Raw genomic sequence first — 229713 nt, forward strand, 5'->3', positions numbered from 1 at the left:
TCGAGGGGATCGGCCTGGCCATCGTAATCGCCGTCATCGAATTTCTGTGGGATGGCTGGCGTCCTTACTCTGCCGTCCTGGGACGCGCGGACGGCGTGAAGGGTTATCACGACATCAAGCGCTATCCCGACGCGCGCCTTGTACCCGGCCTGGTCCTGTTTCGCTGGGATGCGCCGTTGTTTTTCGCCAACGCCGAATTGTTCCATGACCGAGTGCTGGACGCCGTGGCCGCATCGCCTACGCCAGTGCGCTGGCTGGTTGTTGCGGCGGAACCCGTCACCAGCGTGGACGTGACCTCCGCCGACATGTTGGCGGAACTGGACGAAACGTTGCACGCGGCGGGTATCAAGTTGTGCGTGGCCGAGATGAAGGACCCGGTCAAGGACAAACTGAAGCGATTCGGGCTTTTTGCGCGGCTTGGCGAAACAGCGTTCTTTCCAACAATAGGCTCTGCAGTCGACAGCTATCTCGCGATACATCCGGTGGATTGGATGGCTCGGGAGGACAAGAGTCGCTGAGCGGCATGTTCACCGGCTCACTTGCGACCGGGGCTGGACTTACCAAATGCAGGCCCTTGCCACTCTCTACAGGAGGTAATCCATGGTTCCCATACCCCTTCTCGAAAAGGTTTTTTCCCGAGACCTGCTCGACGTACTGATTCGTGCCGGAGTGATTGCCGTTCTGGTGATGTTCTGCTTTCAGATATTCAGCCCGTTCCTCGACCTGATGCTATGGTCGGTGATCCTGGCAATCACCCTCTACCCCTTGCAGATCAGATTCAAAGGCAAGCTGGGAAACAAGGACGGGATCACCGCGACGCTGATCGTATTCATCGTCATCAGTATTCTTATGGTGCCTATTTATTTATTGGGAGCCTCGCTTGCGGATTCCGTGGAAAAGGTCATGACCATGGTCAAAACCGACAGTTTCCATATTCCGCCACCGTCCGATACGGTAGCCAGCTGGCCACTCGTGGGAGAACCTCTTTATAACTTGTGGGCGCAAGCCACCACTGACCTGCCCGATCTGGCACACAAGTTCATGCCGCAAATCAAAGGTGTCAGCCTCTCCCTGCTGAGCAAGCTTGCGGGTGTCAGCATGGGGCTCCTTTTATTCATCGTCGCCCTGCTTATTGCCGGTATTTTTTTAGCGTATGGAGAAAGCGGCCACCGTAGCGCGGTACGAATCGTTACGCGCTTCAGCGGTCCAATCAACGGGCCGAAAATCGCCGATCTGTGCACCGCGACCATCCGGGCAGTGGCGTTGGGGGTGGTCGGCATCGCGTTCATCCAGATGCTGTTGGTGGGCATCGGTTTTGTGTTCATGGGCGTCCCCGGCGCCGGCCTTCTCGCCTTGGCGGTGCTACTTCTTGGCATCATGCAATTACCGGCAACCCTGATTACCCTTCCGGTCATCGTCTTTGTTTTCATGAGCGAAGGTGCCAGTACGGCGACCATTGTGTTTGCCATTTATGTCTTCATCGCGGGATTGGTCGATAACGTCCTCAAACCGCTGCTGCTGGGTCGTGGCGTCGATGTACCGATGCCCGTGGTGCTGATCGGCGCCTTGGGCGGCATGGTCACGAGCGGAATCCTCGGCCTGTTTATCGGCCCTGTGATACTCGCGGTCGGCTATCAGCTGTTCTGGGAATGGGTGGATCAAGCGCAAGAACCCGGGCCAGATAATCAAGGACCTGATACGGCGGCAGAAGATATTCGCTGATAAACACCCATAGGCATGCCAGAAAAAACGGCTGAAGAAATCCCGACAGACTTTTTTCTTTTGCGACAGACTTATTATTCAGATCACATTTGAACGCTAAGCTTGGGCCTATGGATGATTCAGATTATTTACGCCTGCTGACCATTGCGGCCGAGCAAGCCAACACGTTCCTCTCCAATGCCCGCAAATGGGAGCGTGAGCGTTGGGTTTGCCAGCGCCTGCTGCAAGGCCTGAACATTCCCTATCGCGCCGACGAGTTTGCCCCCGCCGGGGAGCCACCGGACGTGCTGTTCCGCGACGCGAACTTCGAAGTATTCTTCGTGCTCGACGAGGGTCGGCGCCTCAACGACGAATGGCGCGACGAGCTGCAACGTCGACGCAGCGCGTTTTCCCTGAGCCAGCTAGTGCGCCGCGAGGCCAAGCCCCGGCGCATCCCGGCCAATGAATTTCTGCTGAGACTGGCGCCGACCTTGCGCAAAAAAGCCCACAACTACAAAGAGCGCGGCATGGACCTGGGGGAGCTGGACATCATCGCCTTCGCCAGCCTCAAGCGCGAAGTGCTGGACCTCAACAGCCACTTTCCGCCGCCCACCGAATACCTGCGTCAGGGCTGGCGCTCGTTGTCGCTGGTCGGCCCGACCTTCGCCCGAGTGTTGTTCGCCCACCCGGAAGCCCCGGATTTCCTGCGCAGCAACCTGGGGCGCAGCATCGTTTTCGACGTCGGGATCAGCCTGTGAGTCCGTTGCAGTAGTTGGTCGCCGAGTGTTACAAAGTGGAATCATTCGCCATTCCCGCCAGCAACTATGCTCCGTTCCACACCGGATAGGTCGCAACATCGCTGCGCGCTGTAGCGTCTACACATTCAGCAACGTCTACCTGACGAGGCCTTTATGACCAGCCGCCTGAACCCCGACGACCAGAAACATGTCGAAGAGTACCTGAACCTGTCCCAGCACCAAGTCGAGCGCCGGCCTTTCCGGCCGTGGATGCTCTTGGTGGTGGTGTTGGCAGTGACCATGGGTTTAGGCCTGTTGAGCCGACTTATCAGTTACCTGACGCTATGAGCTGCATCGCGCTCGCTCGGTTGACTGCACCGATTTCTTTTAGCCTTGCGAGATATCCCCATGACTCATCGTATTGTCATCGTTGGCGGCGGCGCCGGCGGTCTGGAGTTGGCTACCCGTCTGGGTAAGATTCTGGGCAAGCGCGGCACGGCCAGTGTGATGCTGGTCGACGCGAACCTGACCCACATCTGGAAACCGTTGTTGCACGAAGTGGCGGCAGGTTCCCTGAACTCTTCCGAAGACGAACTCAACTATGTTGCCCAGGCAAAATGGAACCACTTCGAGTTCCAGCTGGGGCGCATGAGCGGGCTCGACCGCGCACAGAAGAGAATCCAGCTGGCCGCCACCTATGACGAGGCAGGCCTGGAACTGGTGCCGGCGCGCGAAGTGCCTTACGACTCGCTGGTGATTGCCGTCGGCAGCACCACCAACGACTTCGGGACTCAAGGCGCGGCGCAGCACTGTCTGTTCCTTGATACCCGCAAACAGGCCGAGCGCTTCCATCAGCAATTGCTCAATCATTACCTGCGCGCCCACGCCGGGCAGACCGATAAGGTCGAGCAGATTAGCGTAGCGATCGTCGGCGCCGGTGCCACCGGGGTCGAACTGGCAGCGGAACTGCACAACGCCGCCCATGAACTCGCGGCCTACGGCCTGGACCGGATCAAACCGGAAAACATGCACATCACCCTGATCGAAGCCGGGCCACGGGTGTTGCCAGCCCTGCCGGAACGAATCGGCGGGCCGGTGCATAAAACCCTGGAGAAACTCGGGGTCAACGTGATGACCAACGCCGCTGTCAGCGAAGTGACGGCAGACAGCCTGATTACCGCCGATGGCCAAGTGATCAACGCCAGCCTCAAAGTCTGGGCCGCCGGGATTCGTGCACCGGGCTTCCTCAAGGACATCGATGGCCTGGAAACCAACCGCATCAATCAGCTGCAAGTATTGCCGACCCTGCAAACCACTCGTGACGAGAACATCTTCGCCTTCGGTGACTGCGCGGCCTGCCCACAACCAGGCACCGACCGCAATGTGCCGCCGCGCGCCCAGGCTGCGCACCAGCAAGCTTCATTGCTGGCCAAATCGCTGAAACTGCGGATCGAAGGCAAAGCCCTGCCGGAGTACAAGTACACCGACTATGGTTCGCTGATTTCGCTGTCGCGTTTTTCGGCTGTGGGTAACTTGATGGGCAACCTGACCGGCAGCGTCATGCTCGAGGGCTGGCTGGCGCGGATGTTTTACGTGTCGCTGTATCGCATGCACCAGATGGCGCTATATGGCGCGTTCCGCACGGCGATGTTGATGCTCGGTAGCAAGATTGGGCGCGGGACTGAGCCTCGTCTGAAGCTGCATTAAGATTTTCGGCGTTACTTAGGGCCTCTTCGCGGGCAAGCCTCGCTCCTACAGTGGATCTGTGTCGTACACAAAATGTGCAACCAATAACGATCTTGCAGGAGCGAGGCTTGCCCGCGAAGCAGGCGCCTCGGTCCAACTTCCAGGCACTTGTGTTTCTCACTGTATCTCCCCCACTAATTCCATCCCTTCGCTTACAAAGCCCCCCTCGCGCGACACAGTAGCGATACACCACGCCCGCTAAATGGCCACACCCGAGCAAGGCACTGCCTGCTTCGGTCATCGCCGCACTCACGTGGCGTCCTTTATCGAGCGGTTGTGTTGTGCAACCCAGGAGATTTGTAATGTCCCGTACCACTACTCTCAGCAAAAACACCGTTGGCCTGCTCGGCGCTGTCCTGGCCGGAGGCATGATGTTGTCCGGCTCCGTATTCGCTTCGCAGCCGCTGACTCAGGGCTACCTGCTGGCCTCGGCGGAACAGGTCGTGAAGACGCCGGAAGGTAAATGTGGCGAAGGCAAGTGCGGCGATGCTTCAATGGCCCGGACCGATACCGATGATGATGGCCAGGTATCCCGCGCGGAATTTTTGAAAGTGGCGCCCAAGGCCGATTTCGACAAGATCGACACCAACCATGATGGTCAAATCTCGGAACAAGAGGCTTTTGATAACGTGAAAGCCAACTACGAAGCCAATGGTAAAAAGATGCCAAAGGGCTTGTTCGAGCACCTGAAAGACAATAGTTAAGCCTCTGAAGGCCCAAGCCCTGCCTCTGCGTCGAGAAGCAGGGCTTTTTTGCATTTACAGCAGGCAAAAAAAATCCCCGTATCTTTCGATACGAGGATTTTTAATATGGTCGGGGTAAGGGGATTCGAACTCCTGACATCCTGCTCCCAAAGCAGGCGCGCTACCGGACTGCGCTATACCCCGGTAAAAAAAGGCACCTTTGAAAGGCGCCTTCTGCGAACAGAGCTTTTGGCGTCTGATCTTAAGATTCGATTCCAGCGTTAACTGGTTTCAAAAATGGTGGGTCGTGTGGGATTCGAACCTACGACCAATTGGTTAAAAGCCAACTGCTCTACCAACTGAGCTAACGACCCAAAAATGGTCGGGGTAAGGGGATTCGAACTCCTGACATCCTGCTCCCAAAGCAGGCGCGCTACCGGACTGCGCTATACCCCGGTTTGAAATTGGCTCCGTGACCAGGACTCGAACCTGGGACCCAATGATTAACAGTCATTTGCTCTACCGACTGAGCTATCACGGAACTACATATTTCAATTACAACTGGTATTTCAATTTACAACTGTGAAGCTTGCTTCACCTCTTCGACCCGTTCGCATCGCTGCGTTCGTGTGTCTGAGGCGCGCTATTCTACAATCTTAAGCACCTCTGTCAACCCCCTAAATTGCTTTCAAGTTAATGATTTGCAACTTATTTCAGATTCCTGCTTGGGGAGCAGAAACCCTTCAGGGCGACTTACTGCGGGGCGCACTTTACAAGCCTTTTCCTTTGAGTTCAACAGCCTGGCGAAAAAAAGGCCTCGCGATGCGAGGCCTCTTTCAATTTGCTGCCGGCGGGAATCAGACGAAAACGATTTCGTCGTTTTCCACGGTGCCCTTGGCCGTCTCGCCTGGCATGTATCGACCCGACAGAATCAGCTGTGCCAACGGGTTCTCGATCCAGCGCTGGATCGCCCGTTTGAGCGGCCGTGCGCCATAGACCGGGTCGTAACCGACGGCAATCAGCTTATCCATCGCTTCCGGGCTCAGCTCAAGCTTCAGCTCGCGCTCGGTCAGGCGGCTACGCAGGCGACCCAACTGGATCTCGGTAATGCCGGCGATCTGATCCCGAGCCAGCGGCTCGAAAATCACCACTTCGTCGACCCGGTTGATGAACTCCGGCCGGAAGTGCGTGGAAATCGCATCCATCACCGCCGCGCGCTGCGCTTCGCGATCCCCCACCAGCTCCTGGATCTGCACCGAGCCGAGGTTGGAGGTCATGACGATCACGGTGTTTTTGAAATCCACCGTGCGGCCATGGCTGTCGGTCAAACGGCCATCTTCGAGCACTTGCAGCAAAATGTTGAACACGTCCGGGTGGGCCTTCTCGACCTCGTCCAGGAGGATCACCGAATAAGGCTTGCGACGCACTGCCTCGGTCAGGTAACCGCCCTCCTCATAGCCCACGTAGCCCGGTGGCGCACCGATCAGTCGAGCCACGGAATGTTTCTCCATGAACTCGGACATATCGATCCGCACCATTGCCTCTTCGGTATCGAACAGGAACTCGGCCAGCGCCTTGCACAGCTCGGTTTTGCCGACTCCGGTCGGACCGAGGAACATGAACGAACCGCTCGGGCGATTCGGGTCGGACAACCCGGCGCGGGAACGCCGCACCGCGTTGGAGACAGCGATCACCGCTTCGTCCTGACCGATCACACGCTGGTGCAACAGGCTTTCCATCTTCATCAGTTTTTCGCGCTCGCCCTCGAGCATTTTCGCCACGGGGATGCCGGTCCACTTCGACACGACTTCAGCGATCTCTTCTTCAGTCACCTTGCTGCGCAGCAACTGGTTTTCACTTTTGCCGTGCTGGTCGACCATTTGCAGGCTGCGCTCCAGGTCCGGGATCACCCCGTATTGCAGCTCGGCCATGCGGTTCAAGTCGCCCTTACGGCGCGCAGCCTCCAGTTCCTGACGAGACTGTTCGATTTTCTGCTGGATCTGCGCCGAACCTTGCACCTCGGCTTTTTCCGAGTTCCAGATTTCTTCGAGGTCCGAGTATTCGCGCTCGTGACGGGCGATTTCTTCCTGCAGTTTTTCCAGACGTTTCTTCGCCGCGTCGTCGCTTTCTTTCTTCAGCGCCTGGGATTCCACCTTCAGCTGAATCAGGCGACGCTCCAGGCGGTCCAGCACTTCCGGCTTGGAGTCGATCTCCATACGGATGCGGCTGGCGGCTTCGTCGATCAGATCGATGGCTTTGTCCGGCAGCTGGCGGTCGGTGATGTAGCGATGACTGAGCTTGGCCGCGGCGATGATCGCACCATCGGTGATCGCCACCTTGTGGTGAACCTCGTAACGCTCTTTCAGGCCGCGCAGGATGGCGATGGTGTCTTCTTCGCTCGGCTCATCCACCAGGACTTTCTGGAAGCGTCGCTCGAGAGCCGCGTCCTTTTCTATATATTGGCGGTATTCGTTGAGCGTGGTCGCACCGACGCAGTGCAGCTCACCACGAGCCAGTGCCGGCTTGAGCATGTTGCCGGCGTCCATCGAGCCTTCGCCCTTGCCGGCGCCGACCATGGTGTGCAGTTCGTCGATGAACAGAATGATCTGCCCTTCCTGCTTCGACAGTTCATTGAGCAGGGATTTGAGGCGTTCTTCGAACTCGCCGCGGTATTTGGCACCGGCAATCAGAGCCCCCATGTCCAGAGACAACAGACGCTTGCCTCTCAGGCCATCCGGCACTTCGCCATTGATGATGCGCTGGGCCAGGCCTTCGGCGATGGCGGTTTTACCCACGCCAGGCTCACCGATCAGCACCGGGTTGTTCTTGGTGCGGCGTTGCAGGACCTGAATGGTGCGGCGAATTTCGTCGTCACGGCCGATCACTGGATCGAGCTTGCCTTCTTCGGCGCGCTTGGTCAGGTCGATGGTGTATTTGTCGAGCGCCTGGCGTGACTCTTCGTGATTGGCGTCATTGACTGCCTCACCGCCGCGCAGGTTATTGATCGCATTTTCCAGGGCTTTTTTGCTCACGCCTTGGCCCAGCAACAATTTGCCGAGTTTGCTGTTCTCGTCCATGGCGGCGAGCAGCACCAGTTCACTGGAGATGAACTGATCACCCTTCTGCTGGGCCAGGCGATCAGCCTGGTTGAGCAGGCGCGCCAGATCCTGCGACATGTTCACGTCGCCGGTCGGATTCTGGATTTTTGGCAGCTGATCGAGAGCTTTGGTCAGCTCCTTACGCAAGCTGTTGACGTCGAACCCCACCTGCATCAGCAGGGGTTTGATCGAACCACCCTGCTGTTCAAGCATGGCCTGCATCAAGTGCGCCGGCTCAATGGCGGGATGATCGAGGCCGACGGCCAGGGATTGGGCGTCGGACAAGGCTAACTGCAACTTGCTGGTTAAACGGTCTATACGCATGGGTCACCTTCCTTTTGAGCAGGCCGGACCTATAAACATCCTGAATGAAGAAACCTGCCAGATACCGCTATAGATGCGGTCGATTCTGGGAGATTCAAGCGTCGTGATGTTGATGTAGATCAGAGAAGTCTAGCGTTCAAGCCAGACCAAGGAGGCAAACCGGCCGGTGCGTGGACTACGGCGGTAAGAAAAGAAACGAGGATCGGTCACGGTGCAAAAACCACCACCATAAACAGCGGTAACGCCGCGAGCGGCCAGGCGCAAACGCGCCAGCTCATAGATGTCGGCCATGAACTTGCCGGCGTTCTGGCTCGGTACAAAGGCTTTGGCGGCTTCAGGCAATTGCTCGACGAAGGTTTCGCGCACTTCCGGGCCGACTTCAAAGGCTTGTGGGCCAATGGCCGGGCCAAGCCAGACCAGCACGTCTTCAGGCGGTACGGCCAGACTGTCGAGGGTCGCCTCCAGCACACCCGCCGCCAACCCGCGCCAACCGGCATGGGCGGCAGCGACGCGGGTGCCGGCGCGGTCGCAGAACAGCGCTGGCAGGCAATCAGCGGTCATCGCCGCGCAGGCGATACCGGGTGTTGCCGTCCAGCTGGCGTCAGCTGTGGCTACCAGGCTTGGATCCGCTTGAGCCACGACAATGCCGTGAACCTGCTTTAACCAGGCCGGTTGAATAGAGAAATGATCGGTGAGGCGACGGCGATTCTCGGCAACAGCTTCGGGGCTGTCGTCGACGTGATCGCCGAGGTTGAGGCTGTCGAACGGCGCCAGACTGACGCCGCCCGCACGGGTGGTAACGCAGGCTTTCACCCCGGCAGGCGCAGGCCAGTCGGGAATCAGCCAGTCATTCATCCGATGAACGCCTCACGGTCTTGCTTGAGCAGCGACAGCAACCAGACGAAATCGTCCGGCAGCGGCGATTCCCAGCTCATGCGTTTACCGGTGGTCGGATGATCCAGCTCCAGGAATCGGGCATGCAGCGCCTGACGCGGGAAATTTTTCAGGGATTCGACCATGGTCACACTAGCGGCCGGCGGAATTCGGAAACGACCGCCATAGGCAGGATCTCCGACCAACGGGTAGTTGATGTGCGCCATGTGTACGCGAATCTGGTGCGTACGACCGGTTTCCAGCTTCACCCGCACGTGCGTGTGGGAGCGGAAACGCTCGAGCACGCGGTAATGGCTGACGGCTTGCTTGCCACCTTCCATCACGGCCATGCGCTGGCGTTGCTGGCCATGACGACCGATCGGCGCGTTGATCTTGCCGCCGGCTGTCACCACACCGATCACGATGCACTCATAGATCCGGCTTACGCTGCGGCTCTGCAATTGCGTGACCAGCTGTGTCTGCGCCTGAATGGTCTTGGCCACCACCATCAGACCGGTGGTGTCCTTGTCCAGGCGATGCACGATACCGGCGCGGGGCACATTGATAATGTCCGGCACGTGGTGCAGCAAGGCGTTGAGCAAGGTGCCGTCGGCGTGGCCGGCAGCCGGATGCACCACCAGGCCCGCTGGTTTGTTGATCACCAGGATGTCGTCGTCTTCATAGACGATGTCCAGCTCGATGTCTTGAGCGATCCATTCGCCCTGAGCTTCCTGCTCGGCAGTCAGTTCAAGAATGGCGCCACCGTGAACGATGTCTCGCGGGCGGATAACCGCCCCATCCACAGTCAGGCGGCCGTCTTTGATCCAGGCGGAAAGGCGCGAGCGCGAGTGCTCAGCGAATAATTGTGCGGCGACTTGATCGAGGCGTTGGCCGCCCAATTCGGACGGCACCTCTGCGCGAAGTTCAATTTTATCGGACATGCTCAGACTAGGCGTCGGCACAGCCTTTGGTTTCGGCTGCGCGCTTGTGGTTAAATACGGCGTCTTTTGCCCCGAGGCTTTTCAACGGGGCGCTCATCATAACAGGACGGCCCCGCCCAAGACAGCGGCCGTCATAGGGACGCAAGCCGCCATGCAAGTGAAACACCTGCTGCTGATCGCCATCCTCGCATTGACCGCTGCTTGCTCATCGAAGGAAGTCGTAGACGAAAACCTGAGCGAAGTCGAGCTGTACCAGCAGGCTCAGCACGATCTGGACAACAATAGCTACACCGCCGCCACAGCCAAGCTGAAGGCGCTGGAGTCGCGTTATCCGTTCGGTCGCTACGCCGATCAGGCTCAACTCGAGCTCATCTACGCCAACTACAAGAACACCGAGCCCGAGGCTGCGAAATCCGCCGCCGAGCGTTTCATTCGCCTGCACCCGCAGCACCCGAATGTCGATTACGCCTACTACCTCAAGGGTTTGACTTCTTTCGACCAGGACGTCGGCCTGCTGGCGCGCTTCCTGCCGCTGGACATGACCAAGCGTGACCCGGGCGCCGCTCGCGACTCCTACAACGAGTTCGCCCAGCTGACCAGCCGCTTCCCGAACAGCCGCTACTCGCCGGACGCCAAGCAGCGCATGATCTACCTGCGCAACCTGCTGGCTTCCTACGAGATTCACGTGGCCGACTATTACCTGACCCGTCAGGCCTATGTCGCCGCCGCGAACCGTGGTCGTTACGTGGTGGAAAACTTCCAGGAAACCCCTTCGGTCGGTGACGGCCTGGCAGTGATGACTGAAGCCTACCAGCGTCTGCACCTGGACGAACTGGCCGCGACCACGCTCGAAACCCTGAAGCTCAACTACCCGAACCACCCAAGCCTGGTGGACGGTCAGTTCGTGCCATCGAAAGACGAAGCCGACAACCGTTCATGGCTGAGCAAGGCCACTCTGGGCCTGATCGAATCCCGTCCGCCGCTGCCGCCAGGTGAAACCCGCGCCAACCAGGACGTGCAGAGACAGTTCCAGGACGCCAAGGACTCGATTCCGAACGAGCTCAAGCCTAAAGATGAGAACGGCGATGTGATCGAAGAAGAGCAGCACGAGTCTGAAGCCAACAACGCCGACCGCTCGTGGTTCAGCTACATGACCTTCGGCGTGTTCGACTGACGCTGAGTGTTGTGCCGAGAAGGCGCCTTTCGAGGCGCCTTTTTTATTACCGGATTTCTGGGGTGAGCGTATTGCGCTGTGCGACCGACCCGTCCTTGGCTAAACTGCCAATTCATTACTCAAAAAGCAGCTCACCATGCTTCGTTTATTATTCTGGATCGCACTGATTGCCGCTGCGGTATGGCTCTGGCGCAAGTTCAAGGCCCCGGTTTCGGGCGCCAACACGCCGCGAGAGCAAGATGCTCCACCCATGGTGCGTTGCGCTCATTGCGGCGTACATCTGCCCCGCGACCGCGCGCTGAGCCTTCAACAACAGTGGTATTGCAGCCAGGCTCACCTTGAGCAAGGCCCGGGTTCCAGTGATCGCTGAGACGTCCAGTCCCGGCAACAAACAGGCCCAGCGACTGCTGCGCCTCTATCACCTCTACCGTTTAAGCATCGGCATCACCTTGGTGCTGTTGATTTCCAGCAACATGGACAGCCAGTTGCTGACGTTTGCCAATGACGACCTGCTGCGCAACGGCAGCTGGTTGTACCTGGTGCTGAATATCCTGCTGGTGGTCTTTCTGGAGAACACCCGTCGCCCGGCGCAGTTGTTCGGCCTGGCGCTGGTCGATGTCCTGCTGCTATGCGGCCTGTTCTATGCCGCTGGCGGCATGCCCAGCGCCATCGGCAACCTGTTGATCGTGTCGGTGGTCATCAGCAATACCCTGCTGCGCGGGCGCATCGGTCTGCTGATTGCGGCTGTTGGCGCCCTCGGCATCGTGGGTTTGAGCTTTCTTCTGAGCTTCAGCCACCCCACCAGTCCCAATGATTACCTGCAAATCGGCACGCTCGGTGCTTTGTGCTTTGTCGCGGCATTGCTGGTGCAAGGCTTGATCCGAAGAGTTGAAGTCAGCGAAACCCTGGCCGAGCAGCGGGCCAGTGAAGTGCTCGGCCTCGAAGCCCTCAACGCACTGATCCTGCAACGTATGCGCACGGGCATTCTGGTGCTCGACGACCAACGGCGTGTGCAACTGGCCAATCACAGCGCCTTGACCTTGCTGGGGCAGGAAAAACTCGATGGCCAACTGATCGACGACCATTCGACGCCGTTGGTCGAGCGACTCCAACTGTGGTTCAACAATCCGACTTTGCGCCCGCAAAGCCTGAAAATCGCCAGCAATGGCCTGGAGCTGCAACCGAGCTTCATTGCCCTGGACCAAAGCCCGCACCACCAGACGCTGGTTTTTCTCGAAGACCTGGCCCAAATCGCCCAGCAGGCCCAGCAACTTAAACTCGCCGCCCTCGGCCGCCTGACTGCCGGTATTGCCCATGAAATCCGCAATCCACTAGGCGCCATTAGTCATGCCGCGCAGTTACTGCAGGAATCCGAGGAACTGAACGGCGCGGATCGGCGTCTGACGCAGATTATTCAAGACCACTCTCAGCGAATGAATCGGGTAATCGAAAACGTCCTGCAACTGTCCCGTCGCCAGCAAACCGTGCCGCAACGGCTGGATTTGCGGCTATGGCTGGAGCACTTCGTGGCCGAAACCCGCGAGGGTGCGACCGAGCGTCAGCTAGTTCACCTGCGAATCGATTCGGGGGACTTCACAACCCTGATGGATCCGAATCAGCTGACCCAGATTCTCGACAATCTGTTGCGCAACGCCTGGCGCCATAGTGCCCTGAACCATGATCAGGCGCAGGTCTGGCTCAAGTTGTTTATTGACCCGGACAGCCAGTTGCCGATCCTTGAAGTCCTGGACAATGGCCCCGGCGTGGCGCCGGACCAGCGCTCGCATTTGTTCGAACCGTTCTTCACCACCAGCAGCCAGGGCACTGGCCTGGGGCTTTATCTGTCCCGTGAGCTGTGCGAAAGCAATCAAGCCCGCCTAGACTTCAAACCACGCCAAGGCGGCGGCTGCTTTCGCATCACCTTTGCTCACGGACGGAAACAAAGTTGAACATGAGCCCACGGCAAAAAATCCTGATCGTCGACGATGAGCCGGATATCCGCGAACTCCTGGAAATAACCCTGGGACGGATGAAACTCGACACCTTTAGTGCCCGCAACCTCGCAGAAGCGCAAGCACTGCTGGCACGGGAGACATTCGACCTGTGCCTGACCGACATGCGCCTGCCCGACGGCACCGGTCTGGCACTGGTGCAGCACATCCAGCAGCGCTATGCGCAAGTGCCAGTGGCGATGATTACCGCCTACGGCAGCCTGGAAACGGCAATCAACGCCCTCAAGGCTGGCGCGTTCGACTTTCTGACCAAACCGGTCGACCTCACCCGCCTGCGCGAACTGGTCACCAGCGCCTTGAGTCTGCCGGCACCAGGCGGTGCCAGCAGCGTCATCGACCGTCGCCTACTGGGCGACTCCCTGCCAATGCGCAGTCTGCGCAAACAAATCGACAAACTGGCCCGCAGCCAGGCCCCGGTGTACATCAGCGGCGAGTCCGGAAGCGGCAAGGAGCTGGTCGCCCGACTGATCCACGACCAAGGCCCACGCGCCACCCGACCATTCGTGCCGGTGAACTGCGGGGCGATCCCATCGGAATTGATGGAAAGCGAATTTTTCGGCCATCGCAAAGGCAGTTTCAGTGGTGCCATTGAAGACAAACCCGGGCTATTCCAGGCCGCCCATGGCGGCACTTTGTTCCTCGATGAAGTGGCAGACCTGCCGCTGGCGATGCAGGTCAAACTTTTGCGGGCCATTCAAGAGAAAGCCGTGCGTAGCATCGGTGGGCAGCAGGAAACCGTGGTGGATGTGCGCATTCTCTGCGCCACCCACAAAGACCTCGATACCGAAGTCGCCGCCGAACGCTTTCGCCAGGACTTGTACTACCGCCTTAATGTGATCGAATTGCGAGTGCCGCCTTTGCGCGAACGTCGCGACGACATTGAGCTTCTGGCCAACAATATGCTCAAGCGACTGGCAACTGGCACTGGCCAACCCGCGGCAAAACTCCACCCGCAAGCCCTCGACGCACTGAAAAGCTATCGTTTTCCAGGAAACGTGCGGGAGTTGGAGAACATGCTTGAGCGGGCCCACACCTTGTGCGAGAACAAACAGATCGAAGCCAGCGACCTGCGGCTGGCCGAAGGCAACTGCAACCCGGACGGCGACGTGCCGGACCTGACGCAGATCGACAATCTGGAAGCCTATCTGGAAAACGTCGAACGCAAACTCATCCTCCAGGCTCTGGAAGAAACCCGCTGGAACCGCACGGCAGCGGCTCAGCGGTTGAATCTGTCGTTTCGCTCGATGCGTTACAGGCTCAAGAAATTGGGGCTGGATTGAGGGCCTCTTCGCGGGCAAGCCTCGCTCCTACAGATTGATGTCGTTCACAAACTTATTGATCGACTCAAACCTGTAGGAGCGAGGCTTGCCCGCGAAGGCGATCTGACCGACAACAAAAATCATGCGGTCAAATACGCCCGGCCGGTGCATACGGCGCAGGATCGATAATCGGTGCCCGACCCAGCATCACATCCGCAAACAACTGACACGACGCTGGCGCCAGCACCAACCCGTTTCGGTAGTGCCCGCAGTTGAGCCAGAGCCCGTCAAACCCCGGCACCCGGCCAATATAGGGAATCCCTTCTGGCGACCCCGGCCGCAACCCAGCCCAATGCCCCACCACCTCGGCATCCGCCAGCGCCGGAATCAACTCCACCGCCGAAGCCTTCAGGCTTTCCAGCGCGGTATCGGTCGGCGTTTTATCGAAGCCTTCATGCTCCAGCGTACTGCCGATCAGAATGTGCCCGTCGCGCCGAGGAATGGCATAACGACCCTTGGCCAGAACCATGCCTGGAAGGAAGTCCGCCGCGCACTTGTAGAGAATCATCTGGCCTTTGACCGGCTCGACCGGCAGTTCCAGGCCCAGGCTTTTCAGCAAGTCACCGCTCCAGGCCCCTGCGGTCAAAACCACCTGATCACCCGCAATGGCCCCCATCGAGGTCTGTACCCCGACCACCGCAGCACCTTCACGGATAAACCCGCTGACCTCGCACTGCTCATGAATCGTCACGTTCGGCAGCGCCAGCAAGGCGGCCTTGAGGGATTTCACCAGCCGTGGATTACGCACATTGGCCACATCGGCCATGTAGATCGCCCGCGAAAAACCGGCGCCCAATACCGGCACCGCATCGTGTGCCGCAGAGATATCCACAGCCCGCAGCGGGCGGTTTTCCCGTTTGGCCCAGGCGAGCGCTTCGGCTTCGTCATCCAGGTCCAGCCAGTACAACCCGGTGACGTGCACTTCAGGATCGACACCCGTGGCGGCGAACAGACGTTTCGCCAGTTGTGGATAAAAATCCTGGGACCAATGAGCCAGCGCAGTGACCGCCGGGCTGTAGCGCCACGGATAGAGTGGCGAAACGATCCCGCCACCGGCCCAGGACGACTCCTGACCGACATTCGAGCGGTCCAGCAGCACGACGCTCTGTACTTCGGACGCGAGATTGAACGCCGTCAGCAGGCCAATCACGCCGCCGCCGACAATCACCACTTGCTGTTGCCTGCTCATGTTCTGATCCAACCGTTCAATAGACAGAAGGCGCAAAGGGCGCCTGAAAAGTAAACTCAGCGACCCCAGCAATCCTTGGTAGTCAGGCCGGACGTTGCATTGACCATGCCCCGAACGCCAGTATTGGTCAGCGTGAAATTACCGCACTTGTCGCTCGCCATGCTCGAACCGGCCTTGCGTGTTGCCGTCAGCAGGAAGGTTTGATCGGTCAGGGTCGGGGTGATGGTATAGAAATCATTGCCCGCGCTCAGACCGGTGGCATTGGTATAGACATTATTCTTCGAATAGAAGCGTTCCAGTATCTGTGCCTGCTCGGAAAGCAGACCTGCCACTTCAGTACGACGGCCCTTTTTTACATACTCGGTGAGGCTCGGATAGCCAATGGTGATGACGATCCCGATGATCGCAATCACGATCATGATTTCGATCAGGGTAAAACCTCGATTGGATCTGCGCATGCCTCAACTCTCACTTACTGTATTTGTCGCCACATGATGCGACGGCCGCTGCCGCCACCGGATTTTTCCACCAGAGTGGTCACGCCACCGCCGGAGTCGTTCACAATCTTGCGGGATGCGTCATTGACGACCGCATTCAGGGTCGGGATCCCACCGGTGAAGATCACCCCGCTGGAAATCGTGTCAGTGCTGTCGACCACCCCGTCAGCATTGGTGTCGAGCACCGCATAGTTGAGCATCTTACCGCTGAACGCATCGAGTTCGACCAGTTTGCCGGAGCCGAAGCCGGCACAGGGGTCAACGGTATCCATACTGGCCGTGGTAAAAACGATTCGCCCTGCCACGAGACTGGCCTGATTGATCACCCGCTCCCCGGTCAGTACGTTGTTGTAGACCAGCGGCAAGTACCAGCCTTTCTTTGCCGGGTAGGTCACCTCATTCTGGCTGGTGGTGATGAATTGCCCGCTGCTGCCAGAGAACACGCCGGTCACCGCCTGCGCCTGCAAGCTGGAAGTGGTGATTTGCCCCGCGCCACCCTCCGCATCCCATACCGCGTAGAACGCCTGTAAATCCTTGTTGGTCTTGTCGGCGCTCTCATTGAGTTTGCCGGTGCCGAAAAACACTTGCTTGCCGCCCGATGCATGATCGGCGAGCAGCGGTTGTACCGTGATCGGCTGAGTCGCGCCGCCCGCCGTGGTGAACAACGGCTTGCCGGAAAACGCCACACCCCAGGTGTCGGTGGTGGCGCCACTCAAATCGAACTTCCACAACCGCCCTTTCAGGTCACCACCATAGGCAGCCTGCACCACATTCTGCGAGTTGACCCTGAGCTTCACCGACGACAGACCGTTAGTGGTTTCTGTGCTGTCGACCACGATTTTCTTGATCAGCGAGCCGTTGCGGATATCCACCACATAAAGTGCTGCCACCCCGGAGTTGCTGCCATAACCGTTGGAGATAAACGCGGCCCAGCGACCATCGGCCAAGCGTGCCACTTCGGGGCGCGCATAGGCATAACCCAGATCATTGAAAACGTTCGCCGTACTGGCCGTGGTCGGCGCACTGATTTCCCACAACGCGTTAGTCACATTACCGGCCGAGGCGTCGAACAGCTGCAGCGCATAGAAGGTTTTGCCGCCCGCCCCTGTTCCACCAATCGCCAGGGTTTTCCAGGCGCTGTCGAGTTGGGCATCGAACACGCCGACCTGACCGTCGACCAGATATTTGTGGCTCACACCATTGATGTAAGTGGGGTCAGAGATATAGCGCAATGATGGCAGCACACTGGAGGGCATATAGCCGTAGCGTCTGACACCATTGGTCGAGTTGATGACGTTTACAAAACCGTCGTTGACGTTCACCACCAGGTTGTCATTCATGTTGGCGGCTTTAGTGGCGAGGTAGGTGCTGTAGGTAGTATCCCCTACCAGATCGGACGCGGTTTTGTCCGTGGGCGCGGCCAACACGAGAGGCGAATTGATGATATCGCCGAGCAATACACTGCGCGCTCTCAACCCGGTTTTGTTGGTGCCCTTGCTCCACTCCACCAAATCGCTGCCTGTAATACCGACGGGCAGGCTCTGGTTGAGGGAAGTCTGTTGGACCGTAGAGAAATTGTTATAGGCCAGGGTAACGACGGCGTTGGTCAGGGTATTCCAGGACTGGTAGGTCGGCGCGGTCGCGCCGGGCACGATGGTGGTGTCGGTCGTCCACAGCACCGCGGCCGTGTTCACCGCGCCCGCCGAGGTGAAGCCAAAAGACTTGATGGTGCCGCGCCAGTCCTTGGGGTCGTAGGTGGTCTGGTAGTAGGCTGAGTTGCTGGTCAGGGTCGTGCCGCTGGTCACGCCGCTACCACCCGAGCCGGCCTTGGCGGTGATGTCGCTCAAGGCTGAAGACAATGCGCTGTTGAGCCCCGCACCGTCGGTCGCCTGGTAGTACTTACCCTGTCCATAGCTGGCGGCATCCGACAACATCTGGTTTGCCGTGGTGAAACCCACGGTATAGGTGTTGAGGTTCTGCTTGGGAAAATCCAGGGCGTTCCAGCCTTTTCCTGTGATGTCGGTACCCGTGGACTGCATGTCAATATCGAAGGCGAACTTGGCGATGTCATCCAGATAAAAGGTGTCACCCTCTTTGTCGCCGACGGGGTTGGCGCCATCGTTACTGCTGATACCGTCCCAGTTCGGTAACTTGCTGGTACCCAGCGGATCGTCAGTCGGAAAGGTATGGTCGAAGGTCGGCAAACCACTAGTGATTACCACGCCGTAATTTCTCTGGCAGCGATACTGAATCGGACTGGTGTAGGTGGTAGGCGTCGAGTTGTTGTATGGCGCCATGCCACGGAAATAGCGGGTGATCTCGTAATAGGCTTCAGCCAGCGGCGTATCCGCCTGTGCGCTCAACTCGTCGATTCCGGCGATCAGATCGTTGTAGTTGGCATCGGCCTGAGCCTGGGTCACGGTGCCGCTGACAGCCGACAAATCACTGACCGAACGAACGATATAACCGCCGTCATTCTTATGGTTGCCGACCGCCAGGTTGAACGTCGACAGACCGATGCGCAGCGAGCGGTTGCTGGTCACTAACGTCTTGGAGACGTTGCGCGCTACATTCATCCGGTAGTCATTGGGAATCGAGCCATCGGTAAAATCCCGGTCGGAGTTGTTGGCAAGGCTAATCAGATACGACAAGTATTTCGCCGAATATAGAGTGTTTTCGCTCCCCACCGGATCGGGAAGCTTGAGGCAAAGCGAATCCAGACCGAGAAGGCTGTTTTTATAAAAGCCGTACCATCCCTCCTTCAAACATGTTCCATGATTCAAACTCGACAGGGCAATATTGTTATCGGTCATGTCAAGCTCGCGGCCTTTCAAGCATGAACCATTCGAAAGGCAAATAGCCACTGGGGTGCGTGCGATTGTCGGGTCGAAACCTGGCGCCCAGATAATGCTGTTCATGCTTCTCGAATCATCAAGTAACAGCATCACATTGGGCGCCACGGCAGCGGCGTTCAGGAGCGGCGAATCCGAGGGCGTGAAGGCGTAAGTCGGCGCTGCCAGATAAAGGCTCGACGCCGCGCCGCAGAGCAACTGCAACAACCAGCGGCACCAGCCTGTGCGGGTCTCAGTACTTCGCATAGATACTCTCCACCACACTGCGCGAATTGCCCGCGATGCCCACGGCGGTCACCCGGTACAGCGTTGCCGACGTGTTGCTCGGTACGTTCACGGCCGTCAGAGTGGTGCCGATGTTCTGCACCCCGTAAAAGCCGCTGCCAGAGGCGATCCAGGTCACCCCCGAGGTGGAGTTGAACCCGGCGGCGGTAATGACCGATGCTTCGGCCGGTGGCGCGCATTGGCTGGTACCGCTGCAAACCGGCAATGAATAGGTGTTGAGTTGCACCGCGCTTTCGCCGACGCGCAATGCCGCTTCTGCGCCCTGGAACGACTGGTTGCGCAGGATCACGCTGCTGGCCATTTTTTCCTGCAACGTGGCGCTCTGCATTGATGAAAGCCCGATCAACGTCAGCACCAGGAGAAACACCAGGCTGACCAGCAGCGCCATGCCGCGCTGGGCGTGAGGGGTCATGGGAGCAATACTCATCGGCTCTCCCCTCATGGCAACCGGTTGCGCAAGGCGGCAACCACGTTGAAGGTTTGATCGCGTACCCGACTGTTCGGGTCGGTCAGCGTCAGCGTCAGTCGCACACTGCGGATTCGTGCCGGATCGGATGGGTTGCTGCTGTAGCTGGAGGCGGCCGTATCCGTGGCGGAGCTCGCGAGGCCGAAGCTCACCTTGAAGGCACTGACATTGTTCACCAGCACCTGCTGGGTCGGCGTGTCGACACCAGAGCCCATCAGCAATTGGTTATTGCTGAAGCTGTAAATCAACCGCCGGATCGGAAACGCCAATTGCCCGGATGTGGTCGTTCGTAGGCCGGAGTAGGCCGTTGCAGTGTTACGACAGTCCGAAACCACCGTCCAGGTCGGCGTCCCGCCACTGCCGCCGACATCGGCAGTGACAAGCGTTAATTTGAGGTTGGCATTGTCCCAACTGATCGGCGTGATCTGACTGGCATTGAAACTCACTGCCGAACTGGCATCGATAATCGTCCCCAGGCAACCGAACATGCCGACCATGCGGATTTCCTGAATCATCTTGCTCAGGACAAACCGTGCATCTTCCTGCATGCCGGCGGCAGTGTTCTGGCTGACATAGGTATTTTTAGCGGCGATGAAGATCTGCGCCACGCCAAGAACCACGACCAGACTCAACGCCAGGGCGATCAGTAACTCGATCAGGCCGAAACCTTTGCTGGCTCTAATCATGGTGTCGTCGCCGGATCAACGGTGGCGCGACTGGTGAGGACGAAACTGCGGCGCGAGTCGGCGGTATTGGCGGCCCGTGAGTCATCCCAGGTAATGGTGATGGTGTATACCCGTTGGTTTCGGGTAATGCTGCCGGTCGCCGTGGCGCCGCCGAAATTGACGATGTTGCTGGTGAAATCGTAAAGGTCCTGATCCCGGGCCACGCTCAAATTGCCGGAGGTCGGTGGCGTGACGGTGTAATCAGCGCCGGAGTTGGCGCGAATGCGGTCCATCATGTCGTAGGCGATAAAACTCGCCTGGCTGGTCATCCGCGAGCTGTCGGTGTACTTCAGCGCATTGAGCTGAATCGCCGCCGCGCCCAATAACCCTACGGCCAGAACCAACAACGCGACCAGTACCTCAATCAGCGTCATGCCCTCCTGTGCGCGCTTGCTCCAACCCCTCATCCGCAACTTCCACCCAATAGAATTCGTCCGTTCAAACACACATTCAGCGTCCTGCTCTGTGTCCCCAGTACATAACTGATCACGACGGCCGTGGACGGCGCCGACAAACCACCCAGATTGTTGAAATCAATAGCGGTCACTCCTGAGGTTAGCGTCAGAGTGGCGCCACTGCTCATCGCTGGAACAACCCGCAATACATTGGCCGGATTACCGGTACCGTCATAAACGGTCAGCTCGCCGGTCCAGACACTGCCGCCGGCTGTCGGGCGAACCCGGGTGGTAATGCCCCGGTCGATCGCCTCAAGCCGGGCGAAATTAAGCGCGCGTTGCAGATCGCCGATCTCGGTGTCGGCCTTGGTGCTTTGCACCGAGCGGGTAAACGCCGGAACAGCCAGGCTGATCAGGATCAGAAACACGGCGAGCGTGATCAGCAGCTCGATCAGCGTGAAACCTTTTGTACGATGATCCATCGGTGCCCTCCGTTGCCGTCGGCTATACCTGCTTCTACACGCTAGAACATTCGACCGGCAGATGTACGGTTGTTTTGCCATTACTCGCGCAGGGATCGCGCGGGCCGCAGCACTCCAGGGAGGGAGATAACATGCATCAGCAAGGTTTCAGCCTGATCGAACTGCTCATGGGACTGACAATTGTCGGGATTGTTCTGCAACTGGTCAGCCCGGCGTTTGCCGCACTGACAGAATCGAACCATCGAGAGCAGGCGGCGCAGTCGATTGTCACTGGTATACGCAATGCCAGAACCGCGGCTATCACCCGCAATCAGAGTGTGGTGATACACGGCATCAATGGCGACTGGGGCCAGGGTTGGCGGATCATTCTGGATGTCAGCGGTAAGGGCCCGGAGGACAGCAGCAATCCGCTGCTGGTCGAGCAACGGAGCGACGCTCGAGTGCCCATTGTCGGTAATCGGCCGGTCAAGAAATTCATACAGTTCAGCAGCCTGGGCGAACCACAGTTGCCCAGCGGTGCCTTTCGAGCGGGGACGATACATATTTGCGCCAGCCGCAAACCGGTCAGCCTGCACCAGGTGGTGCTGGCCCCGACCGGACGCGTCAGCCTGCGCAGCAATAAGACTGAACAGGCGCTGTGCGCGGGAGGAGAAGATTCAGAGCAGGGAGCGCACGCGTAGCTCTTTAGGCATCGAGAACGTGATGTTCTCCTCGCGCCCGGCCAACTCATCGGCCCCGGTCGCACCCCAAGCCTGCAACTGCTGGATCACGCCACGCACCAATACTTCCGGAGCGGAGGCACCAGCGGTGATGCCAATACGCTCGACACCGTCGAACCAGCTCTTTTGCAGGTCTTCGGCGCCGTCGATCAGATAGGCCGGGGTGGCCATGCGTTCAGCCAGTTCACGCAGGCGATTGGAGTTGGAGCTGTTCGGGCTGCCGACCACCAGCACCACGTCGCACTCGTCCGCCAGTTGCTTGACGGCGTCCTGACGGTTTTGCGTGGCGTAGCAGATATCGTCCTTGCGCGGACCGCCGATCGCCGGGAACCGAGTACGCAGGGCGTCGATCACGCGACTGGTATCGTCCATGGACAGGGTGGTCTGGGTGACGAAGGCCAGTTTTTCAGGGTTGTTTACTTGCAACGCGGCGACGTCTTTCTCGTCCTCGACCAGATAGATCGCGCCGCCATTGCTGCCATCGTACTGACCCATGGTGCCTTCGACTTCCGGGTGACCGGCGTGGCCGATGAGGATGCATTCACGGCCGTCGCGGCTGTAACGCGCGACTTCGATGTGTACCTTGGTCACCAGCGGGCAGGTAGCGTCGAACACTTTCAGGCCACGGCCTGCGGCTTCGGTACGCACGGCCTGGGAAACGCCATGGGCGCTGAAGATCACGATCACGTCATCCGGTACCTGATCCAGCTCTTCAACGAAGATCGCCCCACGGGCGCGCAGGTCTTCGACGACGAATTTGTTGTGGACCACTTCGTGGCGCACGTAGATCGGCGGCCCGAAGACTTCCAGGGCGCGGTTGACGATTTCGATCGCCCGGTCCACACCGGCGCAGAAGCCACGGGGGTTGGCGAGTTTGATTTGCATGCTGTGCCTCGTGTCTTGCGCGCAAGAAATAGTAATGCCACCTGTCATTCGAACACCGGGCTCGAAAACAGTGAAAATCTTAATGTGGGAGCGGGCTTGCTCGCGAAAGCGGTGTGTCAGTCGACATTGATGTTACATGTGATGACGCTTTCGCGAGCGAGCCCGCTCCCACATTGGACCGAGTTCAGTCAGTTACAGCGCTTTGACGTTGATGATCTCGACGTCAAAGGTCAAGGTTTTACCGGCCAGCGGGTGGTTGAAGTCGATGGTCACCTGGGCGTCATCGAACTCTTTCACCACGCCCGGCAATTCAGTATTGGCCGCATCGTTGAAGATCACCAGCAAGCCAGGCGACAGCTCCATATCCTTGAACTGCGAGCGCGGGATGATCTGTACGTTTTGCGGGTTCGGCTGACCAAAGGCGTTTTCCGGCTCAATGGTCAGGGTGCGTTTGTCGCCGGCCTTGAAGCCGAACAGCGCGGCTTCGAAACCTGGCAACAGGCTGCCGTCGCCAACCTTGAAGGTCGCCGGGGCTTTGTCGAAGGTACTGTCGACGGTGTCGCCGTTCTCCAGACGCAATGCAAAGTGCAAGGTGACTTCCGTGTTCTGGCCAATGCGTTGCTCAGCCAATACCTGTTCAGTCATGAACGGTTTCTCCGGTCTTTTTACTTTTGAACATATCCAGTGCAAGCATCACGGCACCAACAGAAATTGCGCTGTCAGCAAAGTTGAACGCCGGGAAATACCAGCGGTTCTGCCAATGCACCAGAATGAAATCGATCACATGGCCCAAGGCAATGCGGTCATACAAATTGCCCAGCGCGCCACCCAGAACCAGCGCCAGCGCAACCGCCAGCCAGGTTTCGTTGCGCCCCAGGCGCTTGAGCCAGACCACCAGCACCGCACTGACCACCACCGCGATCAGGGCGAACAGCCAGCGCTGCCAACCCGAGCTGTCAGCCAGGAAACTGAACGCCGCGCCAGTGTTGTAGGCCAGGGTCCAGCTGAAGTAATCGGGGATCACCACGATTTGCTGGTACATGCTCAGCGAGCCTTCGAAGTAGAACTTGCTGGCCTGGTCGATGACCAGGACCAGCAAACTCAACCAGAGCCAGCTCAGCCGTCCGAAACGGCCAACGGCATTAGGCATAGTGACGAACCTCGCCCGCGCCGCTGATGTTGTCGACACAACGACCGCAGATTTCCGGATGCTCCGGGTTCACGCCGACGTCTTCACGGCAGTGCCAGCAACGGGCGCACTTGGCATGGCTCGATTTGACCACTTTGAGCTTCAGGCCGCCGACTTCGGTGACCACCGCGTCTGCCGGAGCCTGCACGAACGGTGCAACGGTGGCGGTCGAGGTGATCAGTACGAAGCGCAGTTCGTTGCTCAGCTTGGCCAGATCGGCGCTCAGCGCGTCTTCGGCGAACAGCGTCACTTCGGCTTGCAGGTTGCCACCGACGGCCTTCGCCGCGCGCTGGATCTCCATTTCCTTGTTGACCGCCACCTTCACCGCCATGATCCGCTCCCAGTAGGCGCGGTCCAGCTCGAAACCTTCCGGCAATTCGGTCAGGCCTTCGTACCAGGTGTTGAGCATCACAGACTCGTTACGCTCGCCCGGCAGGTACTGCCACAGCTCGTCAGCGGTGAACGCCAGGATCGGCGCGATCCAGCGCACCAGCGCTTCGCTGATGTGGTACAGCGCGGTTTGCGCCGAACGACGGGCCTTGCTGTTGGCGCCAGTGGTGTACTGACGGTCCTTGATGATGTCGAGGTAGAAACCGCCCAGCTCCTGCACGCAGAAGTTGTGGATCTTGGAGTAGACGTTCCAGAAGCGGTATTCGCCGTAATGCTCTTGCAGCTCGCGTTGCAGCAGCAGGGTGCGATCCACGGCCCAACGGTCCAGCGCCAGCATTTCTTCGGCCGGCAGGATGTCGGTGGCCGGGTTGAAACCGGTCAGGTTGGAAAGCAGGAAGCGCGCGGTGTTACGGATGCGCCGATAGGCGTCCGCACTGCGTTGCAGGATCTGCTCGGAAACCGCCATTTCACCCGAATAGTCGGTAGAAGCGACCCACAGACGCATGATGTCGGCGCCCAAGGTGTCGTTGACCTTCTGCGGCGCGATCACGTTGCCCAAAGACTTGGACATTTTGCGGCCGGACTCGTCGACGGTGAAACCGTGGGTCAGCAACTCGCGGTACGGCGCGTGGTCATCGATGGCGCAACCGGTCAGCAACGACGAGTGGAACCAGCCGCGGTGTTGGTCCGAACCTTCCAGGTACAGGTCGGCACGTGGACCGCCCTCGTGGCCCATCGAATGCGAGCCGCGCAGGACGTGCCAGTGCGTGGTGCCCGAGTCGAACCAGACGTCCAGGGTGTCGCTGATCTTGTCGTACAGCGGAGCTTCTTCACCGAGCAACTCGGCGGCGTCCATCTTGAACCAGGCTTCGATGCCTTCGACTTCGACGCGCTGGGCGACAATTTCCATCAGTTCGACAGTGCGTGGGTGCAGCTCGCCGCTTTCCTTGTTCAGGAAGAACGGGATCGGCACGCCCCAGTTGCGCTGACGGGAAATGCACCAGTCCGGACGGTTGGCGATCATCGAGTGCAGACGCGCCTGGCCCCAGGCCGGAACGAACTTGGTCTCTTCGATGGCTTTGATTGCCCGCTTGCGCAGGGTTTCGCCGGTTGCAGGCTCTTTGTCCATGCCGATGAACCACTGCGCGGTGGCGCGGTAGATCAACGGGGTCTTGTGACGCCAGCAGTGCATGTAGCTGTGTTCGATGGTGGTGGTATGCAGCAACGCGCCGACTTCGGTCAGTTTGTCGACGATGGCCGGGTTGGCCTTCCAGATGAACTGGCCGCCGAAGAACTCCAGCGATGTCGCGTACACGCCGTTGCTTTGCACCGGATTGAGGATGTCGTCGTTGACCATGCCATAGGCTTTGCAGGTCACGAAGTCGTCTACGCCATAGGCTGGCGCGGAGTGAACCACACCGGTGCCCGCGCCCAGTTCGACGTAGTCGGCCAGGTAAACCGGCGACAGACGATCGTAGAACGGGTGACGGAAGTTGATCAGTTCCAGTGCTTTACCGGTGGTGGTCGCAATGACCGGACCTTCCAGGCTGTAGCGGGCCAGGCACGACTCGACCAGCTCTTCAGCCAGCACCAGCAGTTTGTCGCCGACGTCGACCAGTGCGTAGTTGAATTCCGGGTGAACGTTCAACGCCTGGTTAGCCGGGATGGTCCACGGGGTGGTGGTCCAGATCACGATCGAGGCGGGTTTGCCCAACGACGGCAGACCGAACGCGGCAGCCAGTTTGGCTTCGTCGGCGATCGGGAAGGCCACGTCGATGGTTGCGGATTTTTTGTTCTCGTACTCGACTTCCGCTTCAGCCAGGGCCGAACCGCAGTCAAAGCACCAGTTCACAGGCTTCAGGCCCTTGAACACGAAGCCACCCTTGACGATTTCCGCCAGGGCGCGGATTTCACCGGCCTCGTTTTTGAAGTCCATGGTCTTGTACGGGTTGGCGAAGTCGCCCAACACGCCCAGACGGATGAATTCGGACTTCTGGCCTTCGATCTGCTCGGTGGCGTAGGCACGGCACAGTTCGCGAGTCTTGTCCGCGCCCAGGTTCTTGCCGTGGGTCACTTCGACTTTGTGTTCGATCGGCAGACCGTGGCAGTCCCAGCCCGGCACATAAGGCGCGTCGAAACCCGACAGGGTTTTCGAGCGGATGATCATGTCCTTGAGAATCTTGTTCAGCGCATGACCGATATGAATCGTGCCGTTGGCGTACGGAGGACCGTCGTGAAGTACGAACTTCGGACGATCCTTGCCAATCTCGCGCAACTTACCGTACAGGCCAATGCTGTCCCAGCGCTGCAGAATCTGCGGTTCGCGCTGAGGCAGGCCGGCCTTCATTGGGAAGGCGGTGTCCGGAAGGTTTAGCGTGGCTTTATAGTCGGTCATTTAAGGCTCTTCATTAGCGATTGGCGCTAGGTGCGACAGGGCACGGGCGGCGGCGACATCCGCATTGATCGCCGTCTTAAGCGCCTCCAGAGAGGCGAAACGCTGCTCTTCACGCAGCTTGTGGTGGAAAACCACCGTCAAACGCCGGTCATACAGATCGCCGGCAAAATCTAAAAGGTGTACTTCGAGGTGGGCTTTGCCATCCCCTTCGACCGTTGGCCGCACGCCGATGTTGGCGACGCCCGGCCAGGTCTTGCCGTCGATGTCGACGCTGACCAGGTAAACCCCGCTCAACGGCACACGACGACGCTTGAGCTGCACGTTGGCCGTGGGCGTACCCAATTGGCGCGCCAGCTTCTGGCCATGCAGGACCCGCCCGGCAATCCGGTACGGACGACCGAGCAGCCGCTCGGCCAAGGCAAAATCGGCAGCGGCCAGGGCGTTACGCACCTGAGTGCTGCTGACACGAATGCCGTCCAGCACAACGGTCTGCGCCGCTTCGACGGTAAACCCCTGAAGGACGCCAGCCTGTTGCAGGAAATCGAAATCCCCTAGCCGGTCGCAGCCGAAACGGAAATCGTCGCCGACTTCCAGATGCTGCACGCCGAGGCCGTCCACCAGAATAGTATCGACGAATTCGCTGGCGCTGAGTTTGCTCAGGCGCTGATTGAACGCCAGGCACAGCACCCGGTCGACGCCCTCTTCGGCCAGCAGTTGCAGTTTGTCCCGCAAGCGGGCCAGACGCGCCGGGGCGGTGTCCGGGGCGAAGAATTCTCGCGGCTGCGGCTCAAAAATCACCACGCAGCTGGGCACGCCCAACTCGAGCGCACGCTCACGCAGCCGGGCCAGGATAGCCTGGTGACCACGGTGAACACCGTCAAAGTTGCCAATAGTGGCGACACAGCCCCGATGCTGGGGGCGCAGGTTGTGGAGGCCTCGAACCAGCTGCATAACGCGCTTCTTGCTCATAAAGTGGTCGATTATAACCACACCCGGCGGCCGACGACAGGCAACACCGTAACCCAAAGTGATCGAGCCGACAAAACCGTCGGCCCGCCCGTGTTTATCGAGACAAAAGCCTCAGCTCAGCGCTTTGCGATTGAAGTCGCGCAAACGGAAGCCCATCAACAGCAACATGCCGAAATAGACCACCACGCCGGCGATCACCAATGCGCCCAGTCGCAGCAAACGCTCCAGCATATGCCCTTCCGCCCAAGCCGGCATGAAGTGCATTGCGCCCAGCAATACCGCGGACATCACCGCCACCGCCACCAGCAGTTTGAGACCGAACTTCGCCCAGCCCGGTTGCGGCTGATACATCTGCTGCTTGCGCAGCTGATAGAACAACAGCCCGGCATTGATGCAGGCGCCCGCGCTGATGGCCAGGGCCAGACCGGCATGAGCCAGCGGACCGATCAGCACCAGGTTGAACAGCTGAGTGACGACCAGGGTGAAAATCGCGATTTTTACCGGAGTGCGGATGTTTTGTTGCGCATAAAAGCCTGGCGCCAGCACTTTGATCACGATAATCCCCAGCAAGCCGACGGAATAGGCAATCAACGCGCGCTGGGTCATGACCGCATCGAATGCGCTGAATTGGCCGTACTGGAACAACGAAACCGTAAGCGGCTCAGCCAGAATCCCCAGCGCCAGGGCGCACGGCAATACCAGCATGAAGCACAGGCGCAGCCCCCAATCGAGGATCCGCGAGTATTCGTGGCGATCCTGGCTGGCATAGGTCCTGGCCAGCGTTGGCAGCAGAATCGTGCCCAGTGCCACACCCAGCACACCGGATGGCAATTCCATCAGGCGATCGGCGTAATACATCCAGGAAACGGAACCGGCCACCAGAAACGAAGCAAATATGGTGTTGATGATCAGCGAAATCTGGCTCACCGAAACGCCGATGATCGCTGGCAGCATCTGCTTCATGACCCGCCAGACACCGCTATCGCGCAGACTCAGGCGCGGCAGCACCAACATGCCGATCTTCTTCAAGTGCGGCAGTTGAAACAGCAACTGAGCCAGACCACCTACCAGAACGGCCCAGCCCAGTGCCATGACTGGCGGATCGAAATACGGCGTCAGGAACACCGCAAAGATGATCATGCTGACATTGAGCAGGGTCGGCACGAAGGCTGGCACCGAGAAGCGGTTCCAGGTATTGAGGATCGCGCCGGCCAATGAAGACAGGGAGATCAGTAATATATAAGGAAAAGTGACCCGCAGCAGATCGGTGGTCAGGTCGAATTTTTCCGGGGTCGTGACGAAACCCGGTGCCGTGGCCCAGATGACCCAGGGCGCAGCGAGCATGCCCAGCGCGGTGACCAGCGCCAGCACCAGCGTCAGCAGGCCCGAGACGTAGGCAATGAAGGTTCGCGTCGCCTCCTCGCCCTTCTGGCTTTTATATTCGGCGAGAATCGGCACGAACGCCTGGGAAAATGCTCCCTCGGCGAAGATCCGCCGCAGCAGATTGGGCAGTTTGAAGGCGATAAAGAAGGCGTCGGTCGCCATTCCCGCACCAAATGCGCGAGCGATGAGGGTGTCGCGAACGAACCCCAACACCCGGGAAACCATCGTGATAGAGCTGACAGCGGCCAACGATTTGAGCAGATTCATTGAAAGAGTTTATGCCTGTCGATAAACAGCAGGCGAACAACGCGCCCACTTATGCGATACTCCGCGCCGCAACAGCACAGAGCCAAAGCTCGCGAGTTTACAGGTCGCACGCCGGAAAGAAATATCCCGGCGCTCTATACCTGCCACTTAGCGGATCGTCTCAACCGCCCTTGACAAGACATCAACTCATCGGCATGATTCGCGGCCTATTTTGTTTGCTATTTCCTAAAAAGTCTTTCGAGGAGCTCGACGGTGGCCAACACACCTTCCGCCAAAAAACGTGCAAAACAGGCTGAGAAGCGTCGCAGCCACAACGCCAGCCTGCGTTCCATGGTTCGTACCTACATCAAGAATGTAGTTAAGGCCATCGACGCAAAAGACGCTGCCAAAGCTCAAGCTGCTTACGTTCTGGCTGTGCCAGTTATCGACCGTATGGCCGATAAAGGCATCATCCACAAGAACAAAGCTGCTCGTCATAAGAGCCGCCTGAATGGCCACGTAAAGGCCCTGAACGTTGCCGCTGCTGCCTAAGCGACACGCTCATTAAAAAACCGACCTCAGGGTCGGTTTTTTATTGCCTGCGATTTGGCAAATACCACGCAAAAAAAAAAATGTGGGAGCGGGCTTGCTCGCGAATGCGGCGTGACAGTCAACATAGATGCTGAATGTCAGCCAGTCTTCGCGAGCAAGCCCGCCCCCCCCCACATTTTGATCTTTGCTAGCTTATTGAGCGTGTGCCCACGGCAAAATCGGAATCGCCGTCACCGCATTCTGCGGGCTGCCCTCGATCAAACGATCGCTATAAACCAGATACACCAGCGTATTGCGCTTCTTGTCGAGGAATCGCACCACTTGCATGGTCTTGAACACCAAGGACGTGCGCTCCTTGAACACCTCCTCGCCATCCTTGAGCTCACCCTTGAAGTTGATCGGCCCGACCTGACGGCACGCAATAGACGCTTCAGCGCGATCTTCAGCCAGACCCAACCCACCCTTTACCCCGCCAGTCTTGGCGCGCGACAGGTAGCAAGTCACGCCCTCCACTTTCGGGTCATCAAACGCCTCGACAACGATACGGTCGTTCGGGCCGACGAACTTGAACACCGTCGACACCTGGCCAATTTCATCGGCCGAGGCCAACAGCGGCATCGCCAACAACAAGCCCAATAATCCTTTTGCCATACGCATTCAGGTATTCCTTCAGACCAGAATCAGGTTATCGCGGTGAACCAGTTCCGGCTCCGCCATGTAACCCAGCAGACCGACAATCGCCTCAGACGACTGACCGATGATTTTTTGTGCTTCCAGAGCACTGTAGTTAGCCAGGCCACGGGCGATTTCACGACCGTCCGGCGCCACACAGACCACCATTTCGCCGCGACGGAAACTGCCCTGGACCAGTTTGACACCCACCGGCAGCAAACTTTTGTTGCCCAGGGACAACGCCGTCACCGCCCCCGCATCCAGCACCAGCGTGCCGCGGGTTTGCAGGTGCCCGGCCAGCCACTGCTTGCGCGCCGCCAGCATGCCACGCTCAGGTGACAACAAGGTGCCGATGCGCTCGCCAGCCTTGAGACGATCCAGCACGCGATCAATGCGCCCACCGACGATGATGGTGTGCGCACCGGAACGCGCTGCCAGACGCGCAGCGCGCAACTTGGTCTGCATACCGCCACGACCCAGCGCACCGCCCGTGCTGCCAGCCACCGCATCCAGCGCCGGATCATCGGCACGCGCCTCGTAAATCAGCTTGGCATCGGGATTGTTGCGCGGATCGGCGTCGAACATGCCGTCGCGATCGGTGAGGATCACCAGCAAATCGGCTTCGACCAGGTTCGCCACCAACGCTGCCAACGTGTCGTTGTCGCCGAAACGGATTTCGTCAGTGACCACGGTATCGTTCTCGTTGATCACCGGGATCACCTTGAGCTCAACCAGCGCGCGCAAGGTACTGCGAGCGTTCAGGTAGCGCTTGCGGTCGGACAAATCGTCGTGAGTCAGGAGAATCTGCGCGGTATGCCGGCCATGCTCGGCGAAGCTCGACTCCCAGGCCTGCACCAACCCCATCTGACCGATGGCGGCAGCGGCCTGCAACTCGTGCATTGCACTGGGTCGTACAGTCCAGCCCAAACGGCTCATGCCCGCCGCCACTGCCCCAGAGGACACCAGCACCAGCTCAACACCCGCCTCGTGCAGGGCAACCATCTGTTCGACCCAGACACCCATTGCCGCGCGATCCAGGCCTTTGCCGTCCGCCGTCAGCAAAGCGCTGCCGATCTTCACGACCCAACGCTGCGCACCTGTCACCTTGCTCCGCATCATCTTCAACCTTAGCTTGAGGACAGCACGACCCAGCGCTGCCCGTAACGTTATTCGTGACTACCGATTTCCAGATACTAAAACGCCGCTCTAATGAGCGGCGCTTAAGTTTATCGCAACGAATCAGTCACGCACGTAAATGATTTCCGGACCGTCTTCGTCATCCACATCCTCTTCGTCCCAATCGTCGTCACCGATGTCATGGACCGACTTCACGCCACTGCGACGCAGGGCACGCTGATCGTCCAGCGCCTGCAACTGCGCGCGCGCTTCGTCTTCGATACGCTGATCGAGCTCGGCCAGCTCTTCCTTGTAGGCCGGGTCGTTACCCAGACGATCGGCACGATCTTCCAGGTAACGCATGATGTCATGACAAAGACGCTCGGTGCCTTGCTTGGCGATCGCGGAGATCACGTAGACCGGACCGGTCCACTCCAGACGATCAACGATTTCCTTGACGCGAGCGTCGTGCTCTTCCTCAAGGATCTGGTCGCACTTGTTCAGCACCAGCCAGCGATCACGCTCAGCCAGGGACGGGCTGAACTTGGTCAGCTCGCTGACGATTACTTCAGCGGCATCCGGAGCACTGGTGTCATCCAGCGGCGCCATGTCGACGAGGTGCAGCAGCAGACGGGTACGCGACAAGTGCTTGAGGAAACGAATCCCCAGGCCTGCGCCGTCAGAAGCACCTTCGATCAGACCAGGAATGTCCGCCACCACGAAGCTTTTCCAGCGATCGACGCTGACCACACCCAGGTTTGGCACCAGAGTGGTGAACGGGTAGTCGGCGACTTTCGGCTTGGCGGCCGATACCGAGCGAATAAAGGTACTTTTGCCAGCGTTCGGCAAACCGAGCAGACCGACGTCCGCCAACACCTTCATTTCCAGTTTCAGGTCGCGCTGCTCACCCGGTTTGCCCGGCGTGGTCTGGCGCGGCGCCCGGTTGGTGCTGGATTTGAAACGAGTGTTACCCAGACCGTGCCAGCCACCATGAGCCACCAGCAGGCGCTGGCCGGCCTTGGTCAAGTCGCCGATCACTTCCTGAGTCGCGGAATCGATAACGGTAGTGCCAACTGGAACGCGCAGCACCAGCTCCTCACCTTTCTTGCCGGTGCAGTCAGTGCTGCCGCCGTTGGAACCACGCTCGGCATCGAAGTGCCGGGTGTAACGGTAGTCCACCAGGGTGTTGAGGTTTTCGTCGGCGACCATGTAGACCGAACCGCCATCACCGCCATCACCACCGTTCGGGCCGCCGTTTTCAATGAATTTTTCGCGACGGAAGCTCATGCAACCGTTGCCGCCGTCCCCGGCCTTTACTCGAATCGATACTTCATCAACAAACTTCATAACAAAACGCCTCTCGCCATACGGACGAGCCGAAAAAACCTAGACATAAGACTCTTGCAAAAATGAGCGCAGCGACCTCAATCAACGACCGCCAATACAGCGCTGGAGCCCATCACAAACAGCTTTGCAAGAGACTCACCCCACAAACGAAAAAGCCCCGTCGCAAGACAGGGCTTTTCCAGCAACTACGTAATTATGCCGCGACGACGTCAGTCTTCGGGACAATGCTTACGTAACGACGACCGAAGGCGCCTTTTACTTCGAACTTGATCACGCCGTCGATTTTAGCGAACAGAGTGTGATCTTTGCCCATGCCAACGCCGTAGCCAGCGTGGAATTGGGTGCCGCGCTGACGCACGATGATGTTGCCCGGAATGATAACCTGGCCGCCATACATCTTCACGCCAAGGCGTTTGGCTTCTGAGTCGCGACCGTTACGGGTACTACCACCAGCTTTTTTGTGTGCCATGAGTTCAATTCTCCTAGTGAGGAATTAGGCTGAAATTAAGCCTGAATACCGGTGATTTTGATCTCGGTGTACCACTGGCGGTGGCCCATACGCTTCATGTGGTGCTTACGGCGACGGAACTTGATGATGCGGACTTTATCGTGACGACCTTGGGAGATCACTTCAGCCACAACGGTAGCGCCAGGAACAACTGGAGCGCCGATATTCACGTCGTCGCCATTGGCAACCAACAGAACGCGATCAAAAGTAACGGATTCGCCGGTAGCGATTTCCAGTTTTTCGATCTTCAGGTATTCACCTGGAGCAACTTTGTACTGCTTGCCACCAGTAACGATTACTGCATAAGACATGGTATTTCTCCGATAATCCTGCTCACCCAGCTCTTTATAAGAAGAGGTATTGGCTGGCATGGCTGCATAAGGCTGGAAGGCCTGTTTGCAATTGCGTAAGGCAGGTGCTGCCCAGGAAGTTCAGGGTGCGCGATTGTACGCAAGCTTCCGGGGCGATGCAAGAGGCTGTCCATCGCGCCTTGACAGGCCCGGACGTGGGTCCTAGCATGCCGCGCAACCCTTCTGGAGCAACTGTCGCTGATGCAACCCCAAGCTTTCTACCGCGCGGTGGCGGACGATTTTAGCGCCGTCGACGGCATCATCAAGAAACAGCTGACTTCCCGAGTGCCGCTGGTATCGAAAATCGGCGACTACATTACCTCGGCTGGCGGTAAACGCCTGCGCCCGTTGCTCGTGCTGCTGTGCGGCAAGGCACTCGGCCGTGAAGGCGATGACCTGCGCCTGTTGGCCGCGACCATCGAGTTCCTGCACACCGCCACCCTGCTGCACGACGACGTCGTCGACATGTCCGGCATGCGCCGTGGCCGCTCGACCGCCAACGCCATGTGGGGCAATGCGCCGAGCGTGCTGGTGGGCGACTTCCTGTATTCGCGCTCCTTCGAAATGATGGTCGAACTGGGCTCCATGCCGGTGATGAAGATCCTTTCGCAAGCCACGCGCATCATCGCTGAAGGCGAAGTGTTGCAACTGTCAAAGGTCCGCGACGCCAGCACCACCGAAGAAACCTACATGGAAGTCATCCGCGGCAAAACCGCGATGCTCTTCGAAGCCTCGACCCACAGTGCCGCGGCCCTGGCCGGCGCCTCGCCGGAACAGAGCGAAGCACTGCGCACCTTCGGCGATCACCTGGGGGTGGCCTTCCAATTGGTCGACGACCTGCTGGATTACCGCGGCGATGCCGAAACCCTGGGCAAGAACGTCGGTGACGATCTGGCCGAAGGCAAACCGACGCTGCCGCTGATCTACACCATGCGCGAAGGCACTCCTGAGCAGGCCGCACTGGTTCGTCAGGCGATCCAGAAAGGTGGCATCGAAGATCTGGAAAGCATTCGCGAAGCTGTTGAAGCTTCTGGCTCGCTGGATTACACCGCGCAACTGGCCCGCGATTATGTGGCCCGTGCGATCAAGTGCCTCGACGCCCTGCCCGCTAGCGAATACCGCGATGCGTTGGTTGAGTTGAGTGAGTTCGCGGTCGCCCGCACGCACTAACTAACGCGCGCCCTGTAGGAGCGAGGCTTGCCCGCGAATGCGGTGTGTCAGTCACATTGGTGTCGACTGGTAGATCGCATTCGCGGGCAAGCCTCGCTCCTACAAAATCATGTGTCGCCCCCTCCCCTGTATAAACCCTATATAATGTGCGCTTTTTAGCCATCCTGAATCCAAGGAGCTTTAGTGAGCACGCTGCCACCCTGCCCAAAATGCAATTCCGAATACACCTACGAAGACGGCACCCAGCTGATCTGCCCAGAGTGCGCCCACGAGTGGTCCGCCGGTGGCGAAGCCGAAGTGGCTTCCGATGACACCGTGAAAAAGGACTCGGTCGGCAATGTCCTGCAGGACGGCGATACCATCACCGTGATCAAGGACCTCAAGGTCAAAGGCACGTCGCTGGTGGTCAAGGTCGGCACCAAGGTCAAGAACATCCGCCTGTGCGATGGCGACCACGACATCGACTGCAAGATCGATGGCATCGGCCCGATGAAACTCAAATCCGAGTTCGTCAGAAAAGTCTGAATCTGCTGCATTCCATCCCGCGCCCGGCGTGGGATGGTGCTTCGCCCTTCCCCGAATCACCCAGCATTCCCGCGCAATAGCCAAACGCCAGTCGTTTTGACACTCAGCAATTTCCCCACAGAAAAAAACACAAACCGCCAATAGGCCCTTGCTATTTGATGAATAAGAATTATTCTCATTGAAACCCGTCAATGGAGATGAGACTCATGACTTATTTGATCGATGCCTGGCTGGACCGCCCACACCCCTACCTCAGAATCCTGCATCGGGAAACCGGGGAAGTCTGTGCGGTGCTTGAAGAAGAAGCCTTGAACGAGCTACAGGATCAGGGTGATCTGGACGTCAACGGTTTAAGTTCCAGCGAGCCGGTGGTGCTCAAGGAACTGGTGCGCAATCTGTTTCTGTTCTGCTATGCCCGGGCGTTGCGCCCGACGAGTGAGCTGCACAACAAGATCGAACTATGAAAATGCAACATGTCGGAGCGAGCCCTGTGGGAGCGGGCTTGCTCGCGAAGAGGTCATGACATTCAACATCATCGCTGAATGACACACCGCCTTCGCGAGCAAGCCCGCTCCCACATGACCGAGCCCGTTCCGACACCCAGGTCTTACAGAACGTCGAGCAGTTCGACGTCGAATACCAGTACGCTGTGCGGCGGAATGCTGCCAACGCCTTGAGCGCCGTAAGCCAGTTCGCTCGGCACGTACAGACGCCATTTGCTGCCGGCGTTCATCAGTTGCAGGGCTTCGGTCCAGCCAGCGATAACGCCGCCTACCGGGAATTCTGCAGGCTGACCACGATCGTAGGAGCTGTCGAACACAGTGCCGTCGATCAGAGTGCCGTGGTAGTGGGTGCGCACTTGATCTTCACGGGTTGGCTTGGCGCCTTCACCTTGAGTCAGCACTTCGAATTGCAGGCCGGAAGCCAGCGTGGTGATACCTTCGCGCTTGGCGTTTTCAGCCAGGAAAGCCAGGCCTTCGCCAGCAGCGGCTTCAGCCTTGGCTGCTGCTTCGGCTTGCATGATTTCGCGGATCACCTTGAAGCTGGCGGACATTTCTTCCTGACCCACACGGCTTGGCTTGCCGGCGAACGCGTCGGTCAGGCCAGCCAGGATTGCGTCCAGGCTAACGCCCGGAGGCGGGTTGTCACGCAGCTGGTCGCCCAACTGACGGCCAATGCCGTAGCTGACGCGGGTTTCGTCGGTAGACAGATTTACTTCGGACATGACACTGCTCCGTTGTGCGGACGGCCCTGGAACTTGCCGTGCATGCACAGCGCATCCCGGAGCGCCCGGAATCAAAAGGGCGAGCAGACTAGCACAGATGCCGTCACGTTGATGAGCCGTGTCGGCCCTGTCACGCGGAACGGAAAGTGATCGGTACCTTCAGGCTTTCCTCGGTGCTGGCACCACACATTTCATCCTGAACCGAGGTATGCACGACGTTGAACGACAACTTGGGAAAGGCATGAAGCACTTCACGCGCATGCTCGACCGAGCGCAGATGCAATATCTCGCCGTGCGCATCGCGCAATGGATGCCCCGCGCCATGCATCCGTGCCTCCAGCACGTAAAACACGCCTTCCATCGAGATCAGGTTCAGCTCATCGACCTTTCCGGCGACGGCATACGCATTCAGCTCTTGCAGGTTCATGAGCGCACCTCAGGTATTGGCGAGCCAGGACCTCTACATGGATATGCCTCGGCGGGCCAAAGTACAAGCTACAGACGGCACCACCCGTCTGTTTCACACCGTTTCTTGTAGGAGCGAGGCTTGCCCGCGAAGGCGGCGTAACAGGCAACACCTATGTCGACTGACACGGCCTCTTCGCGGGCAAGCCTCGCTCCTACAAAGAATTGTGCAGATCAGTGCTTGGTCAGCTTGTCCAGATAGCCCATGGCAAACGCCGACACCACGAAGGTCATGTGAATGACCACGTACCACTTCAAATGCTCGGGATCGACGTTCTTGGCGTCCATGAAGATCCGTAGCAGGTGGATCGACGAAATCGCCACGATGGAAGCTGCGACCTTCATCTTCAACGAAGACGAATCCATGGTGCCCAGCCAGTTGAGCTTTTCCTTGCTGTCGTCGATATCCAGCTGAGAAACGAAGTTTTCGTAGCCAGAGATCATCACCATCACCAGCAAGCCGCCCACCAGCGCCATGTCGATCAACGACAGCAGTACCAGAATCAGGTCCGACTCGGCCATCGAGAACACGTTAGGAATGACGTGGAAGACTTCCTGGAAGAATTTCAGTGCCAACGCCAGCAAGCCCAGGGACAAACCGAAATAGATCGGCGCCAGTAACCAGCGGGAGGCGTACATTGCATTTTCGATAAAGCGTTCCATTGAATCTCACACAAGGGGCTGGAAATGGCGGCGAGTATAACAGCCACCTGTTACACCCAGAAACCGCCGGAAAATCCGTAACCTGCGTGTGTGTGACAAAGTTTTTCTGCTAGTGTCCAGATGATTGACAGGTCAGCGACGTCGGACAGGAAAACTGGAAATGGATGTGCGATTGCCGTTAACGAGTGCCGGGCTTTGCTTCGCATTGTTGCTCGGTGGCTGCTCACCCAGCGATGAGAAACGCCAGGTCAGCCTCGAAGAAAAGATCGCACAGTTCGAACAATCCCTGGAGACGATCGAGGACCCCAAACTCAAGGATGCCGTAGCCGAGCTAGGCGGTTCCCTATTGTTACTCGAGCGTGCACAACTCAAACTCGACACCAAACCAGTGGTCACCGAATACGGCGAAGACGCCCTCGCCGTGCTCAAGCACTACCCCACACCCCAGGCCCTGGTCGACACCTACATTAACGGTCTGTTCGTGCTGCACAAGGAGTCCAGCTCGGATTATCTGACCGATCTGCAACCGGTATTCCCCTTCAACTTCAACATTCCGGGCGCGTTCCTTTTTCCTCATGGACTGGAATGGCAATCGGTGACCCTGAGCAACAAGCGCGTCATCGCGTTCCAGCCGGAATGGTCGGAAACCGATCCCGGCATTCAGCTGAGCCCGTCGAGCTCCAACCTGACCAACCCCGATGATTTGACGGTGACCTACCCCTTCATCGAAGGCCTGGAGGTGGACAAGAAGAACCAACCACAACCGGTGAGCCTGCAAAGCAAGGTGGAAGTCATCGCCCCACGCCGACTCTACAGTTTCGACCTGACGAAAAAGGACGTCGGCCAGACTCGCACCAACGACAATCTCAGTGTCACCTTATTGAAACTGGGCAATAACTACGCCGAAATCGAATTCAGTAACAGCGCGCCGCTGGCCCCCGAGATACGTGACATATCACTCACCCCATTGATCGTTCAGGCCAGGGACGCCACCGGGCAATTCCTCTCTCGTTCAGGTGCGATCAACGAAACCGCCGCGCAAATTGCGTTTTATCAAAAACAGCTGGCGCAGATGCAACAGCAGAAGGCCTGGAGCGAAGCGTTCGAAAAACAGCTCGATGACGAGCAGCGCGCGTTTGAACAACAACAAACCCGGCATTACACCAAGGTCTACTTCAACGGCCCGATCGACACCATCGAAGCGAGCCTGCTGGACTTCTCGGCGGTCACGGTGACCCACAAGGACCTGAACCTGCCGATACGCCGCTTCGACCCGCACACCACGGAAAAAACCATCCAGCCGCTGACTTTGCCGGTTGTGGTGTATGACGACCAGGCTGCGACTTGGCTCAAGGGCGCAACGTTGAGCGAGGAGCAACTGAAAAAAAGCATCAGCATCAGTCAGTCGGTCGATGAACCAAGTGCCGCCCGCATCGAATTCAATCACCCCAGAAGCTTCAATGACGAACTGCTCGGCACCTCTTTCAATCCCGGCGAAAGCCCGGTGACGTTCTTTACCCAAGACCGCAATGGCCAGCGCGATGGGCCGATAGAGCTGCCGCCGGAGGCGTATGAGGTCGATCCGATCCGCGGCGCCATCACCTATGATCTGAACCTGTTTCCGGAAACACCGGCCTACGCCGTGGGCTCCATGCCGCACTTTCTGGCGACTATCGACCAGCAAACATACGACGCCCGCCAGTTGCCAAAAGGCCTGGAGTTCAAAGGGAATGCATTGGTGGTGGATTTGAAACTGTTTCCCGCCCAGGACTGGCGTTTTTTCGCCAAGGACGACAGCGGCAATTATTTGAAAGAGATTCTGTCGGTCAGTCACGACGCGAGCGCGCAAGGCCCGGCGTTATTTGCAGTGCATTACTTCTATGGCCAGCCCACACGTCTGGAAACTTATCAGCGAACCAACCTCACCACCGTGCAATATGGGTTTGAGGTCAAACTCGACAAGGCTGAGCCAGGCAGCCTTGATCAATAGCCTGTTCAGTGCTCGGGCCGAAACTCGGGTCCGCTAAGGTTGCGGTAACGACCACCATTGATCTCTCGCAACTGGGCTTGCAGATGCAGGCACCAGATTTGCGGGTCGTCGGCCAGTTCGTAACCATGCAAGGTCAGACTTTCAACGATGGTGTCGAGGATCGATTCCGCCACGACCGGCCCACGGAACGGGCCTTGGGCCTTGATGGCAGAAGGCTGCTCGCCGGCCATTCCGGCGGCGAAGAGCAAGGTCCACATGCCCGTATCTCCCGCCAGCGGGCGGATAGCACATTCGATACGGGTCACAAGGCCCAGGCATTGACGGGTGAGACAGAGGTTGCGCGACATGGCGGCGACCCTCGGTAGATCCGGTATTCAGCCTCCACGGGAAGGCTGTCTCGATCCAGTGATTACTGTCGATATCCTTGAGCAGATAATAGAAGAAAAGTCTGGCTCGCACGCGAACCAGAATCAGAAGGTGCCGAGTGGTCACTGCGTGAATTCTTGACGCCATTTTGATGGCGCTCTTTTGCATTGAATACAGTCTGCAAAACACTACAGAACCTGTGGGAGCGGGCTTGCTCGCGAAGGCGGCATAACAGTCGACATTGATGTTGAATGTTAGTCAGTCTTCGCGAGCAAGCCCGCTCCCACATGGGGGTTGTGTCAGGCCGGTTTGATTTCCAGCATCGCTTCCTGTGCCAACTCCTTTTCGGCTTCCTTGAGGTCTTCCTCGCTGATCATTTCCGCAATCACCCGCAAGCGTTCCACTACCCGCGCGTTGATGCTGCCTTCAGGGAATGCGCCATTCTCATCCGGCGCGCCGGCAGGCTCGCCGACCAACAGGCTCAGAGCCTCGTCGGCCTGGCGCACCGCGTAGACATGGAACTGCCCCGCGCGCACCGCCGCCAGCACCTTTTCGTCGAGCATCAGCGTGGCAACGTTGGCCTGAGGAATGATCGCCCCTTGCTCCCCCGTCAAACCACGGGCTTCGCAGAGCCGGAAGAAACCTTCGATCTTCTCGTTGACCCCACCCACCGCCTGCACTTCACCGAACTGATTGATCGAACCGGTAATCGCGAAACACTGCTTGAGCGGGGTTTTCGACAAGGCCGAGATCAGCGTGCACGCCTCCCCCAGAGACGCGCTGTCACCGTCGACATAACCGTAGGACTGCTCCAGGGCGATACTCGCGGAAATCGCCAGCGGAAATTCCTGGGCATAACGGCTGCCCAGATACCCGGTAAGGATCATCACGCCTTTGGAGTGGATCGGCTGACCGAGGTTGACCTCGCGCTCGATGTCGACGATGCCGCTGCCGCCTGGATAAACCGTGGCGGAAATCCGCGCCGGAATCCCGAAGGCCGAATCGCCGACTTCCAGTACCGTCAGCCCGTTGCACTTGCCAACAGCCGCGCCATCGGTGTCGATCAGAATGATCCCGGCCAGCATGTCATCGAGAATCCGCGCCGAAACACGCCCGGTACGGGTGGCCTTGGCCTTGAGCGCACGCTCGATGTGCCCGGCGTCGGTCATGTCGTCACCCGCCAGGTCACGAATGAAATCCGCCTCGCTGACCAGTTGGAACAGATCGCCGATCCGCGCCGACAAACGTCCCTGATGTTCTGCCAGACGCGCGCTGTAAGTCGCCAGACGCGCCACCGCATCGGCGGTCAGCGGCGCCATGCCTTCCTCGGACGTACGGGTTTTGAGCAACTGGGCGAACTGCTCCAGGCTCTCGTCGACCATCGGGATGTCTTCGTCGAAATCCACCAGGACGCGGAACATCTCCTGGAAGTCCGGATCGAGGTCTTGCAACGTGTAGTAGAGCTGTCGGGCGCCGATGATGACGACTTTCACCTGCAACGGAATGTGTTGCGGTGTCAGCGTCACGGTGGCCAGCCGGCCCAACTCACCCAGAGGCGATTCCATTTTCAGCTTGCGCGATTGCAGGGCGCGTTTGAGCGCATCCCAGACAAAAGGCTCACTGAGCATTTTTTCCGCTTCGAGAATCAGGAAACCGCCGTTGGCCCGGTGCAGCGCACCCGGTCGCAGCTGCCGATAGGTGGTGTAGAGCGCGCCCTGATCGGTGCTGTATTCGATGCGTCCAAACAGGTTGTCGTAGGTCGGATGCGGCTCGAACACCACGGGCGCGCCGCCACTGAACGGATGACCGACCACCAGGCTGGGGGCGTATTGCTCTTCCAGTAGCTTGCGGGCGATGGCGTCGGTCTTGCTGTCGTCCACCAGTTGCTCGACCACCGTCTTGAGCAGGTACACCTGCATCGCTTGCAGGTAACCGCAAACGCCGGCGTTTTCCGCGTACTTTTCCGACAGCGGAGCGAGCAATGGCTGCAAGGCCAGGGTGATGGTTTCTTCGTTGAGCTGACGCAGTTGATTGCTCGACTCGCGCTTCCATTGCGGCAGGCTGGCGAGTTCTTCGTTCAACCGCTCTTCCAGCCCGGCAATGTCGTCATGAAAACGTTCGCGCTCGGCTTCCGGCAACTGGGCGAACTCAGCCTCATCCAGTGCCTTGCCTTCGCTCATCGGGGTGAAGGCGATGTTGCTGCTGTCGCGGTAGAGCGCGACCTCTTTCTCCAGCGCCAGACGCTCGATCACATCCAGTGCACGGTCATAACGCTGGTTGAAAGCGCGGTCGATGGCGCTTTTCTTCTGCTGATAGGACGGGTGCTCGAACACGGCCGGAAAGGTCGCCAGCAGGTTGTCGATCAAACCGTTGATGTCACCGATGAAAGCACCGGCGGTGCCCGACGGCAATTCCAACGCACGAGGCTCGCGCGGCTCATCGAAATTATTGACGTAGACCCAGTCAGCCGGGGTCTGCAGGCGCTTGCCTTCGGCCTTGAGGTAGCGTTTGACGAACGAAAACCGGCCGGTGCCGGGCTCGCCCATGACGAATACGTTGTAACCGGGGCGTGGCATGGCCACACCGAACTGCAAGGCTTCGACCGCGCGTTCCTGGCCAAGCACACCGCGGAAGGGCTCCAGATCATTGGTGGTAGAGAAGCTGAACTGTTCAGCGGAAAACGGACGGGTCAGCGCTTCAGGCGCTAGACGCAAGCTGGCAGCAACAGGATCAGGCATCGGGCTTCCTTACATCAGGCGGGGCAGATAGCGGCATTCTGGCGCTGCCCGTACCTCACTGGCAAGGCGCGCGCTTAGACAAAGCGCCAACCCCGGGCCGAGCAGCTCAAAATCAATGTTTTCAACGAATGTTTCGCAAAAAGTAACGGAACCCCCGGAACGTGCCTAAACTCCAAACTGCGCGGCTGGAACGAATAACCGGCCCACTGGCACCATTAGGGGCCAGCACCCTGTCCATTGGTATGCACACAAAGAGAACATAGCTATGAAACGGATTCTTCTCGGTACTCTCTTCACCGCTGTATCCATCAACGCCATGGCTCAGGCGCCAGGCGGTCCGGACTGCGGTTGGGGCAACATGCTGTTCGAAGGTCAGCGTGGCACCCCGGCACACTTCCTGGCATCCACCACCAACGGCACTTCCGGTAACGCAACGTTCGGTATGACCTCCGGTACCAACGGTTGCTCGACCAATGCGTCGCTGACCTATGGCGGCAAATCCTGGATCGCCATGAATGGCATGATGAACGAGCTGTCCGAAGACATGGCTAAAGGTCAGGGCGAAGCGCTGACCACTTACGCCGTGGTACTGGGCGTGGCGCCGGAAGACCGTGCGCACTTCGCCGCTGTGACTCATCAGCACTTCCAGCAGATCTTCAGCAAAGCTGACGTGACCGCTGATGACGTGCATACCAACACCCTGGCCGTGCTGAAAAGCGACCCTCGTCTGGCCAAGTACGCTACTCAAGCTTAAGCTCGATACACCCCGCTCCTTTTGGGGAGCGGGTTTTATTTTTTGACCTGTCGTGCTTTGGGTCTTTCCTCCGATCTCTTTTTTTTCGAAAAGCTAAGTTGCTCACTATGCTCAAACGCCTTGCCTGGCTGGCGCTCTGTGTCTGCGCCCCGCTGTCCGCCGCGCCACATATCGACAATCAACGTTTGCAGCAACTGGCCAACGACCCCTTCTGGATTTCCCTGGGGCATTACGAAACCGCCAAGCTCGGTGGCTGGCGCAGCTATGTCAGCGACAAGAAATTCTTTCTCGCCCCCGATGGCAACGAACACCCCGACCGTGAACTGGCGGCGACCGTGCAGGCACTGTATGCCCCGGCCAGTGCTGGTGAGCAGCATGCCCAATGCGTCTATCCGGCCCGCACCCGCTGGCTCAAGGCGCAACTGGCGCTCAGCGATCTGCCGACACCGGACTGTGCTGAGTTCAAGCAATGGTTCAAGGATGTTGCGCCCCACAGCGCGGTGATGATTTTCCCGGCGGCCTACCTGAACAGTCCATCGTCGATGTTTGGTCACACCTTGCTGCGCATCGATCAGGCCAATGTGCAGAGTGACAAGACATCGCTGCTCAGTTACGCGATCAACTTCGGCGCCTACATCGAAGGTTCGGACAACAGCATTCTGTATGCCTGGAAAGGTCTGATGGGTGGCTATCCCGGGCTGTTCGCGTTGGTGCCGTATCAGGAAAAGCTCTCGGAATACCGTAGCCTCGAGAACCGCGATCTGTGGGAATACCGCCTGAACCTGACGCAGCAGGAAACCGAGCGCATGGTCGAGCACGTCTGGGAACTCAAGCAGATCCAGTTCGACTACTTCTTCTTCGACGAAAACTGTTCCTACCGCCTGCTTGAACTGCTGCAAGTGGCGCGACCGAGCCTGCAGTTGACCGAGCAATTCCCGTTGACCGCTATCCCTACTGACACGGTCAAAGCGGTGAAAGAAGCCGGGCTGGTGGAGTCGATCGAGTATCGCCCGTCCCGTGAGCGTGAACTGCTAAGCCGCGCCGAGCCATTAACCGTTGAAGAGCAGGCGTGGGTGCTGAACGTCAGCGCCGATCAGACGCAATTGCAGACTCCGGCGTTCAAGACCCTACCTCGCGACCGCCAGGCGTTGATCATCGATGGGGCTTATCGTCTGGAGCGTTATCGCGCCAACGGTCAGGAGCGTGACCCGCAACGGGCTCAACGCAGTTTCGAATTGCTGCGCGCAATCAATCAAAACCCGCCCCCGGAGCTGGAAATTCCGCAACCCGGCTTGCCCGAGGACGGTCACGAATCCCGCACCTGGCAGGCCGGCATCGGCACTCGAGGCGACAAGGCCTTCGGCGAATATGGCCTGCGCATGGCCTATCACGACCTCAATGACAACATGGAAAGCTTCCCCCTCGGCGCGCAGATCGAAATTCTGCAGATGAAGCTGCGCCAATACGAAGGCAATGACTGGCAGTTGCAGCAACTGGACCTGGCGACCATCCGCTCGCTGACGCCTCGCAATGAATTGTTGCAGCCGCTGTCATGGCAAGTCACCGGCGGCCTGGAGCGCGTACCGGGCAAGCATGATGACGAAACCCTGGTCAGCCATGTCAATGGCGGTGGCGGCGGGACCTGGCAGCTGGGTGACGACATGCTCGGTTTCGCCTTGGGCACCGTGCGTGTTGAGCATAACAACGACTTCGCGGGTTTCATCGCCCCGGCGGCGGGATTCAACAGCGGCCTGCTATGGAAAAACCCGCTGGGCAATTTCAGCCTGGAAGCCAAGGGTGATTACTTCACCAATGGCGAAGTGCGCCGCAGCATGAGCCTGAATCAGCAGTGGGAACTGTCGCGCAATCTGGGCGTGCGCCTGAGCGCCCAGCGCGAATTCAGCCACCTGGCTTCGCCCGAAAACGAAGTGATGCTGGAGGTGAAGTGGTATCACTACTGACGCAAATCCCTGTGGGAGCGGCGGTGCGGCGATCCGACTTGCTCGCGAAGGCGGAGTGTCAGTCAACATCGATGCCAACTGATACACCGCCTTCGCGAGCAAGCCCGCTCCCACAATTGAGTCCTTGTAAGCCCACAGATTAATCACAAGCCTTTCACATACACCCGACAAATCCGCTTCTAGACTTCCCTTATAGGCCGTTGAACGGCCCAGGAGTCCGGGATGTGGCGTTGCGTGGCTGTATTGGGGTTGTTGGTAGTGATCACGGGGTGCGAGTCGACCCACGGGGATCTGATCGCCAAGGGTTATCCGCCGGCATTCGCCGATGGCTTCGATGACGGTTGCAGCAGTGGCCGGCAAGCCGCTGGGGCGATCACCGGTGAGTTTCGCAAAAATGTCCCGCGTTACCTCAAGGACAAGCAATACGCCGAAGGCTGGACCGATGGCTTCCGTCAGTGCCAGGCCATGCGTGAAAACGAGGATCGCAACGAGTACAAGGACCGCCATTGGGACGAGCGCGAACGGGCCTGGCAACAAGAGAAAGACAGGGACGCCGCGCGAGCCTATCGCTCGCAATAAGTCGTTTACAGACATTCGTCGAAACTTAATGCCTGCGACCATGGCCCAAACCCTATAACGGGAGAACAGCATGAGTCGCGCCTTCGTCAATGAAGATAACGCCGCCGCGCAAGCCGATCAGCCAGTCGAACGGCAGGTCAGCGCGCAGCCCAATTACGTCACGCCAGCGGGCCTGGCGCAGCTTCAGGCAAAAGTTGCCGAGCTGCAAAGCCTGCTTGATCAGGAAAGCGCCAAAGGCGAACTGGCCGATAAGCAGCGCCAGGCCGACCTCGATCGCGACTGGCGCTATTTCAAGCAGCGCCTGCAAAGCGCCCAGGTGGTCGCACAAGCCTCCTCGACCGACAAAGTGCAGATCGGCAACTGGGTGACCTTTGCCGACGAACACGATCATGAGCAGCGCGTGCAATTGGTCGGAGAAGACCAGGCGGATGCCACCCATGGCTTGATCAATTGGAGCTCGCCGCTGGGTCGGGCGTTGCTCGGGGCGCAGGTGGGTGATGAAGTGCTGTGGAAGCGACCGGCGGGGGATTTGGTGATTGAGGTGTTGGCCATAGAGGCCGGGTGACCTTCAGACCGTCTTCGCGGGCAAGCCTCGCTCCTACAGGGTTGTGGTTATTATCAAAAATCTTCACAACCTGTAGGAGCGAGGCTTGCCCGCGAAGGCCTCGACTCGGTCTTACTGAAGACCCATAAAAAAACGGAGCCCCGAAGGCTCCGTTTTTTCTATGCGACCAACCTGAAATCAGGCCAGTTTCTTGTGCCGTACACGGTGCGGCTGGGAAGCCGCTTCGCCGAGGCGTTTCTTGCGATCGGCTTCGTACTCGGTGTAGTTGCCTTCGAAGAACACCGCTTGCGAGTCGTCTTCGTACGCCAGGATGTGAGTCGCGACTCGGTCAAGGAACCACCGATCGTGAGAGATCACAATGGCGGCGCCCGGGAAGTCCAGCAAGGCCTCTTCCAGGGAACGCAGGGTTTCAACGTCGAGGTCGTTGGACGGTTCGTCGAGCAGCAGGACGTTGCCGCCCTCTTTCAGGGTCAGGGCCAGGTGCAAGCGACCACGCTCACCACCGGACAGGTCCTTGACGAACTTCTGCTGATCGCCGCCCTTGAAGTTGAAGCGACCAACGTAGGTGCGCGACGGGATCTCGTAGTTGCCGATGCGAATCTGGTCGGAACCGTCGGAGATCTGCTGGAACACAGTCTTGCTGCCATCCAGGTCTTCACGGCTCTGGTCGACGCACGCCAGTTGTACGGTTTCGCCGACTTCGATGGAGCCCGAATCCGGTGTTTCCTTGCCCATCAGCATACGGAACAGGGTCGATTTACCGGCACCGTTACCGCCGATCACGCCAACGATGGCGCCTTTAGGCATGGAGAACGACAGGTTGTCGATCAACACGCGATCGCCGTAGCCCTTGCTGACGTTCTTGAACTCGATAACCTTGTCGCCCAGACGCGGACCGGCCGGGATGTAGATCTCGTTGGTTTCGCTGCGCTTCTGGAATTCCTGCGATTGCATTTCTTCGAAGCGTTGCAGACGAGCCTTGGATTTGGACTGGCGGGCCTTGGCGCCTTTGCGCACCCACTCCAGTTCTTCCTTCATGGCCTTTTCGTGAGCCGATTGCTGCTTGGATTCGGCCGCCAGACGATCGGACTTGGCTTCGAGCCAACCCGAATAGTTGCCCTCGTACGGGATACCGGCGCCGCGGTCGAGCTCGAGGATCCAGCCGGCGACGTTGTCCAGGAAGTAACGGTCGTGCGTGATCGCAACCACGGTGCCCGGGAAATCGTGCAGGAAGTGCTCCAGCCAGGCGACGGAATCGGCGTCCAGGTGGTTGGTCGGTTCGTCGAGCAGCAGCATGTCCGGTGCGGACAGCAGCAGGCGGCACAGGGCCACACGACGTTTTTCACCACCGGACAGGACTTCGACCTTGGCATCCCACGCTGGCAGACGCAGCGCATCGGCGGCGACTTCCAGTTGGCGATCCAGGTTGTGACCGTCGCTGGCTTGCAGGATGGCTTCAAGCTTGGCCTGTTCTGCCGCCAGTTTGTCGAAGTCGGCATCCGGTTCAGCGTAGGCCGCGTAAACCTCGTCCAGTCGCGCCTGAGCGTCCTTGATCACGCTGACCGCTTCCTCGACCACTTCACGCACGGTTTTGGTCGGGTCCAGAATCGGTTCTTGCGGCAGGTAGCCAATATTCAGGTCCGGCATCGGACGGGCTTCACCGTCGAACTCTTTATCGACGCCCGCCATGATTTTCAGCAGCGTGGACTTACCCGAACCGTTGAGACCGAGTACGCCGATCTTGGCGCCAGGGAAGAACGACAGCGAAATGTTTTTCAGGATTTCCCGCTTCGGCGGAACAACTTTGCCCAGCCGATGCATGGTGAAGACGTATTGAGCCATGGAGAACCTTGGGTCAGTGACTGATGAATGATTGGAGCGCAGGCAATGCCCGGCCAGGCCATGCGCGTCGTTCGTCTGATGGGTATCAAGGCGTGCGCGCTGAAAAAACCTCTAGGAGCTGGAACGCTCCCGCGTAACCGGCAAAGCTACCTTATTGATAGAAAGCAGTCCAGCCGAGCGGGACTGGCACTTCGCCACAACTCAAGGCATGCTAGCCGCCCTTCGGGCGTCCGGCTTATAGTGCACGTCGCGCCAGTCCAGCCAAACCGCAGGATTACAGTTTGTCTAATGTCTCTCCGCCATCGTCCGTGAGCGCACTCAATCCTGCGACCGGCTCGCCCCTGCGCGGAACCTTGAAGGGCGCGCTGGCAACCCTCGTGCTGTTGCTGCTCGCACTGCTGTTCTGGCAGCTGCTGGATCAGCTTCGCGAATCCCAGAAAAACCAGCGCCAGTACACCATCGACTATTCCGCCGATCTGGCTGCGCAAGTCAGCCTCAACATGGCGCTCAATGCCCAGATCGCCCTTAACCTGCTACCGATCATCGAACAACCGCAAAGTCCCGACGAACAGCAGGCGTTGCTGCGTAAACTGCAACAATCGCTGCCCGATTTGCGCAGCCTGGCGTTGCTCAGTCCCTCCGGAAAAATCCTCAGCGACAGCGCCGCCGACAGCCAGGATGCCAGTTACCTCGGCGAACTGGTTCAGCGTAGCCGCGCCCAGGCCCACTATTTCAGCAATGCCGACGACGGCTCAGTGGTGCATCTGCTCCTGCATCAAGCCAGCGGCAGCAGCCGCGGTTATTGGGCCCTGCGTCTGACACCGACGTTTTTCTCCTCATTGACCAAGCAGGGCGACGCCGGCATCCGCCCCCTGTGGCTGGTGGAAAACCGCATCAATCATCAGATCATCAGCCGCGATGACACCCAGCCCTCGGCCAAGCCGGCCGTGCTGACAGCCGACGAACTGGCCAACAGTGTGCTGACAGTCCCTCTGAGCAGCAGCGACTGGCAATTGCGCGGGTTGTTCGACCGCCAACGGGTGCTCGAACAACTGCTGCCGGCGTTCATCGGCAAATGCCTGCTGGGCCTGGCCTTTTCGCTGTTACCGTTCATCGCTCTGCTGAGCATTCGTCGCCGTCAACGCCTGTTGCATGAAGGCCGCCGACGCTATCAGGACATTTTCGAAGGTACCGGCGTTGCGCTGTGCGTGCTCGACCTGTCCGGACTCAAAAGTTTTTTCGACAAGGCTCAACTCAACAGCAGCGAGCAGTTGAAGGCCTGGCTCCAGACACCGGAGCAACGCCAGCAACTGCTGCAGGAACTGCGCATCACCGAGGTCAACCAGGTCGCCCTGCAATTGCTCAACGTCAATTCCTGCGATCAAGCCTGGAAACTGCTGATCGACGGCTGCCCATTGGACTGCACGGCCATCGGCAATCAAGTGCTCGAATCGGTGCTGCACCAGCAAAAACAGCTTGAGCTGGAAATCAAGCTCCAGGATGCCAATGGCCGTGACCAGCATTTGTGGCTGGTGCTGCGTCTGCCGGAAGATCAGGCCGACTACAAAGCGGTGATCCTGAGCATCAGCGACATCACCAGTCGCAAGCTCATCGAATTGTCGCTGCTGGAGCGTGAAGGGTTCTGGTCCGACGTGGTGCGCACCGTGCCGGATCATCTGTATGTGCAGGATGTGGTCAGCCAGCGGATGATCTTCAGCAACCATCACCTGGGGCAAACGCTGGGTTACAACCGCACCGAACTGCACCAGATGGGCGAGTACTTCTGGGAAATCCTGTTGCACCCCGAGGATGCCGACTACTACCACCGATCACGCCAGTCCCAACGTCACGCGGGTTACACCCAACTGATGCAATGCCAGCTGCGCTTCCGTCATCGCGATGGCAAATGGCGGCGTTTCGACATTCGCGAACAGGCCCTGGCGCGGGACAAACACGATCAGGTCACGCGCATCATTGGCGTGGCCAAGGACATCACCGAGCAGATCGAAGCCAGTGAGTCCCTGCGCGACAGCGAACAACGCTACCGGATGCTCGCCGAAAGCATCAGCGACGTGATTTTCTCCACCGACAGCAAGATGTCGCTCAATTACGTCAGCCCCTCGGTGCAAGCCGTGCTGGGTTTCGACGCCGACTGGATATTCCAGAACGGTTGGCAATCGACCATTGCCAACCCGCAACAACTGACCGGCATCTACAGTCTCATGGACCGGGTCAGCAAAGCGCTGGATAAGCCCGAGCAACTGGCGTTGCTGCGCAGTCAGGTGCAGACCCAGCTGTTTCTGTTCGACTGCCTGCGGGCCGACGGACGCAAGATTCCCATCGAGCTGCGTCTGGTGCTGGTCTGGGACGAACACGGAGCCTTCGAAGGTGTGCTCGGGGTCGGCCGCGACATCAGCCAGCAACGTCGGGCCGAAAAAGACCTGCGCATGGCTGCCACGGTATTCGAGCACTCGACCTCGGCGATTTTGATCACCGACCCGGCCGGCTATATCGTCCAGGCCAACGAAGCGTTCAGTCGCGTCAGCGGCTATGCGGTGGCCCAGGTCCTCGACCAGTTGCCGAATATGCTCACCGTCGATGAGCAGCAGGAAGCCCATCTGCGCTATGTGCTCAAGCAATTGCATCAGCACAGCACCTGGGAAGGCGAAGTCTGGCTCAAACGACGCAATGGCGAGCACTACCCGGCCTGGGTCGGAATTACCGCGGTGCTCGACGATGAAGGCGACCTGGCCAGCTACGTGTGTTTCTTCAGCGACATCAGCGAGCGCAAAGCCAGCGAGCAACGGATTCACCGGCTCGCCTATTACGACGCCTTGACCCACCTGCCCAACCGCACGCTGTTCCAGGATCGCCTGCACACCGCGCTGCAATCGGCTGAACGGCAGAAGTCCTGGGTGGTGCTGATGTTCCTCGACCTCGACCGTTTCAAGCCGATCAACGACTCCCTGGGCCATGCCGCCGGCGACCGCATGCTCAAGGAAATGGCCACGCGCCTGCTCGGTTGCGTCGATGATGACGACACCGTGGCACGCATGGGTGGTGATGAGTTCACTTTGCTGCTGCAACCGCGGGTCAACCGGGAGATCGCGTTGAACCGGGCGATTCACGTGGCCGAACAGATCCTCGCCAGCCTGGTGAAACCGTTCGTGCTCGAAGGCCGCGAGTTCTTTGTCACCGCCAGTATCGGCATCGCCCTGAGCCCTCAGGACGGCAGCGAACTCAGTCAGTTGATGAAGAACGCCGACACCGCGATGTACCACGCCAAGGAGCGTGGCAAGAACAACTTCCAGTTCTATCAGGCCGACATGAACGCCAGCGCCCTGGAGCGTCTGGAGCTGGAAAGCGACTTGCGCCATGCCCTGGAGCAAAATGAATTCGTGCTGTACTACCAGCCGCAATTCAGCGGCGATGGCAAACGCCTGACCGGTGCCGAAGCCCTGCTGCGCTGGCGTCACCCACGACGTGGCCTGGTACCGCCGGGGGATTTCATTCCCGTGCTCGAAGAGCTCGGGCTGGTGGTGGACGTCGGCGACTGGGTGATCAGCGAAGCCTGCCGTCAGCTCAAGACCTGGCATCAAACCAAAGTCCGGGTGCCGAAGGTTTCGGTGAACATTTCGGCCCGGCAGTTCTCCGACGGTCAGCTCGGCACGCGGATCGCCACCATCCTCAAGGAAACCGGCCTGCCGCCGGCGTGCCTGGAGCTGGAGTTGACTGAAAGTATTCTGATGCGCGAAGTCAGCGAAGCGATGCACATCCTCGCCGGGTTGAAAAACCTTGGCCTGAGCATTGCAGTCGACGACTTCGGCACCGGTTATTCATCGCTCAACTACCTCAAGCAATTCCCGATCGACGTGCTGAAAATCGACCGCACCTTCGTCGATGGCCTGCCCTCGGGTGAACAGGACGCGCAAATTGCCCGGGCGATCATCGCCATGGCCCATAGCCTCAACCTGGCAGTGATCGCCGAAGGCGTGGAAACCCACGAGCAGCTCGACTTCCTGCGTGAGCATGGTTGCGATGAGGTTCAGGGGTATCTGTTTGGCCGGCCGATGCCGGCGAGCCGGTTTGAGGCGCAGTTCAGCAATGATGCGTTGTTCATGTTTGATTGAGATTCAGCAGCGCCTGTCGTGACGCCTTCGCGGGCAAGCCTCGCTCCTACAGACGGTGCTATCCGTAGGAGCGAGGCTTGCCCGCGAAGAGGCCCGCACAAACACCGCAAATCCTGCGCATGAACACCACTTGTCTGCGACATGATGTCCTTTCATATGCCATCTAAAACCCATTGAGTTAGAATGCCCCCCTTTTCTGCCCCGATCCTTGAGGACCGCCATGTTCAGCCGTGATTTGACTATTGCCAAGTACGACGCCGACCTTTTTGCCGCCATGGAGCAAGAAGCTCAGCGCCAGGAAGAACACATCGAGCTGATCGCTTCGGAAAACTACACCAGCCCTGCGGTGATGGAAGCTCAAGGCTCCGTACTGACCAACAAATATGCCGAAGGTTATCCGGGCAAGCGCTACTATGGTGGTTGCGAGTTCGTCGACGTGGTTGAGCAACTGGCCATCGACCGCGCCAAAGAACTGTTCGGCGCCGATTACGCCAACGTTCAGCCACACGCCGGCTCCCAAGCCAACAGCGCCGTTTACCTGGCCCTGCTGCAAGCGGGCGACACCATCCTGGGCATGAGCCTGGCCCACGGCGGTCACCTGACCCACGGTGCCAGCGTTTCGTCCTCCGGCAAGCTGTACAACGCTGTTCAGTACGGTATCGATGCCAACGGCCTGATCGACTACGACGAAGTCGAGCGTCTGGCGGTCGAGCACAAGCCAAAAATGATCGTGGCCGGTTTCTCTGCCTACTCGCAGATCCTCGACTTCCCGCGTTTCCGCGAAATCGCTGACAAAGTCGGTGCCTACCTGTTCGTCGACATGGCTCACGTGGCCGGTCTGGTCGCCGCTGGCGTCTACCCGAACCCGGTTCCATTCGCTGACGTCGTGACCACCACCACCCACAAGACCCTGCGCGGTCCACGTGGCGGCCTGATCCTGGCTCGCGCCAACGCCGACATCGAGAAGAAGCTGAACTCCGCGGTATTCCCGGGCGCCCAGGGTGGCCCGCTGGAGCACGTGATCGCCGCCAAGGCGATCTGCTTCAAGGAAGCGCTGCAGCCTGAGTTCAAGGCCTACCAGCAACAAGTGGTGAAAAACGCCCAGGCCATGGCCGGCGTGTTCATCGAGCGCGGTTTCGACGTGGTGTCGGGCGGTACTCAGAACCACCTGTTCCTGCTGTCGCTGATCAAGCAGGAAATCTCCGGTAAAGACGCCGACGCCGCTCTGGGCAAAGCGTTCATCACCGTGAACAAGAACTCGGTACCGAACGATCCACGCTCCCCGTTCGTCACCTCCGGTCTGCGTTTCGGTACACCGGCAGTGACCACTCGCGGCTTCAAGGAAGCAGAGTGCAAAGAGCTGGCCGGCTGGATCTGCGACATCCTGGCAGATCTTTCCAACGAAGCGGTGATCGACGCCGTTCGTGAGAAAGTCAAAGCCATCTGCAAGAAGCTGCCGGTGTACGGCGCTTAATTGCCCCGCTAAACCGCAGCAATGAAAAAACCGGTCAGTGATGGCCGGTTTTTTTTCGTCCGCCATAAAGATCAAAAGATCGCAGCCTTCGGCAGCTCCTACAGAGGTTGTGTACATTCGTGAAATCATGGGTGTACGCGGGTTTTTGTAGGAGCTGCCGAAGGCTGCGATCTTTTGATCTTGATCGGCATCTCCTACGCGGCTTTAGCCACTGGTCAGACCGGTCATGCCAATTTTTCGACTTCCACTTGTAATCCTGAAAAAATCCAGCGTAGACTGCGCCTGCACTGGACATACCGGTAAGACCACAATAATTAAGTCCTGAATCTGATGCGCATCGCGCACGGCAGCCAGGACACCGACCAGGATTCCTCCCATGCTCAGATGGTGCTCGCGTTCAATCTTCCTTCAAGTGGTTCTCGGACTGGTGCTCGGCATCGTCTGCGGGCTGACCCTTCCCGAATATTCCGCCCAACTCAAACCTCTCGGCGACGGTTTCATCAAACTGATCAAGATGCTTATTGGTCTGATCGTGTTCTGCGTGGTGGTCAGCGGCATCAGCGGTGCCGGCGACTTGAAGAAGGTCGGACGCATCGGCCTGAAATCGGTGATCTACTTCGAAATACTGACCACCATCGCCTTGGTGATCGGCCTGGTATTCGCCTTCACGACCGGCATCGGCAGCGGCGCGAACATTCATCTGGAGCAACTCTCCGCCGCCGACATGGGCGACATCGCCCAGCGCGGTCAGCACATGCAAACCACCTCCCAGTTCCTGATGAACCTGATCCCGACCTCGGTAATCGGCGCCTTCGCGGAAAACAACATTCTGCAAGTCCTGCTGTTTTCGGTGCTGTTCGGCAGCGCGCTGAACCTGGTGGGCGAAGCAGCGTCGGGTATTTCCCGGCTGATTAATGAGCTGAGCCACGTGATCTTCCGCATCATGGGCATGATCGTGCGTCTGGCACCGATCGGCGTGTTCGGCGCCATCGCTTTCACCACCAGCAAATATGGCCTGGATTCGCTGCAGCACCTGGGCAGCCTGGTCGGTCTTTTCTACATGACCTGTGTAGCGTTCGTGGCATTGATTCTCGGCCTGGTGATGCGCCTCTCGGGCCTGAAGATGTGGCCGCTGCTCAAGTACCTGCGTGAAGAACTGATGATCGTCATGGGCACCGCTTCTTCCGACGCCGTGCTGCCACAAATCATGCGCAAGCTTGAGCATCTGGGCATCGGCAGCTCCACGGTCGGGCTGGTGATTCCGACCGGGTACTCGTTCAACCTGGATGGTTTTTCGATCTACCTGACCCTGGCCATTGTGTTCATCGCCAATGCCACCGGCACGCCGCTGGCCATGACTGACCTGCTGACGATTCTGCTGGTGTCGCTGATCACCTCCAAAGGTGCCCACGGGATTCCCGGTTCGGCGTTGGTGATTCTTGCGGCAACACTGACGGCAATCCCGGCGATTCCGGTGGTCGGGCTGGTGCTGGTATTAGCGGTGGACTGGTTCATGGGCATCGGCCGGGCACTGACCAACCTGATCGGCAATTGCGTCGCCACCGTGGCCATCGCCCGCTGGGAAAAGGACATCGATATCCAGCGAGCGAACAAAGTGCTTTCCGGTCAGGTGGGTTATACCTTCCAGCCTAGGAAACCGGTGGTCCCGGCGCATCAGCAGGAATTTTAAACTAGGTGTGCCTGCCCAAGGTCAGGCACATTTATCACGACTTGGAGCGAACAGTGATTACCTCGTCAACCGTTGTAAATTCGGTGGTAGAAAAACTTCGGGCCGCCCTGGCCCGCGGTCAGTGGCGCTCCGGCGAGATGCTGCCGGGCCAGCGTGAACTGGCCGAGCAACTGGGCATTAGCCGCCCGAGCCTGCGCGAAGCGGTCATCGTGCTGGAAACCCTCGGGCTGGTGCGCTCCATGCCGGGCAAAGGCGTGGTGGTGCTGGAAGCCAATCTCAGCGACAGCCAAAGCCACGACAGCGCGGTGGCCGGGGCCAGCCTGGAAGATGTGCTGCAACTGCGCTACACCCTCGAACCCTTCATCGTCGGCCTGGTTGCACAATCCATCAGCAGCAAGGAAGTCGGGCAACTGCGCCTGACCCTGATGGACATGCGCGAAGCCCTGGAGGCCAACGACAGCGAAGCCGGGGTCAGCGCCTACATCGCGTTCCACGAAGAACTGTTCACCCTGACCTCGAACCCGATCTTCCAGAGCGTTGTGCAGCAGACCAGCAACGCCCTCAAACAAAGCGCCGAGGTGCTACGCAACTCGCCAGAGCATCTGGCTGAACGCCTTGAAGAAAACGAAGCCGTGGTGCGGGCCATTCGCAGCAAAAACAGCGCCCAGGCCAGCGCCGAGATGCGTCGGCACATCCTGCGCGAAGGCCAGCGGATGGGCATCGAATTGAACATTCCGGATGACCACCTCGGCAGTTGACCCCCTCTTCGAACTGGAGACAGGCCATGAACAGCTTCGCCTCACCACAGATATTCACTGCCCTGCCCTTCTCCCGAACCGACACAGGGAAACTGCCGGCGGATGATCTCTATTCACGGATCTTCGACGCCATTCTCGAACAGCGCATCCATGCAGCCAGTCGTTTTACCGAAGACAGCCTGGCGCAGATGTTCAGCGCTCGACGCAGTGACATTCGTGGCGTGCTGACGCAGTTGTCCCATCAGCAGATCATTATCCTTCGCACCAACCATCGCCCCCGAGTCGCCGCGCCCGATGCCGAACAGATTCGCCAGACGCTGCATGCCCGACGACTGACCGAGATCACGCTGATTCGACTGGCCTGCCAGCAACCTCACCCGCAAGACTTGAAACGCCTGCGCGCCCTGATCGACAGCGAACGCCAATGCACGGCGCGTGGTCCGGCCATTCGATTGTCAGGGGAATTTCATCTGCAACTGGCCGAAATGGCGGGGAACGCACCGTTGGCGTATTTTCTTGGCACTCTGGTGCCGCTGACTTCGCTGGCGATTGCGCGGTATGACGCGCTGGCAGGTGATTATTGCGGATGGCGGGAGCACGCGGAGATTGTCGATGCAGTGGAGCGTGAGGATGTAGCGATGGCCGAAAATTTGATGACCCGGCATCTGCATTATATTGAACAAAGATTACTGAACTCTGGATCATCGACCATTCGAAACTGTGCTGCCGGGTAGATCGCTTTCGCGAGCAAGCCCGCTCCCACATTGACTTTGTGTCGTCCCGGACAGAGTGGGCAACACGGATCAAATGTGGGAGCGGGCTTGCTCGCGAAGGCGGCCTCAAACACGCTGAAGATATCCGACTTTACTCGGCTGCGACTCGGGCAAACCCCTCACGAATCTTCTCTTCCGGCAAATCATCGGCAATGAACACGATCACGCTTTCACGTATTTCATCGTCGGCCCATTCCGTATCCCAGTCGAATCCGTACAGCTTCAAGACCCCCTGAAACACCATGCGCCGTGGTTCGCCAAGGATGTTCAAAACACCTTTGTAGCGCAGCAATTGCTTGCCGTGGTCTTCCAGCAGTTCGTTCATGAACTCACTGAGTTTGTCGATATCCAGCGGCTTGTCAGTGCGCAACACCAGGCTGGAAATACGGTCGATGGACGGCACCTTGCTCACCGGGCGCAAACTCACGCCACCGCCGAGATCGGCATTGAGGTTGAAGCCGCGCACGTCGAGCAGTTCGGCCAGATCAATCTTGCCGTGGTCGACCACGCGGATTGGCGCACGACGGTTGATGCGGGTCAGACGCTCGCTGAGGGCGGTGAAGGTCGGTTCGTCCACCAGATCCCGTTTGCTCACCAGCAAACGGTCGGCAAAGCCGATCTGTGCCTGGGCGATGGTCTGGGTCAGGTGCAGGTCGGCGTGGGCCGCGTCCACCAGGGTGATGATGCCGTCGAGGATGTAGCGCTCACGCAGTTCTTCGTCGATGAAAAAGGTTTGCGCCACCGGGGCAGGGTCGGCCAGGCCAGTGCATTCGATCACCAAGCGGTCGAAGGCGATTTCGCCGCTGTCCAGGCGTTCGAGCAGCAGGTACAGCGCTTTGGTCAAATCGGTGTGGATGGTGCAGCAGACGCAGCCGTTGGACAGCGTCATCACTTGCACCGGCTCGTCGCCCAACAGTTGGGTGTCGATACCGGCGTCACTGAATTCGTTTTCGATCACGGCGATTTTCAGGCCGTGCTCGGCTTTGAGCAGGTGGCGCAAGAGCGTGGTTTTTCCCGCGCCGAGAAAGCCACTGAGGATTGTTACTGGAATGGGAGAGGACAAACGGGTTCTCCTGTTTCACAAAGTTAAGAAACAACACAAAACAAATGTGGGAGCGGGCTTGCTCGCGAAGAGGTCGTGTCAGTCGACATTAATGTTGAATGACACACCGCTTTCGCGAGCAAGCCCGCTCCCACAGGGATTGCATCAGCCAGGCTGTTGCATCAACAGCACTTCGGCCCACCCTTGCCACCGTAACGGGCCTCCTGACGTTCGCGAAAGAACATCTCGTAGCTCATCACCGGTTTGTCCGGGTGTTTGGTTTGCATATGCTCGACGTAGTTGTCGTAGTCGGGCATGCCGACCATCAGGCGCGCAGCCTGACCGAGGTATTTACCGAGGCGACTCAGGTCATTGAACATGGTGCAATCCTCAATTACGCGTCCGGCTGAGCCTGGAACGGCGACTCTTTATCCGTACGTTCTTTGGTGCCCCAGGCAGCAATGCCGACCTTGAGCGCATAGAACAGGATGCTGAACACCACGAACAGGAACAGCGCGGTCAGCGTTGCGTTGGTGTAAGCGTTATAGATGACATGCTGCATCTGCTCGATGCTCTTGGCCGGGGCCAGAATCTGCCCGTTGGCCAACGCATCGCTGTATTTCTTCGCCAACGACAGGAAGCCGATTGCCGGGTTGGCGTCGAACAGCTTGATGAAGCCTGCGGTGGTGGTGCAAATCAGCAACCATACGGCGGGCAACATGGTGACCCAGACGTAGCGTTGGCGCTTCATTTTGATCAGCACCACGGTTGCCAGCATCAGTGCGATACCCGCCAGCATCTGGTTGGAGATGCCGAACAGTGGCCACAAGGTGTTGATCCCGCCCAACGGGTCGATCACGCCTTGATACAGCAGGTAACCCCACATCGCCACGCAACCGGCGGTTGCGATCAGGTTGGCGGTCCAGGACTCGGTGCGTTTCAACGCTGGCACGAAGGAGCCGAGCAAATCCTGCAGCATGAAACGCCCGGCACGGGTACCGGCGTCCACCGCCGTCAGGATGAACAGCGCTTCGAACAGGATCGCGAAGTGGTACCAGAACGCCATGGTGTTTTCACCCGGCAGCACACTGTGCAGGATCTGTGCGATACCGACCGCCAGGGTCGGCGCGCCGCCGGCACGGGCCAGGATGGTGGTTTCACCGATGTCCTTGGCCACTGCTTGCAGCGCTTCCGGGGTAATTGCAAAACCCCAGCCGCTGACGACTTGTGCGACAGCCACTACGTCACCACCGACGACCGCCGCCGGGCTGTTCATGGCGAAGTACACGCCCGGCTCGATCACCGAAGCGGCCACCATCGCCATGATCGCCACGAAGGACTCCATCAGCATGCCGCCGTAACCGATGTAACGAGCGTTAACCTCGTTATCCAGCAACTTCGGCGTGGTGCCGGAGGAGATCAACGCGTGGAAACCGGACACCGCGCCACAGGCAATGGTGATGAACAGGAACGGGAACAGACCGCCCTTCCACACCGGCCCGGTGCCGTCGATGAACTGAGTCAATGCCGGCATTTTCAGCTCGGGCATGGTGATCAGAATGCCGATTGCCAGCGCAACGATGGTGCCGATCTTGAGGAAGGTCGACAGGTAATCACGCGGTGCCAGAATCAGCCACACCGGCAATACCGCAGCGACAAAACCGTAGCCAATCAGCATCCAGGTGATCTGGATTCCAGTGAAGCTGAACGCCTTGGCCCACACCGGGTCAGCGGCAATCTGCCCGCCCAGCCAGATCGAACCCAGCAGCAACGCCACGCCGATCACCGAGATTTCACCGATGCGGCCCGGGCGGATGTAGCGCATGTAGATGCCCATGAACATCGCGATCGGGATGGTCGCCATCACCGTGAAAATGCCCCACGGGCTTTCGGCCAGGGCCTTGACCACGATCAGCGCCAGCACCGCGAGGATGATGATCATGATCAGGAAGCAGCCAAACAGCGCGATGGTCCCGGGGATGCGGCCCATTTCTTCACGGACCATGTCGCCCAGGGAGCGACCGTTGCGGCGGGTGGACATGAACAGGACCATGAAGTCCTGAACCGCACCGGCCAGCACCACCCCGGCAATCAGCCACAGCGTACCGGGCAGGTAGCCCATCTGCGCCGCCAATACCGGACCGACCAGAGGCCCTGCGCCAGCAATGGCTGCGAAGTGGTGACCGAAAAGAATGTGCTTGTTAGTCGGTACGTAGTCCAGACCGTCATTGTTGAGCACGGCGGGTGTCGCCCGACGCGGATCGAGTTGCATCACATTGTTAGCGATGAACAGGCTGTAGTAGCGGTACGCGACCAGATAAATGGCCACCGCGGCGACCACAATCCACAAGGCGTTGATCGCCTCGCCTCGGCGCAATGCCACTACGCCCAGGGCGCACGCTCCCAGGATTGCCAGCAGCAGCCAAGGTAAGTGGCGTAGCAGGCTATTATTATTTTTCATTTTATGATTCCAGCCAGAGTGGACAAGAAAGACAGCCATCCGGAGTTTAGCGCTACTGACGGCAAAGGCCATACCCCGACATTGATCCAGAGCCGGTCTTGGCTGGCAGGCTTTAACCATGCGGGTCTATAGTCAGCGGACATTCAGAGGATTGCGCCATGAGTGACCACCCTGCTGATCGCCGCCGCTTCAAACGTTTTGCGTTCGATGCCCGAACCGAGCTGAGCCAAGGGGAATTCATCTGGCCGGTGAAGTTGATCGACCTGTCGCTCAAAGGGTTATTGATCGAACGGCCCGAGCCTTGGCTGGGGAATCGGGACTGGCATTTCCTGGTCGATATTCATCTCAACGAAGATGTCGCCATCAAGATGGATGTGCTGCTGACCCACGATGACCATGGTCAGCTCGGCTTCGTCTGCAAACACATCAGCCTGGAATCGATTGAGCGACTGCGGCGGTTGATTGAGTTCAACCTGGGCGATCCCGAGGAACTGGAGCGCGAATTGGGCGCCCTGATCGAAATATAACGGCCCGACGCTCCCACAGGGATTGTGTTCGACTCGGCAGCTATTCGAACAACGCGTCCAATGCCTGCTCCAGGCGCGTCACGGCAATAATCTGCAACCCCGGCGGCGCCTCTTTCGGCGCGTTGCCCTTGGGCACAATGGCGCGCTTGAAGCCGTGCTTGGCCGCCTCCTTCAAGCGTTCCTGGCCGCTCGGCACCGGGCGCACTTCACCCGACAAGCCGACTTCGCCGAACACCAGCAGATCATGGGGCAGCGGCCGGTTGCGCAAACTGGACATGACCGCCGCCATCAAGGCCAGGTCGGAAGCGGTTTCCAGCACCTTCACCCCGCCGACCACGTTGAGGAATACGTCCTGATCGTGAGTCGGAATGCCGCCATGTCGATGCAAAACCGCCAACAACATGGCCAAGCGATTCTGGTCCAGACCGAGTGTCACCCGGCGGGGGTTGGCCAGATGGCTGTCGTCCACCAACGCCTGGACTTCCACCAGCATCGGCCGGGTGCCTTCCCACGTTGCCATGACCACGCTACCCGGGACTTCTTCCTGGGCCCGGGTCAGAAAAATCGCCGAGGGGTTGGAGACTTCCTTCAGGCCTTTGTCGGTCATGCCAAACACGCCCAATTCGTTGACCGCGCCGAAACGGTTTTTCACTGCCCGCAAAAGACGCAGGCGCCCGTCGGATTCGCCTTCGAAATACAGAACGGTGTCGACCATGTGCTCCAGCACTCGGGGACCGGCCAGCGCGCCTTCTTTGGTGACATGACCTACGAGGAAAATCGCCGTACCGCTTTGTTTGGCGTAACGCACCAGCAATGCTGCACTTTCGCGTACCTGGGAAACGCCCCCCGGCGCCGATTGCAGTTGCTCGGTGAAAATCGTCTGGATCGAGTCGATCACCATCACCTTGGGCTTTTCCTGCCGGGCCGTGGCGATGATGGTTTCGATGCAGGTTTCGGTCATCACCCGCAGCTGATCCTGAGGCAAGCCCAAGCGCCGGGCGCGCATGGCCACTTGTTGCTGGGACTCTTCGCCGGTGACATACAGTGCCGGCATGCTCTTGGCGAGGTTGCACAAGGTTTGCAACAAAATGGTCGACTTGCCGATACCCGGATCACCACCGATCAACACCACCGAGCCATCCACCAGGCCGCCGCCCAGAACGCGATCCAGCTCGCTGGACGCCGTGGAGAAACGCGGAATCTCTTCGACGCTGACTTCGGCCAGGGTTTTGATCTGCGCCTGCTGGCCGGTCCAACCGGTGCGCCCGCTGGGGGCTGCGGCGCCGCCACTCTCGACCATGGTTTCGGTCAGCGTGTTCCAGGCCCCACATTCGCCGCACTGGCCGGCCCACTTGGGGAAGGTTGAGCCACACTCGGTGCAGCCGTACATGCGCTTGGCCTTGGCCATCTGAACTCCCGGCAAAAACCGCGATGATAGCTCAGCTCGCGCGGATCAGCGCGGCGGCGCCGTACGGATTTCACCGCTGGCCAGACGCGCGGCACTATTGCCCAACGGATCTTCGGCGTTCATGTCCGCCCCTTTGGCCTTGAGTGCGTCCAGCAACTCAACGCGCTTGAACAAGCCGGCGTACATCGCGGCAGTCTGCCCTGCGCCATTGCGTTGGTCGGGACTGCAATGGGCGGCCAGCAAGGTCCTGGCAATCTGCACTTCGCCTTTGAAAATCGCGCCCATCAACGCCGTGTTACCGCGTTGATCCTGAGCGCAGGCGTCCGCCCCGGCAGCGAGCAAACGCTCCACTGCAGCGCTCTGGCCATGATAGGCGGCCAGAATCAGTGCGGTGTAACCCTTGCTGTCGCGGGTATCGAGGGAATAGCCGGCCTCGATGAAGGTATCGAGCATCGGCACATCACCGCGTCGAGCGGCATCAAAGTAGTAATCCTGTAATTGGGCTTTCAGCGCCTGAGGGCTCTTCGAGGCTTGCACGTCAGGCCCGGCGAACACACTGAGCGACCAGCACGCCAGAAACACAGACAGATAAAAACGCATGGCGCAGCTCCTTGATCAGACGGGACCTCGCATGAGGCCCCGCTTCAGGCAGATGGATCAGTCGACCAGTTTGGCCGCCAGCGTCTTGACCCGAGCCAGATCACCCTTGGCTACTTTGGCCACGCCGGTCCCGTATTCCGGGTCGGCCTTGTACAGGAAGGACAGGATGATGTGCTTGCTCTCCTCATCGGTGGTGGCCAGTGAGCCACCGAAGCTGTCGATCAGGTCCTGACGTTCCTTCTGGTTGAACGAGCGGTACAGATCGCCGGCCTGCTTGAAGTTCTGCTCGCGCTGAATCTTCGCCTGCTGCGTGCTGCCCGACAGGGTCGACTGGCTGTAACGCGCGGTTGGCGGCTCTTCACGAGACAGCAGGCGACTTGGCTGGTAATTTACGCCGGTGCTGCTGGCGCCGATGTTCATTGCGCCATCCTGATTACCGTTGTTCACGGCGACTTTGGGTGCGTTGATCGGCAACTGCAGAGCGTTGGCCCCCAGACGATACAGTTGAGTATCGGCATACGAGAACACTCGCCCTTGCAATAAGCGATCTTCCGAAGGTTCGATACCCGGAACTAAATTGGCCGGGGCCATGGCCACTTGTTCGGTTTCCTGGAAAACATTCGCCGGATTACGGTTCAACACCATTTGTCCAACTTTTCGTTCAGGAACACCGGGCCAGATCTTGGTCGCATCCAATGGATCGAAATCAAACTTGGACAAGTCTTGTGGATTTAGAACCTGGATGTACAAGTCCCATTTAGGAAAGTTGCCCTTGTTAATATTGGCGACCAAGTCGTTAGTCATATGACTGTAGTCTTGACCTTGAACACCCGTCACTTCTTTAGGGTCGAGGTTCTTTAACCCCTGCAAACTTTTCCAGTGGAATTTTACATAGTGCACATCGCCTTTGGCGTTCACTAACTTATAGGCATGTACACCGTTACCGTCCATCTCCCGATAACTGGCCGGCGTACCGGAGTTGGAATACAACTCGGTCAGGGTACGAGTGGCTTCTGGAACATGGGAGAAAAAGTCGAAACGACGGGAATCGTCGTCAAGGTTGGTGCGCGGGTCTGGCTTGAAGGCGTGAACCATGTCTGGAAACTTGATCGCGTCACGGATGAAGAAGGTCGGAAAATTGTTGCCGACCAGGTCCCAGTTGCCGTCTGCGGTGTAGAACTTGGTGGCGAACCCCCGCGGATCACGCAAGGTTTCCGGCGAATGGTTGCCATGGACCACAGCGGAGAAACGCACAAATACCGGCGTGCTCTGGCCGCCGGCGAACACCTTGGCCTTGGTCAGGTCACTGAGGTCGTCGGTTACGGTGAACGTGCCATGGGCGCCAGTGCCACGGGCATGCACCACGCGTTCGGGAATGCGTTCACGGTCAAAACGCTGGAGTTTCTGGATCAGTTGCACGTCTTGCAGCAGTACCGGCCCGGTCGCGCCGGCGGTTTGTGAGTTCTGGTTGTCGCCGACGGCGGCACCGTTATCGCGGGTCAAGGTCGCAGCATTGACGGAGAAGGACAGCAGGCTGGCGGTCAGAACGCCAAGGGTACGAGGGAAGGGAAAAGCCCCGAGGCCAAGGGGAGTTGTCATGGAAGTTTCCTCTGGTTTTATAAGGCGCATCCAGGTGCGCCCCACAGAGGCTAGTGACCCAAAGGCCAAAACATAAATAGAAATCCCGCACCGAGCCGATAGCGAAAAGGTTCTGGAATACCCGGTCTAGAGCGGTTAGTCGCGCGCGAATGGTGGCACTTTGTAAACTAATTGCCGGAAGATGTGTCGATAAGAGCGAGCATTGTAAGGCGGTGTTTCGAGCGCCAGCCGTTTTGCTGATTTACACTGCGTTCACCAACCTCATCTGTAACAAGGAAATAACCTATGGGCGTGATAAGTGAGTTCAAGGCCTTCGCGGTCAAAGGTAATGTGGTCGACATGGCCGTGGGTATCATCATCGGCGCCGCCTTCGGCAAAATCGTTTCGTCATTTGTCGGCGACGTGGTGATGCCGCCAATCGGCTTGCTGATCGGTGGGGTGGACTTCAGTGACCTGGCCATTACGCTCAAGGCTGCCAACGGTGATGTCCCGGCGGTGATGCTGGCCTACGGTAAGTTCATCCAGAGCCTGATCGACTTCATCATCGTCGCCTTCGCGATCTTCATGGGCGTCAAGGCCATCAACCGCCTGAAACGTGAAGAGGCCGTTGCGCCCACCCTGCCGCCGGTTCCGACCAAGGAAGAAGAGCTGCTGGAAGAGATTCGCGATCTGCTCAAGGCTCAGAACAATCAGCCCTGATGACTGATTGCCCAAGAAACGGCGCCTTTTGGGCGCCGTTTGTTTACCAGTAGTTTTCCACTGCCACCTGGCCGGGTCGTCGACTGAGGCTCAAGCGCATGTCCCGTTGTTTGAGCAACTTGCGCGTGTCATCGATCATCTGTGGATTACCGCAGAGCATCACCCGCGAATGCTCGGCTGTCAGCGCTACACCGGCCGTGCGCTCTAGCTCGCCACTTTCCATGAGTGTCGTGATCCGCCCATTCAGGGCCCCCGGATGCTGCTCGCGGGTGACGGTGGCGATGAACTGCAGCTTGTGCGCGTATTCGGCCAGATAATCGCGCTGTGCCAGCCCTGCAATCAGCTCCTGATACGCCAGCTCCCGCGCTTCGCGCACGCTGTAGACCAGGATGATTCGTTCGAATTTCTCCCACACCTCGAAGTCCTGCAGGATCGACAGAAACGGCGCCAGCCCCGTGCCTGTGGATAACAACCAGAGGTCACGGCCATCGACGAAGCGATCCAGCGTCAGATAACCAAAGGCCTGCCGATCGACGAGCAGCATATCGCCGACTTCCAGCCGGCTCAGTTCACTGGTGAACTCCCCTCCCGGCACGACAATGGAGAAGAACTCCAGGAACTCGTCATAGGGGGACGAGACCATGGAATAAGCTCGCCACACCGTACTGCCGTCGGCCTTGGTCACGCCCAGCCGGGCGAATTGCCCTGCGCGAAAACGAAAGCCAGAATCCCGGGTGGTTCGCAGGGTAAACAGGTTTGGAGTCAACGGCTGGACGTCGAGCAGTGTCTGGCGTGTGAATTTCTCTGCACTGGCAGTCATTGGGTCGCTCCATTCAACAGATAACGCCAGTGTCCCGCAAAGTAGAAGGTATAAACACCGGTGATTTGTAATGGCTTTTCCCTCACCTCACCAAACAGTAGAAATACAAATATGATATGTAGTTGATTCCTGTTGATCCGTTAGTAAGCTAAGAACTGGTTTATGCAGTTGCATATTTTTTTTAAGAGCAAAAAAATCCACCACGCATGTAAGAATTCTCCTACAATCGTGGCGTGCCGGATATCGGATCCAATCAGCACCAACGACAGTAAGGCCGCCATGGAGCTACCCAATGAAAGTGTGGAAGGAGTCACAGTTAACGCAGCTTTCTTACGCTCAGAAAATAGAGACCGCGTACGAGATTTCTCTCAATCTTGTTAAAAATCTTGGCTTTAATTTCTGTGCATTTTCAATAACATCCCAAGTAAGGGGGATACGCCGCCATACGATCAATCTGAATAATTATCCCACCGAATGGAACACGAAATATGAACAGGAGCACTTCAGTGAAGTCGATCCGATACTAGCCCATTGCAATCAATCTGAATTACCGATTCTTTGGCAGAAAGAAATTTTCTGCAAGACACCCACACTGTGGCAAGCACAACAACAGCAAGGCTTGCGCTATGGCTGGTCCCAATCCGTTCATGATGAGAACGGGCTTTGCAGCATGCTGAGCCTGGCCAGAAGCCACTGTCCGATTACGACGCATGATCTGTATAAGAATCTGGGCTATGCGTTGTTCATTAGCCGTCACTTGCATGGGCTTGTGGCGAAAGAACTGCCTGCGCCCTCAAAACCAGGCACAGTGCATTTATCATCCCGGGAAATCGAGGTGCTGAAATACTCAGCCGATGGCAAGACGGCAGACGAGGTCGCGATCATCCTCAACCTCAGTCCAAGCACGGTACAGTTCCATATACGCGGCGCCATCCGAAAATTCGGCGTAAACAACAAAATTGCGGCAGTGATCAGAGCCGCGAAAGTGGGCGTCATCTGAATCTGTTTGAATCCGGTAATCCCCGCGAGTAATCCAAGCGAAAAAACCGTACCATCTGCGATCCAGTCCTGAGTGATGCCGTGTGAAATTCCACGACGTAGTCCACTCGGAATGGCTCGCCCGTTATAAGCCTCTGCGCGGCGGGCCACTCGTTGATTATCCTCCGTTGATTACCCAGAGCCCCCCGTCTCATGCCTCTGCTCGAAACCCCCTTCGCTCAACTCGATCTGATCCGCCAGCCAGAACAGCCGAACGAACCGTTGCAAGCCTTTGATGCCGCAGACGAATACCTGCTCACTCATCTGGCCGGGCAACAACCGGCAGCCGATACCCGCGTGCTGGTGCTCAACGACAGCTTCGGCGCTTTGGCCGCCAGCCTGGCGGGCAAGGTTCGGGTGACCAGCAGCGGCGATTCGTTTCTGGCGTTTCAGGGGCTGGAAAAAAACCTGATACGCAATGGCCAGACGTTTGATGCAGTGCCGAAAGTGCCTGCCAGCGAAATGTTCGTCGGGCCGTTTGACCGGGTACTGATCCGGGTACCGAAAACCCTGGCCCTGCTGGAAGAGCAACTGATCCGGCTACAAGGGCAACTGGCTCCTGGCGCTCAAGTGATTGCAGCCGCGATGGTGAAGCATTTGCCACGCGCTGCGGGCGATCTGCTGGAGCGTTACATCGGCCCGGTGCAAGCCTCGCTGGCCGTCAAGAAGGCTCGGCTGCTGATCGCCACGCCCCAAGACAAAGCGCCGGCGACCTCCCCCTACCCGACCCGCTATCGACTCGACGACCCTGCGATCGAACTGCTCAATCATGCCAATGTGTTCTGCCGCGAAGGGCTGGATATCGGCACGCGGGCCTTTTTGCCGCACTTGCCGAAGAACCTCGGCGCAGCACGGGTTGCCGATCTGGGGTGTGGCAACGGCGTGCTGGCGATTACCAGTGCCCTGCAAAACCCTGAGGCGCACTACACGCTGGTGGACGAATCGTTCATGGCCGTGCAATCGGCCACTGAAAACTGGCGCGCGGCGCTGGGTAATCGCGACGTGATCGTGCGGGCCGGCGATGGGTTGGCTGAGCAGGAACCTCAATCCCTGGACGTGGTGCTGTGCAATCCGCCGTTTCACCAACAGCAAGTGGTCGGCGATTTCCTGGCTTGGAGGATGTTCCAGCAGGCGCGTGAATCGTTGGTGGTGGGCGGCGCGCTGTACATCGTCGGCAATCGTCACCTGGGTTATCACAGCAAGCTGGCGCGGTTGTTCCGCGGCGTCGAGCAAGTCGCGGCCACACCCAAGTTCGTGATTCTCAAAGCACGCAAATAATCACGGACAAAAAAAACCCTCCATCGCAGGAGGGTTATAAATCCGTGCCGCAAGGCAACGGGATGGGAATCTCAGTGGGTACTCAGGCCCGCGGCATTCATGAACATGCGCATTAGCGTGGCCACGATGAACAGAGCCACGACGCTGCCGGCCCAGATCATCGCCAGCCAGCCGAGCCGCTGCCAGAGCGGCTTTTTCTCGGCGGCTTCGATTTCCTGCAAATCAGGTTTGCCAGCCATCATCGTTTTCTCCTCTGCAACGGCGCAGGATTCAATTCTGCGCCGTAGTCACTAGTGGTAACCATCTTCGTGGGTGACCTTGCCGCGGAACACGTAGTAGCTCCAGAAGGTGTAGCCCAGGATGAACGGGATGATGAACAGCGTGCCCACCAGCATGAAGCCCTGGCTTTGCGGCGGTGCGGCGGCGTCCCAGATCGAGATCGACGGCGGCACGATGTTCGGCCACAGGCTGATACCCAGACCGCTGTAGCCGAGGAAGATCAGCACCAGGGTCAACAGGAATGGCGTGTAATGCGCATTGCGGGCCACCGCGCGAATCAGACCGTACATGGTCACCAGCACCAGAATCGGCACCGGCAGGAACCAGAACAGGTTCGGCAGGGTAAACCAGCGTGCGGCAATCTCGGCGTGGGCCAAGGGTGTCCAGATGCTGACGATGCCAATCACCGCCAGCACCACGAAGGCCAATGGCCGCGCCAGATCATGCATCTGCTCCTGCAGCTTGCCTTCGGTCTTCATGATCAGCCACGTGCAACCGAGCAGCGCATAAGCCACCACCAGCGCCGCACCGCAGAACATCGTGAACGGTGTCAGCCAGTCGAGTGAGCCTCCGGCAAACTGACGATTGACTACCGGTAGCCCATCGATGAACGCACCCAATGCCACGCCCTGGAAAAAGGTTGCGGCGATCGAGCCACCGATGAATGCCTTGTCCCAGAGGTGGCGCTTGTCGTCCTTGGCCTTGAAGCGAAACTCGAAGGCCACACCGCGAAAAATCAGCCCGATCAGCATGAAAATCAGCGGCAGGTACAACGCCGAGAGCACCACTGAATAAGCCAGCGGGAAGGCGCCGAACAATGCCGCACCGCCCAATACCAGCCAGGTTTCGTTGCCGTCCCAGACCGGGGCGACGGTGTTCATCATGACGTCCCGATCGCTCTTGCCCTTGATGAACGGGAAGAGAATTCCGATCCCAAGATCAAAGCCGTCCATGACCACGTACATCATGATGCCGAAGATGATGATCACGGCCCAGATCAGCGGAAGATCAATACCCATGATTCAAATCTCCTTGTTCAGGCTGTGGTTGTGATCAGCGTCACCATTGTCATCGGCTGCAGACAGCGGACGGGCTGGTGTGCGTTTCTGGCCAGGACCGCCTTCGTTGGTTTCCTTGCCTTCGTCGATCTTCGGCCCTTTGCGCACCAGGCGCATCATGTAGCCAAGACCGGCACCGAACAGTGCGAAATACACCACAACGAACATGATCAAGGTGATGCTCATCTGCACGAAGCTGTGCCCGGAGGACGCATCCGCCGTGCGCATCAACCCATAAACCACCCACGGCTGACGGCCGATTTCAGTGGTGAACCAGCCGGCGAGGATCGCGATCAGGCCTGACGGCCCCATCCACAGCGCCAGGTACAAGAACGGCCGCGAGGTATACAGCTTGTCGCGTTTGCGCAGCCACAGGCTCCACAAACCAGTGAAGATCATCAGCATGCCCAGACCGACCATGATCCGGAACGACCAGAACACGATGGTCGAATTCGGCCGGTCTTCAGGCGGGAATTCCTTGAGCGCAGGGACCTGTTTGTCCAGGGTGTGGGTCAGGATCAGGCTGCCGAGGTACGGAATTTCTACCGCGAACTTGGTCTTCTCAGCTTTCATGTCCGGCCAGCCGAACAGAATCAGCGGCGTCGGTTCGTCGCCGTGGTTTTCCCAGTGGCCTTCGATCGCAGCGATTTTCACCGGCTGATGCTTGAGGGTATTGAGGCCGTGGAAGTCACCGATAACCGCCTGAATCGGGGCAACGATCAGCGCCATCCACATCGCCATCGAGAGCATGGTGCGGATCGCAGGGTTGTCCTTGCCGCGCAGCAAGTGCCAGGCCGCCGACGAGCCTACGAAGAACGCGGTCGCAACGAACGCCGCCGTGGCCATGTGCATCAGGCGGTAGGGGAACGACGGGTTGAAGATAATCGCCAGCCAGTCCACCGGAATAACCTGACCGTTGACGATCTCGTAGCCTTGAGGGGTCTGCATCCAGCTGTTGGAGGCCAGAATCCAGAAGGTGGAAATAAGGGTGCCTATGGCCACCATGACGGTAGCGAAGAAGTGCAGCTTGCGCCCGACCTTGTTCCAGCCGAACAGCATGACGCCGAGGAAACCGGCTTCGAGGAAGAAGGCGGTGAGCACTTCATAGGTCAGCAACGGCCCGGTCACCGAACCGGCGAAGTCCGAGAAACGGCTCCAGTTGGTGCCGAACTGATAGGCCATGACCAAACCGGAAACTACGCCCATACCGAAGTTGACGGCAAAGATCTTCGACCAGAAATGGTACAGATCGCGGTAAGTGTCGTTGTGCGTCTTCAGCCACAGGCCTTCGAGCACCGCCAGGTAACTCGCCAGGCCAATGGTGATGGCCGGGAACAGGATGTGAAACGAAATGGTGAATGCGAACTGAATCCGGGCGAGATCAAGTGCCTCCAAACCGAACATACGTCTTCCTCTGTCAGGTAATACCGGCTGAAGGCTTGCGGCCTACACCCACTGCCCCCACGGATATGGAGTGTGGCGAATTCGAATTCGTTCTTTTTGGACCATCATCACAAACGTAGGGAGTCTGGCCATCTGGCCGCCAGATCAATTCCACGAAGGGTCTTGATCTGGATCAAGCAACGTTGAAAGAGTAGTCGCATTTTTGCCGATGGACGGTGTGGTCTTTTGCCGCGTGACAGGTTGCCTCATGGGTTTTGGCATGAGCTGCAATACATTTTTGGATGGGTGGACTAACTGTGGCGAGGGGGCTTGCCCCCGTTCGGCTGCGCAGCAGTCGTAAATCCGGTTACTGCGGTGTACTTGGCAGAAATGAGTTGCCTGGGTCTGGGGCCGCTTCGCAGCCCAACGGGGGCAAGCCCCCTCACCACAGGGATTTCGTATGCTCCATAGATCGGTGTCTAGCTAACTAAATTTTTCAGCCCTGCAACTTCTGGTTACAGCTTGGTGATAATCTCGCCCCTTCCCTCTCCCAGACCTGCCTTCAGATGCCCAGCCAAGCGCCCCTGCTGTTACGTCATCACCGCCCGTTTATCGCGTTCTGGCTGGCTCGGGTGTTCACCGCCAGCGGTTTTCAGATGTTGACCGTGGCCATTGGCTGGAATCTGTATCAACTGACGGGCAATGTGCTCGATCTGGGCCTGGTAGGGCTGGTGGAATTTGCCCCTCGCGTGTTGTTCATGCTGCACACCGGGCATGTCGCGGACCGCTATGACCGGCGCAAGGTCGCGGCGATCTGTCAGTCACTGCAAGCGCTGATCGCCCTGTCACTGGCCATCGGCAGCGCGACCGACCAGGTCACCCGGGAGATGATCTTCATCCTCGCGTTCCTGCTCGGCGCCGCCCGCTCCTTCGAAATGCCGACGACTCAGGCCTTGCTGCCGAGCATCGTGCCCAGCGCGTTATTCCCCCGCGCCGTTGCCGCCGCGCAATCTGCCCAACAATCAGCGACCATCGTCGCCCCGGCGCTGGGCGGTTTGCTCTATGCCTTCGGCAGCGTCTGGGTGTATGGCCCGACGGTGATTCTTTACCTCATCGCTTGTGCGCTGATGCTCAACCTTCCGGCCCGGCAAAAACCGCTGAACAAGGGCAAGGCCACCCTGGACTCGCTGCTGGCGGGCATCCGTTTCATTCGCAGTCGCCCGGACATTCTCGGGGCGATTTCCCTGGATCTGTTTGCCGTTCTGCTGGGTGGCGCAACCGCGTTGCTGCCGGTGTTCGCCAAAGACATTTTGCTGACTGGCCCGTGGGGGCTGGGCCTGCTGCGTTCGGCCCCTGCAGTCGGGGCGCTGTTGATGTCGCTGTTTCTGGCGCGATTTGCCGTGGAGCGAAACGTCGGGCGGGTGATGTTCACGGCCGTGGGTGTATTCGGCGTGGCGACCATCGCTTTCGGCCTGTCGACTTCGTTCTGGTTCTCTCTCGCCGTGCTGGTGGTATTGGGCGCAGCGGACATGATCAGCATGGTGATCCGCGCCTCATTCGTGCAACTGGAAACCCCGGACGAAATGCGCGGCCGGGTCAGCGCGGTGAATGGCTTGTTCATCGGCGCTTCGAATCAGCTCGGCGAGTTCGAATCCGGCTTGACGGCCCACTGGTTCGGCACGGTGCCGGCAGTGGTCATGGGCGGTATCGGCACGCTGATGGTGACCGGGGCCTGGATCAAACTGTTCCCGACCCTGGCCAACCGCGACCGAATGCATGTGCCGGTGGAAGAAGTCAGGGCCTGATGTAGCTCAGGATACGGAAGTCCCCTACCTGCTTCCAAAAGACTGGAAATCAGCACAAAGCATAAATTCTCCGACCAAGTGCAATACATAGATAGTGCATCAAGTGTAATGTATCGCCTTACACTTCGAGCATGATCAAATCCTTTCAGCACAAAGGCCTTCGTGGCTTCTACGAAACCGGTTCGACTCGTGGGATTCGAGCAGATCATGCGAAACGTCTGGCTCGCATGCTGCAGTTCATGGATCGCGCAGTGGCCCCCGACGACCTCGACCTTCCGGGATGGCGATTACATCCGCTCAAGGGCGATCTGATCGAATATTGGTCACTCAGCATTTCGGGGAACTGGCGGGTTATTTTTCGTTTTATTGGTTCGGATATCGAACTGGTCGACTATCTGGATTACCACTGACAGGAGGCAGGACCATGCCCATGCACAACCCGCCACACCCTGGCGAAACACTCTTGATGGATGTATTGCCCGAGCTTGGTGTCAGCGTCACCGAACTGGCCAGGCACCTTGGATTCGCCCGCCCGCATCTTTCGCGAGTGCTGCACGGCCATGCGCCCATCAGTCCGGACCTGGCGGTACGTCTGGAGCGGGCTGGAATCGGTAAGGCCCGGATGTGGTTAGGGGTTCAGATCGACTACGATCTCTGGCAAGCGGAGCAGCGTGAGCAACCCTTCATCGAACCGATTGCTATCCACGCCTGACATTCACTAGACCACCAACTCCCCCGCCACCGTCGCCCGCGTGGCTTTGCCGCAGAGTTGCTCCACCAGCGTCAGCGCAAACTCCAACGCGGCGCCCGAACCCTGAGCGGTGATGCAATTGCCATCGACCACCACCGGTTGATCGATGAAGTTACAACCCGACAGCTGATTGCTGACCGTGGGCAGGCAAGTCATGCGTCGCTGGCGCAAAACGCCAAAGGTTTGCAGCGCCAGCGCCGGAGATTCGGCAATACCGGCGAACAGGCGCCCGGCGGCGGCCTGGTCCTTGATCAATTGTTGCAAGGGTTGGTGGGCCGCCAAATGCTGCGCCCCTACGGCACCGCCAGGCAGCACGATCAAGTCAAAGGGTTGGGCGAGCAAATCCACCAACATCGCATCGGCGGTCAAGCGGGTGCCGCGAGCGCAGGTGAGCATGCGCCGTGCCTCGATGCTGGCCACCACCACTTCAACCTTGGCGCGGCGCAGCACATCGATCAAGGTCACGGTTTGCAGATCGTCGATGCCCTCGGCGAGGGTAATCAGGGCTCTAAAGGTCATGGGCGCGGTCCACAGGATAATCTTTAAAGCGTAGTCAGCTTTCCTGACCCTTGTTCGAGGCCAGCCGTTACTTGATGTAAAGCTGCGTCGACATCGTGTTGCCGGGGGCGTTGATCGAGGTATTGCTGAACGTGAAGGTGCCGTCCTGCTTGCCCGCCAGGTTGAAGATGTACAGATAGCCGACGGTTTTTTTCCCGGCGGAGCACTCGGTCAGGTTGCCGGTATCAAAGGCACAGACAGGGGTTCGGGTGCCGTTCACTTCGAAACCGTCCAGTGCGACATGGGCTGCACGGCCGTAGCCGACCTCCAGCACATACACCTTGATGTTTGGCCCTTTGTGGTCGCAACGGGTTTGCGCCTGGCCGTCCGCAATACTTTCAAATCCACAGGATGGCGATTCGACCTTGAGCACCTTCACCTGGCTCAACGGTTGGGCCATGGCCGCGGAGGCTGTTTGCGCTCCGATGAAACAGCTGAGCAGCAATCCAAATGCCGCAATCACACGCTTATTAATGCAATACATATCTACCCCCTCCCTCCCCCAAAAAAACAGCGCGCAGTATGGCGCAGTTCCCTTTTGTGCAAAACATCGACGACGATCGCAGCCATAAGCAGCCATAGCCCCACGCTGCTGGTATGATGCGCGGCTTTTTCCGACCCACAGAAAATACCCAGGCGCCTGCTGCGGCCTGTGCTTTGCTGTTGAGGTCGATACATTCACCGGCGCCGGGCGCGCCACGGGGAGCAGACATGCTGGAAAGGCTGTTTCAACTCAAGGCACACAACACCAACGTGCGGACCGAGATTCTGGCGGGCGTCACGACCTTTTTGGCCATGGCCTACATTCTGTTCGTCAACCCGAGCATCCTCGGCGAGACCGGCATGGACAAAGGTGCGGTGTTTGTCGCCACCTGTCTGGCTGCGGCCATCGGCTCGGCAACCATGGGCCTGATCGCCAACTACCCGATCGCCCTCGCGCCGGGCATGGGCCTGAATGCCTTCTTCACCTACACCGTGGTCCTGCACATGGGCCACACCTGGCAAGTGGCGTTGGGCGCGGTGTTCATCTCGGCGGTGATGTTTTTCCTGCTGTCGATCTTCCGCATCCGCGAATGGATCATCAACAGCATTCCGCTGGCGCTACGCTCGGCGATTGCCGCCGGTATCGGCTTGTTCCTGGCCCTGATCGCCCTGCACAACGCCGGCATCGTGGTCAGCAACCCGGCGACCATGGTCGGTCTCGGCGACTTGAAGCAACCGGCACCGATTCTCGCAACCCTTGGTTTTGCCCTGATCGTTGCCCTCGAAGCCCTGAAAGTACGCGGTGCGGTGCTGATCGGTATTCTGGCGGTAACCATCGTTTCGATCCTGTTGGGCTTCACCCCGTTCGGCGGCGTGATGTCGATGCCGCCGTCGCTGGCGCCGACTTTCCTGCAACTGGACATCAAAGGTGCACTGGACATCGGTCTGGTCAGCGTGATCTTCGCCTTCCTGTTCGTCGACCTGTTCGACAACTCCGGCACCCTGATCGGTGTGGCCAAGCGCGCCGGCCTGATGGGCAAGGACGGCCACATGCCGAAAATGGGCCGCGCCCTGATCGCCGACAGCACCGCGGCCATGGCCGGTTCCTTGCTGGGCACCTCGACCACCACCAGCTACATCGAATCCGCAGCCGGCGTGAGTGCCGGTGGCCGTACCGGCCTGACCGCCATCGTGGTCGCGATCCTGTTCCTGCTGGCGCTGTTCTTCTCGCCATTGGCGGCCAGCGTTCCAGCCTTCGCCACCGCGCCTGCCTTACTGTTCGTCGCCGTACTGATGACATCCGGCCTGGCGGAAATAGACTGGGACGACATCACCGTCGCCGCACCGGTCGTGGTCACCGCCCTGGCCATGCCATTCACATATTCCATCGCCAACGGCATCGCCTTCGGTTTCATCTCCTGGACGGCCATCAAGTTGTTGTCCGGTCGCGGCCGTGAGTTGAATTCGGCGCTGGTGATTCTGTCGATTCTGTTCGTGATCAAGTTGGGTTGGTTCAACGCATGACTTTTGATTCCCAGGCTTACGCCGCTCAGCTCGAAGAAAAGGTCACGCGCCTGCGTGATCTGCTGACCCCGTTCGGTGCTCCCGAACCCGCAGTGTTCGATTCGCCGCTGAAAAACTTCCGCCTGCGTGCCGAGTTCCGCCTGTGGCGCGAAGCCGGCGAGCGCCATTACGCGATGTTTTCCCAGGAAGACAAACGCACGCCGATCCTGATCGAAGAGTTCCCGATCGCAAGCCTGCGCATCAACCAGTTGATGCCGCAGCTCAAGGCGGCGTGGCAAGCGAGTGCGGCCCTGAGCCACAAGCTGTTTCAGGTGGAGTTCCTCACCACCCTGGCCGGCGATGCGATGATCACCCTGTGCTATCACCGCCCGCTGGATGAGCACTGGCACGCAGCGGCGTCGAAACTGGCCGCCGAGCTGAATGTCAGCATCATCGGTCGCTCGAAGGGCAAACGCGAAGTGATCGGTCACGATTACGTGGTCGAAAAACTCGAAGTTGGCGGCCGTACCTTCAGCTATCGCCAGCCGGAAGGCGCGTTCACCCAACCGAATGGCACGGTAAACCAGAAGATGCTCAACTGGGCGTATGACGCCCTCGGTGATCGCTCCGACGATTTGCTGGAGCTGTATTGCGGCAACGGCAACTTCACCCTGCCGCTTGCGACCCGTGTGCGTAAAGTGCTGGCCACCGAGATCAGCAAGACCTCGGTCAATGCAGCGCTCAGCAACCTGAGCGAAAACGCAGTGGATAACGTCACGCTGGTGCGTTTGTCTGCCGAAGAACTGACCGAAGCACTGAACGAAGTTCGTCCGTTCCGCCGCCTGCACGGCATCGACCTCAAGAGCTACGAGTTCGGTAGCGTGTTCGTCGACCCGCCCCGCGCCGGCATGGACCCGGACACTTGCGAACTGACCCGGCGCTTCGACAACATCCTCTACATTTCCTGCAACCCGGAAACCCTGGCGGCCAACATCGCCCAGCTGCACGACACTCACTGCATTACTCAATGCGCGATGTTCGACCAGTTTCCGTGGACCCATCACATGGAATCCGGGGTGTTGTTGACCCGTCGTTGATCGCAGCCTTCACATCCAAATCAGCCGTCCACAGGACGGCTTTTTTGTCGGCGATCAGAGAGCCGCATCGACCTTGCGCGGGCGACCGCCCTTCTTGCCGTTTGCCCGTGCAGCCTCGGCCTTCGCAGCGCTGCTCTGACGACCATTACGCGATGCGATTACCGAGGCGGCCATATCCATCAGCGGTTTGCTCGCCGAGATCAAGCCGGCGATGGACACCTGCAGGTCCTTGTCTTCATGAAAAAGTGCGGCTCCGGCGAAACCGACTTTCAGCCCGGCGAAATCCTCGGTCTCAAAACCATCGAACTCCGGATAGTTTTTTACTGGCAACAACACACCGCTGCCATCCTCAAAGCCGACGGCGAGACATGGATCAAGAAAGATCACCGTGGTCGCATTCAATCCAGCGCGACGGCGTGCCCCACCACGCTCGATCGCTTCGTCCAGAGCGCCTTCGGTCACGGGGTGATCGACCTGCATTTTTGCGCTTATCGTTTTCATAATTCGATCTCCACGCCTTCTGGTGCTCCCATCAGGCTCAGCAGGGTCTTGTTGCTCTCCGGCTCATAGCGAGCCGAACCAATCATGTAAGTCGTGCTGCCAATCCACTTCATCACGACCACTTCATTGCCCTGCCAATCCCATAACTGATTGTCGAGGCAGGCCGTCTGCAATTTGTTCCACCAGATGCCACGAGCTCGCCGTAAATGGGCAGGTTGCCTGAGCGCCTGACGCAATCCCTCCAGCACAGCCAGAGGAGGTCGATGCGAATGAGGGACGACATCCCAGAGCTCGACGCCGTTGTGCCAGAAACAGAACCTGAAGCCCGCGCTCCATGCGCCTGCGTCGACGTGAACGTGTCGCGGGCAATGCTCATCACGCAACATGACCACCAGTGAAAACCCTTTGTAGCGGCATACATTCATGCTAACCCATCCGTTAGGTTATAGAGTTCGAAGATTCGCCATTCCTTGAAGAATCCGATAAGTGGCGCTGATCGCTTGGATCAACTGGCCACGTTTGAGCCTAGCGTTCCAGGTCGACCGGGCTCCGCCAATCAAGGCAAAAAAGAGTAAGCAATCCTTTCATCGCCAATACCTGGCCGGTAACCCGGCCCTGTATTTGTGCGCTCTTATTTGATAGATACAGACTCAGGCACTTCATTTGATTCCCGGTGTAATCAATCATGCAGCGACATTTCGACGATCTTCAGCTTGGCAGCATCGAACTGTTTTGCCTGGCCGCCGAAGCTGGCAGCTTTACTGCCGCGGCTCTGGTGGCAGGTGTGACCCCGGCCGCCGTCAGTCGCTCGGTGTCGCGCATGGAAGAACGCTTGGGCGTGCGGCTGTTTGCGCGTACCACCCGCAGCGTCAAGCTGACCGACAGTGGCCGGCGTTATTTCGAGGAGTGTCGTGAGGCTCTCGCACAACTGGTCGAGGCCCAGCGCGAGGTGATGGGGCAGCAGCAAGAACCTTCTGGCACATTGCGCATCAGCATTCCCACGACCTATGCCCATCATCGAATCCTGCCGTTGCTGCCTGCGTTTCGGGCGCGCTTTCCCGCCGTGAAAGTCGAGGCACACATCAGCAATCGCAACATCGATTTCGTCGGCGAAGGCTATGACATGGCAATCCGTGTGCGGGCCATTCCCGATTCCGGGCTGATTGCACGACCGTTGGAGGACGCCGCGCTGGTGATGATTGCCAGCCCTGATTACCTGAAGCGCGCCGGCACCCCGCAGACCCTGGATGACTTGGCTCAGCACGAATGCATCCAGTACGAACTGCCCAGCAGTGGGCGGCGGATTGCCTGGCTGTTCAACGACAACGGTGTGCCGCGGGAGATTTTGGTCGAGGGCAACTACTGCTGTTCCGATGACGTATTGGGCGGCGTGACGCTGGCAAAAAGCGGCGCGGGGATTTTTCAAACCTATCGCTTCATCGTCGAAAAGGAACTGGCGGACGGTTCGCTGGTGGAAGTGCTCGAGCCCTACGGCGGACGTTCCCGCCCCTTCACTCTGCTGTATCCGCAAAGCCGCCATGTGCCGTTGCGGCTCAGGGCGTTTATCGATTTTCTGGTTGAGCATCTGCCGCGCTGAAAAGATCGCACCTGTTGGAGCTGCCGCAGGCTGCGATCTTTTTGCGCATGTTCGATCACCGCACAAATAATCCAGGCCTGAAGCCCTCTTCAATTGACCTTATTAACCGGTTAGTACAATTTCTCTCCACAAGCTGAAACCCTCGGCCAATGCCAAAAATAATATGTGGAGAGACCCGATGTCCCCTATCGTTCTGGTGCTCAACGGCCCGAACCTGAACCTGCTGGGCACCCGTGAACCGGCGACTTATGGCCACGAAACCCTGGCGGACATTTCAGCGCTGTGCGGTCGTGCTGCCGAAGAGTTCGGCCTGACAGTGGAGTTTCGCCAGACCAACCATGAAGGCGAATTGCTCGACTGGATTCACACCGCCCGTGGCCGCTGCGCCGGGATCGTCATCAACCCGGCCGCCTGGACTCACACCTCGGTCGCCATTCGCGATGCCTTGGTTGCCAGCGAATTGCCGGTGATCGAAGTGCATCTGTCCAACGTCCATGCCCGTGAACCCTTCCGGCATCACTCCTTTGTTTCGTCCATCGCCACTGCGGTCATGTGCGGTTTCGGCAGCCACGGCTATCGTTTGGCGCTGGAGCATTTCAGCCATCATTTGGAAGGTTAAGCGTCATGACACAGAACACCGTGGTATTGGCCGGGCTGATCGGTGCCGGCATTCAAGCTTCCCGCACTCCCGCGCTGCACGAGCATGAAGGTGACGCTCAGGGTTTGCGTTACCTGTATCGGTTGATCGATCTGGATCAATTGAAGCTCGACAGCAGCGCCCTGCCCGACCTGCTGATGGCCGCCGAACGGATGAATTTCACCGGGCTGAACATCACCTTCCCGTGCAAGCAGACGATCATCCCGTTGCTGGACGAATTGTCGCCGGAAGCCCGCGGTATTGGCGCGGTGAACACGGTGGTGCTCAAGGACGGTAAACGCATCGGCCACAACACCGATTGTCTGGGTTTTGCCGAAGGCTTTCGCCGTGGCTTGCAGGGCGTTGCTCTTGAGCGCGTGGTGCAAATGGGCGCCGGTGGCGCAGGCGCGGCAGTGGCCCACGCGCTATTGAGCGAAGGCGTACAGCTGCTGAGCATTTTCGATGTGGATCAAAGTCGCGCTCAGTCGTTGGCGAACAACCTCAATCAGCATTTCGGTTTCGGTCGCGCCGTGGCTGGTCATGACTTGCCAGGCTCGTTGGGTCAGGCTGACGGCTTGGTGAATACCACGCCGATGGGCATGAAAAAACTGCCGGGCATGCCCGTGCCGGTAGAGTTGCTTCGGGCGCAGTTGTGGGTCGCGGAGATCGTTTACTTCCCACTGGAAACCGAACTGCTGCGCAACGCTCGCGCGCTGGGTTGCCGCACCCTGGATGGCGGCACCATGGCGGTGTTTCAGGCAGTGAAGGCGTTTGAACTGTTCAGCGGGGTGGTGCCGGATGCTCAGCGGATGATGGCGCATTTTCAGAGCATGAATGGTTGAAAAGCTTCGCGGGCAAGCCTCGCTCCTACGGGATCACCGCTAGCCCTGTAGGAGCGAGGCTTGCCCGCGAAGACGTCAGGCCTGCAAATATCGCAAAACCGACTCGCAAATCATCACCCGATGGCGCTGCTTGATGCTTTCGTCCGGCAAATCGATCTGAAAGATCTCACCAAAGGTATGGCGGTTCGACACCCGATAGAAGCAAAACGAGCTGATCAGCAGATGCACATCCAATGGATCGAGGTCGGTGCGGAATACACCTTCTTCGCAGCCGCGACGCAAAATCTCGCCCAGTGAATCGAGGATGGTGTTGTTCATCGCCTTGATCGCATCGGAGCGCTTCACATACTCGGCGTTGTGAATGTTCTCGATGCTGACGATACGCACGAAATCGACATTGCGATCATGGTGATCGAAGGTGAACTCCACCAACCGCCGAATCGCCTCCACCGGCGCCAGCTCGGCCAGGTGCAAACGGTTTTCGGTGCTGCGAATATCCCCGTAGAGTTTCTCCAGCACCTCGACATAGAGCTGTTCCTTACTGCCGAAGTAGTAATAGATCATGCGTTTTGAGGTGTGGATGCGTTCGGCAATTGCATCGACGCGCGCACCGGAAAGGCCCTGCTGAACGAACTCGACAATGGCCTCTTGAAGAATGTTCTCGCGGGTCTTTTCCGGGTTGTTCTTGCGACTCTTGCGAGGCTCGGCAATTGGCTTTTCGGGCGCTGCGGAGAGTTCTGTAATTATTGTCATTGCGGGCTCACGGCCATCACTGCACAAGCTGGCGATTATGGGCTTCCGCGCACAGTGAAGGAAGTCGCGAGGCAGCAGTTATGTACCCGTGTTTACGATTTTCCTACAACTTTGCCTGACGTACGCCACCACTTCGCGATTTAGCCATGGCCGCCAGTCGCACCGCCACGTTGGCTGCGCCGTAACCCGCGTAGCCATTTTTGCGCTGGATGATTTCAAAGAAGAACCGCCCTTCGAACGGCTCGGTGTACACGTGAAACAGCTCGCCACCCTGGGCGTCGCGGTCGTAGAGCACGTTGAAATAGGCCAGCTCGCTGAGGAATTCATCGTCGAAATCGAAGCGTGCGGCGAGGTCATCGTAGTAGTTGAGCGGGATATCCAGCAGCGGCACGCCCGCCTCCTTGGCGCGGCTGACTTCGGCAAAGATGTCGTCGCAATCGAAAGCGATGTGATGCACGCCGGAACCGCGATAACTCGACAGCGCGTGTGAGATGGCGGTGTTGCGGTTCTCGGAAATGTTCAGCGGCAGGCGGATCGAACTGCAACGGCTGCGCAATGCGCGGCTCTTCACCAAACCATACGGATCAGGCAGCACCACTTCATCGTCGGCTTCGAAATCCAGCAGGCTTTTATAGAACAGCACCCAACTGTCGAGGCTGTCGGCCGGCAGCGCCATCGCCATGTGATCGATACGCTTGAGGCCACCGCTGGCCACGGCCGTCGGTTGCAGATTGAAGTCGGTGCCGTAGACGTCGGCATTCTGGTCCACCAGGTAAATCAGGCTGCCGTCCGGCGCTCGCACCGCTGCCAGTTCCAGCTCATTGGGGCCAACGAGGCCGCGATAGGGCTGGCCTTTGTAAGCCACGGCACGGGCCAGCGCACTGGCGCTGTCCTGGACCCGCACGGCGGTGGCGCACAGTGATGGGCCGTGGGCCTCGAAAAAACTGTGGGCGAAGGAATAAGGCTCGCAATTGAGGATCAGGTTGATATCGCCCTGACGCAACAGGCTGACACTTTTGGAACGGTGCTGCCCGGCCTTGACGAAACCCAGCCGCTCCAGCCAATGGGACAGCTTGGCACCGAGGCTTTCATCCACTGCGAATTCAAGAAACTCGATGCCGTTGTATTCGCTGGCGCTTGGGGTCTGGAACAGAGTGTCGCGATTGGCCGGGGGTGTGGCTTCCTGTTCCAGACGTTGGCGGGTTTTCTCTTCCAGGTACAGCAACGAACGCAAACCGTCGGCGGCGTTGGCCCGTGGCGGTGCGGCGCGAAAGCCGTCGTTGAAGATCTCCAGCGACAGCGGCCCGGTGTAGCCACTCTTGATGATGGGCGCAAGGAAGCCCGGCAGATCGAATTCGCCCTGACCCGGGAAACAGCGGAAGTGTCGGCTCCACTCCAGCACATCCATGGCCAAAATCGGCGCGTCGGCCATTTGTACGAAGAAAATCTTGTCGCCGGGAATCTCGGCGATGGCGCTCGGGTCGCCCTTGAGCGACAGCGTATGAAAACTGTCCAGCAATACGCCGAGGCTTGGATGATCGGCCTGTCGAACGATGTTCCACACCTGCTGATACGTGTTGACGTGTCGCCCCCACGCCAGCGCTTCGTAGCCGATCCGCAAACCACGAGCGCCGGCCCGTTCGGCGAGCAGGCGCAAGTCATCGACCAGGATCTGCTCATCACCGATGGAGTCGGCCGAGGCGTTGCTGCACACCAGCACCAGGTCGGTGCCCAGTTCCTGCATCAAATCGAACTTGCGCTCGGCCCGCTCCAGATTGCGTGGCAGGCGATCGCGGCGGCAACCTTCGAAATCCCGAAAGGGTTGAAACAGCGTGATGGCGATCCCGAGATCGGCGCACATCTGTCTGATTTCCCGCGGACTGCCGTCGTAGTAGAGAAGGTCATTCTCGAAAATCTCCACGCCGTCAAAACCGGCGGCGGCGATGGCTTCGAGTTTTTCCGGCAAGGTGCCGCTCAAGGAAACGGTGGCAATGGAACGCTGCATGTGTCGACTCCCGGTGGTGGGGACATTCTTGTTGGGCAAATTATTGGCTTGACGAATCCACACAGCAATTCAAAGTGTACTACCCGGTTAGTTTTGCGGGCGATTATCGAACACAATGGCGGTTGGCGAATTGACGATTTTTCGTCCACTGCGCAACATCGACACCACATTGAGTCCGGCCACGACCCCATGGACTCGGTTACCAAAGACCCTGAACACCACATAAAAATTTCAAAAAACGGGTACACGCTCATGCGCTTATTCAACGCCTTGTTTGCTTGCTCCACCCTCACGCTGTATCTGGCATCCATCCGAACCTTGCGCCCTCTCGGCCGAACCGTGCCGCTGGCTGAATAACGCGTTGTCGTCAGTCCGACGAAAACACCTCAGCCGATCAATCACACCCGCGCCTGGCGCCGTCGATTGATCACGCGCCCTTGAAGTCCCGACAAGCCTCGCTTGTCAGTCATTGAACGGATGGCACATACACATGATTCCTTCTCAAAGCTCTCGCGTGGCTCCGGCCATGGGCGTCGCCACTGGCGGCATCGGCGACAAAATCCGCGGCGCCATGGCGGTCGGCAAAACCCGTTGGGGGATGCTGGCGCTGGTGTTTTTTGCCACCACTCTGAACTACATCGACCGCGCCGCCCTGGGCGTGATGCAGCCGATCCTGGCCAAGGAAATGAGCTGGACGGCGATGGACTACGCCAACATCAACTTCTGGTTTCAGGTCGGCTACGCCATCGGCTTTGTGCTGCAGGGCCGGTTGATCGACCGGGTCGGCGTCAAACGCGTGTTCTTCTGCGCGGTGCTGCTCTGGAGCCTGGCTACCGGTGCTCATGGCCTGGCCACTTCGGCGGTGGGCTTTATGGTCTGCCGGTTCATTCTCGGTTTGACTGAAGCGGCGAATTACCCGGCCTGCGTGAAAACCACCCGGTTGTGGTTCCCCGCCGGCGAGCGCGCCGTGGCCACCGGCATCTTCAACGCCGGGACCAACGTCGGCGCGATGTTCACGCCCATGCTGCTGCCGCTGATCCTCCACGCCTGGGGCTGGCAAGCCGCGTTCCTGTGCATGGCGGCGCTGGGCGGCATCTGGTTGCTGTTCTGGGGCCTGAAGTACTTCAACCCGGAAGATCACCCGAGCGTCAAGCAATCGGAACTGGACTACATCCAGAAGGAAGTCGAGCCGGAACAATCCCGCGTACCGTTCTCGAAAATCCTGCGCATGCGTGGCACCTGGGCCTTCGCCCTCGCCTACTCGATTACCGCGCCGGTGTTCTGGTTCTACCTGTACTGGCTGCCGCCGTTCCTCAATCAGCAATACAACCTGGGGATCAACGTGACCCAGATGGGTATCCCGCTGATCATCATCTATCTCACGGCTGACTTCGGCAGTGTCGGCGGCGGCATCCTGTCCTCGTTCCTGATCGGTCGCGGGATCAACCCGATCAAGGCGCGATTGATGTCCATGTTCCTGTTCGCCTGCTGCATCATCGGCGTGGTCATGGCCGCCGGCTCAAGCAACCTGTGGCTCGCGGTGTTCGCCATCTCCCTGGCCATCGGTGCGCACCAGGCCTGGACCGCGAACATCTGGAGCCTGGTGATGGACTACACGCCCAAGCACATGATGAGTACGGTGTTCGGCTTCGGCGGGATGTGCGCGGCAATCGGCGGGATGTTCATGACCCAGTTGGTCGGCCACATCCTGACGGTCACCCACAACAACTACACCGTGCTGTTCACCATGATTCCGGCGATGTACTTCATCGCACTGATCTGGATGTACTTCATGGCACCGCGCAAGATTCCTACCGTCACCGCGTAAACTCCCTTCCCCCGGCAGGCCTGATTCCAGGCCTGCCGCCCTCCTCTTGTCGACGCCGTTGTTGCCACGCCGCTGCCAACCCGCTGCAGCAAATCACCACAATCCCGATCACCGTAGTCAGGGTCGGCGTGTGGGAAAACAGCCACCAGCCCAGCAAACCTGCAAAGACAATCTGGCAATAGCCGAACGGCGCCAGCAACGCGGGCGCGGCGTGACGGAAGGCCTGGGTCAACAACAGATGCGCCGTCATTCCGCACGCCCCCAGCGCCACCATCAAAAACCCATGCCCCACGCTTGGGACTTGCCAGAAGAACGGCACCAGCGCACTCATCACCAACGTATTGCAGAGCCCAGCGAAAAAATTGCTGGTGGTCGGGCTATCGATTTCGCTGAGCTTGCGGGTGAGCAATTGATAGAAGCAGAAAAACAGCGCTGAGCAGAACGGCAGCAACACCGCAGGCGTGAACAGTTCGCCGCCGGGATGGACGATGATCAACACTCCGATGAACCCGCAAATCACCGCCAGCCATTGCCCGCGCGTCACCTGTTCACCGAGCAGTGGCACCGACAACGCCGTGACCAATACCGGTGCAAGAAAATTCACAGCCGTGGCTTCGGCCAACGGGATGAACAGCAAACCAGTCGTGAACAGCAAACTGGTCCCCAACAGGCACAACGCCCGCAACAGCTGCAGCAATGGCCGTTTGGTGCGTAGGACACGCAGCCCGGACTGCGGCAGAAAAATCCCCGCCATCAGCAAGGTGTGAACCACATAGCGGGCCCAGACCACCATGATGACGGGATAGAACCCCGAGAGATATTTCGACAGAGCGTCATGGCTGGAAAACAGGAAGGTGGCAACGACGATCAGCAGAATCCCTTTGAAGGGCTGATTGACACCGGAAAGCGGGGTGCTGACGGTCATGGGTTATCCCTGGGTCTTGAGATCAAAAGCTTCGCGGGCAAGCCTCGCGCCTACGGAGTCTCTGTTGTCCTTGTGGGAGATGAATTCCAATAATTTAGAACATGGTTCCAGATTCTTACATGAGAAAAAGCAAATAGTGTTCGAACAGCGCACAACTTTGTATGGGCGAAGGAAAATCCATGTAGGAGCGAGGCTTGCCCGCGAAGACGGTGTGTCATGCAACATTGATGTCGACAGACACACCGTCTTCGCGGGCAAGCCTCGCTCCTACAACAACTCTGAAGCCAGGCTCGCCGCCGACAACTCCTCGGCAAACTTCAGTAATAGCGGCGCCAGTTCATGCAAACGCGCCCCCGGCATCCGCGCACTTGGCCCGGCGATGCTGAGTACCCCGATCACCCGACCATCACCCGGATGCCGCACCACCGCTGCAATTGCCGACGTGCCGACCGCCGAACTCTCCTCGACCCAGGCATAGCCCTGCTCTCTGGCCAGACGCAGGCGTTCAAGCAATTCGATGTTGGAGCGCGGTGCATTTGGCCCGAGGTCCTTAGGCCGGTCACTGCCCTGGCGTTCCACCAGCGACAACGCCTCGGCATCGCTCATGCTCGCCAGCCACGCATGCCCCGACGCGGTGTAAAACAACGGTGCATCGCGGCCCATGTCCGGGTCGTAGCGCAAGCCGGATCGGGCGCCCTGGGACTTGGCTATCCAGACCTGCCGCTCCCCTTCGATTACTCCAAGGCGCACCAGCTCACCGGTTTCCTGAGCCAGTCGATCAAGCACCGATTGAACGATATCCGCGCCGCTACTCGACAGGTAGCGAAAACCCAGGGCTACCAACTTGGTCGACAGGTGATAGCGCAGGTTCTCCGGATTCTGCCGCACATAGCCCAGTCGAATCAGCTCGGCGAGCAAACGATGGGTCGCGCTTTTGGGGATATCCAGTTGCTCTGCCAGCGTCTGCATCGGCAGGCCACGAGGGTCACTGGTAAGGCTTTCCAGCACGCTGAAAACACGTTCGATCTGACTGCCTGCCATGGGAGATTCCAAAATGAAATTTGACTGATTCTAAAAGACAACTCGAAGGAAGCAAAATCTGGAACCTGTCCGGCAGCAGTCTTGACCGAACCTGCAGTCCCCGTCCGTCCATGAAACCGCTAATGTCGCCACTTAGGAGAACCCCAGTCGCCAAGGGCTGTCAGACGACCGGACTGGCGCCATACCTACTCACCGGCAACACTCATCACCATGCGCCTTCATCAGGTAAAAAAGAGGATCCCCCATGCTTTGGAAAAAAGGCCGACGCAGCGACAACGTGGTCGATGCCCGTGGCGATGACGTCGGTGGTGGGGGCGGTGGAATGCGCTTCGGTGGAGGCAAGGGCCTGAGCCTGACGGCAATCCTGTTGATCGTCGGGATCGGCTGGATCACCGGCCAGGACCCGCTGCAGATCCTCGGCCAACTGACCGGGCAAATGAGTGAACAGTCAGCCCCGGCCCCCACCCAAACCCGCAAGGCGCCACCGGCCAATGATGAAGGGGCCGAATTCGTGCGCTCGATCCTCGGCGATACCGAAGACACCTGGCGCCAGATTTTCCAGCAGGCCGATCGACAATATAAAGACCCGACCCTGGTGCTGTTCAGCAACCGCGTCAACTCGGCCTGCGGCCTGGCAACTTCGGCGACCGGTCCCTTTTATTGCCCGGCTGACCAGAAGGTCTATCTCGATATGAGTTTCTTTCAAGAGATGTCCCAACGCTTTTCCGCCGCCGGCGACTTCGCCCAGGCCTACGTGATCGCTCACGAAGTCGGGCACCACGTGCAGACCCTGCTCGGCGTTTCAGCGAAAATTCAGACCGCTCGCCAACAGGGCCGGCAGATGGAAGGCGACAATGGTTTGCTGGTGCGTCAGGAATTGCAGGCCGATTGCCTGGCCGGCGTCTGGGCCCACAATGCGCAAAAACGTCTGAACTGGCTGGAACCCGGTGACATCGAAGAAGCCTTGAACGCCGCCAACGCCATCGGCGACGACCGCTTGCAACAGCAAGGTCAGGGCCGGGTGGTGCCGGACTCCTTCACCCACGGCACTTCGGCCCAGCGAGTGCGCTGGTTCAAGGCCGGGTTCGCACAGGGCCAGGTCGGCCAGTGCGACACCTTCGCGGCGAAGAGTCTGTGATGCGCAAGTGGCTGCTGGCTCTGCTAATCACCTGCGCAAGCACCCAGGCTGCCGAGCAAGGGGTCAAGGCGATCAGTTCCGGGCGCCTGCTGTTGAGCGCCGGGGAAATCGCGGTGAGCATGGGCCCGACACCGGAAAAAATAGAACGCGTAGTGATCATCGTCCATGGTCGATTACGCGATGCTGAAACCTATCGCCAAAGCGCCGAACGCGCTGCCGAGCAAGCCGGGCAAAGCGCGAACACCCTGGTGCTCGCCCCGCAGTTTCTCAACGAAACCGACGTCGCGAGCCAACCGGTGCCTGACAGTGTTTTACGCTGGCAAGGCAACGACTGGATGGCCGGCGGTTTATCCACCGCGCCGTTTACGCTGAGTTCCTATGCGGCGCTCGACGAAATCATCGCTCGACTGGGTGATCGGCGACAGTTTCCGGACGTGAAGCAAATCGTCATCGCCGGTCACTCCGGCGGCGCTCAGGTGGTTCAACGTTATGCCTTGCTGAGCCACCCTCAGCCAGCCCTCGAGGCGGAGGGCGTGAAGGTGCGCTATGTGATCGCCAATGCTTCGTCGTACGCTTACTTCAATGAGCAACGGCCGGTGGCGTTCAGTCACGCGAAATGTCCGAATTTCAATCGCTGGAAATACGGGCTGGCGAATCTGCCCGCCTATGCCGATGGACAAACACCTGCGCAACTCGAAGACAACTACGTCAAACGTGACATCGTTTATTTACTCGGGCAGCAGGACATCGACCCGAATCATCCGGCGCTGGATAAAAGTTGCGAGGCCAAAGCCCAGGGTGCTTCTCGATTGATTCGTGGGCGCCATTATTTCAATTATCTGAAACGGCGCCATCCGCAAGGGTTGAGTCAGCAGCTCATTGAAGTGCCTGGGGTCGGGCACAATGGGGATGGGATGTTTACCTCGCCTGAGGGGCAGAAGGTGTTGTTCGGGCAGTGAGGGTTGCGGGGCCGGGCAGTGCCCCTTCGCGAGCAAGCCCGCTCCCACAGTAGATTTTGGTGTACACAAAATCTGTGTTCACACCGATCAAATGTGGGAGCGGGCTTGCTCGCGAAAGCGGTTAACCCGACAACATATCCCTCAAGCCGAAAGCATCTGCCGCAACACCACGCAATCGGCTGCATGCCAATCCGCCAATTCCGGCCAAGGATTATCCGGCAGATTCACCAGCACCGTCCGCGTCCCCGCCGCCCGGCCGCAATCCAGATCAAAGCGGTAATCACCGACCATCACCATTTCGCTCGCCGGCACTTTCCAGGCTTCGGCCAGTTTCAGCAATCCACCAGGATGCGGCTTGGGCGGTGCTTCATCGCGGCCCAGGACATCCTCTTCCGCAAAGCAGTCGGCCAGGCCGATAGCCTTTAGCGTGACATGGGCCAGCTCGCGAGCATTGCGCGTGAGAATGCCCAGACGATACCCGCGCCCGGCCAACTCACGCACCAGTTCCACCGCGCCCGGCGCCGGCTTCGAACCCAGCGCCAGATCCCGCTCGTGCTCCAGCAGCCACGCGTGTTTGGCCGCGGCTTCATCGGCCGGCAGCGCAGCGAGGTGGGTCAGGATGTCGTGTTCGGCGGGAATCGCCAACGCCACGCGAATCGCCGCGAAGTCATGCACCGCCACCGTCAGGGTGCCGTCCATGTCGAACACCCAGTGCCGCACCTCAGCCAGGCTCATGCCCAATCCTTGCGATGGCGGATCAGGCCTTCCTGAGTGACCGAAGCCACCAGTTGCCCGGCACGGTTGAACACGCTGCCGCGGGAGAATCCGCGCGAGTTGCCGGCCCATGGACTGTCCATGGCGTACAGCAACCAGTCATCGGCGCGCAGGTCGGCATGGAACCACAAGGCGTGATCAAGGCTGGCGACCTGCATGTCTTTCTGCCAGACCGATTTGCCGTGGGGCAACATCGAGGTAGTCAGCAGACCGAAGTCCGACGCGTAGGCCAGCAGGTATTTGTGCAGCGCCGGGGTGTCAGCCAAGGCACCGTCGGCACGGAACCAGACGTATTTGACTGGGTCGGCGGGCTGCGGATTGTAAGGGTCTTTTTCGGTCACCGGCCGGACTTCGATCGGTTTCGGGCACAGCAGTTTTTCGCGCATGTGCTCAGGAATCAGGTGCGCGCGCTGCTGGGTGAGCTCCAGCTCCGACGGCAAGTTTTCCGGGCCGACTACTTGCGGCATCTCAGTCTGGTGCTGGAAGCCTTCTTCGTCGTACTGGAACGAGGCGCTGCAAGTGAAAATCGGATGGCCCTTCTGGATCGCCGTCACCCGGCGCGTGCTGAAACTGCCGCCATCGCGCACCCGATCGACCTGATACACCACCGGCAATTTGGCATCGCCCGGGCGCAGGAAATAACCGTGCATCGAATGCACATGGCGCGCTGCCTCGACGGTCTGACTGGCCGCCGACAGGGACTGGCCGAGTACCTGGCCGCCGAACAACTGACGAAAACCCAGGTCTTGGCTGCGACCACGGAACAGGTTTTCTTCAATCGGTTCCAGGGTCAGCAGGTCTACCAGATCTTCCAACACTTGGCTCATTCAGACTCTCCTCACACAACGCAATGCCGCGCAGTCTTGGCTGCGGCGGTCGATTCAGTTTATGGCCCGGTTCAACATGAGGGCCATTGTAAACGTCCGCGCCTGCTTATCCATGCAAGGTTTGCAGCCATTGCTCACGGGTGATGCGGTACAGCACGTGCGGACGCAGCGGATGATCGGCTGCAAGCCGCGGGTGCTCGAAGTCATCGACGGGGGCATGGTGCATGCCGATCGCTTGCATGACTTTCTCGGATGGCAGATTGGTCTTGGTGGTGAATGCCACGACCTCTTGTAGCGCCAACCGATCAAACCCGCAGCGCAGAGCGGTCCACGCCGCTTCACCGGCATAGCCCAGGCCCCAATGCTCGCGCGCCAGGCGCCAGCCGATTTCAGTGGCCGGCGTAAATGGCGCATCGAAGCCGACCACACCCAGCCCGGTAAACCCGATGAACGCCCCGGTGTCCTTGCGCTCCAGTGCCCAGAGACCGAAACCATGCTCGGCAAAATGCCCGCGAATCCGCCCGATCAACGAGGCACTTTCCAGTCGACTCAAGGGTGCCGGAAAATAACGCATCACTTGTGGATCGGCGCACATCGCCGCAAACGCCGGCAAATCCTCATCACGCCACTGCCGTAACAACAGTCGTGCGCTTTCGAGTTCCAGTATCGGCTCCATCGTGCCTCCTCCCCCGTTTCCATGCCGCAAGTCTACATCGCTGGTAGGATCGTTCACTCATTCCTACATGCCTTCCTGTATAAATCTGCCATGCCCCTGCCACTGATCTACCACGAAGACTACAGTCCCGAGTTCCCGGCGGATCACCGCTTCCCCATGGACAAGTTTCGCCTGCTGCGCGATCACCTGGTGGACAGTGGGCTGACCCGCGACACCGATTTGCTGCGCCCGGACCTCTGCCCGCCAGAGATTCTCGCCCTCGCCCATGACCCTGCATATATCGAACGCTACATGGGCGGCGAATTGTCCCGCGAAGATCAACGACGCCTCGGCTTGCCCTGGAGCGAAGCGCTGGCCCGGCGCACGGTGCGAGCGGTCGGCGGTTCGCTGCTGGCGGCCGAACAGGCACTGGAGCATGGTTTGGCCTGCCACCTGGCTGGCGGCACTCACCACGCGCATTACGATCATCCCGCCGGGTTCTGCATCTTCAATGACCTGGCGGTGATCAGCCATTACCTGCTGGAAAGTGGCCGAGTGAACCGGGTGCTGATCTTCGACTGCGATGTGCATCAGGGCGACGGGACTGCACGAATCCTGCACAACACCCCTGAGGCGATAACCGTTTCCCTGCACTGCGAAAAGAATTTTCCTGCACGCAAAGCCGAAAGTGATTGGGATATTCCGTTGCCGATGGGCATGGGCGATGCCGATTACCTGAAAGTGGTGGACGACGCACTCAACTATTTGCTGCCGCTCTACCAACCGGACCTGGTGCTGTACGACGCCGGTGTCGATGTGCATAAGGATGACGCACTGGGTTATCTGAAGCTGACAGACGAAGGCGTCGCCGCTCGCGATGAAAGCGTGATGCGCCATTGCCTGGGCCGGGATATTCCGGTGGTCGGCGTGATCGGCGGCGGCTACAGCAAAGACCGCAAAGCCCTGGCACGCCGTCATGGCATCCTCCATCACAGCGCCCAACGGGTGTGGCAGTCATCAGGTTGTCATTGATGTGTGAGTCTTTACCCACAATGCCTGTGGAACCGCCTGTGGATAACCTGAGTGAAAGGGTCTGCAGGCCATGCGGGGTGTAGGCTACAGAGCGGTGGTTGTTTTTTAACCACCTTTGAAAACACCGACGATCAAATGTGGGAGCGGGCTTGCTCGCGAAGGCGATTTAACAATCAACATTGATATCGACTGACCCACCGCTTTCGCGAGCAAGCCCGCTCCCACATTGATCGGGGCTGATAGAATGCCCGGCTTCATTCCGCCAGACCGCAGCGCACTCCATGACCCAGCCCTCCACTTCCCTCCCCCCTCACGTCGCCATCATCGGCGGCGGCCCCGCCGGTTTGATGGCGGCTGAAGTGCTGAGCCAGGCCGGGATCAAGGTCGATCTGTACGACGGCATGCCTTCAGTGGGGCGAAAATTCCTCCTCGCCGGGGTCGGCGGCATGAACATCACCCATTCCGAGGCCTACCCGGCGTTTCTCTCACGCTATGCCGAACGGGCACCGCAGATTGCGCCGCTGTTACGGTCCTTCGGCGCCGACGCGTTGTGCCAATGGATTCATGACCTCGGTATCGAAACCTTTGTCGGCAGCTCCGGCCGGGTGTTTCCTACCGACATGAAAGCCGCGCCCCTGTTGCGGGCCTGGCTCAAGCGCCTGCGCGATGCCGGCGTCGTTATCCACACCCGCCATCGCTGGCTCGGTTGGGATGACAACAATGACTTGCGCATCGACAGCCCCGAAGGTGAAAAAACCATTCAAGCCGACGCGACCCTGCTGGCCCTGGGCGGCGGCAGTTGGTCGCGCCTCGGTTCGGACGGTGCCTGGATGTTGCCGCTGGAACAGCGCGGTGTAGGACTGGCGCCGTTGCAACCGAGCAATTGCGGCTTCGAGGTGCAGGCCTGGAGCGAATTGATGGTCAGCAAATTCGCAGGCAGCCCGCTGAAAAACATCGCCATTGGCCTCAATGACGACGTACCGCGACTCGGGGAATGTGTGATCACTGCCACAGGAATTGAAGGCAGTTTGATCTACGCCCTGTCGGCACCGATCCGCGAAGCGATCAATCAACACCGCTCGGCAACCATTCACCTCGACCTGTTGCCGGGCAAGCCTGTGGATAGAATCCAGGCGGCGCTAAGCAAACCTCGCGGCTCCCGTTCCATGGCCAAACACCTGCACAGTCAGCTTGGGCTTGATGGGGTGAAAGCGGCGCTGTTGCGAGAGCTGACACCGGCCGACTGTTTTACCGATCCGGCATTGCTGGCCAAAGCGATCAAGGCATTGCCGCTGACATTGGTGAAAACCCGGCCATTGGACGAGGCCATCAGCAGCGCGGGGGGCGTGATGTTCGAGTCGATGGATGAACGTTTGATGCTCAAGCAACTGCCCGGCGTGTTCTGCGCGGGGGAAATGCTCGATTGGGAAGCGCCGACCGGCGGCTATCTGCTGACCGCGTGTTTCGCCAGTGGGCGAGCGGCGGGGTTGGGGATGGTGGAGTGGTTGAAACTCAAGGATTGAGACCGAGGTGCGCCCTTCGCGAGCAAGCCCGCTCCCACATTCATTCGAGTTCTTTCAGTAAGAATGCGATTGAATGTGGGAGCGGGCTTGCTCGCGAAAGCGGTCTAACCGGCGCAGCGTTTAATCAAGGCTTACGCTTACGCGGCCCGGTATTAAACACCGGCACTTTACGCACAGGCTTGATCGAAGGCTCCGGCGCCGAGGCATCACCGCTCTCGACCCACCTACCCAGGTTGCGCTTGCCGCCACTGGAGGTTTTTGGCTTCTTCGGTTTTTTCGGCTTCTTGACCACCTGACCGCTGGCATCGGTATCCGGCACGCGGTGCTCAGGCTCGAAATCCTGCTCCATCTGACGAGTCAACGTCTGACGGGTCAACGTCTCGATGGCCGACAGCAAATTCACCTCATCGGCACACACCAGCGAAATAGCCTGCCCGGTTGCGCCCGCACGGCCGGTGCGACCAATGCGGTGGATGTAGTCCTCGGCCACGATCGGCAGGTCGAAATTGACCACCAATGGCAAATCTTCGATATCCAGGCCACGGGCGGCAACATCGGTGGCTACAAGGATCTGCACTTCACTGGCCTTGAAACGATCCAGTGCCCGCTGACGGGTCGCCTGAGGTTTGTCGCCGTGGATGCCGTCGGCATTGATGCCCAGGCCCTGGAGCTTTTCCACCAACGCGTCTACGCCGTTACGGGTCTTGGCGAACACCAGCACCTGCTTCCACTTACCCTTGCGCATCAAGTGAACGAACAGCTCCGGCTTACGCTTCTTGTCCACCGTCACCACCCATTGCTTGACGGTGTTGGCGGCGACGTTGCGCGGGCTGACTTCGATGCTCAGCGGGTCGTTGAGCATTTGCCCGGCCAGCAGGCGGATCGCATCGGAGAACGTGGCAGAGAACAGCAACGTCTGACGTTTCTTCGGCAATACGCGGTAAATGTTCCCAAGCTCCTCGGAAAAGCCCAGATCGAGCATGCGATCGGCTTCGTCCAGCACCAGGGTTTGCAACTGGTTGAACTTGAGCGCGTTCTGGCGGAACAGGTCGAGCAAGCGGCCCGGAGTCGCCACCAACAGGTCGACACCCTTGCGCAGCTTCATCATTTGCGGGTTGATGCTGACGCCGCCGTACACCGCGTACGTGCTCAACGGCAGGTTCTCGGCGTACTGGCGCACGGCTTCGTGAACCTGTTCGGCCAGCTCGCGGGTTGGCACCAGGATCAATGCGCGCACGGAGTTGGCGCTGACTTTCGGCCCTTCCATGGCCAGCAATTGCAGCAGCGGCAGGGCGAAACCGGCGGTTTTGCCGGTGCCGGTCTGGGCGGCGGCCATCAGGTCGCGACCGGCCAGCACCGCCGGAATCGCTTGTGTCTGCACCGGCGTAGGAGTCTGGTAGCCGAGCGTCTCGAGAGCGCGCAGCAAAGGTTCGATCAGGCCAAGGGTGGCGAAAGTCATGGGAGTACCGTAGGAAAATTCAGCGCGGGTTTTTCAAAACAAGTGTGCAAAACAAGATGCAATGGCGCGCAGTTTACCCTAATTCGCGCGGGATTCTGTCGGCACCACTACGGCAGGCCGATCTGCACCTCGGCGCCACTGCGGCAACCCGATCAGCACCACGGCACTGATGATCACTGTCATGGCCAGCGCTTCTTCAATACCAATGGTCTCGCCAACAAATACGATACCCAGCAACACCGCCACCGCCGGGTTAACGTAGGCATAACTGGTGGCCGCTGCCGGACGCACGTGTTTCAGCAGGTACATGTAGGCGTTGAAGGCGATGATTGAACCGAAGAACGTCAGATAGGCCAATGCGGCCCAACCTTCGATCGGCGGCATAGCCTCCAGATGCTCACCGCTCACCGCGCTGCCGATCAACAACACCACGCCGCCCACCAGCATTTCAACGGCACTGGCCATCGCGCCTTGTGGCAACGGCAAGTGTTTGCTCCACACCGAACCGAACGCCCAGGACGCTGCCGCGAACACCAGCAATGCCGCGCCCAACGGGCTCGATTGCAGATTGGAACCGAGGTTGAGCATGGCGATACCGATCAGCCCGAGCACAATCCCGGCCCATTCGAGACGGGTATTACGCGCGCCCCAGAAATATCCACACAACAAAGTGAACAGTGGCACCGTCGCCACCGCCAACGCGGCAACGCCGGAGGCCACGCCTGTATGCTCGGCGACGCTCACCGCACCGTTACCGCACGTGAGCAGCAAAATCCCGATGATCCCCGCCGCTTTCCACTGCGCCCACGTCGGTGCAGGTGCCCCGCGCCAGCGCAGGAACGCGTACATCAACGCACCCGCGATCACGAAGCGGATACCGGCGAGCAACAACGGTGGCCAGTACTGCACGCCGATACGAATCACCAGGTAGGTCGATCCCCAAATCACGTACAGCGCGAAAAAAGCAGCGATCAGCGGTAAGGAAAAACGGCGTATGCCAGGCATGGGCAGCTCGAGAACAAGACAAAGAGAGCAGCTATTCTAGAAAGGCCAGCGCCGGAAAATAAGTTACAAAACCTGTTTATAGCGCCAGTACACTTTTCAAAACACGGAGTTCAGCGCTATAAACCGTGCTTTCGAAAGTCAGTCTTTTTTCAGGAATACCACGATGGACAAATACGACCGCATGCTCCTCAGCGCCCTGTTGGAAAACGGTCGTGCGTCCTACGCCGAACTGGCGCGCAAGGTGAACCTGTCCGCTCCGGCGGTGGCCGAGCGCGTGGCCAAACTTGAGGCCTGCGGGGTGATCACCGGCTACCAGGCGAAAGTCGACATGGCCAAACTCGGCCTGCCGATCCAGTGCGTCATTGAACTGCGCCTGAACCAGCACGGCAACCAGAAAACCTACGACGAACTGATCAAAATCCCACAACTCACCGAATGCCACCGCGTCACCGGCGACCCGTGCGTGATCATGCAAGCGGCGGTGGGCTCGATGCCGGAGCTGGAAGAGTTGATCAACCGGATCGCCACGTTCGGGTTCAGCAAGACCTCGATCGTGCTGTCCAGCGCCATTGAGAAGCGCGTGCCGTTGGGGCAGTTGGAGGGGAATGGTAAATCGTGATGCGGTGTCTGCTCTGACGCCTTCGCGGGCAAGCCTCGCTCCTACAGAACTGCACCGAACTTGTAGGAGCGAGGCTTGCCCGCGAAGAGGCCAGTAGAAACACTACAAAACCTTAAAACCCGCGATACCGCTTGAGATGCTCATTGATCTTCGCCGCCGGCACTTTCTGCAAACTGACGAGCAGATCATGGGACAACTCCCGCAACCCATGCTTGCGCCGCAACTCTTCAGCCAAGTGCGCCGTCAGGTTGGCCGCCATTTCGGCATCGGCCATGGCCCGGTGAGCCTTTCCGGTATTGGGCAGGCTGGCGAAAGTGGTGAGGGTGCCGAGTTTGTGGTCCGGCGCGGCGGGCATCAGGCGGCGGGCGAGTAACAGCGAGCAGGCAAAGTTCTGCAAGCGTGTGCGTTTGATTCGCCCGAGTTCGTAGTCCCAGAACTTCTGGTCGAATGCAGCGTTGTGCGCCAGCAGCGGTGTGATGCCAACGAATTCGTTGACCTCGTTCATCACCTGCTCGGCCGAGGGCGCGGTGCGCAGCATGGCGTTGCTGATGCCGGTGAGTTGCTCAATAAAAGCCGGCACCCGCACGCCAGCGTTCATCAGGCTTTGGTAACGCTCGACAATGCGCCCCTGTTCAAGAATCACCACGGCAATTTCCGTGGCCCGGCAGCTGCTGCTCGGGGAGAGTCCGGTGGTTTCAAAGTCGATGACTGCTATGCGTTCCAAACCTGATTCAACTCCGTAAAAATCAATTCTTGAGCAGCAACGCGCCTTCGATCGGCACATAACGGCTGGCAGCGCGGATCAGCGAGTTGGCGGTGAGACCGGGCACGCCATAGGCCACCGCTTGCACGCCGTGCTTGCTGATAATGCGCTCGAGCAACATATCGAAATCGCCGTCACCGGAGGCCAGCACGATTTCGTCGACATGGTCGGCGGCGTCCATGATGTCGAGGGTGATGCCCACGTCCCAGTCGCCTTTGGCCGAACCGTCGCTGCGCTGGATGTAGGGCTTGAGCTTCACAATGAAGCCGAGATTGCGCAGGATCTGCTGAAATTGCTGCTGCTTGCTGTCGCCACGATCGATCGCATAGGCATAGGCCTCGACGATTTGCCCTTCTTTACTGACGTCAGCCCATAGCGCGGCGTAGTTGAAGTGGCAACCATAGGCCTGACGCACGGTGTAATAGAGGTTCTGGACATCGGCGAACACTGCGATTTTTTTCACCGTACATCCTCTTTGGCGTGCCGAAGCGCGGGCAGGATCAGGCACCAGGCCCGAAAAGTTGCCCAGTATGCCAGCCCGAAGGATTGTTCCGCGAATAATCGGCCATGTGGTGAGGGAGCAAGCTCCCTCGCCACAGATGTGTCAGACGAAGGAATCGTCGTCGCCACCGAAGAACGATGAGCTGTCATCGCTATAGTCGGCGTCAGCGTATCCGCCTTGATCGCTGGAATTGTCAGCCACGCGCTGATCGTCGCCCCAGCCATTGCCGCTGTCGCTCTGATCGTTGACCTGAGCCGGCTCTTCCTTGATGACTTCAACCACTTCCGGCTGCTGATGATGCTGAAACAGACTGCTGATGCCCTGCGCCAACATCACACCACCGGCCACGCCCGCTGCGGTTTTTAATGCCCCGCCGAGGAAACTGCTGCCGGCGGCCTGTTGTGGTGCGTAGTTTTGCTGGGGCGGCGCTCCGAAGTTCTGCTGAGTAGCCGGCGCACTGAAGTTTTGCTGTGGCGGCTGCGAGTTGAACGACGGCCGCCCCGGTTCACGCCAGCCGCCATTCGACGGGGCTGCGCTTTGAGTCGGAGCAGGCTGTGGATCACGGGAAGCGCCACCGAAGATGCTCGACAAAAAGCCACCGCTGCTCGGTGCCGGAGCCTGAGCCTTGGCCGATTGCAGTTCAGCCTGCAATTGCTGGATTTGTTGAGTGAGTTGCTTGTTCTGTTCGTCAAGGCTCTTGATCGCAGCCTCTTGCACCAGAATCGCCTGGGTCATGAAATAGCCCGCCGCTGGCTGGCGAGTCTGGTGTTCCTTGATCCGTGCTTCGGCTTGGGCGTCGCGCGGGGCTGAATCCGTTTCGGCCTGTTGCAGCCGGGAAAACAGTCCATCGATCAGGGTTTGTTCTTCGCTGTTCATGGCGACCTCATAGATTGCCGGGAATATCGTCGCCCTCATCCACGGTGGACAAGGTGCTCACCAGTAATGGGGCTGATACAGGATGTTTCAATGACCTTTACCGAACGTTTACGTTTGCGCCCCAAAGGGGTTCATCGGTTAAAGTGACGCACCTGCTTTCGACCTGCGATACCGACTGATGAATCCGTTCGATGTACTGCGTGACTCTCTGTATTTCTTCAAGCGCAATCTGCGCCAGATCGTGCAGCTGTGCCTGCCGCTGGTGATTGTCGAGGCGCTGCTGCAACAAGTGGTCGACCACTCCACGGAGCCGGACAGTTTCCCCGGCATCAGTGTGATTGTCGGCCTACTGGTGTATCCGCTGTACACCGCCGCGCTGATCCTGTTTCTCGATGCCCGCAGCCGTGGCGAAACGCCGCGCACCCGCGACTTGCTGGCGACCTCTGCAACCCTGTGGCCACGCTTCGCCGTGCTGACCGCCCTCAACACACTGCTGATCCTGATTGGCCTGTCGCTGTATTTCCTGCCGGGGATCTGGCTGATGGTGACGCTGGCGTTCGGCGAGTACCTGCTGGTGCTGCGCGGCCTGGCACCGCTGGCGGCGATGAAGGAAAGCCTGCGCCTGACCCGCGGAAACTTCCTGCGCATTCTGGTGTGCATTCTGTGCGTGATGGGCCCGCTGTGGGTGCTCAAGGGGGCGACGTTGGCGGTTTACCCTGATCCACAGAACCCGGTGATCTCGCTGCTGATCGACAGCGCCCACAGCTTCCTGCAACTGTTCACCAGCGTGGTGGTGTTCCGTTTGTTCATGCTGATTAGCGATGCACCGGAGAAAGCTGACGGAGCGCTCTGAGCGCTCTACCCTTGGGCTTGGGCGCTGCTCTCGGTTATGCTCGAGGTCAATTTTGTAACGCTATAAGCCGAGCCATGACCCGTCTACTGCGCTACACCCTGCTGGGCCTGCTGATTGCCATTGGCCTGATTGCTTTGCTGATCTGCAGCCTGACCTGGCGCCCCCAGGCCAAGGAAGCGCTGCCGGTCAGTTGCAACACCCAGGCGCCGACGCTGGTGCCCGGCCAGGCGCTAACGGTGATGACCTGGAACGTCCAGTACCTGGCAGGCAAGCGCTACGTGTTCTGGAACGATCTGGCTGCAGGAAAAGACGAGCGCCCTACGCCTGAAGACATGGCCTTCAGCCTCGACGAAGTGGCGCGGGTGATTCGCGACGAGCAACCGGACATCGTGCTGTTGCAGGAACTCGATGACGGCGCCAAGGCCAGTGACTACCAGAACCAGTTCAAATTGCTTCAGGATCGAGTCACTGACCTGTATCCCTGCAGCGCGCAAGCCTTCGACTGGAAAGCCGACTTCGTGCCTGAATCGCCCATCTACGGCAGCGTTGGCCGGCAATTGGCAACCCTGAGCCGCTACCAGATCGAACACGCCGAACGCCTGCAATTACCGGTCGCACCGGCCAATTTCATCAGCCGTCAGTTCAAGCCGAAAAACGCCTTGCTGGTCACTCACCTGCCATTGAGCAATGGCGGCCAAATGGCCGTGTTCAATACCCATCTGGAACGTGCCACGCCCCCGCTCGACGAAACCTTGCAACGCCAGGTGACAGCCGTGGCCAAGGTCCTCGACAAGTACGAAAGCCGCGGCACGCCGTGGTTGATCGGTGGCGACTTCAACCTGTTGCCGTTGGGCCAGTATCGACGCCTGCCCGCCGAGCAACGCACGCCCTACTCCGCCGACAGCGCGCTGCATGTGCTGTGGGACAAATACCCGATGATCCCCACCAACAACGAAGCCAGCGGTATCGACCGGGCACAATGGCTGACCCACTACCCGAATGACCCGGGCTTGAACGGCCCGGACCGGACCGTCGACTACCTGTTTTACAGCCCGCACATCAAACGAGTCGAGGCAAGGGTGAGGCAGGACGATACGTTGCGCATTTCCGATCACTTGCCGGTGATTGCGCGGTTTCTGTTGCCGGCAGCGCCTTAGGTCAAAAGCTTCGCGAGCAAGCCCGCTCCCACACTGGATCTCGGTGGTACACAAATGCTGTATTCACTGAAGATCTAATGTGGGAGCGGGCTTGCTCGCGAATGCCGCACCATTGATGCCACTGACTACTTACGCGGTTTGATCCGCGCCGTCGCCTCGGCCACCAGCGGATCATCCGGCCAGTAGTGCTTCGGATACCGCCCCTTCAAATCCTTCTTCACCTCGGCATACGTACTGCGCCAGAAGTTCGCCAGGTCCTGCGTCACCTGCACCGGTCGCCGCGCCGGGGACAGCAGATGAAGCTTGACCACTTGCCGGCCACCGGCAATGCGCGGGGTCTCGGCCAAGCCGAACAACTCCTGCAAACGCACCGCCAGAATCGGCGGCTGTTCGCTGTAATCCAGACGAATCGATGAACCCGACGGCACGCTCAAATGATGCGGTGCAAGTTCTTCGAGCCGTTGCGGCAGCGGCCACGGCAACAAGTTATGAACGATGTTCGACAGGTCCAGATTGGCGAAGTGACTAAGTCGCGAGACTTTGCCCAGATACGGCATCAGCCAATGCTCGAGGCTTTTGAGCAATGCAGCATCGCTGACATCCGGCCATTCACTCTGCTCCTTACTGCCGAGATCCAACTGACGCAACAACGCAACCCGCGCCTGCCACTGACGCAGCTCTGGCGTCCAGGGCAACAGCTCCAGGCCTTTACGCCGCACCAGATTCACCAACGCCTGACTGCGAGCGCTTTCATCGAGCCCGGTCAGCGGTTCGCGGCTGAGGATCAATTCGCCGACCTTGCGCTGACGCTCGGCCCGCAGCACGCCTTCGCGCTCATCCCAATCCAGTTGATCGACGCAACGCACCTGCTCGGCCAACACCGAATCGAACAACGCCGGATCGAAATCCGTCGCCAGATAAATCCGTTCTTCACGCTGGCCCTGGCGACTGCCCAGATCAGCGATCACCAGCCACGGTTGCTTCATCAGGCTGTCTGCCTCGGCGAACAACGCTGCGCGACCGTTGGCCAGACGATACTCCGCGCCACCGGCACGACGCTGTTGCGCAACCCGGTCGGGATAAGCCAACGCCAGCAACGCGCCGAGCCAGCGCGGATGTTCAGGATCGCTGACCGGCTCCGACGCTTTGCCCCGCAGGTAACCGCGATACTGCCGCGCCAGTTGCCGAGCCCGTTGAACACCGCCCTGGGCACCACGAGCAGCCCGCTCTTCGCCGGACAGCAGCACCAGTCGACTGTGCAGATCCGCGCCGGCACCACGCAAGATATCCCGTTCACCGAGCAGTGCCGCGACATTGCAGGCCATGTCGGCGAGACCGAGCGCCTGGCCACGTAACAGCAAATGAGCGATCCGTGGATGGGCCGGCAGTTCAGCCATGGCCTGACCGTGACGGGTCAGCGCCTCGCCCTCCAGCGCTCCCAAACGTTCAAGCAGATCCTGAGCCTGTGCATAAGCCGCTGCGGGCGGGACATCGAGCCAAACCAACTGACCCGGCGTCACGCCCCAACGCCCCAGTTGCAAGGCCAGTCCGGCGAGGTCCGCCGAGAGAATTTCCGCACTGGCGTAAGCCGCCAGTTGCTCATGCTGATCCTGCGACCACAGGCGATAACACACGCCGGGCTCCAAACGCCCTGCCCGACCTGCGCGCTGCGTGGCGCTGGCTTTGGAAATCCGCTGAGTATCCAGGCGAGTCATGCCGCTGCCGGGGTCGAAACGCGGCACTCGCGCCAGCCCGGCATCGATCACCACGCGCACACCGTTGATAGTCAGGCTGGTCTCGGCGATGTTGGTCGCCAGCACCACTTTGCGTTTGCCGGCGGGCGCCGGATCGATCGCGGCGCGTTGGGCGGCGAGGTCCAATTCACCGTGCAACGGGCAGAGCAGAACCTGTGTGCTATCGTCCAGCGCATCGGCGAGTTGTTGATGCACCCGACGAATTTCCGCCTGCCCCGGCAGGAACACCAGCAGGCTGCCGGTCTCATCGTTCAGCGCGTCGAGAATGGTCTGCACCACCCTTGGCTCGATAAATTCACCGGGCTGAAACGGTCGCCCCCAACGCATCGCCACCGGGTACATGCGACCTTCGCTGCGCAGGATTGGCGCATCATCGAGCAACCCGGCCAGGCGTTCACCTTCCAGGGTTGCCGACATCAACAGAATTTTCAGCGGTTGGTCGTCGCGAAACAACTCGCGGCCATTGAGGCTCAGGGCCAACGCCAGATCGGCGTCGAGACTGCGTTCGTGGAATTCGTCAAAGATCAGCAGGCCCACGCCTTCGAGCGCCGGGTCGTCTTGCAAGCGCCGGGTGAGGATACCTTCAGTGACCACTTCGATGCGGGTGTCGGGGCCGACTTTGCTGTCGAGACGAATGCGGTAGCCAACGGTTTCGCCAACCTTCTCACCCAGCTCACTGGCCAACCGCTCCGCCGCCGCCCGTGCGGCCAAGCGGCGCGGTTCGAGCATCAGAATGGTCTGCCCGGCCAGCCATGGCTCGTTGAGCAAGGCCAAGGGCACGCGGGTGGTTTTACCGGCGCCGGGCGGTGCTTCGAGCACGGCTTCGTGGCGTGTAGCGAGGGCTTCACGCAGGGCGGGTAAAACTTCATCAATCGGCAAAGAAATCATGCTGGCTCCCAAACAGAGGGCCGAGTATAACGGCGTTCGGCGCGGTCCTAATTCATATAGACGTCCCTTCGTTTCCAGATAACCCAGGAGATTTCACATGCGTGCTCCCTTTCGCTTGATCGGCGGTGTATTGGTCGCGACTTTGCTGACCCAAATGACCGCCTGCGGCACGATTTTCTACCCCGATCGTCGCGGGCAGATCGATGGCAAGATCGACCCGGTCATCGTCGCGCTGGATGCCGTGGGCCTGCTGTTTTACATCATCCCAGGCCTGATCGCCTTTGCGGTGGACTTCGCCACGGGCGCCATTTACTTCGAACCGGGCCGCACTGCTCAGGTGGCCCCGGAAAAACTCAAGGAAGCCATCGGCGCCGACGGCAAGGTCGATAACCACAAGTTGCAGACTATTCTGGAAAGTGAACTGGGCCGCAGCTTCCCACTGGACGATCCACGTCTGATCCAGCACAAGGGCAGCACCCAGCAACTGGCCATGTTTGGCCTGCAACCGGCCGCGTAATCGGTGCACCAAAAAGGAAAAGCCGCACTTATGACCAGCAGTACCGAACACGCCCGCCTGCTACGGCTGGCGACGCGCGCCTCGGTGGCGGTGGCGTGCATCTTGATCGTCGCCAAAGCCATCGCCTGGTGGTTGAGCGGTTCGGTGAGCATGCTCGCCGGGCTGACCGATTCTGCACTCGATGGCGTCAGCTCGCTGCTCAATCTGCTGGCCGTGCATTACGCCTTGCGCCCGGCCGACGACGATCATCGGTACGGGCATGGCAAGGCCGAATCATTGGCGGGCATGGCTCAGGCGCTGTTCATTGGCGGCAGTGCCGTGCTGATTGCCTTGCAGGCGATCGAACGGTTGAAACATCCGGAGCCGATAGGTGCTGCGTGGCTCAGCATCGGGGTGATTGTGTTCTCCCTCGCCCTGACCGTGGCCCTGCTGATGTTGCAACATCGGGTGATCAAGGCAACCGGTTCTAACGTCGTGAGTGCCGACTCCTTGCATTACCGCTCAGACTTGCTGCTCAACGGCAGCATTCTGGTGGCGCTGGTGTTGGCCGGGTTTGGCTGGCATCAAGTCGACCCCTGGTTCGGATTGGGGATCGCCGCCTACATCCTCTGGAGCGCCATTCATATCGCCCGAGAGAGTTTTGCCGTGCTGATGGATGAAGAGCTGCCGCCGGGTGTCAGCCAGCACATGCTTGAACTGGCCTGCAGCGTGCCGGGGGTTTTGGGCGCCCACGATCTGCGCACACGAATCTCCGGCAACCAGTGGTTTGTGCAATTGCATCTGGAGTTGCCGGGAGAGCTGACGCTGTCAGTCGCCCACGGCATCAGCGATCAAGCCGCCGATGCAATTCACGCTGCTTACCCGCGAGCCGAAGTGCTGGTGCACGCCGACCCGCAGGAAGTGGTGAACGCCGCCGGGGCTCAGTAGCTCACCTGATAACCGCGACTGCTCAGGCAGTTGCCCTGGGCCTGTCGGTAGACTTGCACCACCGACGGGGCCGGTTGATAGGTGACGGCACGCGGATCGAAACCGCTCTGCTCCACGGCCCAGCGATAACACTCGTAACCGTCCCGACTGACCTCCTCCGGCGACTGGCCGTTGGCCGGATACGCCACCACGTCATAACCACTGCTCACCGGTTGCGGCTGCACCGGTGGTTCGACCACGACGTAATCCCGAGTGCTCTCCTGATAGGCGTAATACGCGCCGGCCGCCAGGAACAACAGCGCACCGCCGATCCACACTTCACGCGCGTAATCGGGCAAATAGCTGACCCGAATCCCGCGAGGTGGCTGAACCACCACGTAACGCGGGCCTTGCGGGCGATACCAATAACCACCGGAATAGAAATAATCCTGGCCACGATACGGCACGCGGTAGTTGCGCTCCGGGAAGCGGTCGATCACGTACCCCGGGCGATACTGTGGGCCGGGGCCCCAGCCATTGCCGCGCCCATCCGGGCGACCGGGCCAGCGACGATCATCATGACGTGAGCCCTGCCCGCCACTCTGCCAGTGCTGGTTGTCATAGTTGCGCGGCTGCTCGTCCTGATAGTAGCCACGCCGGGGTTCCTGGGTCTGGCGCACGGTGTCGGGCCGGCCCTGAATTGGCAGATTGTTACTGGGTTGTTGCGGCGGTCGGCCCTGAACATTGGGATCGTGCGACGGACGGTTCTGACGCTCGCCGCCCTGATTCTGGTCGTGGAGCTCGAACTGGCGGCTGTTGTCACCACGAATGATTTCGTTGTTCTGCCGGTGTGGCTGATTGTTACTGTCATGCCCCTGACCTTTGCCCTGATGATCCGGCCCGCGTTGGCCGCCATCAGGCCCACGGATTTGCGGCTCATCGGCCAGCGATTGCGCAGTGACACTCACACATAGCAAACCAACACCGGCCAAACGCCAGATGCGCGACTTCATGCTTTTCCTCACTGCGGGTTAGGGCCTGTACGTAAGACTGGGAAAGCACAGGCCGGTTCTGCAACAGGTTATCAGTCACGCAACTTATTTATTGAGGGTCGCCCATAAATTCCGGGCAAGAAAAAAGGGAGACCCGTCGGCCTCCCTTTGAGAACTTCGTCCGTGCTCGACGCTTATGACGTCGGCTCACCTCACGCCGTCTTCTGGACAGTGTGTAGCTCGGGGGTCGACACATCCCCGGTGGGGGTGGCGACCGCAGCTGGCCTGATTGGGCGAGCCGCACTGGACTGTTTGTCCGAGCAGTGATTCTGGTGATAAGAATAGGCCCGGAGCACCGGCAGAGGATTGCGAAGATTGCTCAAATAAACATCACTTGCGCAATTTTTAACTCAGGATAGATAATCCGCCGCAATAGTTATGACAAAGGCCTGATTGATGAGCAAACTCGACCGATACGACCTGAGCATTTTGGCTGAATTACAGCGCGACGCGCGCATCTCCAATCAGGAGCTGGCCGAACGCATCGGCCTGTCGCCTTCGCCTTGCTCGCGGCGGGTCAAGCAGCTGGAAGACGACGGTTACATCACCCGCCAGGTCGCCCTGCTGGACCGCAAGATGCTCGGCCTGAGCCTGACCGCCTACGTGCTGATCGGCATGGACCGCCATACTCCCGAGCGGTTCGAGAACTTCGAAGCCGCCATTCGCACCTTGCCGCAGGTGCTGGAATGCAGCCTGGTGACGGGGATGGATGCCGATTATCAGCTCAAGGTGGTGGTGCCGGACATGGACCACTATCAGAAACTGCTGCTGGGGCATCTCACCCGGATTGAAGGGGTGACCAGTGTGCGGTCGAGTTTTGTGCTTAATCAGGTGCTCAACAGTACCGAGTTGCCGCTGACTCATCTGCGCAGCTGAGGACGCCTTCGCGAGCAAGCCCGCTCCCACAGGGGAATGCATTCCAAATGTGGGAGCGGGCTTGCTCGCGAAGGCGCCGGAACAGGCGACGAATGACTGCGACACACCGACGCAGGTCAATACTCCGCCAATTCGTCGTGGCGTATACTCCAGCGCCTTTTAGCCCCGCCCACGCTGGAGATGTTCAATGGATCCTGCAGTACTCGAAGAGTGGATGATGACTGGACTGGTCAGCATCCTGATCATTTTCATGGGTTTCATCGTCTGGGATCTGGCGAAAAAATCCAAGGCCGGGCGCTTCGGCTCGTTCATTCTGTTCTTCGTACTAGGGCTGGGCGTGGCCGCGTTCGTGATCAAAAGCGTGGTCATCGGCCTGATCGAATCCGGCACTCTATAAGCGCGCCGGCACTTCCTTCCACTGGCCCTGATCGAGCCCTTCGATCGACCAGTCACCGATTCTGACCCGCACCAGACGCAACGTCGGCAAGCCGACCGCCGCAGTCATGCGTCGTACCTGACGGTTGCGGCCTTCGCGAATCACCAGTTCCAGCCAACTGGTCGGCACGCTTTTACGAAAGCGCACTGGCGGGTTGCGCGGCCACAGTTCAGGCTCATCCAATTGCCGCGCTTCAGCCGGCAACGTCATGCCGTCGTTCAGCTCGACGCCATCGCGCAATCGCTGCAACTGCTCGGCGGTTGGCTCACCTTCCACTTGCACCCAGTAAGTCTTGGCCAGTTTGTGTTTCGGGTCGGCAATTCGCGCCTGAAGCTGGCCGTCGTTGGTCAGCAACAGCAAGCCTTCGCTGTCGCGGTCCAGCCGCCCTGCCGGGTAGATTCCCGGAATCTCGATGAAATCCTTGAGCGTCGCCCGCCCTTCGCCGTCGCTGAATTGCGTCAGCACATCAAAAGGTTTGTTGAACAGAATCAGCTTCGGCTCGGCCGGCGGCGCTTTGGCGACACGGCGCGGGGCTGATTGCGGGTTGTTCGCGCCAGGGCGGCGAGAGACGGGACGTTGTGGACGAGACATGAGGAAAGGAACATCTAACGGTCAGGGCTGCTAATGCTAGTGCCCTGACCGCCAAATGACCATGACAACTCTCGATCAGCGGAACGGCGGCTCGTCGAAGCTGCGCAGTTTGCGCGAGTGCAGCGAGTTGAGCTCGGTGCGCAACAGATCCACCGCTTCGATGCCGATCTTCAAGTGCTGGCTGACCGCGCGTTCATAGAAAGCGTTGGCCGAACCCGGCAGTTTGATTTCGCTGTGCAACGGTTTATCCGATACGCAGAGCAACGTGCCGTACGGCACCCGCAAGCGATAACCCTGGGCGGCGATGGTGCCACTTTCCATGTCCACCGCCACAGCGCGGGACAGGTTGATCAGCGGACGTTCCTGCGCCCAGCGCAGCTCCCAGTTACGGTCGTCGTAGGTCAACACGGTGCCGGTACGCAGACGCTTCTTCAGCTCGTCGCCCTTCTCACCGGTGATGTTGGCCGCCGCTTGCTGCAACGCCATCTGCACTTCAGCCAGGGCCGGAATCGGAATGTTCGGCGGCACGACGCGATCGAGAATCCCGTCGCGGCGCATGTAAGCGTGGGCCAGCACGTAGTCGCCAATGGTCTGCGACTGACGCAAGCCGCCACAGTGACCAATCATCAGCCAGCAATGCGGACGCAGCACCGCCAGGTGGTCGGTGATGTTCTTGGCGTTGGACGGGCCGACGCCAATGTTCACCAGGGTCACGCCATGGCCGTCGCTGGCGATCAGGTGATAGGCCGGCATCTGGTAACGGTGCCAGACCACGCCCGCGGCAATCGCCGACGCTTCGCCATGGTCCATGCTCTTTTCGATGATCACGTTGCCGGGCAACACCATGCGCACAAAACGCGGGTCGTTGCGCAGTTGCTCCAGGCCATGAACGATGAACTGGTCGACGTAGCGGTGGTAGTTGGTCAGCAGAATCCACGGCTGCACATGGCGCCAGTCGCTGCCGGTGTAATGCACCAGTCGGCGCAGGGAGAAGTCCACCCGCGCGGCGTCGAACAGGGCCAGTGGCAACGGGTCGGTGTTTTCCCAGTCGTACAAGCCATCGGCGATGCCATCGGTGGCGGCCGACAAATCCGTACTCGGGAACACTCGCGCCAGCACTGCCGCCGTAACGCCGGAACCGGCCAGCTCATCGCCCTGCTCGACCACGTACGGATAAGGAATGTTCTGCTGGCTGACGCCGACTTCCACGGTCACGGTGAAGTCGTGCATCAACGGGACGAGTTGTTCCAGCAGGTATTTGCGGAAAGCCCGGGGATGGGTGACGGTGACGCTGTAGGTTCCCGGCAGTTGAACCTTGGCATAGGCGCGAGTGGTCTGTGGGACTTCGCCCTGGCAAAGGTAGGTCAGACGCAACTCGGGATAACGAAACAGAGCCCGCTGTTCAGCGTCCGGTTCGACGCGATCCTTGAGATAACGCTTGAGCGCCTGATTCAGCGCGGTGGTTGCACGCTCGTGCAAGGCAGCAAGCCGATCCACGGCTTGCTCGGCGGTTTGAACGACAATAAACGCTTCGGTCACGATCAGCTTCCTGTGTTCTGACTTGCAGACCTTCATCTTGCCTGCATCATCGCTTCACGGGAACCCTGTGGGAGCGGGCTTGCTCGCGAATGCGGTTTACCATTCAACAATGATGTTGACTGACAGGCCGCATTCGCGAGCAAGCCCGCTCCCACATTTATTTGCGTCGATCACAAAGGAGTGGTCAGAATCCTTGCGGCGTCGACCGGGCAACAATCGCTTCCACATCCAGCCCGCGCGGCAATGTTCCATACACCCGACCGGCCGAACCCAGACGGCTGGCGATAAAAGCATCACTGACCGCCGCATTCCCCGCCTCCAGCAACAACTTGGCCTGAAGCCCCAAGGCAATGTCTTCGGTGAGCTGGCGGGCGCGGTATTGAATGTCGTCGGTGTCCTTGAACGCCGCCTGCAATTGGCTGATGTGTGCGGCCAGGCGTTTGTCGCCATGACCGTCGCCCAACTCGCTGAACAGCACATCAAGCACACCCTGCTCTTTCGACAATGCGCGTAATACGTCGAGGCATTGCACGTTGCCGGAACCTTCCCACGTCGAGTTGACCGGGGCCTCACGGTACAGACGCGGCAGGATGCTTTCTTCGACATAACCGGCGCCGCCCATGCATTCGGCAGCCTCATTGATCATCGCGGGCGCGCGTTTGCAGATCCAGTACTTGCCCACCGCCGTCACCAGTCGGGCGAATTTCGCTTCGTGATTGTCATCCAGATGATCCAGCGCCCGGCCCATGCGAAAACTCAAAGCCAACGCCGCTTCGCTTTCCAGGGCCAGGTCGGCCAGCACGTTTTGCATCAAGGGTTGCTCGCTGAGCAATTTGCCTGCGACCTTGCGGTGGGCGCAGTGATGGCTGGCCTGGGTCAGGGCCTGGCGCATCAGCGCACTGGAGCCGACCATGCAATCGAAGCGGGTCATGGCGACCATTTCGATGATGGTTGGAACACCCCGGCCCTCTTCGCCGACCATCCAGGCCAGGGCGCCACGGAACTCCACCTCGCTGGAGGCATTGGACCAGTTGCCGAGTTTGTTTTTCAGCCGCTGTATGTAGAACTGATTGCGTGTGTCGTCCGGGCGATGACGCGGCAGCAGGAAACAGGTCAAGCCTTTGTCGGTCTGGGCCAAGGTCAGGAAGGCGTCGCACATCGGCGCCGAGCAAAACCACTTATGGCCCACCAGTTCATACGCCTGACCGGGACCGCTGGCGCCGACCGGATACGCCTTGGTGGTGTTGGCCCGCACGTCGGTGCCGCCCTGTTTCTCGGTCATGGCCATGCCGATAGTGACCCCGGCCTTGTGGGCCATGCCGACGTTGCGCGGGTCGTATTCGGTGGCGAGGATTTTCGGCAGCCATTGTTCGGCCAGATCCGGTTGCAGGCGCATCGCCGGGACGCTGGCGAAGGTCATGGTCAGCGGGCAACCACTGCCGGCTTCAGCCTGACTGTGTAAATAGGTCATGGATGCACGGGCAACGTGGGCGCCCGATTGCGGGTCGGTCCAGGGCAAGCTTGTCAGGCCATGCTCCACCGCCGTGCGCATCAATTCGTGGTAGGCGGGATGAAACTCCACCAGATCGATGCGATGACCGTAGCGGTCATGACTGACGAACACCGGTTTGTTCTGATTGGCCGCAAACCCCGCCTCCATCAGCGGCCCGCCGGCCAATGCGCCATAAGCGTCAATTCGCGACTCGGCCCAACCGGCATCGAAACGCCGCGACCACTCCTGCAAAGGCAGGTCGATGCGATAGAGGTTGGCGCCGTCCAGCGACGGCGGCTGATTGGTGACTTCGTGGGTTTCGGCGAACTGATGCAGGTTCATGACGGGGCTCCTTTGGTCAGCCAAGGGACTTTCAGTTAAGCACCGCCCCGAGGTTGAACAAAGTGGCATATCTGCCTAACTGTCGGCGCTTTCGCCTTGCCCTGGACAGAGCACCCGCCGATAGAGCGCCGCCTGTAAATCTTCGAATTTCACCGGTTTGCTCAGGTAGTCGAGCAAGGTGTCGCTTGGGCAGTAGGCTCGATCCGCACTCTGGGCGATCATGAACACGGGTAACTCGGCACAACCCGGCAAGGCGCGGATCCGACCGCAGATCGAGACGCCATCCAGTGGCGGCAGCTGACAGTCGAGCAGCGCCGCATCAACGGTTTCACGCTGCAAGAGATCGAGCGCCGCGACGCCGCTGTCAGCGGTGCGCACGCGGAACCCAAGCTTGAGCAACATGCCACGCATCACCAATTGATTGATGCTGTTGTCATCGACCAGCAACACCGTGCAGTCCTGAGGCAAACGCAGGCCGGTGGTTTGCCGGGTGATTGCGGGTGCAGATTCCACCACCGGCAACGGCAGCTCGAACTCGACGTCCAGTTGAAAGCGACTGCCGCGACCCGGTTCCGAGCGATGGCTCAGGCGCCCGCCGAGCAATTCGACCAGTTGCCGACAAATGGCCAGGCCAACACCCAAACCACCGTATTCACGGGTCATCGAGCCGTCGACCTGAAAAAAGCGTTGATACAGCGTTGCCTCGTCCAAATCGGTGAAGCCAATGCCGGTATCGATCACCGCAAAGGACAGCGCCAGCCGATCGGGCGCTACCGGTTTACCCGTCACCCGCAGCGCCAATCCGCCGACCCGGGTGAATTTGATCGCGTTATCCAGCAGGCATTCCAGGCATTGCGTCAGCTTGCCGCTGTCGCCGTGCAAACGATCCGGCAGCCCGGATGTCACCTCGACCTTGAAGTCCAGCGACTTGCTCGCCGCATTGCCATCGAACTGCAGACGCAAGGCCTCGACCACACCGCGCAAACTGAAGGTGTCCGGATAGACCTTGAGTTTGCCGGCCTGCAATTCGGTCAGGGTGAGGATGCCGTTGACCATGCGCATCATGTCCCGCGCCGAACCTGCAGCCGTTTGCTGATATTGCTCCATCTCAGGGTTCATCTCGACGGTTTGCATCAACTCCAGCGAACCGATTACACCATTCATGGGCGTGCGCAGTTCGTGGGTCAGGGTGGCGAGGAATTCGTCCTTGAGCTTGTTGCTGTGAGCCAGTTGCTGGTTCAACACTTCGAGCTTCTGACCGGCATCAAACAGCGTTTGCGCCTGTTGCTCGCGCATGGCGTTGATGCGATCGGCCAGGGCCAGGGACAGCAGCGCCACTTCGATCGCCGAGCCGATCTGGCTGGCGTACATGGTCAGGAATACGTTGGGCAAATAACCCAGCACCATCAGGGTGTTGACCACACCACCGAGCAGGAACGCCGACCAGGCAATGATGAAATACCGCGCGACCCGCAGGCCACGCCACCAGGCGAAAATCCCGGCGGCGAAAATCACCACGGTGAAAACCAACGCCAGCAACGTCGCCAGACGCAGGGCCAGGGCGTAATTGGTCATTAATGACAACCCGACCACCAGCGCACTGAACGCAATCAACGCCAGCAGCAAACGGTCGAGCCAGCGACTGTGGGTGGCCGTCTGCAAGAAGCTGCGGGCGAACTGGCTGCCGAACAATCCCGAACAGCCGATGAAGAACGGCGTCGCGGCGTTGGCCCACCAAGGGTTGTTCGGCCAGAAATACTCCACGGCCGCGCCATTCACTGACAGCTGATACAAGCCGAACGAGGCGATATAGACGATGTAATAGAAGTAGCTGGTGTCGCGCACGCTGAGAAAGATGAACAGGTTGTAGACCAGCATCCCCAGCAACACACCATAAATCAGCCCCAGCACATAAAGCCGCACCGGCTGCTCTTCGAGGTAAGCGGTGCTTGACCACAAGGTGACGGGCGCCTGAATCGAGCCTTGGCTTTGCAGGCGCAAATACACGGTTTGCGCCTGCTCGGGCGCAAAGTTCAGACCAAACAGATAGTTGTTCTGGCGGATCTCGCGAGTGGCGAACGGAAACGCATCGCCGGTCTGTCGGACCAATTGATAGTCACCGCCAGCATCGGCCAAGTACAGATCAAGGTGATCGAGAGGCGGATAAGCCAGTTCCAGCAACCAGGTCCGTTGCGCCGACGGGTTGGTCGGGCGGTACTGCAAATCGATTTTCAGCCAGAACGCCGAACGCGAATAACCGGCGTTCAGGGTGGCTTTATCATGAGGCTTGAACTGCCCGGCCGCCGCTTGCGCACGGACATCGGCGATGGTCGCCTGACCGCCCGCGTCTTCATAAACCTGCATCGTTCGGCCCAGGGGAAGGCTCTGGGTGAACTCGTCGAATTCGACGGCGCTCGCCAGGAGGGGCAAGCACAACAGCAACATCAGCAAATAGCGCATTTAAGCCCCAGCGTGGCCTGTCCGGTTCTGTCAGGAAGCCCCCCATTCCTTTTGAGTAGACGTAAAACCGGTATTACCTGTTATTGGTTTGGATCCACTCTAGCATAGCCGTTGATGGCCATTGAACACCATTGAAATTTTTCCTGAAAAGGCTCTAGAACAAGCGTTCCAGCTCTATACATTGAGTTAGAGCTGTTGGCTTGGTCAGGTTGTGACAAGGGTACCCGGCACACATCCCTCTGTAGCAGCTGCCGAAGGCTGCGTTCAACGGCGAAGCCGTTGCAAAATCAATCACCGCAGTGCATCAGGCTAACCGTGAACACAGGCTTGACGACCGCTACGCGGCCGAACGCAGCCTTCGGCAGCTGCTACAGGGACCGCGTCACGGTTCACGGGCCGACACCCGAAAAAACATGTTTGGTGGTAAGCTCGCGCACCATGAATATCTACAGCTCTCGCCCCGTTGTCCTCTGTCTCTCCGGCCACGACCCTAGTGGTGGCGCCGGCTTGCAGGCAGATATCGAAGCCCTGCTCGCTCAGGGTTGTCATGCGGCTCCGGCCGTCACCGCCCTGACGGTGCAAGACACCGTCAACGTCACTGACTTCCGCGTTCTCGATCGCGAGTGGGTGTTGGCCCAGGCCAACGCCGTGCTCAATGACTCCGAAGTCGCCGCCGTCAAACTGGGCATGCTCGGTTCCCTGGAAATGGTCGACACCGTGGTCGAACTGCTTTCAGCACACCCGCATTTGCCGGTGGTCTGCGACCCGGTGCTGCGCGCCGGCGGCGGTGGACGACTGGGCAAAGACGAAGTCGGCTACGCCATGCGCGAACGCCTGTTGCCGCTGTCGATCATTGCCACCCCCAACCTTCCCGAAGCTCGCATTCTCGCCGAACTGCCCGAAGGCACCGCGGACGAGTGCGCTGAAAAACTTCTGCCATTCGTCAAACACCTGCTGATCACCGGCGGTCATGGCGACGAACACGAAATACACAATCGCCTGTACAGCCGCGACGGTCGCCGCGAAACCTTTACCTGCCAGCGCCTGCCCGGCAGTTATCACGGTTCCGGTTGCACGCTGGCCAGCGCCCTCGCCGGTCGTCTGGCCCAGGGCGAACACCTCGCCAGTGCCGTAAAGAGCGCGCTTGACTACACTTGGCGCACCTTGCGTGATGCGGAGCAGCTGGGCAAAGGCCAGTTCGTGCCGCGCCGCTTGCCACTGGACTTCTGTTCGTAACGCCATGAGGCTTGTCCGATGAAACTACGTGGCCTGTACGCCATTACCGACAGCCAGTTACTGGCCGGGAAATTTCTTTCGTACGTGGAGGCGGCGCTCGAAGGCGGCGTCACCCTGCTGCAATACCGTGACAAGAGCAGCGACGAGGCCCGCCGCCTGCGCGAAGCCGAAGCCCTGCGCGATCTGTGCGAACGCTACAAGACTCATCTGATCATCAACGATGACGCCGAACTGGCCGCACGCCTGAACGTCGGCGTGCACCTGGGCCAGACCGATGGCCCGCTGATGCCGGTTCGGGCACTGCTCGGTCGTCAGGCCATCATCGGTTCGACCTGCCACGCGCAACTCGAACTCGCCGAACAAGCCGCCAAAGAAGGCGCCAGTTACGTCGCCTTCGGTCGCTTCTTCAATTCCAATACCAAACCCGGCGCACCGGCCTGCGGCCTCGAACTGCTTGATCAGGCCCGCAGCAAATTGCATCTGCCGATCTGCGCGATCGGCGGCATCACGCTGGACAACGCTGCGCCACTGGTGGCCCACGGGGTCGACTTGCTGGCGGTGGTGCATGGCCTGTTTGGCGCCGACAGCCCGGCTGAAGTGACACGCCGCGCCCGCGCCTTTAACGAATTGTTCAAATCCTGATTTTTGAGAGCCCGATCATGTCTCGTTCCGAAACCCTGTTTGCCAATGCCCAAAAACACATTCCCGGAGGCGTGAACTCGCCTGTTCGTGCGTTCAAGAGTGTTGGCGGCACGCCGCTGTTCTTCAAACACGCCGAAGGCGCCTACGTCACCGACGAAGATGACAAGCGCTATGTGGATTACGTCGGTTCCTGGGGGCCGATGATTCTCGGCCACAGCCATCCGGACGTGCTGGACGCGGTGCGCAAACAGCTGGAACACGGCCTGTCCTACGGCGCCCCGACCGCGATGGAAACCGAAATGGCCGATCTGGTCTGCTCGATCGTGCCGTCGATGGAAATGGTGCGCATGGTCAGCTCCGGCACCGAAGCGACCATGAGCGCCATCCGTCTGGCCCGTGGCTTTACCGGCCGTGACAGCATCATCAAGTTCGAAGGCTGCTACCACGGCCACTCCGACAGCCTGCTGGTCAAGGCCGGTTCCGGCGCCCTGACCCAAGGCGTACCAAGTTCGGCCGGTGTACCGGCGGCGTTCGCCAAACACACCCTGACCCTGCCGTTCAACGACATCGACGCGGTAGCAACCATGCTCGCCGAAGTCGGCCAGGACGTGGCCTGCATCATCGTCGAGCCCGTGGCCGGCAACATGAACTGCGTACCGCCGGCACCGGGCTTCCTTGAAGGCCTGCGGACCCTGTGCGACAAGCACGGCGTGGTGCTGATTTTCGACGAAGTGATGACCGGTTTCCGTGTCGCCCTCGGTGGTGCCCAAGCCCACTACGGCGTCACGCCGGACCTGAGCACCTTCGGCAAGATCATCGGTGGCGGCATGCCGGTTGGCTGCTTCGGCGGCAAACGCAAGATCATGGAGCAAATCGCGCCACTGGGGCCGGTCTACCAGGCCGGCACGTTGTCGGGTAACCCGCTGGCGATGGCGGCGGGCCTGACCACGCTGCGCCTGATCAGTCGTCCTGGTTTCCACGCCGAGCTGAGCGACTACACCAGCCGTCTGCTTGATGGTCTGCAACAGCGCGCCGACGCCGCCGGCATTCCGTTCGTGACCACTCAGGCCGGCGGCATGTTCGGTCTGTACTTCAGCGGCGCCGACGACATCGTGACCTTCGAGGATGTGATGGCCAGCGATGCCGGCCTGTTCGGGCGTTTCTTCCACCTGATGCTCGAAGGCGGCGTGTACCTGGCGCCAAGCGCCTTCGAAGCCGGTTTCACCTCGATCGCCCACGGTGAGACCGAGTTGAAACTGACACTGGACGCCGCCGAGCGTGCATTCGCCGCATTGAAATAAAGCTGCAACGCTGACGTTGGCCATTGCCAATGTCAGCTTTCACCTACATTCGCGCCCTTTTTCCTACTCATCTGCCAATAATCCCCCGCAAAGTGGGCGATATATTTCCCGTGCAGCAGAAAAACGAGTAAAGACTTTGTAAGGTTGGCCCTGCTTATTTCATAATGCGCGCTTATTGGATCCCCTCGATGGGTCCACGCGCCCCTCAGAGGTAAGTCGATTCCCATGAACCGCACCGGCCGCACCCTTGCATTGGGCTGCCTGTTGCTCCTTCAGCCCCTGCTCGCGCTCGCACAAGCAGGCGGCAACTCGTTGTTGATCCCGGCGATGGGTCGCTGCACCCTCAATACTCAGCCGCAAGACCTGACGCAAGCGCTCGCCGCCTGTCAGAAAGCGTCGGATGAAGGGGATGCGCAAGCGCAATACGAGTTGGGTGAGTTCTACTACGACGGCAAAAACGCGCCGCGCGACCTCAATCAAGCCCTGAGCTACTTCGAAAAGGCCTCGCTGCAAGGCCACGCCCAGGCGCAATTCAAACTTGGCACCATGTTCTTCCATGGCGAAGGCGTACCGGCCAATAACGTTCAGGCGTATATCGTGCTGAAAATGGCCGCGGTCAACGGCGCCGAAGAGGCGCTGGACACCGCCGACGAAGTCGCCGAAAAAATGCCCCGCGAAGATCTGGAAGTCGCTACCCAGGTACTGGGGCAAATTTTCCGTAAATACCTGATGGAATTGCAGAGCGCCGATGGGCGTACGCCGTTTTCGCCACTGCCCTGAATTCTGTGTTGGTCTTTCTGGCCTCTTCGCGGGCAAGCCTCGCTCCTACAAGGGCAGCGCGGGCCTGTAGGAGCGAGGCTTGCTCGCGAAGGGGGCGGCTCGGTCTTGAAGACTACTTCTCAGGCATCGGCATCGGAAACGGCATGACATTGCCGACCGCGCCACGGGCTTCGCTGATTTTCGGTGTGCCCAAGCGCTCGACCTCGTCGATGCGCACGATCGAATGCATCGGTACAAAACTGCGTACAACGCCTTCGAACTGAGCCTTGAGCTTCTCTTCGCTCGGATCGACGACCACTTGCGTGCGCTCGCCAAAGACGAACTCTTCCACTTCCAGGAAGCCCCACAGATCACTTTGATAGATCTGCTTGGCGTACATTTCGTACACCTGGCCCTGATTGAGGAAAATCACCTTGTAGATTGGAGCTTCACGTTTGGTCATGGTGGGCGGGTAACACATCGGGGATAAAAATGAGGGCGCGAACTATAGCATAGCCACCGGACGCGCAACGGTAGGAACCTTGGTGCATGTTCCCTATAATGCGCGGTTCTTTGAATCACGTGATGACTCTATCCATGGCCAAGAAGCTTTACATCGAAACCCACGGTTGCCAGATGAACGAGTACGACAGCTCGCGCATGGTCGATCTGCTGGGTGAACACCAGGCCCTGGAAGTCACCGCTCGCGCTGAAGACGCCGACGTGATCCTGCTCAACACCTGCTCGATCCGCGAACGCGCCCAGGACCGGGTGTATTCCCAGCTGGGTCGCTGGCGCGAATTGAAACTGGCTAACCCGGAAATGGTCATCGCCGTCGGCGGCTGCGTAGCCAGCCAGGAAGGCGCGGCCATTCGTGACCGCGCTCCGTACGTGGACGTGGTATTCGGCCCGCAGACCCTGCACCGCCTGCCGGAAATGATCGACGCCGCGCGCCTGACCAAACTGCCGCAAGTCGACGTCTCGTTCCCGGAAATCGAAAAATTCGACCACTTGCCCGAGCCGCGCATCGACGGGCCGAGCGCTTACGTGTCGGTCATGGAAGGCTGCAGCAAGTACTGCACGTTCTGCGTGGTGCCTTATACGCGCGGTGAAGAAGTCAGCCGACCGTTCGACGACGTGATTGCCGAGATCATTCACCTGGCCGAAAACGGCGTGCGCGAAGTGACCTTGCTGGGGCAGAACGTCAACGGTTATCGCGGCACCACTCATGATGGGCGCCTGGCTGATCTGGCGGAATTGATCCGGGTAGTAGCCGCTGTCGATGGCATCGACCGGATTCGCTACACTACCTCGCACCCGCTGGAATTCTCCGACAGCCTGATCCAGGCCCACGCCGACGTGCCGGAGCTGGTGAAACACCTGCATTTGCCGGTGCAATCGGGTTCCGACCGGATCCTCGCGGCGATGAAGCGCAACCACACCGCACTGGAGTACAAATCCAAACTGCGCAAGTTGCGGGCCGCCGTGCCGGGGATCTGCATCAGTTCTGACTTCATCGTCGGTTTCCCGGGCGAGACCGAAAAAGACTTCGAACAGACCATGAAGCTGATCGAAGACGTCGGTTTCGACTTTTCCTACTCGTTCGTCTATAGCCAGCGTCCGGGCACGCCGGCCGCCGATCTGGCCGACGAAACGCCGGAAGAACTGAAAAAAGAACGCTTGAACGCCCTGCAACATCGCCTCAACCAGCAAGGTTTCGAGATCAGCCGACAAATGGTGGGCTCCATTCAGCGGATTCTGGTCACCGATTATTCGAAAAAAGACCCCGGTGAACTGCAAGGCCGGACCGAGAATAATCGTATCGTCAACTTCCGCTGCGACAATCCGACCCTGATCGGCCAGTTCGCCGATGTGCGCATCGATGCCGCGCAACCGCACTCGCTGCGGGGCTCGCTGTTGTAGGAGCGAGGCTTGCCCGCGAAGGCCGCACCGCAGTCTGTCTGACGGACCGCGTTATCGTTCTTCGCGGGCAAGCCTCGCTCCTACAAGGACGGTGTTCAACATTGGTCGGTTTAAGAGCTTTCGTACCCAGGCGACTGGCGCTATCCTTGATTCATCATAATTGCCCCAGGGCGGCTAAATACGACCTTGAACGCACCCATAGAACCACATCGTTTCATCCTCGAGCCTTTTGAAGCTCGCCGCTTCGCCAATCTGTGCGGGCAATTCGACGAGCATCTGCGCTTGATCGAACAGCGCCTCGCGATCGAGATCCGCAACCGCGGAAATCAGTTCGAACTGATCGGCGAGCCCAAGCACACCACCTCCGCGGAAAACCTTCTGCGCCGCTTGTACCGGGAAACCAAAGGTACCGAGCTGTCGCCAGACATGGTTCACCTGTTCCTGCAGGAATCGGCCGTCGAGGAACTGGACAACCATTCCCCCGCCGAACCGTCCGTCGCCTTGCGCACCAAGAAAGGCATGATTCGCCCTCGCGGCTTGAATCAGGTGCGCTATGTGAAGGAAATCCTCGGTAACGACATCAACTTCGGCATCGGCCCGGCCGGTACCGGCAAGACCTATCTGGCCGTTGCCTGCGCGGTAGATGCGCTGGAACGCGAGCAGATTCGCCGTATTCTGCTGGTTCGTCCGGCGGTTGAAGCGGGCGAAAAGCTCGGCTTCCTGCCGGGTGACCTGTCGCAAAAGATCGATCCGTACCTGCGCCCGCTCTACGACGCGCTCTACGAAATGCTCGGCTTCGAATACGTGGCCAAGCTGATCGAGCGTCAAGTGATCGAAGTCGCGCCGCTGGCCTACATGCGCGGTCGTACGCTGAACAACAGTTTCATCATCCTCGACGAAAGCCAGAACACCACCGTCGAACAGATGAAGATGTTCCTGACCCGCATCGGCTTCGGCTCCACTGCGGTCATCACCGGTGACATCACCCAGGTCGACCTGCCGAAAGGCACCAAATCCGGGCTGCATCATGTGATCGAGGTGCTCAAAGACGTTCCGGGGATCAGCTTCACCCACTTCATGCCCAAGGACGTGGTGCGCCATCCGTTGGTGCAACGCATTGTCGAGGCCTATGAGCGCTTCGAAAATCGTACAGCCGACGAAACGGCGAAGCCCTCTCCCAAGGACACTCGCCCCGATGCTTGAGCTTGACCTGCAACTGGCTACCGAAGCGTCTGCCCCAAGCGAAGCCGAATTCCGCCAATGGTGCGAACTGGCCCTGCGCCAGCGTACTGCCGACTCCGAAATGACCATCCGCTTGGTCGATGAAGAGGAAGCCCGCGAACTGAACTTCACCTGGCGGCAGAAAGACTACGCCACCAACGTTTTGTCGTTTCCGGCCGATGTCCCCGATGAGTTTCTCGATATTCCCCTGCTCGGCGATCTGGTGATCTGCGTAGCGGTGGTCGAGCGCGAAGCGGCGGAACAAGGCAAGGAAATAAAGGCTCACTGGGCGCACCTGGTCATTCACGGCTGCTTGCATCTGCTTGGTTACGACCATATAGATGACGATGAAGCCGAAGAGATGGAAGCACTGGAACGAACGTTGCTTGCAGAGTTGGGTCATCCAGACCCTTATGCGGACGACGAAACAGACACATCCCCAATCGTAACAACAAAGGATTCAGAGTAATCGCTATGAGCGAAGATCGATCGAGCAACGGGCAGAAGTCATGGCTGGGTAAGCTCACCCAGGCTTTTGCCCACGAGCCGAAAAACCGCCAGGAGCTGCTGGAGCTGCTGCGCGATGCCCATCAAAACAAGTTGCTGGACAGCGAAGCGCTGGCCATCGTCGAAGGCGCCATCCAGGTTGCAGACCTGCAAGTACGGGACATCATGGTCCCGCGCTCGCAGATGATCAGCATCAAGGCGACCCAGACACCTCGCGAGTTCCTGCCGGCCGTGGTCGACTCGGCCCACTCCCGCTACCCGGTGATCGGCGAAAGCCATGATGACGTGATGGGCGTGTTGCTGGCCAAGGACTTGCTGCCGTTGATCCTCAAGGAGAACGGCGACAGCTTCAACATCAAGGACCTGCTGCGCCCGGCGACCTTCGTGCCCGAGTCCAAGCGCCTGAATGTGCTGCTGCGTGAGTTTCGCGCCAACCATAACCACATGGCCATCGTCATTGACGAATACGGCGGCGTGGCCGGTCTGGTGACCATCGAAGACGTGCTGGAACAGATCGTCGGCGACATCGAAGACGAGCACGACGTCGAAGAAGACAGCTACATCAAGCCGCTGCCCAGCGGTGACTTCCTGATCAAGGCCCTGACGCCGATCGATAACTTCAACGAGTTCTTCGACAGCGAATTCTCCGACGATGAATTCGACACCGTCGGTGGCTTGGTGATGAGCGCGTTCGGGCACTTGCCAAAACGCAACGAAATCACTGAAATCGGCGCCTATCGCTTCCGCATCCTGAACGCCGACAGCCGTCGGATTCACTTGCTGCGTCTGACACCTATTGCCCGGTAAAAATTAAGGAAAGAAATGCACTGGATGACCCGCCCCGGCTGGCCCGGTAACCTGCTGGCCGTGGCGGCCGGTGCACTCACCACTCTGGCCCTGGCGCCGTTCGATATCTGGCCGCTGGCATTGCTGGCGGTCGGTTTCTTTTATGCCGGTTTGCGCGAACTGACCCCCCGTCAGGCCTTGGGCCGTGGCTGGTGTTTCGGTTTCGGCCTGTTTGCCGCGGGCACTAGCTGGATCTACTACAGCATCCACAACTTTGGTGGCGCCTCGGTGCTGCTGGCCGGATTCTTGATGCTGCTGTTCACCGCGGCGATTGCCTGGTTCTTCGCCCTGCCCGCCTGGATTTGGGCGCGTTGGCTGCGCCGTAACGAAGCGCCTCTGGCCGATGCCTTGGCATTTGCGGCGTTGTGGGTGGGTCAGGAAGCCTTTCGCGGCTGGTTCCTTACCGGTTTCCCATGGCTCTATTCCGGCTACAGCCAGCTCGATGGCCCACTGGCCGGGCTCGCGCCGGTCGGCGGAATGTGGCTGATTTCCTTCACCCTGGCCCTGACGGCTGCGCTGATCTACAACGCTGCGCGCCTGGTACGCACTGGCCGTAAAGGCTTCATCGCTGTCGGCGTGTTACTGCTGGCAGGCCCATGGGTGGCCGGCATGGCGCTCAAGGAACATGCCTGGACCAGCCCGGCAGGCGCACCACTGAGCGTCGCGGCGATTCAGGGCAACATCGAACAAAGCATGAAGTGGGACCCCTCGCAGCTCAATGCGCAGCTGGCGCTGTACCGCGACATGAGTTTCAGTTCCAAACGCGTCGACCTGCTGATCTGGCCGGAAACGGCGGTCCCGGTGCTCAAGGAGTCCGCCGAGGGCTATCTGAACATGATGGGAAGCTTCGCCGCCGAGCGTAAATCCGCGTTGATCACCGGCGTGCCGATTCGCCAGGAACTCCATCACGAGAAGCGCTATTTCAACGGCATTACCGTCGTCGGTGAAGGCGATGGCACTTACCTGAAGCAGAAACTGGTGCCGTTCGGCGAATACGTGCCACTGCAAGAAGTCTTGCGCGGCCTGATCGCTTTCTTCGACCTGCCGATGTCCGACTTCGCCCGAGGGCCGGCCGATCAAGCGCTGCTGCAAGCCAAGGGTTATCAGATTGCGCCGTTCATCTGCTACGAAGTGGTCTACCCGGAATTCGCCGCCGGCCTCGCTGCCCGTAGCGATTTGCTGCTGACCATCAGCAACGACACCTGGTTCGGCACCTCGATCGGCCCGCTGCAACACTTGCAGATGGCGCAGATGCGCGCACTTGAAGCCGGCCGCTGGATGATCCGCGCCACCAACAACGGCGTGACCGGCCTGATCAACCCGTTTGGCCAGATCACTGTGCAGATCCCGCAGTTCGAACAAGGCATTCTGTATGGCGAAGTGGTGCCGATGCACAACCTGACGCCCTACCTGCAATGGCGTTCGTGGCCGTTGATCATCAGTTGCGTGTTGTTGTTTGGTTGGGCATTGGTGGCCAACCGGATGGCGAAAACCGTTTAAAGCTTCGCGAGCAAGCCCGCTCCCACAGTAGATCTACGGTGAACACAGTATGTATGAACACTCGAGATCCAATGTGGGAGCGGGCTTGCTCGCGAAGACGGCATCACAGGCACAACATCAATCAGCGTCAACACCGCCTCGATAAAACAACGAATACCCGATCTGCCCCACCGCCTCATTCATCAACTGCCCGCTCTGCCAGATCGATTTGAACTCCGGCATCCAGCCACCCAGCGGCCGGGCATTGTCCACGCCTAAAAACCCCACTGGCGCGGGCACTACCTCAAATCCGGCCTGCTGGAAACTCCAGACCGCTCGCGGCATGTGCCAGGCCTGAGTCACGACCACCACCCGCTTGATCCCCTCCGGCAACAACACCTGAGCGCTGAATTGCGCGTTTTCCCAGGTCGTACGGCTGCGCCCTTCCTGCCAGCGTACCGTCACGCCAAAATCATCGAGCAATGAGTCCGCCATCAGCTTCGCTTCGGTCGGTGGAGTGCCGTAATGCAGGCCGCCGCTGGTCAGAATCGGCAAGCCGGACGCCTTGGCCAGGCGCGCGGCATAGCGCTCACGTCCCAGGCCTACTCCGGTCGGCTGGTCAACGCCCCAAGCCGGATCGCCCCGCTCACGCCCTGAACCCAGCACCACGATCGCGTCCGCCCGTCGGCCCAAGGTTGCCCATTCCTCGCGCGCCAGCGGCGACTCGCGCTCCAGCGCCTTGGCACTCCACTCCACCACGACCGGCAGGCTCATCAACCAGAAGCCGCCCACGCCCAAGATGAAACACACCCCCGCCAGTCTCGGCCTTGAGCGGCGCCACCACCAGGCAAGTACCAGCAGCAGCAATAAAATGCCGGGCGGCAGAAGAAGTTGTTTAATGAAATAACGAAAAGGCATCGGGCATCTCCATAGATGCCCGAAGCCTAGGTGGGTTGACGCAACGCGACAACAAATGTGGAAGGACTTTGTTTCAAAAAACCATTTTCCATGGCTTCAAGTGCCCTTACTTGAATTGCAAAGACCGGACCTTTCCCGCGCCTTTGCCGGGTGCCTTATCCTTGAGCCAGATGATCTTGGCCGAACGCGGTGCCTCGAGTTGCTTCACTGCTGCTGACAAGCATCCCTGCGTTTCACGTTCACTACGATCCAGATAGGCCTTGACCAGTTCAAACTCTGCGGGGCTCAAACCACGCAGCTCCAGCTCCAGGGGACGCTCATCACGCAGCCGTCCGGCAGTTTTGGCCGAATCCAGCGCCATTGCGAGACGGTCTATCAGTTTTTCGTACAGCTCCGGTTTTGTAGCTTTTTGCTGTGACTCAACCATCCATCACCTCATTGAAGATAAGACTCACTCCCCTTTTAGAGCTTAGCCTCGCTGAAAAAACCGGCTGAGTGCCGCGACCAACGGCCCTCGGAGCGGGTATTGGCCACGTCCTTGCGTGTAATCAGGGTTTCCCTCGGTAGAGTGCGGTCATGTATGCTACGGCGCTTCCTGTAACTCCACTTCCAGCTCGCCTGGGCACCGAAACGCCGATTTGGCGTTATCACCGTCCAGCGTTGCATTGAAGAGGATTAGGCCACCCCTATTCAGTTCAAAAGTAGCCATGCACGAACAATATCAGCCCCGTGAAATCGAAGCCGCCGCCCAGTCATTCTGGGACGAGCAAAAGTCCTTTGAAGTCAGTGAACAGCCAGGCAAGGAGACGTTCTACTGCCTGTCGATGTTCCCTTACCCCAGCGGCAAGCTACACATGGGGCACGTGCGCAACTACACCATCGGCGACGTGATCTCCCGCTACCAGCGCATGCAAGGCAAGAACGTCCTGCAACCCATGGGTTGGGACGCCTTCGGCATGCCGGCGGAAAACGCCGCGATGAAGAACAACGTAGCGCCCGCCAAGTGGACCTACGAAAACATCGCCTACATGAAAAGCCAGCTGCGCAGCCTGGGCCTGGCGGTGGACTGGTCGCGCGAAGTGACCACCTGCAAGCCTGATTACTACCGCTGGGAACAATGGCTGTTCACTCGCCTGTTCGAAAAAGGCGTGATTTACAAAAAAAGCGGCACTGTGAACTGGGACCCGGTCGACCAGACCGTTCTGGCCAACGAGCAAGTGATCGACGGTCGCGGCTGGCGTTCCGGCGCGCTGATCGAAAAGCGCGAAATCCCGATGTACTACTTCAAGATCACCGCCTACGCGGATGAGCTGCTGGAAAGCCTCGACGAACTGACGGGCTGGCCTGAACAGGTCAAGACCATGCAGCGCAACTGGATCGGCAAATCCCGCGGCATGGAAGTGCAGTTCCCGTACAACGTCGACTCCATCGGCGAAGCCGGCGCACTGAAAGTTTTCACTACCCGTCCGGACACCCTGATGGGCGCAACCTACGTTGCGGTGGCCGCCGAACACCATCTGGCGACCCTGGCCGCGCAGAACAACCCTGAGCTGCAAGCGTTCATCGCTGAATGCAAGGGCGGCAGCGTTGCCGAAGCCGACGTCGCCACTCAAGAGAAAAAAGGCCTGCCGACCTCGCTGTTCGTCGAACACCCGCTGACCGGGGAGAAACTCCCGGTGTGGGTCGCCAACTACGTGCTGATGCATTACGGCGATGGCGCGGTCATGGCTGTTCCGGCTCACGACGAACGTGATTTCGAGTTCGCCACCAAGTACAACCTGCCGATCAAATCCGTGGTGCGCACAAGTTCCGGCGACACCAACCCGGCTCCTTGGCAGGATGCGTACGGCGAGCACGGCACGCTGATCAACTCCGGCGAATTCGACGGCCTCGACTTCGCAGGTGCGTTCGACGCCATTGAAGTGGCGCTGATCAAGAAAAACCTCGGTGCCTCGCGCACCCAGTTCCGCCTGCGTGACTGGGGCATCAGCCGTCAGCGCTACTGGGGCTGCCCGATCCCGATCATCCACTGCGACACCTGCGGTGATGTGCCGGTCCCGGAAGATCAACTGCCCGTGGTGCTGCCGGAAGACGTCGTACCGGACGGCGCCGGTTCGCCACTGGCGCGCATGCCCGAGTTCTACGAGTGCACCTGCCCGAAATGCGGCGCTGCAGCCAAGCGTGAAACCGACACCATGGACACCTTTGTCGAGTCCTCGTGGTACTACGCCCGCTACGCCTCGCCACACTATGAAGGTGGTCTGGTGGAAAAATCGGCGGCCGACCATTGGTTGCCGGTGGATCAGTACATCGGTGGCATCGAACACGCCATTCTTCACCTGCTTTATGCGCGCTTCTTCCACAAGCTGATGCGTGATGAAGGCCTGGTGAGCTCCAACGAGCCATTCAAGAACCTGCTGACCCAGGGCATGGTGATCGCCGAGACTTACTACCGTCGCGAAGCCAACGGTGCCTACACGTGGTTCAACCCGGCGGATGTCGAACTTGAACGCGACAGCAAGGCCAAGGTCATTAGCGCCAAGCTGATCGCAGACGGCCTGCCGGTGGAAATCGGTGGCACCGAGAAGATGGCCAAGTCAAAGAACAACGGCGTCGACCCACAATCGATGATTGACCAGTTCGGCGCAGACACCTGCCGCCTGTTCATGATGTTCGCCTCGCCACCCGACATGAGCGCGGAATGGTCCGACTCCGGCGTAGAGGGTTCGCACCGCTTCCTCAAGCGCGTCTGGCGCCTGGCTCAAGCGCACGTCACTCAGGGCCTGCCGGGCAAACTGGACGTCGCCAGCCTGAACGACGAGCAAAAAGCCATTCGCCGTTCGATCCACCAGGCCATCAAGCAGGCCAGCCACGACGTCGGCCAGAACCACAAATTCAACACCGCCATCGCCCAAGTGATGACGCTGATGAACGTGCTGGAAAAAGCCGCGCAAAGCACCGAACAGGATCGCGCACTGATTCACGAGGGTCTGGAAACCGTAGTCCTGCTGCTGGCTCCGATCACCCCGCACATCAGCCACGAACTGTGGCATCGCCTGGGTCACGCCGATCCGGTCATCGATGCCGGTTGGCCGGTGCTGGATGAAAGCGCCCTGGTACAGGACAGCCTGCAGCTTGTCATTCAAGTCAACGGCAAGCTGCGCGGCCACCTCGAAATGCCGGCCAGCGCCAGCCGCGAAGAAGTCGAAGCGGCCGCACGGGCCAACGAAAACGTCCTGCGCTTCGTCGATGGCCTGACTATTCGAAAAGTGATCGTAGTGCCCGGGAAACTGGTCAATATCGTCGCCAGCTAAATTGGATCGGGCGCCAGGTGATGCCTGGCGCCGAGTAAAACCTTTCGGGCCGCTTGACCGGCCCACATGGTTTCAAGGGGAGCAACAAGATGATCAAACGCAATTTGCTGGTGATGGGCCTTGCAGTCCTGCTGAGCGCCTGCGGTTTCCAGCTGCGCGGCACCGGCACCACTGAACTGGCGATCAAGGAACTCGATCTGAGCGCCCGCAATGCCTACGGCGAAACCGTAACGCAATTGCGTCAGGTGCTGGAAAGCAGTGGCGTCAAGGTCTACAGCGGCGCACCTCACAAACTGGTGCTGACCGATGAGCAGGAAAGCCAGCGCATCCTCAGTTACGCAGGCGCCGGTCGTACTGGCGAGTACCAGATGACCATGGTGCTGAACTACGACATCCGGGGTCAGAGCAACCTGCCACTGCTGAGCGACAAGCTCGAAGTGCAGAAAGTCTTCATCCATGACGGCAACAACCTGGTGGGTTCCGACCAGGAAGCCAACGATGCCCGCAAGGAAATGCGTCGTGAACTGGTTCAACGCATGATGCTGCGCCTGCAACAGCTCTCCCCAACTCAGCTGGAACAGCTGCAGCAGACCGCTGACGCCAGGGCCAAGGCTGAAACCGACGCGCTGGAAGCGGCACAGAAAGCTGAAGCGCAGACGCCGCGTCAGTCGCCTATCGAACTGCCGCAGCAATAAGCCTTACGGGGCGCTCAGGCGCCCCGTTTGCCTCTTCTTATGAAACTCGCCCCCGCCCAACTCGCTAAACACCTGCAAGGTGCCCTCGCGCCGGTCTACGTCATCAGTGGCGATGACCCACTGCTGTGTCAGGAAGCCGCCGACGCCATTCGCGCGGCTGCCCGCCAGCAAGGTTTCGATGAACGCCAGGTCTTTGCCGCCGACGCCAGTTTCGACTGGGGTACGCTGCTGCAGGCCGGCGCCAGCATGTCGCTGTTCGCCGAAAAACGTCTTCTGGAACTGCGTCTGCCCTCCGGCAAACCCGGAGACAAAGGCGCCGCGGCACTTATCGAATACTGTTCGCGCCCCGCCGAAGACACGGTGTTGCTGATCAGTCTGCCCAAGCTTGACGGCAGTGCGCAGAAGACCAAGTGGGGCAAGGCGCTGGTCGAAGGCCCGCAGACCCAGTTCGTGCAGATCTGGCCCGTGGACACCAATCAGTTGCCGAGCTGGATCCGTCAACGCCTGTCCCAGGCCGGGCTTTCCGCCAGCCAGGACGCCGTCGAACTGATTGCCGCCAGGGTCGAGGGCAACCTGCTGGCTGCCGCCCAGGAAATCGAAAAGCTCAAGCTGATGGCCGAAGGTGGCCAGATCACCGTCGAAACCGTGCAAGCAGCGGTAGCCGACAGTGCGCGTTTTGATGTCTTCGGCTTGACCGATGCGATTCTCAATGGCGAGGCCGCTCACGCCCTGCGCATGCTCGAAGGGTTGCGCGGCGAAGGCGTCGAACCGCCGGTGATTCTCTGGGCGCTGGCCCGGGAACTGCGTCTGCTGGCCAACCTGTCGCTGCAATACAGCCAAGGCGTGCCGCTCGACAAAGCCTTCAGCCAGGCCCGACCGCCAATCTGGGACAAACGCAAACCGTTGATGAGCAAAGCGCTGCAACGCTATTCGGCACAACGCTGGGCGCAGTTGCTGTTGGAAGCCCAGCGCATCGACGCGCAGATCAAAGGCCAGGCGGCGGGTTCGCCGTGGATGAGTCTGAGTCGGTTGACGCTGTTGATGGCTGGCCAGAGATTATCGCTGCCTGCCGAGTAATGTTTTTGACCCATAACGGCCATTCGCGGGCAAGCCTCGCTCCTACAGAGATCGTGTGTGATTCCTGTAGGAGCGAGGCTTGCCCGCGAAGGCGTCCGAAAGGTCCTACACAATGTAGGGACTAGACAGAATCCCTACTTCGGCAGATCATTTCCCCCCGCAAAACCCACTCACTTGCGAGAGATCATCATGAGCAAAAAGCCATCTAAACATGGCCCCAACAAGGCCAAATCCATCGTCGCCCAGCCACTGTTCCGCAGCCGTCAGGAACGAGCCGGCAAGGGCAAAGGCAGCTACCGCCGCGAAGCCTTCCAGTCTAACAGCTGGGAGGCTTCTTACTTTCTGGCCGCTTGAATCAGCAATCAATTCACTGCCTGATCTTGCGCCTGAAAAGCGAAGGTCACTTTTTCGTCCAGCGTTGCGGGCATTGTCACTTTGATAATGGGTATGCTTTCTCCAGTGACCTCCTTGAATCGAAGTTGATCCTTTTGCACTTCCGTCAATCCTGAAGAACTTCCGACAATGACATAAAAGAAGGCCTCAATTGGCAGAACCGCGGCCGCCCCCTTTTCCCAAGTTTCCATCTTCACATCATTGGGTATATCAAAAGCTCTAGGCGTCACCAAGCGACCTGCCTGCATGCCTTTGACAAAGTTGGGGCCGGCAAGCGCATCAATCGAATCTCGGACATCAAAACTGCACACCCCCCTCCTGTTATGACTTTCAGAAGCATATTGTTGGTAATTCCCTGCCCATTTTTCAGGGGTGTCGATACCCTGAGAAGCGCAGGCAACGGTTGAGGCGTACCCGGAAATACCGCCGCAACCCTTGTCGCTACGATGATCGGAATCCCCGTCCACGGGAAAGAAACACAAAACGGGGATCTTGAGTTTACTTGGAGGAGTTTTCAAAACAGGGTAAAAAATCAGACCCTTCTTATAGCCCATGGCAAGTCTTTTCATCTTGTAGTCCGAACGGACAAATGAAAATGAAGTGCCTCCCACCCTTACTGCCGTAGGGCTCGGATCCCAGACATCGAATCCGTCTGCAGTGGCCGTTCCACGTAGCAAAATTCCACTGCACAAGAATGCTGGCCTTCTATCCAGTCCATCGCATCGAGTGGTGGCAGTATCTCTGTAACGCGCAGCCAACTCGGCTGCCACTAACGGACCGCGAGTTGCCAACGGCGGTTCCGTCGTCGCCGAGGTAGTCATATTGTTGTAAATTGAATCGTTGCTCACATCGTGTGATGTCGAACAGCCCAAAATCAGGAAAAACAACAACGAAAGCACTATCCTTTTCATGTAAAAAGTCCCCATCGATGAACGATAAAGTTGCCTGTATCGATCATTTAACAGTTTGAAAAGAGCCCCGAATAGCTGCCAGATCTGACAGTTGGAGAGCGCATGAAATGGGACTAGGCTAGCCAGTTGGCTAGCAAGCTTTCAGTCCAAATGTTTGCCAAGCGACCGATTCTCTCAGCAGGCATGTTAAGGTCTGCACCTGATTCGTATCCTCTGGACCTGTGCATGCCCCTTTGTATTTCCCGTCGTTGGCCTCTTCGCCAACTGATAGCTGCCTCCAGCCTCGTTCTGCTTGTCGCCTGCGCGGAAAAACCCACCGCTGCCGACGCCCAACCGCTTCAGACCCCCACCGTTGCGACGGCCCCTGCGGTTATTCCGCCGGTGGTTCCAACCGGTGAAAATCTCGACATCCAGCCTACCCAGACCTTTGCCGAATGGCAGGCGGGTTTCCGTAAGGACGCCCTCGCCGCCGGCATTCGCGCCGACCTGTTCGATCGTGCTTTTGCCAATGTCAGCGTGGACGACAGCGTGATCCGTGCCGATCGCAGCCAACCGGAATTTACTCGCCCGGTGTGGGAGTACCTCGATGGCGCGCTGTCGCCACTACGGGTGCGCAAAGGTCAGGCGCTTGTCGGCGAGCACGCCGACATCCTGCAAAGCATCGAACAGCGCTACGGCGTCGACCGTCAGGCTCTGGTCGCGGTGTGGGGCATGGAAAGTAACTTTGGTCAGTTCCAGGGCAGCAAGTCGGTGATCAACTCCCTGGCGACCCTGGCTTATGAAGGGCGACGCCCCGGGTTTGCCCACGCGCAACTGATCGCGGCCTTGCAAATCCTGCAACAAGGCGATATCGCCCCCGAGAAAATGCTCGGCTCCTGGGCAGGCGCCATGGGCCAGACCCAGTTCATTCCGACCACCTACAACACCCACGCCGTAGACTTCGACGGTGATGGCCGCCGCGACATCTGGAACAGCTCTGCTGATGCATTGGCCTCGACCGCGCACTACCTGCAAAGCTCCGGCTGGCAGAAAGGTCAGCCGTGGGGCTTCGAAGTACAACTGGCGAGCGGCTTCAATTACGTCCTGGCCGATGGCGCGATTCGCAAGAGTGTGGCCGAGTGGCGACAACTGGGGGTAACCCTGCCCAATGGCGGCCAGGTTCCGGCAGGCTCCGAACACCTGTCGGCCGCCCTGTTGTTGCCGGCAGGCTATCGCGGCCCGGCGTTCCTGGTCCTCGATAACTTCCGCGCGATTCTCAAGTACAACAACTCTTCGTCCTACGCCTTGGCCGTGAGTCTGCTGTCCGAGCGCTTCAATGGCGGCGGTTTGATCAGCGGTCTATGGCCAAAAGATGACTTGCCGCTGAGCCGTACCGAGCGAATCGAGCTGCAAAACCTGCTGAGCGCCCAGAACTACGACGCAGGGACCGCCGACGGGATTATCGGCGCCAATACCCGCAAAGCGATCCGCAGCGCGCAGCAGTCGTTTGGCTGGCCGGCGGATGGTTATCCGACGCACAAGTTGCTGGAAGGGTTGCGTAGCCGCTAAAAGCTTCGCGGGCAAGCCTCGCTCCTACAGGGTTTATGACGACCCAACAATTCCGTAGGAGCGAGGCTTGCCCGCGAAGACTGACTATCAGGCGCTAACGAACTACTGCCTGATCACCACATCCTGCTCCAACACCAACGCCTTGTCCCCCGCATCCAGCCTGACCAGCGCGCCCATCGGCAGCGTCAGATTCGGATCACAATGCCCGCTACGCCATCCGGCCAGCACGGGGATGCGCAACGGCGCAAAGGTCTGCTTGAGCAACTTCTTCAGCGCGATCGCATCAACCCCTGCCACATCCCCCACCAGAACCCCGCGCAGCTTGTGCAACGTGCCGGCCAGACGCAAATGAGTCAGCAGCCGGTCGATGCGATACAGCGGCTCGTTGATGTCTTCGATGAACAGGATGACGCCCTCGGCATCGATCTCGTAAGGCGTGCCCATGGTCGCGGCGATCATCGACAGATTGCCCCCCAGCAAACGCCCGTGAGCGATACCGGGCTCGATGATGGTCAACGGCCAGGCCACCGGGTGAGAAAGCACACTGCCCGCCTTCACCTGCCCGCGCAGCATGTTGAAAAACGAGAACTCGGTGGGTTGCTGCTTGTCACCCAGCAGGTCCGCGTTGAGCATCGGGCCGTGAAACGTCACGAAGCCTGCATAACGACTGATGGCCAAGTGCAGCGCAGTGACGTCGCTGTAACCGATAAACGGCTTGGCGTTGTTGCGCAGTAATTCGAAATCGATGCGATCAAGCAAACGCGGCGTACCGTAACCGCCACGCAGACAGAGGATGGCATCGACCTCGCTGTCGGCGAATGCGCCATGCAAGTCATTGAGCCGCACATCATCACTGCCAGCCAGATAACCGTCTTGCTCATAAACGCCGGGAAACACGCGCAGCGAATAGCCGCGAGCGCGCATCCAGCCGATGGCTTTATCGGTGTCCAGCGCTGCGGGGCCGGCGGGCGCGATCACGCCAATCAGCCCTGTAGGTGGCAAGGCCGGAACGGGGGTGTGAGGACAAAGGGTGTGGGTCGGTCGAGCAGTCATCCATGATTCTCCCTGTGAACGCTTCAGCACACAGTAGTCAGGAACGGGAATAAACAGAAGAGGGTCAATCGCACCACGGTTTGCAGGAAAAGACTGTAATCGCCGTGAGCACTGCTAAAAAAAGGCCCGCAAGGCCTGGAAGCCTTGCGGGCCTTTTTTGCTCTCATAACGGGATCAGGACGACATCAGCTCGGCCTTGACCAGTTTCGCCTGCTCGTCAGCGTGGTACGAGGAGCGTACCAGCGGCCCGGAAGCAACGTTCTTGAAGCCCATCTTGTAACCTTCCTCGGCGAACCAGGCGAAGGTGTCCGGGTGTACGAAGCGCTGGACCGGCAAGTGGCTGCGGGACGGTTGCAGGTACTGGCCCAGGGTCAGCATGTCGATGTCGTGTTCGCGCATGCGCTTCATGACTTCGATGACTTCTTCGTCGGTTTCGCCCAGGCCCAGCATCAAACCGGACTTGGTCGGAATGTGCGGCATCATCTGCTTGAAGCGTTGCAGCAGGGTCAGCGACCACTGGTAATCCGAACCCGGACGCGCAGCCTTGTACAGGCGCGGCACGGTTTCCAGGTTGTGGTTGAACACATCCGGCGGCTCGGCGGCGGTGATTTCCAGCGCAACGTCCATGCGGCCACGGTAGTCCGGGACCAGGGTCTCGAGCTGCACGTTCGGCGACAGTTTGCGGATTTCGCGGATGCAATCGGCAAAATGCTGGGCACCGCCGTCACGCAGGTCGTCGCGGTCTACCGAGGTGATTACGACGTACTTGAGTTTCAGGTCGGCGATGGCAATGGCCAGGCTTTCCGGCTCGTTGACGTCCAGTGGCTTCGGACGACCATGACCAACGTCGCAGAACGGGCAGCGACGGGTGCAGATGTCACCCATGATCATGAAGGTCGCGGTGCCGCCGGAGAAGCACTCGCCCAGGTTCGGGCAGGACGCCTCTTCGCACACGCTGTGCAGCTTGTGTTTACGCAGCAGGGCCTTGATGCGGTCGACCTCCGGGGAAACCGGGATGCGCACGCGAATCCAGTCGGGTTTCTTCGGCAGTTCAGTGGTCGGGATGATCTTCACCGGGATGCGTGCAACCTTCTCGGCGCCGCGCAGCTTGACGCCGGCTTCAACCTTGGCACGCGGGGCCGGACGCTCGGTGACATCGAGCGTCGGGATCATGGTTTGCACTGCATCAGTAGTCATATCAGTCGATTCCGCCCGTTAGGGTCGTCTGCTCAGCATAGTCGAGGTGTTTGACGAGCTGCGCGCGCAGCCGGGCACTTACCTCGGCAAATTCAATCGATCCTGCGTGATCGCGCAGCTGGGTCATTGCCAGCCCGGCGTAGCCGCAGGGATTAATCCGTCGAAACGGTTCCAGGTTCATATCCACGTTCAAGGCCAGGCCATGAAAGGAGCAACCGTGGCGGATCCGCAGACCCAGCGAAGCGATTTTCGCGCCATTGACATAGACACCCGGCGCATCCGGCTTGGCCACCGCGGTCACGCCGTAGCTGGCCAGCAGCTCGATCAGGCATTGCTCCATGCGGCTGACCAGATCACGCACACCGAACCCCAGCTTGCGGACATCCAGTAACAGGTAGGCCACCAGTTGGCCGGGACCGTGATAAGTCACCTGACCACCGCGGTCGACCTTCACCACCGGAATATCCCCCGGCAGCAGCAGATGCTCGGCCTTGCCAGCCTGGCCCTGAGTGAACACCGGCGGGTGCTCGACCAGCCAGATTTCGTCGGCGGCATCGCTGCCGCGTTCGTTGGTGAAGCGCTGCATGGCATGCCAGACCGGCTCGTAAGCCATCTGACCGAGCTCGCGAAAGCCCAGCGTGCCAGACATCACAGCACCATGTGCACGAAACCGGTAGCCCGCAACTCGCTGTTGATGTCGTACAGCTGTTCCTGGCCGGTGGCGATGATGTGCAACTGGATGGTCGTGTACTTGCCGTTGGTACTCTGCCGTTCGGCAAAGGTGTTGTGGTCAACGGTCGCGTGTTTCTCAAGGATCGCGATGATCCTGTCCCTGAAACCCACGCCGGTGTCGCCGATTACCTTGATCGGGTAATCCGCGCAGGGGAATTCGATTTTTGGCGCCTTTACTTCAGTGTCTGTCATGGCGTAACGGCCTCGTAAGCCGTGGCAACGGACATGGCCCCGCTCCGGATTGGAACGGGGCCATGCAGGTCCACACTAATTCAGTTGAACAAGCCGTAGAAGAATAGACGGATGCTATCCCACATGCGGCGGAAGATACCACCCTCGTCGACCGCGTCCAGAGCGATCAGGTCGGCGCTGTGCACCACTTTGTCGTCCAGTTTCACTTCGACTTTACCGATCACATCGCCCTTGGCGATTGGCGCGACCAGTTGCGGGGTCATGGTCATGCTGGCGGCGAGCTTTTTCAGCTGGCCTTTTGGCAGGGTCATGGTCAGGTCTTGAGCCAGGCCGGCCTTGACTTGATTGGTGGTGCCTTTCCAGACAGGTGCCTGAGCCAGCTCGGCGCCTTTCTGATAGAAGGTCTGGGTTTCGAAGAAGCGGAAACCGTAAGTCAGCAGCTTCTGGGTTTCAGCAGCACGGGCCACTTCGCTGTTGGTGCCGAACACCACGGCGATCAGGCGCATGCCATCACGTACGGCCGAAGACACCATGCAGTAACCGGCTTCGTCGGTGTGACCGGTTTTCAGACCGTCGACGGTCTTGTCACGCCACAGCAGCAGGTTGCGGTTAGGCTGCTTGATGCCGTTCCAGAAGAACTCTTTCTGCGAGTAGATCGCGTAGTGAGCCGGGTCTTCGTGAATGATCGCGCGGGCCAGCACAGCCATGTCGTGAGCCGACGAGTAGTGCTCCGGGTTTGGCAGACCGGTCGGGTTCATGAAGTGGCTGTTGGTCATGCCCAGGTCGGCCACGGTTTTGTTCATCATGTCGGCGAACGCGTCTTCGCTGCCGGCGATGTGCTCAGCGAGCGCAACACTGGCGTCGTTACCCGATTGAATGATGATGCCGTGCAGCAGATCACTGACGGTGACTTGCGAACCCACCTTGATGAACATCCGCGAACCGCCGGTACGCCAGGCGTTCTCGCTGACGGTCACCGGATCGTTTTCTCCGATCTGGCCACGACGGATTTCCAGGGTCGCGATGTAAGCGGTCATCAGCTTGGTCAGGCTGGCCGGTGGCAGACGCTGGTCACCATTGTTCTCTACCAGCACGTTGCCGCTGCTGGCGTCCATGAGTACATAGGCTTTGGCGGCCAGTTGCGGTGGCGACGGCATTATCTCGGCCGCGAAAGCCGCGGGCGAGAGAAGCAGCGGGACTAGCAGGCACAGGCGTTTGGCAAAGGTGGTGATGTTCATCCGTCTCTCGAAATCGCTAATGGAAACTGCCCTAGGGCAAAACTAATCAGACAACTCTCGAAAAAGTTGTCGCGTGTTCAGTTGCTCACTCTGCAACCCTTGCCGGGCTTTTGTTCTTCAACGAGCCAACAACCCGGTTCGCCCCCCAAACCGCAAGCGAACCGTCAATCAAGTACTACGTGTTACTCGGCGCTGACCAGGCTCGGCGAACCGAGATTGGCCAGCCGCACGCTGTTTTGCACTTGCTGGATTTCACCCGGCGAGCCGATCGGCCCCAGGCGCACCCGATGCAGTGTCTGTTGGTTACGCACGATCGAGCTGATGAACACCGGAGCGCTCACCATCCCGCTGAGCTTCGATCTCAGGAGCTCTGCAGCGTCCGGGTTGGCGAACGCGCCCACCTGCAGATACCGGCCAGATGCTGGTACAGAAGCGTTTTTTTTTGCATCGATCTGCACGGGCACTACGGCCGCGGCGTGTTGCTGCGGCGGTGGGGTCCATTGCTCGACGGTGCCGGCCGATGCCGTCATCACCGGCGCGCTATTTTGTGCGACTTTCGGCTCGTTAAGCATTAAAGGCGCCGGGCGACCTTTGGCTGCCCACCATTGCTGCGGGTCGATGCCTTCGACCTTGACCCGCGCCGTACCGGTTTCGGCATAGCCGAGTTTCTTGGCGGCCGCGTAGGACAAGTCGATGATCCGGTCCGAATAGAACGGCCCGCGGTCGTTGACCCGCAGGATGACCGTCTTGTTGTTGTCCAGGTTAGTCACCCGAACGTAACTTGGCAGTGGCAGGGTCTTGTGCGCTGCGCTCATGCCGTACAGGTCATACACTTCGCCGTTGGCGGTGTTCTGGCCATGGAATTTGGTGCCGTACCAGGACGCAGTGCCCGACGCCACGTAGGTCCTGGATTCTTGCATCGGGAAATAAGTCTTGCCCAGCACCGTGTACGGGTTGGCTTTATAAGGACCGCTGTGCAGGGTCGGCGTGGCATCTGGAATGCGCGTTACGTCGACGTCCCACCAGGGTGCGCCATCCTTGTGAGCCCGGTTGATATCCAGGCCAGGTGCCGAACGAACGGCGGTCGGGGACTTCTGAGCCGGCGCGCGACTGGTCGAACAACTGGCGACCAGAACCGTCAACGCGGCGAATGCCATGAGCTTCAGGGGTTTATTCATAGGCAATGCCCGCATTACTTGACGCCCCGTGCTTGGACCAGCTGTTCAGACAGTTGATGTACGGCCATGGCGTACATCACGCTGCGGTTATAACGCGTGATTGCGTAAAAATTCGTCAGACCCATCCAGTATTCAGGGCCATTGTCACCTTCCAGGCGGAAAGCCGTGACCGGCATATCATCACGCAGCGCATCATGACTCGACCAGCCCAGCGCCCGCAACTCCCCGACAGTTTTCGTCGGCTCGATACCTGCGGTCAAACCTTCATCTACCTGATCGCCGCGCACATCGGCGCGGCTGACCACAGGTTCGCCGGCGACCCAGCCGTGACGCTTGAAATAACTGGCGACGCTGCCGATGGCATCATCCGGGTTAGTCCAGATATTAATGTGGCCGTCGCCGTCGAAATCCACCGCATAGGCGCGAAAACTGCTTGGCATGAATTGCGGCAAACCCATGGCCCCGGCGTAGGAGCCTTTGAGGGTCAACGGATCGACCTGCTCTTCACGGGCCAGTAGCAGGAATTCACGCAACTCCTTGCGGAAGAATTCGGCACGGGGAGGATAGTCGAAACCCAAGGTGGACAAGGCATCGATCACCCGGAAATTGCCGGTATTTCGACCAAAGAAGGTCTCCACGCCGATGATCGAGACGATGACCTGCGCCGGCACACCGTATTCCTGCTCGGCACGAGCCAGGATCGCTTCGTGCTGACGCCAGAAGTCCACGCCACGGGCGATGCGCGCATCGGTGATGAACATCGGGCGATATTCTTTCCACTGTTTAACCCGTTCGGCGGGCTTGGAGATCGCGTCCAGAATCGACTGTTTGCGCTCGGCTTCGCGGAACACGCCCATCAGCTGTTCACCGGCAAAGCCATAGTCGCGGGTCATTTCACCGACGAACTCGGCCACCTGCGGTGAGCCTTCGTAATCGCCGGCCCACGCTTGCTGCGCGGTACCAAGGATGCTTACCAGGCCGACCCACGGTGCGTATCGAGTCGCCCAGCCACGCATTACTTGCATTGAAATCTTCACCTTATTCAAACCTGTGCGATCCACTTGCGATGGGTATGGATCGACATCAAAACCCCAAACGCTGACAGTAGCGTCACCAGCGAAGTTCCTCCGTAGCTAATGAACGGCAACGGTACCCCCACAACCGGCAACAGGCCACTGACCATACCGATGTTGACGAAAACGTAAACAAAAAACGTCATGGTCAGGCTGCCCGCGAGCAATTTGCCGAACAATGTCTGCGCCTGGGCGGTAATCACCAGCCCGCGACCGATCAACAACAGGTAAATCAGCAACAATGCGCAGATGCCCACCAGGCCGAACTCTTCGCCCATCACCGCAATAATGAAGTCGGTGTGGCTTTCCGGCAGGAAGTCCAGGTGCGACTGGGTGCCAAGCAACCAGCCTTTGCCGAACACGCCACCGGAACCGATGGCTGCTTTCGACTGAATGATGTTCCAGCCCGTGCCCAACGGATCGCTCTCTGGGTCGAGGAAGGTCAGGATTCGCTGCTTCTGGTAGTCGTGCATGATGAAGTACCACATGCCGATCGCCACCGGCACAGCCGCGGCAATCACGCTGAGAATCCAGCGCCAGCGCAGGCCACCCATGAACAGCACGAACGCGCCACCGGCGAGAATCAACAGCGAAGTGCCGAGGTCGGGTTGACGCACGATCAGAATGAACGGCAACCCGATCAGAAACAGACTGACGCCCACATGCTTGAGTTGCGGCGGCAAGGTGCGCTTGGACAGGTACCAGGCGATGGTTGCCGGCATCAGGATCTTCATGAATTCCGAGGGCTGGAAGCGGATCACCCCGGGAATGTTGATCCAGCGCGTGGCACCCATGGCGTTGTGGCCCATGACATCCACCACCACCAGCAACAGCACGCCGATCACATAACCGACCGGCACCCAACGGGCCATGAAGCGCGGCTCGAACTGGGCGATGACGATCATCGACACCAGGCCGATGCCGAAGGAGGTGGCTTGCTTGGCCAGCAGATCCCAGCTTTTGCCGCTGGCCGAATACAGCACGAACAGGCTGCCGGCCGCCAGGGTCAACAGCAGGATCAGCAACGGGCCGTCGATGTGCATGCGTTGCAACAGCGTCGCACGGCGACGCATCACATCCTCGCTGGAGAGGATGCGATCGAAATTACTCTTCACGGGCCGTAGCCTCCGCACTGATAGGGCTGGCGTATTCGGCTTTCAGTCGGCCGTCCTGGTCCAGGAGCCAGGCGTCCATGACTTGACGCACCACAGGCGCGGCGACGCCGGAGCCGGACTCGCCGTTCTCGACCATCACCGACACCACGATTTGCGGGTTGTCGGCCGGCGCGAAGCCGACAAACAAGGCGTGGTCGCGGTGACGCTCCTGAACCTTGGAGCGGTCGTACTTTTCGCCCTGCTTGATCGCGACCACCTGGGCCGTACCACTTTTGCCGGCAATCCGGTATTGAGCACCGATGGATGCCTTGCGCGCCGTACCGCGGGCACCGTGCATCACCTGCTGCATGCCGTGGTTGACCTTGGTCCAGTCCGACGGGTCGCGCAGAATGATGTCCGGCATCGGATTTTCGTCCACCGGCTTCGCACCTTCGAGGGTCTTGGCCAAATGCGGACGATTCCACACACCCTTGTTGGCCACCAGCGCCGTGGCCTGCGCCAACTGCAACGGAGTGGACTGCATGTAGCCCTGACCGATCCCGAGAATCAGCGTTTCGCCCGGGTACCAGGCCTGACGACGGGTCGCACGCTTCCATTCCCGGGTCGGCATCAACCCCGGCGACTCTTCGAACATGTCGAGGGAGACCTTCTGGCCAATACCGAATTTGCTCATGTAAGCCGACAACCGATCAATCCCCAGCTTGTGCGCCAGGTCATAGAAGTAGGTGTCGTTGGAGCGCATGATCGCCGTGTCCAGATCCACGTAACCGTCGCCGGTACGGTTCCAGTTACGGTATTTGTGATCGTAATTGGGCAGTTGGTAGTAACCGGGGTCGTAGACCCGGGTCGATGCCGTGACCACGCCCGCATCCAGGCCGGCAATCGCCACCGCCGGTTTAATCGTCGAGCCCGGCGGGTACAGACCGCGCAACACGCGGTTGAACAATGGCCGGTCGATGGAATCGCGCAACTCGGAATAGGCTTTGAAACTGATGCCGGTGACGAACAGGTTCGGGTCAAAACTCGGCTGACTGACCATCGCCAGGACTTCGCCGGTTTTCGGGTCCAGCGCCACTACCGCGCCACGACGACCGCCGAGCGCGGCTTCGGCGGCTTCCTGCAATTTGATGTCCAGGCTCAGGACGATGTCCTTGCCGGAAATCGGCTCGGTACGTTTGAGCACCCGCAACACGCGGCCACGGGCGTTGGTCTCGACTTCTTCGTAACCGACCTGACCGTGCAGCTCGGGCTCGTAAAACCGCTCGATGCCGGTTTTACCAATTTGATGGGTGCCGCTGTAACTCACCGGATCGAGCGTCTTGAGCTCTTTCTCGTTGATCCGCCCCATGTAACCCACTGAGTGCGCAAAGTGCGCGCCCTGCGGGTAATGACGCACCAGTTGCGCGACCACTTCCACACCGGGCAGACGGAACTGGTTCACCGCGATGCGGGCGATCTGCTCTTCGGTCAGCTCGAACAGGATGGGCACCGGCTCAAACGGTCGGCGCCCCTGACGCATGCGCTTCTCGAAAATCACCCGGTCCTCGGGCGTCAGCTCCAGCACTTCAACGATCACGTCGAGCACTTGCTGCCAGTCACCGGAGCGTTCGCGGGTCATGCTCAGGCTGAAGCTGGGCCGGTTATCGGCCACCACCACGCCATTGCGGTCGAAGATCAACCCGCGAGTCGGCGGAATCGGCTGCACATGGACGCGGTTGTTTTCCGACAGTGTCGAGTGGTACTCGTACTGGATCACCTGAAGGAAATACAGCCGCGCGATCAGCACGCCAATCAGCGCCACCACTGCAATGGCCCCGAACACGACGCGGCCACGCACCAGACGGGCGTCTTTTTCGTGGTCCTTGATGCGGATCGGCTGGGGCATGAGGGCAGAACTACTTGTGGTAAGGGTGGCCGGACAGGACTGTCCAGGCACGATACAGCTGTTCGCCGATCAGAATCCGCACCAATGGGTGCGGCAGCGTCAACGGCGACAACGACCAGCGTTGATCCGCCCGGGCACAGACTTCCGGCGCCAGCCCTTCGGGGCCGCCGACCATGAAATTCACCGTGCGCGAGTCCAGCCGCCAGCGATCGAGTTCGACCGCCAGTTGCTCGGTGCTCCAGGGCTTGCCGTGGACTTCGAGGGTGACAATGCGCTCGTTCGGCCCGACCTTGGCCAGCATGGCCTCGCCTTCCTGACGGATAAAGCGCGCCACGTCGGCGTTCTTGCCGCGGGTGTTGAGCGGAATTTCCACCAGTTCCAGCGCCAGCTCGGACGGAAGACGCTTGGCATATTCATGCCAGCCTTCTTCCACCCATTGGGGCATGCGTGAACCGACGGCGATCAGTCGCAGTCGCACAGCGGTCCCTTATTGCTGGTCTTTGTTGAGCTTGATGAAATGCTCATGGGTGTTTTCCGGGCTGTGGTGCGCGGCGCTGCCGGCACGGCTCTGCTCGGCACCCTGCCACAAACGCTCCAGGTCATAGAACTGGCGCGCACTGGCAGTCATCATGTGCACGATGACGTCGTCCATATCCAGCAGCACCCAGTCGCTGTCGCCCTTGCCTTCTTCACCCAACGGCTTGACGCCTTGGGCCTTGACCGCCTCGCGGACCTTATCCAGCATCGCGCCGATCTGGCGGTTGGAAGTACCGGTAGCGATGATCATGAAATCAGTGATGCTCTGCTTTTCACGAACGTCGATCACCAGAACATCCTGGGCCTTGACGTCTTCCAGGGCCGCTACGGCCACCTTGACCAGCTCTTCGCCGCGCAGTTCCGGGCCGGTATTGGCCACTACTGGCAGCGGAGCGCTCTTGAACGTGCCCTTGCGCTTTACTTTGTTTACGTCTTTGTCAGTCATATAAAACTCGTTTTGCTCGTGTGTTCGGGCGCTTCGATACACGCATTCACGTGCCTTGAAGCGCGCCCTTTTTCAGTTCGACGCACGGTAAAGCCCGTGCGCATCGATGTAGGCCAGGACCGCGTCGGGCACCAGGAAACGTACCGACTTACCGCTGGCCAGCAGTTGACGGATCTGGGTGGCGGATACCGCGAGCGGCGTCTGCCAGACGAATGCAATCTGTCCGCTCGGCCCTTTGAGGGCCAGCGGGTCGCTCACCGAGCGCGCTGCCAGCAGGTTGCGCAAGGCATCCGGCGGTTCGCTGTCGGCATCCGGGCGTTGCAGCACCAGGATGTGGCAATGCTGGAGCAACTCTTCCCAGCGGTGCCAAGTGGGCAGGCCGCAAAATGCGTCCCAGCCCAAAAGTAGAAAAACCTGGTCCGGGGCGGCCAGTTCGGCGCGCATCAGTTCCAAGGTGTCGATGGTGTAGGACGGTTTGTCCCGCTGCAATTCGCGGGCGTCCACTACCAACGGTGGCACACCGGCCACCGCGCACTTGACCATCGCCAGACGGTCCTTCGCCGACACCTGCGGCGTACCGCGATGAGGTGGCCTGGCACTGGGTGTCAGACGCAACTCATCGAGCGCCAGCGATTCGGCGACTTCCAGCGCACCGCGCAAATGGCCGATGTGCACCGGGTCGAAGGTCCCGCCCAGTACGCCAATGCGTCGAGGCTGGGGCTCGCTGGCGATCACCAGGGCTGACGGGTCGAGGTCGCCCAAGTCAGAGCGACTCCTGGCCGCGCAACTGACCGTCACCGACCACGATGTACTTCTCGCAGGTCAGCCCTTCGAGGCCCACCGGGCCGCGGGCGTGCAGCTTATCAGTAGAAATGCCAATCTCGGCACCCAATCCGTATTCGAAGCCATCGGCAAAGCACGTCGGCGTATTGATCATCACCGAAGACGAATCGACTTCAGCCACGAAACGCCGGGTATCGGCCAGGTTTTCGCTGACGATCGAATCGGTGTGATGGGAGCCGTACTTATTAATATGCTCAATGGCCTGATCCAGACCGTCGACCACACGGATCGAGAGGATCGGCGCCAGGTATTCGGTGTGCCAGTCTTCTTCAGTGGCCGCAACGGCCTCGATGATCGCCCGGGTGCGCTCGCAACCGCGCAGCTCGACGCCTTTTTCGCGGAACTGGGCAGCCATCGATGGCAGGAACTCATTGGCGACTGCCTGATCCACCAGCAGGGTTTCCATGGCGCCACAGATGCCGTAACGGTAAGTCTTGGCATTGAACGCAATGCGCTGGGCTTTCGGCAGATCGGCGTGGGCACTGACGTAGACGTGACAGATGCCGTCCAGGTGCTTGATGACGGGCACGCGGGCATCGCGACTGACCCGTTCGATCAGGCCACGGCCACCACGGGGCACGATGACGTCGACGTATTCGGGCATGGTGATCAGCGCGCCAACGGCGGCACGGTCGGTGGTTTCGACCACTTGCACCACGGCGGCCGGCAGATCGGCCTCGGCCAGGCCGCGCTGGATGCAGGCGGCAATGGCACGGTTGGAATGAATCGCCTCGGAGCCGCCACGCAGGATGGTCGCATTGCCGGACTTCAGGCACAGGCTGGCGGCATCGATGGTCACGTTCGGCCGTGATTCGTAGATGATCCCGATCACGCCCAATGGCACGCGCATCTTGCCGACCTGGATGCCAGACGGGCGATAACTCATGTCGCGGATCGCACCCACCGGGTCGGGCAGTGCCGCGACCTGACGCAAACCGACGATCATGCCGTCGATGCGCTCCGGGGTCAGTGCCAGACGTTCCAGCAAAGCAGGTTCCAGACCATTGGCGCGGCCGGCCGCCAGATCCAGTTCATTGGCTGCGGTCAGCTCGGCGCGTGCAGCGTCCAGCGCATTGGCAGCTGCCTGCAAGGCGCGGTTTTTCTGCGCGGTGCTGGCACGGCCGATCACGCGGGAAGCTTCGCGGGCGGCGCGACCCAAACGGGTCATGTAGTCAAGAACGGACTCAGTCATGGTCTGCAATGGTCTTTGCTAAGGTCTTGGTAAAGAGTAAAGCGGCAGATTATAGCTGTCGCGTCCCGGGACTAACAGCGGTGACGGGCGGATGGTCGAAATGGAGCGCAATTTGCCGACGTTCAGCCGTGATTAAGCCGCATATTGTTATCATCACGACTCCATCAGCCCTGATAAACGCTGTTCATCATGACTAACCTGCCTGTTTCTGCATCCACTACGCGCCAGCCCACGGGGTTGCCGGATGCATTTTTCGACCGCGATGCCCAAACGCTGGCCCGGGATTTACTGGGCAAGATCATCCGCCATAAGGTCGGCGACCTGTGGCTCAGTGCCCGGATCATCGAGACCGAAGCCTATTACTGCGAAGAAAAAGGCAGCCACGCCTCCCTTGGCTACACAGAAAAGCGTAAGGCTTTGTTTCTGGATGGCGGCCACATCTATATGTATTACGCCCGCGGCGGCGATTCGTTGAATTTCAGCGCTCAGGGTCCGGGTAATGCGGTATTGATCAAATCCGCCTATCCGTGGGTCGATGAACTGAGCGGGCCAGCGAGTCTGGCGCAGATGCTATTGAACAATCCCGATGCTCAGGGCCGCCCTCGCCCCTCACAAAAGCTGTGTGCCGGGCAGACGCTGCTTTGCAAGGCGCTAGGGCTGAAGGTGCCGGTCTGGGACGCCAAGCGCTTCGACCATGAAGTACTGCTGGTGGAAGATGTCGGGCCGGCGCCCGGCCACATTATCCAGACCACACGCCTGGGCATTCCCCACGGGCGCGACGAACACTTGATGTACCGTTTTGTTGATGCGGCTTACGCACTTTATTGCACACGCAACCCGCTGCGCCGGGGGCAGGTCGAAGGGCGCGATTATTTTTTGCTGACGTGAACGATGAAAATCCAGTGTGGGAGCGGGCTTGCTCGCGAAGGGGCCCTTTCAGTCGATATTAGTGCCGCCTGACACTCCGCCTTCGCGAGCAAGCCCGCTCCCACATGAAATCTGTGGTGTTGTGAAGATTGCGTTTGTCCCTTGAGGCCAATTGATTATTCAATGGAGTTGTTTTTATGGGCCCATGGCTCGATAGCGTGACCGGTTGGTTGACGGTCAATCCGCAGTGGTTGGCCGCGGCAGTGTTCATCGTGGCTTGCGTTGAATGCCTGGCGATTGCCGGGCTGATCGTGCCCGGCACAGTATTGCTGTTTGCCGTGGCGGTGCTGGCCGGCAGTGGCGCGTTGTCATTGGGTGAAACGCTGCTGCTGGGTTTGCTCGGTGGTGTGTTGGGTGACATTGTTTCGTACTTTTTGGGGCGCCATTTCCACCAGAACATCCGGCGTCTGCCGGGGTTGCGCCATCATCCGGAATGGATGGCCGGGGCCGAGGCGTATTTCCAGCGTTATGGCATTGCCAGTCTGTTGGTTGGACGTTTTATCGGCCCGCTACGACCGATGCTGCCGATGGTCGCCGGGATGTTCGACATGCCATTCCCGCGCTTCGCCGTCGTCAGCTTGCTGGCCGCCGCAGGCTGGAGCGTTGCGTATCTGCTGCCCGGCTGGGCCACGGGAGCGGCGATTCGATTGCCGTTGCCGGAAGGTTTCTGGCCCGAGGCCGGAATTGTCGCGGGCAGCATTGCACTGATGGTGGGGCTGAGTGCCACCAGCAGCCTGCGCCGGCATCGCAAAGCCACGATGTTCATCACCGGCATGAGCCTGCTGATTCTGGCGGGGCTGTTTATTGGCTATCCGCACCTGAGCGCTCTTGATCAAGGCGTGATGACGCTGGTGCAGGAACACCGCAGCCCGATGCTCGATGAAGTGGCCGTGGTGTTCACGCTGATCGGTGAATTGCGCAACATGTTTATGCTCAGCGCGCTGCTGACCGTCTTGCTGTTGCTGACACGACAATGGCGACACGCGCTCTTCGCCGGCGGCACTCTGCTGTTCACCGCGCTGGGCAACACCGCGACCAAGCACTTTTTCGCCCGCGTGCGCCCGGAAGTGCTGAGCGACCCACTGACCAGCTACAGCATGCCCAGCGGCCATGCCTCGGGCTCTTTCGCACTGTTCTTGACGCTCGCAGTGCTGGCCGGTCGCGGACAACCGCCGCGCATGCGCCTGACCTGGTTATTGGTGGGCTGCTTGCCGGCGCTGATGATTGCCTTGTCACGGGTGTACCTGGGCGCGCACTGGCCGACCGATGTGCTGGCCGGGGCGATGCTGGCGGCATGCGTGTGCGCGGCCAGCCTTTGGCTGACTCAACGCCAGACTTCGCTCACCGCCATGCCGCCGAAAATCTGGTGGCTGGTGTTGCCTTCATTGGTGGCGTTGTTCGGTTTCTTTGTGTTGAGGCACATGCCGCATGCGATGTTGCGGTATGCGTATTGATGCCGTAACCCTGTAGCAGCTGCCGAGCCTGCGAGGCTGCGTTCGAGGACGAAGTCCTCGCAAATCCTGCTTATGCGGTTTGCCTGAAAGACCGCGTTGTCTGGTTTTACGACGGCTTCGCCGCCGAACGCAGCCTCGCAGGCTCGGCAGCTGCTACAGGTGCGATCTTTTAGCGGACGTCAGGCAAACAAGTCACCCTGCAACTTATCCAGCAACGCCTGAATCGCATCCAGACGTTGCTGCGGATCATCGAGTTGCAGCAGGTCAATCTTGTCCGTTTCGGCAAACGGCAACAGGTACGCCAACTGATTGGCCAGCGACTGCTGCCCCGTCGCTTCGGTGCCCATGTTCAGCGCTTCGACCATCGGATGTTCCGCCAAGGCCTTGAGCAGCGCGACCAGGTCGGCGTCTTCATCCTGTAGCGGTTGTTCGGGCTCGTCTTCCAGCCATTCGACTTCGGCGACGATCAACTGGTCGCGCTGCACCTCGGTGCGCACAACGTGGAAACGCCGCCCGCCTTTCACCCGAATGCCCAGCAGGCCATTGTCTTGCTGATGGAAATCGGTGATCAGCGCCTCGCACCCCACCCGTGCGTAGCCTTCGGGGGCGATGCCGACTTCTTCGCCGTCGAGGATGCACACCACGCCGAAGCCGCCACCCTGTTTCATGCAGCGACCGATCATGTCCAGGTAGCGCGCCTCGAAGATCTGCAAGTCGAGGATGCAGTCCGGAAACAGCACCGTGTTCAGCGGAAAAAGCGGCAGACTCATAGACATTTCCTTACACCACCATCGACACCGCCAACGGCAGGAACACCGCCGTGGCTACGCCCATCAGACTCATCGCCAGCGCCGCAAAGGCACCGCATTCTTCACTCTCCTGCAAGGCCACCGAGGTACCGACCGCATGAGCGGTCATGCCCAGGGCCATGCCTCGAGCCTCTGGGCTGTGGACACCGAGACGGGTCAAAAGACTCGGCCCGAAGATCGCCCCGATTACCCCGGTAATCAACACGAACACCGCCGCCAGTGCCGCGACGCCACCAATCTGCTCTGCCACCAGCATGGCAATCGGCGAGGTGACCGATTTGGGTGCCATGGTCATCAGGATCATGTGTTCGGCGCCGAAGCCCCAGCCCAGCAACACACCCATGCCCGTGGCGACCACGCCGCCTATCACCAGCGTAGTAAATATCGGCCAGAACAACTGCCGGATCCGCCGCAGATTGAGGTACAGCGGTACCGCCAGCGCAACAGTGGCCGGCCCGAGCAAGATACTGAGGATCTCGGTGCTCTTGCGGTATTCGGCGTAGCTCAGGCCGCAACCCACCAGGACAACGATGACCAGCAACATGGAGACCAGTACCGGTTGCAGAAAAATCCAGCGGGTTTTCTCGTAGGCCGCCAGCACCAATTGATACGCGCCCAATGTAATGCCGATACCGAACAATGGATGATGAATCACCGCCGCCCAGGCGCCCTGCCAATCGAAAATCATTGGTCGTCCTCGCGATGAGCGTGACGCTTGACCAGGCGCTGCATCAATACACCAGCGAAGGCCATCGATAGCAGCAGCGACAACACCAGCGCACCGGTGATCGCCCAGAAATCCGCGGCGATATCGGCGGCGTAAACCATCACGCCCACCGCTGGTGGCACCAGCAGCAACGGCAGATAACGCAGCAGGCTGCTGGCCGCGAGGTTCAGCGGCTCGCCGACTTGACCGCGAATAATCAGATACCCCAGCAGCAACAGCAGGCCAATGATCGGCCCCGGTAGTACCGACAAAAACAAATGGTTGAGGGCGGTGCCGAGCAATTGAAAAAGCACCAGCCAGGTCAGGCCACGTAACAACATCCATTCTCTCCCACGCGTGCTCCCCACAAAGAAGGGGCCCGGCATTATAAGCACGCCAACGCTATGAATCGGCATTCGCCAAAAGCATGGATAGTTGACCGGAGCAATTTGCCATGTTGATCTAAAGTGGTTCGCAGGGAGGTCAAATCCCCCCACTCGAAAACTATAAAACCGATGACCCAAGGAGAGTCTCAATGCCCTATGTTCCAGTTGCAGAGCTCAAAGATTATGTCGGCAAGGAACTCGGACGTTCCGAATGGCTCACCATCGACCAGGAACGCATCAACCTGTTCGCAGAAGCCACAGGTGATTATCAGTTCATCCATGTCGACCCGGTCAAAGCCGCGCAAACACCTTTTGGCAGCACCATCGCCCATGGTTTCCTGTCGTTGTCGCTGATCCCCAAACTGATGGAAGACATCCTCATCCTGCCCGAGGGCGCAAAGATGGTAGTCAACTATGGTCTGGACAGCGTGCGTTTCATCCAGCCTGTGAAGGTCAATTCCAGGGTTCGACTCAAGGTTGACATGAACGACGTCATCGAGAAGAAACCCGGCCAATGGTTGCTCAAGGCAACCGCCACGCTTGAAATTGAAGGGTCGGACAAACCGGCATATATCGCCGAGCCACTGTCCCTCTGCTTCGTGTAAAGCATCCCGGATGCGAAGCAGCTCACGCTGTTTCGCGCCGTGTCTGTGCCGTGTCTCTATAAATGCGACACATAGCTGCGGCATACTCGGTCGCCTAATTGCCCGGATCCCGCTATGCGCTCACTTGCACTCCTTGCTTTGACCCTGTTGCTCACCGCTTGCGGCGATGGCGAATCGCTGTTGCCCCCTGATGCCCGCCTGCCGGACGGCGGACGCTATCGCGGTGATCTGGTCAATGGTTTGCTGCAAGGTGAAGGCCGCATCGATTACCCGAACGGCAGCTGGTACGCCGGCCAGTTCGACAAAGGCCAATGGCATGGCCAGGGCGAATGGCATGGCAGCAACGGCGAGGTCTATCGCGGGCAATTCCAGCAAGGGCTATTCGACGGCCAAGGCACGCTGACCACCACTGGCAGCAGCTACACCGGCGGTTTCAAGGCGGGTCGACGCGACGGTGAAGGCACCCTCAAAGAAAACGCCATGACCTACCGCGGCGAATTCAAGGCCGATCAATATTCAGGGCTCGGTCGTCTGGAACTCGCAGACGGCAGCCAGTACCAGGGTCAATTCGCCCACGGTAAACCCAACGGCGAAGGCCAGCGCAGCGATGCCAGCGGCAATCAGTTCACCGGGCATTTCGCCGACGGTCAGCTGGAAGGCAATGGCACCTTCAACAGCGCCGATGGCGATATCTATGTCGGCGGTTTCAAGAACAATCAACTGCACGGCAAGGGGCGCTACGAGAACGCCGATGGCGATGTCTGGCTCGGTCAGTTCAAGGAAGGCGTGCTCAGCGGCAAGGGCGAGTTGATCGGCGCCGATGGCAGTCACTACATCGGTCACTTCAGCGACTGGCGTTTCACCGGTCAGGGTCGCTTGAACCTGGCCGATGGCAGTTTCTATATCGGCCAGTTCGACGGCGACAACTATCAGGGCCGAGGTACTTTGGTGCTGACCGATGGCACGGTGCAGAGCGGCACCTGGGTCAACAGTCAGCGCGTGCGCGACGCCGACGGCAAGCTGCTGCCCGACCCTCTCGAACTCGGCTTGTTGGCCCAGGGGCGCTTGCTCGACGATTCGCTGGCCAACGTCCCGGCCTCGACCCCGGCGGTCGAACTGTACACCTTGACCCTCGGCGGCGATGGCAAGCAGAGCGTGTTCCTGCGCGAGTCAGACTACGTCGCCAACATGCTCGCCAGCCGTTTCGGCGCCTTCGGCCAGATCCGCCTGGTCAACCATCGCGATCACCTCGGCGATCGGCCGATGGCCACCCGGGAAAACCTGCGCCGCGCCGCCCAGACCCTGGCCGAACGCAGCGGCCCGGAAGACCTGCTGTTCATTTACCTGACCAGCCACGGCAACAGCGAACACGAACTGGTGCTCGACCAGCCACGCATGGAACTGGCCGACCTGCCCGCCGACGAACTCGCCGCCGTCCTCGCGCCCCTGAAAAAGCGCGACAAAATTATCGTGATTTCATCGTGCTATTCCGGTGGCTTCATTCCCGCCCTCAAGGACGAACGCACCCTGATCATGACCGCCTCGCGCGCCGATCGAGTGTCCTTTGGGTGTTCGGAAGAAGCCAACTTCACGTACTTCGGCGACGCGCTGTTCGCCCAGGCGCTGAACCAGACCGACGACTTGGAGCAAGCCTTCAAACTGGCCAGTGCCACCGTGGCCGAGCGTGAACTGGCCGACAGCTTCGAAGCTTCCGAGCCACAGATCTGGGCGCCGAAAACCGTTCTCAGCCACTGGCAGCTGTTGCGCAAACAACAGGCACGAAAGGCACTGCAAAGTGTCTCTATCAGCAAGGATGAAAAGAGCAACTAAGCTGAATAGTATCAAGGGGGAATGACTATGTACTTGACGCCTCAGCATGTATTGCTTGCCGGAGCTACCGGGTTAACCGGTGAACATTTGCTTGACCGTCTACTCAACGAGCCAACGATTACACGGGTATTAGCCCCCTCACGCCGGCCACTGGCCGAGCATCCTCACCTGGAAAACCCGGTCGGCGACCCGACGGTGTTTTTGCCGCAATTGAACGGTCGCGTCGACATTGCCTACTGCTGCCTCGGCACCACGATCAAGCAGGCCGGCTCCGAGGAAGCGTTTCGCGCGGTGGACCTGGACATGGTCGTGGCTTTCGCCAAACGTGCGCGAGAAATGGGCGCACGGCACTTGATCGTGATCAGCGCCTTGGGTGCCGATCGCAGATCCTCGATTTTCTACAACCGGGTCAAAGGCGAGATGGAACACGCATTGCGCGCGCAGAATTGGCCGCAGCTGACCATTTGCCGGCCTTCGCTGTTGTTGGGCGATCGCGTCGAGCCGCGACTGGCCGAGCGGGTTGCCGGCCCATTGTCGAAATTGATTCCGGGCAAATACCACGGCATCGAAGCCTGCCAACTGGCCCGCGCCATGTGGCGCCTGGCGCTGGAAGAGCAGGATGGCGTGCGGATTGTCGAGTCGGATGAGTTGCGCAAGTTGGGAAAATAATTCAGCGGCGCCCAAACGGACGCCTTCGCGAGCAAGCCCGCTCCCACATTGGATTTGTGAATGACACAGATCAAATGTGGGAGCGGGCTTGCTCGCGAAGGGCGCAACATCGATTCAACGCCGAGCGCTACAAACCACCGGTCGCTTGAAAACTCACGCCAATCACCGTCAACAACGACAGCGGCAACAGCAGTGTGTCGAGCAACGCACTGGCCGGCAGGTCAACAGCCGGATAACTCGGCGCTTCGGCGCCAAATCGGTCCATGGCGCAGCACCCGCCGTTCATCGCATACAAATCCAGACGCGTCCCCGAATACACCACCGGCGCTCCAGGCTTGGCGGCATCGAGGGTGCGCGCGGTGGCGCAGCCCGCCAATTGCAAAGCCAACAGGATGATCAGCAGCTTATTCATCGCTGCTCAAATGGTGTTCGCCCCAACGCGGCAGCATGTCTTGCGGGATATTCAAACAGTTGAGAATTCGCGCCACAACGAAGTCGATCAAGTCATCGATGGTCTGCGGCTGGTGATAGAAGCCCGGCGACGCCGGCAAAATCGTCACGCCCATGTTCGACAGTTTGAGCATGTTCTCCAGATGAATGCTCGAATACGGCGCCTCGCGCGGTACCAGAATCAGCTGGCGGCGCTCCTTTAAGGTCACGTCGGCAGCCCGCTCGATCAAGTTGTTGCAGGCCCCGGTCGCTATAGCCGACAAGGTCCCGGTGGAACACGGCACCACCACCATCGCCGCTGGCGAGCCAGAGCCCGACGCCACTGGCGACATCCAGTCTTCCTTGCCGTACACCCGAATCTGCCCGGCGGCGGCGCCGGTATATTCCGTGAGGAAGGCTTGCATCATCTGTGGTTTGGACGGCAGCGAGACATCGGTCTCGGTGGCCATCACCAGTTGCGCAGCCTTGGAAATCAGGAAGTGTACCTCGCGGTCTTCACGCACCAGGCAGTCGAGCAGGCGCAAGCCGTACTGGGCGCCCGAAGCGCCGGTCATCGCCAGCGTGATGCGTTCCGGACCGTTGTTCATTGCAGCGCCTCGGCCAGTTTGCCGTGCAGGCCGCCGAAGCCGCCGTTGCTCATGATCACCACATGAGTGCCGGGCTGAGCCTGGCTCTTCACGCGCTCGATGATGCCTTCCAGCGAATCGCTGACGATCGACGGCACAGTGCACAACGCCGCAGTGGCGCCCAGATCCCAACCGAGGTTGGCCGGGGAATACCAGATCACCTGATCGGCATCGACCACACTTTCCGGCAAGCCATCACGGTGCGCGCCAAGCTTCATGGAGTTGGAGCGCGGCTCGATGATCGCGATCAGCGGCGCATCGCCAATGCGTTTGCGCAGACCGTCGAGGGTGGTGGCGATGGCGGTCGGGTGGTGAGCAAAGTCGTCGTAAATGGTGATGCCACGGACTTCCGCGACCTTTTCCATCCGCCGCTTCACGCTTTTGAACGCGCTCAGTGCAGCGATACCCATCGACGGCACGACGCCGACATGACGTGCGGCGGCCAAGGTGGCCAAGGCGTTGGCGACGTTGTGCTGACCGGTCATGTCCCACTCGACCACGCCTTGAACGGCGCCTTCGAACATCACTTCGAATTTCGAGCCGTCTTCACTGAGCAGTTTGACTTGCCACTGACCGCCGGCACCGGTGGTTTGCACCGGGGTCCAGCAGCCCATTTCGATAACCCGCAGCAATGCCGGTTCGGTGGTCGGATGGATCACCAGGCCTTCGCTTGGAATGGTCCGCACCAAATGGTGGAACTGCCGCTCGATGGCCGGCAGATCGGGGAAGATGTCAGCGTGATCAAACTCAAGATTGTTCAAGATCGCCGTGCGCGGACGGTAGTGAACGAATTTCGAACGCTTGTCGAAGAATGCACTGTCGTATTCGTCGGCTTCGATCACGAAGAACGGCGTATCACCCAGACGCGCCGACACCGAGAAATTCTGCGGCACGCCGCCGATCAGGAAACCCGGGCTCATGCCGGCGTGCTCCAGGACCCAGGCAAGCATGCTGCTGGTGGTGGTTTTGCCGTGAGTGCCGGCAACCGCCAGCACCCAGCGGCCTTGCAACACGTGATCGGCCAGCCATTGCGGGCCGGAGACGTACGGCAGGCCTTTGTTCAGCACGTATTCGACGGCCGGGTTGCCGCGGGACATGGCATTGCCGATCACCACCAGGTCCGGGGCCGGATCGAGCTGCGCCGGGTCGTAACCTTGGGTCAACTCAATGCCCTGGGCTTGCAGCTGAGTGCTCATCGGTGGATAGACGTTGGCATCGGAGCCGGTCACGTGATGGCCCAGCTCTTTGGCCAGAACCGCCATCGAACCCATGAAAGTGCCACAAATACCAAGAATATGAATGTGCATAGTCGACCTCGTAAAACATGGCCGCAGGTTAGCGTAGGGTGGGAAAATTCGCACTCAGAGTTTGAAATCACCGCAGAACCTGTAGGAGCGAGGCTTGCCCGCGAAGGCGCCCTCTAGTACGCCAAAAGCTTCGCGGGCAAGCCTCGCTCCTACAAAGTCAGGATCCGGTGTATCTAGCGGGCGATACCGTGTTTGCGCAGCTTTCTGTAGAGGGTATTGCGGCTCACGCCCAGCTGTTCGGCGGTGTGCGTCATATGCCAGCGCTGCTGTTCCAGCACCGTCAGCAATGCCAACCGCTCGGCATCGTCCAGCGGATACTCGGAAGGTTCTTCAACCGCCGACGCCGTCACCGGTCGGGCCTGGCGAATCGTCGCCGGCAAATCCTCCAGCCCGATCCGCCCGCCGTCACACAGCGCCGCCAGGGTCCGCAGCACATTGCGCAGCTGCCGCACATTGCCCGGCCAGGCAAAATCCAGCAAGGCCTGCCGCGCCGGAGCATCAATCAGCACCGTCTCTCCGCCCGCCTCTTCGGCCAGCAAAAAGTCGAGCAACTGCGATTTGTCAGCGCGCTCCCGCAGCGCCGGCAACGCAACCTCCAGCCCATTGAGCCGGTAATACAAATCCTCGCGGAAACTGCCGTCCTGCACCCGTTCAAGCAGATTGCGGTGGGTGGCGCTGATGATCCGCACATTGACCGATTCCGGCTCACCGCCAATCGGCACCACCTGACGGTCTTCCAGCACCCTTAATAGACGGGTCTGCATGCTCAGCGGCATGTCACCGATTTCATCGAGGAACAACGTCCCGCCATCGGCCTGCTGCAGCTTGCCGCGCATGCCTTCCTTGCGAGCGCCGGTGAAACTGCCGCCGCGATAGCCGAACAGTTCGCTCTCGATCAGGCTTTCGGGAATCGCCGCGCAATTGAGGGCAACGAACGATTTTGCTGCCCGTTGACTGGCCTGATGCACGGCTTTGGCGAAGGCCTCCTTGCCTGAGCCGGTTTCGCCATTGATCAGCAACGGCACGTCCCGTTCAAACACGCGCAAGGCCTTGCGGAAATCCTCCTGCAGCGCGGCATCGCCCAGGCAAATGCCTGACAAGCGCGGACGCTCGGCAACCATCGGGCTTTGCACCACCGGCACCGGAATACTGCGCGGCTGCCCGCGCAATACGGCAAACAACCGCCGCCCGTCACGGGTGCGCAATGGCCAACTGGCGCTGGCATTGGCGCTCGCGCGGCCGAGCAATTCATCCAGCGAGCAGTCGAAAAACGCCTCCACCGGTTTGCCCAACAGCCCGCCACGAATATGCCCCAGCAAATTCAGCGCACTCTGGTTGACCGCACTGATCCGCCCTTCCCCATCGAACGCCAGCAACCCTTCGCTGAACAGCCCGACAGATTCGGCCTGCAGGTGAAAACGCAGCAACCATTGATTGTCGAAGTAACGCAGGAAATAGCAGCTCTCGATCATCTTCGCCGACAGATTGACCAAGGCCATGGTGTGGAATTGGCTCTGCCGCGAAACCTCGTGACGCGCCGAAGACACGTCGAGTACCGCCAGCAGCTCGCCGTGAGGATCAAACACCGGGCTCGCCGAGCAAGTCAGGCCGGTATGTCGGCCACGAAAATGTTCGTCTTGATGGATGGTCAGGGACTGACGCTCCACCAGGCAGGTGCCGATGCCGTTGGTGCCTTCGCAGGCTTCGCTCCAGTCAGCGCCGAGCCAAAGGCCGGCGCGCTCGAAAATCTTCCGTTCGGTAGGCGCAGTGACACAGTTGAGGATCACCCCGCGGGCGTCGGTCAGCAGCACCGCGTGGCCGGCACCGGAAAGTTGCTGGTGGAGGCTGGTCATTTCGGTGCCGGCGATCTGCAGCACTTGCTGCAAACGTTCGCGGCTTTCCAGCACACGACCATGCTCCAGCACCGTCGGCGCCATGGTCAGGGCCGGGTCGAGGTGATAATCCTCAAGACAACGCAGCCAGGAACGGGCAATGGACGGATCGCTGCCGGGACCGTGCAGGTGGGATTTGCCTTGGGTCACGGTCAGCACTTGCTGGGCATGGCGACTCAAATGGTTATCGTGCATTTCTTATTATTCTCCCCGAGCGGTTTGCATCCCCGTGTAGGAGCGAGGCTTGCCCGCGAAGAACGATAACGCGGCGCATCAGGCAAACCGAATCATGGCCTTCGCGGGCAAGCCTCGCTCCTACAAGGAGGGAGGTTCGAGCATCCTCCAGCCTGGCCAGCATTGCAATGCTGGCAAGACCCGCCAGTCACAGCCTGCGCCACAAACGGTACAAAGTGTCACAGGGGCTGTACCGCAAGCGTCACAAACGCTGCCCATTCGTCCGACAAAAAACACGCAAGGCCTTGATTTACCTGACCTGCAAGGCGCTGGCCCGACCTTTGCTCTACGCTTAATGCAGCGCTTTAGCGCGTCCTCCCTTATAAGCACAAAAGCCAAGGAGAAATCACCATGCGTTACGCTCACCCCGGTACTGAAGGCGCTATCGTTTCGTTCAAAAGCAAATACGGTAACTACATCGGCGGCGAGTTCGTCGCGCCTGTCAAAGGTCAGTACTTCACCAATACATCGCCGGTCAACGGCCAACCTATTGCCGAATTCCCGCGTTCCACAGCCGAAGACATCGAAAAGGCCCTGGACGCTGCCCATGCAGCCGCCGATGCCTGGGGCGCCACGTCCGCCCAGGCACGCTCGCTGGTCCTGCTGAAAATCGCCGATCGCATCGAACAGAACCTGGAAGTGCTGGCGATCACCGAATCCTGGGACAACGGCAAGGCCGTTCGCGAAACCCTCAACGCCGACATCCCGCTGGCCGCCGACCATTTCCGCTACTTCGCCGGTTGCATCCGCGCCCAGGAAGGCAGCGCCGCCGAGATCGACGGCAACACCGTGGCCTATCACATCCATGAACCTCTGGGCGTGGTCGGGCAGATCATTCCGTGGAACTTCCCGATCCTGATGGCCGCCTGGAAACTTGCCCCGGCCCTCGCCGCCGGTAACTGCGTGGTCCTTAAACCGGCTGAGCAAACCCCGCTGGGCATCACCGTGCTGATGGAACTGATCGGCGACCTGCTGCCACCCGGCGTGCTCAACGTGGTGCAAGGCTTCGGCAAAGAAGCCGGGGAAGCCCTGGCCACCAGCAAGCGCATCGCCAAGATCGCTTTCACCGGTTCGACCCCGGTCGGCTCGCACATCATGAAATGCGCCGCCGAAAACATCATTCCGTCCACCGTGGAGCTGGGTGGCAAGTCGCCGAACATCTTCTTCGAAGACATCATGAGAGCTGAGCCAAGCTTCATCGAAAAAGCTGCCGAAGGCCTGGTGCTGGCATTCTTCAACCAAGGCGAAGTCTGCACCTGCCCGTCCCGCGCCTTGGTGCAAGAGTCGATCTACGACGAGTTCATGAAAGTGGTCATGAACAAAGTCCTGCAAATCAAACGTGGCGACCCGCTGGACACCGACACCATGGTCGGCGCCCAGGCATCCGAGCAGCAATTCGACAAAATCCTTTCGTACCTGGAAATCGCCAAGGGCGAAGGCGCCGAGTTGTTGACCGGCGGCAAAGTGGAAAAACTCGAGGGCAGCCTGGCGACCGGGTATTACATCCAGCCGACCCTGCTCAAGGGCACCAACAAAATGCGCGTGTTCCAGGAAGAAATCTTTGGCCCGGTGGTGAGCATCACCACCTTCAAGGACGAAGCCGAAGCCCTGGCCATCGCCAACGACACCGAGTTCGGCCTGGGCGCCGGCCTCTGGACCCGCGACATCAACCGCGCCTACCGCATGGGCCGTGCCATCAAGGCCGGTCGCGTATGGACCAACTGCTACCACCTGTACCCGGCTCACGCCGCGTTCGGTGGTTACAAAAAGTCCGGCGTTGGCCGTGAAACCCACAAGATGATGCTCGACCACTATCAGCAGACCAAAAACCTGCTGGTGAGCTACGACATCAATCCGTTGGGCTTCTTCTAAAAACCGGAGGCGATACAGGTAGTTCTGTATCGCCCTTCGAACCGCCTTCGCGAGCAAGCCCGCTCCCACATAGGATTTCCGGCGTGCCCACTATCAGGCACACCACCCCCCCAATGTGGGAGCGGGCTTGCTCGCGAAGGCGCCCTCAATGACACACCAATTATCGCCCTGATGCTCTGGCACGGGCTTTGCGTGCCCGAATTACACGAAAACGCCATACCCGAAAGTCCAACAGATCAAACAATAAAAAAGACAGAGAGGACTTATGACTTCTACTACACAGCTCAAACCCACACTCGGCACCCTGCACCTATGGGGCATTGCCGTCGGCCTGGTGATTTCCGGCGAGTACTTCGGCTGGAGTTACGGCTGGGGCACCGCAGGGACCCTGGGTTTTCTCGTCACCGCCCTGATGGTGGCGACGATGTACACCTGCTTTATCTTCAGTTTCACCGAATTGACCACCGCCATTCCCCACGCTGGCGGGCCGTTTGCCTATAGCCGCCGGGCCTTCGGCGAAAAAGGCGGACTGATCGCCGGCATTGCGACCCTGATCGAATTCGTCTTTGCGCCACCGGCAATTGCCATGGCTATCGGCGCCTACCTCAACGTGCAATACCCGGAACTGGACCCGAAGATCGCCGCTGTTGGTGCCTATTTCGTGTTCATGGGCTTGAATATCCTCGGTGTGAGCATCGCTGCCACGTTCGAATTGGTGGTCACCGTGCTGGCGGTCGCCGAGTTGCTGGTGTTCATGGGCGTGGTCGCACCGGGCTTCAGCTTCAGCAATTTCGTGCTCAATGGTTGGTCGGGTTCCAACGAATTCACCATGGCCTCGATTCCCGGCATCTTTGCGGCAATTCCTTTCGCGATCTGGTTCTTTCTCGCCATCGAAGGCGCCGCCATGGCCGCCGAGGAAGCCAAGGACCCGAAACGCACGATTCCCAGGGCTTACGTCAGTGGCATTCTGACCCTGGTGTTCCTGGCCATCGGCGTCATGGTGATGGCTGGCGGCGTCGGCGACTGGCGCCAACTGTCGAACATCAACGATCCGCTGCCTCAGGCGATGAAAGCCGTGGTCGGCAACAATTCGACCTGGATGCACATGCTGGTCTGGATCGGCCTGTTCGGCCTGGTGGCGAGTTTCCACGGGATCATTCTTGGCTACTCGCGACAGTTCTTCGCCCTGGCTCGCGCCGGTTACCTGCCCAAAGGGCTGGCCAAACTCTCGCGCTTCCAGACGCCGCACAGGGCGATTCTGGCGGGCGGCGTGATCGGTATCGCGGCAATCTACAGCGACGGCCTGGTCAACCTGCAGGGCATGACGCTGACGGCGGCAATGATCACCATGTCGGTATTCGGCGCCATCGTGATGTACATCATCAGTATGCTGAGCCTGTTCAAATTGCGTAAAACCGAGCCGAACCTGGAACGCACCTTCCGCGCACCGGGCTACCCGATCGTACCGGGCATCGCGCTGTTTCTGGCCGTGGTGTGCCTGGTTGCGATGGCGTGGTTCAACACCTTGATCGGGTGTGTGTTCCTCGGGTTCATGGCGGCCGGCTACCTGTATTTCCAACTGACGGCCAAGCAGCGTTCCGATGCGCCGGCGGATGCAATGCTCGAAGGCGTCTGAGTTGCACCGGCGCCGGGCTGATTCCCGGCGCCTGCCATATTGAAGTGCACAGAGATCCAATGTGGGAGCGGGCTTGCTCGCGAAGGCGGAGTGTCATTCACCACCCATGTTGAATGTCAGACCGCATTCGCGAGCAAGCCCGCTCCCACAGGGGTTCGGCGGTGCATTTGAGTTATTTATTGAATCAGGAGGACACCGCCCCATGGCCGTATTTGCCCATACCGTCGGCGCCCAGACCTACCGCTTCGACAGTCTCAAAGACGTCATGGCCAAGGCCAGCCCCGCGCGCTCGGGGGACTTTCTGGCCGGCGTTGCCGCCCTCAACGATGGTGAGCGAGTGGCCGCGCAGATGGCCCTGGCTGACATCCCGCTGACTCACTTCCTGCAGGAAGTACTGATTCCTTACGAGGCCGATGAAGTCACCCGGCTGATCATCGACACTCACGATAAACAGGCTTTTAAAGCGGTCAGCCACCTCACTGTCGGTGGCTTTCGCGATTGGCTGCTCAGCGACGCCGCCGACGAACAGAGCTTGCGTGCCCTCGCCCCGGGCCTGACCCCGGAAATGGCCGCCGCCGTGTCGAAGATCATGCGCGTGCAAGACCTGGTGCTGGTGGCGCAGAAAATCCGCGTGGTCACGAAATTCCGCGGCACTCTGGGCTTGCGCGGCCGGCTCTCGACACGCCTGCAACCCAATCACCCCACCGACGAACCGGCCGGCATCGCCGCGAGCATTCTCGACGGACTGCTGTACGGCAACGGTGACGCGATGATCGGCATCAACCCGGCCACTGACAGCATCGCTTCGATCTGCGCCATGCTGGAAATGCTCGATGCGATCATCCAGCGCTACGAAATTCCTACACAGGCCTGCGTGCTGACCCACGTCACCACCTCCATCGAGGCGGTGAATCGCGGCATTCCGCTAGACCTGGTGTTCCAGTCGATCGCCGGCACTGAAGCGGCCAACGCCAGTTTCGGTATCAACCTAAACGTCTTGCAGGAAGGCTATGACGCGGGCTTGAGCCTGAATCGCGGCACGCTGGGCCAAAATCTGATGTATTTCGAGACCGGCCAGGGCAGCGCCTTGTCAGCCAACGCTCACCACGGCATCGATCAACAGACCTGCGAAACCCGCGCCTACGCCGTGGCACGCCATTTCAAACCGTTTCTGGTGAACACCGTCGTAGGCTTCATCGGCCCCGAATACCTCTACAACGGCAAACAGATCATCCGCGCCGGTCTCGAAGACCACTTCTGCGGCAAGCTGCTGGGCGTGCCCATGGGTTGCGACATCTGTTACACCAATCACGCCGAAGCCGATCAGGACGACATGGACACCCTGCTGACCCTGCTGGGCGTGGCTGGGATCAACTTCATCATGGGCATCCCCGGCTCTGACGACATCATGCTCAATTACCAGACCACGTCGTTCCACGACGCCCTCTACGCCCGCAAAACCCTGGGCCTGAAACCGGCGCCGGAGTTTGAACAGTGGCTGGCGAACATGGGCATCTTTACCCAGGCAGACGGCCAAATTCACTTCGGCGACAACCTGCCGCCGGCCTTCCGCCAAGCCATGGCGCAACTGGGATGAGTATTGAGATGGATAAACCACCTGTCGATCCGCAAAACCCATTGCTGGAACTGCGTCGCCTGACCCCGGCACGTATTGCCCTCGGTCGTACAGGCACCAGTATGCCGACCAGCGCGCAGCTGGATTTTCAGTACGCCCATGCACAGGCCCGGGATGCGGTGCACCTGCCGTTCGACCACAGGGGGCTGAATTCGCAACTGGCCGAGCGTGGGCGTGAGAGTTTGCTGTTGCACAGCGCCGCCACGGACCGGAACAGCTATCTGCAGCGCCCCGATTTGGGGCGCAAGTTGAGTGATGAGTCGGCGCAGACCCTGCGCGACTATGCTCGGAATCATCCTGGCGGGGTGGACTTGGCGGTCGTGGTGGCCGATGGCCTCTCGGCATTGGCCGTTCATCGCCACACCTTACCGTTTCTGGCGCGCATGGAAGAACAGACAGCCGCTGAGGGTTGGTCCCTGTCGCCGGTGATTCTGGTGGAACAGGGCCGAGTTGCAGTGGCCGACGAGATTGGCGAGCTATTAGGCGCGAAAATGGTGGTCATTTTGATCGGCGAACGCCCCGGCTTGAGCTCGCCAGACAGCCTGGGGTTGTATTTCACCTATAATCCCAAAGTCGGACTGACAGACGCCTATCGCAACTGCATCTCGAATGTCCGGCTCGAAGGCTTGAGTTACGGCATGGCGGCACACCGCTTGCTGTATTTAATGCGCGAAGCCTGTCGGCGGCAGTTATCGGGGGTCAGTCTGAAGGACGAAGCCCAGGTTCAGACGCTGGAGTCGGACATTGGTGCGGATATGAAAGGTAATTTCCTACTGAGCCCGTCGGATACCTGAACCGTTTCCGCATTGCGTTTCTATTCAGGTTTCAGGCAGGATCGATGCACGGCCGCCAGGGTTTCCCGTCGCCGTCACCACGTAAGACAGCCACTTGAAGACGAGACCTACCATGCGGATTATTCAAGCGACCCTCGAACACCTCGACCTGCTGACCCCGTTGTTCGTCAAATATCGTGAGTTTTACGGTTCCCTGCCGTATCCGGACTCGTCCCGGGCGTTCCTCGAGAAACGCTTGCGCCGCAAGGAGTCGGTGATCTACCTGGCCCTGGCCGATGACGACAACAACAAACTGATGGGTTTTTGTCAGTTGTACCCCAGCTTTTCGTCTCTTTCGCTTAAACGCGTGTGGATCCTCAACGACATCTACGTCGCCGAAGACGCCCGCCGCCAGTTGGTGGCCGACAACCTGATCCGTACCGCGAAAAAAATGGCCAAGGAAACCAATGCCGTGCGCATGCGCGTTTCCACCAGCAGCAACAACGAAGTCGCGCAGAAAACCTACGAATCCATCGGGTTCAGGGAAGACACCGAGTTCAAGAACTACGTGTTGCCGATCAGTGAGGAGCTGTAAGCACTGGGGCCTTTGTGGCGAGGGGGCTTGCTGTGGCGAGGGGGCTTGCCCCCGTTCGGCGGCGCAGCCGTCGTAAAACCTGAGCATGCGGTGTATCTGAAAAACCGTGACTACCTGGTTTAGGGGTCGCTTCGCAACCCAACGGGGGCAAGCCCCCTCGCCACAAAGATTGTGCAATGCCAACAGACCTATGATCGTTCCATCGACATCCCCCGCTACAAACTCGAGGCGTTTTTCACTTCTCTCCCCGTATAATGCCCATTCTTCCGGCTCGTAAGAAAAATCACACTTAGCTGTAGTCTTACGCGAAGCCATCCGCACAGGCCTGCAGAGTCGGGCCATCACCACAGGTGCTTTCCATGGATTTCAACCCGATCGACCTTATCCTGCATCTCGATGTTTACCTCGACCTGCTGGTAACTAACTACGGGGCATGGATTTACGCCATTCTGTTTCTGGTGATCTTCTGCGAAACCGGTCTGGTGGTGATGCCATTCCTGCCGGGCGATTCCCTGTTGTTCATCGCCGGCGCCGTGGCGGCCGGTGGCGGCATGGACCCGGTGCTGCTGGGCGGCCTGCTGATGCTGGCGGCGATTCTCGGCGACAGCACCAACTACATAATCGGTCGCACCGCCGGCGAAAAGCTGTTCAGCAACCCGAACTCGAAAATATTCCGCCGCGACTATCTGCAACAAACCCACGACTTCTACGACAAGCACGGCGGCAAAACCGTGACCCTGGCGCGTTTCATGCCAATCATCCGCACCTTTGCCCCGTTCGTCGCCGGTGTCGGCAAAATGCCTTACCCGCGTTTCCTTGCCTTCAGTGTTCTCGGAACCATTCTCTGGGTGGGCGGCCTGGTCACCCTCGGTTACTTCTTCGGCAACGTACCGTTCATCAAGAAAAACCTGTCGCTGCTGGTAGTGGGCATCATCCTGCTGTCGCTGCTGCCGATGATCATCAGCGTGATCCGCAGCCGCCTCGGGAATGCCGCGTCCAAAGCCGAACCCCGCTGACTCACGATGTGGTCCCTTAGCGCCTGGCGACGCCGGCGCACCCTGGCCAGGCATCCGATTGCCGACGACATGTGGCAACGGGTGCGCCATCACTTGAGGTTTCTCGATGGCCTCAGCGCAGCCGAAGGCCAGTGGCTGCGGGAAGCCTGCGTGCTGTTCCTGCAAGACAAACACCTGACCGCCCTGCCCGGCGTCGAGCTTCACCAGGAGCAACGCCTGCTGCTCGCCGCCCAGGCCCAATTGCCGCTGCTGCATCTGGGCGATCTGAACTGGTATCAGGGCTTTCACGAAATCATCCTCTACCCCGACGATTTCCTCAGCCCCCAGCGCCATCGCGATGCCAGCGGCGTCGAACACGAATGGGACGGCGAACACAGCGGTGAAGCCTGGCAGCAAGGCCCGATCATCCTCGCCTGGCCCGGCGTAATGGCCAGCGGTGGCTGGGAAGGCTACAACCTGGTGATCCACGAACTCGCGCACAAACTCGACATGCTCAACGGCGACGCCAATGGCCTGCCCCCGCTGCATACCGATATGCGCGTCAGCGACTGGGCCAGAATCATGCAAGAAGCCTATGACGACCTCGACCGGCAACTGGACCGCAACCCGGACGCCGAAACCGCCATCGACCCCTACGCAGCGGAAAACCCCGCCGAGTTCTTCGCCGTCACCAGCGAATACTTCTTCAGCGCACCGGACTTGCTGCATGAAGCATATCCACAGGTTTATGAGCAGCTGAAGTTGTTTTATCGGCAGGATCCGCTGGCCCGTCTACGGCAACTTCTGGCTGAAAACCCGGTCTATCAGGCACACGACTAAGGTCTACACGACCTCTGGCGCATGGCAACGGTGGCAGAATATGCCTATAATCGCCGCCACTTTTTGGTCAATCCGGCCAAGTTTTTTTGGTCAACTAACGGGGGCACCGCCCAATGAGCTACAGCAAGATTCCGGCTGGCAAAGACCTGCCGAACGACATCTACGTCGCGATCGAGATCCCGGCCAACCACGCGCCGATCAAATACGAAATCGACAAAGACAGCGATTGCCTGTTCGTTGACCGTTTCATGGCCACCCCGATGTTCTACCCGGCCAACTACGGTTACATCCCGAACACCCTGGCTGACGACGGTGACCCCCTCGACGTGCTGGTCGTGACTCCTTACCCGGTTGCCCCAGGCTCGGTGATCCGCGCGCGTCCAGTCGGCATCCTGAACATGACCGACGACGGCGGCGGCGATGCCAAAGTGATCGCGGTTCCACACGACAAGCTGTCCCAGCTGTACGTCGACGTGAAGGAATACACCGATCTGCCTCCGCTGCTGATTCAGCAGATCGAGCACTTCTTCGCGAACTACAAAGATCTCGAAAAAGGCAAATGGGTCAAGATCGAAGGCTGGGCCGGCGCAGATGCCGCCCGCGACGCGATCACCAAGTCGGTTGCTGCCTATAAAGGCTGAGAAGCCGCGGTAAGCTTCTAGCTGCGACGTTTGAAGAAGAACCCCGGTTGAACCGGGGTTTTTTGTGCGCGCTTGCAAAGCCTCTTTTAAACCGGTCGCTTAACGCTTGGGTGCATTGGTTTTTTCTCGTTTAATTTCCACTAAAAGCGCCTTACATCCAGTCTTAAATTTCCCTCGAAATTTGAACGGATCGTTTATTCAAACCCCCGTCCTGCGCCAGTAGACTCGTGTTTATGAAAAAGAACACTAGCGGCCCACGGTTTAAAGCACTCCTTGAAGCAGCGAAAATCACAACCACTGGATTTGCCGCTTTCTTCGACACGGAAGCGCAAAATATCCACAACTGGTACACCCGAGGTGTGCCCGCCTACCGCATGGAAGAGGTCGCCAGACTACTGTCTGTAAACAGCGACTGGCTGAAAACCGGCGAAGGCCCGAAAGAGTCCTCACGCCTGCGCGTACTCGACGAGTCCGGCAACACCTTCGATGCCCAGGCCATCCGCGGCATCTACACGGTGATCGAGCCCATCGACGTCGAATTGCCCTTCTATATAGAAACAGCCACCGCCCCGGGCTCCAACAAAACCCACGTCGTCAAAGACCCCAGCCAATCCATCCGCCTGCCTCGCAGCCACCTCGACTCTCTGGAAATCAAGCACGCTGACGCTATCTGTACCCACATGATCGGCAACAGCATGGGCGAAAAGATTGAAGATGGCTCGACGCTTGCGATCGACCGTGGGCTGACGCAGGTTATTGATGGGGAAATTTATGCGATCGAGCATGACGGGATGCTGCGGATCAAATACCTGCACCGGATGCCGGGGAATGCGTTGCGATTGCGCAGCTATAACAAAGCCGAGTATCCAGACGAGATCTTCAGTGCCGAGCAGATCGATAAGCAAAACATCAGGGTATTGGGGTGGGTATTCTGGTGGTCGACGCTCAACAAACGCCGGCCGTCGGTGCCCTTTCTGTAAAGACGCAACCCTGTAGCAGCTGGCGAAGCCTGCGTCCGGCTGCGCAGCGGCCGTATAACTCTTCACCGCGGTGTTTCAGCCATACCGTGAATAATGGATTTACGACTGCTTCGCAGCCGAACGCAGCCTTCGGCAGCTGCTGCACCTCTCCGCAATCGCCCTACCCCACACGCCAAGCTGGGAATTCCTCAAAAAAATCAGTATGCTGCGCCCCACATTTGCGCATCGACCCTTCTTCAGGCTCAGATCGCACCGACAAGGCAGATCACTTTCTCGCCAAGTCCCACAGCCGGACGCAAGATCCGGGTGTACGTTTTGAAGGCTGGCGCGGTTTACCAAAAATAAACCAAGCCAGTCCCCGAGAAGCCGGCCACAAGCCGGCTTTTTAATGTCTGAAAATTAATCCCGAATTCACTATGACCGCATTGAACTGCGGCCAACCCACATGTTGCACGATTCAGTCGCAGCCGCACGTGAGGCGACAAGCTGTCCGACAACTGGACGGTGAGCCGAATAGGCGTCATATTCGGCTCACTATATGAGCCGAATAGCATTTTTAATCGGCTCACTCATTCCAAGAGCACCGATTCCATGGCACCTCACTGGATCTGGCAGCAGCCTGATTGGCCTAACTTTCAATGGCAAGCCGAGCGTTTGGCGCCACTGTTGCGCGACTGCGTTCAGGCGCAGGGTCGGTTGATGGGGATGGCCAGTTCGGTAGGCAGTTCGTTGAGCGCGCAAAACGAACTGGATGCGTTGTTGCAGAACATCGTGACCTCGTCCGCTATCGAGGGTGAACAGCTTAATGTTGGCTCCGTACGCTCCTCTCTGGCGCGACGGTTGGGGTTGGACCTGGTCAATGGCGATAAGGTGAGCCAGCGCAGTGAGGGCCTTGCGCAATTGATGCTCGATGCCACCCGGCATTTCGCTGAACCACTGACATTGGTTCGATTGCTGGATTGGCATAAATGGCTGTTTCCTGAGCAAGACACTGATCTTGCGGCCCGATCGATCCGTGTCGGAGCCTTGCGCGGCGACGAGCCGATGCAAGTGGTGTCCGGGCGCCTCGACAGGCCGACCGTTCACTTCGAAGCGCCGCCTCGCCTTGGTCTTGAACGACAACTCGAAACCTTCCTGACCTGGTTTGAAGCCAGCCGAAATCAAGTCGGACTCGACCCTTTGCTGAGGGCCGGCGTCGCACATTTCTGGTTTGTGACGTTGCATCCTTTCGACGATGGCAACGGTCGCCTGACGCGAACGATCACTGATCTGGCCCTGGCTCAGGGTGAGGCTCAGGCCATCCGTTTCTACGCCATGTCGGCGAGCATTCTGGATGATCGTTCTGGCTATTACCGAGTGCTGGAAACCAGTCAGAAAGCCACGATGGATATCACCGAATGGCTGGAGTGGTTTCTTCAGACTTTGCTGCGTAGCTTGCAGCAGGCCATGACGCGGATTGAGTCGGTACTGGGCAAGGTGCGTTTCTGGCAGGCACATCGGGAATCCGGACTGTCGACCGAGCAGACCAAAGTACTGAATCGCTTGCTCGATGGTGGGGAACGAGGTTTCGATAACGGCATCAGCGCCGCTCAATATCAGGCAGTGGCAAAGGTTTCCAAAGCCACCGCAACCCGTCATCTGGCCGAACTGCTGGAGAAGGGCTGCCTGAAACGCCTGCCCGGCGGCGGGCGCAGTACTCGATATCAAATCAGCTATCCCGATGACTCAACAGATTAATCATGATCGACATTGCACTCGATGAGTTAAGCCGTAATGCGATCTGTAGCAGCTGGCGAAGCCTGCGTTCGGCTGCGCAGCAGTCGTGAACCCGGCTAATGCAGTCTGTCTGGCGTACCGCAATCTCTGACTTTACGACTGCAGCGCAGCCGAACGTAGGCTTCGCCAGCTGCTACAAAGAGTGCGTCGCTGCTGAAATGGTTTAACTTACCGGCTTTAGGGCAAGCCCCCTCACCACAGCGGCCGTATTGACGCCCAAAAACCATTGTCCGAAACGCCCCGCTCATTTGCCCATAACCCCTATGTCTGCTAGTGTCGCGCCGGTTTAACGTCAACCGGAAATAGCCGCCATGGCCCGCAAAAAAGCTGCACTGGATTTCGAACAATCTCTCGCCGACCTGCAAACGCTGGTGGAGCGTCTGGAGAACGGCGAATTGTCGCTGGAAGACTCGCTGACCGCTTTCGAGCAGGGCATCGGGCTGACCCGCGATTGCCAGGCGGCGCTGGCGCAGGCCGAGCTGAAGGTTCAAGTGCTGCTCGAGCGTGATGGTGAGCTGGCCGAGGAACCCTTCGACGCGGATCAGCCAGAATGATTGCGGCGTATTCGGCGACCAGCCAGGCTCGCGTCAATTCTGCACTGGAAACCCTGTTCAACGCGCCGAGCCCCGAGCTCGCACGCCTTTACGAAGCCATGCGCTACAGCGTGATGAACGGCGGCAAGCGCGTGCGTCCGTTGCTGGCTTATGCCGCGTGTGAGGCGTTGGGCGGCAAGGCCGGGCAAGCCAACGGCGCAGCCTGTGCAGTTGAACTTATCCACGCCTATTCGCTGGTGCACGATGATTTGCCAGCCATGGACGACGACGATCTGCGTCGCGGCCAGCCGACTACGCATAAAAAATTCGATGAAGCCTGCGCAATCCTCGCCGGTGACGGTTTGCAGAGCCTGGCCTTCAGCGCTTTGCTCGACCCACGCCTTAGCAGTTGCGACGCCGAAACCCGTCTGCAGATGGTCAGCGCCCTGGCGTTGGCAGCCGGTCCGGCGGGCATGGTCGGAGGGCAAGCTATCGATCTCGGTTCGGTGGGCCTGAAGCTCGATCAAAAAGCCCTTGAATACATGCACCGGCACAAGACCGGCGCGTTGATCGAAGTCAGCGTCAAGCTTGGTGCCCTGGCCAGCGGTCACGCCGCCAAGGACGAACTGAAGTCCCTGCAGAGTTATGCACAGGCCATCGGTCTGGCATTTCAGGTCCAGGACGACATTCTCGACGTTGAAAGTGACACCGAAACCCTCGGCAAGCGCCAGGGCGCCGATATCGCTCGGGACAAGCCGACCTACCCGGCACTGCTCGGTCTCGATGCGGCCAAGGCCTATGCCCTGGAACTGCGCGATCAGGCCCTGCACGCGCTGCGACCGTTTGACGCGGCGGCCGAGCCATTGCGCGATCTGGCCCGGTACATCGTCGATCGCCGCAGCTGACGGCGTATCCGCCAAAAAAAACCAACGCGTGGGCAGGGGGCGATGCATCAGGTAAACTGCCGCATCTTTTATACCTATAACGATTCGCCTGATGCCCACGACGTTTCATGAGATTCCCCGCAAGCGCCCGACCACGCCCCTGCTCGACCGTGCCAACACGCCGGACGGCCTGCGCCGGTTAGGCGAAGCCGAGCTGGAAACCCTGGCTGATGAGTTGCGCCTGGAATTGCTCTACACGGTCGGTCAGACCGGTGGGCATTTCGGTGCCGGCCTGGGCGTCATCGAGCTGACCATCGCGTTGCATTACGTCTTCGACACCCCGGATGACCGGTTGGTGTGGGACGTGGGTCATCAGGCCTATCCGCACAAAATCCTCACCGGCCGTCGCGAGCGCATGAGCACCCTGCGCCAGAAGGACGGCGTTGCCGCCTTCCCGCGGCGTTCCGAGAGCGAGTACGACACCTTTGGCGTCGGCCACTCCAGCACCTCGATCAGCGCAGCGCTGGGCATGGCGATTGCCGCCCGCCTGCAACACAGTGATCGCAAGGCGATCGCGGTGATCGGCGACGGCGCACTGACCGCCGGCATGGCCTTCGAGGCGCTGAACCACGCGCCGGAAGTGGACGCCAACATGCTGGTAATCCTCAACGACAACGACATGTCGATTTCGCGCAACGTCGGCGGGCTGTCGAACTATCTGGCGAAAATCCTTTCCAGCCGCACCTACGCGAGCATGCGCGAAGGCAGCAAAAAGGTCCTGTCGCGCCTGCCCGGCGCCTGGGAAATCGCCCGTCGTACCGAAGAATACGCCAAAGGCATGCTGGTCCCGGGCACGCTGTTCGAAGAGCTGGGCTGGAATTACATCGGCCCGATCGATGGCCACGACCTGCCGACCCTGATCGCCACCCTGCGCAACATGCGCGATCTGAAAGGCCCGCAATTCCTGCACGTGGTCACCAAAAAAGGCAAAGGCTTCGCTCCGGCGGAAGTCGACCCGATCGGTTACCACGCCATCACCAAACTCGAACCCCTGGACGCCCCGGCCAACCCGCCGAAGAAAGCCGGCGGGCCGAAGTATTCCGGTGTGTTCGGTGAATGGCTGTGCGACATGGCCGCGGTCGATCCGCGTCTGGTCGGGATTACCCCGGCGATGAAGGAAGGCTCCGACCTGGTGGCCTTCAGCGAGCGCTTCCCGGAGCGCTATTTCGACGTGGCGATTGCCGAGCAACACGCCGTGACCCTCGCCGCCGGCATGGCCTGCGAAGGCGCAAAACCGGTGGTGGCGATCTATTCGACCTTCCTGCAACGCGCATACGACCAGCTTGTGCATGATGTGGCGGTGCAAAACCTTGACGTGCTGTTCGCCATCGACCGTGCAGGCCTGGTGGGCGAAGACGGCCCGACGCACGCGGGTAGCTTCGACCTGTCGTTCCTGCGTTGCATCCCCGGCATGCTGGTGATGACCCCGAGCGACGAAAACGAATTGCGTAAAATGCTCAGCACCGGCCACCTGTACGACGGCCCGGCGGCAGTGCGTTATCCACGCGGCACCGGCCCGAATGCGCCGATCGCGAAAGACCTCGAACCGATTGAAATCGGCAAGGGTGTCGTCCGCCGTCAGGGCAACAAAGTCGCCCTGCTGGTATTCGGCGTGCAACTGGCCGAGGCACTGAAAGTCGCCGAGAAGCTGGATGCGACCGTGGTCGACATGCGTTTCGTCAAACCGCTCGACGAAGCACTGGTTCGCGAAATCGCTGGCAGTCACGAACTGCTGGTGACCGTCGAAGAGAACGCCATCATGGGCGGTGCCGGTGGCGCGGTCAGCGAGTTTCTCGCCCGCGAAAACATCCTCAAGTCGGTGCTGCACCTGGGCTTGCCGGACATCTACGTCGAGCACGCCAAGCCTGCGCAAATGCTGGCGGAGTGTGGGCTGGATGAGGCGGGGATCGAAGAAGCGGTGCGTCAGCGCCTGCAGCTGCTGAATATCTAATCCTCTGGCTACATGCAAAACCCTGTGGGAGCGGGCTTGCTCGCGAATGCGGTGCGTCAGTCGGCATCAATGTTGACTGACACAGCGCATTCGCGAGCAAGCCCGCTCCCACATTGGTTTTGTGCAACCTCATAAAAATGTATTCGCTTTAGAGCGTCAACGGACTACCCATGAAACTCCCCCGCCTCGCCCTGGCGCTGACCCTCCTGCCGGCCGGCCAACTCTTGGCCGACACCTTCGAACGCGACCAGGCCCTGAAACTGCCGGACGTGCTGATCAGCGCCAACCGTCAGGTCGAAGCGCGCAACGACAGCAGCGCCGCCAACACCGTGTTCACCCGCGACGACATCGACCGTCTGCAGCCGAGCAGTGTCACTGACCTGCTGCGCCGGGTACCGGGCGTACAGGTCGGGCAAACTGGCGGGCGCGGCAGTCTGCCGGGGGTTTACATTCGTGGTACCAAGTCGGCGCAAAGTCTGGCGCTGGTCGACGGCCAGCGCATCGGCAACTCGACCTCCGGCGACAGCAACCTGCAACACATCAACATCGAACAGGTCGAGCGCGTGGAAGTGCTGCGTGGTTCGCGTTCAGTGATTTACGGCAGCGATGCGATTGGCGGGGTGATCCAGATCTTCACCCGCCGTGGTGGCGAACAGGGCTTGCAACCCCGCATGCACGTGGGGGTTGGCAGCAATCAGACCTGGGAACGCAGCCTTGGATTGTCTGGCGGCGACGCGCAGACCCGCTTCAATCTCGGTGCCAGCCTCGATGAAACGGCAGGCATCAATCGCACTCACCAGTCTTGGCCCAGTGATGGCGATCACGATGAATACCGCAATAAGTCGGTCAGCTTTAGCCTGAGTCACGCCCTCACCGATGACATCGAAGTCGGCGCCAATCTGCTGGATAACCAGGGCAAAAGTGCCTTCGATAATCCGTTCGGCCGCTTCGACATGAACACCTTCAAATCGGTCCAGCAGCAACCCTACAGCAAGTTCTCTGTGAGCAGCGTCAGCAGTTACGTCGATGCGCGCATCAACGACGCCTGGAAAACCCGCGTCGAGTTCGGCCATAGCGAAAACCGTGAGAAGACGCTCGACAAGCTCAGCGATGAGCGCAGCGTGTTCAACACCTACCGCGATTCGGTGAATTGGCAAAACGACCTGACCCTGAATGAACGCAACAGCCTGATCCTCGGCGGCGACTGGTACGAAGACCGAATCAACAGCAGCACTGCGTTCGACGAAGACAGCCGCTGGAACCGTGCAGCGTTTATCCAGCATCGCTATCAAGCCGACAGCTTTTCTACCGAACTGGGCCTGCGTCGCGACCAGAATCAGCAGTTCGGCAGCCAGAACAGCTGGAGCGGCACGTTCACACTGCCGCTGAACCCGGACAACGATGTGCTGTTGACCTACAGCGAAGGCTTCCGCGCGCCGACCTTCAACGACCTGTACTACCCGGATTTCAGCAATCCGGATTTGAAACCCGAAACCTCGAAAAGTTATGAGTTGCAATGGCGCAGTCAGCTGACGCAGAGCAGTCGTCTGGAAGCTTCGCTGTATCGCACCGATCTGCAAGACGCAATTATTTTCGGCAGCAACAACCGCCCGGCAAACGTCGCTTCGGCGCGGATCAACGGTTTCGAAGCGGCCTTGAAACAAGAGCTGTTCGGCTGGCAGAGCAACCTTGGCCTGGCAATCATCGACCCGCGGGATCGCGACAGCGGCCACACCCTCGCCCGTCGTGCACGGCGGACGTTGAGCCTGGACCTGGATCGGCAGTTCGACCGGCTCGGCCTCGGTGCCAGTTGGCAAGCGGTGAGCAGTAGTTATGACGACGAGAACAATCAGCAGCCGTTAGGCGGGTATGCGTTGTTGGGGTTGCGCAGCAGTTGGGCGCTGAATCGCGAGATCAAGCTGGAATTGAAGGTCGATAACCTGCTGGACAAGGGCTACAGCCGGGCGTTGTACAGCCATGATGGCAGTCAGTATGGGTATCGTGAGGAAGGCCGGGCGTGGATGTTCGGGGTGACCTGGACGCCAGGGTTTTGACCAGAGATCAGCGGTGTTCAGGCGGGCCTCTTCGCGGGCAAGCCTCGCTCCTACGGGTTTGAGTCGATCAAAAAAATTGAATAACTCCAATCCTGTAGGAGCGAGGCTTGCCCGCGAAGGCCGCGCCTCGGTCTCAACGGTCCGGCGCGATCACTTGGCACAACTTGGCAGTCGCTTCGATCATCTGCCCACTCGGCCGCTCCAGGCCTTTGTCCGTCACCAGCAGCAATTGCCCCTGCGCCACCGCCGTTACCTGAGGCCAGCTCTTCCACGCATCGAGCTGCGCCTGATCACTGGCCAGAATCACCTCGGGATTGCGCTGCAACACCGCCTCCACACTGATCTGCGGAGCAGGCTGTGTCAGATCGGCAAACACATTGCGCGCCCCGCACACCGCTAGAGCATCGCTGATGATCTGCCCACCGCCCACGGTGTACAGCGGGCGATCCCAGACTTGATAAAACACCCGTAACGGTTCATCCCTTCGATAACGCTGGCGCAGGGAGTCGAGTCGTTGACGCAGATTTTCGGCCAATGAAACGCCACGCTCCGGTCTTCCGAGCTGCGTAGCGATCACTTCAATCTGGGAGGCAAGTTGTTCGAGGTTGTGGGGTTCGGCGACATAGGTGGGAATGTTCAGCCGTTTGAGCTGCTCACGCTGGACCGGCCCCACACTGCCCGGCCACAACAGCAATAGATCGGGTTTGAGGCTGAGCAATCGCTCCATGTCCAACTGGCCGTAGTTGCCAACAGAAGGAATGTCTTTGAGTTCAGCGGGACGTTCGCCAGCATCCAGCACACCGACCAGAAGGTCAGCCGAGTTCAGCTCAACGACAATCTCAGAAAGCGACGGCGCCAGACTGACGACCCGTTCAACCGCAGCCGCCGAACCGCTGACAGCCAGCAGCGACACTGCCAGCCAGATGCTGCGCATCAGCCGAGTTGACGCGGGATACGGTAGAGGTAGAACAGCACCGTGGTCGACAGCGCCAGCAGCACCAATGGAACGGCTTCAAGACCTACGAATACCGCCAGCGCACCAATCCAGGCGGGCAGGCCGGCGACCAGAAACGCAGCACGGCGTTTCGCGGCCAGGGCAATCCAGGCGCTGGGTTCTTCAGGAGTGTCGAGGGCTTTCTGGGTAGCGATCAGTGCGTGCTTGTAACCGCCAAAGAACTTCAGGCTGACAAACATCGACGCCACACCGGCGATGAACAATGGCATCGCCAGTACCGGCAAAATCGCCTCGCTCTGGCCGAATACACCATTGACCACGAACAGCGGCACCAAAGCCAGCGCCAGGTATTGCCACCAATTGACGGACAGTCGCCGCCGTACCTGACCGCGGGTCACGCCCGGTCAACCTCGCCCTGATGCTCGTTGCCCATCATATGGTCGAGCTTGCTGGCCTTGGTGGCCAGATAGAGTTTGTTGTGTGGGTTGTGCCCGGTGTGCAACGGCACGCGCTCGGCAACCACGATGCCCATGTCGGTCAAGGCTTTGACCTTGCGTGGGTTGTTGGTCATCAGACGCAGGGACTTCACGCCCAGGTGCTCCAGCATCGGCAGGCACATGGCGTAGTCGCGCTGGTCGGCGGCAAAACCCAGACGCTCGTTGGCTTCAACGGTGTCTGCACCGCCATCCTGCAATTCATAGGCGCGGATCTTGTTCAGCAGGCCAATGCCGCGACCTTCCTGACGCAAGTAGAGCAACACGCCACGGCCTTCACGGGCGATCGCCTGCAGGGCTGCCTCGAGTTGCGAACCGCAGTCGCAGCGCTGGCTGAACAAGGCATCGCCGGTCAGGCATTCGGAGTGCAACCGGCCGAGTACCGGAGCACCGTCGGCAAACTCACCCAGGCTCAGTACGACGTGCTCGCGCCCGTTCTCTTCGTCGAGAAAGCCATGCATGGTGAATTGCGCAAAAGGCGTTGGCAGCTTGGAAGCGGCGACAAAAACGACAGGCACCGGTGTGCTCCTGATCTATAAGTACTGAAGATTCGCAGAGGCGGCATTGTAACAGCACGTTCCTACAGACGCTTAGGCTGAATTATGGGGCATAACGATCAAAAAGTTTGATCAAGAGGCCAAGCCAACAACCCTGTGGGAGCGGGCTTGCTCGCGAAGACGGTTCCACATTCAAAATCATTGTGACTGTCACACCGCTTTCGCGAGCAAGCCCGCTCCCACATTCACCGTACTTATTCTGTGTCAAACGGGTACGGCTGTTTCCACTTTGCGAAAATCGGTTTCAACTGGCCGTTTTTTACCAGCACTTCCATGCGCTGATCGAACAGCGCCATCAACGTGCGAGCCCGAGGTGTATCGGCGAAGCACAGGTAAAGCGGTAATTCCGCGATATGCGTGCGGCGAAACTGCGACGTGTCCGTGACTCGGCTAAGGACGTAATCGACTTCAGTCAGTGCATCGATGTAATAGTCGGCGCGATTGTGGGTCAGCATGGACGCAATTCCCGTCCGCCGCACGACTTCGTTATAGCGCTGCACATTGGGTAGATAAGCCTGATATTTGTAGCCGCGTACCCAGGCCAATCGGTAGCGGCCCAAGGTATCCAGGGTCGGCGCCGGATTGCTGGCCAAGCCCAAGGCGTAGATGTGGTCGGTATCGAAATTCCATCGTGGATAAAGCAGGTCGCTCGCCTCCTCCCGATAAGAACCGACACAAGCGTCCACTTCCCCACGCTGGGCCAAGCCCATGGCGCGCGTATAAGGTTCGGTTCGAATATCCAGTTTTACGCCCGCCGGCTCGAAGACTTTGCGTAACACCTCCCAGCCCAAACCCTGACCATCGGCGGCGGTAAAGTCTTCCCAGGCTTCGCTGGCGAGGTGAATCACGGAGGGCGTCGTCGGTGCATCCTCCGCCCGGGCGAGCGAGCAAAACACCGCGAAAACCATCAGCAGCAACCCGCGTCGCGCTATCCCCGGTTCTCTCACTTGGCGCCTCAGACGAGAAACCACACCAGCCCTTGCATCGCCAACCACGCAAATACGCCTGCCAGCACGTCGTCGAGCATGATCCCGACCCCACCGTGCACATGCCGGTCGATCCAGTGAATCGGCCAGGGCTTGAGGATGTCGAAGAAGCGGAACATCAGGAACCCCGCCAGCAACCAATACCAGCCTTCCGGTACCAGCCACAGGGTGATCCACATCCCGACCATTTCGTCCCAGACGATGCCTTCATGGTCGTGCACGCGCAAATCATCGGCGACCTTGCCGCACAGCCAGAAGCCGAACAGCATGGTGATGCCGAGCATCAGCCAATAGCCCCAATCGGGCAGCATCTGCCACAACGGAATGAAGGGTAACGCCACTAACGAACCCCAGGTGCCCGGCGCTTTTGGCAGGGTGCCCGAGCCGAAGCCGAACGCCAGGAAATGCCAAGGGTTGCGCCAGACCGACGGCGGTACGAACTCCGCCGGGACCTGTTTGGGATGATCTGTCACGGTGTCTCCCGAAAATGTTGATAGCCCCGGATTGACGGGGTGATGTCGTGTCCGTCGGCGTCCAGCAGTGTCACGCCCTGCCCCGCTACGACCCGCCCAAGCACATGGATCGACCAGCCGTCCGCCAGCAACGATGGCAACTCGGCGGGCGGCAAGGTGAAGGCCAGCACGTAATCGTCACCGCCACTGAGGGCGGCTTGCTCAGCGTCGGACTGACCGAGGAAGGCCAGCAGCGCCTTCGACAACGGCAGCTTACTGCGCTCCACCTGAACCCCGACTTTCGACGCCAGGGCAATATGCCCACAGTCGGCGAGCAGCCCGTCGGAGATATCCAGCGCCGCCGTGGCTCTGCCGCGCAACGCCATGCCCAGACCCAGCTGCGGTTGCGGCGACCAGTAATGGGCGCGCAACGGATCAGCAATGGCCGCGTCAGCCATTCGCTGACCGAGTACCAACGGCAATGCACCCGCGCCGTTCCCCAACTCACCGCCCACGCAGAACAAATCGCCCGGCTGTGCGCCGCTGCGGGTCAACGCCAGGCCGACCGGCACCCGACCGAACACAGTCATGGTCAGGCTCAACGGCCCGCGGGTGGTATCGCCACCCACCAGCGCCACGCCGCAATTTTGCGCCATGAGGTTCAAACCACGGGCGAAGGCTTCCAGCCAATCGGTGGTCACCGTCGGCAAGGTCAGGGCAAGGGTAAAGGCAATGGGAGCGGCGCCCATGGCGGCCAGGTCACTGACCGCCACAGCCAGCGAGCGCTGACCGAGCAGAAACGGGTCACAGGGGTCTGCGAAATGCACACCGGCCACGAGCGTGTCGGTGGAAATTGCCAACTGCTCCCCGGGGGGAACAGCCAGCAAGGCGCAGTCGTCGCCGATCCCCAGAGCAACGCCTTCGCCGCCCTGCGCACAAGGTGCGGCGGCGAAGAAATTGCGGATCAGCTCAAACTCGCCCATTGGGTGTCCTGTCTCACCAATACTGTTCATTTTTTTACGGCGTCTGGTGTCGCCATACTGCGTTGCCGCTCCTCGCCATAGCCAGCTATGACTCGTCGCGGCGCCTTGTCTGGCAACACCAGCCACTCGCCAAAAAACGAACGTATCGGCGAGACAGGACACTGCAAGCGCCGATCAGCGCTTGAACGCCTTCACTTCAGCTTCACGCAGACGCGGGGCCAGCTTGTCGAGCACGCCGTTGACGAACTTGTGGCCGTCGGTGGAACCGAAGACCTTGGCCAGTTCGATACCTTCGTTGATCACAACGCGGTACGGCACATCAACGCGCTCGAGCAGCTCCCAGGTGGACAGGCGCAGAACCGCCAGTTCAACCGGGTCCAGCTCTTCGATGGTGATGTCCAGGCATGGCGCCAGTGCGGCATCGATCCGGTCCTTCTGAGCCGGAACCCCATGCAGGATTTCACGGAAGTAGGCGCCGTCGACATCGCTGAAATCGTTATCGACCCGAAACTGCGCTTCGATCTCGTTCAGCGACTGCTTGGCCATGTGCCATTGGTACAGCGCCTGAGTCGCGAGCTGACGGGCTTCGCGACGCTTGACGCTTTTCGATGGCTTGCCGGCATCCGCAGGCTTTGGATCGCGCGGGTTGAAACGATCGCTTTCGTCGCTAATCACTTGGCCTCCAACTGCGCCAGCAGGCTGACCATTTCCAGAGCGGACAGGGCAGCTTCAGCACCTTTGTTACCGGCCTTGGTGCCGGAACGTTCGATGGCTTGTTCGATGGAATCAACGGTCAGTACGCCGAAAGCGACCGGTACGCCGAACTCCATGGACACCTGGGCCAGGCCCTTGGTGCATTCGCCCGCCACGTATTCGAAGTGCGGAGTACCGCCACGAATGACTGCGCCCAGGGCGATGATTGCCGCGAACTCGCCCTTCTGAGCGACTTTCTGCGCAACCAGCGGGATTTCGAAGGCGCCAGGCGCACGGATGATGGTGATGTCGCTTTCGCTCACGCCATGGCGAACCAGGGCATCAACTGCACCGCTGACCAGGCTTTCAACGACGAAGCTGTTGAAACGGCCCACTACCAAAGCGTAGCGGCCTTTAGGGGCGATGAAGGTACCTTCGATGGTCTTCAGGGTCATTCGTTAGATCTCTTAAAGAGCCGGGACGCGTTTTCTACGCGTCCCTCAGTGATGTGTTAACCGCGAATACAGGCCCGCAAATTGCCGGTCATTATTCGGAGGGCACGTATTCTACAACTTCCAGATCGAAACCGGATATCGCATTAAATTTCATCGGCGCACTCATCAGGCGCATTTTGCGCACGCCCAGGTCGCGAAGGATCTGTGAACCGGCACCGACGATGCTGTAAGTGGTCGGTTTTTTCACTGCGCTGTGATCCGCGGTTTCGCGAATGTGCGCCAGCAATACGTCGCCATCGAGCGGGTGACCGAGCAACAGCACCACGCCACTGCCAGCCTCGGCAACCGCAGCCATGGCGGCGCGCAGGCTCCAGCGGCCTGGTTGCTTGACCATCAACAGGTCTCGCAGCGGGTCCATGTTGTGTACCCGGACCAGCGTCGGCTCTTCGGCGCACACGGTGCCCAGGGTCAGGGCCATGTGCACATCGCCTTCCACCGAATCACGATAGGTCACCAGGTTGAACTGGCCCAATTCGCTGTCCAGCGGCTGCTCGGCAATCCGCTGAACGGTACGTTCGTGGATCATCCGGTAGTGAATCAGGTCGGCGATGGTGCCGATCTTGATGTTGTGTTCGGCGGCAAAGGCTTCGAGTTCGGCACGACGGGACATGGTGCCGTCGTCGTTCATCACTTCGCAGATCACACCGCTCGGCTCGAAACCGGCCATGCGCGCCAGGTCGCAGGCAGCTTCAGTGTGACCGGCGCGGGCCAGCGTACCGCCGGCCTGGGCCATCAGCGGGAAGATGTGGCCGGGGCTGACAATGTCTTCAGCCTTGGCGTCTTTGGCGGCAGCGGCTTGCACGGTACGCGCACGGTCGGCCGCGGAGATACCGGTGGTCACGCCTTCGGCGGCTTCGATGGACACGGTGAACTTGGTGCCGAAACCGGAACCGTTGCGTGGCGCCATCAACGGCAGCTTGAGCAGTTCGCAGCGTTCGCGGCTCATCGGCATGCAGATCAGGCCACGAGCGTGCTTGGCCATGAAGTTGATGTGTTCAGGCTGGCAGCACTCGGCGGCCATGATCAGGTCGCCTTCGTTCTCGCGGTCTTCGTCATCCATGAGGATGACCATCTTGCCTTGGCGGATGTCTTCAACCAGTTCTTCGATGCTATTGAGCGCCACAAGGCACCCCCCTTCTTTCGAAATTTGAGCTTCAGGATTTGAGGTAGCCGTTTTGGGCCAGAAAGCTTTCGGTGATGTTACTGGACGGCCTTTGCGAAGAGTCAGACTCTGCGGCTTTATCGCCTAAAAGCAGGCGTTCCAGATAACGTGCCAGCAAGTCGACTTCAAGATTCACCCGGCGACCTGGCTGGTACGACGCCATGATGGTTTCGCTCAGGGTGTGCGGAATGATGGTCAGCAAGAACTCGGCGCCATCGACTGCGTTCACGGTCAGGCTGGTGCCGTCGACGGTGATCGAGCCTTTATGGGCGATGTACTTGGCCAGGTCTTTCGGGGCACGGATGCGGAATTCCACAGCGCGGGCATTCTCGGTACGGGCAACCACTTCGCCCACGCCATCGACGTGACCACTGACCAGATGCCCGCCGAGACGGGTGGTCGGGGTCAGGGCTTTTTCCAGGTTGACCGGGCTGCCGCTTTTCAAGTCATTCATGGCGGTGCAATCGAGGGTTTCGCGACTGACGTCTGCCGCAAAGCCATTGCCCGGCAATTCAACCGCGGTCAGGCACACGCCATTGACGGCAATGCTGTCGCCCAGCTTTACGTCGCTCAGGTCGAGCTTGCCGGTTTCTACGTAAACCCGCACATCTCCGCCTTTTGGGGTCAATGCGCGAATACTGCCGATGGATTCGATGATGCCGGTAAACATGGAGTCCTCCTCGAGAACAGAGCCAGCGCTAGAGCAATGGCCAGGAATTATACGCTCGCCGATGGCACAGGGATGGCAGTGACTCGCCAGTCATCGCCAACCGCGCGGATTTCGGTGATTTTGAGCTCGGGCGCGTCTTTCATCTGCGCCAGTGGCCAGTCCAGCAAGGGTCGGGCCGAGGAGCCGAGAAACTTGCCGGCAATGAATATCTGAAACTCATCCACCAGCCCGAGCTGGGCAAACGCGCCAGCCAGTCGTGGGCCGGCCTCGACCAGCACGTCATTGACGCCACGGTTGGCGAGTTCGACCAGTAACTGATGCAGATCGACCTGGCCATCGTCGCCCGGCACGATCAGGCATTCCGGGCCGTTGGCGTACTGTTCTTCCACCGCGACACACGTGGCGACCAGCGCCGGACCGGCCTTGAAGAACGGTGCATTCAGAGGCACCCGCAGGCGACCGTCGATCAGCACACGAAGCGGCGGACGGCTCATGGCCAAGGCCGTTTGTTCAGCGTCCAGACCCAACTCGTCGGCACGTACGGTCAAGCGCGCATTGTCCGCCAGTACCGTGTCGGCGCCGGTCAGCACCACGCTGGCCTGGGCGCGCAAACGCTGTACCGCCGAACGCGCCGCCGGCCCGGTGATCCACTGGCTCTCGCCGCTTTCCATCGCCGTGCGACCGTCGAGGCTCATCGCCAACTTGACCCGCACGAACGGCAAGCCATGTTCCATACGTTTGAGGAAGCCTTGATTGAGCTTGCGCGCCTCGCCTTCCAGCACGCCGCTTTCAGTGGCGATACCGGCCTGGGCCAGACGCTGCAGACCGCGACCGGCGACTTCCGGGTTCGGGTCCTGCATCGCCGCAACGACGCGCGCCACACCGGCATTCACCAGCGCATCGGCGCAGGGCGGCGTACGGCCGTGGTGGCTGCAAGGTTCGAGGGTCACGTAAGCCGTGGCGCCCCGCGCCTTGTCGCCAGCGACGCGCAGGGCGTGGACTTCGGCGTGCGGTTCGCCGGTGCGCACATGCCAACCTTCGCCGACAATCTGCCCGTCACGCACCACCACGCAGCCAACCCGGGGGTTGGGATGCGTCGTGTAATGACCTTTGCGCGCCAGTTCCAGGGCCCGGGCCATGTAATGCGCATCGAGGATGGCTTGTTCGGGAGGTGTGGTCATTCTTTCACCGGCTCACGGGCGAGGCGATCGATCTCTTCGCGGAACTCGTTGAGGTCCTGGAAGCGTCGGTACACCGAAGCGAAGCGGATATAGGCGACTTCATCAAGCTTCTTCAGCTCGGCCATCACCAGTTCGCCGACCACGAGGGATTTGACCTCGCGTTCGCCGGTGGCGCGCAGCTTGTGTTTGATGTGCACCAGCGACGATTCGAGGCGCTCGACACTCACCGGGCGCTTCTCCAGCGCCCGCTGCATACCGGCACGGAGTTTTTCTTCGTCGAACGGCTGGCGACTGCCGTCGGTTTTGATCAGGCGCGGCAACACCAGTTCAGCGGTTTCGAACGTCGTGAAACGTTCGCCGCAGGCCAGGCATTCACGCCGGCGGCGCACCTGTTCGCCCTCGGCGACCAGACGCGAGTCGATGACCTTGGTGTCGTTGGCACCGCAGAAGGGACAGTGCATGGTGGCAGGCAACAAAAAATGGGAGGGCCATGGTAGCGCATCCCCGTGGCAAGACAAGCCATAGGGTTTGCGGTATACAGACTGGCTGTCTATGGATTTCGCTTGCTGGAGCCGCCAATGTCTTTACGACCACTCATTTTGCTCAGTCTTTTCAGCCTGTTGGTGGCCTGTGGCAGCGATGCGCCCAAGCCCCAGCCGCCAACGCCCGGCCCTGCACCGCAACAGGCGCAGAAGAAAGCCAAGGCCTCGACCGAACTCGGCCCCCTGCCGGCTTATCAACGTGAATTGAGCGGCACTCTGCAGGGCGTGCCGGCCGGTGCCGAAGTCGAACTGGCGTTGCTGGTGATCGACGAAAAGGATCGTCCGCAACTATTGCTCGCCAGTTCCAGCCTGATCGGCACCAATCAGGTGTTGCCGTTTCGCCTGCGTTTCAACCCCGAGTCCTTTCCGGCCGGTGCCCGCGTCGAGCTTCGTGGTCGCGCCAGCCAGTCCGGGCAGTTGATTCTGCATCTGCCGGCGCAAATGATCACACAGCCAACCACCCAGGCATTGGGTCAGCTGCAATTCGTCAAAGCGCCATGATTGCACCGCTCGACCTGCAACAGGCGTTGGGTGAACTGCTTGGCGATGCACAGCTTGTAGCCTGTGAGTTACCCGGCACCGAGCTGAAACTCTGGCTGATCGACGGCGACAACATGGATCGCGCCTTCAGCCCGGAAGAAACCCGGCGGATTCTTCACGAGCCGCCATATTGGAGTTTCTGCTGGGCCAGCGGGCTGGCCGTGGCTCGCTATCTCGCCGAGCACCCGCAATGGGTCGAAGGCAAACGGGTGCTGGATTTCGGCGCCGGCTCAGGGGTCGCCGGGATTGCGGCGGTGAAAGCCGGGGCACTGGAAGTGGTGGCCTGTGACCTGGACCCGTTGGCGATTGCCGCGTGTCGGGCGAATGCCGAACTCAATGGCGTGCAGCTCAGCTACTCGACGGACTTTTTCACCGAGGCCGATCGGTTTGATCTGATTCTGGTGGCCGACGTGTTGTACGACCGGGCAAACCTGCCGTTGCTCGACGAGTTTCTCAGCCGTGGCCGGGAAGCGTTGGTGGCGGATTCGCGCGTGAGGGATTTTCGCCATCCGTTGTATCAGCGCATCGAAATGCTGGAGGCAATGACCTTGCCGGATCTGGCCGAACCCGAAGAGTTTCGGTATGTGAGCCTCTATCACGCGCGGCGTGGCTAGCTAAAAGCTTCGCGGGCAAGCCTCGCTCCTACAGGTCCGCGCTGATTTCAAGATCGACACCAACCCTGTAGGAGCGAGGCTTGCCCGCGAAGGCGTCCCGTCGGGCAGCGCACCTCTCAATGGCACACCGCTTCCGGCCACCCCCCACCAAGCCTTATAGTTGACCCATCCACGCTTTTACGAGATAGCCCATGAGTCAGGAAACGCCGTACATTTTCGACGCCACGACTGCCGATTTCGACCAGTCGGTGATCGAGAACTCTTTTCACAAACCGGTGCTGGTGGATTTCTGGGCCGAATGGTGTGCGCCGTGCAAGGCCTTGATGCCGATGTTGCAAACCATCGCCGAGAGCTATCAGGGCGAGTTGCTGCTGGCCAAGGTCAATTGCGACATCGAGCAGGACATTGTTGCGCGCTTCGGCATTCGCAGTCTGCCGACTGTGGTGCTGTTCAAGGACGGTCAGCCGGTGGACGGTTTTGCCGGTGCACAACCGGAATCGGCTGTGCGCACGATGCTCGAACCCCACGTGCAAATGCCGCCGCCCGCTGCAGCCGACCCGTTCGAACAGGCTCAGGCGCTGTTCGATGATGGCCGCTACGCCGACGCCGAAGCGACGCTCAAAGTACTGCTGGCTGAAGACAACACCAACGCCAAGGCGCTGATCCTCTACGCCCGCTGCCTGACTGAGCGCGGCGAACTGGGTGAAGCGCAAATCGTGCTCGACGCGGTCAAGACCGATGAGCACAAGGCTGCCCTGGCCGGCGCCAAGGCGCAGATCCAGTTCCTCGGTCAGGCCAGGGATTTGCCGGATGCGGCAGACCTGAAAGCGCGTCTGGCGAAAAATCCGCAGGACGATGAGGCCGTCTATCAACTGGCGATCCAGCAACTGGCCCGTCAGCAATACGACGCGGCGCTGGATGCCCTGCTAAAACTGTTCATCCGCAATCGCAGCTACAGCGAAGGCTTGCCGCACAAGACCTTGCTGCAAGTGTTCGAACTGCTGGGCAACGATCACCCGCTGGTGACCACGTACCGTCGCAAGTTGTTCGCTGCTCTCTATTAACGTCAAAAGATCGCAGCCTTCGGCAGCTCCTACAGGGGAATACAGATCCCGCGTAGGAGCTGCCGAAGGCTGCGATCTTTTTTGCGGCTTACTCGATCCGTCCGTGTGAACCCGATTACTACGCGGGCTCGATCCAGTGGTACAGCGGCGTATCCCCGCCGCTCACCACTTTGACGCCTGCACAGTGGCGCAAGCGCACCAACAAGCGCTTGCCCGCCGCTGCGCTGCCCGTCAATCCTTCCAGCTGCTCCAGCAAATCCGGCCCGCTCAATTGTCCGGCCTTGCGTAGTAACTCTTGGGCGATCTGCCACAGCGCATCGTCCTGATTCACCGGTTTGGCGGGCGCAACACTCGCCTCGGGTTTTGCTGCCTGCAACTGCGCACCGAGTTGCGCCCAGTCGCCTTCATCGAGCTCCAGTGTCAAATCCACCGGCCAGTCGCCGATGCTTCCGCGTATTCGCAACATAAGTCTGCTCCTGCCCATACCTGACTCCCATGCTCCCATGGGTCTTGCGCAACGCCAAGCAGACGGTCAAACTCTCCGCACTTTCGTTATAAGATTACATAACAAACTTTTCATTTTACTTTCCGGAGATCCGTCATGCGCCGTCTGCTGCTCGCTTTGCCGTTTGCCTTGTTGCCGCTGGCTGTCGCCCATGCGGCGGTCGAGCATGATCACGATCATGATGAACATGGCAGCCTCAGCGCCCACGAACATGGCGTCGGTCGCCTGAATGCCGCGCTGGATGGCCAGACTCTGGAGCTGGAGCTGGAAAGCCCGGCGATGAACCTGGTGGGTTTCGAACACGCCGCTACCACCGACGCCGACAAGGCCAAAGTCGCCGCCGTCCGCGCGCAGCTGGAAAAACCGCTGGTGCTGTTCAATCTGCCAAAAGCCGCCGGTTGCGTGGTCGCGACTCAGGAACTGGAAAGCCCGCTGTTCGGTGACAAGCCGGATGCCGATGACCATGATGAAGAAGAGGCCAAGGATGGTCATGAGCATCACCATGACCACAGCGAAATCCATGCCCATTACCAATTCAGCTGCTCGGCTCCGGGCGCACTGAAGACCCTGGACCTGGCGAATATCTTCAACACATTCCCGGCCACCCAGAAGATTCAGGTACAACTGATCAGCCCGAGCGGGCAGCAAGGGGTTGAAGTGACGGCCAAGGCGGCCGCCCTGAAATTCTGATCCGACACCATCCCCTGTAGGAGCGAGGCTTGCCCGCGAAAACGATCTGACAGTCGACATCATTGTTGAATGTAAAGGCCTCTTCGCGGGCAAGCCTCGCTCCTACGGAGATCGGTGTTGAATGTGAAATTGAGACAAACCCATGAAATCGGCGCCATGACCCAAGCACTCATCGAACTGTCCGACCTGGGCTTCAGTTGGCCCGGGCATCCGCCGTTGCTGGACATCCCGGCGTTCCGCCTGGAACCCGGTGAAACCCTGTTCCTCAAAGGCCCCAGCGGCAGCGGCAAGACCACTCTGCTGGGCCTGCTCGGCGGCGTGCAAAAGCCTGATCGCGGCAGTATTCGCCTGCTTGGCCAGGAGTTGACCGAACTCTCTGCCGGTGCCCGCGACCACTTCCGCGTCGATCACACCGGCTACATCTTCCAGCAGTTCAACTTGCTGCCGTTTCTCTCGGTACGCGAGAACGTCGAGCTGCCCTGCCACTTCTCCAAGCTGCGTGCCGAACGGGCGAAACAGCGACACGGCAGCGTCGATCAAGCCGCGGCCACCCTGCTCGCCCACTTGGGCCTGAAGGATGAAAACATCCTCAGCCGCCGCGCCGATTCGCTGTCCATCGGCCAGCAGCAACGGGTCGCCGCAGCGCGCGCGTTGATCGGTCAGCCGGAACTGGTGATCGCCGACGAACCGACCTCGGCGCTGGACTACGACGCCCGCGAGAACTTCATTCGCCTGTTGTTCGCCGAATGCCGAGAAGCCGGGTCGAGCCTGTTGTTTGTCAGCCATGACCAGAGCCTCGCGCCGCTGTTCGATCGCCACCTGTCGCTGGCCGATCTCAATCGCGCCGCCACCCCGTCCGAGGTTTGAGATGTATTTGTTTCGTCTAGCCATGGCCAGCCTGGCTAACCGTCGCTTCACCGCGATCCTTACCGCGTTCGCCATCGCCCTGTCGGTCTGCCTGTTGCTGGCCGTGGAGCGGGTGCGCACCGAGGCCAAGGCCAGTTTCGCCAGCACCATCAGCGGCACCGACCTGATCGTCGGCGCGCGTTCCGGCTCGGTGAACCTGCTGCTTTATTCGGTGTTCCGCATCGGCAACGCCACCAACAACATCCGCTGGGACAGCTTTGAACATTTCGCCAACAACCCGAAAGTGAAGTGGGCGATCCCGATGTCCCTCGGCGATTCCCATCGCGGATATCGGGTGATGGGCACCACCGGGGCGTACTTCGAGCATTACCAGTACGGCCATCGACAGCACCTCGAACTGGCCGACGGCCGCGCCTTCGCCAGCGATCCATTCGAAGTGGTGCTCGGCGCCGAAGTGGCCGATGCACTGCATTACAAGCTCGGCGACAAACTGGTGTTAGCCCATGGCGTAGCGGTGATCAGCCTGGTCAAACACGACGACAAACCATTCACCGTGGTCGGCATTCTCAAACGCACCGGCACCCCGGTGGACCGCACGCTGCATATCAGCCTCGGCGGGATGGAAGCGATTCACGTCGACTGGCACAACGGCGTTCCGGCGCGCGGTAATGGCCGGATCAGTGCCGACCAGGCGCGCAACATGGACCTGACACCACAAGCGATCACTGCGTTCATGCTCGGCCTCAACAGCAAGATTTCGACGTTTGCGCTGCAACGGGAGATCAACGAATTCCGTGGCGAACCGATGCTGGCGATCCTGCCGGGTGTGGCATTGCAAGAGCTGTGGAGTTTGATGAGCACGGCGGAAAAAGCCTTGTTCGTCGTCTCGCTGTTCGTCGTGCTCACCGGGTTGATCGGCATGCTCACGGCGATTCTCACCAGCCTCAACGAGCGGCGCCGCGAGATGGCGATTCTGCGCTCGGTCGGCGCTCGGCCGTGGCACATCGCGACCTTGCTGGTGCTGGAAGCCTTTGCCCTGGCGTTGTCCGGAGTAATTGCCGGTGTGGCGCTGCTGTATGTGTGCATCGCTGTGGCGCAGGGTTACGTGCAGGCGAATTACGGCTTGTACTTGCCGCTGGCCTGGCCGAGTGAATATGAATGGACGCTGCTCGGTGGCATCCTGATCGCCGCGCTGCTGATGGGCAGCGTGCCGGCCTGGCGTGCTTATCGCCAATCCTTGGCCGATGGCCTGTCGATCCGACTATGAGGACGTTAATGATGCCCCGCGCTGTGCTTGCGCTATTGATGCTGGTTGCCCTTCCGCTGTGGGCGGCCGAGCCGAAGGACCTGACCTGGTCGGAAATGATCCCGCCGGATGCGGCGCCAGAAGTGCCGAACATGACGCCGCTGCATGACCTGTCGAAGATGAGCGATGCGTTGTCCGCAGAATCGGCCCCGGCCGCCAAGCAGGACATGCCGAATGCGCCGGTGGTGAAGAGCCTCGACGGCAAGAACATTCGTTTACCGGGGTACATCGTGCCGCTGGAAGTCAGCGAAGAAGGCCGCACCACGGAGTTTCTGCTGGTGCCATATTTCGGCGCCTGCATCCATGTGCCGCCGCCACCGTCGAACCAGATCGTGCATGTCAAAAGCGAAGTCGGCGTGAAGCTTGATGAGCTGTATCAGCCGTACTGGATCGAAGGGGCGTTGCAGGTGAAAGCATCCACCAGCGAGTTGGCGGATGCCGGGTATCAGATGGAGGCGGACAAGATTTATGTGTATGAGCTGCCGGAGTGACCGGTAGTTTTGTTTTGATAGTGAGGACGCCTTCGCGGGCAAGCCTCGCTCCTACAGAGGCCACGCAAGCCCCGTAGGAGCGAGGCTTGCCCGCGAAGAGGCCATCAAGGTTGCGCAAAAATCAAGGCCATCACTGTTTCATTGAGCTGAATCAAAAGACCGTATCAGTTGGATCCCTACCATTGGACATCGAACATTTTTAACGTCCTTTGGAGCCCCCATGCACAAGTCCAAGCTCTGCGCTTCGCTGTTCGCCCTCGCGCTCGCAGCCCCGCTCGCCCATGCCCACACCGCCGGTGACATCATCGTTCGGGCCGGTGCGATCACCGTCAACCCGGAAGCCGACAGCTCCAGCGTCAAGGTCGATCAAGGCCCGCTGAAGGGCGCCGATCTGGGTGGCAAGGCCACCATGAGCAGCGACACCCAACTGGGCTTGAACTTCGCCTACATGATCACCAACAACCTGGGGATCGAACTGCTCGCGGCCTCGCCGTTCGAGCATGACGTGAAGCTCAAAGGCACCGCCCTCGGCGCCGCCAACGGCAAACTCGGCACCCTCAAACACCTGCCGCCGACCCTGAGCCTGGTCTACTACCCACTGGATTCCAAGTCCGCGTTCCAGCCGTACATCGGCGGCGGTATCAACTACACCTGGATCTACGACGAGCACGTCGGCAGCGAAGCCGCCGCCAACGGCTTCAGCAACTTCAAGGCGGAAAACTCCTGGGGGCTGGCCTGGCAGGTCGGTGCCGATTACATGCTGACCGAAAACGTAATGATCAACGCCCAGGTGCGCTACATCGACATCGACACCACCGCGACCGTGGAAAACAACGCCGTCGCACCGGGTACCCGGGCCAAGGTCGACGTCGATGTGGACCCGTTCATTTACATGGTTGGTTTGGGTTACAAATTTTAATCAACACTTGTCCGGCCTTTGTGGCGAGGGAGCTTGCTCCCGCTGGGCTGCGAAGCGGCCCCAAAAAACTGCGAGCGCTGCGCACTCGAACGGGAGCAAGCTCCCTCGCCACAAGGAACTGCATCGGCCACAAAAAAGGCGCCTTCAACGGCGCCTTTTTCATGGCTGTGTAAAACCTCAGTGCCCCAGCAACCGCGCCAGGCCGACACTCATCGGCGTCTGCTGCGGGTAGGTAAAGCGCTCCAGCAAACGTCGGTTGTTCGCGCGTGAATGGCGGATGTCACCGGAACGCGCCGGGCCGTAGCTCACGGGTGGCAGCTTGCCGACCACCGCTTCAAGGGCTTCAAGCATTTGCTTGAGGGTCGTCGCCTGATTCCAGCCGACATTCACCGCGCCGACTTCGACCTGCGGTTTCTCGATGGCTTGCACCAACACGTCCACCAGGTCCTCGACATAGACAAAATCCCGAGTCTGCTCGCCATCGCCAAACACGGTGATCGGCAAGCCTTTCTGCGCGCGCTCGCTGAATATGCTGATCACCCCGGAATACGGCGAGGACGGATCCTGGCGCGGGCCGAAGATGTTGAAGAAGCGGAAAATCACCGGTTCCAGACTGTGCTGGCGACGATAGAAATCGAAGTAATGCTCGCTCGCCAATTTGTCCGCCGCGTACGGCGTCAACGGCGCCTTGGGCGTGTCTTCGTCGATCGACTCGCCTTCGCCATTATTGCCGTAGACCGCCGCGCTGGATGCGAACAGCACCCGTTTGACGCCGGTCTGACGCATGGCTTCGCAGATATTCAGCGAACCGATGAAATTGCTCTGGTGAGTCTTCACCGGATCATCCACCGAAGCCTGCACCGAGGCTACCGCGGCCAGGTGCGCAACAGCGCTGCAACCGACCATCGCCTGCGCCACCAATGCGGCATCGGCGACATCGCCCACGATCAGTTCGACGAGGGGATTGTCCAGCGGCAGGTTGCTGCGTTTGCCGGTAGAGAGGTCATCGAGAATGCGCACCGAATGCCCTTTGGCAAGCAAGGCGTCGGTCAGGTGCGAACCGATGAAACCGGCGCCGCCGGTGATTAAAACAGGGCTGTCAGCCATGGCGATAAAACCTATCCAGTAAGCCCGGGAGTGCCGCGCGCCAGGCGCGGGGCTTGATCCCGAAAGTGTGCAGAATTTTCTTGCAGGCCAGCACCGCGTGTTGCGGTTCTTCGGCGGCGTCGGGCCGCGCGGCGTGAGCCTGGGCGGTCGGTGCTTCGATGGCCAACGGGTGCAGGGCGCGTGCTTCGGTAAGAATCGCCTGCCCCAGTGCCAACGGTGTGGTCGCCTCATGCCCGGCGTAGTGGTAAGTACCCCACAGCGGCGCGGAGCAATCGAGTTGCTTGAGCACTGAAATGATCACCCGGGCGGCATCGTCCACTGGCGTCGGATTACCGCGACGGTCATCGGCCATCAGCAGTTCTTCAGCTTTCTCGGCCCGGGCCAGGAACCGCCCGAGGGTGCCGTCGGGGCTGTCATCGAGCAGCCAGCCGAAACGCAGCAGCACGTGCTGCGGACAGGTGGCGCGCACGCTTTGCTCGATTCGCCACAAGGCCTGACCGCGCAGGCCCAGCGGTACCGGTTCGTCTTTTTCGCTGTAGGCGGTCGCCCGGGAGCCATCGAATACGCGATAACTCGACGGTTGCAGCAGCACGATGTTGTGATGCTGGCACAGCTCGGCCAGCCGTTCGATGGCTCGCTCCTGCCCGGCCAGACGCTGCTCACTGACGGTCTCCGCCTGGAACCAGTCAAAATAGTAGGCGAGATTGATCAACGCATCCGGACGGGTATCGTCGAGCAGTTGCGTCAGGCTCGCGGCGTCCCAGCCGTCTTGTGGTGGGCGGGGGGCGAGGAAACCGATGTCTTCCTCCGCACCGAGGCGAATCAGCGCCTGCCCAAGGGCATTTCCGCCGCCCAGTAACATAAGGCGCATTCGCATAGAGTCAGCAGGCCCAGTCTGATTGGAACGATGGCTTTATCGACAGCGCCCGCAGGCGATGTCCTCAATAATTGCCGGAATCGTTGCATTTTGCGGGTTTAGTGCGCAACCGTCATCCGTAAAGTGTAGTTCTCGGGGATTTGTGGCGCTTGTGAGGGCCTCTTCGCGGGCAAGCCTCGCTCCTACACAGATTGTGCTGAGCGCGAAAAAACTGTAGGAGCGAGGCTTGCCCGCGAAGGGGCCCTCAGCACCGACACAGATCCTGAGCGGTACTTGCAACTTCCCGCCCCCACCCGCATAAATTACTCCATGAATCTGCCCATCCCCACGGACGCTGCTCTGGCAGGCTTTCACCCCGCCGTCAGCGCCTGGTTCAGCAACACCTTCGCAACGGCCACCGCTGCCCAGGCCCGGGCGTGGCCGTTGATCCGCCAGCGCCGCTCGACCCTGATTGCCGCGCCCACCGGTTCCGGCAAGACCCTCACTGCATTCCTCGCCGTGCTCGACGATCTGGTCCATCGTGGCCTGGAGAGCCCGGACGGCCTGCCGGACGAAACCCTGGTGGTCTACGTTTCACCGCTCAAGGCCCTGTCCAACGACATCCGGATCAACCTGCAAAACCCGCTGGCCGGCATCACCGAACAGTTGCGGGTGATGGGCCTGCCCGACGTGCCGATCAGCACCGCCGTGCGCACCGGCGATACGCCGCAAAAAGAGCGTTCGGCCATGCGCAAAACCGCGCCACACATTCTGGTGACCACCCCGGAATCCCTTTATGTGCTGCTCGGCTCCGACTCCGGCCGGCAAATGCTCGGCACCACCCACACGGTGATCGTCGACGAAATCCACGCCATTGCCGCCAGCAAGCGTGGCAGTCACCTGGCCCTGAGCCTGGAGCGTTTGCAAGCGCTCTGCTCGCAACCGCTGGTGCGTATCGGCTTGTCCGCCACGCAAAAACCCATCGAAGCGGTCTCGCGCTTTTTGGTTGGCCGTGATCGCGACTGCGAAATCATCGACATCGGCCACGCCCGTCCACGAGATCTCGATATAGAGGTGCCGCCCGTGCCGTTGTCGGCGGTAATGGCCAACGACATCTGGGAACTGGTCTATGACCGACTCGCCGCCCTCGCCCGTGAACACCGGACCACGCTGATTTTCGTCAACACCCGACGCCTGGCCGAACGTCTGAGTCGGCACTTGAGCGAACGCCTCGGTAAAGACGCGGTAGCGGCCCACCATGGCAGCCTGGCCAAAGAGTTTCGCCTGGACGCCGAGCAACGGCTCAAGCGCGGCGAGCTGCAAGTGCTGATTGCTACCGCGTCGCTGGAATTGGGGATCGATATCGGCGACGTCGACCTGGTGTGCCAGATCGCTTCACCGCGCTCGATTGCCGGTTTTCTGCAACGGGTCGGCCGCTCAGGGCACCAGGTCGGCGGCACGCCCAAGGGCCGATTGTTTGCCACCACCCGCGACGACCTGATCGAATGCGCCGCACTGCTCGATTGCGTGCGCCGTGGCGAACTCGACACGTTGCTGATCCCAGAAGCACCGCTGGACGTGCTGGCCCAGCAGATCATCGCCGAGGTCAGCTGCCAGGAATGGCAGGAACAAGCGTTGCTGGAAATGCTGCGAAAAGCCTCGCCTTACGCCACCCTCGACGAAAAGCACTATCAGGCACTGCTGCAAATGCTCGCCGAGGGCTACAACGGGCGTCTGGGTATTCGCAGCGCTTACCTGCACCGGGACGCCGTAAGCCGCACCCTGCGCGGCCGTCGAGGCGCCAAGCTGACTGCCGTGACCAGCGGCGGGACGATCCCGGACAACGCCGACTACAGCGTTTTGCTGGAACCGCAGGGGCTGAACATTGGCAGCGTCAACGAAGACTTCGCGGTGGAAAGTATCGCCGGGGATATCTTTCAGCTGGGCAATACGTCGTATCGAATCCTGCGGGTCGAAACCGGCAAGGTCCGGGTCGAAGACGCCCAGGGTCAGCCGCCAACCATTCCGTTCTGGCTCGGTGAAGCACCGGGGCGCAGTGATGAACTGTCGTTCGCCGTGGCCCGCCTGCAAGCGCAACTCGATGAGCGACTCGGCGCCACGCCCGGCAACCTTCAGCCAGCCGTCGACTGGCTGACCGACGTACTCGGTTTGAACCTCCCCAGCGCCGAACAACTGGTGGATTACCTGGCCCGGGCACGCCAGACCCTCGGCGCCTTGCCGTCGCAAGACACGCTGCTGATGGAGCGGTTTTTCGATGAGTCAGGCGGTACGCAGCTGATCATCCACTCGCCGTTCGGCAGCCGCATCAACCGCGCCTGGGGCCTGGCCCTGCGCAAGCGTTTCTGCCGCACGTTCAACTTCGAATTGCAGGCTGCCGCCAGCGAGGACGCCATCGTGTTGTCGATGTCCACCGGTCACAGCTTCGAGCTGGAAGATGTCTGGCGTTACCTGCACAGCAACAGTGCCGAGCACATCCTGATTCAGGCGGTACTCGAGGCCCCATTGTTCGGCGTGCGCTGGCGCTGGAACGCTGGCGTCGCCCTGGCGCTGCCGCGCTACAGCGGCGGACGCAAAGTAGCGCCGCAAATCCAGCGAATGAAAAGCGAAGACCTGATCGCCAGCGTGTTTCCCGATCAGATCGCCTGCGTGGAAAACCTCGCCGGCGAGCGCGAGATTCCCGACCATCCGCTGGTGGAACAAACCCTCGACGATTGCCTGCACGAAGCCATGGACAGCGAAGGCTGGCTGACATTGTTGCGGCGCATGGAACAGGGCGACATCCGCCTGATCAGCCGTGATCTGCCAGCGCCCTCGCCACTGGCGGCGGAGATTCTCAGCGCCCGCCCCTACACCTTTCTCGACGATGCGCCGCTGGAAGAGCGCCGCACTCAGGCAGTGCTCAACCGCCGCTGGAGTGATCCGCAGTCCACCGATGATCTCGGTGCGCTGGACGCAGAGGCGATTACTGCGGTGCGTGATGAAGCCTGGCCTACGCCCACCGGCATCGATGAAATGCATGAAGCGCTGATGAGCCTGGCGTGCATCGCCGATAACGAGGCTCAAGCCAACCCGAATTGGCTCGATTGGCTGAACACCCTGGCCGACAGTGGCCGCGCCAGCCGTTTGCAGATCAACGCTGAGCAATCGCTGTGGTTGCCGCTGGAACGACTGACCTGCCTGAGGGCGATTTATCCACAAGCCACATTGGCTCCACCGCTGGAGGCCTTGTCCGGTTTCGATGAAACCTGGGAGCCGGACGAAGCGGTGCTGGAAGTGATCCGCGCGCGGCTCAGTGCGTTTGGTCCGTTGCCGCTGAAAGCAATTGCCGAACCGCTTGGATTACCGGCGATTCAAGTCACTCAGGCCCTGGCGCAACTGGAGCGCGAAGGCTATGTACTGCGCGGGCAATTCACCCCAGGCGCCCCTGATGAAGAATGGTGCGAACGGCATCTGCTGGCGCGGATTCATCGCTACACGGTCAAACGGCTGCGACGGGAAATCGAGCCGGTGGCGTTGCAGGATTTCATGCGTTTTTTGTTCGACTGGCAGCATCTTTCCGCCGCGAGCCAAGGCCAGGGTCGCGCGGTGTTGCCGGCGATTATCAGCCAGTTCGAAGGCTACCCCGCCGCCGCTTCGGCGTGGGACAGCGACATTCTGCCGGCGCGGCTCAAAGACTATTCGGCGAGCTGGCTGGATGAGTTATGCCGCAGCGGAAAACTGGTGTGGACCCGCCTGACCGCGCGCAACAAGAGCACCAGCACGGCTTTGCGCAGCACGCCGATTCTATTGCTGCCGCGCAGTCAGGTCGGATTGTGGAGCAGCTTGACCGAACAGACGCCGGTCAGCGAACTATCGCCCAAAACACAAAAAGTCCATGAAGCGCTCAGCCAGCACGGCGCACTGTTTTTCGATGAGCTGATTCATGAAGCCCATCTGCTGCGCTCGGAACTGGAAATCGCCTTGCAGGAACTGGTCGGTGCCGGGCTGGTAAACGCCGACAGCTTCGCCGGCCTGCGGGCGCTGATTACCCCGGCCAGCAAACGCCAGAATCGCAGCAGCCGACGCGGACGCGGAGCGTTTGTCGGCGGCATGGACGATGCCGGGCGTTGGGCGTTACTGCGACGCGGAGCTGCCGCACCGGCTGTGGATAAGCAACGACCCGCGCCCACACCCAGCGAAACCCTGGAACACATCGCCATGACCTTGCTGCGCCGTTACGGCGTGGTGTTCTGGCGCTTGCTGGAGCGCGAGGCGGACTGGTTGCCAAGTTGGCGGGAATTGCTGCGCACGTTCCATCGGCTCGAGGCCCGGGGCGAGATTCGTGGCGGGCGGTTTGTCAGTGGCCTGGCGGGGGAACAATTTGCGCTGCCCGAGGCGATTCCATTGCTGCGCGAAGTCAGGCGGCGACCGCATGATGGAAGTCTGATCGCGGTGTGTGGGGTGGATCCGCTGAACCTCGCCGGCACCCTGTTGCCAGGCGCGAAAGTGCCGGCGCTGGCGAGCAATCGACTGGTGTATCGCGACGGCTTGCCAGCCGCCGCCGAGATTGCTGGCAAGCAGCAGTTCTGGCTGGAGCTGGATCAGCAGGCCAGTGGCGAGGTGCGTAGCAAACTGATCCGGCATTGATGTCGGCCGGCTTGGCGCCTTCGCGAGCAAGCCCGCTCCCACAGGGAATATGTGTCGATAACAAATACGTGCTCCAACACAGATCAGATGTGGGAGCGGGCTTGCTCGCGAAGAGGCCATCACAGCCAACAAGATCATTGGGTTCGCGGCTGATCCGGCAACAACACCGACGATTCTTCCAGTCGGCCCGTCATTTTCCGGCTCATCCACATGCCTTTTGGGGATCAAAACCTGCTGTGGATAAGTCTGCGCGAATGTATCCATGACTGTTATCCACAAGCTTTTTCAAACGCTGATTGAATGCCTGGCACACCACACATATTGCCCAGCCAACTCTCCACAGGGTTTCATTCGCTCAATATTTGACCTATGCGCAAATATCAAATGCCCATCCCTGTATTTTTCCGCACGACCCAAACCCCGACACTGCGCTCCATCAATCAAATCCACCGGAGTTGCAGCCATGCCCATTGCCTTGCTCGCGCTGACCCTCAGCGCTTTCGCTATCGGGACGACGGAGTTCGTCATCGTTGGCCTGTTACCTACTATCGGCGCCGATCTCGGTGTCAGCCTGCCGTCCGCCGGTCTGCTGGTCAGTCTGTATGCTCTCGGTGTGGCTATCGGCGCGCCGGTGCTGACCGCCCTTACCGGTAAAGTCCCACGCAAATTGCTGTTGTTGTCGTTGATGGTGCTGTTCACGCTCGGCAACTTGCTGGCCTGGAAAGCACCGAGCTACGAGTCGCTGATCATTGCGCGGATCGTCACGGGCCTGGCTCACGGGGTATTTTTCTCGATTGGCTCGATCATCGCCACCAGCCTGGTGCCGAAGGAGAAAGCCGCCAGCGCGATTGCCATCATGTTCACCGGCCTGACCGTGGCACTGGTCACCGGCGTGCCATTGGGGACGTTTATCGGTCAGCATTTCGGCTGGCGTGAAACCTTTCTCGCCGTGTCTGCTTTGGGTGTGATCGCCTTCATCGGCAGTCTGCTCTATGTGCCGAAAAACATCGCCCACAGCAAACCGGCTTCGCTGTTGCAGCAATTGCAGGTGCTCAAGCAGCCGCGTCTGCTGCTGGTGTATGCCATGACGGCGGTCGGTTACGGCGGCTCGTTCATTGCCTTCACTTTTCTGGCGCCGATTCTTCAGGACATTTCCGGCTTCAGCGCCAGCACCGTCAGCCTGGTGCTGCTGGTTTACGGCATCTCGGTGGCCGTCGGCAACATCTGGGGCGGCAAACTGGCGGACAAACACGGTCCGATCAGTGCCCTGACAATCATCTTCGCCCTGCTCGCCGCCGTGCTGTTCGTGCTGACGTTCACTGCCGGAAATCCATGGTTGGCCTTGGCCACCGTGCTGGTTTGGGGCGCCGTTGCTTTCGGCAACGTACCGGGCCTACAGGTGTATGTGGTGCGTCAGGCCGAACATCACACCCCGAATGCGGTGGACGTGGCTTCGGGCCTGAACATTGCGGCGTTCAACCTCGGCATTGCCGGTGGGGCGTGGGGCGGTGGTTTGATCGTGGCGCACATGGGTCTGATTCATACCGCGTGGATCGGCGGCCTGGTGGTATTGGTCGCACTGGCACTGACCGCCTGGAGTGGGCGTCTTGACCGGTTGGGTCCGGTGTCGAACCGGCTGAGGGTTCGCCCCGTATGGCCACCGGTCACTGACAGACCCTGTGGGAGCGGGCTTGCTCGCGAAAGCTGCGGCACATCCAGCATTGATGTGACTGACACACCGCTTTCGCGAGCAAGCCCGCTCCCACATTTGATTTGTAGTGTGTTGTCTAACTTTTACCGTCCGTAGCCCCGTCGAAACTTTCTCGTACGCCCGGCAGTCATCAAAAGACAGAGGCTGTCCGAGGGCTACATAGACGGGAGGCGACATGGCGGCGATTCATATTGGTATTTCAGGCTGGCGCTACACGCCTTGGCGGGGGGAGTTCTACCCGAAGGGGCTGACCCAGAAGCGCGAATTGCAATTCGCTTCACGGGCGGTCAACAGCATCGAAATCAATGGATCGTTTTACGCCCTGCAACGGCCCGAACGTTATGCCCAGTGGTACGCCGAAACCCCAGCGGGCTTCGTGTTCAGCGTCAAGGCGCCGCGTTTTATCACCCACATCAAGCGCCTGCGGGACATTCATAAGCCGCTGGCGAATTTCTTTGCCTCCGGGGTACTGGAACTCAAGGAAAAACTCGGCCCGATCCTCTGGCAGTTTCCACCCAACTTTAAATTCGACCCGCAATTGTTCGAAAGCTTTCTCGAACAATTACCCCACGACACGGAACAGGCCGCCGCCCTCGCCCGCCAGCATGAGCCACGCCTGAACGGTCACGCCAGCATGAAGGCTTACGGCAAAAAACCGCTGCGCCATGCCGTGGAAATTCGCCACGAAAGCTTTGTCGATCCCGCTTTCGTCCGTCTGCTCAAACGCTACAACACCGCGCTAGTCATTGCTGACACGGCCGGCAAATGGCCGTATCGCGAAGACCTCACCAGTGATTTCGTCTATTTGCGCCTGCACGGCGCCGAAGAACTCTACGCCAGCGGTTATACCCCCCAAGCGCTGAAACGCTGGGGCGACCGGATCGAGGCCTGGTATCACGGACAGCAACCAGCAGATTCGCAATTGATCGCGCCTCGGCAAAAACCCAAGACACGCAGATCCCGTGAAGTGTTCTGCTATTTCGATAACGACATCAAAGTCCGCGCGCCCTTCGATGCCCGCCGTCTGCTTGAACGTTTGCATCTCGACAAAGACCTTGCCACCGCACCCGGTGAGCCGGTTGCCGAAGGAGTGCTGCCATGAGCATTCCCGAACCGGTCGGCACGACGGATGAACAGCAGCCCATTATCAGCGCCGTGAGCCGTTTTACCGTGCTGACGGTCAACACCCACAAGGGTTTCACCGCGCTCAACCGGCGCTTCATCCTGCCCGAGTTACGCGAGGCGGTGCGTAGTGTGTCCGCCGACGTGGTGTTTTTGCAGGAGGTCCATGGCACCCACGAACATCATCCACAGCGCTACCTCAATTGGCCGGCGATGCCACAGTACGAATTTCTTGCCGACACCTTGTGGCCGCAATTTGCCTATGGGCGCAACGCGGTCTATCCGGCAGGCGATCACGGCAATGCGCTGTTGTCGAAGTTCCAGATCATTCGCCACGACAACCTCGACGTTTCCATCAGTGGCCATGAAAACCGTGGAATCCTGCATTGCGTGCTGCGGATGCCCGGCGATGGTCGGGAAGTGCATGCCATTTGCGTCCATCTGGGGCTTCGCGAAAGTCATCGCAAGGCACAACTCAAGCTGCTGATCCAACGTATGGAAGAGTTGCCGGAAGATGCCCCGGTGGTGATCGCCGGCGATTTCAACGATTGGCGCCTGCGCGCTGATGCGCAGCTCAAGCCCTGCGGCTTGCGTGAAGTCTTTGCCGAGTTGCATGGCAAACCGGCGCGTAGTTTCCCGGCGCGCTTGCCTGCGTTGCGCCTGGACCGCATCTACGTGCGCAACCTCAAGGCCAGCCATCCGCAAGTACTGGCGGCCCGGCCCTGGTCACACCTTTCCGACCATGCACCGCTATCGGTGGAGATCGAGCTATGACCGGCCCATTGATGGAAAAAACCACGATCGAACACGTTTCCACACCGCCGCCCGTACGTGAGCCGGCGGTTGTTAACGTCGTATACGGTTGGCACGGTAACAACCGGGTCCAATTGCTGGAGAACGGTGAGGAATACTTTCCACGGGTGTTTGAAGCGCTGCGCCAGGCCCAGAGTGAAATCCTGCTGGAGACCTTCATTGTGTTCGAGGACAAGGTCGGCAATGAGCTGCAGAAAATCCTGATTGAAGCGGCTCAACGCGGTGTGCGCATCACCGTCAGCCTCGACGGTTTTGGTTGTGGCGAACTGAGCACGGAGTACCTCGCAGCCCTGAGCAATGCAGGTGTACGCCTGCAAATATTCGACCCCGCGCCGCGTCACTTTGGCATTCGCACCAACTGGTTCCGCCGCCTGCACCGCAAGATTGTGGTGGTCGACGGCACGATTGCGTTCCTCGGCGGAATCAACTTTTCCGCCGACCATTTGGCCGACTTCGGCCCCGAGGCCAAACAGGATTATTCGGTTGAAGTGCAAGGCCCGGCGGTGGCCGACATTCATCATTTCGCCTTGCTGCAAAGCGGTCGCCCGGCCCGGGCCAAGTACTGGTGGCAACGCCGCAGACAGAGGCGCGCAGAACTGGCGGTCAGCGATCATGATGGTCAGGTGCGGCTGGTGTATCGCGACAATGGCGAACACCCGGGCGATATCGAAGAGGTGTACTTGCAGGTCGTGCGCGGTGCCCGACGTCGCGTGGTGATCGCCAACGCCTACTTCTTTCCCGGCTATCGGCTGCTGCGAGAGATCCGCAACGCGGCACGCCGAGGGGTCGAGGTACGCCTGATTCTTCAGGGGCAGCCGGATTTGCGGGTGGCCAGACTCGCCGCGCGCATGACCTACGATTATCTGCTGCGAGCCGGAGTAGCGATTTACGAATACTGCGACCGTCCCCTGCATGGCAAAGTCGCCCTGGTCGACGAAGACTGGAGCACCGTCGGCTCAAGCAACCTCGACCCGCTGAGCCTGGCCCTGAACCTGGAGGCCAACGTGTTGATCCGCGACCGCGCCTTCAACCGCGACCTGTTCGAGCGTCTCGACGAATTGAGCAGCAACCACTGCAAGGTCATGTCGGCGGACAAGGCGCCGCGCGGACGGGTCTGGCACATGACCATCGGTTTTCTGGTGTTTCACTTCCTGCAGCATTTCCCGGCATGGGCCGGTTGGCTGCCGGCGCATAAACCGCGCCTCAAACCCTTCATTCATCCGACCGGGAGCGATAAGGCATGAGCCATTCTGATGCGCAGCCTGCCCCTCACTCCGACACGCCGCGAAAATCCCACTGGCACCACTGGAAAAAGCCGCTGACGATGCTGTTTTTTCTGGCGTTGATCGTGCTGTTCACGATGCTTGCCCAACGCATCGAATGGGGCGAAGTGTTCGATACCCTCGCCGATTTCAAAGTGCGCACACTGATCATCGCGTCCGGACTGACGTTGCTGAGTTTTCTGGTGTACGCCTGTTTCGACTTGATCGGTCGCACCTACATTCGGCAGGACCTGACCTGGCGACAGATCCTGCCGGTGGGGATCATCAGCTATGCCTTCAACCTTAACTTGAGCGCCTGGGTAGGCGGCATCGCCATGCGTTATCGGCTGTATTCGCGGCTCGGCGTGAGCAAAAGCAACATCGCGAAAATCCTCGGGCTGAGCCTGGCGACCAACTGGTTCGGCTACATGGTGATTGCCGGCACCGTGTTCAGCAGCGGACTGGTACGAATGCCGCCAGGCTGGAAGCTGAGCAGCGGTGCCCTGCAAGGCGTGGGCGTATTATTGCTGCTGCTGAGCGCGGGTTATCTGGCGGCCTGTCGGTTTTCCAGGCGACGGGAATGGTCGATTCGCGGCGTGGAAATCAACCTGCCGTCGCTGCACATGGCCGTCCTGCAACTGGCCCTCGGCGCACTGAACTGGTCGCTGATGGCGGCGGTGATCTTCACCCTGCTACCGAGCAAACTGGATTATCCGCTGGTGCTTGGCGTGTTGCTGATCAGCGCCATTGCCGGGGTCATCACCCACATTCCGGCCGGGCTTGGCGTGCTGGAGGCGGTGTTCGTGGCGCTGTTGCAGCACGAGGTCTCGCGGGGAAGTCTGGTGGCAGGGTTACTCGCGTATCGGGCGATCTATTTCCTGCTGCCGCTGCTGATTACCGTGGTGATGTACCTGGTGGTGGAAGCCAAGGCGAAGTCGTTGCGGATCCAGAAGAAACCTTCTTGAGAGATTGGTTGAAACGGATGCCGCTTTCGCGAGCAAGCCCGCTCCCACATTGATCGCGTTCAGGCAGGCAGTGCGGATCAAATGTGGGAGCGGGCTTGCTCGCGAATGATCGCAAGAACACCACAAATCTCAACTCGACTGAATAATGCTCAACCGCTCACCCACCACCATTTCCGTGATCCAGCCCACCAGGATCGAGGTGTACGCCTGTTGCGAGACAGGCTCGCTCAAGGCGTGATCGGCACCGTCGATAATCCGGTGAGTCAGCGAGTGGGTCTGCTGACACGCCGCGCGGTAACTCATGATGGTCGCGTGGGGCACATAGGCGTCGGTCTCGGACTCCACCAGCAACACATCCCCGGTAAATTGCGAGCAGGCATGCAGCGCGCGATTGCTGTCGGCGCTGACCCGCGTGCTGCGGTAATCGCGCAGATCGAGCTTGTCCAGATCACGCTTGGGCGTGTGCCAAAAGTCATCGCGATACAACGCCGGCACCCGCAGCGCCAGCCAGCGCACCGGGCGCAAGGACGTCAGGATCGCCGCCAGATAACCACCATAACTGGTGCCGACCACGGCGATCGCAGACGTGTCGAGCGCCGGGTGGGCGAGCAAGCGGTCATAGGCTGCCAGCAGGTCACGCAGATTGTCTTCGCGGGTCACCCGGGATAACGGAATACCGGTCCCGCCGGTGTGCCCGCGCAAGTCGAATGTCAGGCACACGCAACCCAACCCGGCGATGCCTTTGGCGCGTTCCAGGTCGCGCTCCTGACTACCACCCCAGCCATGAACGAAAAGCACACCCGGGACTTTCGATTTGGGGCTGAGGAAGGTTCCGCTCATCTGTTCATCATCGATGTCGATCGCAATGGTTTCGCTTCTAGCCGTCATAGGATTTGACCGTTACGTACTTGAGAAGAAAGTCACTGTGTTCCGCTGGCCCGCGATAGACCTCAAAGGCGTGGGCCGGCAGCGGTTGATCGGTATAGGTTTCGACCGACGACACGCGAATCGCGCGCAAGCCGAGGTTTTTGACGAAGCTCTGCAGTGCCGCGACCTCAGCACTGCTGGCACCGCCCAGGCGCCAGGATTGTTCGAGCACGCCGCTGCGTTGTTTGCCATCGCAATCCAGCCCCTGGGCGATGTCGTAGTTGCGCCGTGAGGCATAGAAACCGGGGTAGGCTTCATCGGCCGCGCTGTCGAATACCTGCGCTTGCTGGATCGCCAGCCTCGTGTCGTCCGGGAGCTCCAGCGCCAGCAGGTCCTCGTAATAACCCTGCACCACCAACAGATTGGACCCTCCATAAACCTGCTCGCCCTGACCGTCTTCGGTCAAGTATTGATCACCGCAATAACTCAGCACTTTGTCGCCGATAAAACTCTGACCGACGCTATGGGTGACCACCTCGGTCAAGTCTTGTTCCAGCACCACGCCGTCGGTGAACAATGTTTTGGCATCGGGGCGCGCGAGGATGGTGTCGAACTGGTCGAGGCTTTTGATCACTTCCTGACCACGTCCGGCGCAGGCATGAATAGGCTTCATGCGGATCGGACCGCTGTAGAGCAGATGCTCCGCTGCCGGGCGAGCATCGTCCAGGGAGAACACGCTGAGGCCATCGAGCACAACGCCGCGTACCCGTTCGGAAAACAACGACGACCAGCCTTCGGGTGCGAACGCATACTTGTTCAACAACCCATGGCTGATGGCTTTGGTGCAGATGAAATCGTGGTCGACGTAACCGCCCCACAAATCCTCCGGCCCTTTGACGCCCAGCTGCCGGGCGGCAGCGACACCCACCAGCGTCTGGGTCGGCAACAGATAAACATCACGGCCGCTATGCAGATCCAAGTCATAACTGCCGCCGTATTCGAGCCCGACGACTTGCGCCAGCCAACGAGCGAGTGCGCGATTGGTTTCGACTTCGTGCAGCGGGGCATCGGGGCGTACCGAATGGGCGAGCACCAGTTTCTTGCGGTTTGTTGGGGTCATGCGTTCCCCTTCAATTTGCGCTTGATGAATGTAGCTGAAGGAGGTGCAGAGATCAGGCCAACGGCGGCTGGAGGGAAATGGGTTTCAAATCAGCCGTTTGTGAAATATGCGATAGCACAAGGCCTGCTTTATTCTGCACGACACCTTTCAATACTCCCGGCATTTTGCACGACCCAAGACTGGCACAGATCCAATGTGGGAGCGGGCTTGCTCGCGAAGGCGGTGGGTCAGTCAGCATCAATTTCGCCTGATAGACCGCTTTCGCGAGCAAGCCCGCTCCCACAAGGGTTCTGCAGTGATGCTCGCTACCGAGCCACTGCTGCGGTCGCAGACACACCAAACCGCGCCCGGTAATCACTCGGCGCAAGCCCGGTAATCTTCTTGAACGTTGCCCGAAACGCACTCGGGTCCTGGTAACCCACGGTCCAGGCAATGTGATCAATGGTGCCGTTGGTGAATTCGAGCATTTCCCGCGCCTTGCCAACCCGCAGGTGCTGGCAGTATTCGGTGGGTTTCAACCCGGTCGCCGCACGAAAACGCCGCAGAAAGGTGCGCTCTTCCAGCCCCGCCCGCTCGGCCATCACCGCCAACGAGACATCGCTCGCCCCGGTGCTTTGCAGCCAATGCTGGACCTTGAGAATCGCCGCATCGCCATGGCTGAGAATCGGTGAAAAATTACTGCCGCATTCGCTCGCGCTGTCGCTGTGTTCCACCACCAGAAACCGCGCCGTGCCGGTGGCGATGCTCGGCCCGAGCAAGCGGTTCACCAATCGTAATCCCAGCTCTGACCAGGCCATCAAGCCGGCGGTGGTGATCAGGTCACCATCGTCGACAATCGGCGTGTCAGCCTTGAGCTTGATCGCCGGGTAACGCTCGGCGAAAGCCTTGGCCGAGGTCCAGTGGGTCGTCGCGCTGCGGCCATCGAGCAAGCCGCTTTCAGCCAACAGAATAGAACCCACGCAGACCCCGCCGAGGGTCGCACCGTTGGCATGTTGCTGACGAAGCCAGCGAATCAGCCCTTGGGGCGCCTGCCCCTCGGAGAAACCTCCGATCGAGGGCGGGATCAATACGGCAACCAATGCGCCGGCCGGGCCGGAATGAGTGTCATAGACCCGCTCGGGCACTTGATCACTCTCGACCTGCCAATGACTGACCCGCAGCAACGGTAGCTGCGCCGACTGATGCTCGGCGGCGATCCGGTTGGCCACGCCGAACAGGTCCGTCAACCCATGCACCGCCGCCATCTGCGCACCGGGATAGATCAGCACTCCCAGTTCGGCGACTGCCCTTTCCATGCCCATTGTCAGTTTTCCCCCTTCTATTGTCGGTGCGGCCAATCCTCGAATGAACGGCCAGCGCCAATACTTGATTCCACACCCAATACACACTTAGAGGAAACACCCATGGCCAAGCAAGCACTCATCGTAGTCGATATCCAGAACGACTACTTCCCCCAGGGCAAGTGGCCGCTGGTAGGCGCCGACGCCGCAGCAGACAACGCCGCACGGATGATTCAGGCGTTTCGCGAGGCCGGTGATCCGGTGGTGCATATCCGCCACGAATTCACCTCCGACGCCGCGCCGTTCTTCACTCCGGGCTCCGACGGCGCGAAGCTGCACCCCAAAGTCCTCAACCGCGCCGACGAGCCGGTGGTACTCAAGCACTTCGTCAACTCGTTCCGCGAGACCGAACTGGAGGCCATCCTCGACCAGCAAGGCATCGAACACCTGGTAATCGTCGGCAGCATGAGCCACATGTGCATCGACGGCATCACCCGCGCCGCGGCCGACCTGGGCTATACCGTCACAGTGATCCACGACGCCTGTGCCACCCGAGACCTGGAATTCAACGGCGTCACCGTCCCGGCCGCCCACGTTCATGCCGCCTTCATGTCGGCCTTGGGTTTTGCCTATGCCAACGTGGTGTCCACCGATGATTTTCTGGCTGGTTAAGTGAGATCAACCTGTGGGAGCGAGCTTGCTCGCGAAGGCGGCGAGACAGTCAACATTGATGTTGCCTGACCCACCGCTTTCGCGAGCAAGCCCGCTCCCACATGACCTTCTGTTGTCATTACCCTGTGCAACAGTCTAAAAAATCTCACGCGTGAGCTATTGAGGGCCACGAAAATTGCCTGTAGTGTTTCTCACGCGTGAGATTTTCACTACGGAGTCACCAGTATGAAAAGCAGCTCTCCATCAGATCCGCCTACCGGATCTGTGACCGATTCAACGAGCCAAAAGGGAGAGCGCTCAAAACCGTCCGCGAAAAAACCATCCAGCTTCTATATGAAGCAGATGCGCGCGGGCCTGGGTGCCGCCGGTTATGTGAAACACGAGACTTGGGTGCTTCCCGAAAACCGAAGCCTGCTCAAGCAGATGGAGAAACAGCTACGCCAACCGATTCTGGCTGGCTCATTCATGTCGGAGAATTACATGAGCGCAGGTAATAACTGGAACATCGATCGCCTCTACAGCGCCCTTCAGGCCCTCGACGAAGTGGTTTCGAACGACATCACCCTTTCCCTCATTCAAGGCTCCGAGTCCAGCATCAAGCTGGAAATGAACGAGTTCGGTGGCTTGCCGATTTACATCGCGGTGGTTGGCGATCAGATCATCGTCGATACCGTTCTGGTCGATATCGAGTCCATCAACGACGTACCGGCATTCAATGATGCTGTTCTGCGCAGTCGGGAAATGTTCCCGCTGTCCTCGATCGGTATCGAGTCCATGCCCAACGGGCAGATCGTTTACAACATGTTCGGCGCACTCAGCTCCGACTCCAGCCTGACCAACGTCGTGACCGAGGTCAAAACCCTCGTCGACAACGTCCAGCGCGCCAGCGAAGCCTTTGAACGTTTCTTCATCTAATTTTTCGGGAACAGGAAATATCCAATGACTCAGTCCATCTGGAGCAAATTGTTCACCGCGCTGCGTGGCGGTGCCAACGAAGTCGGCGAATCGATCGTCGACCAACAGGCCCTGCGCATCCTCGACCAGGAAATTCGCGATGCTGACAGCGCGCTGGCCAACGCCAAGCGTGAGCTGGTCACCATCATGGCCAAACACAAACTGTCGGCTGATCGCGTCAGCGAGTACAACGCCAAGATCAAGGATCTGGAATCCAAGGCTCTGGCCGCGATCCAGGCCAACCGCGAAGACCTGGCACTGGAAGTGGCCGAAGCCATTTCGACCCTGACCAATGAACTGGATGTCGAGCAAAAGCAGGCCACCGAATTCGGCGGTTATGCGGACAATATGCGCAAAGACATCACCAAGGCCGAAAGCCGCATCAAAAGCCTGCGCCAGCAAGTGGACATGGCCAAGGCGCGTGAAAGCGTACAGAAAGCCCAGGTCAGTGCTTCGATCGCCAGTGGCGGCGCCAATGGCAAGCTGGAAACCGCCGTCGGTACGCTGAACCGACTGCAAGCCAAGCAGCAGCAACGCGCCGCGGAACTGGAAGCCCAGGACCAACTGGCCGATGCATCGACCGGCACCGACCTGGAGCGCAAGCTGCGCGATGCCGGCATCACGCCGAACGAAGGCAGCGCCAATGCGATTCTGGAACGCCTGAAGAAAAAATCGGCTGAGTAACCGGCCCTGATGCCTGGCGCATAACCTGTGGGAGCGGGCTTGCTCGCGAAGAGGGAGTATCAGTCGACATCAATGTTGCCTGACACACCGCCTTCGCGAGCAAGCCCGCTCCCACATGGATTCGTTGCCATATTTTTTGCCGAATCGAGGTCACGGATGGATGCCCTGAAGGGTTTCAAGACAATCGCGGGCGTGGCCCTCTTCATGGTCGCGCTGCAACTGCTCAATGTGGCGACCGGCTACAGTCTTATTGCCTTCGGCCTGGTCCCGAGAACATGGCAGGGACTGGTCGGCATCATCACCTCGCCTTTCTTGCACGGGTCCTTTGCGCACCTGAGCACCAACCTGATTGCCTTTTTGATCCTCGGTACTTTGGTCATTGTCGAAGGGCTCAGCCGCTTCATGGCCGTCAGCACTATCATTATTCTGCTGGGCGGTTCGCTGGTCTGGCTGTTCGGTTTTGCAGGCGTTCACATCGGTGCCAGCGGATGGGTATTCGGGCTGTGGGCGTACCTCCTGTCGCGCGCCTGGTTCCAGAGGAGCTGGAGCAACCTGATAACAGCCAGTGTCGTGGTCCTGCTCTATGGTGGCCTGATTTTTGGCTTCCTTCCTCGCCAGGGCATGTCTTTCGAAGGGCATATCTTTGGTGCGATCTCCGGATTTATTGCAGCCAAGGTACTGTTATCTACGCCGCGCAGCAGGTTTAATGCCACCCGGTAACCGCACTTGAGCACTCAGACGCCAGAGCGATTACGTCGCCAGGAATGAGCCCCCACGGAGTCAGGGATGTAATGTCGATTTTCCTTTTATTGCGCACGTACGCCTCGTCCTTCTTCCATCGGTTCGGCTGGGCAGGCCTGACCATTGCGCTGGGTATACACATGAGCACGGCCTATATCGGCCTAGTGCTTCTGGGCGAACAACACCTCACCGCCCCCGCCACGTTTACCTATTTCTATCTCACCACCACGCTCACCGTCGGCTATGGCGATCTTGCGCCACAGACAGCCGCGGGACGAATTTTCGTGGCTACCTGGGTCATGCTCGGGGGCATTGCGCTGCTGACGGCAGCCATCGGCAAAACCACCAGCAGTGTCATCGATGTATGGAGAAAAGGCATGAAAGGCAAAGGCGATTTCACCGGCAAGGTCGGCCATACCGTACTCATCGGCTGGGAAGGCGCGCCCAGCGAGCGGGTCATTGAATTATTGCTGCAGGACGAAACCTCCAATGACAACCTGATCGTCATTTGCGATTGCGACCTCGAAGAAAATCCCATGCCGGGCAAAGCGGACTTTATCAAGGGCGAAAGCCTGTCCTCTGCCGCTCTGTTGCTGCGGGCCGGCGTCCCCGGTGCCGAACGCGTGCTGGTGCGAACCCATTCAGACGACCTGACCCTGGCCACCGTGCTGGCAGTCAATCAACTGAGCCCTGTCGGCCATGTGGTCGCCCACTTCAATGAAAGCGAAATCGCCGCCCTTGCCAGCGCCTACGCGCCCAGCCTGGAATGCACCTCGAGCATGGCCATCGAGATGTTGGTACGCGCCTCCCAGGATCCGGGCTCATCCGCGGTCATCAATGAATTGCTGTGCGTGGGTCAAGGCGCCACGCAGTACCTGATGAAACTGCCCGAGACCTTTGAAGCCACGTTCGGCGATCTGTATGCACAGCTGAAAGAACAGCACAACGCGACCCTTATCGGCTACCGCGCCAAAGACGCCCGACAGCCGTGGATCAATCCGCCCGGCACCACTCGCGTTGAGGGCGGCGAACTCTTCTACATCGCCTCCTCTCGCCTCAAGGAAATCACCAATGGGATGGTTTAAACAGTTGATGGGGCTTGAGGCCCCGAAAGCGAATACTGAATCGAAATGGGCAGCCAACGAAACCCTGCCCGCCATCGGCCCGCTGGGCCTGGCATTGGGCAAAGAGGTGATGTTCGACACCACCCTGAAGTTGTTGCTCGACGGTAACACCACCGTGGTCATCCCTGGCTCCCAACAGATCTGGAGCGCTGGCACGGTTGATCTCGGGCAGTCGACCTGGCTGTCACGCTATTACATGAATGACGAAGACTTCTGGCTGCAAGTGCACACCACTGGCGACATCGCCGGCCAGGTCGAGTCGGTGATCCTGTTCAATTACCTCAACTACATCACCATCAACAGTGAAGCGGAGCTGAGTCGGCTGGCCGGCCCTCAGAGCCTGATCGGGCTGCCGACCTACACCCACAACGGTGTCGAATACACCCGAGAATGGGGCACCGAGAACGGCCAGACAGAACTGGTGGCGCTGAGCGAACACCTGAAAAACCCGGATGAGTCCTACAGCATCGAGCACCGTTCGATGCTGTATGCCCGCGAAACCGGCCTGACCGATCGCCGGGAATTCCTGCTGTTTTCCGTCGAAGAAGACGCCGAAGGCACCATCAGCTTGAGCACGTCGCTGGGCATTTCGCTGTACACCACTGACCTGAACACTTTTTAAATAAGGAAGAAGTCCATGCTTGAAGCGCTCTCCATCTCCCTGAACAAAGCCGCCGTGCTCGGGTTTGTTTTGTACATCCTCGGTGCCGCCATATTGTTCGCACTGTTCCAATTCATCTACACCCGAATCACCCCGCACAGAGAGTTCGAACTGATCCGTTCTGGCAACGTTGCGGCCTCGATCGCACTGGGTGGCGCCATCATCGGTTTCGCCATTCCGGCCAGCAATGTGATCGCCTACTCGATCAGCATTCTGGACTTCGTCGTCTGGGCAGTGATCGCCGCTTTTGTACAACTGCTGGCTTTTCTGGTGACCAGCCTGGTGCTTAAAGGCGCCTCTGAACGAATTAAGAAAGGCGAAATCGCTGCGGGTATCTATGTCGCGGCAGTGGCCATCAGCGTCGGCATGTTGAACGCCGCCTGCATGACCCCTTCCCAGAACTGATTGCGCCACGGAGATCCCGATGAAACGAAGCAAGTACGTTCAGCTCTCGCTGGCCGCGTCGGTCGCCATGGCCATATCAGGTTGCGGGCAAGCGGAAAAGACCTACCCGGTGCAGAAGAAATACAACTTCCAGTCCGTTCAGCAGTGCGCCGATGAAAAGCTCCCGGTGGACGTCTGCTCTGACGCCTACATGAGCGCCATGGCCGAGCACCGCCGCATCGCGCCGGTCTACGACAACCAGGCCGATTGCGATGCCGACTTTGTCGCCGACTGGTGCCAACAGGATTCCGCCGGCAAGTTCATCCCCAAGCTGGGTGGTTTCGAACTGACTGCCGATGGCGAGGTAACACAATCCCAAGTAGACGCAGCCAAGGCTCAATTACCCGCCTCGGAAGCGAACACTGGAGGCTCCGGGTTCTCCGGCACCAGCCTGCTGACCGGCCTGCTGATCGGCAACATGCTGAGCAGCAACCGCAACAGCTACTTCTCCGAGCCGGTCTACCGCTACCGCGATGATCGCGGCAACTACGGCTCCTCGACGCTCAACCAGCGGATTTCCAAAGGCTCAACCTTTACCAAGTCCAATCAGGCGAGGTATGGCAGCAGCAGCTACGCCGACTCAATCCGTTCCGGCAGCAAGCCGATGTCCGTTGCCTCATCCACGTCTCGTGGCGGCTTCGGCAGCAAAGCCAGCGCCCGCAGCGGTTGGGGCGGTTCGAGTAGTGCTGGCCGATCGAGCAGTTAAGGAACGAGCACCATGAAGAAGATCCTCTGCGCAGAGCGTCATGACTGGAAACAGACCGCCGAAAGTCTTGGCTTTCTGTTCCATACCATCGACGACGAACCCTATTGGGACGAGAGCGCGTATTACCAATTCACGCTCAAACAGATCGAGAACGATCTCGAAGACCCGACCACCGAGATTCATGAGATGTGCATGGACCTGGTGGCCCGCGTGGTGCAGAGCGAGGAGCTGCTGGAGCGCCTGAGCATTCCCGCGCCATTCTTCGACATGGTTCGCACTTCATGGCTCGAAGGTCACCCGCACCTGTATGGACGCATGGATTTCTCCTACAACGGCAGCGGGCCCGCCAAGTTGCTGGAACTCAACTACGACACGCCGACCAGCCTGTATGAGGCCGCGGCGTTTCAATGGGGCTGGCTGGAGCAATGCATCGAACGCGGCTTGCTGCCCAAGCATGCCGACCAGTTCAACAGCATCGACACCAAGCTGCATCAGGCCTTTGCCCAGCTGCAGCTCAAACAGCCCTTCTATTTCGCCTCGATGAAAGACTCGGTCGAAGACAAAGGCACCACCGACTACTTGCGCCTGATCGCGGAAAAGGTCGGCATCGAATCGCGACACATCGATATCGAAGACATCGGCCTCACCGCTGAAGGACGTTTCGTCGATTTAGAAGATCGCTGGATTCCTCACCTGTTCAAGCTGCATGCCTGGGAGTTCATCTTCCACGAGCCCTTTGGTGCAGCGATTGCCCAGAGCGACACCCAGTTTTTCGAGCCGGCTTGGAAATCCATCATCTCCAACAAGGGCATCCTGCCGCTGCTGTGGGAGTTCAACAAAGGTCACCCTAACCTGCTCGCGGCACACCTGGATGCCGACCCGAGCAAAGCGGTGCCCAAAGGTTGGGTGCGCAAACCGTTCTTTTCCCGGGAAGGCGCCAACATCGAGTTGCAAACCGCTGACGGTCTGATCGTAAAAGAGGACGGACCCTACACCGACGCGCCATTTATCCTTCAGGAGTTCGCCCCACTGCCGAAGTTTGGCGACAGCTTTACGCTGGTGGGTTCCTGGGTCATTGGCGATCAGGCAGCCGGTATTGGTGTGCGGGAAGACAACAGTTTGATCACCAAGGATTCGAGCCGTTTCTTGCCGCACCTGATACTCGACTGACCCATCCATCGCCGGTGTGGACATAAGTACGATGTCCGCAAGACTTACGGCTGAAATACCGGATAATGGCGGCCATTCGTTTAGCCGTTATTCTGGTAATCCCCCATGGAAATCAAGGTCAACTTTCTCGACAACCTTCGACTTGAAGCCAAGTTCGATGACTTCACGGTGGTGGCCGATCAACCTATCCGCTACAAGGGCGATGGCTCTGCACCGGGTCCGTTCGACTACTTTCTGGCTTCATCGGCTTTGTGTGCGGCTTATTTCGTGAAGTTGTACTGCGACACTCGCAGTATTCCCACGGATAACATCCGCCTGTCGCAGAACAACATTGTTGATCCGGAAAACCGCTACAACCAGATTTTCAAGATCCAGGTCGAGTTGCCGGCGGACATCTCCGACAAGGATCGCCAGGGCATCCTGCGTTCCATCGACCGTTGCACCGTGAAAAAAGTGGTGCAAGCCGGGCCTGAGTTTGTGATCGAAGAGGTGGAAAACCTCGACGCCGATGCCCAGGCATTGCTGATGCCTGCGTCCCGTTCAGAGGCGAGCACTTATATCGCGGGCAAGGATCTGCCGTTGGAGCAAACCATCGCCAATATGTCGGCCATTCTGGCGGACCTGGGCATGAAGATTGAAATCGCCTCGTGGCGCAATATCGTGCCCAATGTGTGGTCGCTGCATATCCGCGATGCGCACTCGCCGCTGTGCTTTACCAATGGCAAGGGTGCGACCAAAGAAGGCGCGTTGGCCTCGGCGCTGGGCGAGTTTATCGAGCGACTCAACTGCAACTTCTTCTACAACGACCAGTTCTGGGGCGAAGACATCGCCAACGCAGCGTTTGTGCACTACCCGGACGAACGCTGGTTCAAGCCTGGCCGTAAAGATGAGCTGCCAACTGAAATTCTCGACGAGTACTGCCTGAAGATTTACAACCGCGACGGCGAGTTGCGTGGTTCCCATCTGATCGATACAAACTCGGGCAATGAAGAGCGCGGCATCTGCTCACTGCCGTACGTGCGCCAGTCGGATGGCGAGGTGGTGTACTTCCCGTCCAACCTGATTGAAAACCTGTTCCTGAGCAACGGCATGAGTGCCGGTAACACGCTGGCCGAAGCCCAGGTGCAGTGCCTGTCGGAGATCTTCGAGCGCGCAGTAAAACGCGAAATCATCGAAGGTGAATTTGCCTTGCCGGATGTGCCGGCTGATGTGCTGGCGAAGTACCCCGGGATACTGGCCGGGATTCAGGCGCTGGAAGAGCAAGGGTTCCCCGTGTTGGTGAAGGATGCGTCCCTGGGTGGTGAATTCCCGGTGATGTGCGTCACGTTGATGAACCCGCGTACCGGCGGTGTGTTCGCCTCGTTCGGCGCGCATCCGAGCCTGGAAGTGGCGCTGGAACGCAGCCTGACCGAATTGCTGCAGGGCCGCAGCTTCGAAGGCCTCAACGACTTGCCACAGCCGACGTTTGAAGGGCATGCGGTGACCGAGCCGAATAACTTCGTCGAGCACTTTATCGACTCCAGCGGCGTGGTGTCGTGGCGCTTCTTCAGTGCCAAATCGGATTACGAATTCGTGGAGTGGGACTTCTCCGGTCAGGGTGAAAACTCGAACGCCGAGGAAGCCGCGACCTTGTTCGGCATTCTCGAAGGCATGGGCAAGGAAGTGTACATGGCGGTCTACGAGCATATCGGCGCGAAGGCCTGCCGCATCCTGGTGCCGAACTATTCGGAAATCTATCCCGCGGACGATCTGATCTGGGATAACACCAACAAAGCGCTGTTCTTCCGCACCGACATCCTGAACCTGCATCGCCTGGACGAAGACGAACTGAAAGCGCTGGTTGAGCGTCTGGTGGAAAGTGAGCTGGACGACTACACCGACATCACCTCCTTGATCGGCATCGAATTCGACGATAATACGGCTTGGGGTCAGCTGACGATCCTGGAGTTGAAGCTGCTGATTTATCTCGCCTTGCAGCAATTCGAAGAGGCGAAAGAGGCGGTGGAGATGTTCCTGCAGTACAACGACAACACAGTTGAGCGTGGCTTGTTCTACCAGGCGGTCAATGTGGTGCTGGAGATGAAGCTGGACGAAGACCTGGAACTGGAAGACTACGAGGCCAATTTCCGCCGGATGTTTGGCAACGAGCGCACAGATGCAGCAATCGGATCGGTGGACGGCAGCGTGCGTTTCCATGGCTTGACGCCGACCAGCATGAAACTGGAGGGGCTCGACAGGCACCTGCGGTTGATCGACAGCTACAAGAAACTGCACTCGGCACGGGCCAATGTGGCCACTTTATTCAGTTAACAGCGCCCACAAAAAAGCGAAGCCAGATCACTGGCTTCGCTTTTTTTTATTACTTACTGGATAGCTGCTTTTTTAGAACGGGATATCGTCATCAAAGCTGTCGAAATCCGGAGCCGGCTGAGGAGCGGCCTGCTGCTGTGGAGCCGGACGCGACTGTTGCGGTGCCGACTGCTGCGGACGCGGAGCCTGTTGGCGTGGAGCCGGGGCGGACTGCTGGTAGTTATTGCCCCCGCCTTGTTGGTCGCCCTGCTGTGGACGGCCGCCCAACAGCTGCATGGTGCCTTGCATGTCGACCACGATTTCAGTGGTATAACGCTTGATACCGTCTTTTTCCCACTCGCGGGTCTGCAGCTTGCCTTCGATGTACACCTGCGAACCTTTACGCAGGTATTCGCCGGCGATCTCGGCAACCTTGCCGAACATCGACACACGGTGCCATTCGGTCTTCTCGACCTTCTGACCGGTTTGCTTGTCGGTCCATTGTTCGCTGGTCGCCAGACTCAGGTTGGTCACGGCGTTACCGTTAGGCAAGTAGCGAACTTCGGGATCCTGGCCGCAAGTGCCGACCAATATGACTTTGTTAACCCCACGGGCCATAACGTTCTCCTAGGCTTCGCACGCTGTCGCGGCCGGGTTGTTCACCAGACGCTCCAGGGTAGTGCGATCCAATAATTCGGTGTCCAGTTTGATGTAAATCGCCGCTTCATCGGCAACCACGATTGCATCGGTTACTCCAACGACGGCCTTCAGGCGCTCGATCAGGCCAGCTTCACGAATCGCTTCGGGCGACAACGGCAAGCGCAGGCTCGTCACATACGGAGGTTCACGCATGGTAACAGCAAAGGCTAACCAAAGTGCAGCCAGCCCGGCACATCCCAGGAACACAACCGACAAACCGCCATGCTGGAACAGCCAGCCGCCGAGGATCCCGCCCAGTGCCGAACCGAGGAACTGACTGGTGGAATATACCCCCATCGCTGTGCCCTTGCCGCCTGCCGGTGAAACCTTGCTGATCAACGATGGCAAGGAGGCTTCCAGCAGATTGAACGCGGTGAAGAACACCACCGTACCAATCACCAGAGCCCGCAAGCTGTCGCCGAACTGCCAGAAGAATAGCTCAGTGAACATCAGCGTCACGACGGCACCGAGCAAAACTCGTTTCATTTTGCGTCGCTTCTCGCCATAGATAATGAACGGGATCATGGCGAAGAAGGAAATCAGCAACGCGGTCAGGTACACCCACCAATGCTGCTCTTTGGGCAGTCCGGCTTTTTCGACCAGGGCCAGGGGCAACGCAACGAAGCTCGACATCAACATCGCGTGCAACACAAAAATACCCAGGTCCAGGCGCAGCAGGTCCGGATGCTTGAGTGTCGGTATCAGCGCCTGGCGCGCAACGCCGGACTCGCGGTGCTGCAACGGCCCGGTTGCACGCGGCACCATGAACATCACGATGACGATGCCGACCAGCGCCATGCCACCGGTGGCGAAGAACAACCCGGACAGACCGAAGACACGGGTCAGCAACGGGCCTACAACCATGGCGACAGCGAACGACAGACCAATCGTCATGCCGATCATGGCCATGGCTTTGGTCCGATGCTGTTCCCGGGTCAGGTCTGACAGCAACGCCATCACCGCCGCAGAAATCGCCCCGGCACCTTGCAAGATACGTCCGGCGATAACGCCCCAGATCGAATCGGCATTGGCCGCCAGCACACTCCCCAAGGCGAAGATGATCAGCCCCAGGTAAATCACCGGACGACGACCGATGCGATCGGAAATGAAGCCAAAAGGAATCTGAAAGATCGCCTGGGTCAGGCCGTAAGCGCCAATCGCCAACCCGATGAGGGCCGGGGTCGCTCCTGCCAGGTCCATCCCATAGGTCGCCAGAACCGGCAACACCATGAACATGCCAAGCATACGGAAGGCGAACACCAGGGCCAGACCGCTTGCTGCGCGGGTCTCACTGCCACTCATGCGTTCGCTGTGGGGATCGTGCATGGAAAAACCTCATGTGAACCGGCGGCGATTCTACCAGTCCCATCGATTGACGGGGTATATCGCGACGCTATGACGCGCACAGATGACGCAGTCTTCATGCAAGGCTGCGCACCCCGCATTTGATAGTGTGCATCCATCCAGTATTTGGCCGTATACTCCTACGTTTTCGACGCCCGCCGAGCGAGGCCACTTTGGACAAGATCCTGATTCGTGGGGCCCGAACCCACAACCTGAAGAACATCGACCTGACCCTGCCACGGGACAAACTGATCGTCATCACCGGCCTGTCCGGATCCGGCAAGTCGTCCCTGGCCTTCGACACGCTGTACGCCGAAGGCCAGCGCCGTTATGTCGAATCGCTGTCGGCTTACGCCCGGCAATTCCTGTCGATGATGGAAAAACCTGACGTCGACACCATCGAAGGTCTGTCGCCAGCGATCTCCATCGAACAGAAGTCGACCTCGCACAACCCGCGCTCGACGGTTGGCACCATTACCGAAATCTACGACTACCTGCGCCTGCTCTATGCTCGCGTTGGTATTCCGCGCTGCCCGGATCACGACATTCCGCTGGAAGCCCAGACCGTCAGCCAGATGGTCGACCTGGTGCTGGCACAACCGGAGGGCAGCAAACTGATGCTGCTGGCCCCGGTGATCCGCGAGCGCAAAGGCGAACATCTTTCGGTCTTCGAAGAACTGCGCGCCCAGGGTTTTGTGCGGGCCCGGGTCAACGGCAGGCTTTGTGAGCTGGACGAGTTGCCGAAGCTGGATAAACAGAAGAAGCACTCGATCGATGTTGTGGTCGATCGCTTCAAGGTCCGGGCCGATTTGCAACAACGCCTGGCCGAGTCGTTCGAGACCGCGCTGAAACTGGCGGACGGTATCGCTCTTGTGGCGCCAATGGATGACGAGCCCGGCGAAGAAATCATCTTCTCCGCGCGCTTTGCCTGCCCGATCTGCGGCCACGCCATCAGCGAGCTGGAACCCAAGCTGTTTTCTTTCAACAACCCGGCCGGCGCCTGCCCGACCTGCGATGGTCTGGGGGTTAAACAGTTCTTCGACACCAAACGACTGGTGAACGGTGAACTGACCCTGGCCGAAGGTGCGATCCGCGGCTGGGACCGGCGCAACGTCTATTACTTCCAGATGCTTGGCTCGCTGGCCTCGCACTACAAGTTCAGCCTTGAAGTGCCGTTCAACGACCTGCCGGCCGATCAGCAGAAGTTCATCCTGCACGGCAGTGGCTCGCAGAACGTCGACTTCAAATACCTGAACGACCGTGGCGACATCGTCAAACGTTCGCACCCGTTCGAAGGCATCGTGCCGAACCTGGAACGCCGCTACCGCGAAACCGAATCGGCTTCGGTCCGTGAAGAACTGGCCAAATTCCTCAGCACCCAGCCCTGCCCGGATTGCCGCGGCACTCGTCTGCGTCGCGAGGCGCGGCACGTGTGGGTTGGCGAGAAGACCTTGCCGGCGGTAACCAATCTGCCGATCGGCGACGCCTGTGAATATTTCGGCGTACTGAAACTGACCGGCCGCCGTGGCGAGATTGCCGACAAGATTCTCAAGGAAATCCGCGAGCGTTTGCAGTTCCTGGTCAACGTTGGCCTGGACTATCTGTCACTGGATCGCAGTGCCGACACGCTGTCCGGCGGTGAGGCCCAGCGTATCCGCCTTGCCAGCCAGATCGGCGCCGGCCTCGTGGGGGTTCTGTATATCCTCGACGAACCCTCAATTGGGCTGCACCAACGGGACAACGACCGGTTGCTGGGCACCCTCAAGCACCTGCGGGACATCGGTAACACGGTGATCGTGGTCGAGCACGACGAAGACGCGATTCGTCTGGCCGACTATGTGGTGGATATCGGCCCGGGCGCGGGTGTACACGGTGGGCATATCGTCGCCGAAGGTACGCCGGCCGAGGTCATGGCTCACCCTGATTCGCTGACCGGCAAGTACTTGTCGGGGCGAGTGAAGATCGCCGTGCCAGCCAAACGCACGCCGCGTAACAAGAAGTTGTCGCTAGCCCTCAAGGGCGCTCGCGGAAACAATTTGCGCAATGTCGATCTGGAGATTCCGATCGGCCTGTTGACCTGCGTGACGGGTGTTTCCGGTTCAGGCAAGTCAACGCTGATCAACAACACACTGTTTCCTTTGAGCGCTACCGCACTCAATGGGGCAACGACGCTGGAAGCGGCTGCTCACGACAGCATTAAAGGCCTGGAACATCTGGACAAGGTTGTGGACATCGACCAGAGCCCGATCGGTCGCACCCCACGCTCCAACCCCGCAACCTATACCGGGCTGTTCACGCCGATTCGCGAGTTGTTCGCCGGCGTGCCGGAATCGCGCTCCCGCGGTTACGGGCCGGGGCGTTTCTCCTTCAACGTGAAGGGCGGACGCTGCGAAGCCTGTCAGGGCGATGGCCTGATCAAGGTGGAAATGCACTTCCTGCCGGACATCTATGTCCCGTGCGACGTCTGCAAGAGCAAGCGTTACAACCGCGAGACGCTGGAGATCAAGTACAAGGGCAAGAGCATCCACGAAACCCTCGAGATGACCATCGAGGAAGCCCGGGTGTTCTTCGACGCCGTTCCAGCTTTGGCGCGCAAGCTTCAGACGCTGATGGACGTAGGCCTTTCCTACATCAAGCTGGGGCAATCGGCGACGACGCTGTCCGGCGGTGAAGCCCAGCGGGTAAAACTGTCTCGCGAGCTGTCCAAGCGCGATACCGGCAAGACCCTGTACATCCTCGATGAACCGACTACCGGCCTGCACTTTGCGGATATCCAGCAACTGCTCGACGTACTGCATCGTCTGCGCGACCACGGTAATACCGTGGTGGTGATCGAGCACAACCTGGACGTGATCAAGACCGCCGACTGGTTGGTGGACCTGGGACCGGAAGGTGGTTCCAAGGGTGGGCAGATCATTGCCGTCGGTACGCCTGAAGAAGTGTCCGAGATGAAGCAGTCGCATACCGGCTTCTATCTCAAGCCACTGCTGGAGCGTGATCGGGCCTGAATCCGGCGCCAAAAAAAGCCCCTGTCACTTGCTCAGTGACAGGGGCTTTTTGTATCGGTGCAATCAGGCGTGGGATTGCAGGTAGTTCTCGAGACCGATCAACTTGATCAGACCCATCTGCTTTTCAAGCCAGTAGGTGTGGTCTTCTTCGGTGTCATGCAACTGAACCCGCAGCATCTCTCGGCTGACATAGTCCTTGTGCTGCTCGCAGAGTTCAATGCCCTTGCAGAGCGCGGCGCGGACTTTGTATTCCAGACGCAGGTCAGCGGCGAGCATGTCCGGCACAGTGGTGCCAACATCAAGGTCGTCCGGACGCATGCGAGGCGTGCCTTCGAGCATCAGAATACGACGCATCAGGGCATCAGCATGCCCGGCTTCTTCTTCCATCTCGTGGTTGATACGTTCGTAGAGCTTGGTGAAACCCCAGTCCTCATACATCCGCGAATGGACGAAATATTGATCACGGGCTGCCAGTTCGCCTGTCAGCAACGTGTTGAGGTAATCGATTACGTCTGGGTGACCTTGCATCGCCCTACATCTCCCTGCTTTAAAGTCTGTAGTTTGAACCAACCTGACTGGAAGGTCACTCGCCCGACGCTATAAAAGCGAAGATATTCTTAGAAAAGCAGCTTAAATAACGCAAAAACCGCCCAAATGAGGGCGGTTCTGCTTATCGTTTAGACTTAGTTAAGCTGTACGTTGAGTGCCTTTGCGATTGCTTCTCCATACACCGGGTCGGCCTTGAAGAAATGCTGCAATTGGCGATCAACCACATCGCTGGAAACTCCTGCCATTGCGCCGGCAATGTTGTTGATCAGCAGGTTTTTCTGCTCCTCGCTCATCAAACGGAACAACGCACCGGCGTGGCTGTAGTAGTCGGTGTCTTCGCGATGATCGTAACGATCAGCCGCGCCGCCCAAGGCCAAAGCAGGTTCCGCATAGCGCGGTGCCTGTTTCGGTGATTCTACGTAACTGTTCGGTTCGTAGTTCGGCGCTGCGCCGCCATTGGCGCCAAACGCCATGGAGCCGTCGCGCTGGTAAGTGTTGACCGGGCTGCGAGGCGCGTTCACCGGCAGCTGCTGGTGATTGGTCCCCACACGATAGCGGTGAGCGTCAGCGTAAGCGAACACGCGACCTTGCAGCATGCGGTCAGGCGACAGACCGACACCCGGGACCATGTTGCTCGGGCCGAACGCCGCCTGCTCGACTTCAGCGAAGTAGTTCAGCGGATTGCGGTTGAGTTCAAGCTCACCCACCTCGATCAATGGGAACTCTTTCTGCGACCAGGTCTTGGTCACGTCGAACGGGTTCTCGTAGTGAGCCGCAGCCTGAGCCTCGGTCATGATCTGGATATTGACACTCCATTTCGGGAAATCACCGCGCTCAATGGCGCCGAACAGATCACGTTGCGCGTAATCCGGATCAGTACCCGCCAGGCGTGCTGCTTCTGCCGGAGCGAGGTTCTTGATCCCTTGCCTGGTTTTGTAGTGCCACTTCACCCAGTGACGCTCGCCATTGGCGTTGATCAGGCTGTAGGTATGGCTGCCGAAGCCATGCATGTGGCGATAGCCGTCAGGGATGCCGCGGTCCGAGAACAGGATAGTGATCTGGTGCAACGCCTCAGGCGAATGCGACCAGAAATCCCACATCGCCTGCGCGCTTTTCAGGTTGCTTTGCGGCAGGCGCTTTTGGGTGTGGATAAAGTCGGGGAATTTCAGCGGGTCGCGAATGAAGAACACCGGCGTGTTGTTGCCAACGATGTCCCAGTTGCCTTCTTCTGTGTAGAACTTCAGGGCAAAACCGCGTGGATCACGCTCAGTGTCAGCCGAACCGCGTTCGCCGCCCACAGTGGAGAATCGCAAGAATGTCGGGGTTTGTTTGCCGACGGACTCAAACAGCTTGGCACTGGTGTATTGAGTGATATCGCGAGTTACGGTGAACGTACCGTAAGCACCCGAACCTTTGGCGTGTACACGACGCTCAGGAATGTTTTCACGGTTGAAATGCGCAAGCTTCTCGATCAGGTGGAAATCGTCGAGCAGCAAAGGGCCACGAGGGCCGGCGGAGCGGGAATTCTGGTTATCGGCGACAGGAGCGCCACTGGCGGTCGTAAGCGTTTTGTTTTGGCTCATGCGATCTCATCCTCTGTCAGTTTTGGAACTGCCGGCTAATCGGCGTGGGAGGGAGTATTGACCATCAATCATGGCACCTACAAATTCATTAATTTGCAGACATCAATAGAAAAATACTACCAACAATCCCGCTCATATACTGAAGGCATGAACCGCAAGGAAGCTTGTACGAACAGCGCGTTTTCTGACACGCACAAAAAACCGGGCACTAGGCCCGGTTCTTTGTTTCAGACTGACGTCTTACTCAGCGGATACAGCTTCACCGCCGACAGGACGATCAACCAACTCGACGTACGCCATAGGCGCGTTGTCGCCAGTGCGGAAGCCGCACTTGAGGATGCGCAGGTAGCCACCCTCACGGGTAGCGTAACGCTTGCCCAGGTCGTTGAAGAGCTTACCAACGATAGCTTTCGAACGAGTACGGTCGAAAGCCAGACGGCGGTTAGCCAGGCTGTCTGTCTTGGCCAAAGTGATCAGCGGCTCAGCAACGCGGCGCAGTTCTTTGGCTTTTGGCAGTGTAGTTTTGATCAGCTCGTGCTCGAACAGCGACACCGCCATGTTTTGAAACATGGCCTTGCGGTGCGAGCTGGTGCGGCTCAGGTGACGACCACTTTTACGATGACGCATGGTTCATTCCTTACCAAACACAACGTTCGGTGATTACGACGATCAGGCAGTCGCCTTGTCGTCCTTCTTAAGACTTGCAGGCGGCCAGTTGTCGAGGCGCATGCCGAGGGACAGACCGCGGGAGGCCAGAACGTCCTTGATTTCAGTCAAGGATTTCTTGCCAAGGTTCGGAGTCTTCAACAGCTCTACTTCGGTACGCTGAATCAGGTCACCGATGTAGTAGATGTTTTCCGCCTTAAGGCAGTTAGCCGAACGTACAGTCAGTTCCAGATCGTCAACCGGGCGAAGCAGGATCGGATCGATCTCGTCTTCCTGCTCGACAACCACTGGCTCACTGTCACCTTTGAGATCGACGAACGCAGCCAACTGCTGTTGCAGAATGGTTGCAGCACGGCGGATAGCCTCTTCAGGATCCAGGGTACCGTTGGTTTCCAGATCAATAACCAGCTTGTCCAGGTTAGTACGCTGTTCGACACGGGCGTTTTCCACCACGTAAGCGATACGGCGAACCGGGCTGAACGAAGAGTCAAGCTGCAAGCGACCGATGCTGCGGCTTTCGTCTTCATCGCTCTGACGCGAGTCTGCCGGTTCATAACCACGACCACGAGCTACGGTGAGCTTCATGTTCAGGGCGCCGTTAGACGCCAGGTTAGCGATTACGTGATCGGGGTTAACGATCTCGACATCATGATCCAGCTGAATATCGGCAGCGGTAACCACCCCCGAACCCTTCTTCGACAAGGTCAGCGTAACTTCGTCTCGACCGTGCAGCTTGATAGCCAGACCTTTAAGGTTCAACAGGATTTCAATTACGTCTTCCTGTACACCTTCGATGGCGCTGTACTCATGGAGCACACCGTCAATCTCGGCCTCGACTACTGCACAGCCGGGCATTGAGGACAACAGGATGCGGCGCAGCGCGTTGCCCAGGGTGTGGCCAAAACCACGCTCGAGAGGCTCGAGAGTGATCTTGGCGCGGGTTGGACTGACAACCTGCACATCAATATGGCGGGGTGTCAGGAACTCATTTACCGAAATCTGCATGGATGCACCTATTTTCTAGCCCTTACTTGGAGTAGAGCTCGACAATCAGGCTTTCGTTGATGTCGGCGGACAGATCACTGCGAGCAGGAACGTTCTTGAAAACGCCCGACTTCTTCTCAGTGTCTACTTCTACCCATTCTACGCGGCCACGTTGGGCACACAGATCGAGAGCTTGGACAATGCGAAGTTGGTTCTTTGCTTTCTCGCGAACTGCGACCACGTCACCAGCACGAACCTGGTAAGACGGAACGTTTACGGTCTGACCGTTAACGCTGATCGACTTGTGCGATACCAGCTGACGGGATTCGGCACGAGTAGAGCCAAAACCCATACGGTATACAACGTTGTCCAGACGGCATTCGAGCAGCTGCAACAGGTTTTCGCCAGTTGCGCCTTTCTTGCCAGCAGCTTCTTTGTAGTAGCCGCTGAATTGACGCTCGAGAACGCCGTAGATACGACGGACCTTCTGCTTTTCACGCAGTTGGGTGCCGTAATCGGACTGGCGACCGCGGCGTTGGCCGTGAATACCAGGTGCTGCTTCGATGTTGCACTTCGATTCGATCGCGCGCACGCCGCTCTTCAGAAAGAGATCGGTGCCTTCGCGACGAGCGAGTTTGCATTTTGGACCAATGTAACGAGCCATTCTTTACAATCTCCTGGATTACACGCGGCGCTTCTTCGGCGGACGGCACCCGTTGTGCGGGATTGGCGTCACGTCGGTGATGCTGGCGATCTTGTAGCCACAGCCGTTCAAAGCGCGGACTGCGGATTCACGACCTGGGCCTGGACCTTTGACGTTAACGTCGAGGTTTTTCAGGCCGTATTCCAGCGCAGCTTGACCAGCACGTTCAGCAGCTACTTGAGCAGCGAACGGGGTGGACTTGCGGGAACCGCGGAAACCCGAACCACCGGAGGTAGCCCAGGAAAGAGCGTTGCCTTGACGGTCGGTGATGGTCACGATTGTGTTGTTAAAAGAAGCATGGATGTGGGCGATGCCATCAACCACTGTCTTTTTAACTTTTTTACGAGGACGAGCAGCAGGTTTAGCCATGATTAATTTCCTGTCGATTCGCTGGGGCGATTACTTGCGGATCGGCTTACGCGGACCTTTACGGGTACGCGCGTTAGTCTTGGTACGCTGACCGCGTACTGGAAGACCACGACGATGACGCAGACCGCGATAGCAACCGAGGTCCATCAAACGCTTGATTTTCATGTTGATTTCGCGACGCAGGTCACCTTCAGTGGTGAACTTCGCCACTTCGCCACGCAGCTGTTCAATCTGCTCGTCGCTCAGATCTTTGATCTTTGCGGCTGGGTTTACCCCAGTCACTGCACAAATTTTCTGTGCAGTAGTGCGACCAACACCATAGATGTAGGTCAGCGAGATAACAGTATGCTTGTTATCTGGAATGTTAACGCCTGCAATACGGGCCATTCAGTGGGACTCCAATTGACAGCTACCTACGCCCCGGAAGCCAAGAAATAGGGCGCGAGATAATATCGCTGTAATAACAAATAATCAACCCGGCAGCGCACTAGCTGCCGGGCTTGAAGCACAATCACACTCAGCCTTGGCGCTGTTTGTGACGCGGTTCCGCGCTGCAAATTACTCGAACAACACCTTCGCGGCGAATAATCTTGCAGTTACGGCACAGCTTTTTCACCGATGCACGAACTTTCATCACCAACTCCTCGAACCTTATGGGTACTCAGCGCAACATGCCGCTGCCGTAACCCTTCAGGTTGGCTTTCTTCATCAGGGATTCGTACTGGTGCGAAACGAGGTGCGATTGTACTTGGGACATGAAGTCCATCACAACCACGACGACGATCAGCAACGAGGTCCCGCCAAGGTAGAACGGAACGTTTGCCGCAACCACCAGGAACTGGGGCAACAGACACACGGCCGTCATATATAGAGCACCGAACAGGGTCAAACGAGTCAGAACGCCATCAATGTAGCGCGCAGACTGCTCACCTGGACGGATGCCCGGAATAAAGGCACCGGACTTCTTCAGGTTTTCCGCTACGTCTTTCGGATTGAACATCAACGCCGTATAGAAGAAGCAGAAGAAAATAATCCCTGCACTAAACAGCAGAATATTCAACGGCTGACCAGGAGCGATCGACTGCGAGATGTCCTGCAGCCAGCCCATACCTTCAGACTGACCAAACCAGGTACCCAACGAAGCCGGGAACAGCAAAATGCTGCTCGCGAAAATGGCCGGAATAACACCGGCCATGTTCACCTTCAACGGCAAGTGGCTAGTCTGCGCAGCAAAGACCTTGCGGCCCTGCTGGCGCTTGGCGTAATGAACAGCAATACGACGCTGACCACGCTCAATGAACACCACGAAACCGATAATCGCTACTGCCAGCAAACCGATGGCAACCAGGGCAAAAATGTTGATATCACCCTGACGCGCAGACTCGAAAGACTGCCCGATCGCTCTCGGAAGACCGGCGACGATACCTGCGAAAATCAACATCGAGATACCGTTGCCAACACCACGCTCAGTAATCTGCTCACCCAGCCACATCATGAACATCGCACCAGCCACAAAAGTGGATACCGCGACGAAATGGAAGCCAAAGTCACCAGTGAACGAAACGCCCTGCCCCGCCAGACCAATGGACATGCCAATTGCCTGAACGAGAGCGAGAACGACAGTGCCGTAGCGGGTGTACTGAGCGATCTTGCGACGCCCAGCTTCACCTTCCTTCTTCAACTGTTCCAGCTGCGGGCTGACGGCGGTCATCAGCTGCATGATGATCGATGCCGAAATGTACGGCATGATCCCCAGTGCAAAGATGCTCATCCGTTCCAGCGCGCCGCCGGAAAACATGTTGAACAAGCTAAGAATGGTCCCCTCATTCTGTCGAAACAGGTCCGCGAGTCGGTCCGGGTTGATACCTGGAACCGGGATGTGTGCGCCTATTCGGTAGACGATAATCGCCAAGAATAGAAAACGCAGACGAGCCCAGAGTTCAGACATACCGCCTTTGCCGAGCGCAGAGAGAGCACCTTGCTTAGCCATTTATTCCTCGAACTTGCCGCCAGCTGCTTCGATAGCCGCACGCGCACCTTTGGTGGCGCCGATTCCCTTTCCGATGGTGACAGCGCGAGTAACTTCGCCGGACAGCATGATTTTCACACGCTGAACGTTGACGTTGATCACGTTGGCATCTTTCAGGGACTGCACGGTGACGATGTCGCCTTCCACTTTAGCCAGCTCGGACAAACGCACTTCTGCGCGATCCATGGCTTTCAGGGAAACGAAACCGAACTTCGGCAGGCGACGATGCAGCGGCTGTTGACCGCCTTCAAAGCCTGGAGCAATGGTGCCACCGGAGCGGGAGGACTGACCTTTGTGGCCACGGCCACCGGTCTTGCCCAAACCACTACCGATACCACGGCCCGGACGATGCTTTTCGCGACGGGAACCCGGCGCTGGACTCAGATCATTGAGTTTCATCGATTAACCCTCGACACGCAGCATGTA

At 59.4% G+C, this 229713-nt stretch carries 220 protein-coding genes, 4 tRNA genes and 1 pseudogene (2 of these 225 running past the window's edge); 107 read left to right on the forward strand and 118 right to left on the reverse strand.

The annotated features are described in order from the left end of the window. The 6 genes from KW837_RS23550 to KW837_RS23575 all read left to right on the forward strand — a co-directional run. Window positions 1-518, forward strand: the final stretch of a protein-coding gene (locus KW837_RS23550) for a SulP family inorganic anion transporter (protein ID WP_218398789.1). The gene continues 1270 nt to the left of window position 1, outside the view; 518 of the gene's 1788 nt are visible here — the last part of the coding sequence; its start codon lies beyond the left edge, outside the window; it ends in the stop codon at window positions 516-518. Between the two features lie 82 nt (window positions 519-600). Then, entirely contained in the window at window positions 601-1722 is a 1122-nt protein-coding gene (locus tag KW837_RS23555; RefSeq protein WP_218398790.1) for an AI-2E family transporter, read from the forward strand. A gap of 110 nt (window positions 1723-1832) precedes the next feature. Beyond that, window positions 1833-2459, forward strand: a complete 627-nt coding sequence (locus KW837_RS23560) for a DUF1780 domain-containing protein (RefSeq protein ID WP_008008717.1) — start codon at window positions 1833-1835, stop codon at window positions 2457-2459. A gap of 153 nt (window positions 2460-2612) precedes the next feature. Beyond that, window positions 2613-2786 (forward strand): DUF3094 domain-containing protein, encoded by a 174-nt coding sequence (locus KW837_RS23565; protein ID WP_123497141.1) that lies wholly within the window; start codon window positions 2613-2615, stop codon window positions 2784-2786. 60 nt (window positions 2787-2846) lie between these two features. Next, complete coding sequence (locus KW837_RS23570) at window positions 2847-4145, forward strand: NAD(P)/FAD-dependent oxidoreductase (RefSeq protein ID WP_218398791.1); 1299 nt, start codon at window positions 2847-2849, stop codon at window positions 4143-4145. Between the two features lie 341 nt (window positions 4146-4486). Beyond that, window positions 4487-4888, forward strand: a complete 402-nt coding sequence (locus KW837_RS23575) for an EF-hand domain-containing protein (protein WP_218398792.1) — start codon at window positions 4487-4489, stop codon at window positions 4886-4888. A gap of 106 nt (window positions 4889-4994) precedes the next feature. Here KW837_RS23575 and KW837_RS23580 read toward each other — a convergent pair. From KW837_RS23580 to rluD, 7 genes are all read right to left on the reverse strand, one after another. Beyond that, window positions 4995-5071: transfer RNA gene (locus tag KW837_RS23580), tRNA-Pro, on the reverse strand. A 94-nt stretch (window positions 5072-5165) separates the two neighbouring features. Then, window positions 5166-5241: transfer RNA gene (locus tag KW837_RS23585), tRNA-Lys, on the reverse strand. A 5-nt stretch (window positions 5242-5246) separates the two neighbouring features. Further along, a tRNA-Pro gene (locus KW837_RS23590) sits at window positions 5247-5323 on the reverse strand. A 9-nt stretch (window positions 5324-5332) separates the two neighbouring features. After that, window positions 5333-5408 (reverse strand) — tRNA-Asn (locus tag KW837_RS23595). A gap of 316 nt (window positions 5409-5724) precedes the next feature. After that, window positions 5725-8289 (reverse strand): ATP-dependent chaperone ClpB, encoded by a 2565-nt coding sequence (gene clpB, locus KW837_RS23600; RefSeq protein WP_192345402.1) that lies wholly within the window; start codon window positions 8287-8289, stop codon window positions 5725-5727. Window positions 8290-8418: 129 nt separating this feature from the next. Continuing rightward, a complete protein-coding gene (pgeF, locus tag KW837_RS23605; RefSeq protein WP_218398793.1) occupies window positions 8419-9144 on the reverse strand; it encodes a peptidoglycan editing factor PgeF in 726 nt (241 codons plus the stop codon). Then, the gene (gene rluD / locus KW837_RS23610) at window positions 9141-10103 is read right to left on the reverse strand and encodes a 23S rRNA pseudouridine(1911/1915/1917) synthase RluD (RefSeq protein WP_007901932.1); all 963 of its coding nucleotides are present in this window, start codon (window positions 10101-10103) and stop codon (window positions 9141-9143) included. Before rluD ends, pgeF begins: the two co-directional genes overlap by 4 nt. A gap of 151 nt (window positions 10104-10254) precedes the next feature. On the opposite strand from rluD, the gene KW837_RS23615 reads away from it, so the two are divergent. The 4 genes from KW837_RS23615 to KW837_RS23630 all read left to right on the forward strand — a co-directional run bounded on the left by KW837_RS23615 (window position 10255) and on the right by KW837_RS23630 (window position 14569). Further along, window positions 10255-11277, forward strand: coding sequence for an outer membrane protein assembly factor BamD (locus tag KW837_RS23615; protein WP_123497129.1), 1023 nt, complete (start codon window positions 10255-10257; stop codon window positions 11275-11277). A gap of 136 nt (window positions 11278-11413) precedes the next feature. Beyond that, complete coding sequence (locus tag KW837_RS23620) at window positions 11414-11647, forward strand: PP0621 family protein (RefSeq protein ID WP_007901926.1); 234 nt, start codon at window positions 11414-11416, stop codon at window positions 11645-11647. Beyond that, window positions 11637-13226 carry an ATP-binding protein gene (locus KW837_RS23625; RefSeq protein WP_218398794.1) on the forward strand — a complete coding sequence of 530 codons (1590 nt, stop codon included), beginning with the start codon at window positions 11637-11639 and terminating at the stop codon, window positions 13224-13226. The genes KW837_RS23620 and KW837_RS23625 overlap by 11 nt, the downstream gene beginning before the upstream one ends. A gap of 2 nt (window positions 13227-13228) precedes the next feature. Continuing rightward, window positions 13229-14569: a sigma-54 dependent transcriptional regulator gene (locus tag KW837_RS23630; protein ID WP_192345398.1), complete on the forward strand. Its 1341-nt coding sequence runs from the start codon at window positions 13229-13231 to the stop codon at window positions 14567-14569. A 127-nt stretch (window positions 14570-14696) separates the two neighbouring features. Here the strand turns inward: KW837_RS23630 and thiO are convergent, their stop codons facing one another. The 7 genes from thiO to KW837_RS23665 are packed head-to-tail and all read right to left on the reverse strand — an operon-like array spanning window position 14697 to window position 21499. Then, window positions 14697-15797 (reverse strand): glycine oxidase ThiO, encoded by a 1101-nt coding sequence (gene thiO / locus KW837_RS23635; protein WP_218398795.1) that lies wholly within the window; start codon window positions 15795-15797, stop codon window positions 14697-14699. Window positions 15798-15853: 56 nt separating this feature from the next. Next, window positions 15854-16255, reverse strand: a complete 402-nt coding sequence (locus tag KW837_RS23640) for a type IV pilin protein (protein WP_063342486.1) — start codon at window positions 16253-16255, stop codon at window positions 15854-15856. A 14-nt stretch (window positions 16256-16269) separates the two neighbouring features. Continuing rightward, window positions 16270-19392, reverse strand: a complete 3123-nt coding sequence (locus KW837_RS23645; RefSeq protein ID WP_218398796.1) for a pilus assembly protein — start codon at window positions 19390-19392, stop codon at window positions 16270-16272. Further along, window positions 19379-19858 carry a PilX N-terminal domain-containing pilus assembly protein gene (locus KW837_RS23650; RefSeq protein WP_218398797.1) on the reverse strand — a complete coding sequence of 160 codons (480 nt, stop codon included), beginning with the start codon at window positions 19856-19858 and terminating at the stop codon, window positions 19379-19381. Before KW837_RS23650 ends, KW837_RS23645 begins: the two co-directional genes overlap by 14 nt. A gap of 11 nt (window positions 19859-19869) precedes the next feature. Then, the gene (locus KW837_RS23655) at window positions 19870-20583 is read right to left on the reverse strand and encodes a PilW family protein (RefSeq protein WP_218398798.1); all 714 of its coding nucleotides are present in this window, start codon (window positions 20581-20583) and stop codon (window positions 19870-19872) included. Then, a complete protein-coding gene (pilV, locus tag KW837_RS23660; protein WP_008068413.1) occupies window positions 20580-21029 on the reverse strand; it encodes a type IV pilus modification protein PilV in 450 nt (149 codons plus the stop codon). The genes KW837_RS23655 and pilV overlap by 4 nt, the downstream gene beginning before the upstream one ends. Next, the gene (locus KW837_RS23665; RefSeq protein WP_218398799.1) at window positions 21026-21499 is read right to left on the reverse strand and encodes a GspH/FimT family pseudopilin; all 474 of its coding nucleotides are present in this window, start codon (window positions 21497-21499) and stop codon (window positions 21026-21028) included. The genes pilV and KW837_RS23665 overlap by 4 nt, the downstream gene beginning before the upstream one ends. A 131-nt stretch (window positions 21500-21630) precedes the next feature. On the opposite strand from KW837_RS23665, the gene KW837_RS23670 reads away from it, so the two are divergent. Further along, window positions 21631-22179, forward strand: a complete 549-nt coding sequence (locus KW837_RS23670) for a GspH/FimT family pseudopilin (RefSeq protein WP_218398800.1) — start codon at window positions 21631-21633, stop codon at window positions 22177-22179. Here KW837_RS23670 and ispH read toward each other — a convergent pair. The 6 genes from ispH to murJ all read right to left on the reverse strand — a co-directional run bounded on the left by ispH (window position 22156) and on the right by murJ (window position 29696). Continuing rightward, complete coding sequence (ispH, locus tag KW837_RS23675) at window positions 22156-23103, reverse strand: 4-hydroxy-3-methylbut-2-enyl diphosphate reductase (protein WP_033054296.1); 948 nt, start codon at window positions 23101-23103, stop codon at window positions 22156-22158. The genes KW837_RS23670 and ispH overlap by 24 nt on opposite strands. A 192-nt stretch (window positions 23104-23295) precedes the next feature. After that, window positions 23296-23733 carry an FKBP-type peptidyl-prolyl cis-trans isomerase gene (fkpB, locus tag KW837_RS23680; protein WP_177318839.1) on the reverse strand — a complete coding sequence of 146 codons (438 nt, stop codon included), beginning with the start codon at window positions 23731-23733 and terminating at the stop codon, window positions 23296-23298. Window positions 23734-23740: 7 nt separating this feature from the next. Further along, window positions 23741-24253 carry a signal peptidase II gene (lspA, locus tag KW837_RS23685; protein WP_007901890.1) on the reverse strand — a complete coding sequence of 171 codons (513 nt, stop codon included), beginning with the start codon at window positions 24251-24253 and terminating at the stop codon, window positions 23741-23743. Beyond that, window positions 24246-27077 carry an isoleucine--tRNA ligase gene (gene ileS, locus KW837_RS23690; protein WP_218398801.1) on the reverse strand — a complete coding sequence of 944 codons (2832 nt, stop codon included), beginning with the start codon at window positions 27075-27077 and terminating at the stop codon, window positions 24246-24248. The genes lspA and ileS overlap by 8 nt, the downstream gene beginning before the upstream one ends. Next, window positions 27078-28028, reverse strand: a complete 951-nt coding sequence (gene ribF / locus KW837_RS23695; protein WP_218398802.1) for a bifunctional riboflavin kinase/FAD synthetase — start codon at window positions 28026-28028, stop codon at window positions 27078-27080. A gap of 129 nt (window positions 28029-28157) precedes the next feature. Then, entirely contained in the window at window positions 28158-29696 is a 1539-nt protein-coding gene (gene murJ / locus KW837_RS23700; RefSeq protein WP_218398803.1) for a murein biosynthesis integral membrane protein MurJ, read from the reverse strand. Window positions 29697-29948: 252 nt separating this feature from the next. Here murJ and rpsT point away from each other — a divergent pair, with 252 nt between their 5' ends. After that, complete coding sequence (gene rpsT / locus KW837_RS23705; protein WP_007901883.1) at window positions 29949-30227, forward strand: 30S ribosomal protein S20; 279 nt, start codon at window positions 29949-29951, stop codon at window positions 30225-30227. Between the two features lie 192 nt (window positions 30228-30419). Here the strand turns inward: rpsT and KW837_RS23710 are convergent, their stop codons facing one another. The 5 genes from KW837_RS23710 to rplU all read right to left on the reverse strand — a co-directional run bounded on the left by KW837_RS23710 (window position 30420) and on the right by rplU (window position 34181). Then, entirely contained in the window at window positions 30420-30884 is a 465-nt protein-coding gene (locus KW837_RS23710) for a CreA family protein (RefSeq protein WP_218398804.1), read from the reverse strand. Between the two features lie 12 nt (window positions 30885-30896). Then, complete coding sequence (gene proB / locus KW837_RS23715) at window positions 30897-32015, reverse strand: glutamate 5-kinase (protein WP_063342477.1); 1119 nt, start codon at window positions 32013-32015, stop codon at window positions 30897-30899. Window positions 32016-32138: 123 nt separating this feature from the next. Then, window positions 32139-33362 carry an Obg family GTPase CgtA gene (gene cgtA / locus KW837_RS23720; RefSeq protein WP_218398805.1) on the reverse strand — a complete coding sequence of 408 codons (1224 nt, stop codon included), beginning with the start codon at window positions 33360-33362 and terminating at the stop codon, window positions 32139-32141. Window positions 33363-33555: 193 nt separating this feature from the next. Then, window positions 33556-33831: a 50S ribosomal protein L27 gene (rpmA, locus tag KW837_RS23725; protein ID WP_007901871.1), complete on the reverse strand. Its 276-nt coding sequence runs from the start codon at window positions 33829-33831 to the stop codon at window positions 33556-33558. Window positions 33832-33866: 35 nt separating this feature from the next. Next, entirely contained in the window at window positions 33867-34181 is a 315-nt protein-coding gene (rplU, locus tag KW837_RS23730) for a 50S ribosomal protein L21 (protein WP_007901869.1), read from the reverse strand. 240 nt (window positions 34182-34421) lie between these two features. Between rplU and KW837_RS23735 the strand changes: the two genes are divergently transcribed. The 3 genes from KW837_RS23735 to KW837_RS23745 all read left to right on the forward strand — a co-directional run bounded on the left by KW837_RS23735 (window position 34422) and on the right by KW837_RS23745 (window position 36379). Then, window positions 34422-35390 carry a polyprenyl synthetase family protein gene (locus tag KW837_RS23735; RefSeq protein WP_030129461.1) on the forward strand — a complete coding sequence of 323 codons (969 nt, stop codon included), beginning with the start codon at window positions 34422-34424 and terminating at the stop codon, window positions 35388-35390. 183 nt (window positions 35391-35573) lie between these two features. Further along, window positions 35574-35915, forward strand: a complete 342-nt coding sequence (locus KW837_RS23740; RefSeq protein WP_218398806.1) for a zinc ribbon domain-containing protein YjdM — start codon at window positions 35574-35576, stop codon at window positions 35913-35915. 206 nt (window positions 35916-36121) lie between these two features. Next, entirely contained in the window at window positions 36122-36379 is a 258-nt protein-coding gene (locus KW837_RS23745; RefSeq protein WP_007901862.1) for a hypothetical protein, read from the forward strand. 143 nt (window positions 36380-36522) lie between these two features. On the opposite strand, the gene KW837_RS23750 is transcribed toward KW837_RS23745, so the two are convergent. The 3 genes from KW837_RS23750 to KW837_RS23760 form a co-directional block, all read right to left on the reverse strand. Next, window positions 36523-37140, reverse strand: coding sequence for an FKBP-type peptidyl-prolyl cis-trans isomerase (locus tag KW837_RS23750; protein ID WP_007901858.1), 618 nt, complete (start codon window positions 37138-37140; stop codon window positions 36523-36525). Window positions 37141-37270: 130 nt separating this feature from the next. Continuing rightward, window positions 37271-37567, reverse strand: coding sequence for a DUF6482 family protein (locus tag KW837_RS23755; RefSeq protein WP_007901853.1), 297 nt, complete (start codon window positions 37565-37567; stop codon window positions 37271-37273). 212 nt (window positions 37568-37779) lie between these two features. Further along, entirely contained in the window at window positions 37780-38268 is a 489-nt protein-coding gene (locus KW837_RS23760; RefSeq protein ID WP_007901849.1) for a TIGR00645 family protein, read from the reverse strand. Window positions 38269-38428: 160 nt separating this feature from the next. Between KW837_RS23760 and KW837_RS23765 the strand changes: the two genes are divergently transcribed. Beyond that, window positions 38429-40258 (forward strand): hypothetical protein, encoded by a 1830-nt coding sequence (locus KW837_RS23765; RefSeq protein ID WP_218398807.1) that lies wholly within the window; start codon window positions 38429-38431, stop codon window positions 40256-40258. A 5-nt stretch (window positions 40259-40263) separates the two neighbouring features. Here KW837_RS23765 and KW837_RS23770 read toward each other — a convergent pair whose 3' ends face one another. Beyond that, window positions 40264-40605 carry a hypothetical protein gene (locus KW837_RS23770; RefSeq protein WP_007901845.1) on the reverse strand — a complete coding sequence of 114 codons (342 nt, stop codon included), beginning with the start codon at window positions 40603-40605 and terminating at the stop codon, window positions 40264-40266. Between the two features lie 318 nt (window positions 40606-40923). Beyond that, window positions 40924-43362, reverse strand: a complete 2439-nt coding sequence (locus KW837_RS23775) for a Lon protease family protein (protein WP_123497091.1) — start codon at window positions 43360-43362, stop codon at window positions 40924-40926. A 265-nt stretch (window positions 43363-43627) separates the two neighbouring features. Between KW837_RS23775 and KW837_RS23780 the strand changes: the two genes are divergently transcribed. The 4 genes from KW837_RS23780 (at window position 43628) to KW837_RS23795 (ending at window position 47221) form a co-directional block, all read left to right on the forward strand. Further along, window positions 43628-44116 carry a DUF3015 domain-containing protein gene (locus tag KW837_RS23780; protein ID WP_007901840.1) on the forward strand — a complete coding sequence of 163 codons (489 nt, stop codon included), beginning with the start codon at window positions 43628-43630 and terminating at the stop codon, window positions 44114-44116. Window positions 44117-44223: 107 nt separating this feature from the next. Continuing rightward, a complete protein-coding gene (locus KW837_RS23785) occupies window positions 44224-46077 on the forward strand; it encodes a DUF4105 domain-containing protein (RefSeq protein WP_218398808.1) in 1854 nt (617 codons plus the stop codon). Between the two features lie 222 nt (window positions 46078-46299). Next, complete coding sequence (locus KW837_RS23790) at window positions 46300-46656, forward strand: hypothetical protein (protein WP_218398809.1); 357 nt, start codon at window positions 46300-46302, stop codon at window positions 46654-46656. Window positions 46657-46726: 70 nt separating this feature from the next. Then, entirely contained in the window at window positions 46727-47221 is a 495-nt protein-coding gene (locus KW837_RS23795; protein ID WP_218398810.1) for a GreA/GreB family elongation factor, read from the forward strand. 177 nt (window positions 47222-47398) lie between these two features. Here KW837_RS23795 and ettA read toward each other — a convergent pair whose 3' ends face one another. After that, on the reverse strand, window positions 47399-49063 hold the full coding sequence (gene ettA, locus KW837_RS23800; protein ID WP_008072328.1) for an energy-dependent translational throttle protein EttA: 1665 nt from the start codon (window positions 49061-49063) through the stop codon (window positions 47399-47401). Between the two features lie 281 nt (window positions 49064-49344). Here ettA and KW837_RS23805 point away from each other — a divergent pair, with 281 nt between their 5' ends. The 5 genes from KW837_RS23805 (at window position 49345) to KW837_RS23825 (ending at window position 57849) form a co-directional block, all read left to right on the forward strand. After that, window positions 49345-53193, forward strand: coding sequence for a bifunctional diguanylate cyclase/phosphodiesterase (locus KW837_RS23805; RefSeq protein WP_218398811.1), 3849 nt, complete (start codon window positions 49345-49347; stop codon window positions 53191-53193). A gap of 220 nt (window positions 53194-53413) precedes the next feature. Next, window positions 53414-54667, forward strand: coding sequence for a serine hydroxymethyltransferase (gene glyA / locus KW837_RS23810; protein ID WP_007895259.1), 1254 nt, complete (start codon window positions 53414-53416; stop codon window positions 54665-54667). A gap of 376 nt (window positions 54668-55043) precedes the next feature. Then, window positions 55044-56357 (forward strand): C4-dicarboxylate transporter DctA, encoded by a 1314-nt coding sequence (locus KW837_RS23815; RefSeq protein ID WP_218398812.1) that lies wholly within the window; start codon window positions 55044-55046, stop codon window positions 56355-56357. Between the two features lie 53 nt (window positions 56358-56410). Then, the gene (locus KW837_RS23820; RefSeq protein WP_008072332.1) at window positions 56411-57115 is read left to right on the forward strand and encodes a FadR/GntR family transcriptional regulator; all 705 of its coding nucleotides are present in this window, start codon (window positions 56411-56413) and stop codon (window positions 57113-57115) included. A gap of 26 nt (window positions 57116-57141) precedes the next feature. Then, a complete protein-coding gene (locus KW837_RS23825; protein WP_218398813.1) occupies window positions 57142-57849 on the forward strand; it encodes a GntR family transcriptional regulator in 708 nt (235 codons plus the stop codon). Between the two features lie 130 nt (window positions 57850-57979). Here the strand turns inward: KW837_RS23825 and yjiA are convergent, their stop codons facing one another. The 3 genes from yjiA to KW837_RS23840 all read right to left on the reverse strand — a co-directional run bounded on the left by yjiA (window position 57980) and on the right by KW837_RS23840 (window position 61391). Next, complete coding sequence (yjiA, locus tag KW837_RS23830; RefSeq protein ID WP_218398814.1) at window positions 57980-58951, reverse strand: GTPase; 972 nt, start codon at window positions 58949-58951, stop codon at window positions 57980-57982. Between the two features lie 161 nt (window positions 58952-59112). After that, window positions 59113-59310, reverse strand: a complete 198-nt coding sequence (locus tag KW837_RS23835; RefSeq protein WP_007895266.1) for a YbdD/YjiX family protein — start codon at window positions 59308-59310, stop codon at window positions 59113-59115. Window positions 59311-59324: 14 nt separating this feature from the next. Continuing rightward, the gene (locus tag KW837_RS23840; RefSeq protein ID WP_218398815.1) at window positions 59325-61391 is read right to left on the reverse strand and encodes a carbon starvation CstA family protein; all 2067 of its coding nucleotides are present in this window, start codon (window positions 61389-61391) and stop codon (window positions 59325-59327) included. A 158-nt stretch (window positions 61392-61549) separates the two neighbouring features. On the opposite strand from KW837_RS23840, the gene KW837_RS23845 reads away from it, so the two are divergent. Next, complete coding sequence (locus KW837_RS23845; protein ID WP_218398816.1) at window positions 61550-61918, forward strand: PilZ domain-containing protein; 369 nt, start codon at window positions 61550-61552, stop codon at window positions 61916-61918. Window positions 61919-61958: 40 nt separating this feature from the next. Here KW837_RS23845 and radA read toward each other — a convergent pair whose 3' ends face one another. From radA to katB, 3 genes are read right to left on the reverse strand one after another with little or no spacing between them, the layout of a single operon-like run. After that, a complete protein-coding gene (radA, locus tag KW837_RS23850; protein ID WP_007937264.1) occupies window positions 61959-63326 on the reverse strand; it encodes a DNA repair protein RadA in 1368 nt (455 codons plus the stop codon). A 45-nt stretch (window positions 63327-63371) separates the two neighbouring features. Beyond that, window positions 63372-63926: an ankyrin repeat domain-containing protein gene (locus tag KW837_RS23855; RefSeq protein WP_218398817.1), complete on the reverse strand. Its 555-nt coding sequence runs from the start codon at window positions 63924-63926 to the stop codon at window positions 63372-63374. Window positions 63927-63983: 57 nt separating this feature from the next. Beyond that, a complete protein-coding gene (gene katB / locus KW837_RS23860) occupies window positions 63984-65525 on the reverse strand; it encodes a catalase KatB (protein WP_218398818.1) in 1542 nt (513 codons plus the stop codon). 285 nt (window positions 65526-65810) lie between these two features. Between katB and mscL the strand changes: the two genes are divergently transcribed. After that, entirely contained in the window at window positions 65811-66224 is a 414-nt protein-coding gene (gene mscL / locus KW837_RS23865; RefSeq protein WP_007895273.1) for a large-conductance mechanosensitive channel protein MscL, read from the forward strand. 43 nt (window positions 66225-66267) lie between these two features. Here mscL and KW837_RS23870 read toward each other — a convergent pair whose 3' ends face one another. Continuing rightward, window positions 66268-67044 carry a ferredoxin--NADP reductase gene (locus KW837_RS23870; protein ID WP_218398819.1) on the reverse strand — a complete coding sequence of 259 codons (777 nt, stop codon included), beginning with the start codon at window positions 67042-67044 and terminating at the stop codon, window positions 66268-66270. A 292-nt stretch (window positions 67045-67336) separates the two neighbouring features. Between KW837_RS23870 and KW837_RS23875 the strand changes: the two genes are divergently transcribed. Both KW837_RS23875 and KW837_RS23880 read left to right on the forward strand, forming a co-directional pair. After that, window positions 67337-68044 (forward strand): autoinducer binding domain-containing protein, encoded by a 708-nt coding sequence (locus KW837_RS23875; RefSeq protein WP_218398820.1) that lies wholly within the window; start codon window positions 67337-67339, stop codon window positions 68042-68044. A gap of 191 nt (window positions 68045-68235) precedes the next feature. Then, window positions 68236-69360, forward strand: a complete 1125-nt coding sequence (locus tag KW837_RS23880; RefSeq protein ID WP_218398821.1) for a class I SAM-dependent methyltransferase — start codon at window positions 68236-68238, stop codon at window positions 69358-69360. A 71-nt stretch (window positions 69361-69431) separates the two neighbouring features. Here the strand turns inward: KW837_RS23880 and KW837_RS23885 are convergent, their stop codons facing one another. From KW837_RS23885 to KW837_RS23895, 3 genes are read right to left on the reverse strand one after another with little or no spacing between them, the layout of a single operon-like run. Beyond that, entirely contained in the window at window positions 69432-69599 is a 168-nt protein-coding gene (locus KW837_RS23885) for a DUF2474 domain-containing protein (protein ID WP_162830918.1), read from the reverse strand. Window positions 69600-69650: 51 nt separating this feature from the next. After that, on the reverse strand, window positions 69651-70658 hold the full coding sequence (gene cydB, locus KW837_RS23890; protein WP_123359142.1) for a cytochrome d ubiquinol oxidase subunit II: 1008 nt from the start codon (window positions 70656-70658) through the stop codon (window positions 69651-69653). A 3-nt stretch (window positions 70659-70661) separates the two neighbouring features. After that, the gene (locus KW837_RS23895; RefSeq protein WP_218398822.1) at window positions 70662-72101 is read right to left on the reverse strand and encodes a cytochrome ubiquinol oxidase subunit I; all 1440 of its coding nucleotides are present in this window, start codon (window positions 72099-72101) and stop codon (window positions 70662-70664) included. Between the two features lie 545 nt (window positions 72102-72646). On the opposite strand from KW837_RS23895, the gene KW837_RS23900 reads away from it, so the two are divergent. The 3 genes from KW837_RS23900 (at window position 72647) to KW837_RS23910 (ending at window position 74597) form a co-directional block, all read left to right on the forward strand. Then, window positions 72647-73885, forward strand: coding sequence for an MFS transporter (locus KW837_RS23900; protein ID WP_218398823.1), 1239 nt, complete (start codon window positions 72647-72649; stop codon window positions 73883-73885). Between the two features lie 131 nt (window positions 73886-74016). Then, window positions 74017-74295, forward strand: a complete 279-nt coding sequence (locus KW837_RS23905; RefSeq protein WP_192345368.1) for a type II toxin-antitoxin system RelE/ParE family toxin — start codon at window positions 74017-74019, stop codon at window positions 74293-74295. A 14-nt stretch (window positions 74296-74309) separates the two neighbouring features. Beyond that, complete coding sequence (locus KW837_RS23910) at window positions 74310-74597, forward strand: HigA family addiction module antitoxin (RefSeq protein WP_218398824.1); 288 nt, start codon at window positions 74310-74312, stop codon at window positions 74595-74597. A gap of 6 nt (window positions 74598-74603) precedes the next feature. Here KW837_RS23910 and KW837_RS23915 read toward each other — a convergent pair whose 3' ends face one another. Next, window positions 74604-75155 (reverse strand): DJ-1 family glyoxalase III, encoded by a 552-nt coding sequence (locus KW837_RS23915; RefSeq protein ID WP_192345366.1) that lies wholly within the window; start codon window positions 75153-75155, stop codon window positions 74604-74606. Window positions 75156-75222: 67 nt separating this feature from the next. Next, complete coding sequence (locus KW837_RS23920; protein ID WP_123498647.1) at window positions 75223-75678, reverse strand: DUF4879 domain-containing protein; 456 nt, start codon at window positions 75676-75678, stop codon at window positions 75223-75225. 227 nt (window positions 75679-75905) lie between these two features. Here KW837_RS23920 and KW837_RS23925 point away from each other — a divergent pair, with 227 nt between their 5' ends. Further along, window positions 75906-77201, forward strand: a complete 1296-nt coding sequence (locus KW837_RS23925) for an NCS2 family permease (RefSeq protein WP_123498645.1) — start codon at window positions 75906-75908, stop codon at window positions 77199-77201. After that, a complete protein-coding gene (trmA, locus tag KW837_RS23930) occupies window positions 77198-78277 on the forward strand; it encodes a tRNA (uridine(54)-C5)-methyltransferase TrmA (protein WP_218398825.1) in 1080 nt (359 codons plus the stop codon). The genes KW837_RS23925 and trmA overlap by 4 nt, the downstream gene beginning before the upstream one ends. Before the next feature lie 54 nt (window positions 78278-78331). On the opposite strand, the gene KW837_RS23935 is transcribed toward trmA, so the two are convergent. After that, window positions 78332-78778 (reverse strand): DUF2442 domain-containing protein, encoded by a 447-nt coding sequence (locus KW837_RS23935; RefSeq protein WP_218398826.1) that lies wholly within the window; start codon window positions 78776-78778, stop codon window positions 78332-78334. Next, window positions 78775-79203, reverse strand: coding sequence for a DUF4160 domain-containing protein (locus KW837_RS23940; protein WP_218398827.1), 429 nt, complete (start codon window positions 79201-79203; stop codon window positions 78775-78777). The genes KW837_RS23935 and KW837_RS23940 overlap by 4 nt, the downstream gene beginning before the upstream one ends. Before the next feature lie 260 nt (window positions 79204-79463). On the opposite strand from KW837_RS23940, the gene KW837_RS23945 reads away from it, so the two are divergent. The 3 genes from KW837_RS23945 (at window position 79464) to KW837_RS23955 (ending at window position 81854) form a co-directional block, all read left to right on the forward strand. Then, a complete protein-coding gene (locus tag KW837_RS23945) occupies window positions 79464-80375 on the forward strand; it encodes a LysR family transcriptional regulator (protein ID WP_192345363.1) in 912 nt (303 codons plus the stop codon). Between the two features lie 178 nt (window positions 80376-80553). Then, window positions 80554-80994 carry a type II 3-dehydroquinate dehydratase gene (gene aroQ / locus KW837_RS23950; RefSeq protein ID WP_218398828.1) on the forward strand — a complete coding sequence of 147 codons (441 nt, stop codon included), beginning with the start codon at window positions 80554-80556 and terminating at the stop codon, window positions 80992-80994. Between the two features lie 5 nt (window positions 80995-80999). After that, a complete protein-coding gene (locus KW837_RS23955; RefSeq protein WP_218398829.1) occupies window positions 81000-81854 on the forward strand; it encodes a shikimate dehydrogenase in 855 nt (284 codons plus the stop codon). A gap of 75 nt (window positions 81855-81929) precedes the next feature. Here the strand turns inward: KW837_RS23955 and KW837_RS23960 are convergent, their stop codons facing one another. Together KW837_RS23960 and quiC are read right to left on the reverse strand one after the other, a co-directional pair. Next, on the reverse strand, window positions 81930-82607 hold the full coding sequence (locus KW837_RS23960) for a TetR family transcriptional regulator (protein ID WP_218398830.1): 678 nt from the start codon (window positions 82605-82607) through the stop codon (window positions 81930-81932). Window positions 82608-82710: 103 nt separating this feature from the next. Continuing rightward, window positions 82711-84612: a 3-dehydroshikimate dehydratase QuiC gene (gene quiC / locus KW837_RS23965; protein WP_218398831.1), complete on the reverse strand. Its 1902-nt coding sequence runs from the start codon at window positions 84610-84612 to the stop codon at window positions 82711-82713. A gap of 490 nt (window positions 84613-85102) precedes the next feature. On the opposite strand from quiC, the gene KW837_RS23970 reads away from it, so the two are divergent. Then, on the forward strand, window positions 85103-86440 hold the full coding sequence (locus KW837_RS23970) for an MFS transporter (RefSeq protein WP_192345359.1): 1338 nt from the start codon (window positions 85103-85105) through the stop codon (window positions 86438-86440). Here the strand turns inward: KW837_RS23970 and KW837_RS23975 are convergent. Together KW837_RS23975 and KW837_RS23980 are read right to left on the reverse strand one after the other, a co-directional pair. Continuing rightward, window positions 86430-87365, reverse strand: a complete 936-nt coding sequence (locus KW837_RS23975) for a DMT family transporter (RefSeq protein WP_218398832.1) — start codon at window positions 87363-87365, stop codon at window positions 86430-86432. The two genes, KW837_RS23970 and KW837_RS23975, sit on opposite strands and share 11 nt — an antisense overlap. A gap of 267 nt (window positions 87366-87632) precedes the next feature. Then, the gene (locus tag KW837_RS23980; protein ID WP_218398833.1) at window positions 87633-88406 is read right to left on the reverse strand and encodes an IclR family transcriptional regulator; all 774 of its coding nucleotides are present in this window, start codon (window positions 88404-88406) and stop codon (window positions 87633-87635) included. A gap of 244 nt (window positions 88407-88650) precedes the next feature. Between KW837_RS23980 and KW837_RS23985 the strand changes: the two genes are divergently transcribed. Together KW837_RS23985 and KW837_RS23990 are read left to right on the forward strand one after the other, a co-directional pair. Continuing rightward, on the forward strand, window positions 88651-89544 hold the full coding sequence (locus tag KW837_RS23985) for a neutral zinc metallopeptidase (protein WP_218398834.1): 894 nt from the start codon (window positions 88651-88653) through the stop codon (window positions 89542-89544). Continuing rightward, window positions 89544-90503, forward strand: a complete 960-nt coding sequence (locus tag KW837_RS23990; protein WP_218398835.1) for an alpha/beta fold hydrolase — start codon at window positions 89544-89546, stop codon at window positions 90501-90503. Before KW837_RS23985 ends, KW837_RS23990 begins: the two co-directional genes overlap by 1 nt. 141 nt (window positions 90504-90644) lie before the next feature. Here the strand turns inward: KW837_RS23990 and KW837_RS23995 are convergent, their stop codons facing one another. From KW837_RS23995 to KW837_RS24005, 3 genes are all read right to left on the reverse strand, one after another. Further along, window positions 90645-91238, reverse strand: coding sequence for an HAD family hydrolase (locus KW837_RS23995; RefSeq protein ID WP_218398836.1), 594 nt, complete (start codon window positions 91236-91238; stop codon window positions 90645-90647). Next, window positions 91235-92104 (reverse strand): acyl-CoA thioesterase II, encoded by an 870-nt coding sequence (gene tesB / locus KW837_RS24000; RefSeq protein WP_063342445.1) that lies wholly within the window; start codon window positions 92102-92104, stop codon window positions 91235-91237. The genes KW837_RS23995 and tesB overlap by 4 nt, the downstream gene beginning before the upstream one ends. 106 nt (window positions 92105-92210) lie before the next feature. Beyond that, window positions 92211-92780 (reverse strand): GNAT family N-acetyltransferase, encoded by a 570-nt coding sequence (locus KW837_RS24005; RefSeq protein WP_218398837.1) that lies wholly within the window; start codon window positions 92778-92780, stop codon window positions 92211-92213. Between the two features lie 90 nt (window positions 92781-92870). Between KW837_RS24005 and KW837_RS24010 the strand changes: the two genes are divergently transcribed. Both KW837_RS24010 and KW837_RS24015 read left to right on the forward strand, forming a co-directional pair. Beyond that, the gene (locus KW837_RS24010; protein WP_008070042.1) at window positions 92871-93791 is read left to right on the forward strand and encodes a histone deacetylase; all 921 of its coding nucleotides are present in this window, start codon (window positions 92871-92873) and stop codon (window positions 93789-93791) included. Window positions 93792-94072: 281 nt separating this feature from the next. Continuing rightward, on the forward strand, window positions 94073-95314 hold the full coding sequence (locus KW837_RS24015) for a TIGR03862 family flavoprotein (RefSeq protein ID WP_218398838.1): 1242 nt from the start codon (window positions 94073-94075) through the stop codon (window positions 95312-95314). A gap of 124 nt (window positions 95315-95438) precedes the next feature. On the opposite strand, the gene KW837_RS24020 is transcribed toward KW837_RS24015, so the two are convergent. Together KW837_RS24020 and yedA are read right to left on the reverse strand one after the other, a co-directional pair. Beyond that, a complete protein-coding gene (locus tag KW837_RS24020; protein WP_218398839.1) occupies window positions 95439-96773 on the reverse strand; it encodes a DEAD/DEAH box helicase in 1335 nt (444 codons plus the stop codon). Between the two features lie 78 nt (window positions 96774-96851). Then, window positions 96852-97778, reverse strand: coding sequence for a drug/metabolite exporter YedA (yedA, locus tag KW837_RS24025; protein WP_218398840.1), 927 nt, complete (start codon window positions 97776-97778; stop codon window positions 96852-96854). A 163-nt stretch (window positions 97779-97941) separates the two neighbouring features. Between yedA and KW837_RS24030 the strand changes: the two genes are divergently transcribed. Continuing rightward, entirely contained in the window at window positions 97942-98397 is a 456-nt protein-coding gene (locus tag KW837_RS24030) for an Lrp/AsnC family transcriptional regulator (RefSeq protein WP_052967442.1), read from the forward strand. Window positions 98398-98509: 112 nt separating this feature from the next. On the opposite strand, the gene KW837_RS24035 is transcribed toward KW837_RS24030, so the two are convergent. The 3 genes from KW837_RS24035 to KW837_RS24045 all read right to left on the reverse strand — a co-directional run bounded on the left by KW837_RS24035 (window position 98510) and on the right by KW837_RS24045 (window position 100538). After that, entirely contained in the window at window positions 98510-99121 is a 612-nt protein-coding gene (locus KW837_RS24035; RefSeq protein WP_007895390.1) for a PolC-type DNA polymerase III, read from the reverse strand. A gap of 22 nt (window positions 99122-99143) precedes the next feature. Then, on the reverse strand, window positions 99144-99623 hold the full coding sequence (locus KW837_RS24040; protein ID WP_095633876.1) for an NYN domain-containing protein: 480 nt from the start codon (window positions 99621-99623) through the stop codon (window positions 99144-99146). A gap of 141 nt (window positions 99624-99764) precedes the next feature. Further along, entirely contained in the window at window positions 99765-100538 is a 774-nt protein-coding gene (locus tag KW837_RS24045) for a DUF2076 domain-containing protein (RefSeq protein ID WP_218398841.1), read from the reverse strand. 178 nt (window positions 100539-100716) lie between these two features. Here KW837_RS24045 and KW837_RS24050 point away from each other — a divergent pair, with 178 nt between their 5' ends. Next, on the forward strand, window positions 100717-101391 hold the full coding sequence (locus KW837_RS24050; protein WP_192345349.1) for a YciC family protein: 675 nt from the start codon (window positions 100717-100719) through the stop codon (window positions 101389-101391). Between the two features lie 74 nt (window positions 101392-101465). Next, entirely contained in the window at window positions 101466-102548 is a 1083-nt protein-coding gene (locus KW837_RS24055) for an endonuclease/exonuclease/phosphatase family protein (RefSeq protein ID WP_218398842.1), read from the forward strand. A 125-nt stretch (window positions 102549-102673) separates the two neighbouring features. On the opposite strand, the gene hrpB is transcribed toward KW837_RS24055, so the two are convergent. Next, complete coding sequence (gene hrpB, locus KW837_RS24060) at window positions 102674-105190, reverse strand: ATP-dependent helicase HrpB (RefSeq protein WP_218398843.1); 2517 nt, start codon at window positions 105188-105190, stop codon at window positions 102674-102676. A gap of 97 nt (window positions 105191-105287) precedes the next feature. Here hrpB and KW837_RS24065 point away from each other — a divergent pair, with 97 nt between their 5' ends. Beyond that, window positions 105288-105707 (forward strand): polyribonucleotide nucleotidyltransferase, encoded by a 420-nt coding sequence (locus KW837_RS24065; RefSeq protein ID WP_218398844.1) that lies wholly within the window; start codon window positions 105288-105290, stop codon window positions 105705-105707. Window positions 105708-105737: 30 nt separating this feature from the next. Then, on the forward strand, window positions 105738-106634 hold the full coding sequence (locus KW837_RS24070) for a cation diffusion facilitator family transporter (RefSeq protein ID WP_218398845.1): 897 nt from the start codon (window positions 105738-105740) through the stop codon (window positions 106632-106634). Here the strand turns inward: KW837_RS24070 and KW837_RS24075 are convergent. Beyond that, on the reverse strand, window positions 106628-107626 hold the full coding sequence (locus KW837_RS24075; protein ID WP_218398846.1) for a DUF6515 family protein: 999 nt from the start codon (window positions 107624-107626) through the stop codon (window positions 106628-106630). The two genes, KW837_RS24070 and KW837_RS24075, sit on opposite strands and share 7 nt — an antisense overlap. Window positions 107627-108061: 435 nt before the next feature. Between KW837_RS24075 and KW837_RS24080 the strand changes: the two genes are divergently transcribed. Both KW837_RS24080 and KW837_RS24085 read left to right on the forward strand, forming a co-directional pair. After that, entirely contained in the window at window positions 108062-108541 is a 480-nt protein-coding gene (locus KW837_RS24080) for an Lrp/AsnC family transcriptional regulator (RefSeq protein ID WP_007894448.1), read from the forward strand. 187 nt (window positions 108542-108728) lie between these two features. Continuing rightward, a complete protein-coding gene (locus KW837_RS24085; protein ID WP_007894445.1) occupies window positions 108729-108938 on the forward strand; it encodes a DUF2788 domain-containing protein in 210 nt (69 codons plus the stop codon). Here the strand turns inward: KW837_RS24085 and KW837_RS24090 are convergent. From KW837_RS24090 to KW837_RS24105, 4 genes are all read right to left on the reverse strand, one after another. Next, the gene (locus tag KW837_RS24090; protein WP_123720516.1) at window positions 108933-109568 is read right to left on the reverse strand and encodes a pseudouridine synthase; all 636 of its coding nucleotides are present in this window, start codon (window positions 109566-109568) and stop codon (window positions 108933-108935) included. The two genes, KW837_RS24085 and KW837_RS24090, sit on opposite strands and share 6 nt — an antisense overlap. 75 nt (window positions 109569-109643) lie before the next feature. Further along, entirely contained in the window at window positions 109644-111143 is a 1500-nt protein-coding gene (gene amn / locus KW837_RS24095) for an AMP nucleosidase (protein WP_217858147.1), read from the reverse strand. A 148-nt stretch (window positions 111144-111291) separates the two neighbouring features. After that, complete coding sequence (locus KW837_RS24100; RefSeq protein ID WP_218398847.1) at window positions 111292-112941, reverse strand: acyl-CoA dehydrogenase family protein; 1650 nt, start codon at window positions 112939-112941, stop codon at window positions 111292-111294. A gap of 75 nt (window positions 112942-113016) precedes the next feature. Further along, on the reverse strand, window positions 113017-115401 hold the full coding sequence (locus tag KW837_RS24105) for a hybrid sensor histidine kinase/response regulator (RefSeq protein WP_218398848.1): 2385 nt from the start codon (window positions 115399-115401) through the stop codon (window positions 113017-113019). A gap of 438 nt (window positions 115402-115839) precedes the next feature. On the opposite strand from KW837_RS24105, the gene KW837_RS24110 reads away from it, so the two are divergent. The 4 genes from KW837_RS24110 (at window position 115840) to KW837_RS24125 (ending at window position 119360) form a co-directional block, all read left to right on the forward strand. Then, window positions 115840-116637: a hydroxymethylpyrimidine/phosphomethylpyrimidine kinase gene (locus KW837_RS24110; RefSeq protein WP_008012635.1), complete on the forward strand. Its 798-nt coding sequence runs from the start codon at window positions 115840-115842 to the stop codon at window positions 116635-116637. Window positions 116638-116655: 18 nt separating this feature from the next. Further along, window positions 116656-117279, forward strand: coding sequence for a thiamine phosphate synthase (gene thiE / locus KW837_RS24115; RefSeq protein WP_123498585.1), 624 nt, complete (start codon window positions 116656-116658; stop codon window positions 117277-117279). Between the two features lie 17 nt (window positions 117280-117296). Beyond that, window positions 117297-118580, forward strand: coding sequence for a glutamate-1-semialdehyde 2,1-aminomutase (hemL, locus tag KW837_RS24120; RefSeq protein WP_123498583.1), 1284 nt, complete (start codon window positions 117297-117299; stop codon window positions 118578-118580). A 225-nt stretch (window positions 118581-118805) separates the two neighbouring features. Further along, window positions 118806-119360, forward strand: coding sequence for a tetratricopeptide repeat protein (locus KW837_RS24125; RefSeq protein ID WP_008070087.1), 555 nt, complete (start codon window positions 118806-118808; stop codon window positions 119358-119360). A 112-nt stretch (window positions 119361-119472) separates the two neighbouring features. Here KW837_RS24125 and KW837_RS24130 read toward each other — a convergent pair whose 3' ends face one another. Next, window positions 119473-119802 carry a DUF1820 family protein gene (locus KW837_RS24130; RefSeq protein WP_007894425.1) on the reverse strand — a complete coding sequence of 110 codons (330 nt, stop codon included), beginning with the start codon at window positions 119800-119802 and terminating at the stop codon, window positions 119473-119475. Between the two features lie 134 nt (window positions 119803-119936). Between KW837_RS24130 and miaB the strand changes: the two genes are divergently transcribed. From miaB to lnt, 5 genes are all read left to right on the forward strand, one after another. Continuing rightward, entirely contained in the window at window positions 119937-121262 is a 1326-nt protein-coding gene (gene miaB / locus KW837_RS24135) for a tRNA (N6-isopentenyl adenosine(37)-C2)-methylthiotransferase MiaB (RefSeq protein ID WP_218398849.1), read from the forward strand. Window positions 121263-121448: 186 nt separating this feature from the next. Continuing rightward, the gene (locus tag KW837_RS24140) at window positions 121449-122465 is read left to right on the forward strand and encodes a PhoH family protein (protein WP_123498577.1); all 1017 of its coding nucleotides are present in this window, start codon (window positions 121449-121451) and stop codon (window positions 122463-122465) included. Next, a complete protein-coding gene (gene ybeY / locus KW837_RS24145) occupies window positions 122458-122952 on the forward strand; it encodes an rRNA maturation RNase YbeY (RefSeq protein ID WP_218398850.1) in 495 nt (164 codons plus the stop codon). Before KW837_RS24140 ends, ybeY begins: the two co-directional genes overlap by 8 nt. Before the next feature lie 5 nt (window positions 122953-122957). Then, window positions 122958-123797, forward strand: coding sequence for an HlyC/CorC family transporter (locus KW837_RS24150; protein ID WP_007894419.1), 840 nt, complete (start codon window positions 122958-122960; stop codon window positions 123795-123797). A gap of 15 nt (window positions 123798-123812) precedes the next feature. Beyond that, window positions 123813-125336 (forward strand): apolipoprotein N-acyltransferase, encoded by a 1524-nt coding sequence (lnt, locus tag KW837_RS24155; protein WP_218398851.1) that lies wholly within the window; start codon window positions 123813-123815, stop codon window positions 125334-125336. Window positions 125337-125453: 117 nt separating this feature from the next. Here lnt and KW837_RS24160 read toward each other — a convergent pair whose 3' ends face one another. Together KW837_RS24160 and KW837_RS24165 are read right to left on the reverse strand one after the other, a co-directional pair. Next, window positions 125454-126233: a YdcF family protein gene (locus KW837_RS24160; RefSeq protein WP_218398852.1), complete on the reverse strand. Its 780-nt coding sequence runs from the start codon at window positions 126231-126233 to the stop codon at window positions 125454-125456. Between the two features lie 106 nt (window positions 126234-126339). Next, window positions 126340-126660, reverse strand: a complete 321-nt coding sequence (locus tag KW837_RS24165; RefSeq protein WP_123498571.1) for a hypothetical protein — start codon at window positions 126658-126660, stop codon at window positions 126340-126342. Between the two features lie 280 nt (window positions 126661-126940). On the opposite strand from KW837_RS24165, the gene leuS reads away from it, so the two are divergent. From leuS to arfA, 4 genes are all read left to right on the forward strand, one after another. Further along, the gene (gene leuS / locus KW837_RS24170; protein ID WP_218398853.1) at window positions 126941-129547 is read left to right on the forward strand and encodes a leucine--tRNA ligase; all 2607 of its coding nucleotides are present in this window, start codon (window positions 126941-126943) and stop codon (window positions 129545-129547) included. 89 nt (window positions 129548-129636) lie between these two features. Continuing rightward, window positions 129637-130242 (forward strand): LPS assembly lipoprotein LptE, encoded by a 606-nt coding sequence (gene lptE, locus KW837_RS24175; protein WP_218398854.1) that lies wholly within the window; start codon window positions 129637-129639, stop codon window positions 130240-130242. A 39-nt stretch (window positions 130243-130281) separates the two neighbouring features. Next, entirely contained in the window at window positions 130282-131319 is a 1038-nt protein-coding gene (gene holA, locus KW837_RS24180; protein ID WP_008070097.1) for a DNA polymerase III subunit delta, read from the forward strand. Between the two features lie 189 nt (window positions 131320-131508). Beyond that, on the forward strand, window positions 131509-131673 hold the full coding sequence (arfA, locus tag KW837_RS24185; protein ID WP_046069682.1) for an alternative ribosome rescue factor ArfA: 165 nt from the start codon (window positions 131509-131511) through the stop codon (window positions 131671-131673). 8 nt (window positions 131674-131681) lie between these two features. Here arfA and KW837_RS24190 read toward each other — a convergent pair whose 3' ends face one another. Next, window positions 131682-132623, reverse strand: coding sequence for a hypothetical protein (locus tag KW837_RS24190; RefSeq protein ID WP_218398855.1), 942 nt, complete (start codon window positions 132621-132623; stop codon window positions 131682-131684). 225 nt (window positions 132624-132848) lie between these two features. Between KW837_RS24190 and KW837_RS24195 the strand changes: the two genes are divergently transcribed. Next, window positions 132849-134171, forward strand: coding sequence for a lytic murein transglycosylase (locus KW837_RS24195; RefSeq protein WP_218398856.1), 1323 nt, complete (start codon window positions 132849-132851; stop codon window positions 134169-134171). 102 nt (window positions 134172-134273) lie between these two features. Here the strand turns inward: KW837_RS24195 and KW837_RS24200 are convergent, their stop codons facing one another. The 13 genes from KW837_RS24200 to KW837_RS24260 form a co-directional block, all read right to left on the reverse strand. Next, window positions 134274-135224, reverse strand: coding sequence for an LD-carboxypeptidase (locus tag KW837_RS24200; protein ID WP_218398857.1), 951 nt, complete (start codon window positions 135222-135224; stop codon window positions 134274-134276). Between the two features lie 174 nt (window positions 135225-135398). Continuing rightward, a complete protein-coding gene (gene lipA / locus KW837_RS24205; RefSeq protein ID WP_007946663.1) occupies window positions 135399-136421 on the reverse strand; it encodes a lipoyl synthase in 1023 nt (340 codons plus the stop codon). Between the two features lies 1 nt (window position 136422). Beyond that, complete coding sequence (lipB, locus tag KW837_RS24210) at window positions 136423-137070, reverse strand: lipoyl(octanoyl) transferase LipB (RefSeq protein WP_123498557.1); 648 nt, start codon at window positions 137068-137070, stop codon at window positions 136423-136425. Continuing rightward, window positions 137070-137345: a DUF493 domain-containing protein gene (locus tag KW837_RS24215; RefSeq protein WP_123498555.1), complete on the reverse strand. Its 276-nt coding sequence runs from the start codon at window positions 137343-137345 to the stop codon at window positions 137070-137072. Before KW837_RS24215 ends, lipB begins: the two co-directional genes overlap by 1 nt. Window positions 137346-137425: 80 nt before the next feature. Next, window positions 137426-138583, reverse strand: coding sequence for a D-alanyl-D-alanine carboxypeptidase family protein (locus tag KW837_RS24220; RefSeq protein WP_008070106.1), 1158 nt, complete (start codon window positions 138581-138583; stop codon window positions 137426-137428). Between the two features lie 182 nt (window positions 138584-138765). Beyond that, window positions 138766-139776 carry a septal ring lytic transglycosylase RlpA family protein gene (locus KW837_RS24225; protein WP_218398858.1) on the reverse strand — a complete coding sequence of 337 codons (1011 nt, stop codon included), beginning with the start codon at window positions 139774-139776 and terminating at the stop codon, window positions 138766-138768. Next, the gene (gene mltB / locus KW837_RS24230; protein WP_123498554.1) at window positions 139776-140786 is read right to left on the reverse strand and encodes a lytic murein transglycosylase B; all 1011 of its coding nucleotides are present in this window, start codon (window positions 140784-140786) and stop codon (window positions 139776-139778) included. The genes KW837_RS24225 and mltB overlap by 1 nt, the downstream gene beginning before the upstream one ends. A gap of 17 nt (window positions 140787-140803) precedes the next feature. Beyond that, a complete protein-coding gene (gene rodA / locus KW837_RS24235) occupies window positions 140804-141907 on the reverse strand; it encodes a rod shape-determining protein RodA (RefSeq protein WP_192345437.1) in 1104 nt (367 codons plus the stop codon). A 31-nt stretch (window positions 141908-141938) separates the two neighbouring features. Continuing rightward, the gene (mrdA, locus tag KW837_RS24240) at window positions 141939-143834 is read right to left on the reverse strand and encodes a penicillin-binding protein 2 (RefSeq protein WP_123498552.1); all 1896 of its coding nucleotides are present in this window, start codon (window positions 143832-143834) and stop codon (window positions 141939-141941) included. 10 nt (window positions 143835-143844) lie between these two features. Further along, window positions 143845-144312 (reverse strand): 23S rRNA (pseudouridine(1915)-N(3))-methyltransferase RlmH, encoded by a 468-nt coding sequence (rlmH, locus tag KW837_RS24245; RefSeq protein WP_218398859.1) that lies wholly within the window; start codon window positions 144310-144312, stop codon window positions 143845-143847. Between the two features lie 9 nt (window positions 144313-144321). After that, entirely contained in the window at window positions 144322-144816 is a 495-nt protein-coding gene (gene rsfS / locus KW837_RS24250; protein ID WP_038981377.1) for a ribosome silencing factor, read from the reverse strand. Between the two features lie 72 nt (window positions 144817-144888). Beyond that, window positions 144889-145578: a nicotinate-nucleotide adenylyltransferase gene (gene nadD, locus KW837_RS24255; RefSeq protein WP_218398860.1), complete on the reverse strand. Its 690-nt coding sequence runs from the start codon at window positions 145576-145578 to the stop codon at window positions 144889-144891. 1 nt (window position 145579) lies between these two features. Then, window positions 145580-146851: a glutamate-5-semialdehyde dehydrogenase gene (locus tag KW837_RS24260; RefSeq protein WP_218398861.1), complete on the reverse strand. Its 1272-nt coding sequence runs from the start codon at window positions 146849-146851 to the stop codon at window positions 145580-145582. Window positions 146852-147040: 189 nt separating this feature from the next. Here KW837_RS24260 and KW837_RS24265 point away from each other — a divergent pair, with 189 nt between their 5' ends. Continuing rightward, window positions 147041-147739, forward strand: a complete 699-nt coding sequence (locus tag KW837_RS24265) for a DNA-3-methyladenine glycosylase (RefSeq protein WP_218398862.1) — start codon at window positions 147041-147043, stop codon at window positions 147737-147739. 176 nt (window positions 147740-147915) lie between these two features. Beyond that, on the forward strand, window positions 147916-149232 hold the full coding sequence (locus KW837_RS24270; RefSeq protein ID WP_218398863.1) for a bifunctional DedA family/phosphatase PAP2 family protein: 1317 nt from the start codon (window positions 147916-147918) through the stop codon (window positions 149230-149232). Window positions 149233-149411: 179 nt separating this feature from the next. Here the strand turns inward: KW837_RS24270 and KW837_RS24275 are convergent, their stop codons facing one another. The 3 genes from KW837_RS24275 to KW837_RS24285 are packed head-to-tail and all read right to left on the reverse strand — an operon-like array spanning window position 149412 to window position 151088. Beyond that, window positions 149412-150002, reverse strand: a complete 591-nt coding sequence (locus KW837_RS24275) for an LON peptidase substrate-binding domain-containing protein (RefSeq protein ID WP_218398864.1) — start codon at window positions 150000-150002, stop codon at window positions 149412-149414. A 10-nt stretch (window positions 150003-150012) separates the two neighbouring features. Then, window positions 150013-150729 carry an LrgB family protein gene (locus KW837_RS24280; RefSeq protein WP_123498540.1) on the reverse strand — a complete coding sequence of 239 codons (717 nt, stop codon included), beginning with the start codon at window positions 150727-150729 and terminating at the stop codon, window positions 150013-150015. Continuing rightward, window positions 150726-151088 (reverse strand): CidA/LrgA family protein, encoded by a 363-nt coding sequence (locus tag KW837_RS24285; RefSeq protein WP_218398865.1) that lies wholly within the window; start codon window positions 151086-151088, stop codon window positions 150726-150728. Before KW837_RS24285 ends, KW837_RS24280 begins: the two co-directional genes overlap by 4 nt. Window positions 151089-151282: 194 nt before the next feature. On the opposite strand from KW837_RS24285, the gene KW837_RS24290 reads away from it, so the two are divergent. The 3 genes from KW837_RS24290 to KW837_RS24300 all read left to right on the forward strand — a co-directional run bounded on the left by KW837_RS24290 (window position 151283) and on the right by KW837_RS24300 (window position 154237). After that, the gene (locus KW837_RS24290) at window positions 151283-151738 is read left to right on the forward strand and encodes a MaoC family dehydratase (RefSeq protein WP_007894347.1); all 456 of its coding nucleotides are present in this window, start codon (window positions 151283-151285) and stop codon (window positions 151736-151738) included. A gap of 114 nt (window positions 151739-151852) precedes the next feature. Then, complete coding sequence (locus tag KW837_RS24295; RefSeq protein ID WP_218398866.1) at window positions 151853-153568, forward strand: C13 family peptidase; 1716 nt, start codon at window positions 151853-151855, stop codon at window positions 153566-153568. A gap of 27 nt (window positions 153569-153595) precedes the next feature. Continuing rightward, on the forward strand, window positions 153596-154237 hold the full coding sequence (locus KW837_RS24300; protein WP_218398867.1) for an oxidoreductase: 642 nt from the start codon (window positions 153596-153598) through the stop codon (window positions 154235-154237). Between the two features lie 127 nt (window positions 154238-154364). Here the strand turns inward: KW837_RS24300 and KW837_RS24305 are convergent, their stop codons facing one another. The 4 genes from KW837_RS24305 to KW837_RS24320 form a co-directional block, all read right to left on the reverse strand. Continuing rightward, window positions 154365-154649 carry a YceK/YidQ family lipoprotein gene (locus KW837_RS24305; RefSeq protein ID WP_123498534.1) on the reverse strand — a complete coding sequence of 95 codons (285 nt, stop codon included), beginning with the start codon at window positions 154647-154649 and terminating at the stop codon, window positions 154365-154367. Further along, a complete protein-coding gene (gene ubiX, locus KW837_RS24310) occupies window positions 154642-155274 on the reverse strand; it encodes a flavin prenyltransferase UbiX (RefSeq protein WP_007894343.1) in 633 nt (210 codons plus the stop codon). Before ubiX ends, KW837_RS24305 begins: the two co-directional genes overlap by 8 nt. Then, window positions 155271-156620, reverse strand: coding sequence for a UDP-N-acetylmuramate:L-alanyl-gamma-D-glutamyl-meso-diaminopimelate ligase (gene mpl / locus KW837_RS24315; protein WP_008009026.1), 1350 nt, complete (start codon window positions 156618-156620; stop codon window positions 155271-155273). The genes ubiX and mpl overlap by 4 nt, the downstream gene beginning before the upstream one ends. A gap of 173 nt (window positions 156621-156793) precedes the next feature. Next, window positions 156794-158707, reverse strand: a complete 1914-nt coding sequence (locus tag KW837_RS24320; protein WP_218398868.1) for a sigma-54-dependent Fis family transcriptional regulator — start codon at window positions 158705-158707, stop codon at window positions 156794-156796. Between the two features lie 390 nt (window positions 158708-159097). Here KW837_RS24320 and KW837_RS24325 point away from each other — a divergent pair, with 390 nt between their 5' ends. The 14 genes from KW837_RS24325 (at window position 159098) to KW837_RS24390 (ending at window position 175972) form a co-directional block, all read left to right on the forward strand. Beyond that, window positions 159098-160618: an aldehyde dehydrogenase family protein gene (locus KW837_RS24325; RefSeq protein ID WP_218398869.1), complete on the forward strand. Its 1521-nt coding sequence runs from the start codon at window positions 159098-159100 to the stop codon at window positions 160616-160618. Window positions 160619-160883: 265 nt separating this feature from the next. Beyond that, window positions 160884-162254 carry an ethanolamine permease gene (gene eat, locus KW837_RS24330; RefSeq protein ID WP_192345305.1) on the forward strand — a complete coding sequence of 457 codons (1371 nt, stop codon included), beginning with the start codon at window positions 160884-160886 and terminating at the stop codon, window positions 162252-162254. 202 nt (window positions 162255-162456) lie between these two features. Beyond that, window positions 162457-163851, forward strand: coding sequence for an ethanolamine ammonia-lyase subunit EutB (locus KW837_RS24335; RefSeq protein ID WP_063342409.1), 1395 nt, complete (start codon window positions 162457-162459; stop codon window positions 163849-163851). A gap of 8 nt (window positions 163852-163859) precedes the next feature. Beyond that, on the forward strand, window positions 163860-164684 hold the full coding sequence (eutC, locus tag KW837_RS24340) for an ethanolamine ammonia-lyase subunit EutC (RefSeq protein ID WP_218398870.1): 825 nt from the start codon (window positions 163860-163862) through the stop codon (window positions 164682-164684). A gap of 112 nt (window positions 164685-164796) precedes the next feature. Further along, complete coding sequence (locus KW837_RS24345) at window positions 164797-165258, forward strand: N-acetyltransferase (RefSeq protein ID WP_095633937.1); 462 nt, start codon at window positions 164797-164799, stop codon at window positions 165256-165258. 359 nt (window positions 165259-165617) lie between these two features. Further along, entirely contained in the window at window positions 165618-166274 is a 657-nt protein-coding gene (locus tag KW837_RS24350; RefSeq protein WP_218398871.1) for a DedA family protein, read from the forward strand. 6 nt (window positions 166275-166280) lie between these two features. Further along, a complete protein-coding gene (locus KW837_RS24355; protein ID WP_218398872.1) occupies window positions 166281-167093 on the forward strand; it encodes a zinc-dependent peptidase in 813 nt (270 codons plus the stop codon). A gap of 113 nt (window positions 167094-167206) precedes the next feature. Next, window positions 167207-167734, forward strand: coding sequence for an inorganic diphosphatase (gene ppa / locus KW837_RS24360; RefSeq protein WP_008052339.1), 528 nt, complete (start codon window positions 167207-167209; stop codon window positions 167732-167734). 233 nt (window positions 167735-167967) lie between these two features. Beyond that, on the forward strand, window positions 167968-168714 hold the full coding sequence (locus KW837_RS24365; protein ID WP_218398873.1) for a S24 family peptidase: 747 nt from the start codon (window positions 167968-167970) through the stop codon (window positions 168712-168714). Window positions 168715-169305: 591 nt separating this feature from the next. Then, entirely contained in the window at window positions 169306-170451 is a 1146-nt protein-coding gene (locus KW837_RS24370; RefSeq protein ID WP_218398874.1) for a Fic family protein, read from the forward strand. A 350-nt stretch (window positions 170452-170801) separates the two neighbouring features. Continuing rightward, window positions 170802-171044: an exodeoxyribonuclease VII small subunit gene (locus KW837_RS24375; protein ID WP_074871257.1), complete on the forward strand. Its 243-nt coding sequence runs from the start codon at window positions 170802-170804 to the stop codon at window positions 171042-171044. Next, on the forward strand, window positions 171041-171928 hold the full coding sequence (ispA, locus tag KW837_RS24380; protein ID WP_218398875.1) for a (2E,6E)-farnesyl diphosphate synthase: 888 nt from the start codon (window positions 171041-171043) through the stop codon (window positions 171926-171928). Before KW837_RS24375 ends, ispA begins: the two co-directional genes overlap by 4 nt. 91 nt (window positions 171929-172019) lie before the next feature. Further along, a complete protein-coding gene (gene dxs / locus KW837_RS24385) occupies window positions 172020-173918 on the forward strand; it encodes a 1-deoxy-D-xylulose-5-phosphate synthase (protein ID WP_218398876.1) in 1899 nt (632 codons plus the stop codon). A gap of 170 nt (window positions 173919-174088) precedes the next feature. Next, entirely contained in the window at window positions 174089-175972 is a 1884-nt protein-coding gene (locus KW837_RS24390; protein WP_218398877.1) for a TonB-dependent receptor domain-containing protein, read from the forward strand. Between the two features lie 133 nt (window positions 175973-176105). Here KW837_RS24390 and KW837_RS24395 read toward each other — a convergent pair whose 3' ends face one another. The 12 genes from KW837_RS24395 to nrdR form a co-directional block, all read right to left on the reverse strand. Beyond that, the gene (locus KW837_RS24395; protein WP_218398878.1) at window positions 176106-176906 is read right to left on the reverse strand and encodes a cobalamin-binding protein; all 801 of its coding nucleotides are present in this window, start codon (window positions 176904-176906) and stop codon (window positions 176106-176108) included. Beyond that, window positions 176906-177325, reverse strand: a complete 420-nt coding sequence (locus KW837_RS24400) for an MFS transporter (protein WP_123498512.1) — start codon at window positions 177323-177325, stop codon at window positions 176906-176908. The genes KW837_RS24395 and KW837_RS24400 overlap by 1 nt, the downstream gene beginning before the upstream one ends. Then, on the reverse strand, window positions 177322-177939 hold the full coding sequence (gene ribA / locus KW837_RS24405) for a GTP cyclohydrolase II (protein WP_007906827.1): 618 nt from the start codon (window positions 177937-177939) through the stop codon (window positions 177322-177324). Before ribA ends, KW837_RS24400 begins: the two co-directional genes overlap by 4 nt. A gap of 233 nt (window positions 177940-178172) precedes the next feature. Next, the gene (locus tag KW837_RS24410) at window positions 178173-178886 is read right to left on the reverse strand and encodes an ABC transporter substrate-binding protein (protein WP_185022182.1); all 714 of its coding nucleotides are present in this window, start codon (window positions 178884-178886) and stop codon (window positions 178173-178175) included. A 47-nt stretch (window positions 178887-178933) separates the two neighbouring features. Next, entirely contained in the window at window positions 178934-179437 is a 504-nt protein-coding gene (locus tag KW837_RS24415) for a phosphatidylglycerophosphatase A (RefSeq protein WP_218398879.1), read from the reverse strand. Beyond that, window positions 179434-180399: a thiamine-phosphate kinase gene (gene thiL, locus KW837_RS24420; protein WP_218398880.1), complete on the reverse strand. Its 966-nt coding sequence runs from the start codon at window positions 180397-180399 to the stop codon at window positions 179434-179436. The genes KW837_RS24415 and thiL overlap by 4 nt, the downstream gene beginning before the upstream one ends. A 174-nt stretch (window positions 180400-180573) precedes the next feature. Further along, window positions 180574-181074, reverse strand: coding sequence for a transcription antitermination factor NusB (gene nusB, locus KW837_RS24425; protein WP_007906833.1), 501 nt, complete (start codon window positions 181072-181074; stop codon window positions 180574-180576). Beyond that, on the reverse strand, window positions 181071-181547 hold the full coding sequence (gene ribE / locus KW837_RS24430; RefSeq protein WP_003228649.1) for a 6,7-dimethyl-8-ribityllumazine synthase: 477 nt from the start codon (window positions 181545-181547) through the stop codon (window positions 181071-181073). The genes nusB and ribE overlap by 4 nt, the downstream gene beginning before the upstream one ends. A 91-nt stretch (window positions 181548-181638) precedes the next feature. Beyond that, the gene (gene ribBA, locus KW837_RS24435) at window positions 181639-182730 is read right to left on the reverse strand and encodes a bifunctional 3,4-dihydroxy-2-butanone-4-phosphate synthase/GTP cyclohydrolase II (RefSeq protein ID WP_007906834.1); all 1092 of its coding nucleotides are present in this window, start codon (window positions 182728-182730) and stop codon (window positions 181639-181641) included. Window positions 182731-182761: 31 nt separating this feature from the next. Next, window positions 182762-183439: a riboflavin synthase gene (locus KW837_RS24440; protein ID WP_123498508.1), complete on the reverse strand. Its 678-nt coding sequence runs from the start codon at window positions 183437-183439 to the stop codon at window positions 182762-182764. 47 nt (window positions 183440-183486) lie between these two features. Continuing rightward, the gene (gene ribD / locus KW837_RS24445) at window positions 183487-184620 is read right to left on the reverse strand and encodes a bifunctional diaminohydroxyphosphoribosylaminopyrimidine deaminase/5-amino-6-(5-phosphoribosylamino)uracil reductase RibD (RefSeq protein WP_218398881.1); all 1134 of its coding nucleotides are present in this window, start codon (window positions 184618-184620) and stop codon (window positions 183487-183489) included. Continuing rightward, complete coding sequence (gene nrdR / locus KW837_RS24450; protein ID WP_007906838.1) at window positions 184617-185081, reverse strand: transcriptional regulator NrdR; 465 nt, start codon at window positions 185079-185081, stop codon at window positions 184617-184619. Before nrdR ends, ribD begins: the two co-directional genes overlap by 4 nt. A gap of 117 nt (window positions 185082-185198) precedes the next feature. Here nrdR and KW837_RS24455 point away from each other — a divergent pair, with 117 nt between their 5' ends. From KW837_RS24455 to trxA, 3 genes are all read left to right on the forward strand, one after another. Next, a complete protein-coding gene (locus tag KW837_RS24455; protein WP_218398882.1) occupies window positions 185199-185663 on the forward strand; it encodes a YbaY family lipoprotein in 465 nt (154 codons plus the stop codon). Then, the gene (locus KW837_RS24460; RefSeq protein WP_218398883.1) at window positions 185660-186316 is read left to right on the forward strand and encodes a methyltransferase; all 657 of its coding nucleotides are present in this window, start codon (window positions 185660-185662) and stop codon (window positions 186314-186316) included. The genes KW837_RS24455 and KW837_RS24460 overlap by 4 nt, the downstream gene beginning before the upstream one ends. 191 nt (window positions 186317-186507) lie before the next feature. After that, window positions 186508-187380: a thioredoxin gene (gene trxA, locus KW837_RS24465; protein WP_007906841.1), complete on the forward strand. Its 873-nt coding sequence runs from the start codon at window positions 186508-186510 to the stop codon at window positions 187378-187380. 118 nt (window positions 187381-187498) lie between these two features. Here trxA and KW837_RS24470 read toward each other — a convergent pair whose 3' ends face one another. After that, the gene (locus tag KW837_RS24470) at window positions 187499-187846 is read right to left on the reverse strand and encodes a hypothetical protein (RefSeq protein ID WP_218398884.1); all 348 of its coding nucleotides are present in this window, start codon (window positions 187844-187846) and stop codon (window positions 187499-187501) included. A 135-nt stretch (window positions 187847-187981) separates the two neighbouring features. Between KW837_RS24470 and KW837_RS24475 the strand changes: the two genes are divergently transcribed. From KW837_RS24475 to KW837_RS24495, 5 genes are all read left to right on the forward strand, one after another. Next, window positions 187982-188575, forward strand: coding sequence for a DUF2796 domain-containing protein (locus tag KW837_RS24475; RefSeq protein WP_218398885.1), 594 nt, complete (start codon window positions 187982-187984; stop codon window positions 188573-188575). 156 nt (window positions 188576-188731) lie between these two features. Next, window positions 188732-189442 (forward strand): ABC transporter ATP-binding protein, encoded by a 711-nt coding sequence (locus KW837_RS24480; protein WP_218398886.1) that lies wholly within the window; start codon window positions 188732-188734, stop codon window positions 189440-189442. Window position 189443: 1 nt separating this feature from the next. Further along, window positions 189444-190709, forward strand: a complete 1266-nt coding sequence (locus KW837_RS24485) for an ABC transporter permease (protein WP_218398887.1) — start codon at window positions 189444-189446, stop codon at window positions 190707-190709. Window positions 190710-190720: 11 nt separating this feature from the next. Further along, window positions 190721-191239, forward strand: a complete 519-nt coding sequence (locus KW837_RS24490) for a DUF3299 domain-containing protein (protein WP_123720598.1) — start codon at window positions 190721-190723, stop codon at window positions 191237-191239. 220 nt (window positions 191240-191459) lie between these two features. After that, a complete protein-coding gene (locus tag KW837_RS24495; protein ID WP_218398888.1) occupies window positions 191460-192158 on the forward strand; it encodes an OmpW family protein in 699 nt (232 codons plus the stop codon). A gap of 177 nt (window positions 192159-192335) precedes the next feature. On the opposite strand, the gene KW837_RS24500 is transcribed toward KW837_RS24495, so the two are convergent. Further along, window positions 192336-193265 carry an NAD-dependent epimerase/dehydratase family protein gene (locus KW837_RS24500; RefSeq protein WP_218398889.1) on the reverse strand — a complete coding sequence of 310 codons (930 nt, stop codon included), beginning with the start codon at window positions 193263-193265 and terminating at the stop codon, window positions 192336-192338. Beyond that, on the reverse strand, window positions 193258-194142 hold the full coding sequence (locus KW837_RS24505; RefSeq protein WP_218398890.1) for a sugar nucleotide-binding protein: 885 nt from the start codon (window positions 194140-194142) through the stop codon (window positions 193258-193260). Before KW837_RS24505 ends, KW837_RS24500 begins: the two co-directional genes overlap by 8 nt. A gap of 309 nt (window positions 194143-194451) precedes the next feature. Here KW837_RS24505 and KW837_RS24510 point away from each other — a divergent pair, with 309 nt between their 5' ends. The 6 genes and pseudogenes from KW837_RS24510 (at window position 194452) to KW837_RS24535 (ending at window position 204641) form a co-directional block, all read left to right on the forward strand. Next, window positions 194452-198768, forward strand: coding sequence for a DEAD/DEAH box helicase (locus KW837_RS24510; protein WP_218398891.1), 4317 nt, complete (start codon window positions 194452-194454; stop codon window positions 198766-198768). 463 nt (window positions 198769-199231) lie between these two features. After that, window positions 199232-200439: pseudogene (locus KW837_RS24515) on the forward strand (MFS transporter). 215 nt (window positions 200440-200654) lie between these two features. Continuing rightward, the gene (locus KW837_RS24520; RefSeq protein ID WP_192345284.1) at window positions 200655-201581 is read left to right on the forward strand and encodes a DUF72 domain-containing protein; all 927 of its coding nucleotides are present in this window, start codon (window positions 200655-200657) and stop codon (window positions 201579-201581) included. After that, window positions 201578-202375 carry an endonuclease/exonuclease/phosphatase family protein gene (locus KW837_RS24525; RefSeq protein ID WP_192345283.1) on the forward strand — a complete coding sequence of 266 codons (798 nt, stop codon included), beginning with the start codon at window positions 201578-201580 and terminating at the stop codon, window positions 202373-202375. The genes KW837_RS24520 and KW837_RS24525 overlap by 4 nt, the downstream gene beginning before the upstream one ends. Continuing rightward, a complete protein-coding gene (gene clsB, locus KW837_RS24530) occupies window positions 202372-203658 on the forward strand; it encodes a cardiolipin synthase ClsB (protein WP_218398892.1) in 1287 nt (428 codons plus the stop codon). Before KW837_RS24525 ends, clsB begins: the two co-directional genes overlap by 4 nt. Continuing rightward, on the forward strand, window positions 203655-204641 hold the full coding sequence (locus tag KW837_RS24535) for a lysylphosphatidylglycerol synthase domain-containing protein (RefSeq protein ID WP_218398893.1): 987 nt from the start codon (window positions 203655-203657) through the stop codon (window positions 204639-204641). Before clsB ends, KW837_RS24535 begins: the two co-directional genes overlap by 4 nt. A gap of 129 nt (window positions 204642-204770) precedes the next feature. Here KW837_RS24535 and KW837_RS24540 read toward each other — a convergent pair whose 3' ends face one another. From KW837_RS24540 to KW837_RS24550, 3 genes are all read right to left on the reverse strand, one after another. Continuing rightward, the gene (locus KW837_RS24540) at window positions 204771-205529 is read right to left on the reverse strand and encodes a S9 family peptidase (protein WP_218398894.1); all 759 of its coding nucleotides are present in this window, start codon (window positions 205527-205529) and stop codon (window positions 204771-204773) included. Further along, entirely contained in the window at window positions 205519-206628 is a 1110-nt protein-coding gene (locus tag KW837_RS24545; protein WP_218398895.1) for a DUF3182 family protein, read from the reverse strand. The genes KW837_RS24540 and KW837_RS24545 overlap by 11 nt, the downstream gene beginning before the upstream one ends. 305 nt (window positions 206629-206933) lie before the next feature. Then, window positions 206934-207929: a GlxA family transcriptional regulator gene (locus tag KW837_RS24550; RefSeq protein ID WP_218398896.1), complete on the reverse strand. Its 996-nt coding sequence runs from the start codon at window positions 207927-207929 to the stop codon at window positions 206934-206936. A 102-nt stretch (window positions 207930-208031) separates the two neighbouring features. Between KW837_RS24550 and KW837_RS24555 the strand changes: the two genes are divergently transcribed. The 10 genes from KW837_RS24555 (at window position 208032) to KW837_RS24600 (ending at window position 217374) form a co-directional block, all read left to right on the forward strand. Next, on the forward strand, window positions 208032-208580 hold the full coding sequence (locus KW837_RS24555) for a cysteine hydrolase family protein (protein ID WP_218398897.1): 549 nt from the start codon (window positions 208032-208034) through the stop codon (window positions 208578-208580). A 333-nt stretch (window positions 208581-208913) separates the two neighbouring features. After that, on the forward strand, window positions 208914-209495 hold the full coding sequence (locus KW837_RS24560) for a YjfI family protein (RefSeq protein ID WP_192345276.1): 582 nt from the start codon (window positions 208914-208916) through the stop codon (window positions 209493-209495). A 24-nt stretch (window positions 209496-209519) separates the two neighbouring features. Then, window positions 209520-210218, forward strand: coding sequence for a PspA/IM30 family protein (locus tag KW837_RS24565; protein ID WP_008073905.1), 699 nt, complete (start codon window positions 209520-209522; stop codon window positions 210216-210218). Between the two features lie 156 nt (window positions 210219-210374). Then, the gene (locus KW837_RS24570; protein ID WP_123498456.1) at window positions 210375-210938 is read left to right on the forward strand and encodes a rhomboid family intramembrane serine protease; all 564 of its coding nucleotides are present in this window, start codon (window positions 210375-210377) and stop codon (window positions 210936-210938) included. Between the two features lie 71 nt (window positions 210939-211009). Further along, on the forward strand, window positions 211010-212044 hold the full coding sequence (locus KW837_RS24575; RefSeq protein WP_218398898.1) for an ion channel: 1035 nt from the start codon (window positions 211010-211012) through the stop codon (window positions 212042-212044). Further along, entirely contained in the window at window positions 212031-212705 is a 675-nt protein-coding gene (locus KW837_RS24580; RefSeq protein WP_218398899.1) for a DUF2491 family protein, read from the forward strand. Before KW837_RS24575 ends, KW837_RS24580 begins: the two co-directional genes overlap by 14 nt. 15 nt (window positions 212706-212720) lie before the next feature. After that, a complete protein-coding gene (locus KW837_RS24585; RefSeq protein WP_218398900.1) occupies window positions 212721-213149 on the forward strand; it encodes a DUF350 domain-containing protein in 429 nt (142 codons plus the stop codon). A gap of 19 nt (window positions 213150-213168) precedes the next feature. After that, window positions 213169-213894, forward strand: coding sequence for a DUF1190 domain-containing protein (locus KW837_RS24590; RefSeq protein ID WP_218398901.1), 726 nt, complete (start codon window positions 213169-213171; stop codon window positions 213892-213894). A gap of 12 nt (window positions 213895-213906) precedes the next feature. Then, the gene (locus KW837_RS24595) at window positions 213907-215064 is read left to right on the forward strand and encodes a glutathionylspermidine synthase family protein (RefSeq protein ID WP_218398902.1); all 1158 of its coding nucleotides are present in this window, start codon (window positions 213907-213909) and stop codon (window positions 215062-215064) included. A gap of 105 nt (window positions 215065-215169) precedes the next feature. Continuing rightward, window positions 215170-217374: an OsmC domain/YcaO domain-containing protein gene (locus tag KW837_RS24600; protein ID WP_218398903.1), complete on the forward strand. Its 2205-nt coding sequence runs from the start codon at window positions 215170-215172 to the stop codon at window positions 217372-217374. 72 nt (window positions 217375-217446) lie between these two features. On the opposite strand, the gene KW837_RS24605 is transcribed toward KW837_RS24600, so the two are convergent. Further along, the gene (locus tag KW837_RS24605) at window positions 217447-217971 is read right to left on the reverse strand and encodes a single-stranded DNA-binding protein (protein WP_007896798.1); all 525 of its coding nucleotides are present in this window, start codon (window positions 217969-217971) and stop codon (window positions 217447-217449) included. Between the two features lie 9 nt (window positions 217972-217980). Further along, the gene (locus KW837_RS24610; RefSeq protein WP_095054556.1) at window positions 217981-219378 is read right to left on the reverse strand and encodes an MFS transporter; all 1398 of its coding nucleotides are present in this window, start codon (window positions 219376-219378) and stop codon (window positions 217981-217983) included. A 191-nt stretch (window positions 219379-219569) separates the two neighbouring features. Between KW837_RS24610 and uvrA the strand changes: the two genes are divergently transcribed. After that, a complete protein-coding gene (gene uvrA, locus KW837_RS24615; protein WP_008008903.1) occupies window positions 219570-222404 on the forward strand; it encodes an excinuclease ABC subunit UvrA in 2835 nt (944 codons plus the stop codon). A 63-nt stretch (window positions 222405-222467) separates the two neighbouring features. Here the strand turns inward: uvrA and bfr are convergent, their stop codons facing one another. The 11 genes from bfr to rpmD form a co-directional block, all read right to left on the reverse strand. Then, complete coding sequence (gene bfr / locus KW837_RS24620) at window positions 222468-222932, reverse strand: bacterioferritin (RefSeq protein ID WP_007896795.1); 465 nt, start codon at window positions 222930-222932, stop codon at window positions 222468-222470. Window positions 222933-223087: 155 nt separating this feature from the next. Beyond that, a complete protein-coding gene (locus tag KW837_RS24625) occupies window positions 223088-224536 on the reverse strand; it encodes a catalase (RefSeq protein WP_218398904.1) in 1449 nt (482 codons plus the stop codon). Window positions 224537-224776: 240 nt separating this feature from the next. Further along, window positions 224777-225163 carry a 50S ribosomal protein L17 gene (gene rplQ, locus KW837_RS24630; RefSeq protein ID WP_007896790.1) on the reverse strand — a complete coding sequence of 129 codons (387 nt, stop codon included), beginning with the start codon at window positions 225161-225163 and terminating at the stop codon, window positions 224777-224779. Window positions 225164-225205: 42 nt separating this feature from the next. Further along, a complete protein-coding gene (gene rpoA / locus KW837_RS24635) occupies window positions 225206-226207 on the reverse strand; it encodes a DNA-directed RNA polymerase subunit alpha (RefSeq protein ID WP_003186012.1) in 1002 nt (333 codons plus the stop codon). A gap of 22 nt (window positions 226208-226229) precedes the next feature. Further along, a complete protein-coding gene (gene rpsD / locus KW837_RS24640) occupies window positions 226230-226850 on the reverse strand; it encodes a 30S ribosomal protein S4 (protein ID WP_003176404.1) in 621 nt (206 codons plus the stop codon). A gap of 18 nt (window positions 226851-226868) precedes the next feature. Next, window positions 226869-227258 (reverse strand): 30S ribosomal protein S11, encoded by a 390-nt coding sequence (gene rpsK / locus KW837_RS24645; protein ID WP_002555466.1) that lies wholly within the window; start codon window positions 227256-227258, stop codon window positions 226869-226871. A 30-nt stretch (window positions 227259-227288) separates the two neighbouring features. Further along, entirely contained in the window at window positions 227289-227645 is a 357-nt protein-coding gene (gene rpsM / locus KW837_RS24650) for a 30S ribosomal protein S13 (protein ID WP_003186020.1), read from the reverse strand. Window positions 227646-227775: 130 nt separating this feature from the next. Beyond that, the gene (rpmJ, locus tag KW837_RS24655; protein WP_002555468.1) at window positions 227776-227892 is read right to left on the reverse strand and encodes a 50S ribosomal protein L36; all 117 of its coding nucleotides are present in this window, start codon (window positions 227890-227892) and stop codon (window positions 227776-227778) included. Window positions 227893-227919: 27 nt separating this feature from the next. After that, entirely contained in the window at window positions 227920-229248 is a 1329-nt protein-coding gene (secY, locus tag KW837_RS24660) for a preprotein translocase subunit SecY (RefSeq protein WP_008073883.1), read from the reverse strand. After that, window positions 229249-229686 (reverse strand): 50S ribosomal protein L15, encoded by a 438-nt coding sequence (gene rplO, locus KW837_RS24665; RefSeq protein ID WP_007896782.1) that lies wholly within the window; start codon window positions 229684-229686, stop codon window positions 229249-229251. 3 nt (window positions 229687-229689) lie between these two features. Next, on the reverse strand, window positions 229690-229713 hold the 3' end of the coding sequence (gene rpmD, locus KW837_RS24670) for a 50S ribosomal protein L30 (RefSeq protein WP_003186033.1). Its footprint extends 153 nt past the window's final position; only the last 24 of its 177 coding nucleotides appear in the window; the start codon falls outside the window, past its right edge; its stop codon occupies window positions 229690-229692.

Origin of the sequence: Pseudomonas sp. PDM24, assembly GCF_019218905.1 — a bacterium.
GTDB lineage: Bacteria > Pseudomonadota > Gammaproteobacteria > Pseudomonadales > Pseudomonadaceae > Aquipseudomonas.

Coding starts and splice junctions, on each gene's coding strand:
- KW837_RS23555 (WP_218398790.1), top strand. CDS start 601: ATGGTTCCCATACCCCTTCTCGAAAAGGTTTTTTCCCGAGACCTGCTC.
- KW837_RS23560 (WP_008008717.1), top strand. CDS start 1,833: ATGGATGATTCAGATTATTTACGCCTGCTGACCATTGCGGCCGAGCAA.
- KW837_RS23565 (WP_123497141.1), top strand. CDS start 2,613: ATGACCAGCCGCCTGAACCCCGACGACCAGAAACATGTCGAAGAGTAC.
- KW837_RS23570 (WP_218398791.1), top strand. CDS start 2,847: ATGACTCATCGTATTGTCATCGTTGGCGGCGGCGCCGGCGGTCTGGAG.
- KW837_RS23575 (WP_218398792.1), top strand. CDS start 4,487: ATGTCCCGTACCACTACTCTCAGCAAAAACACCGTTGGCCTGCTCGGC.
- clpB (WP_192345402.1), bottom strand. CDS start 8,289: ATGCGTATAGACCGTTTAACCAGCAAGTTGCAGTTAGCCTTGTCCGAC.
- pgeF (WP_218398793.1), bottom strand. CDS start 9,144: ATGAATGACTGGCTGATTCCCGACTGGCCTGCGCCTGCCGGGGTGAAA.
- rluD (WP_007901932.1), bottom strand. CDS start 10,103: ATGTCCGATAAAATTGAACTTCGCGCAGAGGTGCCGTCCGAATTGGGC.
- KW837_RS23615 (WP_123497129.1), top strand. CDS start 10,255: ATGCAAGTGAAACACCTGCTGCTGATCGCCATCCTCGCATTGACCGCT.
- KW837_RS23620 (WP_007901926.1), top strand. CDS start 11,414: ATGCTTCGTTTATTATTCTGGATCGCACTGATTGCCGCTGCGGTATGG.
- KW837_RS23630 (WP_192345398.1), top strand. CDS start 13,229: ATGAGCCCACGGCAAAAAATCCTGATCGTCGACGATGAGCCGGATATC.
- thiO (WP_218398795.1), bottom strand. CDS start 15,797: ATGAGCAGGCAACAGCAAGTGGTGATTGTCGGCGGCGGCGTGATTGGC.
- KW837_RS23640 (WP_063342486.1), bottom strand. CDS start 16,255: ATGCGCAGATCCAATCGAGGTTTTACCCTGATCGAAATCATGATCGTG.
- KW837_RS23645 (WP_218398796.1), bottom strand. CDS start 19,392: ATGCGAAGTACTGAGACCCGCACAGGCTGGTGCCGCTGGTTGTTGCAG.
- KW837_RS23650 (WP_218398797.1), bottom strand. CDS start 19,858: ATGAGTATTGCTCCCATGACCCCTCACGCCCAGCGCGGCATGGCGCTG.
- KW837_RS23655 (WP_218398798.1), bottom strand. CDS start 20,583: ATGATTAGAGCCAGCAAAGGTTTCGGCCTGATCGAGTTACTGATCGCC.
- pilV (WP_008068413.1), bottom strand. CDS start 21,029: ATGAGGGGTTGGAGCAAGCGCGCACAGGAGGGCATGACGCTGATTGAG.
- KW837_RS23665 (WP_218398799.1), bottom strand. CDS start 21,499: ATGGATCATCGTACAAAAGGTTTCACGCTGATCGAGCTGCTGATCACG.
- KW837_RS23670 (WP_218398800.1), top strand. CDS start 21,631: ATGCATCAGCAAGGTTTCAGCCTGATCGAACTGCTCATGGGACTGACA.
- ispH (WP_033054296.1), bottom strand. CDS start 23,103: ATGCAAATCAAACTCGCCAACCCCCGTGGCTTCTGCGCCGGTGTGGAC.
- lspA (WP_007901890.1), bottom strand. CDS start 24,253: ATGCCTAATGCCGTTGGCCGTTTCGGACGGCTGAGCTGGCTCTGGTTG.
- ileS (WP_218398801.1), bottom strand. CDS start 27,077: ATGACCGACTATAAAGCCACGCTAAACCTTCCGGACACCGCCTTCCCA.
- ribF (WP_218398802.1), bottom strand. CDS start 28,028: ATGCAGCTGGTTCGAGGCCTCCACAACCTGCGCCCCCAGCATCGGGGC.
- murJ (WP_218398803.1), bottom strand. CDS start 29,696: ATGAATCTGCTCAAATCGTTGGCCGCTGTCAGCTCTATCACGATGGTT.
- KW837_RS23710 (WP_218398804.1), bottom strand. CDS start 30,884: ATGCGTATGGCAAAAGGATTATTGGGCTTGTTGTTGGCGATGCCGCTG.
- proB (WP_063342477.1), bottom strand. CDS start 32,015: ATGCGGAGCAAGGTGACAGGTGCGCAGCGTTGGGTCGTGAAGATCGGC.
- cgtA (WP_218398805.1), bottom strand. CDS start 33,362: ATGAAGTTTGTTGATGAAGTATCGATTCGAGTAAAGGCCGGGGACGGC.
- rpmA (WP_007901871.1), bottom strand. CDS start 33,831: ATGGCACACAAAAAAGCTGGTGGTAGTACCCGTAACGGTCGCGACTCA.
- rplU (WP_007901869.1), bottom strand. CDS start 34,181: ATGTCTTATGCAGTAATCGTTACTGGTGGCAAGCAGTACAAAGTTGCT.
- KW837_RS23735 (WP_030129461.1), top strand. CDS start 34,422: ATGCAACCCCAAGCTTTCTACCGCGCGGTGGCGGACGATTTTAGCGCC.
- KW837_RS23745 (WP_007901862.1), top strand. CDS start 36,122: ATGACTTATTTGATCGATGCCTGGCTGGACCGCCCACACCCCTACCTC.
- KW837_RS23750 (WP_007901858.1), bottom strand. CDS start 37,140: ATGTCCGAAGTAAATCTGTCTACCGACGAAACCCGCGTCAGCTACGGC.
- KW837_RS23755 (WP_007901853.1), bottom strand. CDS start 37,567: ATGAACCTGCAAGAGCTGAATGCGTATGCCGTCGCCGGAAAGGTCGAT.
- KW837_RS23760 (WP_007901849.1), bottom strand. CDS start 38,268: ATGGAACGCTTTATCGAAAATGCAATGTACGCCTCCCGCTGGTTACTG.
- KW837_RS23765 (WP_218398807.1), top strand. CDS start 38,429: ATGGATGTGCGATTGCCGTTAACGAGTGCCGGGCTTTGCTTCGCATTG.
- KW837_RS23770 (WP_007901845.1), bottom strand. CDS start 40,605: ATGTCGCGCAACCTCTGTCTCACCCGTCAATGCCTGGGCCTTGTGACC.
- KW837_RS23775 (WP_123497091.1), bottom strand. CDS start 43,362: ATGCCTGATCCTGTTGCTGCCAGCTTGCGTCTAGCGCCTGAAGCGCTG.
- KW837_RS23780 (WP_007901840.1), top strand. CDS start 43,628: ATGAAACGGATTCTTCTCGGTACTCTCTTCACCGCTGTATCCATCAAC.
- KW837_RS23785 (WP_218398808.1), top strand. CDS start 44,224: ATGCTCAAACGCCTTGCCTGGCTGGCGCTCTGTGTCTGCGCCCCGCTG.
- KW837_RS23790 (WP_218398809.1), top strand. CDS start 46,300: ATGTGGCGTTGCGTGGCTGTATTGGGGTTGTTGGTAGTGATCACGGGG.
- KW837_RS23795 (WP_218398810.1), top strand. CDS start 46,727: ATGAGTCGCGCCTTCGTCAATGAAGATAACGCCGCCGCGCAAGCCGAT.
- ettA (WP_008072328.1), bottom strand. CDS start 49,063: ATGGCTCAATACGTCTTCACCATGCATCGGCTGGGCAAAGTTGTTCCG.
- glyA (WP_007895259.1), top strand. CDS start 53,414: ATGTTCAGCCGTGATTTGACTATTGCCAAGTACGACGCCGACCTTTTT.
- KW837_RS23815 (WP_218398812.1), top strand. CDS start 55,044: ATGCTCAGATGGTGCTCGCGTTCAATCTTCCTTCAAGTGGTTCTCGGA.
- KW837_RS23825 (WP_218398813.1), top strand. CDS start 57,142: ATGAACAGCTTCGCCTCACCACAGATATTCACTGCCCTGCCCTTCTCC.
- KW837_RS23835 (WP_007895266.1), bottom strand. CDS start 59,310: ATGTTCAATGACCTGAGTCGCCTCGGTAAATACCTCGGTCAGGCTGCG.
- KW837_RS23840 (WP_218398815.1), bottom strand. CDS start 61,391: ATGAAAAATAATAATAGCCTGCTACGCCACTTACCTTGGCTGCTGCTG.
- KW837_RS23845 (WP_218398816.1), top strand. CDS start 61,550: ATGAGTGACCACCCTGCTGATCGCCGCCGCTTCAAACGTTTTGCGTTC.
- radA (WP_007937264.1), bottom strand. CDS start 63,326: ATGGCCAAGGCCAAGCGCATGTACGGCTGCACCGAGTGTGGCTCAACC.
- KW837_RS23855 (WP_218398817.1), bottom strand. CDS start 63,926: ATGCGTTTTTATCTGTCTGTGTTTCTGGCGTGCTGGTCGCTCAGTGTG.
- katB (WP_218398818.1), bottom strand. CDS start 65,525: ATGACAACTCCCCTTGGCCTCGGGGCTTTTCCCTTCCCTCGTACCCTT.
- mscL (WP_007895273.1), top strand. CDS start 65,811: ATGGGCGTGATAAGTGAGTTCAAGGCCTTCGCGGTCAAAGGTAATGTG.
- KW837_RS23870 (WP_218398819.1), bottom strand. CDS start 67,044: ATGACTGCCAGTGCAGAGAAATTCACACGCCAGACACTGCTCGACGTC.
- KW837_RS23875 (WP_218398820.1), top strand. CDS start 67,337: ATGAAAGTGTGGAAGGAGTCACAGTTAACGCAGCTTTCTTACGCTCAG.
- KW837_RS23880 (WP_218398821.1), top strand. CDS start 68,236: ATGCCTCTGCTCGAAACCCCCTTCGCTCAACTCGATCTGATCCGCCAG.
- KW837_RS23885 (WP_162830918.1), bottom strand. CDS start 69,599: ATGGCTGGCAAACCTGATTTGCAGGAAATCGAAGCCGCCGAGAAAAAG.
- cydB (WP_123359142.1), bottom strand. CDS start 70,658: ATGGGTATTGATCTTCCGCTGATCTGGGCCGTGATCATCATCTTCGGC.
- KW837_RS23895 (WP_218398822.1), bottom strand. CDS start 72,101: ATGTTCGGTTTGGAGGCACTTGATCTCGCCCGGATTCAGTTCGCATTC.
- KW837_RS23900 (WP_218398823.1), top strand. CDS start 72,647: ATGCCCAGCCAAGCGCCCCTGCTGTTACGTCATCACCGCCCGTTTATC.
- KW837_RS23905 (WP_192345368.1), top strand. CDS start 74,017: ATGATCAAATCCTTTCAGCACAAAGGCCTTCGTGGCTTCTACGAAACC.
- KW837_RS23910 (WP_218398824.1), top strand. CDS start 74,310: ATGCCCATGCACAACCCGCCACACCCTGGCGAAACACTCTTGATGGAT.
- KW837_RS23915 (WP_192345366.1), bottom strand. CDS start 75,155: ATGACCTTTAGAGCCCTGATTACCCTCGCCGAGGGCATCGACGATCTG.
- KW837_RS23920 (WP_123498647.1), bottom strand. CDS start 75,678: ATGTATTGCATTAATAAGCGTGTGATTGCGGCATTTGGATTGCTGCTC.
- KW837_RS23925 (WP_123498645.1), top strand. CDS start 75,906: ATGCTGGAAAGGCTGTTTCAACTCAAGGCACACAACACCAACGTGCGG.
- trmA (WP_218398825.1), top strand. CDS start 77,198: ATGACTTTTGATTCCCAGGCTTACGCCGCTCAGCTCGAAGAAAAGGTC.
- KW837_RS23935 (WP_218398826.1), bottom strand. CDS start 78,778: ATGAAAACGATAAGCGCAAAAATGCAGGTCGATCACCCCGTGACCGAA.
- KW837_RS23940 (WP_218398827.1), bottom strand. CDS start 79,203: ATGAATGTATGCCGCTACAAAGGGTTTTCACTGGTGGTCATGTTGCGT.
- KW837_RS23945 (WP_192345363.1), top strand. CDS start 79,464: ATGCAGCGACATTTCGACGATCTTCAGCTTGGCAGCATCGAACTGTTT.
- aroQ (WP_218398828.1), top strand. CDS start 80,554: ATGTCCCCTATCGTTCTGGTGCTCAACGGCCCGAACCTGAACCTGCTG.
- KW837_RS23955 (WP_218398829.1), top strand. CDS start 81,000: ATGACACAGAACACCGTGGTATTGGCCGGGCTGATCGGTGCCGGCATT.
- KW837_RS23960 (WP_218398830.1), bottom strand. CDS start 82,607: ATGACAATAATTACAGAACTCTCCGCAGCGCCCGAAAAGCCAATTGCC.
- quiC (WP_218398831.1), bottom strand. CDS start 84,612: ATGCAGCGTTCCATTGCCACCGTTTCCTTGAGCGGCACCTTGCCGGAA.
- KW837_RS23970 (WP_192345359.1), top strand. CDS start 85,103: ATGATTCCTTCTCAAAGCTCTCGCGTGGCTCCGGCCATGGGCGTCGCC.
- KW837_RS23975 (WP_218398832.1), bottom strand. CDS start 87,365: ATGACCGTCAGCACCCCGCTTTCCGGTGTCAATCAGCCCTTCAAAGGG.
- KW837_RS23980 (WP_218398833.1), bottom strand. CDS start 88,406: ATGGCAGGCAGTCAGATCGAACGTGTTTTCAGCGTGCTGGAAAGCCTT.
- KW837_RS23985 (WP_218398834.1), top strand. CDS start 88,651: ATGCTTTGGAAAAAAGGCCGACGCAGCGACAACGTGGTCGATGCCCGT.
- KW837_RS23990 (WP_218398835.1), top strand. CDS start 89,544: ATGCGCAAGTGGCTGCTGGCTCTGCTAATCACCTGCGCAAGCACCCAG.
- KW837_RS23995 (WP_218398836.1), bottom strand. CDS start 91,238: ATGAGCCTGGCTGAGGTGCGGCACTGGGTGTTCGACATGGACGGCACC.
- tesB (WP_063342445.1), bottom strand. CDS start 92,104: ATGAGCCAAGTGTTGGAAGATCTGGTAGACCTGCTGACCCTGGAACCG.
- KW837_RS24005 (WP_218398837.1), bottom strand. CDS start 92,780: ATGGAGCCGATACTGGAACTCGAAAGCGCACGACTGTTGTTACGGCAG.
- KW837_RS24010 (WP_008070042.1), top strand. CDS start 92,871: ATGCCCCTGCCACTGATCTACCACGAAGACTACAGTCCCGAGTTCCCG.
- KW837_RS24015 (WP_218398838.1), top strand. CDS start 94,073: ATGACCCAGCCCTCCACTTCCCTCCCCCCTCACGTCGCCATCATCGGC.
- KW837_RS24020 (WP_218398839.1), bottom strand. CDS start 96,773: ATGACTTTCGCCACCCTTGGCCTGATCGAACCTTTGCTGCGCGCTCTC.
- yedA (WP_218398840.1), bottom strand. CDS start 97,778: ATGCCTGGCATACGCCGTTTTTCCTTACCGCTGATCGCTGCTTTTTTC.
- KW837_RS24030 (WP_052967442.1), top strand. CDS start 97,942: ATGGACAAATACGACCGCATGCTCCTCAGCGCCCTGTTGGAAAACGGT.
- KW837_RS24045 (WP_218398841.1), bottom strand. CDS start 100,538: ATGAACAGCGAAGAACAAACCCTGATCGATGGACTGTTTTCCCGGCTG.
- KW837_RS24050 (WP_192345349.1), top strand. CDS start 100,717: ATGAATCCGTTCGATGTACTGCGTGACTCTCTGTATTTCTTCAAGCGC.
- KW837_RS24055 (WP_218398842.1), top strand. CDS start 101,466: ATGACCCGTCTACTGCGCTACACCCTGCTGGGCCTGCTGATTGCCATT.
- hrpB (WP_218398843.1), bottom strand. CDS start 105,190: ATGATTTCTTTGCCGATTGATGAAGTTTTACCCGCCCTGCGTGAAGCC.
- KW837_RS24065 (WP_218398844.1), top strand. CDS start 105,288: ATGCGTGCTCCCTTTCGCTTGATCGGCGGTGTATTGGTCGCGACTTTG.
- KW837_RS24070 (WP_218398845.1), top strand. CDS start 105,738: ATGACCAGCAGTACCGAACACGCCCGCCTGCTACGGCTGGCGACGCGC.
- KW837_RS24075 (WP_218398846.1), bottom strand. CDS start 107,626: ATGAAGTCGCGCATCTGGCGTTTGGCCGGTGTTGGTTTGCTATGTGTG.
- KW837_RS24080 (WP_007894448.1), top strand. CDS start 108,062: ATGAGCAAACTCGACCGATACGACCTGAGCATTTTGGCTGAATTACAG.
- KW837_RS24085 (WP_007894445.1), top strand. CDS start 108,729: ATGGATCCTGCAGTACTCGAAGAGTGGATGATGACTGGACTGGTCAGC.
- KW837_RS24090 (WP_123720516.1), bottom strand. CDS start 109,568: ATGTCTCGTCCACAACGTCCCGTCTCTCGCCGCCCTGGCGCGAACAAC.
- amn (WP_217858147.1), bottom strand. CDS start 111,143: ATGAAGGTCTGCAAGTCAGAACACAGGAAGCTGATCGTGACCGAAGCG.
- KW837_RS24100 (WP_218398847.1), bottom strand. CDS start 112,941: ATGAACCTGCATCAGTTCGCCGAAACCCACGAAGTCACCAATCAGCCG.
- KW837_RS24105 (WP_218398848.1), bottom strand. CDS start 115,401: ATGCGCTATTTGCTGATGTTGCTGTTGTGCTTGCCCCTCCTGGCGAGC.
- KW837_RS24110 (WP_008012635.1), top strand. CDS start 115,840: ATGAATATCTACAGCTCTCGCCCCGTTGTCCTCTGTCTCTCCGGCCAC.
- thiE (WP_123498585.1), top strand. CDS start 116,656: ATGAAACTACGTGGCCTGTACGCCATTACCGACAGCCAGTTACTGGCC.
- hemL (WP_123498583.1), top strand. CDS start 117,297: ATGTCTCGTTCCGAAACCCTGTTTGCCAATGCCCAAAAACACATTCCC.
- KW837_RS24125 (WP_008070087.1), top strand. CDS start 118,806: ATGAACCGCACCGGCCGCACCCTTGCATTGGGCTGCCTGTTGCTCCTT.
- KW837_RS24130 (WP_007894425.1), bottom strand. CDS start 119,802: ATGACCAAACGTGAAGCTCCAATCTACAAGGTGATTTTCCTCAATCAG.
- miaB (WP_218398849.1), top strand. CDS start 119,937: ATGGCCAAGAAGCTTTACATCGAAACCCACGGTTGCCAGATGAACGAG.
- ybeY (WP_218398850.1), top strand. CDS start 122,458: ATGCTTGAGCTTGACCTGCAACTGGCTACCGAAGCGTCTGCCCCAAGC.
- KW837_RS24150 (WP_007894419.1), top strand. CDS start 122,958: ATGAGCGAAGATCGATCGAGCAACGGGCAGAAGTCATGGCTGGGTAAG.
- lnt (WP_218398851.1), top strand. CDS start 123,813: ATGCACTGGATGACCCGCCCCGGCTGGCCCGGTAACCTGCTGGCCGTG.
- KW837_RS24160 (WP_218398852.1), bottom strand. CDS start 126,233: ATGCCTTTTCGTTATTTCATTAAACAACTTCTTCTGCCGCCCGGCATT.
- KW837_RS24165 (WP_123498571.1), bottom strand. CDS start 126,660: ATGGTTGAGTCACAGCAAAAAGCTACAAAACCGGAGCTGTACGAAAAA.
- leuS (WP_218398853.1), top strand. CDS start 126,941: ATGCACGAACAATATCAGCCCCGTGAAATCGAAGCCGCCGCCCAGTCA.
- lptE (WP_218398854.1), top strand. CDS start 129,637: ATGATCAAACGCAATTTGCTGGTGATGGGCCTTGCAGTCCTGCTGAGC.
- holA (WP_008070097.1), top strand. CDS start 130,282: ATGAAACTCGCCCCCGCCCAACTCGCTAAACACCTGCAAGGTGCCCTC.
- arfA (WP_046069682.1), top strand. CDS start 131,509: ATGAGCAAAAAGCCATCTAAACATGGCCCCAACAAGGCCAAATCCATC.
- KW837_RS24190 (WP_218398855.1), bottom strand. CDS start 132,623: ATGAAAAGGATAGTGCTTTCGTTGTTGTTTTTCCTGATTTTGGGCTGT.
- KW837_RS24195 (WP_218398856.1), top strand. CDS start 132,849: ATGCCCCTTTGTATTTCCCGTCGTTGGCCTCTTCGCCAACTGATAGCT.
- KW837_RS24200 (WP_218398857.1), bottom strand. CDS start 135,224: ATGACTGCTCGACCGACCCACACCCTTTGTCCTCACACCCCCGTTCCG.
- lipA (WP_007946663.1), bottom strand. CDS start 136,421: ATGACTACTGATGCAGTGCAAACCATGATCCCGACGCTCGATGTCACC.
- lipB (WP_123498557.1), bottom strand. CDS start 137,070: ATGTCTGGCACGCTGGGCTTTCGCGAGCTCGGTCAGATGGCTTACGAG.
- KW837_RS24215 (WP_123498555.1), bottom strand. CDS start 137,345: ATGACAGACACTGAAGTAAAGGCGCCAAAAATCGAATTCCCCTGCGCG.
- KW837_RS24220 (WP_008070106.1), bottom strand. CDS start 138,583: ATGAACATCACCACCTTTGCCAAACGCCTGTGCCTGCTAGTCCCGCTG.
- KW837_RS24225 (WP_218398858.1), bottom strand. CDS start 139,776: ATGCGGGCATTGCCTATGAATAAACCCCTGAAGCTCATGGCATTCGCC.
- mltB (WP_123498554.1), bottom strand. CDS start 140,786: ATGCAAGTAATGCGTGGCTGGGCGACTCGATACGCACCGTGGGTCGGC.
- rodA (WP_192345437.1), bottom strand. CDS start 141,907: ATGCGTCGCCGTGCGACGCTGTTGCAACGCATGCACATCGACGGCCCG.
- mrdA (WP_123498552.1), bottom strand. CDS start 143,834: ATGCCCCAGCCGATCCGCATCAAGGACCACGAAAAAGACGCCCGTCTG.
- rsfS (WP_038981377.1), bottom strand. CDS start 144,816: ATGACTGACAAAGACGTAAACAAAGTAAAGCGCAAGGGCACGTTCAAG.
- KW837_RS24260 (WP_218398861.1), bottom strand. CDS start 146,851: ATGACTGAGTCCGTTCTTGACTACATGACCCGTTTGGGTCGCGCCGCC.
- KW837_RS24265 (WP_218398862.1), top strand. CDS start 147,041: ATGACTAACCTGCCTGTTTCTGCATCCACTACGCGCCAGCCCACGGGG.
- KW837_RS24270 (WP_218398863.1), top strand. CDS start 147,916: ATGGGCCCATGGCTCGATAGCGTGACCGGTTGGTTGACGGTCAATCCG.
- KW837_RS24275 (WP_218398864.1), bottom strand. CDS start 150,002: ATGAGTCTGCCGCTTTTTCCGCTGAACACGGTGCTGTTTCCGGACTGC.
- KW837_RS24280 (WP_123498540.1), bottom strand. CDS start 150,729: ATGATTTTCGATTGGCAGGGCGCCTGGGCGGCGGTGATTCATCATCCA.
- KW837_RS24285 (WP_218398865.1), bottom strand. CDS start 151,088: ATGTTGTTACGTGGCCTGACCTGGCTGGTGCTTTTTCAATTGCTCGGC.
- KW837_RS24290 (WP_007894347.1), top strand. CDS start 151,283: ATGCCCTATGTTCCAGTTGCAGAGCTCAAAGATTATGTCGGCAAGGAA.
- KW837_RS24295 (WP_218398866.1), top strand. CDS start 151,853: ATGCGCTCACTTGCACTCCTTGCTTTGACCCTGTTGCTCACCGCTTGC.
- KW837_RS24300 (WP_218398867.1), top strand. CDS start 153,596: ATGTACTTGACGCCTCAGCATGTATTGCTTGCCGGAGCTACCGGGTTA.
- KW837_RS24305 (WP_123498534.1), bottom strand. CDS start 154,649: ATGAATAAGCTGCTGATCATCCTGTTGGCTTTGCAATTGGCGGGCTGC.
- ubiX (WP_007894343.1), bottom strand. CDS start 155,274: ATGAACAACGGTCCGGAACGCATCACGCTGGCGATGACCGGCGCTTCG.
- mpl (WP_008009026.1), bottom strand. CDS start 156,620: ATGCACATTCATATTCTTGGTATTTGTGGCACTTTCATGGGTTCGATG.
- KW837_RS24320 (WP_218398868.1), bottom strand. CDS start 158,707: ATGCACGATAACCATTTGAGTCGCCATGCCCAGCAAGTGCTGACCGTG.
- KW837_RS24325 (WP_218398869.1), top strand. CDS start 159,098: ATGCGTTACGCTCACCCCGGTACTGAAGGCGCTATCGTTTCGTTCAAA.
- eat (WP_192345305.1), top strand. CDS start 160,884: ATGACTTCTACTACACAGCTCAAACCCACACTCGGCACCCTGCACCTA.
- KW837_RS24335 (WP_063342409.1), top strand. CDS start 162,457: ATGGCCGTATTTGCCCATACCGTCGGCGCCCAGACCTACCGCTTCGAC.
- eutC (WP_218398870.1), top strand. CDS start 163,860: ATGGATAAACCACCTGTCGATCCGCAAAACCCATTGCTGGAACTGCGT.
- KW837_RS24345 (WP_095633937.1), top strand. CDS start 164,797: ATGCGGATTATTCAAGCGACCCTCGAACACCTCGACCTGCTGACCCCG.
- KW837_RS24350 (WP_218398871.1), top strand. CDS start 165,618: ATGGATTTCAACCCGATCGACCTTATCCTGCATCTCGATGTTTACCTC.
- KW837_RS24355 (WP_218398872.1), top strand. CDS start 166,281: ATGTGGTCCCTTAGCGCCTGGCGACGCCGGCGCACCCTGGCCAGGCAT.
- ppa (WP_008052339.1), top strand. CDS start 167,207: ATGAGCTACAGCAAGATTCCGGCTGGCAAAGACCTGCCGAACGACATC.
- KW837_RS24365 (WP_218398873.1), top strand. CDS start 167,968: ATGAAAAAGAACACTAGCGGCCCACGGTTTAAAGCACTCCTTGAAGCA.
- KW837_RS24370 (WP_218398874.1), top strand. CDS start 169,306: ATGGCACCTCACTGGATCTGGCAGCAGCCTGATTGGCCTAACTTTCAA.
- KW837_RS24375 (WP_074871257.1), top strand. CDS start 170,802: ATGGCCCGCAAAAAAGCTGCACTGGATTTCGAACAATCTCTCGCCGAC.
- ispA (WP_218398875.1), top strand. CDS start 171,041: ATGATTGCGGCGTATTCGGCGACCAGCCAGGCTCGCGTCAATTCTGCA.
- dxs (WP_218398876.1), top strand. CDS start 172,020: ATGCCCACGACGTTTCATGAGATTCCCCGCAAGCGCCCGACCACGCCC.
- KW837_RS24390 (WP_218398877.1), top strand. CDS start 174,089: ATGAAACTCCCCCGCCTCGCCCTGGCGCTGACCCTCCTGCCGGCCGGC.
- KW837_RS24395 (WP_218398878.1), bottom strand. CDS start 176,906: ATGCGCAGCATCTGGCTGGCAGTGTCGCTGCTGGCTGTCAGCGGTTCG.
- KW837_RS24410 (WP_185022182.1), bottom strand. CDS start 178,886: ATGGTTTTCGCGGTGTTTTGCTCGCTCGCCCGGGCGGAGGATGCACCG.
- thiL (WP_218398880.1), bottom strand. CDS start 180,399: ATGGGCGAGTTTGAGCTGATCCGCAATTTCTTCGCCGCCGCACCTTGT.
- ribE (WP_003228649.1), bottom strand. CDS start 181,547: ATGACCCTGAAGACCATCGAAGGTACCTTCATCGCCCCTAAAGGCCGC.
- KW837_RS24440 (WP_123498508.1), bottom strand. CDS start 183,439: ATGTTTACCGGCATCATCGAATCCATCGGCAGTATTCGCGCATTGACC.
- ribD (WP_218398881.1), bottom strand. CDS start 184,620: ATGACCACACCTCCCGAACAAGCCATCCTCGATGCGCATTACATGGCC.
- nrdR (WP_007906838.1), bottom strand. CDS start 185,081: ATGCACTGTCCCTTCTGCGGTGCCAACGACACCAAGGTCATCGACTCG.
- KW837_RS24455 (WP_218398882.1), top strand. CDS start 185,199: ATGTCTTTACGACCACTCATTTTGCTCAGTCTTTTCAGCCTGTTGGTG.
- KW837_RS24460 (WP_218398883.1), top strand. CDS start 185,660: ATGATTGCACCGCTCGACCTGCAACAGGCGTTGGGTGAACTGCTTGGC.
- trxA (WP_007906841.1), top strand. CDS start 186,508: ATGAGTCAGGAAACGCCGTACATTTTCGACGCCACGACTGCCGATTTC.
- KW837_RS24470 (WP_218398884.1), bottom strand. CDS start 187,846: ATGTTGCGAATACGCGGAAGCATCGGCGACTGGCCGGTGGATTTGACA.
- KW837_RS24475 (WP_218398885.1), top strand. CDS start 187,982: ATGCGCCGTCTGCTGCTCGCTTTGCCGTTTGCCTTGTTGCCGCTGGCT.
- KW837_RS24480 (WP_218398886.1), top strand. CDS start 188,732: ATGACCCAAGCACTCATCGAACTGTCCGACCTGGGCTTCAGTTGGCCC.
- KW837_RS24485 (WP_218398887.1), top strand. CDS start 189,444: ATGTATTTGTTTCGTCTAGCCATGGCCAGCCTGGCTAACCGTCGCTTC.
- KW837_RS24490 (WP_123720598.1), top strand. CDS start 190,721: ATGCCCCGCGCTGTGCTTGCGCTATTGATGCTGGTTGCCCTTCCGCTG.
- KW837_RS24495 (WP_218398888.1), top strand. CDS start 191,460: ATGCACAAGTCCAAGCTCTGCGCTTCGCTGTTCGCCCTCGCGCTCGCA.
- KW837_RS24500 (WP_218398889.1), bottom strand. CDS start 193,265: ATGGCTGACAGCCCTGTTTTAATCACCGGCGGCGCCGGTTTCATCGGT.
- KW837_RS24505 (WP_218398890.1), bottom strand. CDS start 194,142: ATGCGAATGCGCCTTATGTTACTGGGCGGCGGAAATGCCCTTGGGCAG.
- KW837_RS24510 (WP_218398891.1), top strand. CDS start 194,452: ATGAATCTGCCCATCCCCACGGACGCTGCTCTGGCAGGCTTTCACCCC.
- KW837_RS24520 (WP_192345284.1), top strand. CDS start 200,655: ATGGCGGCGATTCATATTGGTATTTCAGGCTGGCGCTACACGCCTTGG.
- KW837_RS24525 (WP_192345283.1), top strand. CDS start 201,578: ATGAGCATTCCCGAACCGGTCGGCACGACGGATGAACAGCAGCCCATT.
- clsB (WP_218398892.1), top strand. CDS start 202,372: ATGACCGGCCCATTGATGGAAAAAACCACGATCGAACACGTTTCCACA.
- KW837_RS24535 (WP_218398893.1), top strand. CDS start 203,655: ATGAGCCATTCTGATGCGCAGCCTGCCCCTCACTCCGACACGCCGCGA.
- KW837_RS24540 (WP_218398894.1), bottom strand. CDS start 205,529: ATGACGGCTAGAAGCGAAACCATTGCGATCGACATCGATGATGAACAG.
- KW837_RS24545 (WP_218398895.1), bottom strand. CDS start 206,628: ATGACCCCAACAAACCGCAAGAAACTGGTGCTCGCCCATTCGGTACGC.
- KW837_RS24550 (WP_218398896.1), bottom strand. CDS start 207,929: ATGGGCATGGAAAGGGCAGTCGCCGAACTGGGAGTGCTGATCTATCCC.
- KW837_RS24555 (WP_218398897.1), top strand. CDS start 208,032: ATGGCCAAGCAAGCACTCATCGTAGTCGATATCCAGAACGACTACTTC.
- KW837_RS24560 (WP_192345276.1), top strand. CDS start 208,914: ATGAAGCAGATGCGCGCGGGCCTGGGTGCCGCCGGTTATGTGAAACAC.
- KW837_RS24565 (WP_008073905.1), top strand. CDS start 209,520: ATGACTCAGTCCATCTGGAGCAAATTGTTCACCGCGCTGCGTGGCGGT.
- KW837_RS24570 (WP_123498456.1), top strand. CDS start 210,375: ATGGATGCCCTGAAGGGTTTCAAGACAATCGCGGGCGTGGCCCTCTTC.
- KW837_RS24575 (WP_218398898.1), top strand. CDS start 211,010: ATGTCGATTTTCCTTTTATTGCGCACGTACGCCTCGTCCTTCTTCCAT.
- KW837_RS24580 (WP_218398899.1), top strand. CDS start 212,031: ATGGGATGGTTTAAACAGTTGATGGGGCTTGAGGCCCCGAAAGCGAAT.
- KW837_RS24585 (WP_218398900.1), top strand. CDS start 212,721: ATGCTTGAAGCGCTCTCCATCTCCCTGAACAAAGCCGCCGTGCTCGGG.
- KW837_RS24590 (WP_218398901.1), top strand. CDS start 213,169: ATGAAACGAAGCAAGTACGTTCAGCTCTCGCTGGCCGCGTCGGTCGCC.
- KW837_RS24595 (WP_218398902.1), top strand. CDS start 213,907: ATGAAGAAGATCCTCTGCGCAGAGCGTCATGACTGGAAACAGACCGCC.
- KW837_RS24600 (WP_218398903.1), top strand. CDS start 215,170: ATGGAAATCAAGGTCAACTTTCTCGACAACCTTCGACTTGAAGCCAAG.
- KW837_RS24605 (WP_007896798.1), bottom strand. CDS start 217,971: ATGGCCCGTGGGGTTAACAAAGTCATATTGGTCGGCACTTGCGGCCAG.
- KW837_RS24610 (WP_095054556.1), bottom strand. CDS start 219,378: ATGCACGATCCCCACAGCGAACGCATGAGTGGCAGTGAGACCCGCGCA.
- bfr (WP_007896795.1), bottom strand. CDS start 222,932: ATGCAAGGTCACCCAGACGTAATCGATTACCTCAACACGTTGCTGACA.
- KW837_RS24625 (WP_218398904.1), bottom strand. CDS start 224,536: ATGAGCCAAAACAAAACGCTTACGACCGCCAGTGGCGCTCCTGTCGCC.
- rplQ (WP_007896790.1), bottom strand. CDS start 225,163: ATGCGTCATCGTAAAAGTGGTCGTCACCTGAGCCGCACCAGCTCGCAC.
- rpoA (WP_003186012.1), bottom strand. CDS start 226,207: ATGCAGATTTCGGTAAATGAGTTCCTGACACCCCGCCATATTGATGTG.
- rpsD (WP_003176404.1), bottom strand. CDS start 226,850: ATGGCTCGTTACATTGGTCCAAAATGCAAACTCGCTCGTCGCGAAGGC.
- rpsK (WP_002555466.1), bottom strand. CDS start 227,258: ATGGCTAAACCTGCTGCTCGTCCTCGTAAAAAAGTTAAAAAGACAGTG.
- rpsM (WP_003186020.1), bottom strand. CDS start 227,645: ATGGCCCGTATTGCAGGCGTTAACATTCCAGATAACAAGCATACTGTT.
- rpmJ (WP_002555468.1), bottom strand. CDS start 227,892: ATGAAAGTTCGTGCATCGGTGAAAAAGCTGTGCCGTAACTGCAAGATT.
- secY (WP_008073883.1), bottom strand. CDS start 229,248: ATGGCTAAGCAAGGTGCTCTCTCTGCGCTCGGCAAAGGCGGTATGTCT.
- rplO (WP_007896782.1), bottom strand. CDS start 229,686: ATGAAACTCAATGATCTGAGTCCAGCGCCGGGTTCCCGTCGCGAAAAG.